Annotated in this window: 217 protein-coding genes, 3 tRNA genes and 1 riboswitch (1 of these 221 cut by a window edge); of the genes, 130 read left to right on the forward strand and 90 right to left on the reverse strand. The window is 46.4% G+C overall.

Features of this window, described 5'->3' with window-relative positions; all coding sequences use genetic code 11:
• Positions 1-785, forward strand: partial view of a UDP-N-acetylglucosamine 1-carboxyvinyltransferase gene (gene murA, locus LSG34_RS03890; RefSeq protein ID WP_233007508.1) — the 3' portion only. 478 nt of this gene lie to the left of the window's left edge; 785 of the gene's 1,263 nt are visible here — the last part of the coding sequence; its start codon lies off the left edge, out of view; its stop codon occupies positions 783-785.
• Between the two features lie 62 nt (positions 786-847).
• On the opposite strand, the gene LSG34_RS03895 is transcribed toward murA, so the two are convergent.
• The 3 genes from LSG34_RS03895 to LSG34_RS03905 form a co-directional block, all read right to left on the reverse strand.
• Positions 848-1,870, reverse strand: a complete 1,023-nt coding sequence (locus LSG34_RS03895) for a trypsin-like peptidase domain-containing protein (protein WP_233007509.1) — start codon at positions 1,868-1,870, stop codon at positions 848-850.
• A gap of 147 nt (positions 1,871-2,017) precedes the next feature.
• The gene (locus LSG34_RS03900) at positions 2,018-3,379 is read right to left on the reverse strand and encodes a DegQ family serine endoprotease (RefSeq protein WP_233007510.1); all 1,362 of its coding nucleotides are present in this window, start codon (positions 3,377-3,379) and stop codon (positions 2,018-2,020) included.
• Between the two features lie 79 nt (positions 3,380-3,458).
• Positions 3,459-3,911: a YhcB family protein gene (locus tag LSG34_RS03905; RefSeq protein ID WP_046519665.1), complete on the reverse strand. Its 453-nt coding sequence runs from the start codon at positions 3,909-3,911 to the stop codon at positions 3,459-3,461.
• Positions 3,912-4,035: 124 nt separating this feature from the next.
• On the opposite strand from LSG34_RS03905, the gene zapE (LSG34_RS03910) reads away from it, so the two are divergent.
• The 8 genes from zapE (LSG34_RS03910) to LSG34_RS03945 all read left to right on the forward strand — a co-directional run bounded on the left by zapE (LSG34_RS03910) (position 4,036) and on the right by LSG34_RS03945 (position 10,330).
• Entirely contained in the window at positions 4,036-5,130 is a 1,095-nt protein-coding gene (zapE, locus tag LSG34_RS03910) for a cell division protein ZapE (protein WP_233007511.1), read from the forward strand.
• A gap of 176 nt (positions 5,131-5,306) precedes the next feature.
• Positions 5,307-5,735, forward strand: coding sequence for a 50S ribosomal protein L13 (gene rplM, locus LSG34_RS03915; protein ID WP_008899944.1), 429 nt, complete (start codon positions 5,307-5,309; stop codon positions 5,733-5,735).
• A gap of 12 nt (positions 5,736-5,747) precedes the next feature.
• Entirely contained in the window at positions 5,748-6,140 is a 393-nt protein-coding gene (gene rpsI / locus LSG34_RS03920) for a 30S ribosomal protein S9 (protein ID WP_008899943.1), read from the forward strand.
• Between the two features lie 424 nt (positions 6,141-6,564).
• Entirely contained in the window at positions 6,565-7,155 is a 591-nt protein-coding gene (gene petA / locus LSG34_RS03925; protein WP_233007512.1) for a ubiquinol-cytochrome c reductase iron-sulfur subunit, read from the forward strand.
• A complete protein-coding gene (locus tag LSG34_RS03930) occupies positions 7,155-8,429 on the forward strand; it encodes a cytochrome b (RefSeq protein WP_233007513.1) in 1,275 nt (424 codons plus the stop codon). Before petA ends, LSG34_RS03930 begins: the two co-directional genes overlap by 1 nt.
• Positions 8,429-9,169 carry a cytochrome c1 gene (locus tag LSG34_RS03935; protein ID WP_233007514.1) on the forward strand — a complete coding sequence of 247 codons (741 nt, stop codon included), beginning with the start codon at positions 8,429-8,431 and terminating at the stop codon, positions 9,167-9,169. The genes LSG34_RS03930 and LSG34_RS03935 overlap by 1 nt, the downstream gene beginning before the upstream one ends.
• Before the next feature lie 70 nt (positions 9,170-9,239).
• Entirely contained in the window at positions 9,240-9,878 is a 639-nt protein-coding gene (gene sspA / locus LSG34_RS03940) for a stringent starvation protein SspA (RefSeq protein WP_233007515.1), read from the forward strand.
• A gap of 5 nt (positions 9,879-9,883) precedes the next feature.
• Positions 9,884-10,330 carry a ClpXP protease specificity-enhancing factor gene (locus LSG34_RS03945; protein ID WP_233007516.1) on the forward strand — a complete coding sequence of 149 codons (447 nt, stop codon included), beginning with the start codon at positions 9,884-9,886 and terminating at the stop codon, positions 10,328-10,330.
• A 34-nt stretch (positions 10,331-10,364) separates the two neighbouring features.
• Here the strand turns inward: LSG34_RS03945 and ilvY are convergent, their stop codons facing one another.
• On the reverse strand, positions 10,365-11,249 hold the full coding sequence (gene ilvY, locus LSG34_RS03950) for an HTH-type transcriptional activator IlvY (RefSeq protein ID WP_233007517.1): 885 nt from the start codon (positions 11,247-11,249) through the stop codon (positions 10,365-10,367).
• 180 nt (positions 11,250-11,429) lie between these two features.
• Between ilvY and ilvC the strand changes: the two genes are divergently transcribed.
• The 4 genes from ilvC (at position 11,430) to LSG34_RS03970 (ending at position 15,853) form a co-directional block, all read left to right on the forward strand.
• The gene (gene ilvC, locus LSG34_RS03955; RefSeq protein ID WP_233007518.1) at positions 11,430-12,905 is read left to right on the forward strand and encodes a ketol-acid reductoisomerase; all 1,476 of its coding nucleotides are present in this window, start codon (positions 11,430-11,432) and stop codon (positions 12,903-12,905) included.
• 335 nt (positions 12,906-13,240) lie between these two features.
• Complete coding sequence (locus tag LSG34_RS03960) at positions 13,241-13,666, forward strand: methylglyoxal synthase (protein ID WP_233007519.1); 426 nt, start codon at positions 13,241-13,243, stop codon at positions 13,664-13,666.
• Positions 13,667-13,757: 91 nt separating this feature from the next.
• On the forward strand, positions 13,758-14,822 hold the full coding sequence (locus LSG34_RS03965) for a YjgN family protein (RefSeq protein ID WP_233007520.1): 1,065 nt from the start codon (positions 13,758-13,760) through the stop codon (positions 14,820-14,822).
• Positions 14,822-15,853 carry a M48 family metallopeptidase gene (locus LSG34_RS03970; protein ID WP_233007521.1) on the forward strand — a complete coding sequence of 344 codons (1,032 nt, stop codon included), beginning with the start codon at positions 14,822-14,824 and terminating at the stop codon, positions 15,851-15,853. The genes LSG34_RS03965 and LSG34_RS03970 overlap by 1 nt, the downstream gene beginning before the upstream one ends.
• Positions 15,854-15,883: 30 nt before the next feature.
• Here the strand turns inward: LSG34_RS03970 and LSG34_RS03975 are convergent, their stop codons facing one another.
• Positions 15,884-16,891, reverse strand: a complete 1,008-nt coding sequence (locus LSG34_RS03975) for a zinc-binding alcohol dehydrogenase family protein (RefSeq protein ID WP_233007522.1) — start codon at positions 16,889-16,891, stop codon at positions 15,884-15,886.
• Between the two features lie 96 nt (positions 16,892-16,987).
• Between LSG34_RS03975 and LSG34_RS03980 the strand changes: the two genes are divergently transcribed.
• Together LSG34_RS03980 and LSG34_RS03985 are read left to right on the forward strand one after the other, a co-directional pair.
• A complete protein-coding gene (locus LSG34_RS03980) occupies positions 16,988-17,893 on the forward strand; it encodes a LysR family transcriptional regulator (RefSeq protein WP_233007523.1) in 906 nt (301 codons plus the stop codon).
• Between the two features lie 67 nt (positions 17,894-17,960).
• Positions 17,961-18,548 (forward strand): GNAT family N-acetyltransferase, encoded by a 588-nt coding sequence (locus LSG34_RS03985; RefSeq protein ID WP_233007524.1) that lies wholly within the window; start codon positions 17,961-17,963, stop codon positions 18,546-18,548.
• Positions 18,549-18,604: 56 nt separating this feature from the next.
• Here the strand turns inward: LSG34_RS03985 and LSG34_RS03990 are convergent, their stop codons facing one another.
• A complete protein-coding gene (locus LSG34_RS03990) occupies positions 18,605-19,345 on the reverse strand; it encodes a DedA family protein (RefSeq protein ID WP_233007525.1) in 741 nt (246 codons plus the stop codon).
• A gap of 199 nt (positions 19,346-19,544) precedes the next feature.
• Between LSG34_RS03990 and LSG34_RS03995 the strand changes: the two genes are divergently transcribed.
• Entirely contained in the window at positions 19,545-21,644 is a 2,100-nt protein-coding gene (locus tag LSG34_RS03995) for a TonB-dependent siderophore receptor (RefSeq protein WP_233007526.1), read from the forward strand.
• A gap of 129 nt (positions 21,645-21,773) precedes the next feature.
• Entirely contained in the window at positions 21,774-22,910 is a 1,137-nt protein-coding gene (locus LSG34_RS04000) for a DUF1624 domain-containing protein (RefSeq protein WP_233007527.1), read from the forward strand.
• Between the two features lie 16 nt (positions 22,911-22,926).
• On the opposite strand, the gene zapE (LSG34_RS04005) is transcribed toward LSG34_RS04000, so the two are convergent.
• Together zapE (LSG34_RS04005) and LSG34_RS04010 are read right to left on the reverse strand one after the other, a co-directional pair.
• Complete coding sequence (zapE, locus tag LSG34_RS04005) at positions 22,927-24,054, reverse strand: cell division protein ZapE (RefSeq protein WP_233007528.1); 1,128 nt, start codon at positions 24,052-24,054, stop codon at positions 22,927-22,929.
• Positions 24,051-26,084: an alpha/beta hydrolase family protein gene (locus tag LSG34_RS04010; protein WP_233007529.1), complete on the reverse strand. Its 2,034-nt coding sequence runs from the start codon at positions 26,082-26,084 to the stop codon at positions 24,051-24,053. Before LSG34_RS04010 ends, zapE (LSG34_RS04005) begins: the two co-directional genes overlap by 4 nt.
• Positions 26,085-26,278: 194 nt before the next feature.
• On the opposite strand from LSG34_RS04010, the gene LSG34_RS04015 reads away from it, so the two are divergent.
• From LSG34_RS04015 to LSG34_RS04030, 4 genes are all read left to right on the forward strand, one after another.
• Positions 26,279-26,770 carry a MarR family winged helix-turn-helix transcriptional regulator gene (locus LSG34_RS04015; RefSeq protein WP_233007530.1) on the forward strand — a complete coding sequence of 164 codons (492 nt, stop codon included), beginning with the start codon at positions 26,279-26,281 and terminating at the stop codon, positions 26,768-26,770.
• Between the two features lie 114 nt (positions 26,771-26,884).
• On the forward strand, positions 26,885-27,028 hold the full coding sequence (locus LSG34_RS04020; RefSeq protein ID WP_233007531.1) for a hypothetical protein: 144 nt from the start codon (positions 26,885-26,887) through the stop codon (positions 27,026-27,028).
• Between the two features lie 10 nt (positions 27,029-27,038).
• Positions 27,039-27,545, forward strand: a complete 507-nt coding sequence (locus tag LSG34_RS04025; protein ID WP_233007532.1) for an arsinothricin resistance N-acetyltransferase ArsN1 family A — start codon at positions 27,039-27,041, stop codon at positions 27,543-27,545.
• A complete protein-coding gene (locus tag LSG34_RS04030) occupies positions 27,545-28,873 on the forward strand; it encodes an NAD(P)-binding domain-containing protein (RefSeq protein WP_233007533.1) in 1,329 nt (442 codons plus the stop codon). Before LSG34_RS04025 ends, LSG34_RS04030 begins: the two co-directional genes overlap by 1 nt.
• Before the next feature lie 199 nt (positions 28,874-29,072).
• On the opposite strand, the gene LSG34_RS04035 is transcribed toward LSG34_RS04030, so the two are convergent.
• On the reverse strand, positions 29,073-30,290 hold the full coding sequence (locus LSG34_RS04035) for a GAF domain-containing protein (protein ID WP_233007534.1): 1,218 nt from the start codon (positions 30,288-30,290) through the stop codon (positions 29,073-29,075).
• 215 nt (positions 30,291-30,505) lie between these two features.
• Here LSG34_RS04035 and LSG34_RS04040 point away from each other — a divergent pair, with 215 nt between their 5' ends.
• The 4 genes from LSG34_RS04040 to LSG34_RS04055 all read left to right on the forward strand — a co-directional run bounded on the left by LSG34_RS04040 (position 30,506) and on the right by LSG34_RS04055 (position 35,851).
• Positions 30,506-31,144, forward strand: a complete 639-nt coding sequence (locus tag LSG34_RS04040) for an NAD(P)H-dependent oxidoreductase (protein ID WP_233007535.1) — start codon at positions 30,506-30,508, stop codon at positions 31,142-31,144.
• A 173-nt stretch (positions 31,145-31,317) separates the two neighbouring features.
• The gene (locus LSG34_RS04045) at positions 31,318-31,809 is read left to right on the forward strand and encodes an RNA polymerase sigma factor (protein ID WP_233007536.1); all 492 of its coding nucleotides are present in this window, start codon (positions 31,318-31,320) and stop codon (positions 31,807-31,809) included.
• Positions 31,806-32,837, forward strand: a complete 1,032-nt coding sequence (locus LSG34_RS04050; RefSeq protein WP_233007537.1) for a FecR family protein — start codon at positions 31,806-31,808, stop codon at positions 32,835-32,837. The genes LSG34_RS04045 and LSG34_RS04050 overlap by 4 nt, the downstream gene beginning before the upstream one ends.
• 14 nt (positions 32,838-32,851) lie before the next feature.
• A complete protein-coding gene (locus LSG34_RS04055; protein ID WP_233007538.1) occupies positions 32,852-35,851 on the forward strand; it encodes a TonB-dependent receptor in 3,000 nt (999 codons plus the stop codon).
• A 221-nt stretch (positions 35,852-36,072) separates the two neighbouring features.
• Here LSG34_RS04055 and LSG34_RS04060 read toward each other — a convergent pair whose 3' ends face one another.
• The gene (locus LSG34_RS04060) at positions 36,073-36,345 is read right to left on the reverse strand and encodes a DUF3297 family protein (protein WP_233007539.1); all 273 of its coding nucleotides are present in this window, start codon (positions 36,343-36,345) and stop codon (positions 36,073-36,075) included.
• A gap of 264 nt (positions 36,346-36,609) precedes the next feature.
• On the opposite strand from LSG34_RS04060, the gene LSG34_RS04065 reads away from it, so the two are divergent.
• From LSG34_RS04065 to LSG34_RS04080, 4 genes are all read left to right on the forward strand, one after another.
• Positions 36,610-37,080: an FKBP-type peptidyl-prolyl cis-trans isomerase gene (locus LSG34_RS04065; RefSeq protein WP_233007540.1), complete on the forward strand. Its 471-nt coding sequence runs from the start codon at positions 36,610-36,612 to the stop codon at positions 37,078-37,080.
• Between the two features lie 141 nt (positions 37,081-37,221).
• The gene (locus tag LSG34_RS04070; protein ID WP_233007541.1) at positions 37,222-37,749 is read left to right on the forward strand and encodes a hypothetical protein; all 528 of its coding nucleotides are present in this window, start codon (positions 37,222-37,224) and stop codon (positions 37,747-37,749) included.
• Positions 37,750-37,985: 236 nt separating this feature from the next.
• A complete protein-coding gene (locus LSG34_RS04075; protein WP_233007542.1) occupies positions 37,986-40,688 on the forward strand; it encodes a TonB-dependent receptor in 2,703 nt (900 codons plus the stop codon).
• A gap of 181 nt (positions 40,689-40,869) precedes the next feature.
• The gene (locus LSG34_RS04080; RefSeq protein ID WP_233007543.1) at positions 40,870-42,336 is read left to right on the forward strand and encodes a CehA/McbA family metallohydrolase domain-containing protein; all 1,467 of its coding nucleotides are present in this window, start codon (positions 40,870-40,872) and stop codon (positions 42,334-42,336) included.
• A 12-nt stretch (positions 42,337-42,348) separates the two neighbouring features.
• Here LSG34_RS04080 and LSG34_RS04085 read toward each other — a convergent pair whose 3' ends face one another.
• The 14 genes from LSG34_RS04085 to LSG34_RS04150 form a co-directional block, all read right to left on the reverse strand.
• A complete protein-coding gene (locus LSG34_RS04085; RefSeq protein WP_233007544.1) occupies positions 42,349-42,708 on the reverse strand; it encodes a VOC family protein in 360 nt (119 codons plus the stop codon).
• Between the two features lie 40 nt (positions 42,709-42,748).
• Positions 42,749-43,294, reverse strand: a complete 546-nt coding sequence (locus LSG34_RS04090; protein WP_233007545.1) for a hypothetical protein — start codon at positions 43,292-43,294, stop codon at positions 42,749-42,751.
• Positions 43,295-43,312: 18 nt separating this feature from the next.
• Entirely contained in the window at positions 43,313-43,867 is a 555-nt protein-coding gene (locus tag LSG34_RS04095; protein WP_233007546.1) for a DUF805 domain-containing protein, read from the reverse strand.
• Positions 43,868-43,961: 94 nt separating this feature from the next.
• A complete protein-coding gene (locus LSG34_RS04100; RefSeq protein ID WP_233007547.1) occupies positions 43,962-45,152 on the reverse strand; it encodes a serine hydrolase domain-containing protein in 1,191 nt (396 codons plus the stop codon).
• A gap of 27 nt (positions 45,153-45,179) precedes the next feature.
• Entirely contained in the window at positions 45,180-45,554 is a 375-nt protein-coding gene (locus tag LSG34_RS04105; protein WP_233007548.1) for a VOC family protein, read from the reverse strand.
• A 29-nt stretch (positions 45,555-45,583) separates the two neighbouring features.
• Entirely contained in the window at positions 45,584-46,015 is a 432-nt protein-coding gene (locus LSG34_RS04110; protein ID WP_233007549.1) for a hypothetical protein, read from the reverse strand.
• 53 nt (positions 46,016-46,068) lie between these two features.
• On the reverse strand, positions 46,069-46,452 hold the full coding sequence (locus LSG34_RS04115) for a hypothetical protein (RefSeq protein WP_233007550.1): 384 nt from the start codon (positions 46,450-46,452) through the stop codon (positions 46,069-46,071).
• A gap of 27 nt (positions 46,453-46,479) precedes the next feature.
• Complete coding sequence (locus LSG34_RS04120; protein ID WP_233007551.1) at positions 46,480-47,109, reverse strand: glutathione S-transferase family protein; 630 nt, start codon at positions 47,107-47,109, stop codon at positions 46,480-46,482.
• A gap of 132 nt (positions 47,110-47,241) precedes the next feature.
• Positions 47,242-49,026 carry a DUF885 domain-containing protein gene (locus LSG34_RS04125; RefSeq protein WP_233007552.1) on the reverse strand — a complete coding sequence of 595 codons (1,785 nt, stop codon included), beginning with the start codon at positions 49,024-49,026 and terminating at the stop codon, positions 47,242-47,244.
• Between the two features lie 117 nt (positions 49,027-49,143).
• Positions 49,144-50,352: an organoarsenical effux MFS transporter ArsJ gene (arsJ, locus tag LSG34_RS04130; RefSeq protein WP_233007553.1), complete on the reverse strand. Its 1,209-nt coding sequence runs from the start codon at positions 50,350-50,352 to the stop codon at positions 49,144-49,146.
• Between the two features lie 22 nt (positions 50,353-50,374).
• On the reverse strand, positions 50,375-51,388 hold the full coding sequence (locus LSG34_RS04135; RefSeq protein ID WP_233007554.1) for an ArsJ-associated glyceraldehyde-3-phosphate dehydrogenase: 1,014 nt from the start codon (positions 51,386-51,388) through the stop codon (positions 50,375-50,377).
• A gap of 26 nt (positions 51,389-51,414) precedes the next feature.
• Complete coding sequence (locus LSG34_RS04140) at positions 51,415-51,900, reverse strand: phosphatase domain-containing putative toxin (RefSeq protein ID WP_233007555.1); 486 nt, start codon at positions 51,898-51,900, stop codon at positions 51,415-51,417.
• A 32-nt stretch (positions 51,901-51,932) separates the two neighbouring features.
• A complete protein-coding gene (gene arsB, locus LSG34_RS04145) occupies positions 51,933-52,952 on the reverse strand; it encodes an ACR3 family arsenite efflux transporter (protein WP_233007556.1) in 1,020 nt (339 codons plus the stop codon).
• 33 nt (positions 52,953-52,985) lie between these two features.
• Positions 52,986-53,336 (reverse strand): metalloregulator ArsR/SmtB family transcription factor, encoded by a 351-nt coding sequence (locus LSG34_RS04150; RefSeq protein WP_233007557.1) that lies wholly within the window; start codon positions 53,334-53,336, stop codon positions 52,986-52,988.
• Between the two features lie 130 nt (positions 53,337-53,466).
• Between LSG34_RS04150 and LSG34_RS04155 the strand changes: the two genes are divergently transcribed.
• Together LSG34_RS04155 and LSG34_RS04160 are read left to right on the forward strand one after the other, a co-directional pair.
• On the forward strand, positions 53,467-54,009 hold the full coding sequence (locus LSG34_RS04155) for a PH domain-containing protein (protein WP_233007558.1): 543 nt from the start codon (positions 53,467-53,469) through the stop codon (positions 54,007-54,009).
• Positions 53,996-55,447, forward strand: a complete 1,452-nt coding sequence (locus LSG34_RS04160) for a PH domain-containing protein (protein WP_233007559.1) — start codon at positions 53,996-53,998, stop codon at positions 55,445-55,447. Before LSG34_RS04155 ends, LSG34_RS04160 begins: the two co-directional genes overlap by 14 nt.
• A gap of 159 nt (positions 55,448-55,606) precedes the next feature.
• Here LSG34_RS04160 and LSG34_RS04165 read toward each other — a convergent pair whose 3' ends face one another.
• Positions 55,607-57,352, reverse strand: coding sequence for a hypothetical protein (locus tag LSG34_RS04165; protein ID WP_233007560.1), 1,746 nt, complete (start codon positions 57,350-57,352; stop codon positions 55,607-55,609).
• A gap of 444 nt (positions 57,353-57,796) precedes the next feature.
• On the opposite strand from LSG34_RS04165, the gene LSG34_RS04170 reads away from it, so the two are divergent.
• From LSG34_RS04170 to LSG34_RS04180, 3 genes are all read left to right on the forward strand, one after another.
• Positions 57,797-58,804 carry a Fe(3+) ABC transporter substrate-binding protein gene (locus tag LSG34_RS04170; RefSeq protein WP_233007561.1) on the forward strand — a complete coding sequence of 336 codons (1,008 nt, stop codon included), beginning with the start codon at positions 57,797-57,799 and terminating at the stop codon, positions 58,802-58,804.
• Between the two features lie 69 nt (positions 58,805-58,873).
• The gene (locus LSG34_RS04175) at positions 58,874-60,505 is read left to right on the forward strand and encodes an ABC transporter permease (RefSeq protein WP_233007562.1); all 1,632 of its coding nucleotides are present in this window, start codon (positions 58,874-58,876) and stop codon (positions 60,503-60,505) included.
• Positions 60,505-61,539, forward strand: coding sequence for an ABC transporter ATP-binding protein (locus LSG34_RS04180; protein WP_233007563.1), 1,035 nt, complete (start codon positions 60,505-60,507; stop codon positions 61,537-61,539). Before LSG34_RS04175 ends, LSG34_RS04180 begins: the two co-directional genes overlap by 1 nt.
• Before the next feature lie 107 nt (positions 61,540-61,646).
• On the opposite strand, the gene LSG34_RS04185 is transcribed toward LSG34_RS04180, so the two are convergent.
• Positions 61,647-62,795, reverse strand: a complete 1,149-nt coding sequence (locus LSG34_RS04185; RefSeq protein ID WP_233007564.1) for an E22 family MetX-like putative esterase — start codon at positions 62,793-62,795, stop codon at positions 61,647-61,649.
• A gap of 26 nt (positions 62,796-62,821) precedes the next feature.
• The gene (locus LSG34_RS04190; protein WP_233007565.1) at positions 62,822-64,123 is read right to left on the reverse strand and encodes a GntP family permease; all 1,302 of its coding nucleotides are present in this window, start codon (positions 64,121-64,123) and stop codon (positions 62,822-62,824) included.
• A gap of 210 nt (positions 64,124-64,333) precedes the next feature.
• On the opposite strand from LSG34_RS04190, the gene LSG34_RS04195 reads away from it, so the two are divergent.
• Together LSG34_RS04195 and LSG34_RS04200 are read left to right on the forward strand one after the other, a co-directional pair.
• On the forward strand, positions 64,334-66,568 hold the full coding sequence (locus tag LSG34_RS04195) for a TonB-dependent receptor (protein ID WP_233007566.1): 2,235 nt from the start codon (positions 64,334-64,336) through the stop codon (positions 66,566-66,568).
• Between the two features lie 139 nt (positions 66,569-66,707).
• A complete protein-coding gene (locus tag LSG34_RS04200; protein WP_233007567.1) occupies positions 66,708-67,355 on the forward strand; it encodes a response regulator in 648 nt (215 codons plus the stop codon).
• 74 nt (positions 67,356-67,429) lie between these two features.
• Here LSG34_RS04200 and LSG34_RS04205 read toward each other — a convergent pair whose 3' ends face one another.
• Both LSG34_RS04205 and LSG34_RS04210 read right to left on the reverse strand, forming a co-directional pair.
• Entirely contained in the window at positions 67,430-68,224 is a 795-nt protein-coding gene (locus LSG34_RS04205) for a glycoside hydrolase family 19 protein (RefSeq protein WP_233007568.1), read from the reverse strand.
• Positions 68,225-68,434: 210 nt separating this feature from the next.
• On the reverse strand, positions 68,435-68,605 hold the full coding sequence (locus tag LSG34_RS04210) for a hypothetical protein (RefSeq protein ID WP_233007569.1): 171 nt from the start codon (positions 68,603-68,605) through the stop codon (positions 68,435-68,437).
• 176 nt (positions 68,606-68,781) lie between these two features.
• On the opposite strand from LSG34_RS04210, the gene LSG34_RS04215 reads away from it, so the two are divergent.
• The gene (locus tag LSG34_RS04215; protein WP_233007570.1) at positions 68,782-69,678 is read left to right on the forward strand and encodes a LysR family transcriptional regulator; all 897 of its coding nucleotides are present in this window, start codon (positions 68,782-68,784) and stop codon (positions 69,676-69,678) included.
• A gap of 46 nt (positions 69,679-69,724) precedes the next feature.
• On the opposite strand, the gene LSG34_RS04220 is transcribed toward LSG34_RS04215, so the two are convergent.
• The 3 genes from LSG34_RS04220 to LSG34_RS04230 all read right to left on the reverse strand — a co-directional run bounded on the left by LSG34_RS04220 (position 69,725) and on the right by LSG34_RS04230 (position 74,626).
• On the reverse strand, positions 69,725-70,222 hold the full coding sequence (locus tag LSG34_RS04220; RefSeq protein ID WP_233007571.1) for a hypothetical protein: 498 nt from the start codon (positions 70,220-70,222) through the stop codon (positions 69,725-69,727).
• A 91-nt stretch (positions 70,223-70,313) separates the two neighbouring features.
• Positions 70,314-73,802: a PAS domain-containing hybrid sensor histidine kinase/response regulator gene (locus LSG34_RS04225; protein ID WP_233007572.1), complete on the reverse strand. Its 3,489-nt coding sequence runs from the start codon at positions 73,800-73,802 to the stop codon at positions 70,314-70,316.
• A gap of 74 nt (positions 73,803-73,876) precedes the next feature.
• On the reverse strand, positions 73,877-74,626 hold the full coding sequence (locus tag LSG34_RS04230; RefSeq protein ID WP_233007573.1) for a 3-hydroxybutyrate dehydrogenase: 750 nt from the start codon (positions 74,624-74,626) through the stop codon (positions 73,877-73,879).
• 359 nt (positions 74,627-74,985) lie between these two features.
• Here LSG34_RS04230 and LSG34_RS04235 point away from each other — a divergent pair, with 359 nt between their 5' ends.
• Positions 74,986-76,236: a DUF819 family protein gene (locus LSG34_RS04235; RefSeq protein ID WP_233007574.1), complete on the forward strand. Its 1,251-nt coding sequence runs from the start codon at positions 74,986-74,988 to the stop codon at positions 76,234-76,236.
• A gap of 50 nt (positions 76,237-76,286) precedes the next feature.
• Here LSG34_RS04235 and LSG34_RS04240 read toward each other — a convergent pair whose 3' ends face one another.
• The gene (locus LSG34_RS04240) at positions 76,287-77,312 is read right to left on the reverse strand and encodes a LacI family DNA-binding transcriptional regulator (RefSeq protein WP_233007575.1); all 1,026 of its coding nucleotides are present in this window, start codon (positions 77,310-77,312) and stop codon (positions 76,287-76,289) included.
• Positions 77,313-77,795: 483 nt separating this feature from the next.
• Here LSG34_RS04240 and LSG34_RS04245 point away from each other — a divergent pair, with 483 nt between their 5' ends.
• From LSG34_RS04245 to LSG34_RS04260, 4 genes are all read left to right on the forward strand, one after another.
• Positions 77,796-80,501 (forward strand): TonB-dependent receptor, encoded by a 2,706-nt coding sequence (locus tag LSG34_RS04245; RefSeq protein ID WP_233007576.1) that lies wholly within the window; start codon positions 77,796-77,798, stop codon positions 80,499-80,501.
• A gap of 68 nt (positions 80,502-80,569) precedes the next feature.
• A complete protein-coding gene (locus LSG34_RS04250; protein WP_233007577.1) occupies positions 80,570-81,589 on the forward strand; it encodes a cupin-like domain-containing protein in 1,020 nt (339 codons plus the stop codon).
• Between the two features lie 206 nt (positions 81,590-81,795).
• On the forward strand, positions 81,796-82,515 hold the full coding sequence (locus LSG34_RS04255) for a SapC family protein (protein WP_233007578.1): 720 nt from the start codon (positions 81,796-81,798) through the stop codon (positions 82,513-82,515).
• A gap of 196 nt (positions 82,516-82,711) precedes the next feature.
• Positions 82,712-83,671: a Gfo/Idh/MocA family protein gene (locus LSG34_RS04260; RefSeq protein ID WP_233007579.1), complete on the forward strand. Its 960-nt coding sequence runs from the start codon at positions 82,712-82,714 to the stop codon at positions 83,669-83,671.
• 36 nt (positions 83,672-83,707) lie between these two features.
• Here LSG34_RS04260 and LSG34_RS04265 read toward each other — a convergent pair whose 3' ends face one another.
• Positions 83,708-86,275 (reverse strand): family 20 glycosylhydrolase, encoded by a 2,568-nt coding sequence (locus tag LSG34_RS04265; RefSeq protein ID WP_233007580.1) that lies wholly within the window; start codon positions 86,273-86,275, stop codon positions 83,708-83,710.
• Between the two features lie 348 nt (positions 86,276-86,623).
• Here LSG34_RS04265 and nagK point away from each other — a divergent pair, with 348 nt between their 5' ends.
• Genes nagK through LSG34_RS04290 form a run of 5 tightly spaced genes read left to right on the forward strand, consistent with a single transcriptional unit; the run spans position 86,624 to position 92,163 of the window.
• On the forward strand, positions 86,624-87,532 hold the full coding sequence (gene nagK, locus LSG34_RS04270) for an N-acetylglucosamine kinase (protein WP_233007581.1): 909 nt from the start codon (positions 86,624-86,626) through the stop codon (positions 87,530-87,532).
• A 37-nt stretch (positions 87,533-87,569) separates the two neighbouring features.
• A complete protein-coding gene (nagB-II, locus tag LSG34_RS04275) occupies positions 87,570-88,568 on the forward strand; it encodes a glucosamine-6-phosphate deaminase NagB-II (protein WP_233007582.1) in 999 nt (332 codons plus the stop codon).
• A 10-nt stretch (positions 88,569-88,578) separates the two neighbouring features.
• Positions 88,579-89,691, forward strand: coding sequence for an N-acetylglucosamine-6-phosphate deacetylase (gene nagA / locus LSG34_RS04280; protein WP_233007583.1), 1,113 nt, complete (start codon positions 88,579-88,581; stop codon positions 89,689-89,691).
• 57 nt (positions 89,692-89,748) lie between these two features.
• Positions 89,749-91,053 carry an N-acetylglucosamine MFS transporter NagP gene (nagP, locus tag LSG34_RS04285; RefSeq protein ID WP_233007584.1) on the forward strand — a complete coding sequence of 435 codons (1,305 nt, stop codon included), beginning with the start codon at positions 89,749-89,751 and terminating at the stop codon, positions 91,051-91,053.
• 18 nt (positions 91,054-91,071) lie between these two features.
• A complete protein-coding gene (locus tag LSG34_RS04290; protein ID WP_233007585.1) occupies positions 91,072-92,163 on the forward strand; it encodes an acyltransferase family protein in 1,092 nt (363 codons plus the stop codon).
• 58 nt (positions 92,164-92,221) lie between these two features.
• Here the strand turns inward: LSG34_RS04290 and LSG34_RS04295 are convergent, their stop codons facing one another.
• A complete protein-coding gene (locus tag LSG34_RS04295) occupies positions 92,222-93,637 on the reverse strand; it encodes a capsule assembly Wzi family protein (RefSeq protein WP_233007586.1) in 1,416 nt (471 codons plus the stop codon).
• Positions 93,638-93,751: 114 nt separating this feature from the next.
• Positions 93,752-94,237, reverse strand: coding sequence for a pantetheine-phosphate adenylyltransferase (coaD, locus tag LSG34_RS04300; RefSeq protein WP_233007587.1), 486 nt, complete (start codon positions 94,235-94,237; stop codon positions 93,752-93,754).
• Between the two features lie 107 nt (positions 94,238-94,344).
• Here coaD and LSG34_RS04305 point away from each other — a divergent pair, with 107 nt between their 5' ends.
• From LSG34_RS04305 to LSG34_RS04325, 5 genes are all read left to right on the forward strand, one after another.
• Positions 94,345-95,004 carry a TetR/AcrR family transcriptional regulator gene (locus LSG34_RS04305; protein ID WP_233007588.1) on the forward strand — a complete coding sequence of 220 codons (660 nt, stop codon included), beginning with the start codon at positions 94,345-94,347 and terminating at the stop codon, positions 95,002-95,004.
• 137 nt (positions 95,005-95,141) lie between these two features.
• Positions 95,142-96,338, forward strand: coding sequence for a glycine C-acetyltransferase (locus LSG34_RS04310; protein ID WP_233007589.1), 1,197 nt, complete (start codon positions 95,142-95,144; stop codon positions 96,336-96,338).
• 10 nt (positions 96,339-96,348) lie between these two features.
• Positions 96,349-97,371, forward strand: a complete 1,023-nt coding sequence (gene tdh / locus LSG34_RS04315; protein ID WP_233007590.1) for an L-threonine 3-dehydrogenase — start codon at positions 96,349-96,351, stop codon at positions 97,369-97,371.
• 144 nt (positions 97,372-97,515) lie between these two features.
• Entirely contained in the window at positions 97,516-98,616 is a 1,101-nt protein-coding gene (locus tag LSG34_RS04320; protein ID WP_233007591.1) for an FAD-binding oxidoreductase, read from the forward strand.
• Positions 98,617-98,977: 361 nt separating this feature from the next.
• Positions 98,978-99,808 carry a hypothetical protein gene (locus tag LSG34_RS04325; protein WP_233007592.1) on the forward strand — a complete coding sequence of 277 codons (831 nt, stop codon included), beginning with the start codon at positions 98,978-98,980 and terminating at the stop codon, positions 99,806-99,808.
• Positions 99,809-99,815: 7 nt separating this feature from the next.
• Here LSG34_RS04325 and LSG34_RS04330 read toward each other — a convergent pair whose 3' ends face one another.
• The 5 genes from LSG34_RS04330 to LSG34_RS04345 all read right to left on the reverse strand — a co-directional run bounded on the left by LSG34_RS04330 (position 99,816) and on the right by LSG34_RS04345 (position 103,505).
• Positions 99,816-100,772 (reverse strand): tRNA-dihydrouridine synthase, encoded by a 957-nt coding sequence (locus LSG34_RS04330; protein WP_233007593.1) that lies wholly within the window; start codon positions 100,770-100,772, stop codon positions 99,816-99,818.
• A gap of 65 nt (positions 100,773-100,837) precedes the next feature.
• Positions 100,838-101,710 carry an HDOD domain-containing protein gene (locus LSG34_RS04335; protein ID WP_233007594.1) on the reverse strand — a complete coding sequence of 291 codons (873 nt, stop codon included), beginning with the start codon at positions 101,708-101,710 and terminating at the stop codon, positions 100,838-100,840.
• A gap of 102 nt (positions 101,711-101,812) precedes the next feature.
• Entirely contained in the window at positions 101,813-102,787 is a 975-nt protein-coding gene (locus LSG34_RS04340) for a tetratricopeptide repeat protein (protein ID WP_233007595.1), read from the reverse strand.
• A 70-nt stretch (positions 102,788-102,857) separates the two neighbouring features.
• Positions 102,858-102,992, reverse strand: coding sequence for a DUF2256 domain-containing protein (locus LSG34_RS20715; protein ID WP_082335703.1), 135 nt, complete (start codon positions 102,990-102,992; stop codon positions 102,858-102,860).
• A 48-nt stretch (positions 102,993-103,040) separates the two neighbouring features.
• Positions 103,041-103,505 (reverse strand): hypothetical protein, encoded by a 465-nt coding sequence (locus LSG34_RS04345; RefSeq protein WP_233007596.1) that lies wholly within the window; start codon positions 103,503-103,505, stop codon positions 103,041-103,043.
• A 237-nt stretch (positions 103,506-103,742) separates the two neighbouring features.
• Here LSG34_RS04345 and glpE point away from each other — a divergent pair, with 237 nt between their 5' ends.
• Entirely contained in the window at positions 103,743-104,069 is a 327-nt protein-coding gene (gene glpE, locus LSG34_RS04350; protein WP_233007597.1) for a thiosulfate sulfurtransferase GlpE, read from the forward strand.
• Positions 104,047-104,910, forward strand: coding sequence for a rhomboid family intramembrane serine protease (locus tag LSG34_RS04355; RefSeq protein WP_233007598.1), 864 nt, complete (start codon positions 104,047-104,049; stop codon positions 104,908-104,910). Before glpE ends, LSG34_RS04355 begins: the two co-directional genes overlap by 23 nt.
• A gap of 21 nt (positions 104,911-104,931) precedes the next feature.
• Here the strand turns inward: LSG34_RS04355 and LSG34_RS04360 are convergent, their stop codons facing one another.
• Both LSG34_RS04360 and LSG34_RS04365 read right to left on the reverse strand, forming a co-directional pair.
• Positions 104,932-105,342, reverse strand: coding sequence for a flagellar basal body-associated FliL family protein (locus LSG34_RS04360; protein WP_233007599.1), 411 nt, complete (start codon positions 105,340-105,342; stop codon positions 104,932-104,934).
• 61 nt (positions 105,343-105,403) lie between these two features.
• The gene (locus LSG34_RS04365; protein WP_233007600.1) at positions 105,404-106,555 is read right to left on the reverse strand and encodes an NAD(P)/FAD-dependent oxidoreductase; all 1,152 of its coding nucleotides are present in this window, start codon (positions 106,553-106,555) and stop codon (positions 105,404-105,406) included.
• A 132-nt stretch (positions 106,556-106,687) separates the two neighbouring features.
• Here LSG34_RS04365 and LSG34_RS04370 point away from each other — a divergent pair, with 132 nt between their 5' ends.
• Entirely contained in the window at positions 106,688-107,212 is a 525-nt protein-coding gene (locus LSG34_RS04370; RefSeq protein ID WP_233007601.1) for a chorismate--pyruvate lyase family protein, read from the forward strand.
• Positions 107,209-108,075, forward strand: coding sequence for a 4-hydroxybenzoate octaprenyltransferase (ubiA, locus tag LSG34_RS04375; protein ID WP_233007602.1), 867 nt, complete (start codon positions 107,209-107,211; stop codon positions 108,073-108,075). The genes LSG34_RS04370 and ubiA overlap by 4 nt, the downstream gene beginning before the upstream one ends.
• Here ubiA and LSG34_RS04380 read toward each other — a convergent pair.
• The 6 genes from LSG34_RS04380 to LSG34_RS04405 all read right to left on the reverse strand — a co-directional run bounded on the left by LSG34_RS04380 (position 108,070) and on the right by LSG34_RS04405 (position 112,641).
• Positions 108,070-108,792 carry a PepSY domain-containing protein gene (locus LSG34_RS04380; protein WP_233007603.1) on the reverse strand — a complete coding sequence of 241 codons (723 nt, stop codon included), beginning with the start codon at positions 108,790-108,792 and terminating at the stop codon, positions 108,070-108,072. The genes ubiA and LSG34_RS04380 overlap by 6 nt on opposite strands.
• Positions 108,793-108,862: 70 nt before the next feature.
• Positions 108,863-109,489 carry a 2OG-Fe(II) oxygenase gene (locus LSG34_RS04385; protein ID WP_233007604.1) on the reverse strand — a complete coding sequence of 209 codons (627 nt, stop codon included), beginning with the start codon at positions 109,487-109,489 and terminating at the stop codon, positions 108,863-108,865.
• A 113-nt stretch (positions 109,490-109,602) separates the two neighbouring features.
• Complete coding sequence (locus LSG34_RS04390) at positions 109,603-110,532, reverse strand: hypothetical protein (RefSeq protein WP_233007605.1); 930 nt, start codon at positions 110,530-110,532, stop codon at positions 109,603-109,605.
• Positions 110,529-111,200, reverse strand: a complete 672-nt coding sequence (locus LSG34_RS04395) for a hypothetical protein (RefSeq protein WP_233007606.1) — start codon at positions 111,198-111,200, stop codon at positions 110,529-110,531. The genes LSG34_RS04390 and LSG34_RS04395 overlap by 4 nt, the downstream gene beginning before the upstream one ends.
• Positions 111,175-111,738 carry an RNA polymerase sigma factor gene (locus LSG34_RS04400; protein WP_233007607.1) on the reverse strand — a complete coding sequence of 188 codons (564 nt, stop codon included), beginning with the start codon at positions 111,736-111,738 and terminating at the stop codon, positions 111,175-111,177. Before LSG34_RS04400 ends, LSG34_RS04395 begins: the two co-directional genes overlap by 26 nt.
• Positions 111,739-111,894: 156 nt before the next feature.
• Positions 111,895-112,641, reverse strand: coding sequence for a DUF2306 domain-containing protein (locus LSG34_RS04405; RefSeq protein WP_233007608.1), 747 nt, complete (start codon positions 112,639-112,641; stop codon positions 111,895-111,897).
• 160 nt (positions 112,642-112,801) lie between these two features.
• Here LSG34_RS04405 and LSG34_RS04410 point away from each other — a divergent pair, with 160 nt between their 5' ends.
• The 4 genes from LSG34_RS04410 to LSG34_RS04425 all read left to right on the forward strand — a co-directional run bounded on the left by LSG34_RS04410 (position 112,802) and on the right by LSG34_RS04425 (position 118,592).
• On the forward strand, positions 112,802-113,935 hold the full coding sequence (locus LSG34_RS04410) for a sensor histidine kinase (protein WP_233007609.1): 1,134 nt from the start codon (positions 112,802-112,804) through the stop codon (positions 113,933-113,935).
• Entirely contained in the window at positions 113,932-114,576 is a 645-nt protein-coding gene (locus LSG34_RS04415; RefSeq protein WP_233007610.1) for a response regulator transcription factor, read from the forward strand. The genes LSG34_RS04410 and LSG34_RS04415 overlap by 4 nt, the downstream gene beginning before the upstream one ends.
• Positions 114,577-114,702: 126 nt before the next feature.
• Positions 114,703-117,963 carry a PAS domain S-box protein gene (locus tag LSG34_RS04420; protein ID WP_233007611.1) on the forward strand — a complete coding sequence of 1,087 codons (3,261 nt, stop codon included), beginning with the start codon at positions 114,703-114,705 and terminating at the stop codon, positions 117,961-117,963.
• Between the two features lie 56 nt (positions 117,964-118,019).
• Positions 118,020-118,592 carry a DUF3833 domain-containing protein gene (locus LSG34_RS04425; RefSeq protein ID WP_233007612.1) on the forward strand — a complete coding sequence of 191 codons (573 nt, stop codon included), beginning with the start codon at positions 118,020-118,022 and terminating at the stop codon, positions 118,590-118,592.
• Here the strand turns inward: LSG34_RS04425 and LSG34_RS04430 are convergent.
• A complete protein-coding gene (locus LSG34_RS04430) occupies positions 118,589-119,038 on the reverse strand; it encodes a DUF2721 domain-containing protein (protein ID WP_233007613.1) in 450 nt (149 codons plus the stop codon). The genes LSG34_RS04425 and LSG34_RS04430 overlap by 4 nt on opposite strands.
• Positions 119,039-119,151: 113 nt before the next feature.
• Between LSG34_RS04430 and LSG34_RS04435 the strand changes: the two genes are divergently transcribed.
• Both LSG34_RS04435 and LSG34_RS04440 read left to right on the forward strand, forming a co-directional pair.
• Positions 119,152-119,784, forward strand: a complete 633-nt coding sequence (locus tag LSG34_RS04435; protein WP_233007614.1) for a YjaG family protein — start codon at positions 119,152-119,154, stop codon at positions 119,782-119,784.
• A 107-nt stretch (positions 119,785-119,891) separates the two neighbouring features.
• A riboswitch (cyclic di-GMP riboswitch) is annotated at positions 119,892-119,975 on the forward strand.
• Between the two features lie 171 nt (positions 119,976-120,146).
• Positions 120,147-120,515 carry a DUF3718 domain-containing protein gene (locus tag LSG34_RS04440; protein WP_233007615.1) on the forward strand — a complete coding sequence of 123 codons (369 nt, stop codon included), beginning with the start codon at positions 120,147-120,149 and terminating at the stop codon, positions 120,513-120,515.
• A 52-nt stretch (positions 120,516-120,567) separates the two neighbouring features.
• Here LSG34_RS04440 and rsmD read toward each other — a convergent pair whose 3' ends face one another.
• Entirely contained in the window at positions 120,568-121,164 is a 597-nt protein-coding gene (gene rsmD / locus LSG34_RS04445) for a 16S rRNA (guanine(966)-N(2))-methyltransferase RsmD (protein WP_233007616.1), read from the reverse strand.
• An 84-nt stretch (positions 121,165-121,248) separates the two neighbouring features.
• Between rsmD and ftsY the strand changes: the two genes are divergently transcribed.
• The 3 genes from ftsY to ftsX are packed head-to-tail and all read left to right on the forward strand — an operon-like array spanning position 121,249 to position 124,090.
• A complete protein-coding gene (gene ftsY, locus LSG34_RS04450; protein WP_233007617.1) occupies positions 121,249-122,427 on the forward strand; it encodes a signal recognition particle-docking protein FtsY in 1,179 nt (392 codons plus the stop codon).
• Positions 122,428-122,429: 2 nt separating this feature from the next.
• Positions 122,430-123,113, forward strand: a complete 684-nt coding sequence (gene ftsE / locus LSG34_RS04455) for a cell division ATP-binding protein FtsE (RefSeq protein WP_127020082.1) — start codon at positions 122,430-122,432, stop codon at positions 123,111-123,113.
• On the forward strand, positions 123,110-124,090 hold the full coding sequence (gene ftsX, locus LSG34_RS04460; RefSeq protein ID WP_233007618.1) for a permease-like cell division protein FtsX: 981 nt from the start codon (positions 123,110-123,112) through the stop codon (positions 124,088-124,090). The genes ftsE and ftsX overlap by 4 nt, the downstream gene beginning before the upstream one ends.
• Before the next feature lie 29 nt (positions 124,091-124,119).
• Here the strand turns inward: ftsX and LSG34_RS04465 are convergent, their stop codons facing one another.
• Positions 124,120-125,340: an EAL and HDOD domain-containing protein gene (locus LSG34_RS04465; protein WP_233007619.1), complete on the reverse strand. Its 1,221-nt coding sequence runs from the start codon at positions 125,338-125,340 to the stop codon at positions 124,120-124,122.
• Between the two features lie 211 nt (positions 125,341-125,551).
• On the opposite strand from LSG34_RS04465, the gene rpoH reads away from it, so the two are divergent.
• A complete protein-coding gene (gene rpoH, locus LSG34_RS04470; protein ID WP_233007620.1) occupies positions 125,552-126,406 on the forward strand; it encodes an RNA polymerase sigma factor RpoH in 855 nt (284 codons plus the stop codon).
• A 69-nt stretch (positions 126,407-126,475) separates the two neighbouring features.
• On the opposite strand, the gene LSG34_RS04475 is transcribed toward rpoH, so the two are convergent.
• Genes LSG34_RS04475 through gpmM form a run of 3 tightly spaced genes read right to left on the reverse strand, consistent with a single transcriptional unit; the run spans position 126,476 to position 130,233 of the window.
• A complete protein-coding gene (locus LSG34_RS04475; protein ID WP_233007621.1) occupies positions 126,476-127,525 on the reverse strand; it encodes a divergent polysaccharide deacetylase family protein in 1,050 nt (349 codons plus the stop codon).
• Between the two features lie 3 nt (positions 127,526-127,528).
• The gene (locus LSG34_RS04480) at positions 127,529-128,659 is read right to left on the reverse strand and encodes a murein hydrolase activator EnvC family protein (RefSeq protein ID WP_233007622.1); all 1,131 of its coding nucleotides are present in this window, start codon (positions 128,657-128,659) and stop codon (positions 127,529-127,531) included.
• A gap of 32 nt (positions 128,660-128,691) precedes the next feature.
• Entirely contained in the window at positions 128,692-130,233 is a 1,542-nt protein-coding gene (gene gpmM, locus LSG34_RS04485) for a 2,3-bisphosphoglycerate-independent phosphoglycerate mutase (RefSeq protein WP_233007623.1), read from the reverse strand.
• A 177-nt stretch (positions 130,234-130,410) separates the two neighbouring features.
• Here gpmM and LSG34_RS04490 point away from each other — a divergent pair, with 177 nt between their 5' ends.
• Genes LSG34_RS04490 through gpsA form a run of 4 tightly spaced genes read left to right on the forward strand, consistent with a single transcriptional unit; the run spans position 130,411 to position 132,642 of the window.
• Positions 130,411-130,839 (forward strand): rhodanese-like domain-containing protein, encoded by a 429-nt coding sequence (locus tag LSG34_RS04490; RefSeq protein ID WP_233007624.1) that lies wholly within the window; start codon positions 130,411-130,413, stop codon positions 130,837-130,839.
• 19 nt (positions 130,840-130,858) lie between these two features.
• Positions 130,859-131,116: a glutaredoxin 3 gene (gene grxC, locus LSG34_RS04495; RefSeq protein ID WP_233007625.1), complete on the forward strand. Its 258-nt coding sequence runs from the start codon at positions 130,859-130,861 to the stop codon at positions 131,114-131,116.
• Positions 131,117-131,168: 52 nt separating this feature from the next.
• Positions 131,169-131,642 carry a protein-export chaperone SecB gene (gene secB, locus LSG34_RS04500; protein WP_233007626.1) on the forward strand — a complete coding sequence of 158 codons (474 nt, stop codon included), beginning with the start codon at positions 131,169-131,171 and terminating at the stop codon, positions 131,640-131,642.
• A gap of 1 nt (position 131,643) precedes the next feature.
• A complete protein-coding gene (gene gpsA, locus LSG34_RS04505; protein ID WP_233007627.1) occupies positions 131,644-132,642 on the forward strand; it encodes an NAD(P)H-dependent glycerol-3-phosphate dehydrogenase in 999 nt (332 codons plus the stop codon).
• A 225-nt stretch (positions 132,643-132,867) separates the two neighbouring features.
• On the opposite strand, the gene LSG34_RS04510 is transcribed toward gpsA, so the two are convergent.
• Positions 132,868-136,752, reverse strand: coding sequence for an EAL domain-containing protein (locus LSG34_RS04510; RefSeq protein WP_233007628.1), 3,885 nt, complete (start codon positions 136,750-136,752; stop codon positions 132,868-132,870).
• A 94-nt stretch (positions 136,753-136,846) separates the two neighbouring features.
• On the reverse strand, positions 136,847-137,314 hold the full coding sequence (gene trmL, locus LSG34_RS04515) for a tRNA (uridine(34)/cytosine(34)/5-carboxymethylaminomethyluridine(34)-2'-O)-methyltransferase TrmL (RefSeq protein ID WP_233007629.1): 468 nt from the start codon (positions 137,312-137,314) through the stop codon (positions 136,847-136,849).
• A gap of 93 nt (positions 137,315-137,407) precedes the next feature.
• Here trmL and LSG34_RS04520 point away from each other — a divergent pair, with 93 nt between their 5' ends.
• Positions 137,408-138,325, forward strand: coding sequence for a cation diffusion facilitator family transporter (locus tag LSG34_RS04520; RefSeq protein ID WP_233007630.1), 918 nt, complete (start codon positions 137,408-137,410; stop codon positions 138,323-138,325).
• Here LSG34_RS04520 and LSG34_RS04525 read toward each other — a convergent pair.
• From LSG34_RS04525 to LSG34_RS04535, 3 genes are read right to left on the reverse strand one after another with little or no spacing between them, the layout of a single operon-like run.
• The gene (locus LSG34_RS04525; RefSeq protein WP_233007631.1) at positions 138,310-139,314 is read right to left on the reverse strand and encodes an alpha/beta fold hydrolase; all 1,005 of its coding nucleotides are present in this window, start codon (positions 139,312-139,314) and stop codon (positions 138,310-138,312) included. The two genes, LSG34_RS04520 and LSG34_RS04525, sit on opposite strands and share 16 nt — an antisense overlap.
• 10 nt (positions 139,315-139,324) lie before the next feature.
• Positions 139,325-140,686, reverse strand: a complete 1,362-nt coding sequence (locus tag LSG34_RS04530) for an ATP-binding protein (RefSeq protein WP_233007632.1) — start codon at positions 140,684-140,686, stop codon at positions 139,325-139,327.
• The gene (locus LSG34_RS04535) at positions 140,686-141,381 is read right to left on the reverse strand and encodes a response regulator transcription factor (RefSeq protein WP_233007633.1); all 696 of its coding nucleotides are present in this window, start codon (positions 141,379-141,381) and stop codon (positions 140,686-140,688) included. Before LSG34_RS04535 ends, LSG34_RS04530 begins: the two co-directional genes overlap by 1 nt.
• Positions 141,382-141,540: 159 nt before the next feature.
• On the opposite strand from LSG34_RS04535, the gene LSG34_RS04540 reads away from it, so the two are divergent.
• Positions 141,541-141,996, forward strand: a complete 456-nt coding sequence (locus LSG34_RS04540; protein WP_233007634.1) for a Spy/CpxP family protein refolding chaperone — start codon at positions 141,541-141,543, stop codon at positions 141,994-141,996.
• A gap of 71 nt (positions 141,997-142,067) precedes the next feature.
• On the opposite strand, the gene LSG34_RS04545 is transcribed toward LSG34_RS04540, so the two are convergent.
• On the reverse strand, positions 142,068-143,696 hold the full coding sequence (locus LSG34_RS04545) for a methyl-accepting chemotaxis protein (protein ID WP_233007635.1): 1,629 nt from the start codon (positions 143,694-143,696) through the stop codon (positions 142,068-142,070).
• A gap of 251 nt (positions 143,697-143,947) precedes the next feature.
• Between LSG34_RS04545 and LSG34_RS04550 the strand changes: the two genes are divergently transcribed.
• Positions 143,948-144,463 carry a hypothetical protein gene (locus LSG34_RS04550; protein WP_233007636.1) on the forward strand — a complete coding sequence of 172 codons (516 nt, stop codon included), beginning with the start codon at positions 143,948-143,950 and terminating at the stop codon, positions 144,461-144,463.
• On the opposite strand, the gene LSG34_RS04555 is transcribed toward LSG34_RS04550, so the two are convergent.
• The gene (locus LSG34_RS04555) at positions 144,460-145,338 is read right to left on the reverse strand and encodes a LysR family transcriptional regulator (protein ID WP_233007637.1); all 879 of its coding nucleotides are present in this window, start codon (positions 145,336-145,338) and stop codon (positions 144,460-144,462) included. The two genes, LSG34_RS04550 and LSG34_RS04555, sit on opposite strands and share 4 nt — an antisense overlap.
• A 98-nt stretch (positions 145,339-145,436) precedes the next feature.
• Between LSG34_RS04555 and LSG34_RS04560 the strand changes: the two genes are divergently transcribed.
• On the forward strand, positions 145,437-146,645 hold the full coding sequence (locus tag LSG34_RS04560; RefSeq protein ID WP_269822789.1) for a M24 family metallopeptidase: 1,209 nt from the start codon (positions 145,437-145,439) through the stop codon (positions 146,643-146,645).
• 288 nt (positions 146,646-146,933) lie between these two features.
• Positions 146,934-147,623: a hypothetical protein gene (locus LSG34_RS04565; protein WP_233007639.1), complete on the forward strand. Its 690-nt coding sequence runs from the start codon at positions 146,934-146,936 to the stop codon at positions 147,621-147,623.
• 93 nt (positions 147,624-147,716) lie between these two features.
• Here LSG34_RS04565 and glnG read toward each other — a convergent pair whose 3' ends face one another.
• The 4 genes from glnG to glnA all read right to left on the reverse strand — a co-directional run bounded on the left by glnG (position 147,717) and on the right by glnA (position 152,359).
• Positions 147,717-149,126: a nitrogen regulation protein NR(I) gene (gene glnG, locus LSG34_RS04570; RefSeq protein WP_233007640.1), complete on the reverse strand. Its 1,410-nt coding sequence runs from the start codon at positions 149,124-149,126 to the stop codon at positions 147,717-147,719.
• Complete coding sequence (gene glnL, locus LSG34_RS04575; protein ID WP_233007641.1) at positions 149,114-150,199, reverse strand: nitrogen regulation protein NR(II); 1,086 nt, start codon at positions 150,197-150,199, stop codon at positions 149,114-149,116. The genes glnG and glnL overlap by 13 nt, the downstream gene beginning before the upstream one ends.
• Positions 150,200-150,278: 79 nt before the next feature.
• Entirely contained in the window at positions 150,279-150,821 is a 543-nt protein-coding gene (locus LSG34_RS04580; RefSeq protein WP_233007642.1) for a DUF4124 domain-containing protein, read from the reverse strand.
• Between the two features lie 128 nt (positions 150,822-150,949).
• On the reverse strand, positions 150,950-152,359 hold the full coding sequence (gene glnA / locus LSG34_RS04585) for a glutamate--ammonia ligase (protein WP_233007643.1): 1,410 nt from the start codon (positions 152,357-152,359) through the stop codon (positions 150,950-150,952).
• Between the two features lie 555 nt (positions 152,360-152,914).
• Between glnA and typA the strand changes: the two genes are divergently transcribed.
• On the forward strand, positions 152,915-154,747 hold the full coding sequence (typA, locus tag LSG34_RS04590; RefSeq protein WP_233007644.1) for a translational GTPase TypA: 1,833 nt from the start codon (positions 152,915-152,917) through the stop codon (positions 154,745-154,747).
• Between the two features lie 213 nt (positions 154,748-154,960).
• Positions 154,961-155,491, forward strand: coding sequence for a DUF3016 domain-containing protein (locus LSG34_RS04595; RefSeq protein ID WP_233007645.1), 531 nt, complete (start codon positions 154,961-154,963; stop codon positions 155,489-155,491).
• Here LSG34_RS04595 and LSG34_RS04600 read toward each other — a convergent pair.
• Both LSG34_RS04600 and LSG34_RS04605 read right to left on the reverse strand, forming a co-directional pair.
• Entirely contained in the window at positions 155,478-155,777 is a 300-nt protein-coding gene (locus LSG34_RS04600; protein WP_233007646.1) for a hypothetical protein, read from the reverse strand. The genes LSG34_RS04595 and LSG34_RS04600 overlap by 14 nt on opposite strands.
• An 83-nt stretch (positions 155,778-155,860) precedes the next feature.
• A complete protein-coding gene (locus LSG34_RS04605; RefSeq protein ID WP_233007647.1) occupies positions 155,861-156,169 on the reverse strand; it encodes a prephenate dehydrogenase in 309 nt (102 codons plus the stop codon).
• A gap of 164 nt (positions 156,170-156,333) precedes the next feature.
• On the opposite strand from LSG34_RS04605, the gene LSG34_RS04610 reads away from it, so the two are divergent.
• Entirely contained in the window at positions 156,334-156,729 is a 396-nt protein-coding gene (locus LSG34_RS04610) for a MerC domain-containing protein (RefSeq protein WP_233007648.1), read from the forward strand.
• A gap of 15 nt (positions 156,730-156,744) precedes the next feature.
• Here the strand turns inward: LSG34_RS04610 and LSG34_RS04615 are convergent, their stop codons facing one another.
• From LSG34_RS04615 to rsgA, 3 genes are all read right to left on the reverse strand, one after another.
• The gene (locus LSG34_RS04615) at positions 156,745-157,428 is read right to left on the reverse strand and encodes a glycerophosphodiester phosphodiesterase (protein WP_233007649.1); all 684 of its coding nucleotides are present in this window, start codon (positions 157,426-157,428) and stop codon (positions 156,745-156,747) included.
• A 76-nt stretch (positions 157,429-157,504) separates the two neighbouring features.
• Entirely contained in the window at positions 157,505-158,371 is an 867-nt protein-coding gene (gene asd, locus LSG34_RS04620) for an archaetidylserine decarboxylase (protein ID WP_233007650.1), read from the reverse strand.
• A 14-nt stretch (positions 158,372-158,385) separates the two neighbouring features.
• Complete coding sequence (gene rsgA / locus LSG34_RS04625; RefSeq protein ID WP_233007651.1) at positions 158,386-159,429, reverse strand: small ribosomal subunit biogenesis GTPase RsgA; 1,044 nt, start codon at positions 159,427-159,429, stop codon at positions 158,386-158,388.
• 129 nt (positions 159,430-159,558) lie between these two features.
• Here rsgA and orn point away from each other — a divergent pair, with 129 nt between their 5' ends.
• From orn to LSG34_RS04655, 6 genes are all read left to right on the forward strand, one after another.
• Positions 159,559-160,110 carry an oligoribonuclease gene (gene orn / locus LSG34_RS04630; RefSeq protein WP_233007652.1) on the forward strand — a complete coding sequence of 184 codons (552 nt, stop codon included), beginning with the start codon at positions 159,559-159,561 and terminating at the stop codon, positions 160,108-160,110.
• 128 nt (positions 160,111-160,238) lie between these two features.
• Positions 160,239-160,314, forward strand: a tRNA-Gly gene (locus LSG34_RS04635).
• Positions 160,315-160,368: 54 nt separating this feature from the next.
• Positions 160,369-160,444, forward strand: a tRNA-Gly gene (locus tag LSG34_RS04640).
• Positions 160,445-160,495: 51 nt separating this feature from the next.
• Positions 160,496-160,566 (forward strand) — tRNA-OTHER (locus tag LSG34_RS04645).
• A 136-nt stretch (positions 160,567-160,702) separates the two neighbouring features.
• Positions 160,703-161,197, forward strand: a complete 495-nt coding sequence (locus tag LSG34_RS04650) for a DUF4442 domain-containing protein (RefSeq protein WP_233007653.1) — start codon at positions 160,703-160,705, stop codon at positions 161,195-161,197.
• Between the two features lie 51 nt (positions 161,198-161,248).
• Positions 161,249-161,452 carry a DUF1289 domain-containing protein gene (locus LSG34_RS04655; protein WP_233007654.1) on the forward strand — a complete coding sequence of 68 codons (204 nt, stop codon included), beginning with the start codon at positions 161,249-161,251 and terminating at the stop codon, positions 161,450-161,452.
• Here LSG34_RS04655 and queG read toward each other — a convergent pair.
• The gene (queG, locus tag LSG34_RS04660) at positions 161,421-162,560 is read right to left on the reverse strand and encodes a tRNA epoxyqueuosine(34) reductase QueG (RefSeq protein ID WP_233007655.1); all 1,140 of its coding nucleotides are present in this window, start codon (positions 162,558-162,560) and stop codon (positions 161,421-161,423) included. The genes LSG34_RS04655 and queG overlap by 32 nt on opposite strands.
• Positions 162,561-162,762: 202 nt before the next feature.
• On the opposite strand from queG, the gene tsaE reads away from it, so the two are divergent.
• The 14 genes from tsaE (at position 162,763) to rlmB (ending at position 178,267) form a co-directional block, all read left to right on the forward strand.
• On the forward strand, positions 162,763-163,248 hold the full coding sequence (tsaE, locus tag LSG34_RS04665; RefSeq protein WP_233007656.1) for a tRNA (adenosine(37)-N6)-threonylcarbamoyltransferase complex ATPase subunit type 1 TsaE: 486 nt from the start codon (positions 162,763-162,765) through the stop codon (positions 163,246-163,248).
• Positions 163,245-164,693 (forward strand): N-acetylmuramoyl-L-alanine amidase, encoded by a 1,449-nt coding sequence (locus LSG34_RS04670; protein ID WP_233007657.1) that lies wholly within the window; start codon positions 163,245-163,247, stop codon positions 164,691-164,693. Before tsaE ends, LSG34_RS04670 begins: the two co-directional genes overlap by 4 nt.
• Entirely contained in the window at positions 164,693-166,438 is a 1,746-nt protein-coding gene (mutL, locus tag LSG34_RS04675) for a DNA mismatch repair endonuclease MutL (protein WP_233007658.1), read from the forward strand. Before LSG34_RS04670 ends, mutL begins: the two co-directional genes overlap by 1 nt.
• Positions 166,428-167,348, forward strand: coding sequence for a tRNA (adenosine(37)-N6)-dimethylallyltransferase MiaA (gene miaA / locus LSG34_RS04680; protein WP_233007659.1), 921 nt, complete (start codon positions 166,428-166,430; stop codon positions 167,346-167,348). Before mutL ends, miaA begins: the two co-directional genes overlap by 11 nt.
• Before the next feature lie 96 nt (positions 167,349-167,444).
• Positions 167,445-167,702, forward strand: a complete 258-nt coding sequence (hfq, locus tag LSG34_RS04685; protein ID WP_053423891.1) for an RNA chaperone Hfq — start codon at positions 167,445-167,447, stop codon at positions 167,700-167,702.
• Between the two features lie 16 nt (positions 167,703-167,718).
• On the forward strand, positions 167,719-169,005 hold the full coding sequence (hflX, locus tag LSG34_RS04690; protein ID WP_233007660.1) for a ribosome rescue GTPase HflX: 1,287 nt from the start codon (positions 167,719-167,721) through the stop codon (positions 169,003-169,005).
• 71 nt (positions 169,006-169,076) lie between these two features.
• On the forward strand, positions 169,077-170,237 hold the full coding sequence (gene hflK, locus LSG34_RS04695) for an FtsH protease activity modulator HflK (protein WP_233007661.1): 1,161 nt from the start codon (positions 169,077-169,079) through the stop codon (positions 170,235-170,237).
• Between the two features lie 3 nt (positions 170,238-170,240).
• Positions 170,241-171,125, forward strand: coding sequence for a protease modulator HflC (gene hflC / locus LSG34_RS04700; protein ID WP_233007662.1), 885 nt, complete (start codon positions 170,241-170,243; stop codon positions 171,123-171,125).
• 104 nt (positions 171,126-171,229) lie between these two features.
• A complete protein-coding gene (locus LSG34_RS04705; protein ID WP_233007663.1) occupies positions 171,230-172,393 on the forward strand; it encodes an aminotransferase class V-fold PLP-dependent enzyme in 1,164 nt (387 codons plus the stop codon).
• Positions 172,394-172,582 carry a DUF2065 domain-containing protein gene (locus tag LSG34_RS04710; protein ID WP_233007664.1) on the forward strand — a complete coding sequence of 63 codons (189 nt, stop codon included), beginning with the start codon at positions 172,394-172,396 and terminating at the stop codon, positions 172,580-172,582.
• A gap of 133 nt (positions 172,583-172,715) precedes the next feature.
• Complete coding sequence (locus LSG34_RS04715) at positions 172,716-174,014, forward strand: adenylosuccinate synthase (protein ID WP_233007665.1); 1,299 nt, start codon at positions 172,716-172,718, stop codon at positions 174,012-174,014.
• Between the two features lie 319 nt (positions 174,015-174,333).
• A complete protein-coding gene (locus tag LSG34_RS04720) occupies positions 174,334-174,951 on the forward strand; it encodes a tetratricopeptide repeat protein (protein WP_233007666.1) in 618 nt (205 codons plus the stop codon).
• Positions 174,952-175,008: 57 nt separating this feature from the next.
• Positions 175,009-177,441, forward strand: a complete 2,433-nt coding sequence (gene rnr / locus LSG34_RS04725; RefSeq protein WP_233007667.1) for a ribonuclease R — start codon at positions 175,009-175,011, stop codon at positions 177,439-177,441.
• Positions 177,442-177,532: 91 nt separating this feature from the next.
• Positions 177,533-178,267: a 23S rRNA (guanosine(2251)-2'-O)-methyltransferase RlmB gene (gene rlmB / locus LSG34_RS04730; RefSeq protein WP_233007668.1), complete on the forward strand. Its 735-nt coding sequence runs from the start codon at positions 177,533-177,535 to the stop codon at positions 178,265-178,267.
• A gap of 61 nt (positions 178,268-178,328) precedes the next feature.
• Here rlmB and LSG34_RS04735 read toward each other — a convergent pair whose 3' ends face one another.
• Entirely contained in the window at positions 178,329-179,693 is a 1,365-nt protein-coding gene (locus LSG34_RS04735) for a class II fumarate hydratase (RefSeq protein WP_233007669.1), read from the reverse strand.
• 232 nt (positions 179,694-179,925) lie between these two features.
• Between LSG34_RS04735 and rpsF the strand changes: the two genes are divergently transcribed.
• From rpsF to alr, 6 genes are all read left to right on the forward strand, one after another.
• Complete coding sequence (rpsF, locus tag LSG34_RS04740) at positions 179,926-180,303, forward strand: 30S ribosomal protein S6 (RefSeq protein ID WP_008899550.1); 378 nt, start codon at positions 179,926-179,928, stop codon at positions 180,301-180,303.
• Positions 180,304-180,310: 7 nt separating this feature from the next.
• Positions 180,311-180,616 (forward strand): primosomal replication protein N, encoded by a 306-nt coding sequence (gene priB / locus LSG34_RS04745; RefSeq protein ID WP_233007670.1) that lies wholly within the window; start codon positions 180,311-180,313, stop codon positions 180,614-180,616.
• A gap of 10 nt (positions 180,617-180,626) precedes the next feature.
• Complete coding sequence (gene rpsR / locus LSG34_RS04750; protein ID WP_008899548.1) at positions 180,627-180,854, forward strand: 30S ribosomal protein S18; 228 nt, start codon at positions 180,627-180,629, stop codon at positions 180,852-180,854.
• Between the two features lie 38 nt (positions 180,855-180,892).
• Positions 180,893-181,345: a 50S ribosomal protein L9 gene (gene rplI, locus LSG34_RS04755; RefSeq protein ID WP_233007671.1), complete on the forward strand. Its 453-nt coding sequence runs from the start codon at positions 180,893-180,895 to the stop codon at positions 181,343-181,345.
• Between the two features lie 192 nt (positions 181,346-181,537).
• Positions 181,538-182,929 carry a replicative DNA helicase gene (gene dnaB, locus LSG34_RS04760; RefSeq protein WP_233007672.1) on the forward strand — a complete coding sequence of 464 codons (1,392 nt, stop codon included), beginning with the start codon at positions 181,538-181,540 and terminating at the stop codon, positions 182,927-182,929.
• The gene (gene alr / locus LSG34_RS04765) at positions 182,929-184,005 is read left to right on the forward strand and encodes an alanine racemase (RefSeq protein ID WP_233007673.1); all 1,077 of its coding nucleotides are present in this window, start codon (positions 182,929-182,931) and stop codon (positions 184,003-184,005) included. Before dnaB ends, alr begins: the two co-directional genes overlap by 1 nt.
• 56 nt (positions 184,006-184,061) lie before the next feature.
• Here the strand turns inward: alr and LSG34_RS04770 are convergent, their stop codons facing one another.
• Both LSG34_RS04770 and LSG34_RS04775 read right to left on the reverse strand, forming a co-directional pair.
• A complete protein-coding gene (locus tag LSG34_RS04770) occupies positions 184,062-184,526 on the reverse strand; it encodes a chemotaxis protein CheX (RefSeq protein ID WP_233007674.1) in 465 nt (154 codons plus the stop codon).
• 178 nt (positions 184,527-184,704) lie between these two features.
• Positions 184,705-185,154, reverse strand: coding sequence for a transcriptional repressor (locus tag LSG34_RS04775; protein WP_046520098.1), 450 nt, complete (start codon positions 185,152-185,154; stop codon positions 184,705-184,707).
• A gap of 306 nt (positions 185,155-185,460) precedes the next feature.
• Here LSG34_RS04775 and LSG34_RS04780 point away from each other — a divergent pair, with 306 nt between their 5' ends.
• The 5 genes from LSG34_RS04780 to LSG34_RS04795 all read left to right on the forward strand — a co-directional run bounded on the left by LSG34_RS04780 (position 185,461) and on the right by LSG34_RS04795 (position 189,216).
• Positions 185,461-186,288: a glycosyltransferase family 32 protein gene (locus LSG34_RS04780; RefSeq protein WP_233007675.1), complete on the forward strand. Its 828-nt coding sequence runs from the start codon at positions 185,461-185,463 to the stop codon at positions 186,286-186,288.
• Positions 186,289-186,435: 147 nt separating this feature from the next.
• Positions 186,436-187,437: a tRNA dihydrouridine(20/20a) synthase DusA gene (gene dusA, locus LSG34_RS04785; protein ID WP_233007676.1), complete on the forward strand. Its 1,002-nt coding sequence runs from the start codon at positions 186,436-186,438 to the stop codon at positions 187,435-187,437.
• A gap of 194 nt (positions 187,438-187,631) precedes the next feature.
• Entirely contained in the window at positions 187,632-187,898 is a 267-nt protein-coding gene (locus tag LSG34_RS04790) for a hypothetical protein (protein ID WP_233007677.1), read from the forward strand.
• 2 nt (positions 187,899-187,900) lie between these two features.
• On the forward strand, positions 187,901-188,026 hold the full coding sequence (locus LSG34_RS20720) for a hypothetical protein (protein WP_264345516.1): 126 nt from the start codon (positions 187,901-187,903) through the stop codon (positions 188,024-188,026).
• A 980-nt stretch (positions 188,027-189,006) separates the two neighbouring features.
• Positions 189,007-189,216 (forward strand): PspC domain-containing protein, encoded by a 210-nt coding sequence (locus tag LSG34_RS04795; RefSeq protein ID WP_127020206.1) that lies wholly within the window; start codon positions 189,007-189,009, stop codon positions 189,214-189,216.
• 67 nt (positions 189,217-189,283) lie between these two features.
• Here LSG34_RS04795 and prmA read toward each other — a convergent pair whose 3' ends face one another.
• From prmA to cutA, 6 genes are all read right to left on the reverse strand, one after another.
• Positions 189,284-190,168 (reverse strand): 50S ribosomal protein L11 methyltransferase, encoded by an 885-nt coding sequence (gene prmA, locus LSG34_RS04800; protein WP_147902975.1) that lies wholly within the window; start codon positions 190,166-190,168, stop codon positions 189,284-189,286.
• A 415-nt stretch (positions 190,169-190,583) separates the two neighbouring features.
• Positions 190,584-191,927, reverse strand: a complete 1,344-nt coding sequence (gene accC, locus LSG34_RS04805) for an acetyl-CoA carboxylase biotin carboxylase subunit (RefSeq protein ID WP_233007678.1) — start codon at positions 191,925-191,927, stop codon at positions 190,584-190,586.
• 16 nt (positions 191,928-191,943) lie between these two features.
• On the reverse strand, positions 191,944-192,399 hold the full coding sequence (gene accB / locus LSG34_RS04810) for an acetyl-CoA carboxylase biotin carboxyl carrier protein (protein WP_008899124.1): 456 nt from the start codon (positions 192,397-192,399) through the stop codon (positions 191,944-191,946).
• A gap of 15 nt (positions 192,400-192,414) precedes the next feature.
• Positions 192,415-192,873: a type II 3-dehydroquinate dehydratase gene (gene aroQ / locus LSG34_RS04815; RefSeq protein ID WP_233007679.1), complete on the reverse strand. Its 459-nt coding sequence runs from the start codon at positions 192,871-192,873 to the stop codon at positions 192,415-192,417.
• A 378-nt stretch (positions 192,874-193,251) separates the two neighbouring features.
• A complete protein-coding gene (locus tag LSG34_RS04820) occupies positions 193,252-195,090 on the reverse strand; it encodes a protein-disulfide reductase DsbD (RefSeq protein WP_233007680.1) in 1,839 nt (612 codons plus the stop codon).
• Positions 195,083-195,478, reverse strand: coding sequence for a divalent-cation tolerance protein CutA (gene cutA, locus LSG34_RS04825; protein WP_233007681.1), 396 nt, complete (start codon positions 195,476-195,478; stop codon positions 195,083-195,085). The genes LSG34_RS04820 and cutA overlap by 8 nt, the downstream gene beginning before the upstream one ends.
• Positions 195,479-195,617: 139 nt before the next feature.
• Here cutA and LSG34_RS04830 point away from each other — a divergent pair, with 139 nt between their 5' ends.
• Both LSG34_RS04830 and groL read left to right on the forward strand, forming a co-directional pair.
• The gene (locus tag LSG34_RS04830) at positions 195,618-195,908 is read left to right on the forward strand and encodes a co-chaperone GroES (RefSeq protein WP_053423916.1); all 291 of its coding nucleotides are present in this window, start codon (positions 195,618-195,620) and stop codon (positions 195,906-195,908) included.
• Positions 195,909-195,959: 51 nt separating this feature from the next.
• The gene (gene groL / locus LSG34_RS04835; protein WP_233007682.1) at positions 195,960-197,597 is read left to right on the forward strand and encodes a chaperonin GroEL; all 1,638 of its coding nucleotides are present in this window, start codon (positions 195,960-195,962) and stop codon (positions 197,595-197,597) included.
• Positions 197,598-197,862: 265 nt separating this feature from the next.
• Here groL and LSG34_RS04840 read toward each other — a convergent pair whose 3' ends face one another.
• The 3 genes from LSG34_RS04840 to LSG34_RS04845 form a co-directional block, all read right to left on the reverse strand.
• On the reverse strand, positions 197,863-202,407 hold the full coding sequence (locus tag LSG34_RS04840) for a hypothetical protein (protein WP_233007683.1): 4,545 nt from the start codon (positions 202,405-202,407) through the stop codon (positions 197,863-197,865).
• 274 nt (positions 202,408-202,681) lie between these two features.
• On the reverse strand, positions 202,682-202,972 hold the full coding sequence (locus LSG34_RS20895; protein WP_408636157.1) for a hypothetical protein: 291 nt from the start codon (positions 202,970-202,972) through the stop codon (positions 202,682-202,684).
• Between the two features lie 165 nt (positions 202,973-203,137).
• Entirely contained in the window at positions 203,138-203,419 is a 282-nt protein-coding gene (locus tag LSG34_RS04845) for a type II toxin-antitoxin system Phd/YefM family antitoxin (RefSeq protein ID WP_233007684.1), read from the reverse strand.
• Between the two features lie 231 nt (positions 203,420-203,650).
• Between LSG34_RS04845 and katG the strand changes: the two genes are divergently transcribed.
• The 3 genes from katG (at position 203,651) to glpK (ending at position 208,801) form a co-directional block, all read left to right on the forward strand.
• Entirely contained in the window at positions 203,651-205,879 is a 2,229-nt protein-coding gene (gene katG, locus LSG34_RS04850) for a catalase/peroxidase HPI (RefSeq protein ID WP_408636154.1), read from the forward strand.
• A 326-nt stretch (positions 205,880-206,205) separates the two neighbouring features.
• A complete protein-coding gene (locus LSG34_RS04855) occupies positions 206,206-207,183 on the forward strand; it encodes a TerC family protein (protein ID WP_233007685.1) in 978 nt (325 codons plus the stop codon).
• Between the two features lie 139 nt (positions 207,184-207,322).
• Positions 207,323-208,801, forward strand: a complete 1,479-nt coding sequence (glpK, locus tag LSG34_RS04860; protein ID WP_233007686.1) for a glycerol kinase GlpK — start codon at positions 207,323-207,325, stop codon at positions 208,799-208,801.
• Positions 208,802-208,890: 89 nt separating this feature from the next.
• Here the strand turns inward: glpK and LSG34_RS04865 are convergent, their stop codons facing one another.
• Positions 208,891-209,760, reverse strand: coding sequence for a bile acid:sodium symporter family protein (locus LSG34_RS04865; RefSeq protein WP_269822790.1), 870 nt, complete (start codon positions 209,758-209,760; stop codon positions 208,891-208,893).
• Between the two features lie 391 nt (positions 209,761-210,151).
• Here LSG34_RS04865 and LSG34_RS04870 point away from each other — a divergent pair, with 391 nt between their 5' ends.
• The 4 genes from LSG34_RS04870 to LSG34_RS04885 all read left to right on the forward strand — a co-directional run bounded on the left by LSG34_RS04870 (position 210,152) and on the right by LSG34_RS04885 (position 213,774).
• Positions 210,152-210,532, forward strand: a complete 381-nt coding sequence (locus LSG34_RS04870) for a PadR family transcriptional regulator (protein WP_233007688.1) — start codon at positions 210,152-210,154, stop codon at positions 210,530-210,532.
• Entirely contained in the window at positions 210,532-211,479 is a 948-nt protein-coding gene (locus LSG34_RS04875) for an HAAS signaling domain-containing protein (protein WP_233007689.1), read from the forward strand. The genes LSG34_RS04870 and LSG34_RS04875 overlap by 1 nt, the downstream gene beginning before the upstream one ends.
• 84 nt (positions 211,480-211,563) lie before the next feature.
• Positions 211,564-211,962: an MAPEG family protein gene (locus LSG34_RS04880; protein WP_233007690.1), complete on the forward strand. Its 399-nt coding sequence runs from the start codon at positions 211,564-211,566 to the stop codon at positions 211,960-211,962.
• Positions 211,963-211,965: 3 nt separating this feature from the next.
• Positions 211,966-213,774: an ABC transporter transmembrane domain-containing protein gene (locus LSG34_RS04885; RefSeq protein ID WP_233007691.1), complete on the forward strand. Its 1,809-nt coding sequence runs from the start codon at positions 211,966-211,968 to the stop codon at positions 213,772-213,774.
• Positions 213,775-213,973: 199 nt separating this feature from the next.
• Here LSG34_RS04885 and LSG34_RS04890 read toward each other — a convergent pair whose 3' ends face one another.
• A complete protein-coding gene (locus tag LSG34_RS04890) occupies positions 213,974-214,891 on the reverse strand; it encodes an alpha/beta hydrolase family protein (RefSeq protein WP_233007692.1) in 918 nt (305 codons plus the stop codon).
• A 264-nt stretch (positions 214,892-215,155) separates the two neighbouring features.
• Here LSG34_RS04890 and LSG34_RS04895 point away from each other — a divergent pair, with 264 nt between their 5' ends.
• The 3 genes from LSG34_RS04895 (at position 215,156) to LSG34_RS04905 (ending at position 218,076) form a co-directional block, all read left to right on the forward strand.
• Positions 215,156-215,875 (forward strand): hydrolase, encoded by a 720-nt coding sequence (locus tag LSG34_RS04895; protein ID WP_233007693.1) that lies wholly within the window; start codon positions 215,156-215,158, stop codon positions 215,873-215,875.
• A gap of 73 nt (positions 215,876-215,948) precedes the next feature.
• On the forward strand, positions 215,949-216,296 hold the full coding sequence (locus LSG34_RS04900; protein WP_233007694.1) for a c-type cytochrome: 348 nt from the start codon (positions 215,949-215,951) through the stop codon (positions 216,294-216,296).
• 28 nt (positions 216,297-216,324) lie between these two features.
• Positions 216,325-218,076 carry an amidohydrolase gene (locus LSG34_RS04905; protein WP_233007695.1) on the forward strand — a complete coding sequence of 584 codons (1,752 nt, stop codon included), beginning with the start codon at positions 216,325-216,327 and terminating at the stop codon, positions 218,074-218,076.
• Between the two features lie 48 nt (positions 218,077-218,124).
• On the opposite strand, the gene LSG34_RS04910 is transcribed toward LSG34_RS04905, so the two are convergent.
• The gene (locus LSG34_RS04910; protein ID WP_233007696.1) at positions 218,125-219,027 is read right to left on the reverse strand and encodes a LysR family transcriptional regulator; all 903 of its coding nucleotides are present in this window, start codon (positions 219,025-219,027) and stop codon (positions 218,125-218,127) included.
• A 325-nt stretch (positions 219,028-219,352) separates the two neighbouring features.
• Here LSG34_RS04910 and LSG34_RS04915 point away from each other — a divergent pair, with 325 nt between their 5' ends.
• The 3 genes from LSG34_RS04915 (at position 219,353) to LSG34_RS04925 (ending at position 221,630) form a co-directional block, all read left to right on the forward strand.
• Positions 219,353-219,994 carry a substrate-binding periplasmic protein gene (locus tag LSG34_RS04915; protein ID WP_233007697.1) on the forward strand — a complete coding sequence of 214 codons (642 nt, stop codon included), beginning with the start codon at positions 219,353-219,355 and terminating at the stop codon, positions 219,992-219,994.
• A gap of 70 nt (positions 219,995-220,064) precedes the next feature.
• Complete coding sequence (locus LSG34_RS04920; RefSeq protein ID WP_233007698.1) at positions 220,065-220,721, forward strand: substrate-binding periplasmic protein; 657 nt, start codon at positions 220,065-220,067, stop codon at positions 220,719-220,721.
• Between the two features lie 183 nt (positions 220,722-220,904).
• On the forward strand, positions 220,905-221,630 hold the full coding sequence (locus LSG34_RS04925) for a hypothetical protein (protein WP_233007699.1): 726 nt from the start codon (positions 220,905-220,907) through the stop codon (positions 221,628-221,630).
• Between the two features lie 12 nt (positions 221,631-221,642).
• Here LSG34_RS04925 and LSG34_RS04930 read toward each other — a convergent pair whose 3' ends face one another.
• Both LSG34_RS04930 and LSG34_RS04935 read right to left on the reverse strand, forming a co-directional pair.
• Entirely contained in the window at positions 221,643-222,386 is a 744-nt protein-coding gene (locus LSG34_RS04930) for a ferredoxin--NADP reductase (RefSeq protein ID WP_233007700.1), read from the reverse strand.
• Between the two features lie 135 nt (positions 222,387-222,521).
• A complete protein-coding gene (locus LSG34_RS04935; RefSeq protein ID WP_233007701.1) occupies positions 222,522-224,591 on the reverse strand; it encodes a S9 family peptidase in 2,070 nt (689 codons plus the stop codon).
• Between the two features lie 203 nt (positions 224,592-224,794).
• Between LSG34_RS04935 and LSG34_RS04940 the strand changes: the two genes are divergently transcribed.
• From LSG34_RS04940 to dtd, 4 genes are read left to right on the forward strand one after another with little or no spacing between them, the layout of a single operon-like run.
• Positions 224,795-225,829 carry an FAD:protein FMN transferase gene (locus LSG34_RS04940; RefSeq protein ID WP_233007702.1) on the forward strand — a complete coding sequence of 345 codons (1,035 nt, stop codon included), beginning with the start codon at positions 224,795-224,797 and terminating at the stop codon, positions 225,827-225,829.
• Between the two features lie 6 nt (positions 225,830-225,835).
• Entirely contained in the window at positions 225,836-226,726 is an 891-nt protein-coding gene (locus LSG34_RS04945; protein ID WP_233007703.1) for a virulence factor BrkB family protein, read from the forward strand.
• Positions 226,723-227,697, forward strand: coding sequence for a prolyl aminopeptidase (gene pip / locus LSG34_RS04950; RefSeq protein WP_233007704.1), 975 nt, complete (start codon positions 226,723-226,725; stop codon positions 227,695-227,697). The genes LSG34_RS04945 and pip overlap by 4 nt, the downstream gene beginning before the upstream one ends.
• A complete protein-coding gene (gene dtd / locus LSG34_RS04955) occupies positions 227,694-228,131 on the forward strand; it encodes a D-aminoacyl-tRNA deacylase (RefSeq protein WP_233007705.1) in 438 nt (145 codons plus the stop codon). Before pip ends, dtd begins: the two co-directional genes overlap by 4 nt.
• On the opposite strand, the gene LSG34_RS04960 is transcribed toward dtd, so the two are convergent.
• Complete coding sequence (locus LSG34_RS04960) at positions 228,109-228,726, reverse strand: class I SAM-dependent methyltransferase (RefSeq protein ID WP_233007706.1); 618 nt, start codon at positions 228,724-228,726, stop codon at positions 228,109-228,111. The two genes, dtd and LSG34_RS04960, sit on opposite strands and share 23 nt — an antisense overlap.
• Positions 228,727-228,761: 35 nt before the next feature.
• Between LSG34_RS04960 and LSG34_RS04965 the strand changes: the two genes are divergently transcribed.
• Both LSG34_RS04965 and LSG34_RS04970 read left to right on the forward strand, forming a co-directional pair.
• Positions 228,762-229,667, forward strand: coding sequence for a bifunctional GNAT family N-acetyltransferase/hotdog fold thioesterase (locus tag LSG34_RS04965; RefSeq protein ID WP_233007707.1), 906 nt, complete (start codon positions 228,762-228,764; stop codon positions 229,665-229,667).
• A gap of 392 nt (positions 229,668-230,059) precedes the next feature.
• On the forward strand, positions 230,060-230,677 hold the full coding sequence (locus LSG34_RS04970; RefSeq protein ID WP_233007708.1) for a restriction endonuclease: 618 nt from the start codon (positions 230,060-230,062) through the stop codon (positions 230,675-230,677).
• Positions 230,678-230,686: the final 9 nt, after the last annotated feature.

A 230,686-nucleotide genomic window follows, 5' to 3' on the forward strand; every position in this document is an offset into this window, starting at 1 on the left:
TGGTTAGTGTTACAGGCACTGAAAACCTGATGATGGCCGCTGTGCTGGCCGATGGTTTAACCATTATTGAAAACGCTGCACGTGAGCCAGAAGTGGTTGATTTAGCAAAGTATCTGATTGCTATGGGTGCTGATATTCAGGGCGCAGGCACTGACACCATCCGTATTACAGGCAAAGAAAAGCTGCACGGCGCAAATCACACTGTATTACCTGATCGTATTGAAACAGGCACTTTCCTGGTTGCAGCTGCTGTGACTGGTGGTGATGTGACTTGCTTAAACGCATCGCCAGCTGAGCTTGAAGTTGTGCTGGAAAAACTGCGGGAAGCGGGCGCTGAAGTCAGTTCCGGACCAGACTGGATCCGTTTGAATATGACAGGCCGTACTTTAAAATCAGTGAATGTAAAAACTGTGCCTCACCCTGGTTTTCCTACCGATATGCAAGCACAGTTTACTGTGTTGAATGTGGTGGCTGAAGGCGTGGGTATGGTCACTGAAACCATTTTCGAAAACCGCTTTATGCATGTGCCTGAGTTGCAACGTATGGGTGCTGATATTCAGCTGGAAGGCAATACAGCCTTGATTAAGCATACCGACAAGCTGATGGGGGCTCAGGTCATGGCAACCGATTTAAGAGCTTCAGCCAGCTTAGTAATTGCAGGTTTGGTCGCAGAAGGTGAAACAGTGGTCGATCGTATTTACCACATCGACCGTGGCTACGAGCAAATTGAACATAAGCTCAAGGGCTTAGGCGCTAATATCCAGCGCATCAATACTTCCGCCTGATCTGTCGCTTTAAACAAAAAAGCCAGTGCTCGTCACTGGCTTTTTTATGTCTGCTTGGAAGCTTAGTTCAGTTCTCTGATCACTACAGGCACGGTTAAAGCTTTACCACCACGTTCAATCGACATTTGTAAGGTGGTATCAGGCGCTGTCTCTGCAATCAAATCCAAGGCGTGATGCACGCTGGTCAGGGTCTCGCCGTTGATTTTCTGCAATACATCGCCGACCTGTAAACCTGCAATAGCGGCAGGGCTTAAAGGCTCTATAGCACTGATTTTGACACCAAACAAAGTTTGAGCCGTGGATATCATCAGATCACCAGCAGGGTTAACCACAGGGTCACCACTGACGCCTAAATAACCCCGGATCACACGACCATGTTTGATCAGCTTCTGAAGTACGTTGCTGGCTAAGCGGTAAGGTACCGCAAAAAATATACCCTGAATATCCTGATTGCGCTGACGTTGAAAAGCAGCGGTGTTAATGCCCACCAATACACCATTGCTGTTAATCAAAGCACCACCAGAGTTACCTGCGTTAATGGCCGCATCCATTTGCATAAAGTCAGCATAACCGTTGGCAGGGCTTAAACCGGCACGGCCTGTTGCGCTGATCACGCCTTGGGTAATAGCCTGACCGAGATTAAAGGGGTTACCAATAGCTAATACTACATCGCCAACCTGAGGTTCTAAGCTGGCGTCCTGTGGGATCACAGGTAGATTATCTGCTTCAACATACAATACTGCTAAGTCAGTCAATTGGTCCTGACCAATCAGTACGGCATCAAATACCCGGCCATCCTGCAATGCCACAGAGATCTGATCGGCACCGTACACCACATGATAGTTCGTTAATACATAACCCTGCGCATTCATAATGACGCCTGAACCTAGTTCCTGACGTTCGATAGTTCTGCTTTGATATGAGCGAGGGTCTTGAGTCGTGCTTTTGGTATAGACATTGACCACAGCAGGTGCTGCTGCACGTACCGCCTTAGAATAAGAAACAGGAGCGGGCAATTGCTCTTTCTGCTGCCAAAAGTTCAGGCTTAGCCCTTGGTTCTGGTTAAAAAAAACCAGCCACAACATGGCAAGTGCGAGGCCATAAGCAACACTTTTTAACAGACTTATCAGAAGTTTGGGCACAGGAAGACGTTATGCAACTAAAAGATTTTGCAAGCATAACACTAAAAGAGAAGTTGCAGTAGCAAGCCACAGGCTTGCTACTGCAAAAAGTTAACGTATTAATACATAAAGGATACGATCGCCACGCTGCACCTGCAGCGCTATCACACCAGAGCTTTTCGTCAGAATATCACGCAGCTCTTTAGTGGTTGTCACACGACTGCGGCTGACGCCAACAATCACGTCACCTTTTTCCAGCCCTAAAGCTGCGGCTGGTGAACGTTCAGCGACTGCATTAATGACTATACCGTTCTCGCCATTCGGTGTTTTACCGTCAGCTAAGCTTGCACCATCGAGCATAGGATGCAGCACTTTGGCTTCTGCGGTACTGACGTCTTTGGCTTCCAGTTTTGCGGTTAAGGTCAGTTCTTTATCTTCCCGCAGTATACCCAGCTTAATTTCTTTACCCACACCTAAAGTGCCTACTTTGGCTTGTAATTCAGTAAAGGACTCAATACGTTTGCCATTCAGGTGGGTAATAATATCGCCACTTTTCAGACCTGCTTTGTCCGCTGCTGAGCCTGGCACTACTTCACCAACCCAACCCCCTTTGCTGGTTTTTGCTTTCATGGCTTTAGCAATTTCTGCGGTTAAATCGCGTCCGCTGACTCCTAAAGCACCGCGACGCACTTCACCGTATTCAATAAACTGAGCCACCAGGTTTTTCATCATATTGGCCGGAATGGCAAAACCTATACCTATATTGCCACCATTAGGTCCAAGGATGGCTGTATTGATACCTATCAACTGGCCTTTCAGGTTCACTAAAGCGCCGCCAGAGTTACCGCTGTTGATTGCGGCATCGGTCTGAATAAAATCTTCATAACCTTCAATACCTAAGCCACCGCGGCCCAAAGCACTAACAATACCTGACGTAACGGTTTGGCCTAAACCAAAAGGATTACCTATAGCGACGGTGAAATCGCCCACTCGTAACGCGTCTGAATCCGCTAACTCAAGCTGTGTAAGGTCGTCCGCTTCGATTTGCAGCAGGGCGATATCACTTTCCGGGTCTTCGCCAATTTTTTTTGCTTTAAAGCTGCGACCATCTTTTAAGGTGACCTGAATGTCTGAGGCTTCGTTGATCACATGATGGTTGGTGACCACATAGCCCTTTTTGGCGTCAATGATGACACCTGAGCCTAAGCCACGGAAAGGTTGTTCCTGACGTAGCTCACCACCACGACCCAAAAATTGTTCAAGTGCGCCAGGCAAGCGCTGTCGTACTTCGCGGCTACCTGCTACAGAGATATTTACTACGGCCGGAGTTACATTCTCCAACATAGGAGCCAGACTAGGCATTTCCTGATCGCCAGCGCCAAAAAATGGCAACTTAGCTTGAGCTGGCGCAGGTTGCGCCAGCAGTAAGGCGGCTAAAATACTGATAGAAACTAAAGATAACTGCGACTTCATAGAGGTAATGCTCCTTCGTACAAGTGACTTCACTAAGGTACAGATGACGCCACTAAGAATGCTTTACCAGTCGAAAAGTTCAGTTGTCAGATGAGTTTTGCTCAGTTTTATTTTTCATTAAACCACTGGCGGTATTGGAATAATCCAGTGGCTGATAGGATGGTTCATCCTTCACCTTGCGACGCTCATCCAGTTTATGGATCGACTGGCGTATTTGTGCCGTAGTGTCTGCTGAGAAATAATTCAGCTCGCTACGGTTATCAAAAGTTGGTCTTTCGATCAACTGCATCTTGGTCTGAGCCATATGGCGGGCAATTTTTTCGTAGTTTTCATGAAGCTGGCTCATCAGTTGATGAGTCGTTTCCACGTGTTCAGTGACATCGCTACGATATTGCTGCAGCTGTTGTTTGGTTTCGTTTAGCTCCACCTGCAGTTTGCTTTGATTAAATTGACGCAAACAATACAAGCGGGTTGCCACTATGCCAACCACTAAGCCAGCTACTAACCAGGCCAAGGCAAAAGTAACAGTCATAACAACTCCTGAAAAATTAGTTAGTTCAACAATAGTTTAACCTATCTTCTTATCCAGAGTGGTAAGGCATGTTACTATTACGACCATTATTTAGGGTTAATTGGCTTATTTTTCAATATCCGGCATGACTACACCACTGCAAAAATATCAACAAGACCTCCAACGCGATGATTTTCTGTTTGATGCCGCCCAGCAAAACGCTGTGCAGCAGCTGGAACGTCTGTATCAGCAATTTGTCCAGGATAAACCGGTAAAACAAGGTTTCTTCGATAAATGGCTAGGCAAAAAGCCTGAAGTAACGCCATTGAAGGGGTTGTATTTCTGGGGCGGTGTAGGCCGTGGTAAAACCTATCTGGTGGATACTTTTTATGAATGCCTGCCAGGTACACGTAAGCTGCGCATTCACTTTCACCGCTTTATGCATAAAGTACATCAGGAATTAAAATCACTGCCCGGCGTGTCTGACCCGTTAAAGGTAGTGGCTGATCGTTTTAAAGCTGAAACTGATATTTTGTGTTTTGACGAGTTTTTTGTCTCAGACATCACAGATGCGATGATTTTAGGCACTTTGATGCAGGAGCTGTTTGCCCGCGGTATTACGCTGGTAGCGACGTCCAATATCGAACCTGATGGCTTGTATCGCAATGGCTTGCAGCGTGCACGTTTTCTGCCTGCTATAGAGTTAATTAAACAGCATACGGACATAGTCAATGTGGATAGTGGCGTCGACTACCGGCTCCGTACTTTAACTCAGGCTGAAATTTATCATTCGCCGCTGGATGAAAAAGCCGACTGCAATCTGGCTGAATATTTTCTGGCGTTATCGGTTGAACCCCGCACAGATGAAGCAAAGATTGAAATTGCCGGCCGCACTTTAACCAGCCGTAAAGAAGCCGATGGCATTATCTGGTTTGATTTTCCTGAACTCTGTGAGACGGCCCGTAGTCAGTATGACTATATGGAGCTGAGTAAGTGTTATCACACTGTCTTACTGTCGAATGTCACTCAGATGGGGCAGACCCGCGATGATGTCGCCAGACGTTTTATTGCGTTAGTAGACGAGTTTTATGAGCGTCACGTCAAACTGATTATTTCAGCCTCAGTGCCGATGGAACAGCTCTATACAGAGGGCATTTTATCCTTTGAATTTAAGCGCTGTTTAAGTCGTTTACAGGAAATGCAGTCAGAGGATTACCTGGCTCGAGAACATTTACCGTAATTTTTTCTGTAAATGGCTGTTTTTTATCATTGGTTACTATATAATCCGCGCCCGGCCCACGTTACAGCCTGAAATTGCCGTAGCCTGGCAGTTTATGTACTCGAAGGGGTGCGATAAGCGACACAATGAAGATTGTGTTAGGTGTAACAGTGTTATTTTTTTTGGGTAGTTTTTAGATGAAAACTTTTACTGCTAAGCCAGAAAGCGTTCAACGTGACTGGTTCGTTGTTGATGCAACAGGTAAGACACTTGGTCGTATCGCAACTGAGATCGCTCTTCGTTTACGCGGAAAGCACAAGCCAGAGTTCACTCCACACGTTGATACCGGTGATTACATCATCGTTGTAAATGCTGATAAAGTGACTGTCACTGGTAACAAAGCAAAAAACAAAATGTACTACTCTCACAGTGGTTTCCCAGGTGGTATCAAAGAAATTAACTTTGAAAAACTGCTTGTGAAGAAGCCGGAGATGGTATTGGAAGCAGCCGTAAAAGGTATGTTGCCTAAAGGTCCTCTGGGCCGCGCTATGTTCCGTAAGTTAAAAGTATATGCAGGCGCCGAGCATCAACATGCTGCTCAGCAACCGCAAGTTTTAGATATCTAATCGGAGCAGAACATGGCAACTAATCAATATTACGGTACTGGTCGTCGTAAGACCTCTACAGCTCGTGTATTCATCAAAGCAGGTTCAGGTAACATCGTTATCAACCAACGCTCTATCACTGAATACTTCGGTCGTGAAACTGCTCGTATGGTTGTTATGCAACCATTAGAGTTAGTGGAAATGGTAGGCAAGTTTGACTTATACGTCACTGTTAAAGGTGGCGGTATTTCTGGTCAGGCTGGCGCAATCCGCCACGGTATCACCCGCGCTCTGATGGAGTTCGACGAGTCTCTGCGCCCTGCATTACGTAAAGCTGGTTTCGTCACACGTGACGCCCGTAAAGTTGAACGTAAGAAAGTGGGTCTGCATAAAGCTCGTAAGCGTCCACAGTACTCAAAACGTTAATTCGTTTTTTGTTGCAAAGAACCCGGTCTTGTACCGGGTTTTTTATTCCCAAATTTTAAATATCGGGCTCAGACAGAACTTCAGCTGTCTTTCTGCGTATACACTCATGGCGTCAGATGACAGCCTGACTGGATTTTTTTTCTTCACGATCAGTATTTTCTTTCAATTAAAGCGCTCTGGGTTGTGCCTGATCATGACAGAAATGTCTTTTTCAGGTTAAAACATGGTGATGCAAAGTTTTACTGACTATTCTGGTTTCGTATTTCGTCGAAAAACTGGTGTCAGAACAAAGAGAATTCGGCTAAATCCTTGTGTAAAGCAGGGCTTTTCATTATGATCCGCCGTATTTTTCAACTTATAATAATCGCTGTAATTCAGCCGCTTAAAATATCAACATTTAAGCGTTTAACGTGGAGATGAGTGGATGAGCAATGCGCCTGTAGATCATGGTCGCCGTCGCTTTCTGACCATAGCAACTTCTGTAGTTGGTGGGGTTGGTGCGATTGGAGCTGCTGTTCCCTTTATTGCTTCCTGGAATCCGAGTGAAAAAGCTAAACAGGCTGGTGCGCCAGTTACTGCAGACATTAGCAAACTCGAAGACGGGCAGTTAATAAGGGTTGAGTGGCGTGGCAAACCTGTGTGGATCGTGAAGCGGACGCCAGCCATGCTGGAAAGTCTGACTAAAGCAGTAGATAAACTTCGTGACCCCGCCTCAGAAGAACCGCAACAACCTGATTACGCTAAAAACGATCACCGTTCTAAAAAGCCTGAGATTTTTGTCGCTGTAGGTATCTGTACTCACCTGGGTTGTTCTCCAACCTATATCATGAATGATTTTGAAGCTCAGGTTGAAGGTATTCCTTCTGGTTTCTTCTGTCCATGTCACGGTTCTACTTATGATATGGCTGGTCGTGTGTTCTCTGGTGTTCCGGCACCTAAAAACCTGATGATCCCACCTTATATGTTTGTCGATGACACCACCATTACTATTGGTGCAGATGAGGGGACAGCTTAATGTTTAAAAACTTTATGAGCTGGATTGAGTACCGCATGCCATTTATGGAGAAAATGAATCTCCATGTGATGCAGTACCCGGCGCCAAAAAACTTTAACTTCTGGTACTTCTTCGGCTCTTTAGCCATGTTAGTACTGGTGAACCAAATCCTGACCGGTATTTGGCTGACCATGAACTTCGTTCCTACTTCTGAAGGTGCTTTTGCTTCTGTTGAATACATCATGCGTGATGTCGACTACGGCTGGTTGCTGCGTTATATGCACTCCACCGGTGCTTCTGCCTTCTTCGTTGTTGTTTACCTGCATATGCTGCGTGGCATGATGTATGGTTCTTACCAGAAACCACGGGAATTACTGTGGATCTTCGGTATGCTGATTTTCTTAGTTTTAATGGCTGAAGCTTTCATGGGTTACTTATTACCATGGGGTCAGATGTCGTTCTGGGGGGCTCAGGTTATTATCTCTATCTTCGGTGTTATTCCGGTGATTGGTGATGATTTAACCTTGTGGATCCGTGGTGACTATGTTATTTCAGGTGCAACCTTAAACCGTTTCTTTGCATTACACGTGATTGCTTTACCATTGGTGTTAGTGGTTCTGGTGTTCCTGCACATCATTGCTCTGCATGAAGTAGGTTCAAACAACCCTGATGGTATTGATGTAAAACGTCCAAATGATGGTCAGAAGATTGAAGATAACGTCTCTGATAAATTTACTTTCCATGAATACTTCACCAAAGGCGGTAAAAAAATTATCGTTGATGCTATTCCTTTCCACCCGTACTACACGGTGAAAGACATAGTAGGTGTGGTTGGTTTCCTGTTTATTTTCTGCTGGGTTATTTTCTTTGTCCCTGAAGGTGGTGGTTTCTTCCTTGAGCCGCCAAACTTTGAACCGGCAAACCCGATGAAAACTCCTGAGCATATAGCGCCGGTTTGGTATTTCACGCCTTTCTACGCCATTTTACGTGCTGTGCCTGACCAGTTGTTTGGTGCGATTTTTATGTTCCTGGCTATTATCTTCCTGGCTTTATTGCCATGGTTAGACCGTTGCCCTGTACGTTCAATCCGTTACCGTAGCAATTTGCACAAAGCCAACTTAATCATGTTCTGTATCAGCTTTGTGGTGTTAGGTGTGTTAGGTGTATTACCTGCGACCCCAACTTATACCTTGTTAGCGCAGATTTTCTCTTTCACTTATTTTGCTTACTTTGGCCTGTTATGGTTCTACAGCAAAAATGAGAAAACCAAGCCGTTGCCAGTGAGGTTATCCTGATGATTAAAAAGTTATTCACTGTACTGGCGCTGGTAGCATCCAGCGCTGCTATGGCAGCTGGTGGTCATGCTGTGCATTTAGATAAAGCACCTATTGACCTGACGGATAAAGAGTCACTGCAACGTGGTGCCCGTATGTTCCAGAACTACTGCCTTGGTTGTCACCAGATGCAGTACCAGCGTTATTCCCGTACTTTCCGTGATTTAGGTATTCCTGATGATGTGGGTATGGAAACTTTAGGTTTTACTGCGAATAAAGTGGGGGACCACATTAAAAACGCAGCACCTAAAGCTGACCTGGCAAACTGGTTTGGTGCAGCGCCACCGGATTTAAGCAACGTGGCCCGTGTTCGTGGTCCGGACTGGATTTACACTTATCTGCGTACATTCTATGTGGACCCAACGCGTCCGTTTGGTGTGAACAATGAAGTGTTTCCTCTGGTAGGTATGCCACACGTGTTACAGGAGCTGCAGGGTATTCCTTATAAAGCGACTGAAACTCGTCTGGTAGACGGCGTACCAACAGAAGTGGACGTAGGTATTAAAACCGATGGTTCAGGTGAGCTGAGTACGGAAGAATACGACCGTGCTGTAGCTGACTTGGTGAACTATCTGGAATACGTAGGTGAGCCTTCCAAACTGGAATCGCGCAGCTTAGGTATCAAGGTTCTGATCTTCTTAGGTATATTCTTTATCTTCGCTTTCCTGCTGAAGAAAGAGTACTGGAGAGATGTCCACTAAGGACACAAGTGTTAGCCTTTGAAGGGGCCGCGAGGCCCCTTTGTATTTATGCTTATAACCGGAGGATCCTATGGCGATTTCTGCCAACAGACGAGCTGTGATGACCTTGTTTTCAACAGCCAATGACATGTACTGTCATCAGGTCAGAATGGTACTGGCGGAGAAAGGCGTCACGGTAGACATTATTCAGGTCAGCACAGATAGCTTGCCGGAAGATGTTTATGAGGTTAATCCTTATGGTTCTTTGCCCACTTTGATGGACAGAGATTTAGCTTTATTTAAAGCCGATATTATTAACGAATATCTGGACGAGCGTTTTCCGCATCCTCCTTTAATGCCGGTATACCCGGTAGCCCGTGCTAATGCCCGTTTAATGATGCATCGCATCGAAAAAGACTGGTATGGTTTAGCCGAAAAGATTCTGCAGGATGGTCCTGATGCCGCTATAGCCCGCCGCGATTTACGTGAAGGTTTATTGGCTATGGCTCCTTTGTTTCAGGAACATCCGTATTTTATGAGCGAAGAATATAGCCTGATCGATTGTTATCTGGCGGCTTTGCTTTGGCGTTTACCTCTATTTGGTATTGAGCTGACAGGCACAGGCAGCAAGTTACTGCAAACTTATATGACCCGTATTTTTGAACGGGACGGTTTTCAGCAGTCTTTAACTGAAGCTGAGCGCGAAATTCGCCGGGGGCGTGGTTACTGATGGATATGACGTCGAACAAGCCTTATTTAATCCGGGCTTTTTATGAATGGATAGTGGATAACAACTTAACGCCTTATCTGGTGGTGAATGCCAGTGTGCAGGGTTGTAAAGTACCGACCCAGCATATTCAGAATGGGCAGATAGTGCTGAATATTCTGCCTTCAGCTGTAGGTAATATGCTGATGGGTAATGAGGTGATTACCTTTAACGCCCGTTTTGGTGGTAAACCTTTTGCACTGACAGTGCCTATCAAAGCCGTATTGGCTATTTATGCCCGCGAAAATGGCGCTGGCACTATGTTTGATGCAGAAGAAGACACAGATGATGATATTCATCATTTGGAAGCTGTGTCTGACGAAGACATGAATAACGACGACGATACTCCGCCTGATGACGAGCCTACCGATCCAAATAAAGGCAAAAAAGTCTCTCACCTGCGCGTAGTGAAATAACTACAAATAGGCTTGTAGATATAAAGCATCTGAGCTAAATCAGCTCAGATGCAACCTGCCAGAATGCTCTTAGTAGTGGTTCATGCAGCCGTTTTGATAAAGTGCACAAACCTAAATCAAAAGGCGCAAACTCATCACCTTGCGTTAAATACCTTACTCTATCCCGTGCCGGGCTTTGCTGTGCCACTATAGCGGGCACCAACGCCACTCCGGTGCCTAAAGCCACCATACTGACCATAGCTTCATGGCCTTCCACTTTAGCGACCACTTTAGGCTCTGCAATACGAGGTTTACGCCATAACTCAAAGCGACTGCGTACCGGACCATGCTCGGGCAAAATAAAAGGCACTTGCTCCCAGGGAATAGGGCTTTGGTTTAATAAATCATTGGTCTTGCATGGGATCACAGGCGCTATCAATTGCAGCGGCACTTTGGCAATACTGCGAAAGGCCATATTCAGTGGGAAATGTTCAGGGTACACAGCTAGTGCTATATCAGCCTCATCCTGTTTTACTTTTTCCAAAGCTGCCGATGCGTCCCCTGTAATCAGCTTAATCTCAGCCAAAGGGCAGACTAAACGGAATTTATCCAGGATTGCGGGCAGGTGACTGAAACTGGCCGTCACAGTGCAAAACAGGCGGATCTCACCACTTAAGGATGCACTGGTTTCGCTCAGAGCAATTTGCAGTTGATGCCATTGTTCTAAGTAGCTTTTGACAAAAGTCTGCACTTTTTGGCCCGCCAGCGTCAGTCGTACAGAACGGTTATCGCGTTGAAATAACTCAACGTTCAGCTCTTCTTCCATTCGTTGAATCACCCGGCTTAACGTAGAGGGGCTGACATACATTTGTTCACTGGTGCGGGCAAAGTTCAGGCTGCTGGCCAGATGTAAAAAAAGCTGAGCGTTGCGAATATCCATAGGTGTCTCTGCGATGAAGGTCTGCATTGCATAAAGTGAAATACTGTATTGTGAATATATCACTTCACGCAATCATTGCACTGTTTTATTCTCGAAGGCATCAAAACAGTGCATGACTTCTCTGCCCTGTTACGCTGAGCCCAACAGTTAGCCAGCTAAAAGAATTCGTCGGGATTTGTTATGAGTAACTACTTCAATACATTGAATTTGCGTCAGCAGTTAAAACAGTTAGGTAAATGCCGTTTTATGGCCAAAGCAGAGTTTGCGAAAGGCTCTGACTTATTAAAAGGCTGGAAAGTGGTGATTGTAGGTTGTGGTGCTCAGGGCTTAAACCAAGGCCTGAATATGCGCGACTCAGGCATCGATATTTCTTATGCTTTGCGTGCTGAAGCTATTGCCGCCAAACGTAAGTCGTTCCAGAACGCTTCTGACAATGGTTTTAAAGTAGGTACGTACGAAGAGTTAATCCCAACCGCAGATTTAGTATTAAATCTGACGCCGGACAAACAGCATACCAGCGTCGTTAAAGCTGTTATGCCGCTGATGAAACAAGGTGCAACTTTAGCTTATTCGCACGGTTTCAACATTGTTGAAGAAGGTACACAAATTCGTAAAGACATCACTGTGGTGATGGTGGCGCCTAAGTGCCCAGGTACTGAAGTACGTGAAGAATACAAACGTGGTTTTGGTGTGCCAACGCTGATTGCAGTGCACCCTGAAAACGACCCTAAAGGCTTAGGTTTAGAGATTGCCAAGGCTTACGCTTCTGCAACTGGTGGTGATCGTGCCGGTGTACTGGAATCGTCTTTTGTTGCCGAAGTGAAATCAGACTTAATGGGCGAACAGACCATTTTATGTGGCATGTTGCAAACCGGCTCTATTCTGGCGTACGACAAGTTAGTGGCTGAAGGTGTAGAACCTGGTTATGCCGCCAAGTTAATCCAGTTTGGCTGGGAAACTGTGACTGAAGCTTTAAAACACGGTGGCATCACTCATATGATGGACCGTTTGTCGAACCCAGCCAAAATCAAAGCTTATGATTTAGCTGAAGAATTAAAAGTAACTTTACGTCCACTGTTTGAAAAACATATGGACGATATCATCAGCGGCGAGTTCTCCCGCACCATGATGGCAGACTGGGCAAATGATGATAAGCAGCTGTTTGGCTGGCGCGAAGAAACCCGTCAATCTGGTTTTGAAAATGCACCGGTTTCCAGCGAGCAAATTCCAGAGCAGGATTATTTCGACCGCGGCATTTTGTTTGTCGCTATGGTGAAAGCTGGTGTAGAGCTGGCATTTGAAACCATGGTCGCTGCAGGTATTGTTGAAGAATCAGCGTACTACGAGTCATTGCATGAAACACCGTTAATCGCCAATACCATAGCGCGTAAACGTTTGTACGAAATGAACGTGGTTATTTCAGACACTGCTGAATACGGTAACTACCTGTTCAGTAACGCTGCAGTGCCACTGTTACGTGATTTCGTTAACAAGCTGAGTACTGAGTATGTGGGCAAGGGCTTAAGCTCTGCTGCCAATGGTGTTGACAATATTCGCCTGATTGCTGTGAACGAAGCAATCCGCCAGCATCCTGTAGAGCTGGTAGGCAAAAAGTTAAGGGGCTATATGACCGCGATGAAAAAAATCGTCGGTTGATAGATTAATCCCAAGTACAGAGTTTTTACGTGGACCTTGGTTGTTTGCCCGGCTTTTTGCCGGGCTTTTTTTTGCCTTCCTACTTGCAGCCGCAGCGTTGTTGACTGCGCACACGAGCCCAAGTCACATAGTGGACTATGCTCCTTGGGACTCGATTGCTTGTCGCCTAGCTGCAACAGCAATTACTTTGGCAAAATGGACTTTCGTACTTGCAGCTTATGCTCTTGGGACTCGATTGCTTGCCGCCTGGCTGCAACAGCAATTACTTTGGCAAAGTATGCTGAACTCTATGAAAAACTCAGTGTATGCTTGCAGCAATCTTAAGGAGTAGAACAATGAAAACTATAGCTTTAGTAGCGCATGATGGAAAAAAGGCTGAATTGCTGGCTTGGGTAAAACAACATGCTGATTTTTTTCAGGATAAACAACTGGTAGCAACGGGTACCACGGGGCGTTTGCTGAACGAGGCTTTAAACAAAGAAGTATTGTGCCTGGCCAGTGGTCCTTTGGGCGGCGACCAGCAGATTGGTGCTTTAATAGCTGAGCAGAAAATCGACTGGCTGGTATTTTTCTGGGATCCGTTGTCGTCTCAGCCTCATGATCCTGATGTTAAAGCGCTGATCCGTTTAGCTGTGGTTTGGAATATCCCAGTGGCCTGTAATAAAGCTACAGCAGATTTTATTGTGACCTCAACCTTAGTAGGACAGGATTATCAGCGCACTGTGCCGGACTTTTCTAGTCACAACAACAGGTTGGCCTAGTTAGAGCTAGTCTTTTCTGGTTACAGAATGTTGACAATAATTCCTGTTTTGGTTTAACTAACCGGGATTATTTTTTAAAGGACAATTTGATATGGATATTCATAGTTCAGCTACTTCACCTGAAGTGGCTTCTGCTCGTCGTTCAACAGTGCAATTTTCTGGTCGTGGTGCTGAATTTTTTGGCATCTGGATAGTTAATGTGCTGCTGACTATAGTCACGCTGGGTATCTACAGCGCATGGGCTAAGGTTCGCACTACTCAGTATTTTTATGGCCATACCAAAGTGGATGGTCATAGTTTTCGATACTTAGCCACGCCGATCCAAATTTTGAAAGGCCGCATTATTGCTGTCATTATTTTTGCTCTGATTTCTGTATTAAGTGCGTTCAGCCCTTTGTTTGGTCTGATGGCTGCATTGGTGTTCTTGTTTGCATTGCCCTGGTTACTGGTGCAAGGCTTGAAGTTTAACCTTCGTATGACCAGCTACCGCAATGTACGTTTTGGCTTCCATGGCACTTACGGTTCGGCTTTTATCTATTACTTACTGTTGCCATTTTTGTGTATTTTTACTTTGTATCTGGCAATGCCATGGGCACTGAAAAAGCTGGATCATTTTGTGTTCAGCAATATCAGCTTCGGTGGTAAAAAATTTGAGGTGAATACCAAAACCTCTAACTACTTCAAAGCCTTTTTTATTGCTGTAAGTGTGGCTATTGGCTTAGGTATTGTCTGTGGTGTAACAGCAGTGGTCGCTGGTTTCTCTATGCCTGCACCTGAAGCTGGATTCAGTCTGGCACTAGTGCTGTTGTATGTCGGCTATTTTGCTATTTTTATGCTGGTTGGTGCTGTGTACCACGCCATGATCCGCAACCATCTGTTTAATTCAACCCTGTTACCAGAAACAGCTGAACTACATTCCAACCTGGAAACTGTAGATTTAGTCTGGGTAACCGTCACTAATATGCTGTTAGTGCTCTGTACCTTAGGTTTGGCTTATGCCTGGACCAAAGTTAGAATGGCCGCTTTATTGGCAGCTGCCACAGAAGTGACAGTCTACCCGGCAGCTGATCGCTTGACGGATCCGTTACAGCAGAATTCATCTGCATTTGCTGAACAAGCAGCCGATCTGTTTGACGTTGATTTATCCCTGACCTGATGCAGACCATCAAAGGACAATTTCAGCATGCCGCCAGCACAGAATACTGTGCGGCAGTGCTGCATTTAACCGAACAGGGGCAGGTGCTGTTGTATGCTGAGCATGATAATGCGCTGCTACTGGAAGCTACACAGGATCGTTATAAAGTGGCTGAGGTGTTGCCTGGCTTACCAGCTGAATTGTTGTTTGAGACCGGCGCTGTATTTTCGCCAGCGGATCACAAATGGCGCTGGCCTAAAAGTGGACGCCAGAATTTGACACTGAAACTGGAAACCAACAAATCTCTGATTGTGCTGTCTGTTATTGCGGTGCCCATATTGATCTGGTGGCTCACCGCTGTAGGTTTGCCAAAAGCAGCGACTGCTTTAGTACCCTGGATCCCGGTATCTGTTGAGGAAAGTATTGGTCAACAAAGTATGCAGGTGTTTGACCGTACTTTGTTGTCCGATTCAGAACTGAGTCCTGAGTTACAACAGTCGATTCGCAGCCAATGGCAAACTGCCGTTGATCAGTTGCAGTTAAACAGTGGTTATCAGTACCAATTGCATTTTCGTGCCAGTAAAAGACTGGGTGCCAATGCTTTTGCTTTACCCGGTGGTTATCTGACTATTACGGATGAGTTGGTCAAGCGATTAGAGCAACAACCCGATGCTATTCTGGCCGTGTTACTGCACGAAGTAGGGCATGTTGAACACAGACACGGTATGAAGCTGGCGGCACAAGCAACGGCCAGTACCATAGTGATGTCGGTATTGTTCAGTGATCTGGAAGGCATTACTGAAGCTGTATTGGGTACGGGTACCTCACTGGTTCAATCTGCGTTTTCCAGGGATATGGAGCGTCAGGCTGATTACTTCTCGACTCAATCATTGTTAAAGCTGAACAAGTCTCCACAGGCTTTTGCCGAAGCCATGCAGGCTTTGACCAAAGGTCAGCCAAAAGAAGAGATGTTGCCGTGGCTGGAGTATTTAAACTCACATCCGAATACCAAAGAGCGGATAGAAAAGGCTACGCAACAAGCGCAGCCTTAAGGTTATTAGCTCAACTCTAACTAAAGCGATTTAAAAACCACTTAATACCAGTTTGCCGATCGCTTGTTGGCTTTCAATCAACTGATGGGCCTTACGCAGGTTTTCGGCGTTAATTGTGCCGAAGTCTGAGTTCAGAGTGGTTTTTAACTGGCCAGCGTCGACCATATCCGCAACCTGTTGTAATAACTGCTGTTGAACAATCATATCTTCGGTTTGATACAAAGAACGGGTAAACATCAGCTCCCAGTGCAACGACAAACTTTTGCGTTTCATCGGGCGTATATCAATAAGCTCTGGATCGTCTATCAGCGCCAGTTTGCCCTGAGGTTTAATCAGCTCCAGTATGTCGTTAAAGTGGTGGTCGGTATGAGTCAGACTGATCACATAATCCACTTCAGGCAAACCCAGTGTTTTCAGTTGTGCTGCCATAGGTTTTTTATGATCCAATACCAAATCCGCACCTAAGGTTTTTACCCATTCACTAGTCTCTGGTCTTGATGCTGTACCAATCACCTTTAACTGAGTTTTTTGCCGTGCCAGTTGCAATAACACTGAGCCTACGCCACCAGCAGCGCCAATCACCAGCAGAGATTTACCTTTGCTGTTGTGTTCATTCAGCTCAAACCGGTCAAATAACAGCTCCCATGCAGTGATTGCGGTTAAAGGTAAAGCTGCGGCTTCGGTAAAACTTAAGCTTTTTGGCTTAAAGCTGGCAATACGCTGATCCACCAGTTGAAACTCGCTGTTTGAGCCAGGTTTATCTATAGCTCCGGCATACCAGACTTCATCGCCTGCTTTAAAACCAGTGACTGCGCTGCCCACTGCTACGACAACACCAGCAGCGTCCCAGCCTAATACTCTTTGCTGGCCCTGAGTGTCGGCATTACGGCGGATTTTGGTATCGACTGGATTGACGGACACCGCTTTAACAGCAACCAGCAGATCGTTTTCGCCTGGCGTTGGAGTCGGCAACTCTGTGTCGTACAAAGACTGTAAATCTGTGGCTGGTAAATTCTGGCTATAAACTATGGCTTTCATCTGGATGCTCCATTGGGTTGATGTTGTTAGTTTAAGGGGGCTGACTATTTAGAAAAATATGCTAGATTTGGATTCAGTTTCAAAAATTATTTGATAATGATGCTTAGAACCGACGATTTACAACTTTTTGTATTAACAGCTGATTTAGGTTCTATTTCTGCAGCTGCGCGTGAGCTGGATCTATCACCTGCGCTGGCCAGTGTGGCGTTAAAACGACTGGAACAGCAGCTGAATACTCAACTGATTTTGCGTTCTACCCGCAGTTTAAGGCTAACCACAGTAGGTATGGCCTATCTGGATTATGCCCGCCAGGCGATCCAGCTGTTAGGGCAAGGCCAGCAGTTATTGCAGCTAGGCAAAGAGCAGTTATCCGGCGAACTGACCTTATCTATGCCGTCAGATTTTGGTCGTAATAGCATGGCCGTATGGCTGGCGGAGTTTCAACAGCACCACCCTAAATTGCAGCTGAAGATCCGGGTTAGTGACAGGCTGGCAGATTTAGGTCGTCAGCCTGTGGATTTGGCTCTGCGTTATGGCGAACCTAAAGACTCGCAGCTGATTGCTATGCCTTTGGTACCGGATAATCATCGTGTACTGTGCGCTTCCCCTGATTATATTCGCCGTTGTGGCGCACCAGAGCGACCACAAGACATCAGCTCGCATCAGGTATTACAGCTGGTGTTGGGTGAGGCCGTCCACAGCAAATGGCAGTTCTGGCTGGATGGGCAATTACAACAGGTGCAGGTGCGTGGTGCTTTAGTGGCAGACGACGGTGATGTGGTGCGGCGCTGGGCTGTGGCAGGTTTAGGTATTGCCTATAAGTCACGTTTGGATATTCTGTCTGACTTACGCTCTGGCGCTTTGCTGAAGTTATTACCCGACTATAAAACTGAGCAAGCACCTTTGTATTTGCTGGCTGTGCAAAGGTTGTCTTCCTCTCCTGTGCTTAAAGCTTTATCAGAGTTTTTGCTGCAAAAGTTGCGGCTCCATTGGCATGGGTAGAAAGTGGCAAGGTTAAAAGGCGCAAGGTTAAAAACTGGCAAGCTTCAAAAATAAAGGATGAGAACAGATGACATGGTTAAACAATGAGGTTTTAGAAGGCGAATTTGTCCGGCTGGAACCTATGGCGTTGTCGCATATAGCAGATTTGCAGCAAGCCGTTGCTGACGGCGAAAGCTGGAAACTTTGGTATGCCATGGTGCCTACAGTGGAAGAAATGCCAGCTTATGTGCAAGATGCTTTAGCAAGCAAGGCTCAAGGAGATTCACCTTATGTGGTGCGCTGTAAAACCACAGGCCAGATTGTTGGCACCAGTCGTTATTATATGGTCGATGCTGCGAGCAGAAGAGCTTTAATTGGTTACACCTGGTATGCCGAATCTGTGCGGCGCACTGCCATTAATACAGAAGCTAAATTTGTGTTATTAAGTAATTTATTTGAAAATCACCAAGCCATAGCGGCAGAGTTTCGCACCCACTTTTTTAACCACACCTCACGCAAAGCCATAGAACGTTTAGGCGCCAAAATGGACGGTATTTTGCGTCAGCATATGATTTTAAAAGACGGCTCAGTACGAGACACAGTGGTCTATTCCATCATAGCCTGCGAGTGGCCGACAGTAAGACGGCATTTATTGTCGAAATTAGGCCGGAACTAAGACGTCAAAAGTAGGATGCAATCGCCACGCAGTGGCATTGCATCATTAACATCAGGTCAGAACATTAGCCCTGATAACTCTTTTAAATACAACGGAGTAGCCGGATGTTGGCTTAATTCAAAAAACAAAAACGCCGTCAGGAAGATACTGACTAAAGAGCCCCAGAACCAATGGTGTTTAGGTTTGTCCTGTTCTTTGTGCTGCAAGTACTTTTTCAGCAAGTAGCTGCTAAGCACAGCCAATAGCACTGAGCCGGCCAGCAAGCTGTAAAACAAAGTCAGGTTGGTGCCTTTCAGCTGCCAGGCTACACCAGCCAGAATACCAGGCAGGAAATAAGCGATGGGCCAGAGCACACAAGCCAGAGTGGCTGCAGGGAAATAACGTGATGGCGGTAACTGCAACATACCAGCTAACAAAGGCAATAAAGGCCTGCTCGGACCAATAAAACGTCCTGCCACTATAGCCAGCCAAACATTGTTTTCTAAAGCACCGCTTATTTTATCCAGCTCTTTTTGCTGACGGGATAACCAGTTCCAACTTTCCAACTGAGGTCTGAATTTGCGTCCAGCCAGATAAGACAATGAATCGCCAACTAAACCTGCAGCTGTCGCCACCATGCAGGCTGTCCAAAAGCCCATTTGTTCAGCACCAATCAGCACACCAAAACTAAACATTAAGGCTGTACCTGGCACTAACAGGCCCAACACGGCGACGGACTCAGCAAAAGTGAGTAAAAATAAAATCAGCAGGGCATAAGCCTGATACTCAGTCAGCAACTGCTGTAACCATTGTTCCATCTATCACTCACATCGATTGAGAAAAGCCCTTATCAAGGCAGTATCGGGGCTGAGGCAGGCTTATTCAAGCTACTTTGCGGCCGGAACCACAAAGAGATCCGATAAATCTGTTGGTTTATGGAGATGTTATATTGTATCATTTTAATCCTGACTTTATCGATTCAGCCCAATCTTTTGTAGTGACCGGACTAAAAACATCATGCCAACCACAAATTTTAAACTCTCTTTTCTTATGCTCTCTTTAGGCTTTATTGCCTCTGTTCCTGTAGCTACAGCTGAATCGACCGAGGATATTGAGCGTATCGAAGTGCTGTACCGTCAAGCCTATCGAGGTGATATTCCAGCTCAGTCTTTACCTCAGTCCATTACCGTCATCGACAAAAGCTTATTGCAAGACAATGCTTTAACGCGTTTTCAGGATGCTCTGGATTTTTCAGCCAGTATTTCACGGCAGAATAACGGCGGTGGTTTGTGGGATAGCTTTTCGCTACGTGGCTTTCCGGGCAATGAAAATATGCCATCCGGTTATTTAATTAATGGCTTTAACGGCGGCCGTGGTTTTAGTGGTCACCGTGATTTATCTAATGTGGAGTATGTTGAGATTTTAAAAGGTCCAGGTTCAGCGCTTTATGGCCGTTCAGAGCCTGGTGGCACTATCAATGTAGTGACCCGTAAACCGCAAAAGGAGCAGGAAGGTTATCTGCAACTTTCTACTGGCCGTTTTGATCAGCACAGAGTAGAAGCAGATTACACCAATGGCGTCAGCGATAATGTTGCGGTGCGCATCAATGGTGCAGTGCAGGACTATGGCAGTTTCCGTGATTATGTCAGTAGCAAAAAACAGGTGTTTACGCCTTCAGTACGTATTGATCTGGATGATCAATCCGCCTTGTTATATGAGTTCGAATACCTGAAGCAAGAGCAATTATTTGACCGCGGTATAGTAGTGTTAAACGGCGATTCTCATACTGTGCCACGCTCACGTTATTTAGGTGAACCAGGTGATGGGCCTACCGAAATTGAAGCCACTGGCCATCAGTTATCTTATGAAACCAGCCTGACTGACGACTGGTCATTTTTAGCAGGGTTAGGTTATCGCGACTCGTCGTTAAACGGCTTTTCTTCGGATGCTGAGTTGGCAGCTGCCCGGCAGTCCTTATTTGATGATGGTAAAACCCTAACCCGCCAGCGCCGTTACCGTGATTATCAGGCTGAAGACACTTCTGTACGTTTTGAATTGAGTGGCCACCTGAATACTGCTGGTATTGTGCATCATCTGTTGATGGGTGCTGATGCCTACGATTATGATTTATATACTTTATTGTCACGTTTTCGTGGCCCAAAAGGCACTTACGCTTTAGATATCTTTAACCCTGTTTACGGTAGCACTGCGACAGCTCCTGCGCCTTTGTATGAAAATCTGGAGTCACAAAAAGCCTGGGGCATGTATCTGCAGGATCAAATGGATTTAACACAACACTGGAAGTTACTGCTTGGTCTGCGTTTTGACGATTATCAGCAGGATATTCAGGAGCTTTTAAAAGCCACCCGCTCGGACAAAAGCGGTACTCAAGTCAGCCCCCGTATTGGTTTGGTTTATGAAGTAAACCCGGAATTAAGCTTCTACAGCAGCTATTCTGAGGGATTCCTGCCACTAAGCGGCACCGACTATGCGGGCAATCCTTTTGAGCCAGAGTTAAGTGACTCCTATGAAATTGGTGCCAAATTTGTCGCTGCTGGTATCACCGGCACGCTAGCCTTATTTGATGCAAAAAAATCCAACATCCTGACCTCAGATCCGGTAAATGTCGGTTTCTCCGCCACTTTAGGTGAAGCCACCAGCCGTGGTATTGAGCTGGATTTACAAGGCCAGCTCACAGAAGACTTATCGGCTCAACTGTCTTATGCCTTTTTGGATACACAAACCGCCAACGACATGATTAATATCGACTGGGCTGTGAATGTGCCAGCCGGCAGTCGTTTGGTGAATATTCCTAAACATAATACCAGCCTGATGCTGACTCAGTTGTTACAACTGGGTTCTGTTGAAAGCCGCTTAGGGCTTAGGGTCAATCATGTAGCCAAACGTTTGGGGGATTCAGTCGACAGTAGTTATATGCTGCCGTCCCATACATTATTTGGCCTGTCATGGGCTGCTGATTTAGATCAGAACTGGAAAGCGCAGCTGAATATCGACAACCTGTTTGATAAGTTCTATATCCATAACTCGTATTCGGCGCTGTGGACAGTGCCGGGTGAGCCACGTAGCTACAAAGTGAGCCTGACCTATGCATTCTAACCCCGTCGTACTTGAGGCCGTAGCTTCGTTGACTGCGAGCTCTCGCCCCAGTCACATAGGACTTCTATGCTCCTGGGGTCTCACACTCTTGTCGCCTCGCCACAACGTCAATTACTTAGGGGTTGGGAAATGATTGTCCGTAGTCGTATCCAAAGCATCGATATGATGCGGGGTCTGGTGATGCTGATCATGTTGCTGGACCATGTGCGGGAGCGGTTTTTTTATCATCTGCAGGTGTCGGATCCTATGGATCTCGATATCACATCCACCAGCTTATTTTTTAGCCGTTTTGCTGCGCATTTATGTGCGCCGGTTTTTGTATTTTTAACTGGTTTGTCGGCCTGGCTATATGCCAATCCGGCCAATGCTCCGGCACGCTCAGCCCGCAGTTTCCTGATCAAAAGAGGCTTGTTCTTAATAGCGCTGGAATGGATAGTGTTGCCCCTTGCCTGGATGGGAACCTATGACACTATTTGGTTGCAGGTGATTTGGGCTATTGGCCTGAGTATGGTGGTGTTGGCGCTGGTCAGTCAGTGGCCAAAAGCTGTATTGGCTGTGCTGGGTTTTGGCATAGTCTTTGGCCACAACCTGCTGACTCCTATTCATTTCCAGCCGGATGAATGGGGTTATACGCTCTGGACTATTTTGCATGACCGCAATTATCTGGTGAGTGAAGGCGCTATTAAAATTAAGGCCAGTTATCCGGTCTTACCCTGGATAGGCGTGATTATTCTGGGTTATCTGGCGGGGCCTTTGTACAGTAAAAGGATGTCCGCAGAGCATCGCAGCACTTTATTGTTGCAGGTGGGCGCAAGCTGTTTAGTGCTGTTTGTGTTGTTGCGTGGGTTCAATATCTACGGTGAAACTTTGGACTGGCAGCTCTATCCGGATTTGCTCACAACCCTGATGTCGATATTGAATCTGACCAAGTATCCGCCTTCGCTAAATTTCCTGTTGGTGACTTTAGGTCTGATGTTTTTGCTGTTGTTTGCGATGGAGAAACAGCAAGGCAAGTGGACTCAAATCCTGGTGAACTTTGGTTCAGCGCCAATGTTTTTCTACATACTGCATTTGTATGTCTTGCTGGCGCTGCATTGGATTTTAGTCACTTTGTTTGGGCCTAATCAGGGACACAGGTTTGGGATGGAGCATATGGGCTGGATCTGGCTGACTAGCCTGTTGTTAGCTGTAGCTTTGTATTATCCGACCAGGCAGTTCTCATTGTATAAAAAACGCAGCCAGCAGGCCTGGATACGTTATTTGTAAGTAGATTATTTATAAATCAGGACAACGCAGCTACTGCGCTCTGACTATAGTCGGGCGCAGCGGCTGGCCACTGCTGCATTTCATATAAACGTGACTCGCAGCGGGCAAAAGCGAATTCCAGCTGTTTCGCCTGATACAGCTGTGAAATAGCCACAGCAGAGGTCAGCAGCAATAAGCAGCCTCTGTCATAACACTCGTCCACCAGGGCAATAAAACGCCTGGCTTCATTATCCAGCTTGCTGATATAAATATCCTGATGTTCGCGCTGATAACTATCTTCCACACCATGCAAAATGGCCGTGTCCGACACAGCGCTAAATTGCGGTACATCCAGCACTGCTATTGCTTGGTAGCGGCTTGCCAACTGCATATAATCCAGTTGACTGCGTGGGCCGGAGCAGAGCGCCATAAAATCAAAACCTATGATTTTTTCATTACTCCACAAAGCCGGAAAAGAGCGGCCCAACAATTCAAAATCGGGCAGGGGCTGCACTTCACCAAAGAGTTGCTCTGCCTGCTGTTTTAGCTCTGCCGCAGTACCAGCTTGTTGGTAATAACGCATAGGGTTTTGTTTTAAGCGCCTGTAATCTATGCCGTTATCCAGAGTCACAACCATACAATGCTGGCGCAGCAGCTCAATAGTGGGTAAAAAGCGCTGACGTTGCAGGCCGTTTTTATACAGCTCTTCAGGCACTGCATTGGAGGTGGTGACCAGCACCACGCTACACTGAAACAAGTAACGCCATAAGGTGCCAAGCAACATAGCATCGCCTATGTCATTGACAAAAAACTCGTCAAAACACAGTACTTTGTATTGTTGTGCCCAGTCTTGGGCGATTTGCAATAAAGGGTCGGCTTCGCCCTGATGCTGCTTGAGTTCCTGATGCACCCGCGCCATAAAATGATGAAAATGCAGCCGGATTTTGCCATCCAAAGGCAGTTGCTGGTAAAACAAATCCATCAGCATGGTTTTGCCCCGACCAACAGGGCCGTGCAGATATAAACCCAAAGCCGGGGTGCCGGAATACAACTGATCAGCGAGCTGCTGCAGTGCCGATACCGCCTGATATTGTGGCTCGTCATACAACAACAGGCCCTGTTGGACCTGTTGCTGATAAAGCGAGGTTAAAGAGTCAGAACTCAATCTGTTGGACCTGCCGGTACATAACGTTGTAACCAACTGGTGAACTCGTTAAACCAGAAAATGGAATTATTCGGTTTTAAAATCCAGTGGTTTTCATTTGGGAAGTACACCAAACGTGCATCTAAGCCCTTGCCTTTATAGACACCATAAATTTCCAGCCCTTGAGTCACGGGCACACGGTAATCCTGCTCACCATGCATAATCAGCATAGGAGTGACAAACTTGTCAGCAAACAATGCTGGGTTCCACTGCTGCATAATCTCTAACCCGCTCCATGGCGAGCCACCATAGGCATGCACTCTGTGTGTGGTCGCGTCTGAGGCAAACTGTCCCATCAGGTTGTACACACCAGCATGATTAATCAGCGCTTTGTATCGTTCGGTATGACCAGCAATCCAGCTCACCAGATAACCACCATAACTGCCACCAGCCGCTGCTAAACGGGTGGAATCGATAAAACCACGCGACAGCATGTAATCCACGGCAGCTTCACTGTCCATAAAAGGTTTAACCGGGTGTTCACCATGAATAGATTCAGCAAAAGCCTGACCAAAGCTGGTCGAGCCATGGAAGTTTGGTTGGATCACTACATAACCTGCTGCAGCAAAGACCTGTGAGTTCCAGCGGTAACTAAAGCTGTCACCCGAATAACTGTGTGGTCCACCGTGTAATACATTTAACAAAGGCCATTTTTTGTTGGGGTCAAAGTTCGGCGGATAAGTAATATAAGCCTGCACCAGTTTGCCATCAGCACCTGCAAAGCTGACATCTTCAGTTTTGCCCCAACTAATGCTTTGTTGCAGTTCCTGATTTATCCTGCTGAGCTGTTTTAAGGTGCGTCCTTTATTATCCAGACTATAAATTTCCGGCATCTGCTTCATGCTGTGCTGCACCAGATAAATTTGTTGCTGCTGGCCAATTTGCACCTGACTGATATCGGCCTGACGCAAAATTTGTTTCACCGGGCCGCCAGCTAAAGGCATGCTGTATAAAGCCGACTTTGCTTTGTCGGCGGCCTGGAAATACAAAGTACCGTTGTTGCCAAACTCCCAGTCATCGACTGAAATATCCCAATCCTGAGTCAGATTGGTTTTTTGCTGGGGTTTAAAATCAAAGCGGATCAGCTGGTTATTATCCGAGGTGAAAAAGGTACTGCGCTGTGCGCCATAGACCAGACTTTTACCATCAGGGCTGAATTTTGGGTTGCTGTCACTGGCCGGATTGTCTGCAGTGATATTGACAAACTGACCTGAACCGTCAGTTTTAATAATCAGAATATCGTGATTCAACTGATCAAAAGGTGGCGGGCTGGTCACTGCACTGACCGCAATCTGGCGGCCATCGACAGAGATATCAAATTCAGCATCCCCATTTAAGCTAAACCAGCGATCCCAGCCCGGCGTTAAGTCGGCAATTTCACCGGTATGAATATTGATACTGAATAAATGCGGATAGCTGTCATCGGTCAGCCAGTGATCCCAAAAGCGATAGACTCTGTCTTCTGTCACCCGTGCTGTGACTTTATTGTCTTTTTTCTGCTTTAGTTGCTCAGCTAAAGCCGCAAAGTCGCCATTAAAACCTTTAGGCACATTGGCCAGAAACAAAATACGCTGCCCATCCGGAAACCATTTCGGCTGCTGCACAGCAACAGGTAGTTTGGTTAAGGCTTTAGCTTCACCACCCGTTAAAGGTAATAAAAACAATTGATTGGTTTCATTACCACGTTTGGATAAAAATACCAGCTGACGGCCATCAGGGCTCCAGGCTGGTGCAGTATCTGAATCCGGGTGCTGTGTTAAAGCCGTCAGTTGTTGAGTACGTAAATCCAGAATATGAATGTCGGCATTGCCTTTATCAGCAGCCAGATCATAACGGGTGACAGTCAGTGCCAACTGCTGGCCACCAGGCGATAAGGTCATTGCACCGGGGCGTGCCACTTGCCATAAATGTTGGGCTGTTAAGGGTTCAGTTGCGGCCTGAGCAGCACCTGCCGCCACAACCATCATCAGGGCTGAAAGACTAAATTTCATACAGACTCGCCTTTGTTCAGTCAAAGCAATAAGTTGACGCTAGCATAGGCCAGTGGCGCTATAAATAAAACCCTGATGAACTGCATAAAACAAAGGATGAACCATATGGTTGCAACTAACAACAGTTTTTGCTTGATCTTTCGCTATTCGTCTTTTATATTAGTTGCAACTAACAACAAATGAGTGTCCGACTTATGTCACAACAGGATCCACAACTGCAGCAAGACGCCACAGCTTTATACGAGGCGGTGAACCAGTTAGTAAGATTTTACCAGTTTCGCGACCGCGATCTGATCTGTTGTCATGATGTGTCAGTGACTCAATGTTATGCGCTGGAATTTTTGACTGAGCATGGTTCTTTGCGGCTGCAGCAACTGGCAGAACTGATGCTGCTGGATAAAAGTACCAGCAGTCGGGTAGTGGATAGTCTGGTGAAAAAAGGTTACGTCACCCGAATCCCAGACAGCGCTGACAGACGTGCAGTTGCTTTAACTGCAACTGCCGCCGGTGTGGCTTTGTATCAACAAATACGTGCAGGGCTGATAGCACAGGAAGAGCAATTGATTGCACATTTAACTCCTGAAGTACGCCAGGCCAGTATTGAAGTGATCCGCGCTTTAACAAAGCAAGTGAAGCAGCGTTGTGAACCTTCAAATTCTCTTTGTGTGGGAGCTGTTTGTTCATAAAAAAATTTACTTAAATAGTTGTCAGTAGCAATAGTTGTTTGTGGCAATTTAATCTGAACTTCAAATCGGTTAATCAAAGACCGGACAACAGGGCTTAAGCCCCGGAGCTGTGATATGTGGAAACAAGAGTTGTTTAAAATTTTTGCCCAGTTATTAAGTTTTCAGGGCTACCAATGGCCAGTTGCAGAAAAACTGCGCGAGCCTGATCAGACCCACTCTAAGACAGAGTCCTGTTGTGCAGCTCCTTGTTGTGCCTGAGGAGTGATCTATGTTGATCCGCCTGTCACAAGCAAAGGATTTAGCAGCACTATGTCAGATTTATAATCAGGGCATTCGATCCGGCGCTGCGACTTTCGAAAGTCGTGAGCGTGAAATCGCAGAGCTGCAGAGCTGGCTGGAATCGTCTGAGCATTACCCGGTGCTGGTTCTGGAGTTGCAAGGACAAGTACAAGGCTTTGCAGCGCTAAGTGCCTACCGTAGCCGCGACTGTTACCGGGGCATAGCCGAATTTTCAATTTATCTGCACAGCGAGATACAAGGGAAAGGGTATGGCTTGCCGCTGTTACAGGCCTTGCTGCAAAAAGCGCTACAGCTTGGATTCTGGAAAGTGTTATCCCGCATTTTTACCTTTAACAGTGCGAGTCGCTTTTTATGTCAAAAGGCGGGTTTTCGCGAAGTGGGTGTGTATGAAAAACATGCACAACTGAATGGGAAATGGCTGGATGTGGTGATTGTTGAATACCTGATCTCAGCTAATCAATCTGGAGAAATTTGATGAGTATTCAAAAGATTACTGAAAGCTATCCTGTACTGGTATTAGGTGCTGGCCCGGTGGGGTTAGCTGCTGCAGCTCAACTAGCGAAAGCAGGCTTGTCCTTTTTAGTGCTGGAGCAGGCTGAGCAGGTAGCAGCACAAGTGCGCCAATGGGGCCATGTGAAAATGTTTTCGCCCTGGCGCTTTAATGTCGACCCGGCCAGTTCCGCCTTATTGGCAAAACAGGGCTGGCAGATACCTGAGCAGGATAGTTTCCCAACTGGTGCAGAGTTGGTGCAGCAGTATCTTGAACCACTGGCAGCATTGCCACAAATTGCACCATACCTGCGTTTGTCACATCAGGTAAAAAGTATCAGCCGACTGGATACAGATCGGATGAAAAATCACAACCGCACACGACAACCTTTTGTTGTTTTGCTGGATACTCCAACAGGGCCTCAGGAGTTATTGGCCGCTGCTGTAATTGACTGTACCGGTACTTATCAGAATCCTAATCCCGCCGGTAGTCACGGTTTAGTTGCTTTAGGAGAGGCGGAACATCAGACTCAAATTTTTTATGGCATTGTAAATAAAAATAAGGACAGCTCACGTTATGTTGGGCAAAGAGTATTAGTGTTAGGAGCCGGCCACTCGGCTTTTAATAGTTTACAAGAGCTGGTGGCAATAAAACGTCAGTATCCGGGTACTGAAATTCATTGGGCTATACGAGGCACAAATCTGAGCAAAATCCTCGGAGGCGGGGCCAAAGATCAACTCAAAGAGCGTGGTGCATTGGGTTTATTAGTTGGACAGTGGTTGCAGCAGGGACTGATCAGCTTGCACACTGAATTTCGTTTGCAGCAGCTCACAAAAACAACAGAAGGCCTGGTTTTATCCTCGGCGCATCATACTTTGCCTGCTATTGATCAACTGGTGGTCAATACTGGTTTCAGGCCGGATTTCACTCCGCTGTCTGAAATCCGGCTGGGGCTGGATCCCGCCACTCAAAGCCCTGTAGCTTTGTCTTCCATGATAGATCCAAACGAGCATAGCTGCGGCACAGTGCGGCCTCATGGTTATCTGGAGCTAAGCCATCCTGAAGCTGATTTTTATATAGCTGGTATGAAAAGTTATGGCCGCGCTCCAACCTTTTTATTACTGACTGGTTATGAACAGGTACGCTCTATAGCAGCAGCTTTGGCTGGTGATTTTGAGTCAGCTCAGAGGGTTGAGCTCAGCTTGCCTGAAACCGGAGTTTGCAACACAAATTTCGGCACTCCCAAAACGGCAAGTTGCGCGGACAGCACTTGTGCACCCAAACTTAAAATGAAAGTGGGCTGTTGTGGCTGAAAAGCTATACTTAAAAAGCCTTAAGTAAAACCGGAGGTCGTTATGTTTAGCCGTGAGTTTTGGCAAACCTTTGTGCAACTCCTGAGTTTTAATGGCTATATTCTGCCGGACGAGTTGCATCATTATCGCTCTGAAGAACCAATGAAACAGGATCAATAGGGAGCTGCATGCTCCCTGTTTCTTCTGCCGAATGCGTGGTTCAACAAGCCGCAATCAGTTCTGCTGATTGTGTTAAATAGAGTCTGATATGGAGCTTTTCTGGTTTTTCCTCCTGGTGCAGTTTTACACCGGACAGTTTGGCCAAATACTGGCTAAATACCCAAAAAGGTTCTGTGTGATTTTCTTCTGCTTTAATTTCTTTCTGCCATGGATACAACAAAATCCAGTTGATTTGCAGCTGAGTTCCTTGTTGTTCAGTGCTCAAGCTAAGTTCAGGTGTGCGGCTTAGGCTATGGTTCAGCAAATAGCAACTTAAAGCGCAGCACAATAATTCCAGCACTTGAGGGGGCAGTGAACAGCCCAGCAAAGGTGAAATAGTGGATGAAATCTTTGGAGAGGCTTTTAATAAAATCGAGGCATGGTAGGCGCCACGTTCTGCCAGATCAACCACTTTGCTTGTTTTCTGCGGCTGACCCTGCACAGCCGTCAGCTTTTCCAGCATTCCTGATAATACTGCCCAACACAAGCTATGTTGTTTGAGTTGCTGCAGGGCTGGTTTAAGCAAAGGTAAGGTCAGTTTATGCTCAGGCTGCAGCAGCCTGCTGTACATTAGCTGTAACTGTTGTTGGCTCTGCTGCATTTGCTGCTGTAACATTTGCATTAAATTAGCCAATAAATCAGAAAGTTGAGGCAAGTTATAGTGAGATTGCTGTAACGACAGCATTAACTGATGGTTGTGATTTTTTTCTTGCTGCAACTGCTGTTGCAATTCAACGTTTTGATCAAACAACGCCAAATCGCCTTCAATGGCTTCTTTAAAGAGTTGCAGTAACTGAGTGTGCTGCTCATCCATAGGTCTGTTGAAGTAATCCAGAATACAAATGGTGCCAAACAGATGACCATCGGGCCAATACAACGGGTAACCATGATAAAACACCAGACCCAAAGCTGCAGTAGGATTGTCATGCATTTCAGGTACTTGAGTCGCATCCGCTATATGCAAAGGTTTTTGCGTACGTAGCACATTGGCGCAATAGGAATTCAATTGCAGTGGCATGCTTTGACTGGCAAAAAACGGATGTTTGCCATTGCTGTTGGTCACCTGCAATACCAGTTGGCTGCCATCCATCCTGTTGATCAAAGCACAAGGTACATCTGCCTGACGCGCTAATAAATCTATCATCAGTTGCCAGTGGCTAACAAAATGATCCAGTGTCAGCACCTGACCCCTTGGCGCAGGGGAAGCCGTAGTCTGCATGAAGATAACTCTGCTATCTGTTTGTTCTACTGAGTGTAAATGCAAATTCAGACTTTTGTCAGATGAAAATTGTTAACGCAATCATTGGGGCGAATCCTTAGTTTGAAAATTACAAAATGCCATAAGTCAGACTGATATCAACTAACAGACGTAAAGACAGAGGCGTATAATCGCGCTCCGTTTTGTTCCCTCTTTGTTGTTTAAGGAAGTACCAGATGTCTGATTTAATCAGTAAGTTAGAATGGCGTTATGCCACTAAAAAATTCGATCCTAGCCAGGTTGTTTCACAGGATAAAATCGATTTTATTCTGGAAGCTATCCGTTTAAGCGCTACGTCCAGTGGTTTACAGCCTTATGAAGTGCTGGTGATCACGAATAAAGCCATACGCGAGCAAATTAAGCCCCACGCCTGGAATCAGGGACAGATCACGGACAGTTCACACTTATTGGTGTTTGCGGCATGGGACAACTACACAGCTGAACGTATTAACAACATGTTTGATTTAACCAACGAAATCCGTGGTTTTAAAAACGAAGGTTGGGAAAACTACCGTGCTATGTTGCTGAATACTTACCCGCAACGTGACGCTGAAACCAATTATCAACATGCAGCCCGTCAGGCTTACATTGGTTTAGGTTCAGCTTTGATTGCTGCAGCCGAGCTGAAAGTTGACAGCACGCCTATGGAAGGTTTTGATCCGGTCAAAGTGGATGAAATTCTTGGCTTAAAAGAAAAGGGTTTACGCTCAGTGTTGTTATTGCCTTTAGGCTACCGTGCTGATGAAGGCGACTGGCTGGTGAAGCTGCAAAAAATCCGTCGCAGCCGCGAGCAGTTTGTCACTGAAATTAATTAATTCTGTGTTTATAGAAGGCCGTCACTGGCCTTCTTTCTAACTATTGATACAAGGTCCTTCCCAACTCTGCTTTTCTAGTCATTTCATCCTCTTTTCTCTGTCTGACATCGTTGTCAACCTACTGTCATATTCATCAGTTATGGTTTGACTATAAATGTGAGTATGGGGGCTTTATGTCGATCGTTGAAAAGCCGGAGCAGGATGTGCATCAGGCGTTAAAAAATGCTGCGCCTTTGGCCCGATATCTGGAGCGAAATGCCAGTAGTGCTGATGCCGCCGATATTTTTCAGGAGTCTATCGCCCGTGTGCTGGAACAGGCGAAACAGCGGCCTATTCTGAATCCTCTGGCTTATGCCTTCACTGTAGCCCGTCATATGCTGATGCGGTTAAAACCTGAGCAGGCCGAAGAGCCGGATCAAGTGCTGTGTCAAAGCGCCAACCCGGAAGAAATGGCCAGCATGCAGCAAACTGTGGATCTGTTTAGTCAGGCTTTAGCTGCTATGCCCACATTAAGGCGGCAAGTTTTTGTGTTATTCCGCATGGAAGGCAAAAGCCGCAGCGATATTGCTGCTTTACTGCAAATCAGCGAGGATGCAGTATCTAAACATGTCAGCAGGGCGCTGGCGGATATTCAGCGTCTGATCGATCAGCAGCGTGTTGTGTGAGTCCTATTTTGAGTGAACAAGAAAAGTTAAATACCAAAGAACAGGCAGAGCAGGAGCTGTATCTGCAGGCCGCCAGTTGGGTTGAAAAACTCGCCAGTGGTGAGCTGGACAGCCTGAGTAAAAGGCGGTTTAGCCATTGGCTGGATGCCGATCCAAGACACCCTGTGCTGCTGCGAACCATGGTCGAAACCTGGCAGGATCCGGCTCTCACTAAAGCTTTGTCCGCTTATCAGCCTTCACCCTTAAAACGTTGGCAGTTATCTCTTCCCCTGTTGCTTAAATTGAAGTGGCCTAAATTGCAGCTAGCTGGCGCTGCTATGGCATTCAGTTCTGCGCTGCTGGTGCTGCTTTATCTGGGCAACAGCAGCATGTTTTCTAGTCCTGCGCCTTACGAGCTTAAAACAGCCCAGACCAGCAGCATGCAACAAGCTCTTGATGATGGCTCAGTGGTCGATATAGCGCCGGACAGTCAGCTCACTGTATTTTTTACTGGAGATAAACGTCAGGTACTGCAAGGTCAGGGCGCTGCTTATTTTGCTGTGGCCAAAGACAAACAACGGCCTTTTGAAGTGCGGCTGGATCAAGCCAGCGTTGTGGCTGTTGGCACCGAATTTAATATTGATCGCGACCCGGATCTGATTGATATCACAGTGTACGAAGGCGCTGTGCAGGTGCAGGCTAGCGCTGCTGGCCCAAGTCAGTTACTCAAAAGTGGCGAGCGAATTCGTATTCAGCAGAATAAATTATCCGAAGTGCAAAAAGTGGATTTGCAACAGTTAGTCGACTGGCGTTCTGGCTGGATTGAAATTGAAAATGAAACCTTAGCCTATTTGCTGCACAGGCTAAACCGGTCGGCTTTGGTGCCTGTCAGCGCCAGTGCTGAGGTGGCTGATTTGCGGGTGGCAGGTCGTTTTGAACTGGCCAATACCCAACAAACCTTATCGGCTTTGACTGAAGCTTATGGCTTAACGCTGCAGCAAAACAGTAGCGGTATCCGGTTAAGCCGGTCACCCTCTCAGTCACAATAAAATGGGGGCGGGTTGTGTGGTTACGACCTGAACTCTGTCTGTTATTGCTTTTGTGCTGTTGCAAAAGCCTTTCTGTATGGGCTGCTGAAGCACAACAAAAGCAGTTGTATTCCCTGCCATCTCAGCCTTTATCTGCGGCCTTGCTGCAATTTGCCCGCACGGCAAATCAGCCATTATTGTACGATCCGGCTTTACTTGAAGGGCGACAAGCCCCGGCTCTTTATGGTGAATTCGAAGCTTCTGAAGCACTGAATCAGCTTTTAGCACAGCAGCCTTTACAAGCTATTCCGCGGGAAAAAGGCTGGTTGATTAAAGCCAAAGCTGTGGTAGAAAAACCAGCAGTGATTGCTGCCACTCCTGCCACTAAACCCCAAAAACTACCTGCAGCTATGGAAGTGATAGCTATACGTTCCACTGTAGTTGCAGAGCAGAATACTGTGACCAAAGCATTGTTGCCTCAGGCTAAAACACTCAAGCGCGAAGCCATGATTGCACAGGACTCGCTGGTTGCCGACGACATTACCGACTTTCCTGCGCTGAACTTAGCCAACTCTTTGCTGCGCTTGCCTGGCATTACTATTAACAGAGAGTGGGGCGAAGGCCGGCAAATTTCATTGCGGGGTTTAGGCCCGGATTTCACCCGGGTGCAAGTGAATAGTATGGAAGCCTTAGGCACCTCGTCTTCACCTATGGACGCGCGCGGCGCTGTGTCCAGAACCAGGGCTTTTGACTTTAATATTTTTGCCTCAGAGCTGTTTAATCAAATTGATGTGAAAAAGTCCTTTTCAGCCGAGCAGGAAGAGGGCGGTATAGCGGGCACTGTGAATTTACATACCGCCAAGCCTTTTGATTACGACGGACCCAAAGCCAGTATTTCGGCTCAGTTGGGTACCAACAGCAACAGCAACACCAACAGCTCAGATCCACGCTTTTCAGCGGTATTTTCTCAGCTCTGGTCAGATGTTGGCGCCCTGGTATCCATCACTCATAGCATTCGATCTACCAATGAATACGGCAGCAATACCACGCGCTGGCGGCGCGAAACCGGTAAAGAAGCGGCCGACAGCAGCAATACTGAACTGCAAAATCTGTTGGATTCAGGCGAGTTGTGGTTTCCACGTGGCCAGCGATTTTCTGTCTGGGAAAACGAACAAAACCGCTTAGGTATTACAACAGCGCTGCAATACAAACCCAATCAGGATTTCAGTCTGGTGTTGGATTGGATGTACGGTAAGCTGGAAAACCAGCTGGCTGAACATCATATGGCGGTGAAAGATAATAACCTGGTGAACTCTCTGATCTGGCGTGAAAGTGCTAAAGGTGACAAAGAAGTAGTCTATGCCAGCTACAAAAATGCCAGCTGGCGTAATGAAAGCCGTCAGGATTATAACGAGTCGGTGTTTGATCAAATCAGCCTGGCCGCAGACTGGACAGCCACAGCCGATCTGCAGATCCGTGCTATGTTGGGCCATAGTTCATCCGACTACAGCCAGCCGCTGTTGCAGAAGCTCAATATTGAAGCGAAGAAAAAAGCCGACATCATCACGGACTTCCGCCAGGACGCCTTTTATGGCCGCAGTTCTTCAACTGATTTTGATGTCACTTCTATCGAAGGCTATACAGTCAAAGATCTGTTTTTCCAGTCGAACTTTATCTATTCCAGCTTTGATAATGCCAAGCTGGATTTTGATTACCAGCTCAGCGACAACAACGCGCTTAAATTTGGTGTTCACCATAAAAAATTCAGTAATTCAGGCTTTGAGCAAGAGGCCAGCGGTTTTCCGTATAACAACGCGACACCAGAACATCAGAGCATTGTTAGCCTAAACCCAAGTCAGGTGCAGATTTATCGCGGCCATCCGGACCAAAGCTGGCTGGAAGGCAATATAGCTGCAGTGCAGAATTTTTATGGCCTGAGCGATTTTGCCTTAACGGCCGCCAATACGTTGAGTAGCACAGTGTACGATTTAGCGGAGCAAACCAATGCGCTGTATCTGTTGTATCACCACGACTCAGAGCTTGCAGGTTCGCCATTACGCTCGCGTTTTGGCTTACGTTTTTTCGACACCCAAATGAGCTCGCAAGGGGTGTCCTCTATGCAGCCTGCCACTATCAATCGCAACTACTCAGGTTATTTGCCGAGTCTGGATCTGGCTTATGAACTGGCGCCAGATCTGATCTGGCGCGCTGGCCTGAGTAAAAATATCACCCGCCCATCCTTAGACGCCATGGCCTTTTCTGTTTATGTCAGTAAAACCTCCCTGGGTGAAACCGATATAGGCCAAATCTCCACAGGCAACCCAGAGCTGCAACCCTATGATTCTGATAACTTTGATATGGCGCTGGAGTGGTATTTTGAAAACGCAGGGCTGGCTTCAGTGGCTGTGTTTTACAAAGACATCAACAATTTTATTCAGACCAAAACAGAGCAACGGCGTTACAGCGAGCTGGGGCTGCCCGCCGACTTATTACCTGATGGCAAAACGGTCAACGATATTTTTAATGTCTCGTCACCACAAAACTCAGGCTCGTCCGGCATTCAGGGGTTTGAGCTGGCGCTGCAACGTGATTTAGATTTCCTGCCAGCGCCTTTCCAGCATTCAGGAGTGATAGCCAACTACACCTGGGCCGATGGCGACACCTTGTATCCGAATGTCGAAAACTCAGGCCAGGATCAGCTAAAAGCTTTACCAGGCTTATCGAAGCAAAGTTATAACCTGACCTTGTATTACGAAACCAAAGTTTGGGGCGCCCGTGTAGCTGCGGCTTATAGAGGCAAGTACATCACAACAGTTGAAAGTGGCTCTATCGACGATGATGAGCGAGGTTATCACGAGAGCACTAATCTCGATTTCTCAGCTTATTACCGGCTTAATGCCCATATAAAGCTAAACCTCGAGGCCCTTAACCTGACCAATCAACGTGACGAATTATACAGCGACTCCAGCGACAGAGCTTACAACAGCACCTACAGTGGCCGCACTTATATGCTTGGGGTGACGGCGGAGTTTTGAACTTCAGTGGAACTTAGAGTTTTAATGCGATGGATATTATTGTGTCCAAAACCAGATAAATTGGACTGAAATGGACATCATAGTGTCTGTGGTGGGGCAGCTATGTAGCTCTAGCTTCATAGGGGTTTCGTACATGCTTGCTAGGTTGCACTTACCGCGAAATGTAGGGGCAGGGTTTATCCCTGCCCGTCTTGCATCCAAACGAAATTAAAGCGGCAGCTTTAACTCGCTTCGGTATAAAAAGCTTCTACTTTACCTTTTAAAGTCATCAGTAAAGGCTGGCCACGACGGTCCAGCGCTTTGGCTGCTGCCACTTTCACCCAACCTTCGCTGATGCAATATTCTTCCACGTCAAAACGCTGTTTGCCATTCAAACGAATACCAACATCGTGTTCGAAAATTGCTGCTACATAGTGCGGGCTGCGTGGGTTGGTGCAAAGGCGATCCGGTAAATCCGGGCGTGCTGCTGTGTCTTGAGTGCTAGTGTCTGTCATGGCTATGGCCTGTAATAAATAAAACGTGCGCCATTGTAGGCAAAGCCAGCAGTGGGCTCAAGAGCGGCGGTTAGAAACAAAGAAAAATGGAAGGTTTTGCCCTGAGACAGGTTCCATCGGGTCTGTAGGTTGCACTCGCCGCGAAGCGGCAGTGCAAAAATCCCCCCCCCCCCCACAATCAACAATCCAATTTCCCCCCATCTTTGACCAAAACCAACATTAACAATAAGATGGCTTTATCTAACTCAATTAACCGGACTCCCCATGAAAATTGCTTTAATTATCCTAGTTATTGCCTGCATAGTTTTTTACTTCTACAACAACGCCAATAACCAAAAAGCCGCAGCGCTGAATCTGGAAAAAGGCAGTGCATTTTTAGCTGAAAACTCTAAAAAAGAGGGCGTAAAAACCACAGCTTCAGGCCTGCAGTATGAGGTTTTACAAAGTGGCAGCGGCGAAACCCACCCAACAGCCAGCAGTACAGTGCGGGTGCATTACCACGGCACGCTCACCGACGGCACTGTATTCGACTCTTCAGTCGAACGCGGCGAAACTATTTCTTTCCCGTTAAACCGTGTAATTCCTGGCTGGACCGAAGGCGTACAGCTGATGAAAGTGGGTGATAAATTCCGTTTTTATATCCCTTCCAATCTGGGCTACGGCAACCGCAGCGCGGGCAAAATCCCCGCAGGTTCAACCCTGATTTTTGATGTGGAATTATTTGAGATCCAATAAGACAGTGGGGCAGATTTGCCTCACTTTTTAGTCTTTTCTCTTTGCTTTTTTTTGGTTATTTGGGGCGGGACAATGCCTAACTTTAAGTCTATCGGATTAAGCTATTAACGATAGAGCGCGGTTTTGTAAGAGGGAGTTTCTATGTCCATTTTTTATTATTTTACCTTGTTGGTCACGGTACCTTTGCTGCTATGGCCTTTACTTAAAAATAGGCATATTGCTTTTATATGGATTGGAACTTTTTTTGGTGCCAGTATTTTGTTCAGTATCGGGACGTATAAAAGTTGCTCAAGTGGCTGGGTCTCTCCAAGTATAGGCTCTCAAGGAGCTTGTTCACATCATGGTGGTGTTATATCTAACATGAATGAATTTGGTTATACCTTGTGGGGTCTTTGTTTGATTTCTATTTTAGTTAAGGTTCTGTTGAACCAGACTAGAAATAATTCAGATAAACAGATCCTAAATGGCGAGGAAACAACGAGTGAAGTGTTATCCGATAGAACCATTTCACCTCAATTGTCAGCTAATGCAGCAAAACTTCAAGATTACGAAAAGTATATTTTAGGGTGGCATCAAAATGGGCTATCAATTGATGAAATAGTAACGCATTTAAAATCTAAAGGAGTGCCTGTTTCACAGGAGTATATTCGGCAGTATCTAAAACTATAAGGTCAGTAAATGTTGATAGAAATGAATAAGATAATCTTGAATTTCATTTTAAACATCCGATAGCCACATGGCTATCTTGACTAAAGACGCTTTACATCCCAACCCACTGTAAAAAAACCTTCATAAATTTCTCTGTCCATAAATCACTGCTCGTTGCTCTTTAGGGGGACTGCTGCGCATTTGCGCCTGGCAGATTTACTTAATCAGCTTAACTAACCAGGAATAATGGATTAATTATGAAGACGAATCTCCGCAAGAGTCATCTGGCTTTGGCCGTGCTGGCTGCACTGCCGGCTTTTTACAGCCCTGTATTGCTGGCTCAATCTGCTACAGAAGCTAAAGCATCAGAAACAGAAGTGATTGAAGTCAAAGGCTTTCGCAGCTCTATTATCAAAGCCAAAGATCTGAAGCGTGAAGCCATGATCGCTCAGGATTCAATAGTGGCTGAAGATATTGCGGATTTCCCTGATCTGAACCTGGCCGACTCACTGCAACGTGTGCCTGGTGTCACTATTACCCGTGAAGGTGGCGAAGGCCGGCAGATTTCTTTACGTGGTTTAGGCCCTGATTTTACCCGTGTGCAGGTCAACGGCATGGAAGCTTTGGGTACTTCGTCTTCGCCTATGGATGCGCGTGGTGGTGTGTCCCGTACCCGTGCTTTTGACTTTAATATTTTTGCCTCTGAGCTGTTTAACCAGATTGATGTGAAAAAATCCTTTTCTGCTGATCAGGAAGAAGGTGGCATAGCTGGTACTGTCAATTTACGTACAGCCAAACCTTTTGATTACGACGGCGCTCAGGCTGCTGTTTCAGCTCAGGTCGGCACCAATACCAATACCGACAGCACAGATCCTCGTATAGCGGCTTTATTGTCTAATACCTGGTCAGATTTTGGTGCACTGGTGTCTGTAGCTTATAGCGACAGAGCAACCAATGAATACGGCACCAACACCACACGCTGGCGCCGTGAAGGTGGCAAAAAAGCTGCCGATGCCAGCAACACAGCCTTACAGGCCGAGTTGGATTCAGGTGAATTATGGTTCCCGCGTGGTCACCGTTATTCGGTCTGGGAAAATGATCAAAACCGTTTAGGTATTACTGCAGCTTTGCAGTACAAACCAAGTTCAGACTTCAGCCTGGTGCTGGATTTAATGCACGGAAAACTGGAAAACGAACTGTCTGAACATCATATGGCGGTGAAAGATAACTCTGTGGTGAACGACTTGGTCTGGCGTGATAATAACGGCAATAAAGAAGTGATTTATGCCGATTATAAAAATGCGACCTGGCGTAATGAAAACCGTCAGGATCGCAACGAGTCGGTATTAAATCAGGCTAGTTTAACCGCAGACTGGACTCTGACCGACGACTTAAAAATGAGCGCTATGCTTGGTCACAGCTCTTCTGATTACGAGCAGCCGCGTGTGAATAAGCTCAATATCGAAGCCAGTAAAAAAGTGAATATTATTACTGACTTTACTCAGGATGCCTTCTACGGTCACAGCTATTCACCAAGCTTTGATGTCACTGCTCTGGATGGCTACACGGTTAAAGATTTGTACTTTCAGTCGAACTTTATCTACTCCGACTTTGATAATGCCAAACTGGATTTTGACTACGGTTTAACCGACACTTCCAGCCTGAAATTTGGTGCCAACTATAAAAAGTTCACGAACACAGGTTTTGAGCGTGTCGCTCAGGATTTCCCAAGCAATAAAGCCACACCACAAAATCAGGGTGTAAAAACGCTGACGGCCGAACAGGTGCAACTGTTTAATGGTCACCCGGATAAGAGCTGGTTACAAGGTGATATGGCAGCTTTGCAGGCCTTTTATGGCCTGACCGATTTCACCCTAACAGATGCCTACACAGTGGAAAGTTCGGCTTATGATTTAGCCGAAGAAACTCAGGCTGCTTATCTGGTCTACGATACTGAATATGATGTGGCAGGTATGCCGCTGCGTGCCAATGTCGGCGTGCGTTACTTCACCACAGAGCTGAGCTCAAAAGGTTTGTCGAAAGGCATTCCAACAGAGATGGTGCGCGATTATTCAGATTATCTGCCAAGCCTGAATATTGCGTATGAGTTTGCCGAAGATGTGATCTGGCGTACAGGCCTGAGCAAAAACATGACCCGTCCTTCGTTAGGCGCTATGGCGTTTTCGGCCAACGTTAGCCAAACCTCTTTGGGTGAAAATGATATAGGCCAGATTTCAGTGGGTAACCCACATCTGAAACCCTTTGAGTCGGATAACTTTGATACGGCGCTGGAATGGTATTTTGAAGATGTAGGTTTGTTGTCTGCGGCACTGTTTTACAAAGACATTGATAACTTTATCGTCACTGAAACCCAGCAGATTGTGTACAGTGAACTGGGTTTACCGGCTGAATTATTACCAAAAGGCAAAACGGTAAACGATATTTTTAACGTGTCGTCACCACAAAACTCAGATTCGTCCACCATCAAAGGTTTTGAACTGGCGATGCAACGGGATCTGGATTTCCTGCCAGAGCCTTTTAATAACTTAGGTGTGATAGCCAACTACACCTGGGCAGACGGTAACACCTTATATCGTAACGTGGAAAACTCAGGTGAAGATCAAATCAAAGCCTTTCCTGGTTTATCCAAGCAAAGCTACAACTTCACGCTGTATTACGAAGCAGAACAATGGGGCGCCCGTGTTGCTGCAGCCTACCGCAGTGATTACATTACAGGCGTGGAAAGTGGCTCGATTGACGATGACGAACGTGGTTACCATGCCACAACCAACGTTGATTTCTCTGCATTTTACCGCTTAAGTGACAGCGTCAAACTGAACCTGGAAGCGATAAACCTGACCAATGTACGGGATGAGTTGTATAGTGACTCCAGCGACAGGGCCTATAACACCACCTTTAGTGGCAGGACTTATATGGCTGGGGTAACAGTGCAGTTCTAATCATACCCTCGAACTTGAAGCTGCAGCTTTGTTGACCGCTTGCTTTCGCCCCAGTCACATAGGTTAACTATGCTCCTGGGGTCTCAAGCACTTGTCGCCTCGCTGCAGCATCAATTACTTTGGGTATAGGTTTGTGACGGCAGGTCTTAGATTTTGCCTGACCCCTCAATAAGGATCCATTTTGATACATTACAGAAAACAATTGAGTGTAGCTGGCGTGCTCTTTTTGCTGGCCTCTTGTCAGCAGGTGCCACCTGAGCCGCAACCAGAACAAGGTAAAAGCTGGCTGGCTGGTGATCACCATGTGCATACCCATTACAGCGTGAAATGGGATAACTCGGTTTTTCCGCCAGCGCCGATTTTAGGCGGCGATGCTAAATATTCGATTCCACTAAATGCGCAAATGGCTTCACATTATGGCTTAAGCTGGATGGTGATTACCGATCACGGTGGGCCAAATCGCGCCAAACTGGCGTTGGAGCAGGCTTACCCTGAACTTGTGGCTTCACGTAAAGCTTTACCGCAGATTTTGCAATTTTACGGTATGGAGTTTGATGTGCCTGGCAATAGCCCAGGCGGTCGCCATGCCAGTTTTATTATGCCGCACAGGCCAACAGAAGCAGAGCAGTTGTATCAAATCGAAAGCCGCTACAACGGCCGTCAGGGTGTACCGCCAGGGCCGGAAAAAGCTGAAGACGGCTTTATGCTGCAAGCCTTAAAAGCCATGAATGAATTACCGGATAAGCCTTTGCTGCTTGTGAATCATCCGGCGCGTTTAGCCACTGGCTTTCGGCAGTACAACAAAGTGACACCTGCGCAATTACGTGACTGGCAGGATACAGCACCTGATGTAGTGATTGGTATGACAGGAGCCGAAGGCCATCAGGCTGCAACTTTAAATCCGGATGGCAGCTCTGACCCAACCGCCATTCGCGGCGAATACCCTGATTACCCTACTATGGGTGGCTACGATCAGATGACAGCTCGTTTAGGTGGGGTTTGGGATAGTTTACTCAGCGAAGGCCGGTCTTGGTGGGTGACAGGAGTGTCAGACAGCCATGGTCATTACACTGATGGCTGGGCCGACTTCTGGCCTGGCCAATACGCCAAAACTTATGTTTATGCGGATAAAAACTACGACAGTATTTTTGCAGCACTCAAAGCTGGCCAGGTTTTTGTCACGACTGGCGATTTAATTGATGCGCTCTTTGTAGAAGTGGCAGTAAAAAACTCAGCTAACACCGCCACAGCGGGTCAGACACTCACAGTAAAACCTGACGATGAGCTGGTGCTGCGGGTGCGTTTTCGTGACCCCACTAGCAACAACGGCGGCGGTTTTAACCCAGAAGTACAACGAGTGGATCTGATTCAGGGGCTTATCAAAGGCCCGGCAGTACAGCGCAATAGCGACGAAGCACCGGATACCAAAGTCGCTAAACGTTTTTATCCAGCCGACTGGAGCATTAAAGACGGCTACAGCCAGTTTGAGCTGCCACTGGGTAAATTCAGCGCCAGCCAGTATTTACGTTTGCGTGGCACCAACAATAAAAACGAGCTGGAGCCAGAAGCTGATGCCAAAGGTGAAAACCCATGGTTTGATTTGTGGTTTTACAGCAATCCGGTGTTTATTCAAGTGGTTCAAGACTAAGCTCAATCCGGCTTAGTCTTTAGACTCTGACCAAACAGCAAACTCATTGCCGCTGGGTTCGGTAAAGTGAAAACGGCAACCGCCCGGGAAGTCAAAAATAGGCTTAATCACAATGCCACCATGCTGCTGTACTTTGGCTAAAGTGGCCTTGATATTTGCGCTGTAAAACACCAATAATGCTCCGCCTGTTGCACTGGTGGAGCATTGTTCTGAACGGAAAAATCCACCGTCTAAACCTTGATCGGAAAAGGCGACATAATCAGGGCCATAGTCGACAAAACTCCAGTCAAAAGCAGCGCTAAAAAATGCTTTGGTAGCGGTTAAATCTTTGGCGGGAAATTCGACGTAGTTTAATTTTCCGTCTTTGTTCATTGTGCATTTCCTTTATTTAAAAACCAGTGCAGTCACTACCTTACCATTTAAACATCGGCAGTGGTTTGAGTGGATGCTTTACAAAATGAGCCGCAGAAAGTTGCACCAGTCGCCAGTGAAAACCAGCAGTGGGGAAGGTTTGATACAAAGCCCGCAGCAGAGCTCTGTCTAAACCAAAATTGAGCAAACCCAGTGAAACATCTGTCCAGTCCGCCTTGCGAAAAGCCTCAGCCAGTTTATTGTCGTCACAGGCTGTGACCTTGTGATGTTCACTGATCAATAAACTGATATCCGCCGACCAGTCCGACAGCCCTTGTTGCTGCAGATAGTGCTGAGCTAAAGCCACGGACGGATCTATATAGTCGAAGTTATGGCAGACCCAGATCGCCAGATCATGAAAAGCACAGGCTATAGCTATTTTTTCCAGCGACTGCTCTGAGTGATCCGAATGCCAAAACGCCAGATTCAGCACTCTGTAACAGTGGTGGCGATAGGCGGTGAAATCCTTGCCTATGTCCTGTTGATAGTTGTGCAGCAGCAGGTCCAGCAAATCATGTTGAGCGATAATATTCACTGGTTTTTGCACCTTAGGCTCCATTTCTTTTTATGCCCGGCTGTCCGCCGTGGGCGGAGCGGACAAGCTAGGTTGTATGCTGTCTTTGGCCATAAAAAACAATACCACCACAAAGCCAAAAGGCACCAGATACATCAGTTGCCACCAGACATTTTGCCCTGCGTCATTCAGTCTGCGTGTACCCACAGCCAAAAATGGCAGCAGGATAAGTACAGTGACAAACTGCCTTAAAACAGGGCTGATAATTTCGGCCAGAGCACTGATCAGCAACACAAAAACTAAAAACCACCAATACTGATACTTGCTGGCCGTACCGGAAAAATCAGCAAATTGCACAAAGCAGTCTTTGACTACTGAAAGTGGAGCGGGAATTATAACTCCTGATGTTTCGGAGCTCAGAAGCAGGCTGCTGGCATCCACTGCAAAAACAGCGGCCAACGCCCGCACTGATTCAATGGATGCATTGCCGGTATTTTCCAGCCGCTGAATAGTACGCAGGTTCAGGTCACAAGCGGCTGCCAGTTGCTCCTGTGACCATTGCTTGTCAGCTCTTAATTTTTTTACCAGTTCTGCATTAATTTTCATTGCTTCGATACCTTGCATTGACCAATAGGCGCAAAGATAACTCAAAAAACGGCTGCAGGTTACGGCACTAGCACGACAGCTTTACGACAGCACGCTATTTCACTGTCGTTGGCTGCCAAAAGCTTTTATTGCCATATTCCCAATGCCATGGCAAACCTGTGGGGCCAAGAATAAAGTCTACCAAATAAGGAATCGCAGTTTCGGCGCGTAAGTCATTGCCCAATATGACTACACAACGTTGGCTGGCCTCCAGACACACCAGCATATTGCCAGTTGAATCATTGTGACCGCCTTTAAAAAAGCCTTTACCTTGAGGGCCTTCAAATACAACGACTCCAAGACCTGCATATAAATCAGGCAACTGTTGTTCAGTTGGCACTTCGGCCTGTAAGGTCGGGAATTGGCTTAAAGTGGTGATTTTTAATTGTGGTCTGGTCAACTCCTGCCGGGCTTTTTCGCTTAACAGTTCACCCTTCACTATAGCTGCTGCCAGTTTTGCCATATCGGCAATACTGCTATCAAGTGAACCTGCTGCTCTGACTCTGCTTCTGTCGTCGTGCGGTTCAATTTTACCTTCTATAGTCCAGCCATCTGCGGTTCGGCCAGTAAAATCATCCCGCCAGATCATACTGCTATTGTTCATGCCCAAAGGCTGAAACAGGCGTTTTTGCATTTCCTGACCTATATCCAGACCCAGGCCTTGTTCCAGCACAAACTGCAATAAAATAATGCCATCACCTGAATAGGCATAAAGGCTGCCAGGCTGGAAATGAAAACGTAATTTACCGTCAGGCTCCAGAAAACCAAAATTGGCAAAGCCCGAGGCGTGGTTCAACAGCATACGGGGTGTAATACTGCGCCAGCGTTCATCTCCGGCTAAATCACTCCAGCGTGCATACAAATCTTCAGTTTTACTGTCGACATACTCAGGCAGTGCCTTAGGCAGATACTGGCTGATTGGGGTATCCAACTCAACAATGCCTTCTTCTGCCAGTTGCAGAACCAGATAAGCAAAAGCGCTTTTGGTCAGTGATGCCGCATACATAATGCTTTCCGTAGTTAACGCGTCTTCTTTGGCATTCCGATTGCCATAGACTGAAACCTGAGTCACAACCCCCGCATCAATGACCGCCAACGCCAGACCCTGAGCTGAGGTTTCGCTCATCATTTGCTTTACTGCTGCGTCAATTTCCTGCTGTGATTTCAGCTCTGCAGCAGCTGGTGGCTCTGTGGATGAACAGCCTAGAAGGGCAGTGAAGGTCAAGGCTAAGGCAGTATTTTTCATCAAGGCAATCTCCTTTTGCGTGTTGTGTCAGCGCTTTTCTTCCATCAGGCCTATTAAGTTACCGTCAGGGTCTTTCAGAAAACCTATCCATAGCTGGTGGTCCGGCATTTGAGCTGCAAGTTGTGGCGCTCTTTCGCCTAAAGCGCCTAGTTCTAAAGCTTTCGCATAAAACTTTTCTATCTCTGTAGTTTTAAAATAAGGGATAGAGTTTTTGCCAATCTCACCTGCACCTTGTGGGGTGCTTAGCATCAGGCGGGTGTCGCCACATAACACAAAAGCCAGCTGTTCTGTCGGAGCAAACAGAAACTGCAGCCCCAGCACCTCTGTATAAAATGGCAATGAAAGCTGCACATCTTTAACTGTGATGGCAAGTTGGCCTAATCCAATGATTTTATTTTCCATAGCTAATTCCTGTTTTTAGTGTCGGCTTATCACCAATCCGTTCTTTCTGGCTGTATCCGCCGTGCCAGCAAAATACCCAGCCAGGCCATCGGCAGATAGGCCACTATCAGATCCAGCGCAATAAACCAGGTGGGTGCTGGGATCATAAAACTTGCAGCTATACCACCACAAAGGAAAAATACGCCAATCACATAAGCAAAACGGTTTTTATGGCTAGCCGCTATAAGGTAAGCAACCACAGCTCCGGCCAAAGTGCCAAGGGCATGCGCCAGAAAGGGCATAATAAAATGTTTGGGTTCAAATAAATCTATACCCAAACTCAGGCTTTCGGTGTTTGTGACATCAACGCCAGCAGGAGGAGGGATCAGCATAGGGCTAATGCTGACAAGCGCCATATTGACGGCAGCGCCAGCCATTACACCCAAAAGGATAGCGAGCAGATTTCGAACCAGATTAAGCATGATAATGCTCCACAGGGACTTGTTTAGCATTTAAGTTAGATGAGTTATGGCTGCTAATCAATGACATGTCCAACAGCGGCATAAATCAAAGCTAAAGCTAAAACCACAGACACTACACCTATAAAACGAAAGTAGTTTTTGCAGCTATTAGCCGACTGAACTGCAAATTTTTTATGTAGTGCCGGAGGTGTTAACGCCAAACCAGCACCTACCAATAATAAAACTGAACCTATGATCTTAAATAACAATGGAAACTGAGTTTCTGTTGCGTAGCTGACAAAAATGCCTCCGGCAATCAGCCGGCTAATAATTTCAAAAGGATGGAAATAAGGCTGCTCGCTAAAGTTGATGACGCCTTGGGCAAAGGCATATGGCCTGAACAACATCATCAGGCTGAAGAAAAGCATTAACAGGCCAAAAACAGCAATAAAATACATGGCTTTCCTTTCGTTGAACCTGGCAGGTTAAGGGATGCCGTTGCTACCAAAGCGCTGAAAGCCCGGGCGCAAACTGAGTTTTTGATAGTAGGCTGCCACAGCAGGGAGCTCAGGCCGCTGCATTGGTGTCATCAACCATCTGTTTACCGACAAACCCAGCACTATATCTGCCAGCGTAAATTCAGCTCCAGTAATGTACTGCGCTGTTTTTGCTAAGGCTGCGTCCAGAATATGCATCTTTTGATTCCAGGCTTCGATACTGTGAGTTGCAGCCGCTTCATCTGCATAAGCGGGGCTTTTTCTCACCAGATGCATAAAAGCGTAACGCCATGAGTTATTTAGCTCTGTACTCTGCCAGTCCATCCACTGTTCAACCAAAGCCCTTTGCCTGACAGACTCCGGCAATAGTTCTTTTTGCTGGTGCTGGTATTGTGTAGCTAAGTACCGACAGATGGTATTGGACTCCCACAAAACAAAATCACCATCAAGTAATACAGGCACCAGCGCATTAGGATTCAGCGCTTTAAACGCTTCTGTTTCAGTGGATTGAAAACCAGAACCCCATTCTTCCTGTTCATAGTTCAGTTGAAGTTCTGCACAGGTCCACAGCACTTTACGCACATTGATGGATGAAGATTTTCCTAAAATTTTTAGCATGGCCAGCTCTTGATTTGGATGTTTTTCATAGCAGTTTTAACTCACTGCTCGTTATCAATCACCAGCAACAGCGCTCACAAGTGCAGCTCAAGGCCATACTTGTGAGGCAGACCGCGCTGAAACGCTCACTACTTACTTAACAGCAGCGGCCTTGCTAATAAAACGATCCATTTCTGCTTCCAGAATTTCCAGTGGCAAAGCGCCATTAGCTAATAGAGCGTCATGAAAAGCACGCAGGTCAAATTTGTTACCCAGTTTTTGCTCTGCTTTGGCTCGCAACTGGCGGATTTTAATTTCGCCCATCTTGTACGACAGCGCCTGACCTGGCCATGAAATATAACGATCTACTTCGGCTCTTACATTCGCTTGGGACAAAGAGGTGTTGTTGGACAGGAAATCCAGCGCTTGCTGGCGACTCCAGCCTTGGGAGTGAATACCTGTGTCTATGACTAAACGGCAAGCACGCCACATTTCATAACTCAGACGGCCAAATTGCTGATAGGCATTTTCATACAGGCCCATTTCCACACCAAGACGTTCGGCATACAAACCCCAGCCTTCGCCATAGGCACTTAAATACAGGTTACGGCGAAATTGCGGCACATTCTCAAGCTCTTGTGACAAAGCATTTTGTAAATGATGGCCAGGCACGGATTCGTGCAAAGTCAGCGCCACCAGTTCATACAGAGGACGCTGATCCAGCGAATCTGTATTGAGCCAATAAGCACCACCACGGATGCCACCAATAGCTGCAGGGTTATAAGAGGCCGTAGTGTAGTTAGGTGCTATTTCGGCTGGAACCGGCACCACACCATAAGGCAGGCGTGGCAGTTTGCCGAAAAACTCCGGCAGCTGGTAATCAATACGTTTAGCGATATAAGAGGCTTCTTTTAAGAGCTCACGTGGTGTTTTTGCATAAAATTGCGGATCAGTGCGCAGAAATTTGGTGAAGTCGGTGAAGCTGCCTTTAAAGCCGGTTTCTTTAATCAGTGCATCCATCTCGGTGCGGATACGTTTGACTTCCGACAAGCCAATGTTGTGGATTTCTGCCGGATCCATATCCTGTGTCACATAGGTATTAATGGTATGGCGGTAATACGCCTTACCTTCTGGTAATTGTTCCGCTGCCAGACTCTCAGTTGCGGCCTGCATATAGTCGCCTTCAAGGAAGTCGGCTAAGCGGGCAAAAGCTGGCAAAGCGACCTGCTGAATAGCCTTCTTTGCAGCATTTTGTAATTGCTGTTGCTCACTTTGAGAAAATGCCGCTGGCAGTGTTTTAAAGGGTTCATACAAACTGCTTTGAGTCGGGTCGCTATACACCTGAGCGCGCACTGTAGGAGCTATGCCCTGAACCACAATTTTAGGTAATACAAAGCCGTCTTGAATACCAGTGCGCATATTGGCAATATTCTCGTCAAAGTAACGGCCAAAGTCATTGATGCGGGCTATGTAGTCCTGATAATCCGCGACTTTAGGCATAGACAGACCACTGCTGGCATCCAGAGCTGAGCTCCAGAAACTGTAAAAGGTATTGGCCGGAATGCGGTCAAGGAACAGCTTATTGGACTGGATCGAATTGCGCAGTACCCAGCCCAGCAGTTGATGATTGACGCGGTCTGAGTCTGTTAGTTGTTGTGGTTCAATGGCTTGCAGACGTTGCAGTAACACTTGTTCAGCCTTCAGCCGACGAGCACGATCTGCGGCTGTAACACCAGGCAGACGGTTGTTGTAACCAGCCAGTCCCATGCGGCCTGCGCTGACGGGGTCTTCCTGCAGGCTGTATTGCCAATGGTCATCTATAACTTTTTGCAGTTGCTCTGTCGCAGTAGCGGCTAAGGCGGAAGGTGCGAGCCAGAGTAGCGCCAGGCTAAGCAGGGAATGAGTAAAAAAAGACAATAATTTGCGGGACCTTAACACAGGTTTTCTCCAGACTGATCAATAAGCTGAGTTGTATAGCATCACCTTAGCATGACCCCTTTATCTGGTGGCAACTTCTAACCCGCGATTTAAACCTCACATCGCATTCTGTTTAGATCAACGAAGGCTTACCTCTTTCGCCTTCGGTAAAAAACAGGACAACAGCACAGTCGCCAGAATAAAGCCGCTGGACCAGAACAGGCAGGTCTCCAGGCCCTGAGTTTGATACAAATAACCTGATAATACAGTGCCAATTAAGCGGCCCATGGCGTTGGCCATATAATAAAAACCGACGTCCAGCGATACACCATCGGTTTTGGCGTAGCTAACAATCAGATAGCTATGCAAGGACGAATTGACCGCAAAGACAGCGCCGAATAACAGCAATACCGAGACTAACAAGGTTTCAGTCGGGAAGGGCAAAGGCAATAGTTTGGCCAATAGCGCTGGAATAATACAAAGTGCGGTGGCCCAGCCGACAGCAGCCCAACGCCCCGGAACTTTGCCGGAGCTTTTGCCTGTAATAAACGGGGCCAGGCTTTGTACCACACCATAACCAATAATCCACAACGCCAGAAAAGTGCCTATGGCCTGTTGGCTCCAGGCCAGTTGCTGGGCTAAAAACAGCGGCAGCGCTATAACAAACCATAAGTCGCGCGCGCCAAATAAAAACAAACGCGCCGCCGACAACAAGTTAATAGGGCCGCTTTTGGATAACATGTCTTTAAACTTGGGTTTGTAACTACTTTTGCCTAAGTCTTTTTTCAGCAAGACTAAACTCAGCAACCAAACCAGAGCTAAAGCGCCGGCCATAGTAGCTACTGCACCCTGAAAGCCGATTTGAGTTAACAAAAAACCGCCGATAAAAAAGCCAACCCCTTTTAGCGCATTTTTTGAGCCTGTCAGCACAGCTATCCACTGATACAGCTTGCTTTGGGAGTCCTGCGGCACCAGTAATTTAATCGAGCTTTTCGCGCTCATTTTATTTAAGTCTTTGGCAACACCAGACAAAGCCTGAGCGGCCATCACCCAGGGAACTATTAATAACTCCGCAGGAACCAATAACATCGACAGCGCTGCTATTTGTAAAAATAGCCCTATATTCATGGTTTTATTTAAACCAATACGAGCGCCCAGCCAGCCTCCAAAGAGGTTCGTCAGCACGCCAAACAGCTCGTAAAACACAAATAACGACGCTATTTCTAAAGGGCTGTAGCCGAGTTTATAAAAATGCAGCAGCACCAACATCCGCAAAGCGCCGTCGGTCAGGGTAAAAGCCCAGTAGTTGCCGGTCACAACCAGATACTGCTTTAGTGCTGTCTGCATAATTAAAAACCTCGTTGTTGTATTACGGCTGATCAGCCAAACCAACTAATTTCGCTAACTCCACTGTACGGTTGGCGTAACCCCATTCGTTATCGTACCAGGCGTAAATTTTCACCTGAGTGCCATTCACTACCATAGTCGACAAGGCATCAATAATGCTGGAACGGGGGTCGGTTTTATAATCTACCGAGACCAGAGGTCGCTCTTCATACCCCAGAATATCTTTAAGTTCTTGTTGTGACGCCGCTTTTAATAAAGCATTTACTTCTTCAGCCGTGGTGGCGCGTTCTACTTCAAATACGCAGTCGGTTAAGGACGCATTGGCCAGCGGCACCCGCACTGCATGACCATTTAACCGGCCTTTTAGCTCAGGGAATATCTCAGTAATAGCAGTAGCAGAACCTGTGGTGGTTGGAATTAAGCTGCTGCCACAAGCACGGGCACGGCGTAAGTCTTTGTGGGGGGTATCCAGAATAGACTGAGTATTGGTTAAATCGTGAATGGTGGTGATAGATCCATGTTTAATACCCAGCTTTTCATGGATCACTTTGACCACAGGCGCCAGACAGTTGGTGGTGCAGCTGGCCGCTGTGACTATCTTATGTGTGAGAGCATTAAACAGATGATGATTCACCCCCATGACGACGTTTAATACGCCTGCTTCTTTCACCGGCGCGCTGACAACCACACGTTTTACACCCTGGTCTAAATAAGTCTGCAGTTGAGCTGAGCTTTTCATTTTACCAGAGCATTCAATAACAACATCACAAGCTGACCAGTCGGTGTCGCTGATGGCTTTATTGTGCGTGACAGCAATAGACTGGCCTTGGATGATGACGTTGTTGCCTTGCGCTTCGGCCTGATGCGTCCAGCGGCCGTGCACTGAGTCGAAATTCAGTAAATGGGCAAAAGTAGCAGCGTCACCGGCGGGGTCGTTGATTTGCACAAACTCAAATTCAGGCCAGTCAAAAGAGGCACGTAACGCCAAACGGCCGATACGGCCAAAACCATTAATACCTAGTTTAATTTTTTTCATAACAGCATCTCTTTGATAAAGGGTTATTAAAGGCTTTGAAAATACGCTTGATGTGGGGCTAAAGTCAGTGCGAAAGGTCGCAGAGCCTGAATACGTTGTTTCACCAGCTCTTTGTCTATGCCACGTTCAAGCAGAATTTGTGCAGCCACTAAACCAGTGCGGCCTGAGCCACCTTTGCAGTGAATGGCTACTTTTTTGCCTTCTTTTAAAAGCTTATGAATTTGTGGGCCTTGCTGCTGCCAGGCTGTGGCAAAGTCAGCCAGCGGGGCATGATCGTCTTCAATAGGGCAATGAAACCAGGCTAATCCAAGTTCTTCGCACAAGGTCGGTAAGTCAGTGACCTTGTTACGTGCTATTTCGTCTTCAGGCATTAAGGTCAAAATGGCTGAAGCACCAGCTTGTTTTAACGTCAGCAAAGAGTCTTTTAGTGCTTCAGTTTTAGTACCAGGGCAAGGGGTGAATATCAAGGCCGCTGAGCCTTCCAGTACTAATTCGTCAAATGGGTGTGACATAAATTTGTCCTTATCAGCTATGCAATATTTTATTAATTGCGCAAAAACCAGTGGCTGGTGCGGTTAGCAAACCACACCAGCGATAACATCACAGGCACTTCAACCAGCACACCTACCACTGTGGCAAGGGCTGCGCCTGAATTCAGACCAAAAAGTGAGATGGCCACAGCCACTGCTAATTCAAAAAAGTTACTGGCACCGACCATACCGGCAGGGGCCGCTATGTTATGAGGCAAATGTAGTTTGCAGCCGGCAAAATAAGTCAAAGCAAAGATGCCGTAGGTTTGCAGCAGTAACGGAATGGCAATCAGCACTATGGCGAGCGGCTGATTCAAAATAGTTTGCGCCTGAAAACCAAATAACAGCACTACAGTGGCTAGCAAGCCAAACACAGACCAGGGTTTGATCTGCGCCAGCAAAGCCGTCAGTTTTTCAGGCTCTTTAGTGGCAAAAAATTTTCTGGTCCAGACACCGGCCAATAGCGGCAGCAACACATAAAGCACCACAGATAAAATCAGGGTCGACCAGGGCACAGTGATGTCTGACACGCCCAACAGCAAAGCGCTGATAGGCGCAAAGGCAAAAATCATAATAATGTCGTTAATCGAGACCTGCACCAGAGTGTAGTTGGCATCACCTTTGGTCAACTGACTCCAGACGAAAACCATAGCGGTGCAAGGTGCTACGCCCAGTAAGATCATGCCAGCTATATATTCAGTCGCAGTTTGTGGGTCGACCCAATCGGCAAACAATACACGGAAAAACAACCAGCCGAGCAGCGCCATAGTAAAAGGTTTGATCAGCCAGTTCACCACCAATGTCAGCACTATGCCTTTGGGTTTTTTGGTCACATCTTTGATAGCGCTAAAGTCAATTTGCACCATCATTGGATAAATCATGACCCAGATAAAAAGTGCAATCACCAGATTCACCTGGGCATATTCAAATGAAGCTACTAACTGAAACAGGCCAGGTGTCAGGTTACCGGCAATCACACCCAGCAGCATAGCCAATGCAACCCAGACCGATAAATAGCGTTCAAATAATCCCATTGCCGTGCTCCGCTTTGATGCCGTTACGCTGAATTAACAGCAGCCTTTTTGCCGTTCTGGCCTGTCGCCCATCTGGCACAATTGCTGTTGGTTTAACTCCAGCCAGCCAGAATTCGCAGCGCCTGTTTGATGCAGACACAACAGAGCCCAGTCTGGTAATTCAGGATTTAAGCGGTAATACACCCATAAGCCTTGTTTACGGTCCAGCAAAATACCATCGCGGCGCAACTGGGCTAAATGACGGGAGATTTTCGGCTGAATATCTGCCAGCGCAGCCACCAGTTCACAAACACAAAGTTCTTGCTCCTGCTGAATAAGCAGCAAACTGCGCAGCCGTGTTTCATCTGACAGGGCTTTAAAAAAGGTGATGGGGTTGAGTTGCATGGCCTATTACTTTACATATGGAAAACCATATGTAGTAGTTTATATATGTTTTCCCGTATGTAAACCTAAATTTTGGGAGAAGCAGGCCTTTGCGATATGCTGGCACTATTGAAAACAAGGAAGCTTAACCATGACCAATCAGCTGCTTGACGCTGGATTTTTAGATGACCAATGCCTGACCGGTCCGTTACCGGATCAGTGGTTGTTGCTACCCACTGTGGCTTTGACCAAAAGACGCTACAGCTGGTTGCTGACTTTAATTGTTGTGGTAAGCGGATTAATGGTTGCGCAGTGGTGGTGGGATTCGCACTGGCTATTTCCGCTGGTTTTAGCATGTTGGGGCCTGACCGGACTGATATTTCTGGCCAGTTGGTTTTGCTTACCGCTGGATATCCGGCACACCAGATTTTTACTCCGTACTCAGGATTTTTTGCTGCAATCAGGCGTGCTGTGGCGTAGAGCTGCCTTGATCCCTTTGCATCGTGTGCAACATGTGACTATTAGTCAGGGGCCACTACAAAAACGCTTTGGATTGGCGACTTTAAAAGTCTACACCGCTGGTGGTCTGGATGCTGAAGCTGCGCTGGCTGATATAGAATATAGGGTCGCGCAGGCATTGAGTGAGCAGCTTAGTCAGTTGATCCCGCGTGGGGATACTGATGCTGAACACTGATATGCCAGAACAGTCGGCGGCAACTGAGCATTGGCAGCGCAGTTCTATCTGGGCCTTGCTGCCTTTGTTGGTGAAAGCTGTAACGCAATGGGCTGGTGTGATTCTGGGTGGGGCCTATTTGTCCTTTAGCGATAGGTTTCAGGCTTATGCACCCTATGGGATAACGGCTTTGGCACTGCTGATACTCGGCAGTGCGGTGCTAAACTGGCGCTATACCCAGTTTCGCGTTTCTGCTCAAGGTATTGAGCTGCGCCGTGGTGTGCTGCAAAAAGAACATCTGCTGTTGGCGAATTCGCGTATTCAGGAACTACAGGTTCAACAACCTTTTTACTTCAGGCTGCTGCGCTTATTTACAGTCAGTCTTGATAGTGCCGGTAGTCAGCAACAGGAGTTTTATCTGACCGGTCTGACGTCACAGCAACTTGCTCTATTACAGGGAGACGTGCAGGTTGATCAGACTGTTCCTTCCACGCCATTTTTTCGGATCTGGCTTGCGACTTTGTACAACAAGCATTTGTGGTTGCCACTATTGGCCGTTTTTGGAGCGGCTCAGTCGCAGTTTGATGGCGAGCTCTTTGAACACTGGTTTGCTCAGGGCCGTGAGGTGTTGCAACAATCAGGGCTAGAACAGAGTTTCACATTGCAAATAGCGGCCAGCCTGAGCCTGTTGCTGCTGGTGGTTTTGGTGTTAGTGCTGATGACCTGGATTTGGCTTTATCCACAGCGTTTTTTGCGTGATGGCCAGCAATTACAGCTGCTCCAGGGCACTTTTCTGAAAAAATCACAGCGGATCCAGACAAAAAGGGTGCAGATGCTCACTGTCCGTCAGCCGTGGCTGGCGCGGTTTTTTGGTCACTTTTCACTTATTTTTCATGGTTTCACAAATTCTCTGGAACAGAAAAGTAAATTTGCGCTGTTAGGCCAGACTGGTGATGACATCAATCAGCAATTGCAGGCTCAGCAACTTTTAGCTTTGTCTGATATCCAAAAGCTACCCTTGCAGCGTTATGTTCCAGCTTATTTCCGGCGCTTGTTGGTGATAAGGGGCATTATCATTTTGCTGTTTTGTCTGCTCGTGGTTGTATTGTGGCAAAGCTCGGTTATTGCTCTGAGTACGGGCGCTGTAGTGTTGTTTGTTGCCTCATTTTGGCTGTTGGCAGACCTTTGGGCTTATCACCGTTGGCATGGATTCTGTGTGCAGGATCAGGTGTTGTATCTGTGGCATGGTGGCCTTGGTCAGTACTGGCAAATAGTGCCGCTGCAACAGGTGCAAAAAGTACAGCTGGTGCAGTCGTTATTTTTTCACAAGCAGCAACTGGTGCAGGTTAAATTCAGTACCGCCAATGGTAGCGTGACGCTGGCAGCTATCCCAAATCAGCAAGCACAGGATTTATATGTTCAAGTGCTGAAGTTGCGGCCTGACTCAGTAAGCAGGTGAATTATGTTTCCCCGTATCCTATGTAACTTGAAATTTCAAAAATGAAACTCAGGTGACAGCAGGTTTTGACTGCTGCCATCTGGTAGGCATGGCTGATACTGATGCCTGAAACTCTATCCGGACTTTCCGACAGAGACCAAAGCACAGTAGCTTTGAGAGCTAGGTGCTCCAGGGACCTAAAACTATGTTCATTACTGAACCACCTGGAACATTTTCTTTGGTCTTCGAGGGGACGTTTCCACTAAAACCTGGCCCTATCGGATCTTCATCCATACTGAAACCATAAGCGGCGCCTCCGTATAAAATGGGATCTTGTCCGGATGTTCTGAAATCTTCACCATTCACATCTGAGCAGTGAAGAAACTTTGCATAGTAGTGGCAGGTACTATTAGCAGCGTACCAATTGGCTGCAGTATTCCAGGCTTGTGTAGATTCACCCGCTGTCTTTTCTGTGGCAAAAACACCAGCTGTTGCAACGCCACGGCACAAAGCTTCCCATATACAATCCTGCAGTAATCCGGCGTCTCCGCCCGAGCCTGCGGGCGTATATTGATTAAACGCCTGTTCAAACACATACAAAGCACTTTCTATACCTGCCGGAGGTTGATAAAAGGTGTAGGACGTATTGTTGGAATTCGTCAGGGTATAGGCATTGGTCTGGGTATTTGTTGATGGATTGGTTTGTTGCTGACATTGTCCGCTATAAATGTTGCTGCCACCGAGATTGATACTCAGGTATTGATTAAGTCCAAAGAAGCTTGCCAAAGTGGAATCCCAGTAGCTGGCCAACGCATTATCGGCTGCAATACCGCTGCCCTGAATGAGCATGGCCTGCAGCAAATCATTTGGGTCTGCTATCGCAAAAAACTGGTTCCCTATGACGGTTGGCGGATTTGGCGCCCCATTGCCTATGGATGTCTGGTACAGAAGCTGAGCGAAGGGCGAAGCCATGCTGCCTTCGTTTGTTATAAAGCTTGAATAGGCACTGCCAACTTGCTGGCGTGAAACTGCTGTATCAACACCATATTGCTCGGAGTTGTAACTAAAAGAAAGGTTGAGCCCCAGCCCGTTTACAGCAGAAAGATCAGCAGCTGCATCCATACCAAATTCAAAAATGTCGAAAGGACCAGGAGCTGCTATGCCTGGCGGGTTGGCATAAGGATAGGCGGTATAGCCAAGCGGCGAATAAACAGCGATCGGCATAGCAGGTGGTTGTGACGGGGAAACAACGAAAATCAGACGATTTGCCCCATTGGTCTGTGTTGCAAGCGTTACGGTAGAAATGCTTGAAAGCAGGTAAAACGGCAACCCTTGTGTGATTTCGACAGTCAGGCTGCCACTGTTATCCGTCAAACCAGCGCCATAAGCACCGGTTAAGTCATCATTGATACAGAGGTATAACTCGCCGGATGTCTGAGCCATGCTACTGAACCAGTAGCCGTCTCCTATAAAAAATGGAGTACCGGTTTCACCGATTTTCCCTACCAGGGCCCCCATGGCTACCCCTACCATGGGAAACTCTGTTTGATCCGAAGGAACATTGAGGCCTGGGCAGCCGTTTGCGTCGTAAAGATTTCCTCCATTTGTCTGCGGATCTGCAGTCCACTTTCCGCTGACGTAGGCGACAGTGTTCGTAGTTAAAGCACCTTGGCTGATCTGAATGCCAGTGCCTTGCCAAGAGCTAGTGGCTGCGACAGAAACTATGGTGGCTGCAGCTGGATCTGCAAAACTACCATCTGACTGCAGGATCTGCAGATTACTGGCTCCTCCATTAATAAATCCAGCAACCCAGGCCGCTCCGCTTGTTGAAGCTATACCTGACTGATCAGCCAGTGTGAGCAGAATAGTGCTGGAGTTGGGGGGCGCAATAGATGACTGCCTGCTTATGTTTCCCTGATTATTCATGATTTCTCCTTTGTGAGAGATTAGATCACTCTGTATGGTTTCGGGCTGTACTTTGTCTGTTGATGCCAAAGTAAAATTTAGGCAACTATTTGAAATTTAATCTGTAATTAAAGATTTATAAGAGTCGCTTGCGAAAGCATCCAGTGGCAGCTCACTACTTTTCCGACGCCCGATATTTTCTTATCTTGCCAACTCCAGTAACTAAATTAGGTTCGTTTTCCTTATTTCGCAACAAATCGGAATTCATTTTTTGTCGAAGAATGTAACGTCAACTATCATGCGCAAAACCGGTATCGTTACTCAGCCGTATAATCAAAAGTTGAGGCGTTGCCGTCTAACCTCACAAACCAGCCATTTATGGCAAAACACTGATAGTTATTTGAGAACAGTTCTTGTTTGTGGCTATACTGCGGCAACTTTCAGTGAACCCCAATGGAGTATTCGATGAAATTCTGGCAAAAATCTTTAGTGGCTGCGGCCTTAACAGCCGCGACTTTGGCGCAGGCTGCAGAAGTGAATGTGTATTCTGGCCGTCAGGAAGAATTGCTAAAACCTATGCTGGATAAATTCAGCAAGGACACTGGTATTAAAGTGAATTTGATCACTGGTAAGCCAGATGAACTGATTAGCCGGATGCAAAGTGAAGGTCGTAACAGCCCGGCTGACTTGCTGATCAGCACTGACGTCGGCCGTTTATATCGCGCCGAAGTGCAGGGTTTATTACAGCCTATTGATTCAAAGGTCCTGACCGACGCTATTCCTGCTGCTTTACGTGATCCAAAACAGCAGTGGTTTGGTTTAACTAAACGTGCCCGTCCTATCATGTATGTGCCGGGTAAAGTGAAACCAGAGCAGTTAAGCAGTATCGAAGATTTAGCCGACCCAAAATGGAAAGGCAAAATCTGCGTGCGTTCGTCCGACAATATTTATAACCAGTCTATGGTCGCTGCTTTAATTGCTCAGTTGGGTGAAGAAAAAACTCAGGCCTGGGCGAATGGCTTTGTCAAAAACTTCGCTCAGCCGCCAAAAGGTGGAGACCGCGACCAAATCAAAGCAGCTGCCGCTGGTGTTTGTGATATCGCCATAGCGAACACTTATTACTTAGGTGGTATGTTTGATGATGCTGGTGATAAAGCTGCAGCTGAAGCGGTGAAAGTATTCTGGCCAAATCAGCAGGACCGTGGCGCTCATATCAATATCTCTGGTGCTGGTGTTGCTAAGTATGCACCGAACAAAGCTGAAGCGATAAAGCTGTTGGAATATATGGTGAAACCTGAAAGCCAAAGCTGGTACGCCGTGACTAACCATGAATATCCGGTAGTAGCTGATGTGAAGTGGAGTCAACGCCTTGAATCTTTTGGGCAATTTAAGGCTGAGCAGTTACAATTATCGACCTTAGGCGAATTAAACGCTAAGGCTATTCAGGTGATGGACAAGGCGGGCTGGAAGTAATTCCTCTGCGTACAGACTAAATTACGCCGGCTTTTGCCGGCGTAATTTTATTAAAAGGATATCCAATTTTTGACCAGCCCGTTATTTAGCCGGACTATCACTGTATTCGCTTTGCTACTGGCAGTGCCTGTGCTGGTGGTGCTGGGCTCTTTGCTGACACCTCAGCCTGAGCTGTGGGCGCATTTGCTGGAAACTGTGCTGGTCGATTATGTCACTAACTCTTTGTTATTGGCTTTGGGTGTAGGTGTGTTAAGTGCTGGTATCGGTACTTTAATGGCCTGGACTGTGGCGCGTTATCAGTTTATTGGCAGAACAGTGGTGCAGTGGTTATTGCTGCTGCCTATGGCGATTCCGGCTTATATTATGGCGTATAGCTATACCGGCTTACTGGATTTCGCCGGGCCTGTGCAAAGTCAGTTGCGGCTTTGGTTTGACTGGTCTTACGGCGATTATTATTTCCCTGAAATCCGCTCTTTGCCCGGCGCTATTCTGATGTTGTCGCTGGTGCTTTACCCTTATGTTTATATGTTGGCACGCACAGCCTTTCGCCAACAGTCAGGTTCATTACTTGAAGCCAGCCGCACTTTAGGCTTTACACCGCGCCAGCATTTCTGGAAGGTGGCTTTGCCTGTGGCTCGCCCTGCGATTTTGACAGGGGCAGCATTGGCGATGATGGAAGCTTTGGCTGATTACGGCACAGTGCAGTATTTTGGTGTCACTACCTTTACCACTGGTATTTTCCGCACCTGGTTTGGCATGGGCAATCAGGTTGGGGCTGCGCAATTATCGGCGCTTTTGTGTAGTTTTGTGTTGTTGTTGCTTTATCTGGAGCAATGGTCCAGACGCAAACTGAAGTTTTATCAGCAAGGCCAAAAACAGCAGGAACCGACCCGCCAGCCTGTGCAGGGACTGGCCGGATTTAGCATGTTACTGCTTTGTTTAGTACCAGTGCTTTTAGGTTTTCTGTTGCCTGCTTTGCAGCTGTTGGGCTGGGCTTGTGATCGTGTTGATCAGCTGCTGTCACCAGATTTTATCCAACTGCTACTGAATAGCTTTTCGCTGGCTGCTTTAACGGCTCTAGTCACAGCTAGTCTGGCTTTATGTTTTGCTTATGCCAAGCGTTTATCCGGCCATTGGTCTTTGGTTTTACCTGTACGCATAGCCTCTATGGGCTACGCCTTACCAGGCACAGTCATAGCTATTGGGGTGATGTTACCGCTGGCCGCTTTGGATAACTCCATTGATTTATGGGCTGAGCAGCAGTTTGGCATTCGCACTGGTTTATTATTGTCCGGCACTTTAGTAGCGCTGGTGCTGGCTTACACAGTACGTTTTATCGCTGTGGCTTTGCATAGTGTCGAAGCAGGCCTGATGAACATTACGCCTTCAATGGACAATGCCGCCCGTAGCTTAGGTGAAAGCCCGGTTGGTGTGCTCAAGCGAGTGCATTTGCCGCTGCTTCGGGCTTCGGTATTGAGTGCTCTATTGCTGGTATTTGTGGATGTATTAAAAGAGTTACCTGCCACTTTATTGCTGCGGCCTTTTAACTTTAATACCTTGTCGGTGCGTACTTACGAGCTGGCCTCAGACGAGCGGTTGGCCGATGCAGCTTTGCCAGCCCTTGCCATAGTACTGATAGGTTTAATTCCGGTGATCCTGCTGTCCCGCGCTTTGGATCGTTCTAACAGAGGAGCAACTTAGTGCTGGTTTTACAACAGGTTTCCATAGCTTATGGCCCAGCCACTGTGGTCAAAGACGTTAGTCTCACTTTGCAACAAGGTCAGATCGGCTGTTTGTTAGGGCCTTCCGGCTGCGGTAAAACCAGTTTATTACGAGCTATCGCTGGTTTTGAACCTGTGCAAACTGGCTCTGTTGTGTTGGCCGATGCAATCTTGTCGGAGCCCGGCAGAATGATGAATCCTGAGCAGCGCCGTATTGGTATGGTGTTTCAGGATTTCGCGCTTTTTCCGCACCTGACAGTGGTGCAAAATATTGCCTTTGGCTTAAAGAAAAAGCCAAAAGCACAGCAGCAACAGGTAGTAAAGGAACTGTTAGCTTTAGTCGGCTTGCCGACATTAGGCGAGCGTTATGTGCATCAGCTGTCTGGTGGTCAGCAGCAGCGGGTGGCTTTAGCCCGGGCTTTAGCGCCAGAGCCCGAAGTCTTGTTATTGGATGAGCCTTTTTCCGGTTTAGACGCTGATTTACGTGAAGCTTTGGCGCAGGATATCAGAGCCATTATCAAGCAGCGTGGGATCAGCGCTTTGATGGTGACTCATGATCAGTTTGAAGCTTTTGCGATGGCTGATCAGATAGGTGTGATGCAGCATGGCAAGCTACAGCAGTGGGGCAGTGCCTACGAGTTGTATCATCAGCCGGCGAACCGATTTGTGGCGGACTTTGTTGGTCACGGTGCTTTACTTAAAGGTGAAATCCTGGCGGATGAAAAGGTATACACAGCCTTAGGTGTTTTTGCCCAGACTCAGTCGAATTTTGGCTCTGGTGTCACTGTTGATTTGCTGGTGCGGCCGGACGATATAGTGCACGACGATCAAAGTGGTTTTACCGCTAAAGTAGTGAGTAAATCCTTCCGTGGTTCGCATATTTTGTATAGCCTGGAGTTAGAAGGGGCAGAGCAGGTGTATTGTTTAGCGCCAAGCCATCATGATCATCAACTGCACAGCCGCATTGGTATTAAGCTGGAACTGGATCATTTGGTGTTGTTTGCGCGTGTCTGAACGGAGATAAAAAAACAGCTAAGGTATAGACCTTAGCTGAAAACCAGAGGCGGGCAAACCTCAACAGGGTGGAAGTAAGCTATGTCGAGCTATATAGTTTCAAAAAGTTAGTCTGCCAAAAACAGCCGTATTTGCTCTGCTTTGCTTTGAATATTCAAAAGCCCATCTAAATGACCTGCCTGACCACCAATCTCTTCGTAGCCAGCGCCTGGCATCTGATCTTTGCTGTGTTTTGCCATAGCCGGTGTCAGCAATAAATCACCGGTAGCGGGTAACCACAAAGTTTTTGCTTTCACGCTTTTGAGCTTTTGTTGCCAGTTATCGCCCATACCAGCGCGCCATAATTGCGAGGCCCGCACCAGATAGAGCAACGAATTAGCGTCCATCAGCGCTGAGCGTTGTTTAGCGGCGCTCATCAGCTGTTTCCAGGCTGGTAGTTCGGCCTGAATATCCTGATGAATAGCTGTATCTAAAGCCGGAGCTGGGTAGCTTTGATTAAATAACTCCGGGTTCAGTGCATCCTGAATCACATAAGCTAAAGCTCGTGTTAGTCCAGCGGGTTGTTGTGTGAACGGATAAGCACCTTTGTTCCAATCTGGGTCCTGTTTTATAGGCTGAGCCCAACGTTCTAAACGTATTGCACTGAAACTGTCGATATAAGCCGTGCCTATAACGGGCAATAAACGCTCCACTTTATCCGGATAACTGACAGCCCATTCAATTGCCTGAAAGGAACCCATGGATGGGCCTATCACGGCATAGAGTTTTTGAATACCGAGTTTATCTAGCAGGGCTTTTTGCACTTCAACAAAATCGAGAATGGTAACCACAGGAAAAGTTAAACCATAAGCTTTGCCTGTATCCGGATTAACACTGGCTGGGCCTGTGGTGATCACGTCGGGTGAAAAAGCATTCAGGTTGGCCAGACTGTCGACACTCAGTACATAGAATTTGTTGGTATCTATGGCTTTACCAGGACCGATAATTTTGTCCCAGTAGCCTGGCGCTGCATCTGTAGCGCGGTATTTGCCTGCAGCATGGGAGCTGCCGGAAAAATAATGGGTGATTAAAATGACATTGGATTTATCGGCATTGAGCTTGCCATAAGCCTCCCAACCGACTTTGACCTGCTTTAAAGCCACACCACTTTGAGTGGTAAAGCGCGCCAGTTCAAGCTGCTGTTTTTGTACTAAAGGCAGCTCTGCCGCCTGAACAAGGCTGCTGAACAGCAGCATAAAACCAAGCCATAGTTTCATTTTAAATCCTTTCAGCAAAGCTTTGATCACAACCATTGAAACAGGAAAATAGCCAGCATCACGCCCAAAGTCGGTACCACTACTGTCACAGCGGCGACAGGCCAGTAGGCATTTTGATGGCTTTCACCACAGATAGCACGAATAGTAGTGACCACATAACCATTGTGAGGCAATGAGTCCAAAGCGCCGGATGAAATAGCGACCACGCGGTGTAACTGCTCTGCATCCACCCCTCGCTCTAAATAGACAGGGGCTATCTCAGGCAGGGCTATGGCTTGACCGCCTGAGGCTGAACCTGTTAAACCCGCAATCACACTAACAGCCACAGCAGCGCCTATCAGCTCAGAGCCTGGTAAATGCGTCATGGTTTCGACCACAGCAGCAAAAGCTGGTGTCAGCTTGGCGACTGAACCAAAACCGACCACAGCTGCTGTATTGCCTATGGCAATTAATGCCCCTGTTGCGCCTTGATCCAGAGTCTGGCCCAAAGAGGTTAAGAACTTGCGATTGAGTAAATACAAAGTGCTGACACCACCTGTCAGCGCCACTATTAAGGCGGCTTGTTGTAGTGAATCATGTAATAAATACGACAACAACAGTACCACCAGCAAAGGCAAAATACCCATCATAGGATGAGGTAAGGCTTTGTCGCCGACTACAGGATCCGCTTCGCGGCTTTCGAAGTGTTCGCCTTTTGCCATCGCGGTTTTGATCATCTTCATCAGCCAGCAATAACCTACTATGGCCATAAAAACCGCCACTATGATGCTGACTTCCCAGCCCGCATAAGGGCTGGTGCCGAGGTATTGAATAGGGATCCAGTTTTGAATTTCAGGCGAACCTGCTGAGGTCATAGTAAAAGTAACAGAACCTAAACCTAAAGCGGCCGGAATAAAACGCCGCGGCAGGTTGGCGTCTTTAAATAAGCTAACTGCCATAGGGTAAGCTGAAAAGGCCACGACAAAAATGCTGACGCCACCGTAAGTCAGCACAGCACAAGCTAAAACAACAGCCAGTACAGCGCGTTGTTTGCCGATACGTTTGACTATGGCAAGCGCCACAGCGTCGGCAGCGCCTGTATGTTCCATCAGCTTGCCAAACAGGGCCCCCAGTAAAAACATTAAAAACCAGCTGGAAACAAAACCGGCGAAACCCGACATATAACCCTGCACAAAATTGGCTGGGTTATCGGCCAGCCAAAATGGAATGCCATTAAACAAAGCCACAAATAAAGCGCAGAGTGGCGCCAGAATAAACAGGTTTACCCCGCGCATGGTCAGCACTATCAGTAACACCAACCCCGCCAACAGACCAAATAAACTCAGCATAGAAACAACCTTGTGTTTTTTCTTTAGTCTGGTGTAAAGCTGTAGGTCAAACCATAGTACTAAGGTACAGTCTTATTGCTGTTCTGTTTGTTAACTCTTTTATTTTCATGCGCTTACTGTAGTTTGTGGCAGGTATAGTACTAAGGTACAGCTTAACATTTCGACAGGACAGCCTAGAGTGGTACTGGACAAGTTAGCAGGAGAAGGCACATGGCCCATAACAATAAGAAGACGAAGACTGTATTCCAACCCACTTTATTAGCAGTGCTGATAGGGTCCGCTTTAATCCATCCGGTAATGGCAGAACAGGCCAGCGACGAAACTGCAGCACAAACAGCAGAACAAGAAGAAGCGACGCTTGAAGTCATTCAGGTGACTGCTCGTAAAACGGCTGAAAACCTGCAGCAGGTACCTGTTGCTGTAACCTCTATAGGTGCAGAAGCTCTGGCTCAGCGTGGCATTGAAAACTTAACAGCAGTGCAGGCCTATTCGCCGAATACAACCTTGCAGGTGTCCCGTGGTACCAACAGTACTTTAACGGCATATATCCGTGGTATAGGTCAGCAGGATCCGCTCTGGGGTTTTGAACCTGGCGTTGGTATTTATATTGATGACGTCTATATGGCCCGCCCTCAGGGCGCTGCTATGGATGTATATGATGTAGAACGCATTGAAGTATTGCGTGGCCCTCAGGGCACTTTATATGGCCGCAATACCATAGGCGGCGCGGTGAAATACATCACTAAGCCTTTGAGTGGTGATAATGAGCTCAGCCTACGTGGCACTGTAGGTAACTATGGCCAAAAAGACTTTAAAATTGCTGGCCAGACCGCATTAACAGACAAGTTGTTTTTTGGTGCCGCCTTAGCCACGCTGAATCGTGATGGTTTTGGTACTTACCTCAATACAGGCGCAGAAAACTACGATAAAGATATTCTGACTGGCCGTGTCAGTCTGCAGTATCAGGCGACAGATAATTTACGTTTTAGTTTTGCGGCTGATCGCACTGAAGATGATTCAAACTCCAAAGGCGGCCATCGTTTAACTCCTAGTTTAGTCACTGGTGATGCGCCACCAGAAAGCGTATTTGATTCCAATACCAGCATGCCAGCCGACAACTCAGTGGTGACTGAAGGTCAGTCGCTGACTATTGCCTGGGATATCAATAGCAACTGGACCGTCAAATCCATTACCGCTAAACGTGAAGGCGTGACAGATACCAATATCGACTTTGATGCGACAGAATTACCTTCATTAGACGTACCGGCCTTTTACGAAGACGAACAAACAACGCAGGAACTGCAGTTGTTGTTTAACGGCGACAAACTGACGATGGCATCTGGTCTGTATTATTTTAAAGGTGACGCCTGTGGTGCTTTTGGTACTGTGCTGGTGCAAGGCCTGGGTGTAACCACTGAAAATGGTGGTTGTGTTGAAACCGACAGTGTGGCTGCTTATGTGCAAGGTAGTTATCAGTACACAGATAAGCTGTCTTTCACTTTAGGTGGCCGTTATACCGAAGATGATAAAGACGCAGAAGTTTATCGTTTTGTGTACTTAGGCTACAAAAGACCACGTGATGCAGGCACTCCTATTGCTGTGCAGTCAGACTTTGAAGGCAGCGAAACCTTCAGTCATTTTTCACCCCGTGTAGGTTTTGAATATCAAAGCAACGACAACTTTATGTGGTATGGCTCGTACACCGACGGTTTTAAATCCGGTGGTTTTGATATGCGCGGCAACCAGTCGATTAACCCAAATGCGGGCGATCCTTATCAGGAAGAGACGGTAGATACTTTTGAACTTGGTTTTAAAAGTGAGTGGAATGATCGCACTTTACGTTTAAATGCTGCAGCTTTTAGCTCCAGCTATGACGATATGCAAGTGACTGTGCAGCGGGCTGTGAATAATACTGTGGCTTCTCAGGTATTAAATGCGGCCAGCGCTGATATCCGTGGTTTTGAAGTGGAGATGATCTCTGTTCTGACCAACAACTTAGAGTTAACAGGTATCTTAGGTTACACAGACGCTAAGTTTAACGAAGTGGTGTTTTTTGATGCGGCTTCCCAGACGAATGTTGATGTATCCGATGTCTGGTCTTTTGCCAATACTCCGGAATGGACTGGTACTTTAGGTCTGAAATACACCCAAAGTGCTGGCATAGGCGAAATCGTTTATAACGTTATGGGTTCGTACCGCGCCGATACGCAGATTTTTGAAGTACCTTCAGTGCTGGACTTTGGTGGCTACACTATCTTCAACGCTGGTGCCACCTGGTACTCCAACGATGGTCACTGGGACTTGTCTGCTCAGGTGCGTAACATAGGTGATAAAGAAACCCGTATTGCCGGTTACAACTTCCCACTGTTAGCGGGTGAACAAACTATTACTGCCTACTACGGCGACCCAAGAACTTATAGTTTAACTTTGGGATACCGTTTCTAAGCTTTGATGGCGTAAGGGCGGGGTTTATCTCCGCCCATATCTGCTGCTTTAGGTACGAAGGCTAAAAAACACTTGCCGGGGCGAAAGCCCCGGTTCAGTATGGTGAAAAGAGGTTTTATAAAGTTGATACTGCGCTGTTATGATTGCGATTATTGCTGATGACCACCCGTTATTCCGTGTCGCTTTGGCACAAGCTTCCCAACAAATTCTTGGCACTGATGCTGTATTGCTGCAAGCCAATAGCATGGCGCAGTTATGGGCTTTATTGCTGCAACACCCTGATACCGAAATGATCTTTCTGGATTTAAAGCTGCCGGATGCTGAAGGTTTTGCTGGTTTAACTTCGCTTCGCACTGAATACCCTGATATCTCCATTTTGATGGTGTCTGCGATTGAAGATCCTGCTGTCATTAAACAAGCCTTACAGCTGGGGGCTTCAGCTTATATTCCAAAATCTGCGCCGCTGGATTTATTATCCGAAGCCGTAGCGCAGGTGGTGGCTGGGGAGAGTTGGGTACCGGCTGAACTGGTCAACGAAGTGGAAAAAGCCAGGGATCTGATTGATCAGGATTTTTCCCGCAGGCTGGAGCAACTGACACCCCAGCAATTTCGTGTGCTGAAAATGATTGCCGACGGTTTGCTGAATAAACAAATTGCCTATGAAATGCAGGTGCAGGAAACCACCATCAAGCAGCATGTGTCGGCAATTTTGCGCAAACTGAATGTGAATAACCGCACCCTTGCCGGTATTTTGTTTGAGAAGTTAAAGCTACCAGACGAGTTCTAACTTCCCGTCGTCCCCTGGATTGGACTGACATTTTTGACGGGCGGGGATAAACCCTGCCCCTACGATTTTTGTGGTTAATTTAGCCCCATCTGTTGTTTAGCTATGCCAAGCAAATGCGCTCTGTCTTCTATACCATTGGTGCCACCGTTAATCAGTTGGGTGACTTTGGTCAAATCATCAGCTTGTGCCGCAGCATTAATATTACGTTTTTGCCAATACCAGCAGCCAGACGCCACTGCCAACACAGGATCTGTGGCGACTAAATCTGGCTGGCTGACCACATCTACGCCCCAGTCCTGGCTAAAAGCCTGATAGTTTGCTTTACCTGTCAATTGAATAATGCCGCGGCCTCGGTAGGCCCAGCCGTCACCACTTTGTTCATTGCCATTTCCCATTCTGTTGGTATAAATACGGTTGGCTATTTTTTCCGGCTGACGGGCGTAGCTATTCACGTCAATGCCAACAAAATACTTCGCAAATAAAGAGGTCAGGGCAGAGGCACTGTAGTTCAGGTTTTCTCTCAGCTGCGAGTAACCAGCACTTTCATGGGCCGTTTGCGCCATAAAATGTGCAACACATAAAGGCGGTGTGATTTGAGCTTTAGGTAAATCCAGATCCAACGCGTTGCAGAAACTACTCAAAGCACTGCTGCTTAAGTTTGGGCATAAAGCAGATAACAAAGCAGGACTCACCAGTGAGGCTGATGTTGTGGTCGGGAAATCTGGCAACTGTAACTGCTGACCCGGATAAATCTGGTTAGGGTTGGTCAGATGATTCTGGCTTGCTATCCAACTGGCTTTGCTGCTATCGCCATAATAACTGGCAGCTATGGTGCTTAAGGTATCTCCGGTTTTGACCTGATAAAGCATGATGCTCTCCCTGTCGTTGAAAAATAACAGGTACAAAGTATGGTGCAGTTTTTGTTTTTTAACAGTGGTTCGACAATAGTCTCAGCAATATTGTGCGTCACCGAAAATATGCTCCTGCATTTTCGGTGTACCGTACCTCCTGTACATAAAAAAAAGCCCACCGCTATGGTGGGCAAGAGGCGGCAACGCCTATTAGCTAGGAACTGGTGATTAGCAGCAACTGACGGTCGCCGCTTGCTTTGGAACTGGAACTACAGCCTGTTTTATCTGACAGGCAGTTGTCGATTTATCGGGTTCAGTTTGTGCTGCTGGAGCTACTGGCACATAACCATGAAACTCAGCTAAGCCTTTAAAAACCTGAATTAAACTTTGTTTGAACATAAAGCTGTCTCCTTGTGGTCTGAGTCTCGTTGTTTGAATAATGAGCAGTGTAGAGGCTGTGCAAGCTTTTGATTAGTCATGCTGACAAAGACAGATAGTTTCCTAAAAGAAACAGTCAGAGTGAAAAAATCTGGTTAAAATCAACAACGAAAACAGCATAAGAAAAAGGTGCAGGGATGTCGTTGCTTCAGCGTTTAAGTGATATGGCTACGTTTGCCAAAGTAGTAGAAAGCCGCAGTTTTACCCAGGCTGCTGTAGCCTTGGATATGTCCAAAGGTGCAGTCAGCAAAGCCATCAGTCGTTTAGAGCAACATTTAAATGTACGTTTATTACAGCGCTCGACCCGCCAGTTGAGTTTAACGTCCGAAGGTGAGGCGTTTTTTGAGTACTGCCAACAGGTTGTGACTCAGGCTGATCAGGCCGAACATCACTTATCCGAACTGCGTGACGAACCTTCAGGTTTAATTCGTATCAGTGTGCCTGTCACCTTTGGCACTCTGTTGATTGCTCCTTTGTTGCCTGAGCTTTTGAAACAATACCCGAAGTTGAGTGTTGAACTGGATTTAAATGACAAAGTGGTCGACCTGATTGCAGAAAAAATGGATTTGGGCATGCGTTTTGGTCGTTTAGCCAATTCCAGTCTTATTGCCCGATCACTGCCGGGGTTACCTATTACCATGGTGGCTTCGCCGGGCTATCTGAAAGAGTTTGGCACCCCCCAAAGCCCGGCAGATTTATGTCATCACCAATGTTTAAGTTCAGGATCTTCCATTGCGGATCGCACCTGGTTCTTTCGGTATATGGATCAGAGCATTGAAGTCTTAACGTCAGGCCGGGTGTTATGCAACAGCAACAGAGCATTAAAACATGCAGCTTTGGCTGATATGGGCTTGTTGTTTGTCACCCGTTATCAGGTGGAAAAAGAGCTGCAAAATGGCAGTCTGGTTGAGGTGATGCAGGACTACATGCCAGATCCACTGCCGCTGCATCTGGTGTATCCAAACCGCCATCATATGAAGGCGGGCTTAAAGGTAGTGATCCAGTTTTTCCAGCAGCAGTTTGCCGCTTGCTAAACTGCGCTGTGTCAGGATCCTGCCGTATAGTTGGTTAGCCGATTGATCAGGCAGATTGTGAAAACTTGGTATTTTCTAGTTTTAACTTTTTGTATTGCCAGAATAAACCAGCCAGATACAACAGGAAAATAGTACCCAGGATCTGTTTTACTAATGGAGATTCAGGGCCTTCCGGAGCCAGCGGTGCGCCAACAGGTAAGCGGCTTAAGCTTTCGACTGTGGTAGGAATAAACATCAGAAAAAAACTGGTACTCATCAGAATTCTCTCAAGCAGAGGGGCCGCATTTTGTAATGCGGAGAGTTTTGGCAACAGATAGGCTGCACCAATCAGCAGCAAGATCAAAATTCCTAAGAAATGTCCTTCACTAAGCTTACCGGTTTTCATAATAGTAAAAGCAGTGGCTACTGCAGCGACAGTGCTCAGGCTGTACCAAAAGCCCAGTTTGCTGCGCGGATTAATATGGCCCTGTTGGAACAGCAATATGGCCGCCAGCACTATAGGAATTAAGCTAATGAGCGTATGCACAATACCAAACACAGACATTATGATTTCCTCAATAAATTGAAATTCTTAAGCCTAGATGAGTATTTGCAGCTCGGCTTCATAGTTGAGAAAATTTAGTTTATGACTTTGTTCAGTTCAACAGACGTTGTAATAAGCGCTTTAATGACACTTCTTTTAGAGGTTTGAGCATAAAATGAAAACCAGCATTGAGCGCATGTTGGCGGATATCGCCACTTTGATCGGCTGAATTAATAACGACTGGCGCACTGATGCCAAAATGTTCTGCCAGTTGCACCGCCACTTCAACTCCTGTGGCGCCATGATCCAGATGGTAATCAAATAACATCAAATCAGGTTTAAAGCCTTGTTGCACAGCACTCAGCGCTTCATTGGGAGAGCTGACGGCCATCACTTCGCAGTGCCAGCTTTGCAGCAACTGCGAAACAGCCTGCAGCAACACAGCTTCGTTATCCATCAGCAAAATACGTTGTCCGGCAAAGCGGCTGGGCTGGCTGGATTTAAGCTGTGGCAACACACGTTGGCTGACTCTGGCCAGCGGTACCCTGATGTAAAAACAACTGCCTTTGCCTGGCACAGAACTAAAGCTGACTTCATGACCCAACAAGCTACAAATACGCTGGCTGATGGCAAGCCCAATACCCAGACCTTTTTGGTCTGCCTGACTGCCTTGCTGGAACTCATCAAAGATTTTCTGCTGGTCTGCTTCGCTGATGCCTATGCCGGTATCGCAAACACAAATTCGAAGCGCCTTACCCTGGCGTTTTACGCCCAGCAGAATTTTGCCACTCTGGGTATAACGCAGCGCATTGGCCAATAAATTCTGGATCACGCGTTTTAGTAACTTAGCGTCACTAAAAGTGCCAAGACGGGTAGGAATATACTTAAAGCCCAAGCCTTTACTTTGGGCCAATACCGCTGCTTCCCGTGCACTTTGATCCAATAATTCTGACAGAGCAAAAGTTTCAGGTTGGGCTTTGACCACACCGGCATCCAGTTTGGTCAGCTCCAGAATAGCGGCCAGCAACTCTTCCGCAGAATTCAGCGAATGCGTTAAATTTTGGGCCAGTTGCTTTACTTCCTCCTGCTGACTTTGCTGGCGGATCAGGCCACAAAACAAGGCTGCCGCATTAAAAGGTTGCATCAGATCATGGCTGGCGGCGGCAAAAAAACGGGTTTTGGCTGCTGTGGTGGCTTCCAGCTGTTGTTTAGTCTGCTGCAGTTGCTGGTTTAGTTGTTCCAACTCAGCGGTGCGGCTTTTCACCCGTTGTTCCAGGGTATTATTGCTTTGCTCCAGCTCGCGCTGTACTTCAATAAAAGAGCTGACGTCGCTATAGGTGGTGACAAAACCGCCACCAGGCAGCGGATTGCCCAGCATTTCAAAAATACGTCCATCCTGCTGCTGACGCTGAAACTTGTAGCTGCTGCCCTGACGTAAGTAATTCAGTCGCTTTTGTATTTCCTGACAGATTTCCTGTTCAGACAAAGCCTGACCCGCCAAACCCCGTTGTAGGTTGTAACGAATAAGCTCTTCAACCGGGCGTCCTACTTCAACTAAACCTGGGGGATAGGCAAATAGCTCAAGGTAACGCTGATTCCAGGCTATCACTCTTAGATCAGCGTCCACCACGCTGATGCCCATACTGATATTGTCTATGGTGGCATGTAATAAAGCCTGATTAAACTGAAACACCTGACTGGCTTCGTCGACAAAACGGGCGACGGATTCAATAGGCAGCTGGGCGTGTTTCCCTGATGCCTGTAATAAAAGCCGCATCGAAGCGCCGCCAACTACGGCAGCCAGACTACGTTCTACCGCCTGCATAAATTGTGGATTGGCCCACTGTTGGGGTTCCATCGTGTTTTTACTGTAGCGTTGCAGCAGCTTTTTGGCTTCTTTTTCACCGGCAAAACGCCGCACTAATAAATAACCGTCCTGCACACTTAATACCGGGCTTTGACTGTTTGAGCTTGGCTGGCTCGGACGACGTAAAAAGCGATAACTTTCCAGCCATTCACCTAAACGGGTTTGACTGAAATGGCTGACCAACAGCAGCATCCCTGTATTGACGGTCAAACTCAACAGCACACCTAAACTGACGGAATCGATGTGGCCACCAAAAAGCTGTGACGGCGCTAACCAACTTATGCCTAAAGGCCCTTCAGTTAACCAGTCTCCGTCAATAAAGCCGGCTCTGGCCAATTCCGGCAGCAATAAAATATAAGCCCAAATCGCCAGACCGCTGCATAAAGCGGCGATGGCCCCTTGTCTGTTAATGCGCTGACTGAATAAACCTAAAATTAAAGCTGGTGCTAACTGGGCTATCAAGGCAAAAGCCATTAAACCCAGCTGAGCCAGGCCAGTGCTGGTGCCTATCCAGCGGTAATACAGATAACCGCAAAACAATACGGCCAGCATGGACCAACGCCTTAAAGTGACCACTTTGATTTTTTGCTGCCCAGGATCTTCAATGTTTTGCTTGCGGTAAATCAGCGGCGTGAGTAAATCGTTGGTGATCATAATACCCAGCACTACAGTGGCAACTATCACCATGCTGGTGGCGGCAGAAAATCCGCCTAAATAAGCCAACAAAGCAATGTCGGTGCGGTTAGCAGCCAAAGGCAGTTGCAGTACTACTAAATCCACATTGGCCTGGGGACCCAGCATCATAATACCGGCCAAAGCCAAAGGCAGAGTAAATACACTCATCAGCAGCAGGTAGCCCGGGAATATCCAGCGGGCCTGATGCAAATGGCTCAGTTGTTGGTTTTCGACAAAGCTGACGTGAAACTGGCGGGGTAAACATAGAGTCGCGATAAACCCTAGCAACACATGCACCCAGTACACATAAGAAGGCTGGCCTTGTTGTTGTATTTGTTGCACTGAAGGGTGTTCAGCGGCTTTGCTGAAAATATCGGCCATGCCATCAAACATGCCCCAGCAAACAAAAATACCAATACTGACCAGCGCCAGTAATTTCACCAGTGATTCAAAGGCGATTGCTGCCATCAAGCCCGGATTTGGCTGATGCGCTTTGGCGCTACGACCAGAAAACAACAAAGCAAAAACAGCCAGCCAAACTGTGACATAAAGTCCTGTGTCCTGATACCAGGGTCTGTTGTCCTGCATAATCACCAGCGCTTGAATACTGGTGCTGATGGCCTGCAGCTGCAACGAAATATAAGGAATAATAGCGATCAGCACTATGAGGGTGGTTAGTATCGCCAGTAAACGGGAATGACCATAACGGGTGGCGATAAAGTCGGCGACTGAGGTAATACGGTAACGACGACAGGCAATAGCAATGCGGCCTATTAGACCAAAAGCAAACCAGAACAGAATAAGTGAGCCTATGTAAGTCGGTGGTATCCACCAGCCATTGACGGCGGCCTGAGCTGTGACGCCATAAAATGCCCATGAGGTGCAATAAATCGATAAGGCAAAGCTGAAAATCCAGGGCGACACTGGATGGCGGCGCTGCAGCCTGCGGCCCACAGCACCTGCGCCTAATAACACTAATAAATACAGCAAAGACAAAGCGGCAATGGTGCCAAGACCAATGTTGCTGGCAGGTAAGGTCATAATCAGGTCAGTGGTCACGGAATCACTTCATTCTGCCTTGATGCCGGGCGGGCTGTCCAGCTTGGGCTACTCGTCTGAGCCTCAGGTTGCATTTAACGAGCTGTCCAGCCACCGTCCAGTACCAGCGTCTGAGCCGTGATATGCCGTGCTGCGGGCTCACATAAAAACGCCGCTGTGCTGGCAATTTCATCCACGCCTATAAAAGCTTTTTGTGGCATAGGCGCCAACATGATCTGATCGATCACTTGTTGCTCTGTCAGGTTATGCTCTTTGCTTTGCGCCGCTATTTGTTGATCAACTAGTGGGGTACGGACATAAGCAGGGCAAATGGTATTGATGGTGAAGTCAAAATTGGCGTTCTCTAAAGCGACCACTTTGCTAAACCCCAATAGGCCATGTTTGGCGGCTACATAAGCGGATTTAAAAGGCGAGGCCACCAGTGCATGGATAGAACCTATATTAATGACCCGGCCAAAACCTTGTTGCTGCATCCGTGGCAACACAGCTTTGGTCAGCATAGCCGGGCCTGTCAGCATCACTTGCAACAATTGTTGCCATTTCTCTTCAGGAAAATCTTCCAGCCGGGCGACGTGTTGCACTCCGGCATTGTTGATCAGAATATCAATTTGATAGGCCTGAGCGCAGGCTTCTATTGAAGATTGACCCATCAAGTTCAGCAGTATGCTGCTTGCCTGATAACCCGCGGCTGTCAGCTCTTGTTGGCGACTATCCAGTTGGCTGCTGTTGATATCCGCCAAAATCACATGATGGCCCAAACGGCCGAAATGCTCAGCTACCGCAAAACCAATACCACCAGTGCCGCCTGTTATTAATACATTCATTGTTCAACTGCCTCTGCTGACAAAAACTTTATGTCAGGCAGGTTAGGTGCTCTGGTACGCAACCACAACGGTACTTTAGTGCTATAGCAGCTGATTTTTGTTTGCAAAGGCTTTTAGTCGTTACTTTTTGCTGAACCATGGCATAGCGGGAAACTTTGTTTTGTCTGGCCCGCCAGCTGTGATAGATTTAGGCTTCACGTAAAAAATAACTACAAAGTTCTGTCAGTGGAATGGCATGGATAACTGATGTTTTTATCTGTTATCACAAATAAATAGCTTTAAAGCTGAAAATAATAGCCATTAGTAACAAAACTGCAGAATTATTCCCTGTTCGACATGGGGAACACCGAGGAAAAACTATGGAACAATCTACTGCGCTGATCACCAACGATGCAGTTGTGCTTGGCTTATTAGCTGTCATTCTTGGATTGGTGTTTCATACCAGCCAAAGCAGCAATAAATATTGCCAGGGCTTTTACAAATATGTGCCTGCTTTATTATTGTGTTATTTCATCCCTTCGTTATTTAACAGTTTTGGCATTATCGATGGTGATAAGTCTGAGCTGTACAAAATGGCGTCGCGTTATCTTTTACCAGCCAGCTTAGTATTACTAACTATCAGTGTTGATTTTAAAGCTATTTTAGGCCTCGGCCCTAAAGCTCTGATCATGTTCCTGACAGGTACTGCCGGTATTATTATCGGTGGTCCTTTGGCTCTGGCCATAGTTGGAAGTTTTGCACCGGAAGCCGTAGGTGGTGAAGGTGAAAACGCCATTTGGCGTGGTATGACGACTATAGCCGGTAGCTGGATTGGTGGTGGTGCCAATCAGGCGGCGATGAAAGAAGTATTCGAAGTCGGTGGTCCGATTTTTTCGGTGATGATTACCGTTGATGTGATAGTGGCTAATATCTGGATGGCGGTATTGCTGTGGATAGCCAATAACTCTGAACGTTTTGATCGGGCCAATAAAGCAGATACCAGTGGTATTGAAGCTTTAAAGCAAAAAATTGAGAAGTATCAGGCGGAAAATTCGCGCAACCCTAGTTTAACTGACTTGATGAAACTGGTGGCTGTGGCCTTTGGTGTCACTGGTATTTCGCATTTCCTGGCCGATATTATAGCGCCATGGATTGAGCTGAATGCGCCGGAGTTGGCAATGTATAGCTTAACCAGCACCTTCTTCTGGCTGGTGCTGATTGCAACTACTTTGGGTTTAGTCTTGTCTGCGACTAAAGCCCGCAATCTGGAAGCTGTAGGTGCTTCAAAGTTAGGTTCGGTCTTTATCTACATTCTGGTGGCTACCATTGGTATGCATATGGACGTGACTGCCATTCTGGATTATCCGGTGATGTTTGTGGTTGGTGTCATTTGGATGAGTTTCCATGCAGGCTTGCTGATTTTTGTAGCCCGTCTGATTAAAGCTCCGATGTTCTATATGGCGGTGGGCAGTCAGGCCAATGTGGGAGGCGCAGCATCAGCTCCAGTGGTAGCGGCCGCTTTCCATCCTGCTTTAGCTCCTGTCGGTGTCTTACTGGCAGTATTAGGTTATGCGCTTGGCACTTATGGTGGCTATATCGCAGGTTTATTGCTGCAACAAGTGGCGCCTTAAGCCTCTTCGCAAATTAAGAGGCAGGGTCATCAACTCTGCCTCTTAATTATTCAACTGCTGACTTGAGCCGTTGATTCACGCACCAAAAGTTCCGGAATAAACACAGGCTGATCTTCGGTATGGCTTTGACTGCCAGGTCTGGTGTGTTTAAACAACAACTCAGCTGCACTTTGCGCTATGGTGCTGTTGGGTTGATGCGCAGTGGTCAGGGGAGGCCAGGTCTGACGCGAAAACGGACTGTTCTCAAAACCAACGATAGAAAGCTGCTTTGGAATTTCAATATGTTGCAGGCGGGCGCTAAATAAAGCTCCTGCTGCAATTTCGTCGTTACAGGCGAAAATAGCTGTTGGCTTGTTCGGTAAAGCCAGCAACTGAGTTGCGCCTTTTACGCCCGATTCAAACGAATAACTGCCCGGCACCACAAACTTAGGGTTCGTCTCTATGCCTCTTTTGGTGAGAGCCGCTTTAAAACCTGCTAAACGCTCGCCACTGGAACTGTGTTCTTCATCTCCACATAAAAATGCGATCTGACTGTGACCCAATTCGAGTAAATGGTTGGTGATCTTAAAAGCAGCCGTGAAGTCGTCCACCAGAACGCAATTGGTTTGTTTAGGTGAAGGTGTTGAGCCCGAAATAATACGAACAAAATCAACATTAATGCTGCTCAGGGCTTCGGCTATTTCCGGCATTTCTGAAAAAGGTGGCGTTAAAACTAAACCTGCCAGCCTGGAATGCTGAACCAAATCAATCACTTCCTGCACTATGCCTGGTGATTTCGCATTGGTAGGGTGGATCAATAACTCATAACCATGTTTGCGGCAGGCATCCAACAAACCTCTTTGCATATCAATTACATAGTAGGCATTTGGGTTGTCGTAGATATAGCCAATACTGTACGACTTAGTACTGGCCAGATTACGGGCAGCGGCATTTGGCTGATAATGCAGCTCCTGCATCGCCTGATTCACTTTATCGATCGTCGCTTGTTTTACCGACGGTTCGTTGTTCATCACCCGCGACACTGTCTTGATTGACACACCCGCTTTAGCGGCTACGTCATGAATGGTCACTTTCATTGCTGGATCCCAAAAAGCACAACACCCAATGGCCTTATGCTGAAAATAAATAAGCCGATTTTTTTGCTGATCCAGCTAACTTTATGACAGCGCTGGTCATTTTGTAACAAAGATTAAGTTAAGGGATAACTCTTTTTTATTAAAACGGCAAACATTTATTCCAGCTTTTTTGCTCAAAAAATGTTCTTTTTTGTCATTTTTAGAATAATTTTAAAAATTATTTATATGAATCATGTAGATAGATGAATTTTTTATCTTTGCTGTCAGAGCTGCTGGCGATAAGCGTTATAAAAAACAGTTCTAACGAAACATTCCCGACTTTTAAAATTCGTTTAAATTTTCATCTAAAGGAGTTTGCAAAGCTGATTTTTTTTGTGTATGTTAAATTTCAATGACAGCGTTGTCATGAAGGAATCATGAAAATCTGTTGTTTCAGGACATAAAAAATCATCGCACAAAAAATCAGGAATGGGAGAGAAGCTTATGTTGCACAATAAAATGAATAAATGTGCCGTAGCAGTCAAGTTAGGTCTGATGGTTGGAACAGCTGTTTTAGCGCTGCCAACTATGGCTGATCAGGCTGCTGCAGATGGCGCGGCAAAAGAACAACAGGTTGAAGTGATTCAGGTCAGAGGGATCCGGGCATCACAAGAAGCCAACTTAAATGCGAAACGTTTTGCTAATTCTATAGTCGACGCTGTAACTGCTGAAGATATAGGTAAATTTCCGGATAAAAACGTAGCTGAATCTTTATCACGTATTACTGGTGTTGGCGTCAGTCGTGAGTTTGGTGAAGGCGAAAAAATTACAGTACGTGGTGCAAGTTCTGCGACTAACCGTACCTTATTAAATGGCCAGACGGTAGCGACAGCAGATTGGTTTATTCTGGATAACCCAGGTCGCAGTTTTAACTACACTATGCTGCCATCTGCTCTTGTTTCTGATTTAGAAGTATACAAGTCCCCTATGGCCAGCATCGACGAAGGCTCTATTGGTGGTACTGTTTTATTACGTACCCGTCGTCCCTTGGCCTTAGAGCAAAACACTGTAAATCTGGCGTTAGAAAGCCAATATTCAGATTCGTCGGAAGAGTGGGATCCACAGGTTTCAGGTTTATATTCCTGGAAAAATGATAACGAAAATTTTGGTGTGCTGGTATCGGCTATTAAACAGGATCGTACTGTAGTACGTCAGGGTATTGAAATCCTTGGCTGGCCGACCAACGCTGATTTAGATCTGAAAGTTCCAAGTCATATAGGTGTGCCTCGTTTTGAACAAGCGCGTGAACGTGAAACTCTTTTTGTGTCTTTGCAGTCCAGACCAACAGACAGTCTCGATATAGTGCTGAACCTGCTTGACTCTAAAGTAGACGCAAACAACCACAACCAAAACTGGCTGATTTTCCCTAACAACCATGCCGCAGATCTGACGAATACCGTCATAGAAAATGGCAGTGTGGTGGCGGGTGAAATGGAAAGCGGTGGCCAGGCGGCTTACAACTTTATCAACAGGGTTTCATCCACTGAAACAAAATCCTTTGATCTGGATTTGAACTATGTTGCTGATGAGTACGAGCTGCATACTCAAGTTGGTCAAACGAAAGCTAAAGGTGGTACTTACCGCGAAACTTCATGGGAATATACGCCAATAGGCGGCACTGGTTATTCCTTTGATTTACGTGGAGACAAACCATCTGCTTCTACTACAGTAGACGCAACAGATCCTACACAATTTCAGGCAGGCTGGATTTGGGGTGGTTCTAAACCAACAACTGATGAAGAAACTTATGGTCAGTTTGACTTCACCATTCCGGTAAAAGCCGGTGTGTTTAATTCAATTAAAACCGGTGCCAAATATCGTGCTGCAGAACGGACTCAGGACAGACTGGCTTACAGCTGGCACTGGCCTTCCACTATAGATGCAAGCAGTGGGTCACCAAACTACATGGCTTACATTTTCTCAGAATGTAATACCTGGGATAAATGTGGTTTGTATTCAGGCAACACCAGTATTGATGCTGTTGTGAACGGTAATATGACGCAACAATTTTTCCATAACCGTGACGCGATGGAGAGTATTGCCTTTGGAGGCCTCAATGGCTACGCTGCCGATTATGCTCAGCATTTGAATCTGGCCGAAATTTGGGCTGTAGAAGAAGATATCTTATCACTCTATCTGCAAGGTGATTTTGAAGGCGAAGGTTTCAGAGGTAATCTTGGTGTTCGTTACGTCAGCACCGATCAAACCTCTGGCGGTTATGAATTCTCCGGAGAAACCTGGGGTTTAGCCACAGTGGTTAGTAAGCTGGATCCGTCCAACCCTGACTATCTGACTCCTGAAATTCTGGAATGGCGCACAATTGACAATGATTACAGTGAAGTGCTGCCAAGCATGAACCTTGCATTTGATTTGTCAGAAGAGCAGATCCTGCGTTTTAGTGCTGCCCGTGTTATGGCTCGCCAAAACTGGAATGACATTTCTACTGTACAGACTTATGGTTCATTGAATGTGGCTCAGCCAACAGGTAGTGCCAGTAACCCATATCTGAAACCACAAATCGCTGATCAGTTCGATTTGTCCTGGGAGTGGTATTTTGATGCGTCTTCTCTGCTTGCCGTCACTTATTTCCATAAAGATATTAAGAGCTATCGTAGCTTCTCTACCTTTGTGGACCAGCGTTACTGGGAAGAAGGTGATGAATGGAAAGACGTGACGTTTACCCGTCCTGAAAACGGTACTGGTGGTAAGACAGATGGTATAGAGTTGTCATATCAGCAATCATTTGGTGATTTTGGTGTGACTGCTAACTACACCTACACCAATGCTGAACGAGATGAAGAACGTGATCTGACGAAGCCTGGTTCTGGCTTAGTGGAAGGTACTTCAGATCAGATGGTGAACTTAAGCGCTTATTATGAGACTGATGTGTTCAGCACTCGTCTGATGTATAACTACCGCACTGAGTGGTACAAAGGTTTGCATTTCAACGGTGACGAACTGTGGAATGATGCTTATGGCCAACTGGATGCAAGCTTCACTTATAACCTGACTGAAGCTGTGAGTCTGTCACTGGAAGCAGTGAACTTAACAGATGAGCAAGTGGTTGAATACAATACAGATGAAGCTCGTTTATTTTCTATCTACGAAAATGGTCGCCGCTTTACAGCTGGTATAAGAATGGCGTTCTGATAAACGCTGTTTGGCAAAAGCTAAAAAGGGGTTAACTATGTTAACCCCTTTGTTTTATGGAGAAAGGTATGCCATCACAGATAAAATGCTGGCAGCAGGTGACAGTTGAACAATTCAAAACAGAGATATTTCCGGCTGGTCAGCCTGCTGTTTTAAAAGGTTTTTTTAATTCCTGGCCATCAGTGCAGTCAGCTCTTCAGGGTGAATCCCAGTTTTACCAATACATGTCATCACTGGATTCAGGTGCACAGCTTGATACCTTACTCTTAGCTCCACAAACCCGGGGACGTATCTTTTATAAAGAGGGGTTGGAGGGATTTAACTATGAAAAGCGTCATTACCCTCTGTCCGCTATTTTAACGCAACTGTTCAAAACCAAAGAACAGCCGGATGCCGTGCGTATTGCCGCTCAAAGCGCACTTGTCTCTGAATGTTTGCCTGGTTTTATGCCTGAGAACCAGAATCCACTGCTTTCAGAGGATGTGATTCCGAGGATTTGGCTGGGGAATAAGGTTTTGGTTCCTGCCCATTTTGATGATGCAGAAAATCTGGCCTGCGTGATTGCGGGACGCCGTACTTTTACGCTGTTTCCACCGGAACAAGTGGCAAATATGTATATAGGTCCGCTGGATTACGCTCCTACCGGAACACCTATCAGTCTGGTCGATTTTACAAACCCTGATTTTCAGCGCTATCCAAAAGCACGACAGGCATTAGAGCAGGCCCAGCAGGCTGAGCTGGAGCCAGGTGATGTTTTGTATATCCCGGCATTGTGGTGGCATCAGGTAGAATCCACTGGTAGTGTCAATCTGTTATGCAATTACTGGTGGGACGGGTCCATTGGTACAGCAAATAGCCGGCCTTCTCCTTTTAGCAGTCTGTTACATAGCCTGCTGAGTTTCAGGCAACTACCACTGCAACAACGTAAAGCCTGGCAGGCGATGTTCACTCATTTTTTATTTCAGTTGGACGATGATGCTTTCACTCATATTCCGCAAGATAAAAAAGGCATCCTCGGACAATCCGCTTTTTCCAGAGAGGCAGCCATAAAACAGTGGCTAATTAAAGAATTAGAGAAAGCTGAGTAGTGCATAAAACGTTCATAGCGCATCAGGACTGCACTTCACAGGCAAAACTACTGTTAAATATTGCCAAAAACTCTGTATTTTCTACTAGTCTCGAAGCAGAAACTGGGGTAAGTTGGGCTCTAAATTTAGCATACATCAGTCTGCTGTAAATTGGTCGTTAACCCGAAAAAGGGTTAGATTCGTTAATGATGTAAAAGGTACTATTCATGTCACTGCAAATTGCCCCGCTACAAAAAGAAAAACACGCACAAACAAAAATTAACACTGCAAGTCCATTTGCCTTTGCGCAAGAGCAGCACATTCTGCCAGTAGTGGTACAGGAGTTTGTGCGTATTGGTGCGGAAATGCCGATAGTTTTTATCAAAGACGCTGCATCAGATCGTTTTGATGTTGTGGCTATGCTGGGCTTGCAAACCGGCGAAAACCTGATGGTTGCTGATGGCAAATGGCAGGGTTTTTATGTACCAAAAGTATTATGGAATCACCCGTTAATTCTGGCTGATGATCCAGGCAAAGAAGGCCAGCTGCTTGTTGCATTGGTTGAATCAAGCCCAATGGTGAATACTGAAACAGGACATCCATTATTTAATGAAGATGGGTCAGAGTCTGATTTCCTGAAAGCCCGCGTTGAGATTATGCGTGAGTTTTTCCAGCAGTCTCAAACAACCCGAATTTTTAACAAAGCTTTGGCAGATTTGGATTTATTGGTTCCTCAGACTTTAACTATTAAGCTTGAAGGTAAACCGCGTGAAATCACAGGTATCTACATAGTTGATGAGAAAAAACTGAATTCACTGTCTGATGAGCAGATATTAGATTTGAACAAACGCGGCATGATGCCAGCGATTTATGCTCATTTAATGTCACTGCAGCAAGTACAGCGTTTAGGTGAGCGTGTTAATAAAGCAGCAGCTGTTGCCGCCTGATTGCCCTGAACCCGATCAAGCAGCACCGCAAGTGCTGCTTTTTTTTGCCTGAAAATTGTCCTCATCAAACTGTGGTGTATCTTCTGTTTATGCGTTGTGAGCCCAGGTGTGAATTGGTACTCTGAAGCTATTGGCAATCTTTGCTGTGCGCTTTAAAGCGCTAATTAATGAAGTACGGAGGTATCAGGTGCAGCAGGTGCGGTGGGGAATTATTGGCTGTGGCAATGTCACAGAATTAAAAAGTGGCCCGGCTTTTAATAAAGCTGAGCAATCCAGTTTAGTGGCCGTGATGCGTCGTGACGCGGCCAAAGCTGAAGATTATGCGAAACGCCATCAGGTACCTCGTTGGTATAGCGATGCGCAGCAGTTGATCAACGACCCTGAAGTGGACGCTGTCTATATTGCTACTCCTCCTGACAGTCACAAAGACTACGCCTTGCAGGTCGCTGCTGCGGGCAAAATTTGTTGTGTTGAAAAGCCGATGGCGCTGAATACCGCTGAATGTATTGAAATGACAGAGGTGTTTGAGCAAAAGCAGCTGCCTTTGTATGTGTCTTATTACCGTCGCTCTTTACCACGTTTTTTACAAATCAAGCAGTGGCTGGAAGAAGGGCTGATTGGTACACCGCGTCAGGTGCAATGGAGCTTTAGCCGAACTCCAAATAGCGCGGATTTAGCTGGCCAGTACAATTGGCGCACCGATCCATCTAAAGCCGGTGGTGGTTATTTTATTGATTTAGCCAGCCATGGTCTGGATTTATTGTTGTATCTGCTGGGTGATGTGGTGGATGTGCGTGGTATCAGCCTGAACCAGCAAAAGCTCTATGCGGCTGAGGATGCGGTATCTGCGGTTTGGCAACTTCAGTCAGGTTGTTTAGGCACTGGATTCTGGAATTTTGCAGCGGGTGAGCGTAACGACAAAGTAGTTATTTACGGTAGTAAAGGCCGGATTGAGTTTTCAGTGTTTGAAAACGAAGCTGTACAGTTGTTTACAAAAGAGCAGCAGCTGAGTCTGGACATCCCTCATCCGGAAAATATCCAGTTTTACCATATTCAGGCTATGGTGCAGGACTTACTGCATGGCACAGGTCATCCGTCCACAGGCAAAACTGCGTTAAAAGCCAGCTGGATGATGGAGCAGATTTTAAAAAGTTAAGGGCTGGAGTCTATGACTCCAACCCGCAATTCTCATCTAATCCAGCTTAGTGACTCTGCTGGTTGCTCCATTTTTTGCTTTAGTCCGCAGCAGTAAATTACTGCTGACGTTCACTGCTTCGGAATAAGGTAACCAGCTTTGGCCTTGATCTTCACTGTATTCGACCACTAAACCAGGCCAGGCGCTGTTCGCCAGCAATAAGCCGTCTTGCAGCACTGCACCTGGTGGTGGCAGATACAAGGCCACACCAGCTTCTGCTAAACGTGGTAATTCCTTTTGAGTTAAGGTCCAGCCAAAACGTTGCCAGTCTTGTTGTCTGCTTTCAGTGTCTGGTTCTGCACCTTCCCAATCGGCTTTGTGCCAGGCCCGCTCTGCCAAAGCCAATAAGCGTGGATACAACATTTGCTCCAGCTGTTGTGGGGTACGAATGGTTTCAGTCCAGATTTGCCCCTGAATACCGAGAATATTTTCGGGTTTCTCTAGTTTGGGCAGTTCCTTACCTAACAAGACTTCTAAATCTTCAATCACTTTACCTTCACGGGTTTTATCGGCATTGGCATATAAATCATCCGGCATATAACCAAATACTTTGGCGACATCAGTAAAACGGGCCGCCCAGTAGTAACCACGTTCTTCCGGGTGGGCTTCGTAAGGGTGGTCAAAATACAAATGGGTGCCATGCGACAACACCACCTGATAACCTGCATTGGCTAAACGATAAGCACGATCACCAACGCCCCATTCCCAGATGTTATCCCAAACGTTGGCATACACCTTTTCATTGGCAAATTGCTGACGGTTAAAAGGATTTTTGGCGTCATACATCAAGCCATCTTCCCAGCCACCTAAAGTGAGTTGTCGATTGGCTGCCAGTTGGGCCACTTTGGCGACAAAATAAGGTTTTAAATCTGCTACGCCTGCAACCGCATTGTCCGGTGTTGCTATCAGCTGCTGACAAGCTGGAGAGGCGGTCCAGGAACCAACGCCTGTTTCATCACCGCCCATATGGAAAGTACTGAGTTTTAATCCAGCCTGACGGTACATTTGTTGTAGTTCATAAATGACTTTATCAACAAAGGCATAAGTGGAAGGCAAGCAGACATTGATGGAGTTGTCTGTGTAGTTTTGCACTGTCATATATTTAGATTGATCCAAAGGATCGGACAATAAATACTGCGTCGCTTCTGCTTCTTTGCCTTGTTCTTTTAGTGTCAGATAACGAGCCTGCATGGCTTTTACCGCAGCCCGGGCGTGACCCGGCATATCTATTTCCGGGATGATCTCAATATGACGAACTGCGGCATATTTTAGAATTTCAATAAAGTCCGCTGTGCTGTAATAACCATTGCCGTTGCCTGATGGAAAAGGACCAGTACCGAGCTGAGTCAGCAGACAGCTGCGCTCAGATAAATCAAAACAACGTTTTGCGCCAATTTGAGTCAATTCGGGCAAGCCAGGGATTTCAATGCGCCAGCCTTCATCTTCGGTTAAATGCAGATGCAGTTTATTCAGTTTGTAGCGTGCTAACTGATCAATCATTCGCAAGGTGACTTCTTTGCCATGGAAGTTGCGCGCCATATCGTAATGCAAACCCCGCCAGCCAAAACGTGGCCAGTCCTTGATCGTCAGATTGGGTAACACAGTGCGCTCGCCTTCAACAGGAAGCAGAGCCAACAAACTTTGTACTGCATAAAAAGCACCGGCGTTGTCATTGCCACTCAAGGCAATTTGTTCGTCGTGGATCACCAGTTGATAGCCTTCAGCTTGCTCTTTTGCCTCGACAAGGCCTACTGCAATAACAGGCTGGTTATCAGCTGGTTTTTTTGTCGTCAAAGCTAAAGCTAAACCAGTGATTTGTTTTAATTGTTGCTGCAAATAGCTCGCTTCAGCGGTTAAGCGGCCACTGTGATAAATCACCCAGTCGGTGGTTAGTTTAGTTTGGCCACGCTGGTAACTGATCTGTTGTGGGCTTGGCACTATGGACAATTGCTCTGGTTTTTCAAAGGCAGATAGTTGCTGCTGATTAAGCACAAAACGGCTTTGGCTGGTGGCGATAGGGTATAAGTCTGGTCCAGGATTATTAAAGCGTTGCAGCTGCTCAGCTCTGGTATAGGGCTCAACAAAACGACTGAAATCTTCAGTATCCGTATTGGCAAAGATTTGCGGTTTTAAGCCTTTAGCTGTAATAAAAGCGCGTGGCATCCAGTCACTGTAACTGACCATCGAAGAGGATGGAGAAAAAGTAAGGCGCAGTTGCTCGCCTGGTTTTAAGCCTTTAAATTTTTTACCCGGAGTCAGGCTGTGTAAGTCGCCTTGTACATGCTGCAGTATCAACCCCTGTTGTTCTGCAGCTTCCTGTTTTCTGATCGCATGAAAATACAACACCCAGTTGCCTTCACCTGCAACCAGAGTTTGAGACGACTTATTATTCAGAATAAGCTCGACCTGACCTTTTGGGACTGCATCCGAGGTAAAATTGCTTTTAACCGCAAACTTTAATTCAGTGTTTTTGGCAAATTCAGCCAATTCTGCCTGAGTAAATGCCTGAACTTGTCCGCTAAAAAAGTAACTAATACAAAGCCATAGTAGTAAAAAATACTTCATCGCACGCTCCCCTAAACAGCGGTACACTGTACCGCAGGCTATTCCCTGATAAATGACTCTGGCATTTGGCATCTTTTAAAAGTGCAAAGTGACAGAACAATGACAAGGTAGACCTATTTTAATTGATTGATTTTAAATGTTAATTTACTTATTTTTTTGCTTATCTAAAAAAATTAAGCTCGATTTTTAAACAAGGGTCTTGTTATTTGTCAAAATTATTATATGCTGAATTGAAAAAATGACAACGCTGTCAATTCGGTTTTTGATGAAATAATGGACAGCAACAGGTGAAAGCTTAATCTTAGTGGATTAACGCTGACCAGCGGACAATGTAACGAGGTTGGTAGGATGACTACAGCAGTAGGCTATGATGGCCCGTTTTATTTAGGTGTAGATGGTGGCGGCAGTAAATGCCGGGTCATTATAGTCACAGAAGACAACCAGGTCATAGGTGAAGGCTTATCTGGTCCTGCGAATCCATTGCGTGGCATGAAAGTCGCCACAGATTCTATTCTTGCGGCCACTCAGCAAGCTTTAACTTGTGCTGGTATGGCGTTTAAAGATATGTCCAAACTTATTGTTGGTGCAGGTTTAGCCGGCGTCAACATGCCTGAATACTATCGTATTTTCTCTGAATGGCAGCATCCGTTTCAGGAACTGCATTTAACCAGCGATTTGCATGTGGCCTGTATTGGTGCGCATCAAGGCGGCGATGGTGCTGTGATTATTGCGGGCACTGGTTCTTGTGGTTTGGCTGATGTCAAAGGTCAACTGATTGAAGTAGGCGGCCATGGTTTCCCTTATGGTGATAACGGCAGCGGCGCCTGGATAGGCTTACAGATGGTGCATCATGTGCTGTTAGCCAAAGATTTATTAGGCCCACAGACTTTATTAACCGACTTGTTATGTAATGAATTAAAGCTCAGCCAAACCTTGGCTTTGGTCGATTTCTTTATGCATGCCACTCCAACAACTTATGCCAAATATGCGCCTCTGGTTTTTACGGCGGCAGAGCAGGGTGATGCTCTGGCAGAACGGATAGTGCAGCAAGCAGCTGCTCATATCAGTGCGATAGCCCAGCGATTGCTAAGCATCAATCCTCCCCGTTTGTCCTTGATTGGTGGTTTGGCTCACAAGTTACAACCTTATCTGGCTTTAGAAGTGCAGCAAAAAGTGACGCCAGCTATAGAAGCACCTGAATTTGGCGCCGTCTGGTTTGCCAGGCAACGTCAGCACAAAGCCCAACGAATTTCTTAACTTGTTTCTTAACTAATTAGCTGTGAGTGATACCAAGATGACCCGAACCATTATGGCGCAGGAAGCTGCAGAAGCACCAAGCCGGATCCGCGAACAATTAGCTGCCAATGCCAGTCGTATTGCCGACATAGTGGCGCTTATCAAACAAAAGCAACCGCGTTATGTTTATATGGTCGGTCGTGGTTCCTCTGATCATGCTGGTGTCTTTGCCAAGTATCTGATTGAAATTGAAATAGGTTTACCTGTTGCAGCAGCAGCACCTTCTATTGCCAGCGTGTACAACAAGCAACTGGATTTAACAGGTGCATTGGTGCTGGTGATTTCACAATCAGGTCGTAGCCCGGATATTCTGGCTCAGGTGGCAATGGCCAAAGCAGCTGGCGCTTTAGTGGTTGCACTGGTCAATGATGAAAGTTCGCCTTTAGCTGAACAGGCCGATCAGGTGATACCACTGAATGTAGGCGTTGAAAAAGCTGTAGCTGCAACCAAAAGTTACCTTGCGACCTTAAGTGCTTTGTTGCAACTAGTGGCGGCCTGGTCTGGTAACAGCCAGTTGCAGGATGCGGTGATTAGTCTGCCAGAATTGCTGCAGCGTGCTATTGAATTGCCTGCTCAGTTAACTGCACAGTCATTGCAAGGTGTTGAGCATTTAGTGGTGTTAGGTCGTGGCCCAGGTTATGCCATCAGCCGCGAAATTGCGCTGAAACTCAAAGAAGTTTGTGGCATTCACGCTGAAGCTTTTTCCAGCGCTGAATTTCTGCATGGCCCGGTAACTTTAGTAAAAGATCAGTTTGCTATTGTTGATGTCAGCATAGCGGATGAAGCCAATGCAGCTCATCAGGCACAAATTGCTGAAGTACGCAGCCGAGGTGCCCGTATTGTACATTTGCATCATGCTGACTTGTTATCTAATCCACGGGTATTACCACTGGCTCTATTGCAGCGTTTTTATCTGGATGTCGAAGCTGTGGCTCGTAGCCGCGGTGTTAATCCGGATGCGCCTCCTGGCCTGAATAAAGTCACTAAAACAGTCTAACGAGGTCCTGATGCAACAGATTTCAGTAGCCCGGCTTTTTGATGGCCAGAACTGGCAACAGAATGTGACCTTGACGATTGAAGCGGGTCGCATTCATTCGATTTTGCCTGCTGATGGTCCGGTCCTCCAGGGCACTCTGGTGCCGGGTTTTATTGATGTTCAGGTGAATGGCGGCGGCGGTGCCTTGTTTAATACAGATACCAGTCTCGAAGCGCTGCGTACTATGGTCAAAGCCCATGCTCAATTTGGCAGCACGGCTTTATTGCCCACAGTGATCACTGATTCTGTAGCCGTGATGCAACAAGCCGCTGATGTGATAGCTCAGGCTATTGCCACTAAAGAACCCGGGGTTTTGGGTGTGCACTTTGAAGGCCCGCATTTGTCTGTGCCAAAACGAGGCGTACATCCGCAGAACTTTATCCGGCCTTTATCTGAAGCTGAGCTGACGATTTATCGTCGCACCGATCTTGGCATCAAGCTGGTGACAGTGGCGCCTGAGAACATCAGCCCTGAACAAATTAAAGAGCTAGTCAAAGCCGATGTCATTGTCTGCTTAGGCCACAGCAATACAGATTCAGCTACAGTGCAGGCTGCTTTGGCCGCCGGAGCTACGGGATTTACCCACTTATACAATGCCATGTCACCTTTAACTTCGCGTGAGCCCGGTGTGGTAGGGGCAGCACTTGCCGATCCACATAGCTGGTGTGGCGTGATTTTAGATGGCTTGCATGTACACCCACTGGCAGTGAAAGTGGCGTTAGCAGCCAAACCTAAAGGCAAGTTGCTGATTGTCACAGACGCTATGTCACCTGTTGGCACCAATCAAACCGAGTTTGATTTTTTTGATGGCAAAGTGATTCGGGACGGCAACAAGTTAACCAACTTAAACGGCAACCTGGCGGGTTCTGTGCTCGATATGGCCAGCGCGGTTTCTTATGCGGTGAAAGAACTTGGCCTTGAGCTTGCTGAAGCTGTGCGTATGGCGTCTTTGTATCCGGCTGAGTTTTTAGGCATCAGCGCGGAGCGTGGACAAATCCTGGCGGGGGCCAAAGCTGATCTGGTGTTACTGAATGACGAAGGTCTGGTACAGCAGTGCTGGCTGGAAGGTCGTCCTTCTATCTAATCGTAAAAATATCCAATAAATTCAAAATAATAATTATTAAAGCAACAGGAAGGAATTATGGAAATGACAGTTGAGACTCCCAAGGCGCGCAGCAGTATTGTGCCCATGGCTATAGTGGCCATGCTGTTTTTTGTGCTGGGTTTTGCTACCTGGCTGAATGGCTCTTTGATGCCTTATTTAAAGCAGATGCTGCAGTTGAGCCCTTTGCAGGCATCGCTGGTGGTGTTTTCCTTTTATATAGCTGTGACTTTTACTGCTCTGCCATCAGCCTGGCTGATCCGTAGAGTCGGCTATAAAAATGGTATGGCTTTGGGCATGGCGGTGATGATGCTGGCAGGGCTTTTATATATTCCAGCGGCGCAAACTCAGACCTTTGGTTTATTCCTGCTGGCTCAGTTGGTCATTGGTGCCGGTCAAACCTTATTGCAAACCGCTGTGAATCCCTACGTGGTAAAAATAGGACCAGAAGAAACTGCTGCTGTGCGCATCAGTATTATGGGGATCCTGAATAAAACCGCTGGTGTTGTTGCCCCTTTAGTGTTTACTGCTCTGATTGTTAGTGGTTTTACTGCACCAGTTGGAACAGCCCTGAATGCTGAGCAAATTGACGCCATGGCCGCCAGTCTGGTGTTGCCTTATCTGGGGCTAGCGGTGTTTTTAGGTTTACTTGCACTGGCTGTGAAGTATTCACCTTTGCCTGAGCTGGAAAAAGAGTCAGATACTGGCACTGGTATCGATCAGCTAAAAGCTGTGTTGGCCAAACCTGCGCTGGTGTTTGGTGTGTTGTCTTTATTTGTTTATGTGGCTGTCGAAGTGATAGCTGGCGACACTATAGGTTTATTTGCTTTATCCCTCGGGGTTGAACGCTACACTGTGATGACCTCTTATACCATGGCCTGTATGGTGCTGGGTTACATCTTAGGCATAGTGTTGATCCCACGGGTGTTATCACAACAAAAGGCCCTGGCTGTTTCTGCACTCTTAGGCCTGGCACTGACACTGGCTATAGTGTTAGGCGACAGCAGCTCTTATCTGATTGCAAACACCTTATTGGTACCTTTTGGAGGCACAGCCTTACCCGATACCTTGTTATTTATCGCTATTCTTGGTTTAGCTAATGCCATCGTTTGGCCTGCGGTCTGGCCTTTGGCTTTATCCGGCTTGGGAGCTTTAACCAGTATAGGTTCAGCCTTGCTGATTATGGGCATTGCAGGTGGCGCTTTTGGTCCGCTGTTTTGGGGTCTTGCCAGCAGCACTGGTCTTGGACAGCAGGGGGCTTATCTGGTGATGTTACCTTGTTACGCTTTTATCCTGTTTTATGCAGTTAAAGGGCATAAGTTAACCAGCTGGAAAAGCTCTTAATTTGTTATAGGTGGCTGCATGTCTTCACCACGTTTTTATGCGCTGGATGCTTTACGGGGTTTAGCCATAGCTTTAATGATCCTGGTGAATACACCAGGATCCTGGCAGCATGTCTATAGTCCGCTGTTGCATGCGTCCTGGGATGGTTTTACCTTTGCCGACATTGTGTTCCCTACCTTTTTATTTGTGGTGGGGGCCGCGATGTTTTATTCACTGAAAACAACTGAGCTTTCTAAGGAAAGTTTCTGGCGTATCAGTAGCCGGGCTTTCAAACTGATTGCTATCGGTGTGCTGTTGAACTACGTGCCTTTTAGTGTGGAGCTGGCCGAGCTGCGGCTGCCAGGCGTATTGCAGCGTATAGGTTTGGCCTATTGGTGCGCTGCGTTATTGGTGTTAAGTGTCAAACGCAGTTATTTGCCTTTGATTGCCGTAGCTTTGGTGTTGTTGTATTGGCAGGCTTTGGTGTTGGGTGGTGGCGAGCAGCCTTATAGTCTGGAGCATAACCTGGTGCGGCAATGGGATCTCGCCATTTTTGGTGCTGCACATTTGTATCAGGGTTTTGGTGTAGCTTTTGATCCTGAAGGTCTTTTAAGCACTTTGCCTTGTGTAGCGGCGGTGTTGATAGGTTTTGGCACAGCGTCAGCTTTGCAGGGCAAGCAGCACAACCATGCGCTGCGGCTGTTGTTGTTATCCGCAGTAGCCTTGGTGGTTCTGGCGGCGCTTTGGCAATTGCTTTGGCCTGTGAATAAAGCCTTATGGTCCGGCAGTTATCTGGCGCTGAGCAGCGGTTTAATTTTACTGTTATTAGCCATTCTGGTTTGGTGTATTGATATCAAAGGCTGGACCGCTTTGGCAGAACCTTTAAAAGTTTATGGGACTAATCCGCTGTTTATTTATATCTTGTCCTGGCTCTGGGCTGTGCTGATTGGCCAGCTGATCTTTATTCCCACTGACGCAGGTTCAGTATCGCTGTATCAATGGGGCTTTGAGCAGTTAGCTTTGGTTTTCCCTGCCAAACTGGCGTCTTTTGTGTTTGCTGTGCTGCACGTGATTGGGTTTTGGTACCTGTCGTTGCTGCTGTATAAACGCAATATAGTGATTAAGCTGTAAAAAGGGGTCAGATCACATTATTTGCCAGGCAAATAATGTGATCTGACCCCTTTTTTATTTAGAACCTGTATTCCCAGGTGGTGGCTGCTGCCACTTCATCAGTCCCTTCAGCCAGTAATGGCGATTGATCCAGATAACGTAGCTGTAAGCTGAGTAAGCCATTAAAGAAGGGGCGTCTGTGTTCCGCTTTCGCCTGCCAGCTTTGTTCACTTTCACCGGCATTGTCATAATAATTAGCCAGATACAGATGGCCTGACCAACTAATACCATCATAGGTCTGGTAATGATAACCGGCACTCAGTACCCGTGCATCTTTGCCATAACCGCTGCCAATGACCCGACCATATCTGCTGTAACCTTGAGGATATAACTGGCCCTGATAGGCGCAATCGCCTTTGATCACTGAATCCGGGCAATCAATATAAGTATCTGAGTACTCCATATTGACTGTATGAATGCCTGTACTATTGCCCCAATAACTGCGTACTCCAGCCAGTAACAACGGATTATCCGGCCAATCTTCGGCATTATCATCGTCGGCCAGTTCCACATAAGCGGTCAGAGGCTGGTTTAGCAGATTAAAGTGGTAACTTGCGTCTATAGCCGCTCTTTGGTCTGAGTTGGTGTCTGATTCATCTTTATTAACAACCACATCCCACCAATCGCCAAAGCCATTATTTTGGCCCTGGCCACCCCATTGACTAACACGGGACACGCCCAGCTCCAAACTGGCAGTAGGTCTGAAGTTAAAGCGTCCACCCCAGTAGCGGGTTTGACTGACAGCACTTTGATGTTCACCTAAACCTATAAAGGTGGTGAAGCTCCATGGGCCTAACCAGTTCAAGACTGGCAAATCTATCGCATCCCAACCATGACGACTTAAACGCACAGAAGGCAAGGGTCTGGCATTATTGCTTTGTAATAATGCGCTTTGTTGACCCGGTCCCCACCAGGTACTGATCTGATCGACGGACAGCACCCAGTTGCCCAATAAGGCGGCAAGATAACTGTTGTCGTAAGTTAAATCCTGTTCAGTACTACCGTCGTGTAATTTGCGATAATGCACTTCTGAGCGGCCAGCAAAGATATCATTCTGAAATTCACTAAACACTGTGATACTGGCTTTTTCTGAATAAGTTTCGCCAAAACTCTGAATACCCATTTCCTCTGAGTTGGCTTTCAGTTTAATACCCGCAGTTTTGTCACTTTCATTGACATTCAATGCCTTGCGCACATGAGCCAGAGCAAAAGTCACTTCTTCGCTATAACGGCGATTGGGCACCATGGCCAAATCTTTGGCGATATTTTTCCACATCAATGGATAGGTATTCACAGGACCACTGATTAAACCTGCATGAGACAAAGTTTGCAGAGACTGGCGCAGGTAATTATCTTGCGTATCCATCCAGGGGGTGGCTTGTGCTGATAAGGCCAGAAAAGCCAAGGTAAAAGTACTAAGCTGAAGTTTTTTCATTAGGACTAGAATCCGTGTTTTAAACTAAAATGCGATGAACTTATTCTTCAATGCCTGCCTGGCATCTAACTATACCGTGATGAACTTAGGCTTCAATGCCTATCGGGCATCAAACTAAACCGAAGCAAATTTGTGCTTCAATGCCTGTTCTACATGAGAAGCAACAAAACGGCTGACATCGCCGCCATGGCGGGCTACTTCTTTCACTAAAGTGGAAGAGATAAAGGTATTTTTTTCTGAAGGTGTCATAAATAAGCTGTCTAAATCCGGGTTTAACTGACGGTTCATACTGGCCAGCTGAAACTCGTATTCAAAGTCGGCTACAGCGCGCACACCACGTAACAGCACCTGAGCCTGATTATTTTTGGCGAAATCGGCCAGCAAACCAGAAAAACCCACCACTGTCACATTAGCAATATCAGCAAAACATTGTTCCGCTAGTTGCACCCGTTCAGCAAGAGTGAAAAGAGGTTGTTTACTGGGGTTGGCTGCTACAGCAACAATCACCTGATCAAATAGAAGTGCTGCCCTTTGTACTAAGTCGCTATGGCCATTGGTCAAAGGGTCAAAAGTACCGGGATAAATTGCTTTGGTTTTCATTGTTTTGTGCTGATCCCTGTGCTGCGTAAATACACGACTAGAGTTTTTAATCGAATTGGCGTTACTATAGCAAATTAATAAAAAATAAATAAAAAAGAAATACGCGGATGGACAAGAAGCTAAGAACCAAAGACAAGATACTGCAGGCAAGTATCGAGTTGTTTAACCAGCAGGGTGAGCGTTGCATCACCACCAATCATATAGCAGCACATCTGGGTATTAGCCCCGGCAATCTGTATTACCACTTTCGCAATAAAGAAGACATAGTGCGGAATATTTTCCGTGAGTATGCCAAGTTACTGGAAAACAGACTGCAACCGCCAAGTCAGCCTTCAGAAGCGCTGGATTCCCTAGCTCAGTATCTGGATGTGGTGTTTGAACTGATGTGGCGTTTCCATTTTTTTTATGCAAACCTGCCGGATATTTTATCGCGCGATCAAGCCTTGCAGCAGGATTATTTAACTGTGCAGAAAGCTGTACTGGCAAAAGTAATTTCTGTATTAAGTGCATTAAAAAAGGCTGGTGTGATAGCCATAGATGATGCTGATATCGCCAATTTTGCTCATACCATCAAACTGGTAGTGACTTTTTGGATCAGTTATCTAAAAACTCAGGAGCCACAAACCACCATGAACAAAGAGCAGGCTTATCTTGGTGTGCTTAAAGTGCTGCTGTTATTTAAACCTTATGCCACTGCTAATGCTCTGCCACGTATAGAAAAATTGCAGCAGCATTACCAGGCATTATCCGGTGATCAGAGGCTCTAAACTTTTGAGTGGCAACAATTTGCTACGCAACTAATCCGATCTGCAGCCTTTTCTGACAGAAAAGCGCTGCATCCCTGACGGCTAATGATTACAATACTGCCGTTTTTACCAAGCCCTCAGCCTCTTTGGAGAAAGTTATGCGAACGACTCCTTTCCTTGCACACTTACAACAACAAATAGAAGACGTAAAAGTGCAGGGCCTGTACAAAGCTGAACGAGTGATAAGCTCTCAACAGCAAGCAACAGTGACCGTAGGTCATGAACAGGTTTTAAATTTTTGTGCCAATAACTACTTAGGTTTAGCCAATAACCCGGAACTGATTAAAGCCGCCCAGCAAGGTCTGGACTCCCACGGTTTTGGTGTGGCGTCTGTGCGTTTTATCTGCGGTACTCAGGATATTCACAAAGAACTGGAACAAAAAATCAGCGGCTTTTTAGGCACTGAAGACACTATTTTGTATTCCTCTTGTTTTGATGCCAACGGTGGTTTATTCGAAACCATTTTAGGTGCTGAAGACGCAGTAATTTCAGATTCGTTAAACCATGCTTCTATTATCGATGGCGTGCGTTTATGTAAAGCTAAACGCTACCGTTATGCCAATAACGATATGGCCGAATTAGAAGCACAGCTGAAACAAGCTGATGCAGATGGCGCACGTTTTAAACTGATCGCGACAGACGGTGTGTTTTCTATGGATGGTGTGATCGCTGACTTAAAATCCATCTGTGATTTAGCGGATAAATACAATGCGTTGGTGATGGTTGATGACAGCCATGCTGTAGGTTTTGTTGGTAAAAATGGCCGCGGCACCCACGAATACTGCGACGTGCTGGAACGTGTTGATATTATTACCGGCACTTTAGGCAAAGCCTTAGGTGGTGCTTCGGGTGGTTACACTTCAGGCAAAAAAGAAGTGATTGAATGGTTGCGCCAGCGTTCGCGCCCTTATTTGTTCTCTAACTCTTTAGCCCCTTCTATTGTTACAGCGTCCATCAAAGTACTGGATTTACTGGCGAACGGTGACGCGCTGCGCGCTAAGTTATGGGACAACGTCAGTTATTTCCGCGAAAAAATGTCAGCTGCAGGTTTTACGCTGGCAGGCAAAGATCACGCTATTATTCCTGTGATGTTAGGTGATGCCAAAGTAGCAGCAGAAATGGCGCGCCGTATGCTCGCTGAAGGCATTTATGTAGTGGGTTTCTCTTTCCCTGTAGTGCCAAAAGATCAGGCGCGTATCCGCACTCAGATTTCTGCCGCACATAATAAAGAACATCTGGATAAGGCCATCAACGCCTTTATTCGTATTGGTAAAGAAATGGGCGTAATTGCCTGAGGACGCCATGATGAAAGCATTAGCAAAATTAAAAGCAGAACCGGGTATTTGGCAAACCGAAGTGGAAATGCCAAAAGTAGGCCCGAATGACGTTCTGATCAAAATCAAAAAAACCGCTATTTGTGGCACCGACGTGCATATCTACAAATGGGATGAATGGGCACAAAAAACTATTCCTCATGGCATGGTCGTAGGTCACGAATATGTCGGCGAAGTAGTGGACATGGGTTCTGAAGTCCGAGGTTTTACCAAAGGCGATCGGGTATCAGGTGAAGGCCATTTAGTTTGCGGTTTCTGCCGTAACTGCCGTGCTGGTCGTGTGCATTTATGCCGCAACACCATTGGCGTCGGTGTAAACCGTGAAGGTTCTTTTGCCGAATACCTGTCTATTCCGGCTTTTAACGTCTTTAAAATTCCGGACAATATTCCGGATAATATAGCTGCTATCTTCGACCCATTTGGTAATGCAGTGCACACTGCTTTGTCTTTTGATTTAGTAGGTGAAGATGTACTGATCACAGGCGCTGGCCCTATCGGCATTATGGCCGTCGCAGTAGCGCGCCATGTCGGTGCCCGCCATATCGTCATCACAGACGTGAACCCATACCGCTTAGAGCTGGCGCGTAAAATGGGTGCGACCCGTGCTGTAGACGTCAGCAAAGAAGATTTAAAAGACGTGATGAAAGAGCTGGGAATGACCGAAGGTTTTGACGTAGGTCTGGAAATGTCAGGTGTGCCTTCAGCCTTTCGCGGCATGTTAGACACCATCAACCATGGCGGCAAAATTGCCATGCTGGGTATTCCACCTTCAGATATGGCAGTGGACTGGAACAAGGTTATTTTTAAAGGCCTGGTCATCAAAGGCATTTATGGCCGTGAAATGTTTGAAACCTGGTACAAAATGGCCAGCTTAATTCAATCAGGTCTGGATTTAAGCCCAATAGTCACTCACGAAATGCCAATGGAAAACTACAAGGAAGGTTTTGAGATTATGTGCTCAGGCCAATCCGGTAAAGTCATACTCAACTGGTAATTTGACAGGGGCAGAGCTTTGCTTTGCCCCTGCATCCCGCTCTCTGTTTCACTCTGTTTTCTACTATTGATTTCCCGCTTGGCAGTCTAAATGCGATCTGTTATCATTTGATAATCATTCTTATCTGAACTCGCGACGGCTCCAATGATCGCCCTGACTTTTGCTCTGCTGTTTTTGACATTCTTCTTATTTGGCCGTGGTTATTGGCAGCATATTGCTTTGCCAAAATTACAGAACCAGCGTTTGGCACTGCAATTGGTGCGGGTGAAACGTCAGGGCAAGTATCTGAAGTTATGGTTGCAGCATCCGGACGGCATGCTATTACCCAAAGCCAAAGCGGGTCAGCATATTCTGTTGTATGGCAAAGATTTACAGGGCAAACCTGTCAGCCGCGCTTATTCACTGGCGCAGGATTGCAGTCAGCAGCGTTATTACCAACTGGTGATCAAAGCTGAAACGGATGGCCGTTTAAGTCAGGCTTTATTTGCGCATTTAAAAGTGGGTGACTTAGTTGAAAGCTCATATCCACGTGGGCATTTTTTATTAAACCGCTCACGTCAGCCGTTGGTGCTGGTGGCAGGTGGTGTAGGTATCACGCCTATGCTGGCGATGGCTTATGCTGCTATCCGGCAAAAACGTCAGGTGTTTCTGGTGTATCAGGCGCGCCATCTGGAAGATATCGTATTTTATCCGTTACTGCGGCGTTTGCCCCGTTTACAACTTCGTATTGCTTTGACTCAACCGCCAACTGACTGGCAAGGCTTTAAAGGCCGTATTGATGCAGGTTATTTATATAAACTCGCAGGCCCTCAGGCTCAGTATTACTTTTGTGCTTCGGCAAAAATGGTGGAGCAACTGATTTATGATCTGGGCATTTTAGGTGCGCAGCATTGTTATGCCGAGTTTTTTAGTGCTTCGGCAAGCGAACAAAGTTTCCCTATCGAAATCAATGGTGTATTTGCTGACAGTCAGGGTCATAAATCAGTGCTGGATGCTATTCTGGCCGCGAGAGTACCGCTGAATTACGACTGCAAAGGCGGTTCTTGTGGCCTTTGTAAAGTTCGGGTGGTACAAGGTCAGTATCAACAAGTACTGGAACCCAGCATCAGTTGTGGTGGGGATGAAGTACTGGCTTGTTGTATTCAGCCGACTTCGGCTTTGGTGTTGAGTGCGGATATTCAGTCCGAAGATTTACCGCCAGAGCAGTCGGCAGGTTTAATGCTTGCCACAAACAGTCATTCCTGAAGTGATTTTCTTCTGTACTCGATGTAATGTTTGTCGGGTCTGTATTATGAATTTGAGTTTGTACCCTCCGGGTGGGGTCACTTTCTTTTGCGCCGCCAAAAGAAAGTAACCAAAGAAAAGGCGGCCCCTGACCGCTGCGAAAGCCCGCTCAAAAAAGTGCGACCAAGGCGACGCAGCAACTCGTTCGTCGCTACCGCTCCTCGCTCAAACACTCTGCGTCTTAAAACCTTGGCCACCCATTTTTGAACGGCTTGCGGTTAAGGGGATGTTTGACTCATGAATATATATTGATAAGTAATCGGAACTAGATTAGATTTCCAATTCAACGCTTTATGGTTTTCGACAAGGACAGTTGTAAATAATGAGCCAGAACCCATTTTCTTTTTATGACTTTCTCGGGTACATGATTCCAGGCGCTGTGATGTTGTACCTTCTTACTTTTATTTTCGGTTTTGACGGTCTGGTGGTTTTGTTTGGTTTAAAGCAATCTGCGGCTGATTCGTCTGTAAATCAGATAATGAGTTATATCCCATCGGTACTGACCTCATATCTTCTCGGCCATATTTTGGCTATTGGCTCTTCAGCTATAGTCGAAGCTTATACCAACTACGCAAACGGATATCCCTCTGAGTTTTTGTTTGATGCTGATAAAAAAGGATATTTTTCCAGTAAAGGTGGGTGGCGTAATCTTGGCAGATTAGTTTTGTGGTTTGTCATTTTGCCAATATCTGCCTTGAGCCTATTACTGAACGGTATTCTTAGAATCAGAATGTTTAATCAGGCTAAAAGTCTTCCTGACCCTCTGAGAGCAACAGTATTCAGCAAATGTTTAAAAGTTTTGGAAGAGGAGATCGGCGTCAAAGTTGGTGATATGGACATATCCCGTGGAGTAGACGGAGATTATTTACGTCTTCTATACCATTTTGCTTTTGAGAATTCTGAACGCCATGCTGGGAAGCTACAGAATTATGTAGCTTTGTATGGATTAACACGTAACGTTTCTTTTGTTTTTGTAATTCTCTTTTGGGGCAGTGTATTTGCAATGTTTACTGGCAAGATGGCCGTGAGTTGGTTGTTGGTAATGACATTCGCATGTCTATCTTTTTTATTTTACATTGGGTTTGTGAAGTTTTATCGACGATATAGTTTGGAAGCGATAATGGCTGTAAGTGTTTATTCTAGAAAGAAGTAAACATCACTTAAAGCTTCTCCAAAGCCCCACGCAAAGTCGCTACTAAATCCGGTGCTTTTTGTTGCAAGCGCAATTGCTGGAACAAAACTTCGGCTTCGGCGTATTGCAACTTCAGGTAACTAAACCACTGTTTGATCCGGTTGGAATAATACAGGCCTTTATCGCCTGCTATTTCGTAGTCAGAGTACTGCAATAACAGCTCCAGCACTTGAGGCCATGGCATTTTTTGATGTTTGCCGCTGGCAAAATGCTGTTTGATGTCCCGCGCTAGTCCAGGGCTGGCTAATGCGCCGCGACCTAACATTAAATCCGTGCTGCCGGATTGTTCTAAACATAAAGCTGCATTTTCTGGTGTCCAGATTTCGCCATTGGCGACCACATTCAAAGGTATGGTTTGACGGATTTGTTTGATCCAGGGCCAATACGCAGGCGGTCTGTAGCCATCACTTTTAGTGCGGGCATGGACTGTCAGCTCGCTTGCTCCGGCCTCGTAAATAGCGCGGGCGTTGTCCAGAGTTAAACTGGTATCGTCAAAACCTAAACGGATTTTTGCCGTGACTGGAAACTGGGATGGTACTGCATCACGCACAGCTTTAATAATCTGGTACAGGGTTTCGGTTTCTTTTAGCAGCACAGCGCCGCCGCGGCTTTTATTGACTGCTTTGGCCGGACAGCCAAAATTCAAATCGACACCAGGAGAGCCCAATTGCACGGCACGCACGGCATTTTCGGCAAGCCATTGCGGCTCCTGACCTAACAATTGCACCCGCACCGGCACACCGGCTGGAGTAACTCCACCTTGCTTTAATTCAGGACAAATACGGGTAAAAACCCGGTTTGGCAAAAGTTGGTCTACCACCCGGACAAATTCAGTGATGCATAAATCAAAACCACCAATACGGGTTAACATATCCCGCATTAAATGGTCCACCACACCCTCCATTGGGGCTAATACAATACGCATCTTGAATAAAACTCTGGTTAACTAAAATGAATCCATAAACAAAAAGGGAGCCGAAGCTCCCTGTCTCAGGCGTGGTATCTATTTGGCACACCTTGCTGTTGCAGGTAGTCGCCTAGGTCGTGCAAGGCCAGTTCGTCCAGCTCCAGAATGTCCAGAATAGTGGCTTTATGCTGATCCCATTCCTGATCCATGTCTAAATCCAATAAAACTTTGCTTTCATCCGTCATATGCTCAGCCAGTTTAAGCAAAGCAAATAAACGTTTTTCGTAGATATCATCAGACGCCAGGATCAGCGCATGGCTGTGGTGATAAGCAATCACATTGGTCAGCTCCGGAGCTAAACCCCAGGACTGAGCAATCATATAACCCAACAATTCATGGGTGGTCTGAAAATTCTGATCTTCAGCGTCAGACATGCTGTAGCCCGCTAAATGAGCTTGTTTCAGCACTTTGGCATAATCTTTAAACTGGCTGCTGATCAACAACATGCCGGCGTTATGGAATAAGCCTAAGCTGTAGGCATCGTCAGCGCAATCTGTACCATAACGCAGCTGCTGAGCCAATAAAGTCGCAGCATTGGCCACATTACCGGCGCTTTGCCACAGGTTTTCAGTGAAGCGGTCAGTCCGGCCTTCGCTTAAGGTAAAACGCAACACCACAGAGCTGACTAATTTAATCACCCGGGTTAAACCTAAGAACTTACAGGCATGTTCTACAGAGCTGATTTTTCGACGCAAACCAAAATACACAGAGTTCACCACTTTGAGGGTGAAGCCTGCAATACCCAGATCCTGATTGATCAGTTCAGCAATACGCTTGATGTTCGGATCATCACTTTCAATTTCTGCTTTGATACTTAATAAAACAGTTGGCTGAGGAGGAATAGTAAAGCCACTTAATGCTTTTTCTACCTCGGCCATATTAATTGCTTTTGCCATGCTGCGATTCCAGCGAACTGAGTGATGAAATAAAGTGCATATAGTAAAAGGCCTGCGCCCAAAAAGCAAAACGGGATCCATCCCATTCAGATAAATCAGGCTTCAGGCCTTTTTCAGTTGTTTTGTCAGCTTCTTCAGCTCGTCCTCAAATCGATCATCATCTTGCTGTGGTTTTTTAATCTGCTGAAACAGATCCTGAGCTTTGCCTTTTTGTTTTTGGATCAGGTAAATCTGCGTAAGGCGCAGCTGCGCCCAGCCGAATCTGGCATGGTCGCTGTCCTGATAAAAAGCCAGATATCCTTCCAGTGCTTGTTGTCCTGCGACAGGATCTTGTTGCTCTGTGGCCGCAAGCCGACCCAATTGGTAGTAATAACTTTGTTGTTCTGATAAATCCGTCGCTGCAGCTGCGGCTTTTTGATACTGGGTAAAAGCAGTGGCGTGGTCTTTATTTAAACTGAGTAAATTGGCATAGGTACCCAGCAGCGTGGCATGGTCTGGCTGCTGCTGTAATTGTTGTTCTAAGAGTTTCAGCGCTTGTGACAACTGATCGTCCTCCAGCAACACATCCACTGTGGCCAAGGTACCTTCTGGCTGATGTTTTGCTGCCAAAGCTTTGGCCAGTTTTTCTGCTTCTTCGGTATCACCTCCTGCAATAGCGGGAGCCTGCAAATAAAAGCCGATCAGGGTTTGTTGTGCTGCCAGGTTGGCCGGATCGGCTGCTACCGCCTGACGCAGAAAAGCCAGACCAGCCTTGGCGTATGAGCCTGCAGACAAAAAGCTGCTGTCTTGTGCCAGATTCAACTGATTGAGCCCGGCCAGCCGCAGTAACTCCGCATCATTCGGATACTGCGCCAGTGCTTTATCCGCCAGTAGTTCCGCTTGTTTTGATTGGCGCAAGCCCAGCATGGTTTTTAACTGCAGGACCAGCAGGTCTTTGTTGCTTAGATCGGTGACGGGGCCTAACTGGTGTTGTAACAGAGTAAATTTATCCCGCTCCAGCAACTGCTCATAGGAGCTTAAATCGCTGGCGGTGAGAGTAAAACTGCTTAAAGCGGCAACCAAAAACAACGTTTTCATTTGAAGATCCTGTAAGTAAGTTAACGCTTATTTAACAGGTTCAGGTCGTTGTAACACAATAGGCCGAAGGTCACTTTTTACGTCTACAACGCTCTGAGCAGTATTTCACTTCAGGCCAGTTTTTTTGCCATTTTTTCCGCCAGCTAAAAGCCAAACCACAGCAGGCGCAGATTTTTTGAGGAAGATGTAATTTATGATGGGTCATACAGGCTCCGTTTTGTCAGATTACGGAGCCAATAGGTAAAGAGATCGGTTAAGAGTCTAAATAAGGGCGGCCTGACATCATTTGTTTGGCTAGCTGTGATTCTGCTTCGGCGTCATTCAGTTCCAGCGTAGCAAACTGCACATCAAACTGAATTAAATCATCATCCGGCATTAACTGAGCTATCAGTTTGTCTGGCACCTGACCCACCTGGCGATAAGCGTTTATAGCTACCTGAGCGGCCTGTTCCATCAACTGGAAAAACTGACCTAAGGGGAATTGCTGAAATATTTCGGCATCCAATTGTGCCCAGCCTAATAAGTCACCACTGATGCTGCCATCGGCATGATCAGTAAATAACATAGACACAGCAGGGAAAGGCGGGTTTTCACCCGATTGGTAGTTGTCCAGATCCTGCTCGTCAAATACCAGTATAAAACCAAATCCCGGGCAGCCTTCGGCGTCCATATCATCAAAAGCAGGATCGTAAATTAAATACAAGGGACTATCTGACATGGGTATTCTGTTTCCAAACCAACAAGGCGCGCTATTTTACCTAAGCTTGGGCTTTAGCTAAAGCTGTAATTGTTAACTTGGTGTTTTAATGCGGTATTTAGCAGCTTTGGGCTGTTTATTTCTTCGTCAATTCCCTGCTGTTCAGCGGATCTGATGCAGGCTCTGGTACTCAACATTGCCTGGCTAGGCTACAATCGCGGCATTCATTTGAATTTGAAGTTATAAACGGAGTGACCTATGAGTGAGTTCAGTCGTATTTCAGTAGCGACAGCGCTGGAGCAAATAGAGCAGCACAAAGCAGTAGTGGTCGATATTCGTGATGAGCAAAGTTATGCTTCTGGTCATATTGCCGACTCTTTCCATTTAACCAATGGCAGCCTGAATCAGTTTATACAACAAACTGAATTTGAAACTCCGGTGGTGGTGGTCTGTTATCACGGTAATTCCAGTCAGGGCGCTGCTCAGTATTTGGCACAACAAGGTTTTGAAACAGTATTCAGTATGGATGGTGGTTTTGAAGCCTGGCGTCAGCAACTGCCTTTTGTCACAACTTCCCATGATTAAGATTGGTGATTTTGCCTCTTCTGCTGCGGCCCTGAGTCTGGCTGATTATTGTAAAAATCAGCAACTGGATGTCAGTGTGGTGGTGCATTCTGCAGAGCAGGCTGAGCTTTGGTGTGCGCCAGAGCATGCGCAGCAGGTGTTGGCTGAGTTAGAGCGATTTTTATTGAATCCTTATGCCGAACGTTATCAGGCTGCAGCCTGGGACAGAGCAGAAGTCGTAGATTCTGCTTCGGGATCTGCGGGTTTATCCGGATACTGGCAACAGTTATGGGCCAAAGGTGGCTGGTTTACCCATATGATCTGGTTGTCGGCTTTGCTGGTGTATGGTTGGCAACAAATTGATCCCTGGTCCGCGTTGGCTGCTTTGCAGCTCAAACCTGAACTGGGTTTCAGTCTGCAGCAAGGCTGGCGCTGGTTTACTCCGGGCTGGTTGCATTTTTCGGGTTCTCATCTGGTATTTAACCTGATTTGGGTCTGGTATTTATTAGGTCCGCTTGAACTGAAATTAGGTCGTATTGTTGCCGTTAGCCTTACACTACTGGTGCTGTTTTTTTCCAACCTCGCGCAGTGGCTGATGGTGGATGTCAACTTTGGTGGCATGTCCGGCCTGGTTTATGGTTTGTTTGGTTTTTATTGGATATGCGGTTTATTAAAACCCAATTGGGGCCTGCAAATCAGTAATGGTTTAATAGGCTTTATGCTAATTTGGCTGGTGATTGGATTTTTTGATTTGCTGTGGATTTCGATGGCGAACTGGGCGCATTTGGCTGGCTTACTAGCCGGAATTCTCTGCGCTGTATTGCTGGTTACCGCAAGTAAAGCACTCACCGTACAGCGCTGACAGTACGGTGAGTCAGGTGTGTTAGTGGTACAGGTATTTAGTAAACAATACGTCTTTTAAAATATCCTGGCCTGTCTCTTTTTTCAGAGTGTCGCGCAGCTGATTCAGAATTTTTAACCGGATTTCTTCACGGCCTGTTAAAGACCTAATGGTATCCGCATTTTCGCGGCCAAAAGCGGCGACAATTTTATCCAGGATCAAGGGTTCGTGATGTTCTACCACTTCCAGATACTTTTTATCCATAATCATCAATTCCATCGTCACCCGCACATAACCCAACTCTTCAGTAGTTGGGGTGACATAGTTCGTGACTATATCCGGGTCGAAACCAAAATAGGCGTAACTGGCCTTCATCGGCGTATTGGCTTCATCCTGAGCCCAAAGATTTTGACTTAACAATAAAAAAACAAAACAAGTCAGCGCTTTTTTCATCCGGTTTACTCTTTCATTTTTATCAAACATTCAAAAAAGGATCTTACCCGAAGGTCGGACGTTAAGCTATCAAAGCTGGCATTTCTTTTGCCAGCCGTAAGCGTTGTGCGACCATTTTTCCGGTTAAAGCAAAACCAAGTAGAAGACCAGAATGGTTTTGAAACTTCGCCATCCAATCCAGTCCTTGCCCTTCGAAAGTCCATTCACCTTGCTGCTGTAGTGGTGCTGGCCAACTGACGACAGGCAAAGCCTGCGATTTAACAATCACTGGCATTACCGGGAATTGCACTGCTGTGCTTTGCCCCGTAAGAGTTAAAGCCAAGGCTTTGGCCGATAAACTAATAGGCTGAATATACATAAGGTTATGACTACAAACTTCAGCACAGTCGCCCAAAGCATAGATATCAGCAGCCGAAGTTGCCAGAGTTTGATTCACCTTTATACCTTTTCCACACTCAATACCTGCTTGTATCGCAAGTTGTAAATTAGGCTTTAAGCCGACAGCTGAAAGTATCAGTTCTGTATTCAAACTCCGGCCATCAGCTAATGTCAGCTTCAGTTGCCGGTCGGTGAATTCTGCATCTGCAATAGCCGAACCCCAATAAAATTCAACTCCAATCGCCTTTAACTGCTGCTGTAATACCTCTCCCAATTGAGCTGGTAACAGCTGAGCCAAAGGTTGTTGCTCAAGGGCTATCACGGACACCTGAAAACCAGCTGCAGCTAAATCATTAGCATATTCGATGCCAACTAAACCTGCGCCTAACACAGTGATTTTTTGTTTGCCCAGACTTTGCTGCAGGAAATTCTGATAATCGGTTAAGTCATTGACGGACCAGACCAAACCCGAAGTGGCTGCAGGTAAAGGCAGTTTGACTGGACTAGCTCCTGTCGCTAATACCAACTGCCGGTACTTTATGACGCCTTTATCTGTACGCAGTTGGTGTTGTTCAGCGTCAATCTGTTCAGCATGGCAATGCGGCCAAATCTCTATGTTCAGTTCATCAGCCATTTGTCCTGCAGTTTTTTGGATAAAATCTGCTGCGCTTTTTTGTTTGCTAAAACCATTGGATAACAATGGTTTGGAGTAATAATCTGCGCTGTCACTGCTGACAAGGCAAATACTGCGATCCGGATCCAGTTTACGCAGCTCTTTGGCAAGGCTATAACCGGCGTGGCCGGCGCCAATAATTAAGGTATGGCAATAGGTCATAAAGAAAGGGATGGTGGCAACTTCATATTGCTATGGTAATCAATTTCCCGCCCAAAGGCATTACATAGCTTACGTACCAATACGATGGCAAAATTGTTATGATGCGCGGCAACTTGGTTGCAGTTTAATTTTATGCACAGCACTGACAGTCTTTTTCAACTCAATGCTTTATGGCAAAACGCCATTCAGCTGGAATTACCGGCCGTCCTCGAACCCTGGTTGCTGGGGCAGGGCTCACTCACGGCTCAGCTTAAAAAACGCTGCAAGGATTTCAGACTGGAGTTGGTGACTGAACATTGGCAAACTCTGCCGGATTTTTTACAGCAGCAATGGCAACAACCCCAGGGGTTAAAGCGGGATGTTATTTTGTGGTGTGATGGCAAAGCTTGCGTCTATGCGCAAAGCTGGTTTCCTGAGTCCACACTGGAGCAAATGGAAGCTTTAGCCCGATTGGGTTCACAGCCTTTAGGCGAGTTTATTTTTCAGCATGCCAGTTTAGAGCGTGGTGTGATTGAAGTGGCAATGCTTGACGCAGGTATCTTGTTGCCTGTGGTTGGTCAGCAGCAAGAGTTGTGGGCCAGACGTTCCATCTTTTCGGTGCAACAGCAGCAGTTATTGGTGCAGGAAATCTTTTTACCCGGAGTGCTTGAGCTATGAGATGGCAGTTGCAATGGCAGAATTGGCCTTATTATCGCCAGTTAATGCGTCTGGACCGGCCTATTGGCATTTATCTGTTGTTATGGCCTACCTGGTGGGCCTTATGGTTGTTGTCATCCGGTCTGCCGGATTTAACCTTGCTTGCTGTATTCAGCGCCGGAGTGGTACTGATGCGATCCGCAGGTTGTGTGATTAACGACTATGCAGATCGCAACTTTGATGGTCATGTTGAGCGCACTAAAGCACGACCTTTGGCTGCAGGCTTGATCAGTAGCGGCGAAGCCATACAACTCTTTGTACTCTTGCTGTTGTGCAGTGCAAGTCTGCTGTTGTTTTTAAGTCCAGCTACCCAATTGTTATCTTTAGTGGCTGTAGCTTTAGCCATTCTTTACCCCTTTATGAAGCGCGTGACCTACCTGCCACAATTTGTTTTAGGGGCTGCCTACAGCTGGGGTATACCTATGGCTGCTATGGCCGTAACAGCTAGTATTCCGCTGTGGATTTGGGGGTTGTATCTGGCTAATTTAGCCTGGACTGTGGCTTTTGATACCTTCTATGCCATGGTCGATATGGAAGATGATAAAAAGATCGGCATTAAATCCACTGCGTTATTATTTGCCCCCTATTGCCATCCTATTATCGCTGTGTTGCAGCTGCTGTTTTTAACCTTAATGGCCTGGGTCGGCCAGCAGAATGGTATGGGATTGTTTTATTATGCGGCCTTGTTTTTGGTTTTGCTGAGCTTTATCCATCAACATTGGCAGGCTAAAACTCAGGGCAGGGCAGGTTGCTTACAGGCTTTTTTAAATAACCATTACAGTGGTTTATTGCTTTTCGCTGGTATTGGCCTGGATTTGCTATAAGTCGCTGCGTCTTTTTCGTCGCCATGGCAATAACAAAGCGCCAGTCAGGGTGAAAAACAAGGCTGTGGCAGAAAAAACAATCAGCAGTGGATGGTTAAAATCTTCTCTGTCCTCGTAATCCATAATATGCAGCATCCAGACAAAATCGAAGACACGCCAGTTATTGGTGCGCACCGACAAGAGTTTGCCTGTGTACTCTTCCAGATAAAAGCTACTGCCTTCTTCATCCGCAAACTGCACTTGCCATAAAGGAGCAGCTAAGTGTCTGACTTCAAAAGGTGCTTGTTGCAGGCGTTGCATTTTGTCGATGTCAGCGGTGCCCTGATACTGACGTCTTGCTAAGTCTTTTACCTGAGCTTCGGTTAAAGGAGCTATCACTTCAGCTGTTAAGGCCGAATAATACAACTGTTCGTTGTCTTTACTGAATTGATAAACAGGAATGATGCCTTGTTGGCTAAGTTTCAACTGATGATGCGGAAGCTGCTGTGCCAATGGTGCAGGAGATAGAGCCTGGCTCCAGTCCGGAGCTGCTTGAGCCCGACGTAAATGCTCACCACGCACTTGTTCTATAGGTAAAAGGCTCATCACCAGACCACTGCCAAACCAGAAAATCAGTTGCAGCAGTAATACCCAGCCAAGGTATTTGTGTATTTTGCGCCAGAATGACAGACGAGCCACTGACGTGAACATGAGAGATAGAGGCGAAGATAAAAGCACAGGCATTCTTCCTGATTTTTTCTTATTATCTTGCCCTGAAGTAAAGCCTGGTGCGAGTGTTTTATGCTTTTTACTCTGACGGATCAACTCTACCCTGAATGCTGCTGTTATGTCGAAACCAGCCAGCAATGCTGTAGCGGGTTTGTGCTGCTGGTAACACTTCATGCGGAAAACGACAGCTTTCAAAAATCACCAGGGTGCCAGCTTTTGGCTGTACTTTAGTTAACAGTTGTTCCTGTTCGTCATAGAGCACCAGCTCGCCGCCTTGCTCTACCGTATTCAGATAACAAACACTGGATAACACGCGGTTCGAACGACCAACAAAAGCATCCAGATGTTTCTGATAAAAGTCGCCTTGCTGGTAGCGGGCGTAATGCGCTTCAAAATCTATTAAACCTAAAAAGCAGCGTTGGTTCATATCCTGTTGCAGCAACGCCATCTGTTGCAAGTACTGCTGATGAACAGGGTTATCAGTGCTTAGCCACGCCGTATGATCTCGTCGTACTTGCTGATTAAGCTGGTGCTGCCCCTGACGTCCAACACCAGCTGCGCTCAGAGGTTGGTGTTGCACGTCCTGATACAACTGCCAACATAAATCGGCCGGAATAGCCTGCTCTACCACCACATAGCCATGCTGGTAAAAAGGGCCGGCTATTTGTTCCAGCCAGTCTGTTAAGGTGGGCCATTGATAGGACATAACAGCTATTCCGCTCTGTTTCATCATGAAATTGCGGCTTTGTACGCCAGAAGCTGAACTGCTGTCAAGACAACACAGCAGCGAGGCTCTGTGTTGTCTTGAAAGGGGAGATGTTAATACTGGTAGTAGCTGGCTTTTTTCAATAAAGCCATCGCATCAATTTTTCCTGTAACACACTGGTTGATATCAGATTTTTTCACCACCCAGTAGTGATCTTTGGCATTGTCACGGCCTGATAAGCTCAGTTGAAAAGACACAAACTCCTGCTCTTTTAAATCCCGTAAACTTGCACCGTAATCACACAAAGTATTACTAAATACCTGACCCACTTTAGCGACTAGCTCAGTTTGGCGCTGAGCGGCCAGCTTTTGTTGTTCGGCGCGCTTTTTATTGTATTCCTGCTCTTGCTCCGTCAGGTTCTTTTGCAACTGGGCCAGCTGAGTTTTCAGTTGCTCTGACTTTTGGTTAATTTCGGTCAGCTTCTTTTGCTGATCTGAATCCAGCTTACTGACTTTGGCTGAGAACTCGATATCACGTTTTTCCCGCTCGTAATCCCGTAAATCACGTTCTATATCACGGCGCTCTTCCCGCAGATCCCGCAGTTTTTCACTTTGATCCTGCTGTTGTTCTGCCATAGCTTCGGCGGCTTCAGCCATTTCTTCCATAGCTTCTTCATCAAAGCTAAAACTAAAGCTATTGCCGTTTTCCGAAATACTGATGGAGTTTGCCACGTTAGCTGCAACCGCAACCGCTGAACCTGGTGCAGCCGGAGCCATAGCTGGCATCGGAGGCATAGGTGGCATTACAAAATGCCGTAACCAACCACTGTTACTGTCAACCCGAAAGGCTACCCCTTGCCCAAACAGATAGCTGTGCTGAATGCGGCCTATGCTGGAATGTTCTTCGCCGCCTAAGGAGCTTTGCAGTATATCCTGCATAATTTTCAGGTTTTGTCCGAGTTTAGCGTTCACTTCTGTGGCTGCAAAACTGTTGCTTGCGATAATAAGGCCTGCCAACAAGGAGACTTTGCTGAACATCTTCATGGTTTTCTTACTCCACTACGTTGTTGATCCGGGTTATAGACAGCACTGGTATCCAATCTGGCCTGGCTTGGCTGGTAATTTTCCTGCCAGTAGTGCCAGTCAGACTGACGTTGCTGATTCAGGTATTCCACCAGTTCCAGCATGTCGGTGCGTCTTTCTTTCGTTTGTTGTTCGGTTAAATAATCCTTCAGCAAAATCAGCTGTGAAGCCTGCTGCTGTTGGGTGCTCTGTAACTGGGTCTGGACATAATCCTGCTGCTCTTTGCGATAGCTTGCGAGCAAGGTTTCCAGCTGTTGTTGCTGCATTTGTTGTCCGCCACGCCAGCTTAATGTCAGGCCACCGTCCTGCATTTGCATTTCCAGCGGTGACAAGCTGACCACTAAAGCCAGTACTGAAAAGGCCACACTTAGTTTGGGCCACCAATTGCTGCTTTTAGCCGGGCGCTGCCATTGCTGTGCAAAGATCGACATGGTGTCGATTTCCGGCACTGGTGCAAAAAACGGTGCTTTAGCCTGACGCTGAATCATCTGCGCTGTCTGGAAACGGCTATACCATTCACCATTCGGATCATCTTTTTGGACGCTGTTCTGGCCCAGTTGCTGTTCGCATTCGCTGGCCGTAATTTTTCCGGCCAGCCAGGCTTCAAAAATTTGCTGACTGTTCGACATCTGTTAACTCCAACTGCGTACGCAGTTTATCTAAGGCCGCATAAAATCTGGATTTGATGGTATTGCTCGACAGCGCGAGCTGATCGGCAATTTCATCAAAAGTAAATTGCTGGTAAAACCGCAATTCCACGACGAGTCGTTGCTCGGGCGGCAAGGATCGTAACTGTTGTTGCACTAGCCGCTGTGTATGCTGGCCATACAGTTGCTGTTCAAAACTTGGTGCTTCATCATCATAAAAATCATGATCCTCAGTAAACTCTGTGGTGGCTTTACGCTTACGGAGCATATCCATGGCTCTGTAGTTGGCGATGCCAAACAACCAGCTTTTAAACGAGCTGTCACCACGGTACTGCGCCAGGTTCCGGCAAAGCACCATCAATACATCCTGCAATAAATCGCGGGCGTCGTCGGGGGAACCCAATAAACGCAGGCCAAAATAATACAGGGGCGCCTGATATCTCGACACCAATTGCTGCCAGGCTTTGGCATCGCCGCCTATGGCTTTTTCTATTAAGCTCTCGTCGCTGCGTTTAAACACTTTTGATCTATTTTGAAGTTGTATTGATGATAAGTCGTATCAGGTCTGAAAATAGTTTGCCTGATTTGACAAAAAAGCAGGAATATTTTTGAAGAGTTTTTAAGTGTATAAATATAAAGGAGAATTTATGAATAAATTCTCCCTGGTTTTTTCAGGTTAAGAAGCTGAGCTTCTTAAAGGCTGTGATAAGCGGCGTTTAAACCAGATAGTAGCTGGCAAGCCTATCATGCTTGGGATCAGCCAGGGCAACATCATCCAGTGGCCTGTTAATAACTCGGCAAATAAAGCACGGCCACCAAAGGCAAAAAATGCGGTGTAAGCGGCAATACCCGAACCAATCATGGCGGAGGCATGTTCTATTAACCAGCGGTTGGCTGTGACATTTTTGGTATGCAGGTAGGCCAGAATGCTAAAGCTGGTCACTAGCGAAATACCTGCAAACACCATCACCAGCGGCATATTAAACAGAAAACCTTGCCAGGCTGCATAGGGAGCCACGATCACAAGCAACCAGACCGGAGCCTGATAACTCCAGTGTTTCAGCGGCTCGCGGTTTTGTTTACATAAAAGACTGCCAGTTGCATGACGTATGGTGACCCAGGTCAGCAGGCTGAGTAAAAACAAAAACAGATTAAGCATGTTAAAAAAAGCCAGTTTTCGCTCTGAGATCTGGCCATCTACCAGCAGAGCGGCACCTTTAATTCCCACAGGATCAAACCAGACCATACTGGTCATCACCAAACCACTGAAAGCCACAGCCTTCATGATATGACCATAATAACGGCCAGAGCTGCGATGCAATGAGCTGCCTTTACGGCTTAACATGGGTAACCAGAACAGCAAGAGTGCAATTACACCCAATACAATATGTAGTTTTAATAACAGACTATGGAACATCAACATCATCATTCTCCCTTTAGCAGATGATGTCAGACTAAAACTTCAGCTGTGCTTTTACAGGTGCCATAAGTAAGGATTTTTGACTGTGACTTTTGGCCTATTGAGCCTGCCTCTAAATAAGGCATACTGCAAAGTAACGCAGCAAAGGGTCAGTAAAACCGCAATGAAATTAAAGTATTCAATAGCATGGGATGTTCTGGCTGGGTTACTGACCTGGTTTTTGGTGTTTGCTCTGGCGTTATACCTGAGTTGGCCCCACGAGCAGCTCTGGAGCTTGTGGCCCTGGGTTGTGCCTTTGTTTCTGCTGAACGGCGCTGGTTTTTATATAGTGACCCGCAGTGATGAACGTAATGGGCCTTTACCCCGCTTTGCGTTTATCTGTTACATCCTGCAACTTTTGTCTGCTCTGGCGTTGAACTGGATACTGCCTTGGGATTTCCTGGCGATCCTGAGTATTATCTGGGTGTCAGTTTTACCCTATCTGGTGTCGATGCGAATTGCTGTGTTTATTACTACTGCCCTGCTTGGGCTTTGGTATGGAGTAGATTCTGCTTTGGAACAGCGTTCGATGTGGATCACCGGACTATTATTCAGTAGCTTTCATTTTTTTGCTTTGCTGATGAAAAATCAGGCCCGTTCTGAACAGCGAGCCAAACAAGAGTTGCAGCAAACTCATCAGCAATTGTTGGCGACTCAGGATTTGTTGATGATCGCATCCCAACAACAGGAGCGCAGCCGTATAGCCCGTGATTTACATGATGTATTAGGTCATCACTTAACAGCTTTAACTATTAATTTGCAGGTAGCAGGACATTTAACTGAAGGTGAAGCGAAAGCCAAAGTGGATCAATGCCATCAGATCGCCAAACTGCTGTTATCCGATGTCCGTGAATCTGTCAGCGCGTTGCGTGAACATCAGCAGTTTTCCATTTATCAGGCGTTGGAGAAGCTCCTGACGGCAGTCCCAGGTGTGAAAGTACAATGGGATTGTCCACAGGATGCAGAGCTTGCTGATGTGAAAGTAGCGCAGCAACTCTTATTGATTGTGCAGGAAGCCTTAACCAATACCTTAAGGCATAGTCAGGCTACTGAATTTTATTTATCTGTGAAACCTGTAGATGGCTTTTTGCTGCTGACTATTGATGATAACGGCACAGTAGCTCAAGGCTGGAAACCCGGTAACGGTTTGACTGGCATGAAAGAGCGGGTGGCTTCTTGTGCCGGGACTTTGGTGTGGCACATCAAAGACAACCACTTTAATTTGCAGGTGACTTTACCTTCAGGATTGCAGTTATGACGTTACGGGTATTGTTGGTTGATGATCAAATGCTGATCCGTCAGGGCATTAAAAGTTTATTACAGCTATCTGGTCAGGTAGATGTAGTGGCCGAAGCTCCGGATGGTTCTACTGTGGTGGACTTGGTGCAGCTGCATAAGCCGGACGTCGTTTTATTGGATTTATCTATGCCCAAAGTCGATGGCATAACCACACTGGAGTTGTTAAAGCAGCAGCAACTGAAAACCCCAGTGCTGATTTTGACTACTTTTGAAGAACATGATCTGGTGTTAAAAAGTATCCAGCTGGGTGCCAAAGGTTATTTGCTCAAAGACGTGTCGCTGGACAGCTTGGTGTCGGCCATTCAGACGCTTCAGCAAGGCGGCACCTGCTTTCAAAGCACTATTACAGAGCGTTTATTATCAGGCCTGAGCCCGGTCAGTAATTTTCCCCGTCCAGCTGTTATTGAAGAGTTATCTGACAAAGAGCTGCAAATTCTGCAGTTGATGGCGTCTGGTTATGCCAATAAAGAAATAGCCAGTGCGCTTTATAAATCTGAGGGGACGATAAAAAATCAGATCTCCAGTATTTTGGCTAAGTTAGGCGTACGTGACCGAACCCGTGCAGTGTTATTGGCTTTGGAACTAGGCTTGATCCACTAGTGTTGCGCGGCACCTATTAAGTTGCAGATAAATATGGATAAGTAGCTGATTTAACTTGCAGTAGTTCCAAATATTGCCGCTATACTGGAATTGTCTATAACATCAGAGCCGGAGTTTTTTGCTTCTATGCGGTTAAAGCGCCCTTCATACAAAGGAATGTCCCTGCGGCTCTTTTTTACAGTGCCTGTGTTGTTGTTATTTATCTTCACTGCGGGTCTGGTCAGTTTGATTTCTTATCTCAATGGTCAGCAAGCCGCTTTGCATTATGGTCAGAAATTGGCCGACCAAATTAGTCTTCGTATTAACTCCCATTTACAGTATTTGCTGGAAGTGCCAAAAACTGTGCTGGATTCAGCCTTGCAGTCCATCGACAGTGGCATGTTGGATTTGCAATCAGAGCAGGATGTAGCCCGCTTTATGGCAGTACAAATCCGTACTGCGCCTTATTTAACTTACGCTTCAGTCGGTTTTGCCAACGGTCGTTATCTTGGTGTCAACCGGGATGCTGCGAATGGTCTGCTTACGGTAATAAGTTCGATGCAGCAGCAGGAGTTAATCCGGGTGCGGTATACCTTGCAAGAGTCGGGACTACCAGGAGCAGCGCTCGAGCAGGGGTTGCCTTATGATGTCAGAACCCGTAGCTGGTTTCAGCATGCGCTGACGCAAGGCAAACCGGCCTGGTATCCGATCTATAAATACCAGTCTTATGATGGCCTTGGGGTTGGACTGTCGGCTCCGGTCTATAGCAAAAGTGGCCAGTTGCATGCTGTTGTTGCTGCCGATATCAGTTTACGTCATCTGGAGCTGTATTTGCAGGCTCAGTCAGTGGAGCAGCAGGGGCTGATTTTTATCACGGATCCTAAAGGTTACTTGATAGCCTCCTCGACAAAGGCTGCTTTATTATCCGATCAGGGGGCAGTGGTTCATCAACTGCTGGCCAGTGAAAGTGAAGATTCATTGCTGCAAAGCGCCGCACTTGTGTTGGATAAGCAAGGTGAATCAAAAGGACAGCTGCAGTTTGAACACGCGGGTCAGCACTATCTGCTGAACGTTACAGAGTTTAATGACCCGCTTGGGTTAACACTGCGCATCATGGTAGTGATACCGCAGCAACAATTAATGAGTTTTGTTGATGAAAACTCCTTGCAGGCATTATGGCTAATTCTGCTGGCGGTGATAGTGGGGGCTTTGTTGATTTTTGTTTTAAGCCGTAAGCTGGTGCAACCTATCGAAGCCTTGCATCGGCGTGCGGATCAGTTAGCCAGTGGTGACAGAGCAGATATTAATTTGTATCAAACCCCGGTATTTGAACTCAATGGGTTGATCCATTCCTTTGACGTGATGGCGACCAGGCTCAGTGATGCTTTTGTGCAGTTGGAACAGAAAGTAGAGCAGGGCACAGCCTCTTTAGATCGTTTATCACTGGTGGTTAGCCGAACCAGTAACGGTGTGATAGTCACAGACTCTCAGGGTTATATTGAATGGGTGAATCCGGCTTTCGAACGCCTGTCTGGCTGTAAAGGCAGCTATTTAAATGGCAAAACTATCACGCAGGTATTAGCGCAACAAAAAACAGAAGCCACATCATTACAACGGATCCATCAGGCGATCACTGCAGGTTCAGGCTACTCCGAAGAATTATTCTGGTCCAGCGCTTCGGGGCAAACCTGCTGGCTTAGCCTGGAATGTGATGCAGTTTTTGGTGAACAAGGCCAGCTCACAGGTTTTGTGGTGATCTTCCTCGATATCAGCAGCAGGAAAAAGTCGGAGTCAGAAGAAAAAGAAAGTCAGAGCCGCACTGCCCGCCAGCGCAGCACCTTAGCTCAGTTGGTGGTAGACGATGCGGTTGCATCAGGCGATGGTCTGGCTTTTGCCAAAAACTTAGTGCGTGCAACATCTTTAGCCATAGTTTGCAGCAGAGTCAGTGTCTGGATGTTGTCTGAGTATGGTGATGAAATGTTTTGTCTGGCGTTGCATCAAAGCGAAGGTGAACAACAACTGGGTCAGTTGCTGCTCAGGCGGGCTGATTACCCCAATTATTTTGCTGCTGTCGCTTCAAGAGGTTGGATATGCGCCAATGATGCTATTCATGATCCTGCAACCAGTGAGTTTGCGGAGATCTATCTGAAGCCTTTGGGTATCAGCTCAATGCTTGATGCAGGCATTATTATTGCCGGTAAAGTCGTTGGTGTGCTTTGTCTTGAGCATATAGGGCCCAAGCGCCAATGGCACTCAGACGAGGAAGCATTTGTCAGCGCTATTGCTGCTGTGATGGCACAAACCTTATCTGTGGCTCAGCGTAAAGATGCGGAACAAATCAGTAAGGAATATGCACAACACACTCAAACCATTTTAAATAATGTAGTGGATGGTATTATCACCATTGATGAAAATGGTCGTATTGCCAGTATGAACCCTGCTGCTCAGACTTTATTTCGCTGTAAAGCTGAAGACTTTTTGGGGCACTATGCAACTAACTTGTTACCTCCCGCCTCCAGACAACTGCAGGATCAACAACAAGCCTATTTACCTACGCCTGGTATTAAACCCCAGCTAGGTTGCAACCGCGAGCTGGATGGATTGCGAGCCGATGGCAGCATCTTTGCGATGGAAATGGCCTTGTCCGTGATCCGCAGGCAAGGACGGCTGATTTATATTTGTACTGTGCGGGATATCAGCGATCGTAAGCGGATAGAGCGGTTAAAGAATGAGTTTGTTTCTACAGTCAGTCACGAACTGCGCACTCCTTTAACCTCTATTACCGGCGCTTTAGGTTTATTGCATGGTGGTGCCATGGGCGACATGCCGGAAAAAACTACGAGTCTGATTGGTATCGCTTATAAAAATTGCCAGCGTTTAACTTTGCTGATTAATGACTTGCTGGATATAGAAAAAATAGCTGCAGGTAAAATGCAGTTTGATTTGAAGACTGAGCTGGTGTTGCCTTTAATTCAACAAGCTCTGGATGCCAATAAAATGATGGCACAAGAGCGGCATATTCATTTAAGGATCCAGACAGTGATCACAGACTGTAGTATCAGAGTGGATGCCAAGCGGTTTATTCAGGTGCTGTCGAATTTTTTAAGTAATGCCATTAAGTTTTCACCTGCTGCTGCCACTGTGCTGGTTGAGTTGAGCCTGAACGAACATATGGTGCGCATAGCTGTCATCGATCAAGGACCTGGTATACCTGAAAAATTTCGCGACCGTATTTTTCAGCGTTTTTCTCAGGTAGATGCTTCAGATACCAGACAAATTGGTGGCACTGGTCTTGGCCTTGCGATTTCGAAAGAACTGGTGCACGGCATGAATGGTTTAATTGGCTTTGAATCTGTCGAAGGTGAGGGCGCAACTTTTTATTGCTGTTTTACTTTGGCGCAAGACTGAGCCAGAGCTTGAGTATTCGCGTATAGATCTTATCTATCATTAGAGGAGCTTCTGTTATGCGTTTTATTGCTTTGGTTGCGCCACTGCTGCTGTGGGGCTGCAGCCATCAGGTTCAGGATTATCAACAACAAACCCCTACCTTTCATTTACCTGATTATTTCAGTGGCTCGCTCAACGCTTATGGTGTGGTAAAAAACTGGCAAGGCAAACAGAGCGTGCGCTTTGAAGCCCAGCTCTGTGGTCAGTGGCAAGGTAATGAAGGAACTTTATTTGAGTTATTTCATTTTAGCGATGGCCGGGTAGAGCAGCGCATTTGGCAATTGGCTGTGGACAAAGAAGGCAAGGTCACAGGTTCAGCTGCAGATGTGACAGGCCAGGCAACAGGTCAGCAAGCCGGAAATACCTTGTACTGGGAATATGTGCTACAAATTCCGGATGGGGATGGTGTGATAGAAGTCAAAGTAGAAGACTGGTTGTATCTGGTTACACCAAAACAGCTGATGAATCAGTCGACCTTGTATAAGTTTGGTTTACCTGTTGGAGAAATTATTTTATCCATCCAGCAGCAGGACACAACGGCCAGCTGCAATGCATTAGAGCAGCAACTGGCAGTATTACGAGCAGGTTAAGCCTGCTCTTGCTCCATACTTTCCAACTCTATTTTTATCGCATTACAGGAAATCTGAATTTCATATAAAGACACCAGCAAACTCAGCATTAAACTGGCCAGACTGGCACCAAAGGCGATCTGGCCTGCCAAACCCCACTGCATAAACAGAAAAAACATCGACAAAGTACAAAGTACAAAACTAATGACACCCCAACGTTGCATTGAGCGGATTAAAAACATGCGTTGTCGCAAATTTTCAATCTGACGTTTGGCCATATCTCTGACTTGCCCGCCTTCGCGGGTATTCAACTGACGAATAAGCTGAGCCAGTACTAAAAACCTGTTGGTATAAGCTAATAACAGCAAAGAAATAGCCGGAAATAACAAAGCAGGGGTGGTCATGGTCATCAGCATAAAGTCACCTGTGTTCAGAGTGGGAGAAGGATTGACTAAGATTCTGATCATATTCGCATTAGTGCCTTGCTGATAGTACACTGGACAAAAATAACAGTGTTTTCTGTCAGCTTGTGCTTGTGTATGATGCGCAGCCACAGCGGCCAGACCAGAACGGATTAAACATGAAACAAAAAGCAAACAACTTCCAGAATATGCGTGAACTGGGATTTTATCAGCAAGCGGCTATAGCAGCGACTTTGCTGGAACGTATGTTGCCTAATTATCAGCTGTTTAGTGAAGTGACAGGTTTTGGCGACACTAAGTTATGCCGCGATATTCTGAATCTGGTGTGGGAATGGCTTTTTGTTAAGAAGGTCAAAATTAACTTTGAGCGTTTATGCAATGAGTTAGAGCTTGCGACACCAGATCAAAGCCAGTTTGATATGTTTGGTGTGTATCCGGCTATTGATACGGCGACAGCTTTGGATTCGATGCTAAATGGCATCCTGTCACAGGATGCTACTGAGTTTGTTAACGTTGCCAAAATTTCTCAGGCTTCAGTTGCCCGCTTAATAGAATATCAGGCTGAAGATATCGACATCACCACTGAAGCTGAATTGAAAAAGTGGGTACGTGATCATGAGCTGATGGAATATGAAATGGATTGCCTGTCGGAATTGATCGAGCTGGTGACACCATTAAATGATGGTTTCCAGCGTGAGCAAGTGCAAATGCTGAAAGCCTGGGTTCGTGAACAAGGATTAAGCAATCTGGGTATGGAGCTTGTTCCTGAAATTAAAAATTCAGACGGCTAAAAGTCTTGCTGTCTGGATGAATAGTCCTTTTAGAGTCAATACTTTAACTTTCTTAAAAAGCCTTAAAATTCCTCTTGCATAAAAAGCGTGCGCTGCTTAAAATGCGCGCGCTCGAAAGGCAAGTCTCCCGAAAGGGAGTACACGCAAAGCTGCAGATCTAAGGGGAAACCTATGATGGCTGGGCTGCCGTAATCTGATGATTACGTAGGACGCATCTACGCCAGTTCGCTGGTATCAAAGCTCCTCCTTTCGTGTTCGCTGATAAATAACAGCAAAGATGCTGTTGTTGAAGTTTCAGCCTGTTTTTTACAGACCAATCAGCCTGATCCAAGGATCAGTGTTAGCCAACACCGGAGCTTGTTATGAAATTTAAATTTGTTGCTGTAATCGCCATCGCTGCTGTTCAATTTGTTGCACCAACTGCCTCTGCAAACGACCAGATGGTTCAGTCTATCTGTGCATACGTGGCAGATAACAACAAAAACGACCTGCGTAAGGCTTTGTCTGATAACCGTATGCGTTTAAAAAATGTATATGACGGTATCACCTGTGATGGTTTACCTTTAGTTCGTCACGCCATCAAACACAATGCAGCTGACACAGCTGAGTTCATCATCAAGCAGTTACCAGGTAGCCAGGTTGCTAAATCAGGTGACGTAGAGTGGGCAACCAGCAATGGTTTTGCTGCTTCTCCAATCCTGGAAGCGATCAAAGCCCGTAGCGCAAGCTAATCGAATTTTTATACAGAAAAGGCGCCTGATGGCGCCTTTTTTATTTTCGGGCTTAAGGTTGTTGCCAGAGCCGATAAGCCAATTGCCCAGCTACCTTTTCCTTTAATAACAGCCAGTCAGCAGGCAGTTGATCCAGCGCCAGTTCTTTTTCTGTTTCCAGATAAATCAGTGCACCAGGTTTCAGCCAGCCTTGTTCAGCCAAAGCTTTGCAACAAGGCAGCGCCATATCCTGGCGGAAAGGTGGATCAATAAAGACTAGATCAAACTGACGCTGTGCTGGTTTTTGTAACCATAACAAGGTGTCTGTCTGCAACACTTCGGCCTGGTCGCTGCCCAGACTTTTTAGATGTTGTTTCAGTAAAGTGGCTGCTTTGGCTTCTTTTTCCAGCAACAAGACAAAATCGGCATAACGCGATAAGGCTTCTAAGCCCAAACTGCCACTGCCTGCAAAACAGTCCAGTACAGTGCTGCCTGCCACATCCTGCATTAGCCAGTTGAACAGCGTTTCTTTGACTCTGTCTGAGGTTGGTCTTAAACCTGCTGCATCCAATACGGGTAAACGCCGGCCTTTCCATTTACCGCTAATCAGCCTGACAAAACCTGGCCCCTGATGTGCCGGAACTGTACTGCGGCCCTTTGCTGTTTTCATTGAGTATTTTTGTCCTGCATCTTAAAGATGGTACTATATGGGTCAATTTTACCTTAGTTTTCGGATCTTCTGGCAGCGACCTTTATGACAAAGCAAAATAAACTCTTCTCCTGGCTTGGTTTTGGTAAAAAAACAGAAGCTGCACCTGTTGAAACTCCAGTAGAGCAACAGATACAAACTGTGGAGCAACAGACTGAAGTTGTGCCTGCAAAAGAAGTGTCAGATGTGATTGTGTCTGACCCTGCACCAGAGATTGAAGCTCCTCTGCCAGTTTCAACTCCAGTTGAGATTGTACCGGCCCCTGTCGCAGCCCCAGCTCTGCAACCTCAGCCTGCCGAGCGTCCGGGTTTTTTTGCCCGCTTAAAACAAGGTTTAACCAAAACCAGCCAGAATTTAGGCAATGGCTTAGCCAGTCTGTTTTTAGGTAAAAAAATTGACGATGATTTATACGAAGAATTAGAAACTCAGCTGTTAATGGCCGATGTCGGTGTTGATACCAGCCAGAAACTGATTAAACAGCTGGTGCAACATGCGGATCGTAAACAGTTAAAAGATGCCGATGCTTTATACGATAAGCTGCAACAGGAAATGGCATTGCTACTGGATGAGGTTGAGCAACCTCTGCAACTGAAAGGCGCTGATGGTCCTTTTGTAATTCTGATGGTTGGTGTGAATGGTGTAGGTAAAACCACCACTATTGGCAAAATGGCGCAGCAGTTTAAGCAACAAGGCAAGTCAGTGATGTTAGCCGCTGGTGATACCTTCAGAGCCGCAGCTGTGGAGCAGTTGCAGGTCTGGGGGGAACGTAATGCGATTCCAGTGATAGCGCAGCACAGTGGTGCCGACAGTGCTTCAGTGATTTTTGATGCCTATCAGGCTGCTAAAGCCCGAGGTGTGGATGTATTGATTGCGGATACCGCAGGTCGTTTGCAAAACAAAGCGCATTTAATGGAAGAACTGAAAAAGATTGTCCGGGTGATGAAAAAAATCGATGCCAATGCGCCGCATGAAGTCATGCTGACACTGGACGCTGGTACAGGACAAAATGCGTTAAGTCAGGCACGCTTATTTAAAGACGCAGTAGATATTAGCGGTATCAGCTTAACCAAGCTTGATGGCACGGCCAAAGGTGGTGTGATATTCGCAATCGCTGACCAGTTTAAATTACCTATCCGCTACATTGGTGTGGGTGAAGGCATAGATGACTTGCGAGTATTTGATAGTAAAGATTTTATTAAGGCATTATTTGCCAGGGATCTCTGATTATGTTGCGTTTTGAGCAAGTCACAAAAAGTTATAGCGGTGGTTTTGTAGCGCTCGACAGGGTTAGTTTTCATCTGGAAAAAGGTGAAATGGCCTTTTTAACAGGACATTCAGGCGCTGGTAAAAGTACCTTATTAAAACTGATCAGCCTGATTGAGCGTCCAAGCACAGGCAAAGTCTTTATCAATGGTGTGGACTTAAGCCGGGTGAACAAAGGGCAGGTACCTTATGTACGCCGTGATATTGGTATGATTTTCCAGAACCATAAGCTGTTGATGAACCATAGCGTGTTCGACAATGTGGCTTTGCCTCTGGTGATTGAAGGTTTCAGCGGCAAAGACATGACCAAACGAGTGCATGCGGCTTTGGATAAAGTCGGGCTGCTGGATAAGGTGCGTTGCCTGCCTCACACTTTATCCGGTGGTGAGCAACAACGGGTTGGTATAGCCCGCGCTGTGGTTAACCGTCCTCCTTTATTGTTAGCCGATGAACCCACAGGTAATCTGGATCCTGATTTATCCAAAGACATTATGAACGTATTTGAAGCCTTTAATCAGGTTGGCGTGTCTGTGCTGATTGCCAGTCACGATTTAAGTTTATTAGCCCGGATGCGCTACCGTACCCTGACTTTAAAAAATGGCCGCATGATCAACGATGGCTTAACGTCCTATGGAGCCGACGAATGAGTATTTTATTTCAGGGCCGTGCGACAGGGGCTACTGCAGTGAAGCAAAGCTTGTGGAACAGATTTGTGATGTTTTGGGTGCATCATATTCGCCAGGCTCTGACCAGTTTAGGTGAAATATGGCTGACCCCAGCTTCGTCTTTATTAACAGTGGCAGTACTTGGCGTTAGTTTAACTTTACCTGTGACTTTGCATTTAATGGTGAAAAACCTGCAACAAGTCAGCACCAGTGTGGATCAGGCGGCGCAAATCAGCTTGTTTTTAAAAGCGGATACCAATGAAACGCAAATTGCTGAACTGATAGCCCTGCTGCAGGCCAACCCTGAAGTGGCGGATGTGCAGTTTATTGATAAAAGTCAGGCGCTGGCTGAATTTACTGCTGAATCCGGTTTTGGTGATGCGTTAAGTTATATCGAAGATAATCCGTTACCTCATGTGATGCTGGTCAGTCCAAAAAATACCTCCAGTGTCGCAGCTTCGGCTTTGCTGACGGCACTGCAGCAGGAGCGATATGTTGAGTTGGCGAAGCTGGATATCGGCTGGTTAGAGCGTCTGGATGCAATTGTTAGCTTAGTGCGTCAGGTGGCTATTGCTGTGGCTTTGCTGTTGATGGTGGCAGTGCTTCTGGTGGTGGGTAATACCATTCGATTGATGATCCTGAATAAAAAAGACGAAATTGAAGTAATGAAACTGGTGGGAGCCACCAACAGTTATATCCAGCGGCCTTTTTTATATACGGGCATCTGGCTGGGATTTTTTGGCGGTATTCTGACATTTTTAATAGAAGAAGTACTGCTGTGGTGGTTAAAGCAAGCCATCGCCAGTGTGACTCAGTTGTACGAAAGCAGCTTCACTTTGCAGCCGCTTAGTCTGGCTGAGTTAGGTTACTTATTACTAGTCGCTGTCGCCTTAGGCTTTATTGGTTCCTTTTTAGCTGTGCGTCGCAATATCAGCCAGATTGAAGCGACTGGTATTTAACTGAAGTACAAGCTGTTGTAGCACAGGGGTTAATGTTGTTGCACCACCAACAGGCGTTGCCCCCATTCTACAGCCTCGAAGTAAACCAGATTTAAATCCACTGTGTCAGGCACCATGCGTGATGACAGTTCAGTTTGTTGTTGCCACAAGCCACGTTCAAAAGTACGTTCAACCGTCAGGTAATCGGCCAGTACCCCTTTATTTTCCAGCAGTGCTGCTTTTATTTCAGGTAATAAAGGCAATTGTGCCAACAGATCTTCCAGCGGTTGCTCCAATAAGGCATCTACTAAAGAAAACAATCCTGTTAAAAAAGCCGCTGGCGGATTTTCTGTGTCGCCGCGAATATTGGCCAATCGGTCACAGAAACGTGCGCGGATCAGTGACATCACTAACAGCTCATCAGATTGACCTTCTGCCAGATTGGCCAACGCCAGCAAGGAGATAAACTTTTTCAGCTCAGCTTCGCCCATATAGACCATGGCATGTTTCAGCGAGCCAATACATTGTTTGCGGGCATACTGCACACTGTTAATAAAACGCAGCAGTTTATACGACATATCCAAATCACGTTCAACTATGGCAGCCAGACCATCAAAATCCAGCCGTACTTTGCTGGACTCGCTGATCAAAGCCAACAAATTCAGTTTGTTACTTCCCAGTTGTTTATGCTTCAGCATTTCCGGGCGGGCAAAAAAGTAACCCTGATATAAATCAAAACCCAGCTGTTTCAGTTGTTCGTACTCATCTGCTGTTTCTACCTTTTCAGCCAACAGAGTGACCGGGTATTTGGCAATACGACGCAAGTATTTGCTGATTTGCAGTATGTTAAACATCTGCACATCCACTTTAATAATACTGACGTAAGGTAAAAACACGTCCCACTTGGCATCAAAATCATGATCGTCTAATGCCAGGCGATAGCCCATTTTATGCAGCTCTTTGCAGGCCGTCAGCAGTTCATCACTGATAGGCACAGTTTCGAGAATTTCGATCACCATGCTGTTAGGATCAATAGAAGTAGGGAAGTGGTGAATTAAAGTGTCAGCTGAAAAGTTAATAAAAGCTTGCTTACCGCCAGTGATTTTTTCGACCCCAAGCAAAAGGTGATGTTGCGTAATGAGTTTAGAGGTCGCTTCATCGGCATCAATATTAGGAAAACAGTTGTCTACCCCATCTCTGAATAACAGTTCATAGCCTGTTACGGCTTTCTGGCGATCAAAAATAGGCTGACGGGCGACATAACAATACATAGAAGTGCCTTAAGTTGTTTTTATTTTTTTCATTACGAACGACAGCAAGTTCTAAATTTATCATATAAGAAAAATCAGCCTTTATATATGAATTGATATTATTAAAAATTAGGGCTTATACAATTCGGGTCTTAAAACTAGAAAATTTTTTTAGCACTCTCCATCAAAGAGTGCTAAGATTTGACCCAATCAAGCGATTAGGGGAAATTACATGACTCAGGCTTCACAAATGATGAATCTGACAGTGGCTGGAAGTGGCAGCCTAGAAGCTTACACTCATGCGGTAAGTACTATCCCAATGCTCACAGCAGAAGAAGAACGTTCTTTAGCTGAAAAATTACAACAAGACGGTGATTTAGAATCGGCCCGTGTGCTGATTATGTCTCACCTGCGCTTTGTAGTGCATATTGCCCGTAGTTATTCCGGTTATGGTTTACCTATCAGTGACCTGATCCAGGAAGGTAATATTGGCCTGATGAAAGCTGTAAAACGTTTTGACCCTACAGTGGGTGTACGTTTAGTGTCTTTTGCTGTGCACTGGATCAAAGCTGAAATTCACGAGTTTGTGCTGAAAAACTGGCGTATTGTCAAAGTGGCAACGACCAAAGCACAACGTAAGTTGTTCTTTAATCTGCGCAAAGCCAAAAAGCATTTAGGCTGGTTCAGCAAAGAAGAAGTGCAAAACGTAGCGGATTCGTTAGGTGTTCCTGTGCACGAAGTGCTGGAAATGGAATCCCGTATGAGCAATCACGATATGCCTTTTGATGCGTCGGATGATGAAGACGAAAGCAATTACACTGCGCCGGTATTTTATCTGCAGGATAAAGGCTCAGATTTAGCCAATCGTATTGAAGAAGATCAATGGGATAATGCGTCAGTAGATCGTCTGCAAGCTGCAGTTCGTACGCTGGATGACCGCAGTCAGGACATTATCCGTGCCCGTTGGTTAGATGATCAGAAACTGACGTTGCAAGAGCTGGCTGACCGCTATCAGGTGTCTGCTGAGCGTGTACGTCAGTTAGAGAAAAATGCGATGAAGAAACTACAGGCTGCAATGGCTGCTTAATACTTCTGTTTCGTAAAAGAAAGCCCTGACATGTCAGGGCTTTTTGCTTTTTATCTGCAGCCTTTTTCGCTAAAAACTACTTCCTAACTGATAAAACGGCAAAGACTTCACTGGTTTTTTAGCTGGTTCTGGCAAGTTCCAGGGTTTTTGTATCAAAACCGGAGCCGGTGTAATCGCAGCTAACGTCAAAGGATTCAGCAGCTCTGGTATCTCCCATTGCTGGCTATACATGGCAATAATAGCGGCTGGCTCTTCGATGGCTGGTACAAATACCGGTTCTGAAATCTGTGTTTTTGCTTGGGTATTCATTGAGTTATTCTCCATGTCATTAACAGCTACAAGTTGCACTGGGTCCCGTTCTGGTAAAGATAAAGGGTGGTCTGCAGTTTGTGCTGCCGTCATCACCTGATAACCAGCTGGCAGCAGTGCAGATAACTTCACCACTTCAATACCTTGTGCTGCCAGGGTGGCTAAATTCTTTTTCAGATAGGCGTAAGTTTCCGGGTAAGGATGGCCAATAGCTATTGCATATTGATGTTGTTTAGCCAGTTTGATCATCAGCTTAAATTGTTTATCCAAAGCCTTGTAAGAGCGATCGTTATCCAAAAACACCTGACGGGTCAGTAGTGGCATCTGATGTTTTGTTGCATACACACCAGCCTGACTGCGGGCTGTGGTTTTACTGTCGAGGAAAAATAGCTGACGTTTGGCAATGTAACCTAAAGTCCAGTCCATCACCTCAGCCTGCTCTGTGAAGTAACTGCCCATATGATTGTTGACGCCTATAGCGTATGGCACATCAGCAAAAGCAGCTTGTAATTTATGCTCTATTTGAGAGCGGCTCATAGTGATTTTTAACGCATTTTTACTTAAATCGGCACGACGTGCAGACTCCATTGGCATATGCAAAATTACATCACGATGCTTCTGATAAGCAGCTTTAGCCACTGCATTGCTGTGTGTCGTATGAGGGATCACGGCAAAGGTCAGATCATAAGGCAATTCCAGCAGCTTGTAGTCAATCTGATGGTAACCAATGTCATCAATCACAATAGCCACTTTGGCGGCAACAGAGGGCAAACTGCAAAGCGCAAAAGCTAAGCTTAATAGATACTTCATTCACTAAGATCCTGCGCGTTTCTGTAACCAGGTAATAGGGTTAATGGCTGTGCCTTTTTGCCGGATCTCAAAATACAATCCGGCCTGAGCCTGACCACCACTGGCTCCGACTAAAGCTACTGCTTCACTGGCGTTCACTGCTTCACCTGGCTTTTTTAATAAAGTTTGATTATGGCCATACAAGCTCATCACGCCATTGCCATGGTCCAGCACTATGACCCAACCATAACCTTTTAACCAGTCGGCATAAATCACCTGACCGTCTGCTACTGCTTTTACTTTTGAGCCTTCAGCTGCCGCTATTAATATGCCACGAGAGCTGACGCCAGCCAGACGTTTTTCACCATAACCCTGCAAAATATCGCCTTGTACAGGCCAGGGTAATTTGCCTTTGGTTTTTGGCAGATTGATACGTTTTTTTGCAGCAATAGCTGCAGCTTTTAATTTACCTAAGGTGTTCTGCAGGCTTTGTTCGTTTTGTTTCAGGTAGTCCAGTTGTTGTTCCTGATCCGTCAAAAAACTCTTCATTTTTTTCACTGAAGCCAACTGACTGGTTTTTGCTTCGGTCAGTTCCTGCTGTTGTTCTTTCAACTGGGCCTGCAGTTCTTGCTGCTGTTCTGCTTTATCCTGCAACTCCAGCTCAACTTGTTTTAATGCTTCGGCAGTTTGTTCAATTTTTTTGAGCTGCTGCATACGAGCTTGATTTAAATACTGATAATAAGTCAGTACCCGTTCCAGCTTATTACTGTCTTGCTGGTTGAGCAGCATCTTGGTGTAGTCATGCTCACCTGTAATAAAAGCGCCTTTCAGTTGCTGGGCAAGCAAGGACTTTTGCAATTCGAAACTTTGTTGCAGTTGCTGCTGTTCTAATTCCAGTTGCTGTTGTTGTTGCTGTACTTTGGCCAGTTCTTCATTACTTTGTCGAATTTGCCGTGTCAGCTTGGCCAGTGATTGATCAGCTGATTTCAATAAGTCCTGGGCTTTGGTAAAAGCTTTTTGTTGTTGCTTCAGTTCTTTTTCAGTTTGCTGAATTTGACCTTTGAGTTGCGACAGTTCCTGCTGCACCTCTTTTTGATCCTGAGCTGCGACTGTGGCTGTGCCTAAACAGAGCAGCAGAGCTAAGCTCTGCCGCATCCTTACTCTAGAGTTGACGAGTCTTGCTGGCATTAATTTGTCTTCATCAGAATTTTGCCCGTCATTTCAGCAGGGATAGGCATGCCCATCAAGTGCAGCATAGTTGGAGCTATATCACTTAAAATACCACCTGGCGTCACTGCGGCATTGCGGCCAACATAAATCAGGGGCACAGGATCGCTGGTGTGGGCTGTGTGAGCCTGACCAGATTCCGGATCCTGCATTTGCTCAGCATTACCATGGTCGGCTGTAATTAAACATTCACCACCCACCTGCTGCAATGCCTCCACCACACGGCCAATACAGTGATCCACTGCTTCCACTGCTTTAATGGCAGCAGATAAAATACCTGTGTGACCGACCATATCGCCATTTGGATAATTACAGATGATCACATCAAACTCGCCGCTATGAATGGCTCCCACCAATTTGTTGGTCAATTCGGTGGAATTCATTTCTGGCTGCAAATCGTAAGTGGCCACATTAGGCGATGGCACCAGAATGCGTTGTTCACCGTCAAATACGTCTTCACGGCCACCACTGAAAAAGAAGGTGACGTGGGCATATTTTTCAGTTTCTGAAATACGTAACTGAGTTTTCTGGTGTTTGGCCAGCCATTCACCTAAAACGTTGTTCAGACTTTCTGGTGGGTAAGCACAAGGCGCTTTAATATCAGCAGCGTATTCAGTCAACATTACAAAGCTGGCCAGTTGCGGCTGATACTCACGGGCAAAACCTGTGAAATCGGCATCAATAAAAGCGCGGCTGAACTGACGGGCACGGTCTGCACGGAAGTTCATAAAAATCAGGCTGTCGCCTTGCTGCATTTTAATCACATCACCAGCAGCATTTTTAATGGCTGTGGCTTTAACAAATTCATCATTTTCGTCGCGGCTGTAAGCAGCTTTTAATGCATCCACTGCAGTAGTGGCAGTAAACAAAGCCTTGCCCTGAGTTAACAAGTCATAAGCCGCCTGCACACGATCCCAGCGTTTATCGCGGTCCATCGCAAAATAACGGCCAATCACAGAAGCAACCTGGCCTACGCCTATAGTCTTAAAGTGATCTTCTACCCGTTGCAATGAGGCTTCCGCACTGCGTGGTGGGGTATCGCGGCCATCTAAAAAGGCGTGCAGGTAAATTTCAGTAGCACCTTGCTGTTTGGCTAAATCAATCATCGCAATAATATGATCTTCGTGACTATGCACACCACCTGGCGATAACAAGCCCATCAGATGCACGGCTTTGCCATGGCGCACAGCAGCCTGTGTCGCTTCAACCAGCACTGGGTTGGTAAAAAAATCACCATCCTGGATAGCTTTGGTTATGCGGGTAAAATCCTGATACACCACACGGCCTGAGCCTAAATTGACATGACCTACTTCAGAGTTACCCATCTGACCATCTGGCAAACCTACATCCAGACCAGAGCCAGAAATCAGCGTATGAGGATACTCTGCCCATAACTTGTCCATTACCGGGGTATTGGCTTGTAAAATGGCGTTGGACTCACGTTCTTCTCTGTATCCCCATCCATCCAATATCAGTAAGACTAACGGCTTTTTCGGCTGCATACTCATGGCTCCGTATCTTGTTGCTTGATCATCGTTTTGATGGCCTATCTTACCTTGTTTTTCCTGTGAAAACAGTGACGAAATAGTACGGATAGGGCTTCAATGCTGCATTCTTTTATCAAACTAGGTATACTCGGCCGCAAAGTTTTGCTCCTGAAATGAAACAGAATGGTGTTTATGCAGCAATATATTGATTTTTTAAGTAATCATCCGTACCTGACCGCCGCGTGGGTGGCTTTATTTTTAGCCTTAATTGTCAGTTGGATTAAGTCGTTAACCTCTTCGGTAAAACAAATTAGCCCAACTCAGTTGACGCTGATGGTGAACAGAGAAGATGCCACTGTCATCGATATCCGTGCAGAAGCAGACTTTAAAAAGGGTCATATCACGGGTGCCCGTCATCTGACAACAGAACAAATCAATACTCAAGCCGTTGCAGGACTTGAAAACAAAAAAGACGCACCCATCATAGTAGTCTGTCAGGCAGGTATGTCTGCACAAGGCGCAGCCGCTACTTTGAGCAAACAAGGCTTTACCAAGGTCTTTGTTTTACAGGGCGGTATGAATACCTGGACTGGTGCAAACCTTCCTGTGGTTAAAAAGTAAAACGTAAGTCGGAGCCCAGATGGCACAAGTCACTATTTACACTAAGGCCTATTGTCCTTATTGTGTTCGCGCTAAGGCATTATTAGGCCAAAAAGGCGTGCAGTTTGACGAGATTAAAATCGATGAACAGCCAGAGTTGCGCCCAGCCATGATTGAACGTGCCAATGGCCGTACCACAGTGCCGCAAATTTTTATTGGCGATACTCATGTAGGCGGTTGTGACGATCTTTTTGCACTGGAAAATGCCGGTACTTTGAATGCGATGCTCTCTGCCTGATTGCAGTGAGCTTTCCAGCTATCACTAAATATTATTAAAACTAGGATTTATCATGGCCGAACAACAAGCCGCTGAACAATTTGCCATCCAGCGTATTTATGTTAAAGACATTTCTTATGAGTCACCTAACGCGCCAGCAATTTTCCGTAAAGAGTGGCAGCCAGCTATTCAGTTAGACTTAGATACCCGCAGCGAAAAGTTAGACGACAATACTTTTGAAGTAGTGTTATCTCTGACTGTGACTGCTCGTCTTGAAGAAGAAGTGGCGTTTTTATGTGAAGTGCAACAGGCCGGTATTTTCAGTGTGCCAGTGCTGGAAGACGCACAAATGGCGCATATGTTAGCCTCGTTCTGCCCAAACATTCTGTTCCCTTATGCCCGCGAAGCGGTGTCTAATCTGGTGAACCGCGGTACTTTCCCACAACTGAATCTGGCACCTGTGAATTTTGATGCCTTATTTGCTCAATATGTACAAAAACGTCAGGCTGAAGCTCAGGCCCAGCAAGGCGTAGAACTACAGTCTTAAAATGAACGCTGCAATTGCTGTGTTAGGGGCGGGCTCGTATGGGACCGCCCTTGCTATTTCACTGGCACGGAATGGTAATCCAACTCTGTTGTGGGGCCGGAACGCTGATGATATTCGCGTGATGACCGAACAACGAATGAATCAGCGCTATTTGCCGGACATCCGCTTGCCTGATTCTTTGGCTGTGACTGATGATCTGGCCTATGCGGTAGCTTCGTGCCGGGATCTTTTATTGTCTGTGCCCAGTCATGCGTTTGCCGACACGCTAAGACAAATTAAACCTTATTTACAGCCTGCTGCTCGTGTGGCGTGGGCGACCAAAGGTCTGGAACCTGAAACCGGCCGTTTGCTGCAGGATGTGGCCAAAGAAATCCTCGGTGAAGATGTGTCTTTAGCTGTGTTGTCAGGTCCCACTTTTGCCAAAGAACTAGCCAAAGGTTTACCAACAGCTATTTCGTTATCTTCCACAGATCCTGAATTTATTACTACCTTATCCGATTTATTGCATTGCACTAAAACCTTCAGGGTCTATACCAATCCTGATTTTATTGGCGTGCAACTCGGTGGTGCTGTGAAAAACGTCATCGCCATAGGCGCAGGTATGGCCGACGGTATTGGCTTTGGTGCCAACGCCCGTACCGCTTTGATTACCCGTGGTTTAACGGAAATGTGCCGTTTAGGTTGTGCCTTAGGTGCAAAAAAAGAAACCTTTATGGGCATGGCGGGTTTAGGTGATCTGGTTTTAACCTGTACCGACAACCAATCCCGTAACAGACGTTTTGGTTTGTTATTAGGTGAAGGTAAAGGCGTAGACGAAGCCATGACTGCCATAGGTCAGGTGGTGGAAGGTTATCGTAATGCGAAGGAAGTCTTTAATCTGGCGCAACGTGTAGGTGTGGAAATGCCTATTACAGAGCAAATTTACCAGGTGTTGTATCAGGGGAAAGATGCGCGTTTGGCTGCGATGGACTTACTAGGCCGCGAAAAACGCGACGAATAAAAGACCCGTCGTCTTTGAAGCCGCAGCTTTGTTGGCTGCGCTGCTCGCCCCAGTCACATAGGACTACTATGCTCCTGGGGTCTCGTGCACTTGCCGCCGCGCTGCAACTTCAATTACTTAGGGTAAAATCACCGTCGTATTTGGCGCCGCAGCTTTGTTGGCTGTGCTCTCTCGCCCGAATTGAATTGGAATTTGAGACGGGCGGGGCAAGCACAGCCCCTACCTCTAGTTTTCGCTTTTCGGTTCTTTATCCAGCAGTAAAGCGATTTGCTCGGCTTGCACTGGCGGGCTGAATAAGTAACCCTGAACAACCTCGCATCCCATTACATGCAGCAAATAGGCCTGCATTTCAGTTTCGACACCTTCTGCGACTACCGCAATTTTCAGATAACCAGCCAGCCGTATAATGGTGGATGTGATATTACGGTCTTGCTCGGATGTATCCATATCTTTGATAAAAGCCCGATCAATTTTTAAGGTGTCGATAGGGAAGCGTTTCAGGTAACCCAACGACGAATAACCTGTACCAAAATCATCCAGCGCCAGCGTAAAGCCCATAGCCTTCAGTTGATGCATCATTTCAAGGCAGTGATCGGCATCACGCATCATGGCTGTTTCAGTGATTTCCAGCTCCAGTAAACTGGCATCCAGCTGATAATGCTGCAGTTCTTGTTGTAAGAAATCCAGTAAATCAGGTTGTTGCAATTGCTGTACGGACAAATTCACCGCAACCCGACCCCGCATCCTGCCTTGTTGTTGCCATTGCTGAATTTGAGCACAGACCTGGCTGAATACCAGACGGTCCAGCTGAATAATCACGCCATTTTCTTCGGCAATAGGGATAAACATCACAGGAGACACCAAACCCCTGGTTGGGTTATGCCAGCGGCACAAGGCCTCATAACCCACTATGGTATTGCTGCCGACATTGTATTTCGGCTGATACACCACTTTAAATTCGCCCTGACTGATACCGCGCCATAAATCACTTTCCAACGCCAGATATTCAGGCGTGCGTTGCAGCATCTTGTCATTAAAGAACTGCGAATTGTTGCGGCCCATTTGTTTGGCATGATGCAGGGCTGTATCGGCGCTTCGCAATAAGATATCTGAAGAGCGGCCATCGTCCGGGTAGACAGCTATACCAATACTGGCGGTCAGAGTGATTTCCAGATCGCCAAGCGACAGCGGCTGGCGGATTTGCAACAGCAATTGCAGGCTCAGACGGTTTAACAACAAATCAAATTGCTCAACACTAAAATGTGATGGCACCAGAATGGCAAACTCATCCACACCTAATTTCGCCAGAATATAGCCAGACGGCAGCTGTTTTTGCAGGCGTTCCGCGACCATTTTTAGCAGTTGATTACCGCTGTCATGACCTAATGAATCGTTAATTTTGGCGAAGCGATCTAAATCGACCAGTAACACGGCAAAGTGTGGAAAACGGCTGCTGCAGCTGTAAAAGGCTCTGTCGAGATGTTCCAGAAATAAAGCGCGATTGGGCAACTGGGTAAGTGGATCCCTGGTACTGAGCTTACGTAGCTCACGTTCATTCAGTTTACGGTTAGTCACATCGGAGAAGATCGCAAGATAAAGTTTCGGTTCCTGCACGCCTTTACCCGACAATAAAGTGATAGCTAATGACAAAGCAAAACTATCGCCATTGGCTTTTTTACTCCAGACCTCACCACGCCAGAAGCTAAATTGTTGCAACTGCTGCACTATGGTTTTCATCAGTTCAGTCTGGTGGCCTTGTGCGGTAAAGAGCTGTAACGTCTGTCCTTCCATCTGTTTGGCATCAAAGCCAGTGATCTGGCAAAAGGCCTGATTTACTTTTTCGATACGCAGTTGCTCGTCACCTAACCAGACCGCATCCTGAGTATTGTCAAACAGAGAGCTGATCATCAACTGCTGTTCCAGTCGCTGGTGCAACCGGTTTTGATGCACACGGTAGCGCCATAACAACAAAGCAAGCATGACCACGGATAAAAATAACATCAGCCACAACCAACTTTGTTGGATCCACCAGTAGCGATTAAACTGCAGCTGATATTCTCCGGCCTGTTGCCAGTTCATACCATCCTGACTGGCTTCGACCGACAGCAGATACAGACCACTATTGTCCAGTTGCAATTTAAATTGGCGTTGAGGGTAGGTCAGCATCACTGCAGGGGCCTTGTCCAGACTATAACGGAAGTAATTCCACTGTTTGCCTGCAGTCGGATAATGACTGACACGAAACTCAAGTTCAGGACCCCAACTGTCGAGTTGCAGCAGATGTTCCTGTTGTTTCAGATATTGGCCATTTTCGGCAATAAGCTCAAGGCGCAACGGGTTAGCTACGGTTGAGGTTTTGTATTGCGCCTGTGGCAATTGATAGCGGCTGATGGAGCTATTGATCAGCAGTTGGTTACTGGTTTGCCAGGCTTGAAATGGCAGCAATAACTCACCCTGATTTAGTTGCCACTGCAACAGAGAGTTGTCTTTCAGATCCAGCAAACTTAACTGCTGCCTGGACCAAAGCCAGATCTGTTGCTCCTGCTTTAGCATATGTTGTTGTTGCCAGGGCACCTGCCACTTGTTTTGCAGTAACAAGGTTAACTTTGTATTGTTTTGTTCTGTTTCATAGTGATACAGCTGATCCGGTGTCAGCAGCCATAAACCGTTTTGCTCTGGTACTAAGTCCAGAATTTGCCTTACATCGAGGCAAGGGGGCTTGTCACAAGAGCGGATATCATAGGTACGCAGTTGTTGTTCAGCCAACTGATAAGAGTAAAGTCTGTCGCTGCCTGAAAGCCACAATTGCCCTGGTTGATAACGGACTAAAAACCACCTGGCCTGATCGCTCAATAACCTTGTGTTGTCGGAGGCCTGATCCCATTGCCATAAACCCCGAGAAGTCAGATACCAGAATCTGTCATCAGCCACCGCCAAATCCACCACAGGTTCCTGCACCACAGAGACCCAATTTTTGGTCTGATTGCTATAACGCCAGATCTGCTGGCCTATCCAGACAAAATACTGCTGGTGGTGCCAGAATTTTTTTACCTGGTCCAAAGCAAAAGGGAAAGCTAAAGCAGGTTGCTGATCGGGTTTGGGATTAACCGCCACTAATTGCTGCTGCTCCAACTGCCAACTCTGATTTTTATTATCCTGAAGCAGGGGGGGACCGCTGGCCTGCACTGCTAAAACAGATGACTGAGCCAATGCAAGAGCCCCACCTGAATCTGCCAGCCAGATGTTCTGATGACGATCAGCAAACAACTGAACCCAGGGTTGCGCTAACTGCTGAATTTGCCAGTCTTTCGTATCGGGTTGAAATAAATACAACTTTTGTGCCGATAGCAGCCAGACCTGACCCAGCGGGTCGACTTCCAGAGCAGTGGCGTAAAAATTCTCTGGTGTGGTTACCGCCTGAAGCTGTTGTTCTTTTAACTGGTAGAGTGTTTGGTTTTGCACCAACAGCCAGAGTTGTTGATCCGGTCCCAAAGCTAAATCGGTTTGTTGCGGCAAATTCAGTGAGTAATGTTGCCATGTTTGGCTGGCTAAATCGTAGCGGGCTAACTTGGCATCTTTTGACCAGAGCCATAACGACAGACCATCACTGATCCCCTGAGCCCAACCCGCTGCAGTATTATTGCTACGCCATAATAATCTGGCATCGGTTGATTCCGAAGACCACTGCCAGATTTCCTGCTCAGTTAAAATAAGTGGAGCTGCGCCAGCAGTTAAAAATAGTGCTTTAATCGGCTCTTTGCTTTGCCAAATCTGGCGAAACTCTGCGCTTTTTTGATCAAACAACCAAAGTTGATCAACGCTGGCCAGCCACAACTGATGTTGATCTAAAGTCAGCAGCTGGACTAAAGCCTGAGTTTGTAATTCGTCGGGTAAAGTGTAGGACTGATGTTCATGACCATCAAAACGGTGCAGCTGGGTGCTGGTGCTCCACCACAATAAACCTGATTTATCCTGAGTAAAAAGCTCAATGGCTAAATGCTGCGACTGACGTGAGTGCACCATAGGCTGCACTTGCAAATAAGCGTGAAGACCACTACTGCAGCAGACTAACCAAAGCGCCAGACAAAGTTTAAGGCAACGCAGCAGCATCTGAATTCATTCCCCGGACAATCTTTTATTAAAAATACTGATAAATCAGCAAGCTGAGTAACACTATAGCTCTATGCTTTCAGGCTTGGCAAACTCAGGGTCTGGCGCCTGCATAACCCAATTGACGCCAGGATTCATAAACAAATACCGATACTGCATTGGACAAGTTCATTGAACGGCTGTCTGGTGTCATAGGAATACGCAGCCACTGCTCTTTAGGCAAAGTTGTCAGCAAGTCTGCAGGCAAACCGCGGCTTTCCGGGCCAAATACCAGTGCATCACCTAATTGATAGGCCGCATCACTGTGGTGATTGCTGCCTTTGGTGGTGCAGGCGAAAACCCGTGTTGGTTTGACGTCCGCTAAGAAGGCGGCAAAGTTTGCATGGCGTTTCACATCAGCAAATTCGTGGTAATCCAGGCCGGCTCTTTTGATGCGTTTGTCATCCCAGGCAAAACCCAATGGCTCAATTAAATGCAGGCGAAAGCCTGTATTGGCACAAAGGCGGATAATATTGCCTGTATTAGGCGGGATTTCCGGTTCATATAACACTATGTCTAACATGATGATTTCCAAATTCTTAAGCACTGTGAGTGTATCAAAATTGGCGTACAATGCCTATGGATGCTGAGAACTAAACAGGCTGGAGTGAGCACTTTGAGCAAGCAAACTACACAGAACGATTATCAACTTTGGGTCAAACGCTCAGGTTATCTGACGCTGAGTATTGCCTTAACCATCTTGCTGCTGAAATTCAGCGCAGTGCTGGCGACCAACTCCAGTTCAGTGCTGGCTTCTTTTACTGACGCATCCATGGATTTACTGGTCTCGGTATTGAATTTTGCTGTGCTGCGTTATGCTTTGCGTCCCGCTGATGACAACCATGGTTTTGGTCATGGTAAAGCTGAAGCTGTGATGGCCTTGTTGCAAGCCGCCTTTTTAACTGGTGCGGCTTTGCTGTTGCTGACTCAAACTTTCAGCCGTTTTAATCAGGCTGAAGTGGTGCAGCAACTGGAATTTGGTATGTGGATCACTGTGCTTTGTGCGCTGTTGACTCTGACTCTGGTGATGGCACAGCGCTGGATTATTCAGCGCACTGGCTCTTTAGCGGTAAAGGCCGATTTACTGCATTACCGCAGTGATTTGCTGATGAACCTGCTGGTGCTGTTTGCACTGTTTCTGGCCAGCCAAAGCTTCCTCTGGGTGGATAATCTGGTCGCTGTGCTGATTTGTGGTTATTTACTTTATAGTGCCTTTGAGCTTGCCAAAGAAGCATTACAGCATTTACTGGACGAACAATTACCCACCGAGCAACTGGCACGTATAGAGCAGACCTTACTGACACAAACCGAAGTGCTGGCAGTGGAGCAATTAAAAACCCGTCAGGCTGGGCCTTATGTATTTATTCAGCTGCGGCTGGTATTGCAGGATGATTTATCTTTGCTGGCTGCTCATGCCATAGTGGATCAGGCCGAGCAGCAACTGATGGCTCTCTATAAACAAGCCGAAGTTATTATTCATGCTGAACCTTATTCAGAATCCGAGCTGAAACACAACATTCAGAGTCCGAGCTGAAGTACGAAACGGTTGAGTGTGGTGAATAACTGATTACGTAGCGGGTCGCTTTCAAAAATAATCTCATGCAAGGCCCCCTGAATCTTCACCAGTTCACAAGCTTCTCCTTGTTGTAAGTGTTTCTGCTGATAAAGCTGCTGCATTTGGTTATCTACTACAGGATCTTCAGTTGCCTGAACAATCAACTGGGGCAAGACCAAAGCCGGGGCCTGTTGTAATGCCGTGATGGCCTTCAAGGATTGTTGTAGCCAACGGCTGGATACCCCACCCAATTGCAGTTCAGCTTGAGTTTGATACAACTGACGAAATTGCTGATAACGAACGAGGCTATGAGTCAGATGATTGCCGGTAAAGGGCTTATCCAGATAAGGTTTTTGGCCTGGAAAGTATCGGCTTTGTCTGCCGCATAAATTATTTAGTGTTGTAATCAGCCTCACCAGTGATGTGGCGATAATTTTTGGTAAAGGTTTACTTTGAATGCCAAACATAGGGGAGCAATAAACAGCACCGCTAAAAGCATGCTCACTATGTTGCTGTAAATAACGGCACAAAATGGCACTACCCATGGAGTGCGCTAACCCCAAAAGTGGAGCTTGTTGCTTTGGCACTATATGCTGTTCTAGCCAGAGTGCGAAGTCCTGCACGTAATGCTGAAAATCAGCCACATCACCTAAATGCCTATCCGCATTGATCCTGTCCGACAACCCCTGGCCTCTGTGATCAATCAAATGCACCGTAAAACCTGCCTGATACAAATCAAAGCAGAATTCCTGATACTTCTGGCAAGCTTCAATACGGCCTGGAGACAGCACTATTTCAGCTCGTGGCTTTGGATGGCGGAAGCTACTGTAACAAATCCGTGTTTGATCAAAACTGAAAAAAGACTGATGCTGACCTTGTTGCCAGAACTGCTGCAAAGCGGGCAATGCCAGGACCAGTTGCTGTTCAGTAAAACTAGCCGACAGAGGTTTATGTGATGGTGCAGACAATCAACGATCCTTAATGGGGCAGAGGTAACAAAATACGTATTAATAAACCGCCGGTTGCAGGCACAGAAGCATCGATACTGCCCTGATGTTGCCGTATGGCCTGAGCTGCAATTGCGAGCCCTAGCCCAGTACCATTCTGATGTTCACGCACTGCGGATACCCGGTAAAAAGGTGCAAAAATTTGCGATAAACTCTCCTCCGGCACACCAGGCCCCTGATCCTGTATCAGTAGCTCCAGCTGCTGATCGTGTTGCTTAAGCGTACATAAAATCAGGCTTTCTGCCGGACTGTATTTAATAGCGTTTCGCAGCACATTCTCAATAGCACGGCCTAATAAACGTTGGTCTGCATCCAACCAGCATTGTTCAGGCGCGTTCAGGTGCACCTGCTGTTGTTTCGCATCGGCTTCCAGCTGATTCAGTTCAATAATAGCGCTGAGTAATTCAGTTAAGTCCAACTGCTGTTTTTCCAACGGGTATTGGCCTGCATCCAGTCGGCTGAAGGTTAATAATTCATCCAGTAGCTGGTCCAGTAATTTTAACTCCATTTCAATACGCTGCAGTTGTGGATGGTCACCCTGGCGCTGTTGCAATGCCAGGGCCAATTGCGAGCGGGTCAGCGGAGAGCGTAATTCATGCGATACATCCCGCAGTAAGCGCTGCTGATTATGGATCAGATTTTCTATCTGAGCAGCCATGGTATTAAAGCCCCGGCCTAGATCTCCCAGTTCATCTTTACGGGCAGCCAAAGCTGTCACCCTGTTATCCAGCTCCCCTTGGGCAAATTTCAAATGACTGCTGCTGAGTTCGCGCAAAGGGCGGGTGATAGACAATGCCAGAATGAGACTGGCTACGGCCGATACGGCCAGCAGTAAAGTCAGTAATGAGCCTTCCGGCAGCGCATGGAATTGCCACCAGGCTTGTTCAGGTCGTTGTTTTAACTGGAATAAAGCGATATTCTTTCCTGAGATCAGCGTGAGCAAAGGGCCCGCAACAAAAGTGTTTTTATGGACCAGTAAACGCGGTCTGTTCAGCTGCGACAGTTCGGTCAGCCAGTTTGGATCAAAATTAGAGGGCAAAGCATCCGGATTTAATAGCTGATTATTGTCTACATCCACCATCAGCCAGCGGCCTTTGTATTTGCGCTCCAAATCTTTCTGCAAGGTAGCGAGGTTGGCAAAAGGCTGAAAATGCTCTTTCAGGTGCCTGAACTGCTCAGCCACAGGGTGGGGTAAACGCCGTATTTCGGTTTGTTCAGGCCAACCTCTGGCCAGTAAAATAGCGCCAGCCACAGCCACAGACAACACCAGCCAAAACCACAAAAAGATGCGGCCAGCCAGATAGTTCACCGGATTACAGCGGGACCAGTTCATCAATGTTCGCCTTGTAATAACAAATAACCTAAACCTCTTAAGGTTTGAATTTTTTCAGCATCATCATACTGAGCAATCTTTTTGCGGATATTGCTGATATGCATATCCAGACTGCGATCGTAAAGTTGCAGTCTTTTGCCTAAAGCCAGTTGGCTTAAATCTTCTTTACTGACCACATCACCGGCGTGACGCATTAAAAGTTCCAGAATTTGATATTCAGTTGCCGTTAGTACCAGTGGGTTGTCCTGTACATAAATCTGCCGTTTGGCGCTGTCCAAGCGTAAGCTATTCACCTGCAATACGCTGGACTGAGGTTGCTGCTGTTGTTGAATAAGCTCCACCCGGCGCAAAATAGCTTTAATACGCGCGACCAGTTCCCGAGGGCTAAAAGGCTTCGCCAGATAGTCATCGGCGCCTAATTCCAGCCCAACCACCCGGTCTATTTCATCACCGCGTGCCGTCAGCATCAGGACAGGGCAATAACTGTGTTGGCGTAATTGTTTTAATAAGGTCAGGCCGTCCATACCCGGCAACATAATATCCAGCAGGACCAACTGAAACGCATTAGATTTCGCCATTTCCAGCCCTTCAGGCCCCTGATGCACTGCGGTAAACTGATAGCCGTCCAGTTGCAGATATTCTGCTACCAATTGGGTCAGTGCTACATCGTCATCAATCATTAATATAGAAGTCATTCTGGCTCCGAAGCGTTTTTTTGCCAGTGTAAAAGACAGCGCAAACTTGTTGCAGTCCTTTACACAACCTTTACGTTGGCTTTGCGCTGCTTTGCATTCAGTGTCGTAAGCTATCACTGTCGCAATGAAAGCCAAACAAGGCAAATGAGGAAAGACACTATGAAACATTCTACAGTGATTGCATTATTATTCAGTGGTTTATTAGCTACAACCAGCATCAGCAGTTTTGCAGGTCCAGAGCGTGGTCACGAAGGCCACGGTCCGGCAGCGGGATTGCATATGAAAGCCTTAAAAGGGTTAGATTTAACAGATGTACAAAAAGAGCAGATTAAAACCCTGATGGAACAGCATCGCGCCACTATGCCAAAACGTGATGAAGTGAAACCAGAGATGGATCAGTTAAAGGCTCTGGTGCAAGCTGAGACTTTTGATGAAGCTGCAGTACGTGCTTTGTTAGAGTCGAAGCAGAAAGACAGGCTGGATCATGAAGTAGCCCGCGCTAAATTACAGTTTGAGATCAACAAAGTGCTGACGGTTGAACAAAAAGCTAAATTGGCCGAGCGTCAGCAAAAATGGCAGGAAAAAGCCAAGGCAAGAGCCGAAGCTAAGTCTTAATTTGAACTGATAAAAAACGGCGGTCTGTTTTGCAGGCCGCCGTTTTTTTATGACAACTGATCAGGCAATCATTAAATTCTGAATTTCTGCACCATACTAATAAGCTGAGCTGCCATGGTGGATAATTCCCGGCTCGCCATATTGGTTTGATCGGCGCCCGCTGCAGTTTGTAAGGACAAATCGCGGATAGTGACCAGACTGCGGTCCACCTCACGCGCCACATGAGCTTGTTGCTCTGACGCTGTGGCAATCAGCAAATTCCGGTCATTGATATGGCTAATCGAGTTAAATATCTGTTCCAGCGCTTCGCCTGCTTTACTGGTTAATTCCAGAGTGACATCGGCTCTTTGGCTGCTGTTATGCATAGCTTGCACAGCCTGTACTGTACCTTGTTGAATTTGCACCACCATTTGCTCAATTTCCCGGGTAGAGTTTTGAGTTCGGTAAGCCAAAGCTCTGACTTCATCTGCAACTACAGCAAAACCTCGTCCTGCATCACCAGCCCGCGCTGCTTCAATGGCCGCATTTAACGCCAGTAAGTTGGTTTGTTCAGCTACAGCCCGTATTACGTCCAGAACCTGGCCTATATCTTTTGCCTGAGTCGACAACTGCTGAACCAGATGAGTGGATTGTTGCATTTCCTCTGTCATCAGACGGGTTTCGTCTATAGTGCGCTGCATTTCAGCACGACTTTGGATCGCCAGCTTGTTCGATGCCATTGAAGCATCTGAGGTGGAGACTGCGTTTTGTGCTACATCTTCAACAGCTACTGTCATTTCATTGACCGCTGTAGCTGCTTGTTGCAATTCAGCATTTTGTAAGGCCAGACCGGAAGAGCTTTGTGCAGTGACTACGTTTAACTCTTCTGCTGCAGAAGCCAATTGAGCTGCTGTGCCACTGATTTGACTGATGGTTTGTTTTTGGCTTTGTTGTAAATGCTCCAGGCCTGCAAACAGGCGTCCCAGCTCATTAGTGGTATCGACCAAAATACGACGGGTTAAATCACCTGCAGCCATCCACTCAAAATGTTGCCCTGCTAATTGCAAAGGTTGCAGCAGGACTTTTTGTATAAACCACCAACTGCCCAGACATAAAGTCAGAGTGAGCAGTACAAAAAACACAGTCAGGACTGTAGCCGTCTGATATCTGGAACCAGCCAGCGCCATATAACTGCTGTTTGCTTGTTCGGCTTGTTGCATAAAGCCCTGAATTTTTTCCTGGAATACTGCGTTGGCGTCACGGGCTTTTAAATTCGCTGCAATATAGTTTTCTGTTGAGCCATCAGCCAGTGCCTGAATTGACTCATTAACTGCGGCATCGTAAGTGACAAAAAGTTGTTGAAGTTCCTGCACCTGTGCTTTTTGTTTGCCTGCTGTTCCTGCATCAACAAATTGCTGAAAACGTGGGTGTGCTTCCGCCAGGAATTTTTTTGACCGGGTGGCGCTAACTTCTGCTTTGTCTTTCTCTCCTGCTTGCAACTCAACAAAACCCGCCGCCAGAGCGATACGGCTGCGCATCATCATACCGTAGGTATCGCTTAACGGATTCACTTGTAACACGGCCATGTTGTACAGGTCTTGCATCCCCTGGTCACTGCTGCGTGCGCTGGACCATGCGTATAAACTCAGACTGGATAAAGCAAAACTAAAGATGGCAAGTACCAGTACAATGCCTGTTTTAACCGACATATTTTTAAACATTATTTATCCTTGTGAGCACTTTGCGTTATTGAAATTGTTAGGTTGGTGGCTATAAGCGACCGGACAGGCTTGCTTCTTAAGTGTGTTACAGATTTAAGTCATGGGGCTGCGGCTGGCGAGCATACAGCCTTGCTGGGGCTTGCGAGGTAGAACCAGCTAAATACGGGACAGCAGACAACGCTGAAAGGTTTTAACTTTCCTAAAATCAATGACACTGGTACCTTAGCCGTCTTTGCACTTTGGGGTGATCTATGAAAAAAAGCCTGTCTTATCTGAACTGGAGTCCGCTGCGGTTAAAGTGGAGCAGCTTGTTCAGCTTTCTATTAACGGCCGCTGCTGTGGCTGTGTTTGTGTTTTTTCCAAAATATAAAGTACAAAGTGATGGCTCAGATTTATTGCAGGTACCAGCTGTGTTAACCGGGATACACTGTGATGCGGATTTAGGGGGTAAAGGTATTATTTATCTAAAAAGCAGCCTGTCGACCGAATTATTGCCACTGCAGGGCCGTCAGGATTGCGACAATACCCATCTGTTATACGGTTTTCTAAATAGAGAAAATCAGCTGATATTTTTTATTGAAAACAAAGTCGGAGATTTTTTAATCCACGGTGTACGCAGTTCAGCCACCAATAAAAAACTGTTGTGGCCAGAAGACAACATCATCGTAATGAACAAGTGGAACAGCTTGCCACTGGTGCTGGCTTTTGTGTTCTTCGTCTGCGGCGTGATGTTTTGGCGTGCTTATGCTCAGCGCACTGAATTCTAAACAGAAGGTGGCTGCAATTGGGTTGTCAGCCACTGAATAAAATAATCCACAGCCGTACTTTGCATACTGTCGGCTTTGTAATGCACCTGATACTGGCCCCAGGGCAGTTGATAGCTGAATTGGCGCAAAGCCATCAGTTGACCACTGGCTAAAGCTGGTCCCGCAATAAAATCATTCGATAACGCAAAGCCGCTGCCACCACTGACAGCTTTTGTCGCCAGCAAGGCCAGATTGACATAACGCAGCTGCATAGCCGCTGGACTACGTAGCTGTTGGTGTTGACACCACAACTGCCAGTCTTCACCCGTTTCCGAACTGTACAGCGGGTACTGCAGTAACTCAGCTGCATCGCTGGTTGTTAACAACTGAAACTGAGCTGGTGCACAGACCGGATACCAAAACTCAGTGCGCAGCTGCCGGCTGACAAATCCAGCAGGGGCTGGCCAGGTCCCCAGAATAATATCGTACTGCTCCGGGTCGGCGTTGTTTGCCATAGAGGCCATATCCAACAAGGTATCCAGTTGTGGCTGTTGTTGTTTAAACAGCTCCAGTCGTGGTGCCAGCCATTCCACCGCTATAGAGGTTTGTGCCAGAATTTTTAACTGAACTGGTGGTTGGTTTAGTAAATGCTGAGTGACTGAATTTAACCGGACAAAACAGTCCCGCACCACCGAATACAACATATCGCCCGACTGGGTCAGCTCCACACTTTTGTTTTGCCGCAGTAGCAAAGGCTGGCCAATAAAGTCTTCCAGCAGCTTCACCTGATGACTGACCGCACTTTGGGTGACAAATAACTGTTCCGCCGCTTTGCTAAAGCTTTTTAGTCGTGCTGTGGCTTCAAAGGCTTGTAATGCTTTTAGTGGGGGTAGCATGGATGAATCCAATTCATGATGTGTTGAATTTATATCATTTTAATTCATGTGGGCGCAGCTGCATACTCTGGACTATCAACTGAATACCGGAGTACATGATGAGTCAGATAGGCGGTAAAACCAAACAACAGGCGCTGGATAGCTTAAAACCCATGGTTGCAGGCGTAGACGCTATCAGCTCTACTGAGTATCAAGCCCGTATTCACAAAGCACAGCAGCTGATGCGGCAGCAGGGCATAGATGCTTTGTATCTGAATGCCGGTACTAATTTAAGCTATTTCACCGGTACAGTCTGGTATGCCAGTGAGCGTTTGGTTGGAGCTTTGTTGCCAGCAGAAGGAGAGCTTGTCTACATTAGTCCAGTCTTTGAAATCCCGACTCTGGCAGGTTTTCAGGTGATTCAGGGCGAAGTGCTGGGCTGGCACGAGCACGAAAACCCTTACGAGCTGCTGCTGAGCGCGTTAAAACAAAGCTGCTCTAAAACCGATCCAGTGCTGGCGCTGGATGACAGCAGTGCGTTTTTTATCTTCGAAGGTTTACGTCAGGCTAATCCACAGCAGCAGATCGTCAGCGGCAAAGTCATTACTCAAGGCTGCAGGGCACAAAAATCAGCGGCTGAGATTGCCATTATGCAGCGTGCTATGGATATGACATTAGAAGTTCATAAAGCCGTTGCCAGCATCTTGTATGAAGGCATCAGTACCACTGAAGTTGAAGCTTTTATCGATGAAGCCCACCGCAAAGTCGGCGCCAGCGGTTCCTACTTTTGTATCGTATTATTTGGCCCGGATTCAGCCTACCCGCATGGGGTGAAAACACCAAAAAACCTTGAAAAGTGCGATATGGTACTGATTGATACCGGCTGTCGTTTATTGGGTTATGTCTCGGATATTACCCGCAGTTATGTGTTTGGTGAGCCAACAAAACGTCAACGTGACATCTGGTCTGTTGAAAAGGCGGCTCAGGCGGCAGCTTTTGCGGCGGCAAAACCTGGAATGGCTTGTGGTTTGGTGGATGCTGCGGCTCGTGAAGTGCTGGAATCTTATGGTTTAGGGCCGGATTACGCCTTGCCTGGTTTACCGCACAGAACAGGTCATGGTATAGGGATGGATATTCACGAAGGCCCTTATCTGGTGCGCAATGAGCATACACCACTGGCTGTAGGTATGTGTTTCAGTAACGAGCCGATGATCTGTATCCCTGGGGAGTTTGGTGTGCGGCTTGAAGATCATTTTTATATGACGACCTCTGGCCCCCGTTGGTTTACTGAACCTGCGGTCAGCATAGAACAACCTTTCCCACTTTAGGTTTGAGCTTAAGACAAACCAGCCGTTTTCGAACCAGCCGACTTTGCGGCTGGTTTTACCTTTGGTTGTATCCGGTAACTTTTGCCAACTGATCCATTACAAATGGTCACAGGGTTTTTTCCAGTTGTTCTTAGACTATACCCGTCGTACTTGAATCTGCAGCTTTGTTGGCTGCGCCATCTCGCCCCAGTCACATAGGTTGACTATGCTCCTGGGGTCTCACTGGCTTGCCGCCTCTCTGCAACTCCAAGTTACTTGGGTAGAAGCACAACTTGAGGGAGAACTGTGATGAAGCCTTTAGCTTTTCTGGTGGGTTTAAGCCTGTTGTCTTTGTCTGGCTGCAATATGGAGCTATTAGGGCAGGACAAGGCCTATAATTTTGATTTCAACTCAGGTGCTCACGGCTGGGTCGCAGGTTTCTCCGATTATCCTTCCGACAATGCTGCGACTTACCAGTTAGAGTCGGGCATCCGTGCTTTACCAGGCGAGTCAGCTACAAAGGGTTTTTACATTTCAGGCATGAATCGCAGCGATGATCTGTTTATGTATCTGAAGAATCACTTTTCCGGGCTTGAACCTTCAACTAAATATTACGCCAGAGTGCGGCTGACGCTTTTATCCAATGCAGGCACCGACTGTGCCGGAGTGGGAGGCGCGCCGGGGGAGAGTGTTTATCTGAAGTTTGGTTATGCTGACAAAGAGCCAAAACAGGAAGGTTACTACTTAAATCTGGACAAGGGGCAGCAGTCAGAGTCCGGCACTCAAGCCAAAGTGATAGGCAATATTGCAGCCAAAGAAGCGGCTTGTGATGGTTCGAAATTTGCTGAAAAGACGGTACAAACCACCACCAGTGAACGTATTCCTTTGTACAGCGATGGACAGGGGAGGGTTTGGGTTTTTGTTGGCACAGATTCTGGGTATGAAGGTTTAACTTCTTTGTATTACAAAAGCATAGAAATTGCGCTTGAGCCTTTTTGAACCTAAGGACTGATTTCCTGCTGGCCAGATGTATCGATGTGGCATCTGGCCGGTTTTTTTATATTCAGTTGAACAAGGGATGAAAACTCATCCCTATTCCATATTCAACTCTTTCAGCTTACGGGTCAGCGTATTACGACCCCAGCCCAGACGTTTGGCTGCATCCTGTTTGTGGCCATGAGTGTAATGCAGTGCCTGTTGCAGCACTATTTTTTCAAATTGTGGTCCTGCTTCAGCCAGTATGTTTTCTTCGCCTGCATTCAGTTTCTGACTGACCCAGGCTGCTAAAGCGTCCTGCCAGCTTTGCTGTCCGCCGGGAACAGAATTCACTACTACTTTAGGTGCACTGGTTAATTCAGGCGGCAAGTCAGACAAGAGCACTTGTTTGCCACTGGCCATGACTGTCAGCCAGCGACAGCTGTTTTCCAGTTGACGCACATTACCGGGCCAATCGAGCTGAGCAATAAATTTCTCGGTTTCAGGTGCCAAATTTTTTGCCTCAACATTCAACTCACGGGCTGCCTGTTGCAGGAAATGCTGCGCTAGTTTTGGAATATCCTGTTTGCGATCTTTCAGCGCAGGAATTTGAATACGGATCACGTTCAGGCGGTGGAATAAATCCTCACGGAATTTGCCTTCGGCTACCAAAATCTCCAGGTTCTGGTGAGTCGCGGCAATAATACGCACATCCACACTGATGCCCTGATGACCACCAACCCGATAAAACTGGCCATCCGCCAAAACCCTTAATAAACGGGTTTGCACATCCAGCGGCATGTCACCAATTTCATCAAGAAACAAAGTGCCGCCATCGGCTTGTTCAAAGCGGCCTTTACGTAAATTGGCTGCGCCGGTAAAAGCGCCTTTTTCATGACCAAATAGCTCGGATTCAATTAAATCTTTTGGAATGGCGGCCATATTCAGTGCGATAAAAGGCTGTTCTGAGCGTGGGCTGTGTTTATGCAGCGCATGAGCCACTAACTCTTTACCTGTACCGGATTGACCGTTGATCAGCACACTGATACTGGAGCGCGACAAGCGACCTATGGCACGAAATACTTCCTGCATAGCAGGGGCTTCGCCGATAATTTCCGGTACTTCTGTCTGCGCCACCGCCTGTTGTTTGGGTTGTTTGGCCTGACTATGAGCTAAGGCTCGTTGAATAAGCGACACAGCTTCATTGATATCAAAAGGTTTTGGCAGGTATTCAAAAGCGCCTTTTTTAAAAGCGTTGACTGCGCTATCCAGATCCGAATGTGCCGTCATAATAATCACTGGCAGCTCGGGCGACAGTTCCTGCAACTTGGTCAGCAACGCCATGCCATCTGTGCCTGGCATCCGGATATCGGATACCACTACTGTTGGCTGCTCATACTGCAATCGTTGTAACATTAAATCGGCCGAAGCATAACTTTCGCAGGCAATATCAGCCCGTGCTAAAGCTTTTTCCAACACCCAGCGGATCGAATTGTCATCATCAATAATCCAGACTACTTGCTGCATTCTTCTTCTCCAGAGTTATTGAGCGGTAAATATAAAGTAAAAGCGGTTTGCCCTGGCCAGCTTTCGCAGTCAATCCAGCCACCGTGTTGGTGAATTAAGGTTTGAGCTATCGACAACCCCAGGCCTGTGCCGCCGGGTTTGCCTGTGACCATAGGGAAAAATAAGGTGTCTTTAATTTCAGCTGGAATACCTGGTCCGTTATCTATCACTTTGACGGCTGCGACTAAGCGGTGACGACGACCATGAATGGTATGCTGATTTAAAATCCGGGTTTGTAAGGTGATTTGGCCACCTTCAGTCAGCACCTGCTGAGCATTGCCAACTATGTTCAGTAAGGCTTGCTCTATCAATTCAGCATCAAATGAAAAGTCCGGAATACTGGGGTCGTAATCTCTGACAAACTGCACATGAGTGGGGTTGTCCATTTGAGCCAGTTGGCTGACTCTTTCCAGCACCTGATGCACGTTAGACGATTTTTTGTTCGGCGCTTTATAAGGCCCCAGCAAACGATCCACCAGATTCCGTAGCCGGTCTGCCTGCGCAATAATCAGCTGAGTGTATTCTTTTTGATCCTCATTCAGCGATTCTTCCAGCAACTGAGCTGCACCACGTAACCCCCCTAAAGGGTTTTTAATTTCATGTGCTAAACCACGGATCAACTCCCGTGCTGCTAGATGCTGGTGCTGTTGCAAGCTTTCAAGACTGATTTTACGTTGCTGATCGACCTGCCGTAGTTCCAGCATCAATGCTAAGTTAGGTTGTTCAATAAGATTGACAGTGACATCCAGCAGAATATGCCGGCCATCCAGCAACACGGCCTGCACGTCACTGATACCAAAACCTTGCCGGTTTTGCAGTGCGGTTAAAAAGAAGCTGGAGGTTAAATCTGTGTACTGAAACAAGGTGAAAAAATACTGCTGTGCCAGGCGTTTTTCACCCACACCAAACATCGCCGAACTGGCGGTATTAAAATACTGCACCAGTAGTTGGCTATCCAGCACCAATATGGCGGTGCTAAGTTGATCGGTAAAGTCGGTGGTGGAAAAATCCATCGTCTTTTTTTGTTGGGTCACTGCGTTCACCTATTGCACCAAAATGGTGCTCTAATTCCACAGTGTACTGTAAAATCGGACGGATCACCGTCTAAACGCACTATTTTGGTGAAGCTATTGTATTTTTACGTAAATAAAAGGTTGTTACAGTACTTTCTGCAATTAGCTTGCCGTTTTGATCAAGAGCTTGAAGCTGAAGTTGATGTTCACCTCTTTCGACACCAAGCAGCCGAAAGTTGCTGCTTTGCTGTAATGGGCTTTGTTGATTGTTATCAAGAACTAAACGCAGTTTGTGGTGATCAGCCAGTTGTGGACTTACATCACTTTGCACTACCACTTCGCCTTGATTGGAGATCACAGTGGCTTCCATTGCAGGGTTTAATATAGTGATTTGGTAAGGAGCTGCTTCGTCAGTTAACGAAGCTAGTGGGTTGATCTGGGTTTCCTGTTGTGGCTGTTGGTTTTGCAGGGAAACTTTCAGCTCCAGCTTTTTAGAGCCTGCAACAGGTTGATCTGAATACAGTGGTACACCATTTTTGTCGACGCTGACATACACCTGCTGGGCAAAGGCGCTGGTGCACAGTGCAGTGGTGAAAAATGCAGTGATGCAGAGTAAAGCAAAAAACAGAATGAGTTTTTTCATAGAGACCCTGACTGTGGCTGCTGCTGTATCCACTCTAATCTGTCCTGCCATGGATCTCAAATTTCAACCAAAGAAAAACCCGCGGCAAGCGCGGGTTTTGGTGTATCTAACAGCTACTTAAGCAGTCATTAAACGCTGTAGTACAGTTCGTATTCCAGTGGGTGAACTGCAACAGATACACGTTTAGCTTCTTCACGTTTCAGTTCGATGTACGCATCGATCATCGCGTCAGACATGACGCCGCCTTTAGTGAAGATAGCGCGGTTTGCATCCAGTGCATCCAGAGCTTCGTCTAAAGAACCACAGACCTGAGGGATCAGTGCTTCTTCTTCTGGTGGAAGGTCATACAAGTCTTTATCCATCGCATCGCCTGGGTGGATCTTGTTCTGGATACCATCTAAACCAGCCATTAACTGAGCGACGAAAGCTAAATACGGGTTCGCTGCCGGATCCGGGAAACGCACTTCGATACGACGTGCTTTAGCACTTGGTACCAGTGGAATACGGATAGACGCTGAACGGTTACGGGCTGAGTAAGCCAGCATCACAGGAGCTTCAAAGTGTGGCACTAAACGCTTGTACGAGTTGGTAGAAGGGTTAGTGAACGCATTGATCGCTTTTGCATGCTTGATGATACCGCCGATGTAGTACAGGGCAGTTTCTGACAAACCCGCATATTTATCGCCAGCAAACAGGTTTACCCCATCTTTTGCTAAGGACTGGTGGCAGTGCATACCTGAACCGTTATCACCAACCAGAGGTTTTGGCATAAAGGTCACAGTTTTACCGTATAGGTTAGCCACGTTGTGAATCACGTATTTTAAAACCTGAGTTTCGTCAGCTTTTTTAGTTAAGGTATTGAAACGGGTCGCAATTTCGTTCTGACCTGCAGTAGCCACTTCATGGTGGTGTGCTTCAACAGTCTGACCCATTTCTTCCAGCACCACACACATGGCGCTACGAATATCGTGGTGTTGATCTACTGGTGGTACCGGGAAGTAACCGCCTTTGATACCAGGACGGTGGGCTTTGTTACCACCTTCGTATACTTTGTCTGAGTTCCATGCCGCTTCAGCAGAATCGATAGCGAAGAACGCTGTAGACATCGTATTTTTGAAACGTACGTCGTCAAACATGAACCACTCTGGCTCAGGTCCAAACAATATAGTGTCAGCAATACCGGTAGACTTCAGGTACTCTTCAGCGCGTTTTGCGATAGAACGCGGGCAACGCTCGTAACCTTGCATAGTACTTGGTTCGATTACGTCACAGGTAATGTTCACTGTGGTTTCTTCAGAGAACGGGTCCAATAACATGGTGTCAGCCTGAGGCATCAGGATCATGTCTGAGTCGTTGATACCTTTCCAGCCGGCGATAGAAGAACCATCAAACATTTTGCCGTCTTCGAAAAAATCTTCGTTGATTTGGCTGGCAGGAATGGTTACGTGTTGTTCTTTACCTTTGGTATCTGTAAAGCGTAAATCAACAAATCTTACGTCGTTCTCTTTGATAAAACTCAGTACTTTAGATGCAGACATGCATTCCTCCGGTTTGTGCTGTTGACGGGTGCGATTAAGCACCTGTTTTTTTAATGCTGGCTTAGGCCAAAGCTTTGCATAATAGAATGCTATTCTCGTGCCATGTATTTATAGTGTTGATTTTTATGGTTTTTTATTATTTTTTGTTCAGGCCGAAATTAGGGTTTGCATTAATTTGGTGCAATGTTGCTTCATTGTGAAGCAAGAGCCCCAGCTTGGTGCTTTCACTTAAAATAGCAAGTTTCATCAGGCTGTCACTAAAATGCGTTGAAATTATACCCTTCGTACTTGAAGCCGCAGCTTTGTTGACTGCGCGCTCTCGCCCCAGTCGCATAGTGGGCTATGCTCTTGGGGTCTCAAGCACTTGCCGTCGCGCTGCAACATCAATTACTTTGGGTAGAAATGCTACTGCTAAAAATAAGCCGATGCAGATCACAGTTATTTTTTCTTTCTGCGTAAAAACAGAGTAGAATACGCGCCCTTGAATTCGAACAACTTTTAGTCAATGCCTAGTAGTCAAGATTATGGTCAGCTAGTGCCACAGAGGAAATATAAATGAGCGGAACCGCTTCAGCGATCGAAAAACTGCGTAATGTCGCCATTATCGCGCACGTTGACCATGGTAAAACAACTCTGGTAGACAAATTACTGCAACAGTCTGGTACTTTTGATGCCCGCGCCAAGTTGCAGGAACGTGTAATGGACTCCAATGCTCAGGAATCCGAGCGCGGTATAACAATTTTGGCAAAAAATACCTCAGTACGCTGGAACGGTTACCACATCAACATCCTGGACACACCAGGCCACGCCGATTTCGGTGGTGAAGTTGAACGTGTATTATCTATGGCTGACTCTGTATTGTTATTAGTTGACGCTGTTGAAGGCCCAATGCCACAAACGCGTTTCGTAACTCAAAAAGCTTTCGCCCACGGTTTAAAGCCTATTGTTGTTGTGAATAAAATTGACCGTCCGGGTGCACGTCCTGATTGGGTTATTGACCAGGTATTCGACCTGTTTGACAACTTAGGCGCAACTGACGAGCAGTTAGATTTCCCTATCGTTTACGCATCAGCAATCAACGGCTGGGCGACTCTGGATTACAACGAGCCAAAAACAGATATCAACGATCTGTTCGCAGCTATTGTTGAGCACGTAGCTCCACCAAAAGTTGAACTGAACGGTGACACACAAATTCAGGTATCTCAGCTGGATTACTCAAGCTACTTAGGCATTATCGGTATCGGTCGTATCAAGCGCGGTACTTTAAAGCCTAACCAGCAAGTGACAGTGATTGGTGCCGACGGTACTAAACGTAACGCTAAAGTAGGTCAGGTCTTTGGTTACTTAGGTCTGGAGCGTATCGAAGCCACTGAAGCCAACGCTGGTGACATCGTTGCGTTCACAGGTTTAGGCGAGCTGAAAATCTCTGACACTATCTGTGCTCCAAACAACCTGGAACCACTGCCAGCTCTGCAAGTTGACGAACCAACAGTAACCATGACCTTCCAGGTCAACACGTCTCCGTTTGCTGGTAAAGAAGGTAAATTTGTTACTTCACGTCAAATTTTAGATCGCTTAAATGCTGAACTGAAACACAACGTAGCTTTACGTGTTGAAGAAACTGAAGACGGTGACAAGTTCAAAGTATCAGGCCGTGGTGAATTGCACTTAGGCGTGTTAATCGAGAACATGCGTCGCGAAGGTTTTGAACTGGCCGTATCACGTCCTGAAGTAATCATGAGAGTGGACGACGGCGTCAAAACTGAACCAATGGAAAACGTGACCATTGACGTGGAAGAACAGCACCAGGGTTCTATCATGGAAAAAATGGGTGAGCGTAAAGCTGACCTGACCAATATGCAACCAGATGGTAAAGGCCGTATTCGTATGGACTTCAACATGCCAAGTCGTGGTTTAATTGGTTTCCGTACAGAATTTATGACCCTGACTTCAGGTACTGGTCTGATGTACCACAGCTTCGACTGCTACGGTCCATACAAAGGCGGTACTATCGGTCAGCGTATGAACGGTGTGTTGATTTCTAATGCTACAGGTAAAGCTGCTGGTTACGCCATTTTCTCTCTGCAGGAACGTGGTCGTATGTTCATCAGCCATGCTGAAGAAGTGTACGAAGGTCAGGTCATTGGTATTCACAGCCGTAGCAACGACTTAACTGTAAACTGCTTAAAAGGCAAACAGTTAACCAACGTACGTGCTTCTGGTACTGACGAAGCCATCAACCTGGTTCCGCCAATCCGTTACGCTTTAGAGCAGGCTCTGGAATTTATCGATGACGACGAACTGGTTGAAGTAACACCATTGTCTATTCGTATCCGTAAACGCCACTTAACTGAAAACGACCGTAAACGCGCTGGTCGCGCTGGTTAATCAGTTGCTATAGTTTGAAAAAAACCGCCGTAAGGCGGTTTTTTTATCGATAAAATACTCAGGTTCGTTCAGAACTTAAGTGTCAGCTTATGTCAGTCATTTATTACATCTGAACACTTCTACGCACAATTAATCACTTCAGGCAAAGCAACTTACTGGGCTATAGTGATGTCTGTAGATTCAGTTGCTGATCGAAACGGGAAGAGGTGAATTATGCGTTTTATTAAATCTGGTGTATTGATGCTTTCCTTATTGGTTGCTGGAGCGGCAGCGGCCGAAGTAAAGGTTGAATACAAAGACTATAAAAAGTTTACCGATATGAAACCAGCAAACGAAGCCCGGGGCAGTTTTGAAAAACGTACTATGGCTGGCTTTGATAAAATTTTTGCTGATCTGGCCAAAGATTTGCCAGAAGGGTACAGCTGGAATGTGGTCGTAACAGATATAGATTTAGCAGGTGATGTGAATCATATGTACACGCAAAGTGGCGATCGCATCCGGGTAATTAAAGATATTTTCATTCCACGCATTAATTTTAGCTACACCTTACTGGATAAAAATAAGGCCGTAGTTGCTGAAGAAAAAGAGCTGAAGTTAAAAGATATGGGGTTTATGACCAGATTAAATGTTGGCAAAGCTGACAGACCTCTGGAGCATGAACGTACTATGTTGCAGCGTTGGTATAAAGATACTATTCAGCCCGCTGTTGCTTCTCATCAGCAAAACATGGCTAAAGCAGGTTAGCTATCTCTCTGTAAATCGCAACGGCTTCCTCCCGGCTTAACTGACCACTGGAGGCCGCTTTCCCTATAGTGCTGGTGACCCGCACCGAGTCTTGACGTGGTTCTTCTTTTTGCTGCGTAGGTTCCGGCAGGCTTGATAGGATTTGCTGCTGTTTGCTTTGTTGTACCGCGGGCTCCAATTCGCGGGCAATAGCTGCACCAGGATTCGGGCGAGTTTGATTACCGGACAAGGCAAATTGTCGCGCTTCAAGTTTTATGTTGTCTACTGAAGTGGTTAAGCTGGCCATGGCATACTCCTTCTACCTAGTTAGAGTAGTGCAATGGCCTTTTGTCGTTAGAATAAATTTCTATAAGCAGCTTAAAAAATAGGCTATTTAGTGATGACCTGGCGGAACTCCGCCAGAGTCTTGTGCAATAACTGAATTTGTTTAACCACACGCTGTAAAGTGGCTGTATTAAACTGCTGGGTCTGGCGCATCGCTGCTACTTGTTCGGCCGCTTCACTTAAATAAGGCATAAATCTGTTACTGCTGACCTGAAAGCTTTTGTCGTCGACAAAAATGGTCTGATATTTGCCATGGCCTTGTTGCTGGATGTCATCCAAAACTGCGTCTGCATCCAGGGCTTTGCGATACAGATCTTTTAAGTTCTGATCCAGTTGTTCCAGTAATTGATCCATTATTTTGTCTCCAAAAAATTTTCCGCATTATGCCACAGCCAGCGGCAGATGCCGATTAGGTCGCAGTGCTTTTCGTTCTGGGTAGCAAAAGAATAGGCTGGGCAGTTTGTTTTTGTTTTGATTTGTTATATTATCTCACTCCTTCAAAACCGGAGTGTCAATTCGTGCTGAGTCAGGTTCGTAATACATTAGATAAAGTAGGTATAGCCATCACATCTTTGTGTGCTATTCATTGCATTATGCTGCCTGTGTTATTGCCTGTATTGCCACTTTTGGGCTTAAGTGCCTGGCATAACCATGCCTTTGAACGGATCATCTTATTGATCACTATGGTGTTGGGTTTTATTACCTTGTTTGCCGGTTTCCATCGCTACCATAAAAAGATTTACCCTTTTTACTCGCTGTTTTTAGGTGGTTTTATCTACTGGCAAAAAGACATTTTTGGCCATGACTATGAGCACTATATCCTGATTGTTGGTGCATCTTTTGTCGTGCTGGCGCATATCTTAAATATACGTTTGTGCAATCAGTGTCATAGCTGCGATAGCCATAAACACTGATTGTCTTTTGCGCTGCTACCAGCTTCTGGCTTCCAGCGGATAATTACAAAAAATTCCATCTACACCCAACTGCTGCATCTTTTTTGCTGTAACAGCATCATTGACCGTATAGACCCAGACTTTTAAGCCACGTTGATGGGCATCCTGTACCATCTCTTTGTTGATAAAACCTTTATCGCAGTTCACTGACCAGGCACCCAACTCTGATGCAAAGGCGGCGTAATCCAGTGGCAATGAGGCTGTTAAAGCCCCTGTTTTTAAATCAGGTCTATGATTTTTAATGTGCTGCAAAAGATGATGATTAAAAGAAGAGATAAGTAGCTTGTCCGGATCTGTGCCCAGCTGTGTTTCAGCTTTTTTAAGTAGTTCTAATAAAGGCTCTGCTGTGTCTGCACCTTTGAGTTCGATATTCAGCAGGGTTTGGTTGTTTACCAATTGCAGTACTTGCCATAAGGTGGGGACTTGCTGGCCAGAACCTGCATCCAGTTGCTGTAATTGCTTGAGTGTAAAATCCTGCAATAAGCCTGTGCCGTTTGTGGTGCGGCTGACATTCTCGTCATGGATCACCACCAGCTGGTTTTCGACACAAAATACATCAATTTCAATACCATCGGCTTTTGCCAGCAAAGCCTGCTTTATTGCCAATAAGGTATTTTCCGGATAAGAGCCACTTGCACCACGATGGGCAATAATCTGCATGGGTATTCTCCGCAGTTCAAAGCAAAAGCGAAATTCAGAGGAAAAAAAAGCAGAGACAAAGCTCTGCTTGATGTACTTAAGCTTTAGATACTATATCGGCAAAAGGCTCGCCCATACGGGTCACTGCCGTTGGATATTGCTTGTCAGTAAATTCAATCTGACCTGCCTGGAATGCCAGGATCACTGTGGATCCCAATTTAAAGCGGCCCATTTCAGCACCTTTTTCTAAAGTCACAGCTTGAGGCCCTGTGGCAGGATAAGTCCAACGGAATACATCTTTACCTGTAGGTGGGGTCACAGTACCAGCCCAGACGGTCTCTATACTGGCCACTATAGTTGCGCCTACTAACACCAAAGCCATAGGGCCCAGTTCAGTATCAAAAATGGTCACAACACGCTCATTACGGGCAAATAAATCCGGCACGTTTTCAGCTGTTAATGGGTTCACTGAAAACAGATCACCTGGCACGTAAATCATTTCACGTAAGGTGCCTGCAATTGGCATATGAATACGGTGATAATCTTTGGGTGCTAAATAAATAGTCGCGAACTTACCGCCGGCATAAGGAGCAGCTGTAGCCGCATCACCGCCTAATAAAGCCTGCAGTGAATAGTTGTGGTTCTTCGCCTGGATCAACTTACCATCGACAATATCACCCAACTGGCTGATAGCGCCGTCTACCGGCTGGCAGACTACATCAGCATCCGTATTGATAGGGCGTAAGCCATCTTTTAACGGACGGGTAAAAAACTCATTAAAGCTGGCATAGTCCGAGGCTTTTTCAAATTGGGCTTCGGCCATATTAATTTTATAGGCCTTAATAAACAGATTAATCAGCGCATGGCTGATAAAACCTAAACGAGCCGCTGCCAGATAACCAACAAGACGGGATAATAAATGCTTTGGCATTGCGTATTGCAATGCGATTTTGACTTGATCCATAGTGGATTTAAACCTCAGGGTTGAAAATAATTCGGTTTATCCTGCGCCATACTCAGCAGGATTTTATGGTAACTGGCAAAACGTTCCGGGTGAATTTCGCCAATACTGACCGCGTGCTGTAATGCGCAGCCCGGGTCGTTTAAGTGTTTACAATCGCGGAATTTGCAACGACCAAGCCAGTCTTTAAACTCAGGAAAACCTAAAACGATTTGATCTGGCTCCAAATGCCATAAGGCAAATTCACGGATACCGGGCGAATCAATTAAGTCGCCGCCGTCCGGTAAATGATACAAGCGGGCAGTGGTCGTTGTATGTTGGCCTAAACCTGAATTTTCTGACACGGCGCGGGTTTCTACACCCAAATCAGGCAGCAGGTTATTGACTAAAGATGATTTACCTACACCAGACTGGCCGACAAAAATACTGACACCTTGTTTCAGGTAAGAATCCAGCTGAGCTGTACCTTCACCGGTTTTTGCACTGAGTAATAAGAATTCGTAACCAATGTTCTGATAAATAGCCAGTTGCTGGTCGACTTCCGCGCGCTGTTCTTCGGTTAATAAATCAATTTTATTCAGCAGTAATAATGGCTTGATATGCATAGCCTCGGCCGCTATTAAATAACGGTCGACAATATTGAGTGAAAACGCAGGTAAAACGGCTGAGACAATAATCATTAAATCTATATTGGCTGCTACAGGTTTTAAACCATCATAAAAGTCAGGGCGCAGCAATACAGATTCACGTTCAGCTACAGCTTCCACTACGCCTTCAGGACCACCGCCAGGTACTTTGGTGCGGCAGAATACGACCTTGTCACCTGTGACTAAGGAGTTGATCGTGCGGCGGATATTGCAACGGAAAATCTGGCCTGAGCTATCTTCAATATCGGCATGTTGACCAAAACGACTGATCACTAAGCCATGTTCGGCTTCAGCCAATAAGTCAGAATCCAGCTCTTTTTTGTTGGTTTTATTCTGAGCCCGGGCTAAACGACGATCCTGATTGGCGGCTATACGTTGATGCTGGCGTTGATTGAGGTGCTTTTTTTTGGTCACTGTGGCCTTGTGCCTTTACTGTCGCCTGACTGCGGCGGTTTTTACTTTGCTTAAGGCATAGTATGATACCGCTATTCGGGCAAGTTACAAAGCAGCAAAACTGGCTGCAAATAATCAAAGGTAAGAAGTATGGCGAGCAACGACAATAATCTGGTGTGGATCGATCTGGAAATGACAGGTCTGGATCCGGAAAAAGAAGTGATTTTAGAAATGGCCACCATAGTAACCGACAGCCAGTTAAATATCCTTGCTGAAGGCCCTGTATTTGCCATTAAAACACCAAAAGAAGTATTAGATGCTATGGATGCATGGTGTACTGAAACTCATGGTAAAAGTGGTTTAACCAAACGTTGCCTGGAAAGTGAAGTGGAATTAGCCGACGCTATGGCTCAGACGGTCCGCTTCCTGTCTGATTATGTACCTGCAGGTAAATCACCTATGTGTGGCAACAGCATTGGCCAGGACAGACGCTTTTTAGTCAAGTATGCGCCGGAATTTGAAGCCTTTTTCCACTACCGTAATCTGGATGTCAGCACGGTAAAAGAGTTGGCGAGAAGATGGTACCCGGAAGTGACTAAGCTGGTTAAAAAGTCATCAAGTCATTTAGCTCTCGATGATATTCGGGAATCTATTGCTGAATTAGCAGTTTATAAAAAACATTTTTTCAAAATTCCTGAATAAAATCTCTTGCAAAGGGCGGGGAATTTTGTAAAATGCGCGCCGCTTCGAACGAAAATTCAATTGAAGCGGCGTTTTTAGTAATCTTCTTTATAACCAAGATAAAGAACCATGATTACTACTAACAGGATGCGGGCATAGCTCAGTTGGTAGAGCGCGACCTTGCCAAGGTCGAGGTCACGAGTTCGAGCCTCGTTGCCCGCTCCAAATTCAAATCGGTCCACCAATAACCAGTTTGAAAAAAATCAGTAATACCCCTAAGCGGGCATAGCTCAGTTGGTAGAGCGCGACCTTGCCAAGGTCGAGGTCACGAGTTCGAGCCTCGTTGCCCGCTCCAAATTCAGAATACCCATGTAAAAACTCCTTATCACCAAAACAGTTTACCCGTGCGGGTATATTTGTGGGAGCGCGACCTTGCCAAGGTCGAGGTCACGAGTTCGAGCCTCGTTGCCCGCTCCAAATTTTCATTTCATATATAAAATTCTTTTTTCCTTCAATTTTGCATTGCCACTTCATGTTTTGCCATGACCCCAACTTGCTGCCTGATTTTATTACTGCTATCTTTGCCACACTAAAACTCACAGGTAAGACCAGTATGAAAGCCATCAATAAACTTGGCCGTTATGTCGCCAAAATCAATAACTACTCGCCCTGGCTCCGCTCGCCTTTATTGACCTTGTTATTTGGTAAAGCTGTGAAGTTTGCCGGTACAGCTTCGGTCAAAGTCGATGTATTAAACTTTCAGCAGGCGCAGTTAAGCCTGGCGAATAAAACCAAGGTACAAAACCATATAGGTTCAGTGCATGCGGCTGCTATGGCCTTGTTGGGTGAGTCGGCCAGTGGTTTTTTAGTGGGTTTGCATGTGGCAGACGATCGTATTCCGCTGTTAAAGTCGATGCAGCTGAATTATGTCAAAAGAGCAACGGGCAAGCTGGTGGCAACTACGTCACTGACCGATGAGCAAATTCAGTTTATTCGCGACACCGAAAAAGGCGATATCACTATTTTGGTAAAGATCACCGACGAACTGAATGTTGAACCTGTCATTGCGAAGTTTGTCTGGGCCTGGGTGCCGAAACAACGGAAGTAGGGGATAGATTTTGGATTGCAGGCTATGATTAACTCAGTAACGGAGACTTCTATGCCTGCATCACCTTGTAACCGCATTTGTTGTTTAAATCACTCTGACGTCTGTTTAGGTTGTGGTCGCACTTTGCAGGAAATTAAAGACTGGCATGTCGCTGATCGCATACAGAAGTTGGATATCTTAATGCAGGCGCAGCAGCGGCTTAAGGCTCAGCCCCAGTTTGATCTCAGGCATCCCGTGGTAAACCCTTCTGAATAACCCGCACTAAACGGTCGGTCTGACGACTTAATAAATTCTGCTGCAACAGGCTTTTTTTCTGCTGCTGTAGCAAAGCCCACTGAATATGTTCCTGTACTAACAGCTCACTTAAAGGCAGTTGTTGCTGCAAGGCTTCAATAATGGCCAAATCAAAAGGCGCATTGCCTAAGGCTACGGCAATATTGCGTTGCCAGCGTTGATAGCCGATACGACGAATAGCAGAACCTTCGGTGTATTTTAAAAATTCAGTTTCAGTCCAGCGCCATAAATCCAACAAGGATTTATTCAGCCACTGCGGCCTGCGCTGAAAGTCTTGCTCTTGCGTGGTGTCCGCAGCTCTGTTAACAGGGCACACCAGTTGGCAATCATCACAACCATAAATGCGGTTGCCAAGCAAAGGTCTGAACTCTTCCGGAATAGCGCCTTGTAATTCGATGGTCAGGTAAGAAATGCAGCGTCTGGCGTCCACTGTGTAAGGTGCAACTATGGCTTGAGTGGGGCAAATGGTGATGCAGGCGACACAAGTGCCACAATCGCCGGTATGAACAGCGTCAACAGGAAGGGGAATATCAACCAGCAATTCGCCGAGGAAAAACCAGGATCCCGCGTCCTGATTTAATACCAGACTATGTTTTCCTTGCCAGCCTAAACCTGCTTTAACCGCCAGCGGTCGTTCAAGAATAGGAGCTGAATCAACAAAAGGCCGGAAACCTAAAGCCCCTAACTCGTTTTCTATCCGTTCACCCAGTTGTTTTAAGCGGTTGCGAATGAGCTTATGGTAATCCCGTCCCAGTGCATAACGGCTAATATAAGCCATGGATGGATCGGCCAGATTAGCTGCAAACTGCGCATGCTCCGGCAAGTAATCCATTCGTGCGCTGATGACCCGTATAGTGCCGGGGTGTAACTCGGCAGGGCGTGCTCTTTTCATGCCATGAGCGGCCATATATTCCATTTCGCCATGAAAACCAGCATCCAGCCATTGCTGCAATTTAGCTTCTTCCGATGTTAAATCTGTATCGGTAATGCCTATCTGCTGGAAGCCAAGTTGTTGGCCCCAGACTTTTATTTGCTCTGCAAGATGCTGCCAATTGATGCTGCTGGTCATAGTAAGATCCGCTTATTTTCGCCGCGCACTTTACCATAAATGCCGCTCAGGTTTTTGCTTTGACCTTTATACTTCCTGTTTCAGAAGAAACTGGCTGCACTGCGCTGTTTTTGTTAGCATAGCGGCCAAATCATCTGCTGTACTAATACGGCACGTGCGCTTAAAAAATTGTTATGACTGAGATCACTCAGCTTAGGTACAGATGACAGCTCAAAGCTACATTTTTCATTTAGTGGACGAAACCGCTACTTTGGCATTGGCCGCCTTATTTGCACCGCATTTACGCAATGGTGCCGTGTTGTATTTGCAGGGCGATTTAGGGGCCGGCAAAACGACCTTCAGTCGTGGCCTGCTTCAGGCTATGGGACATCAGGGTAATGTAAAAAGCCCAACTTACACTTTGGTTGAGCCTTACACTATTGGCGAGCAGCAAGTCTTTCATTTTGATTTGTATCGCCTGCGCGACCCTGAAGAACTTGAGTTTATGGGCATTCGGGACTATTTCTCCAAAGGCAACTTGTGTCTGATTGAATGGCCTGAACGTGGTTATGGTTTGCTGGCAGATGCTGATCTGGATCTGCAGTTACAGATTGATCACAATCAGCGCCAGCTGCATGTCATAGCGAATCAACCTGAAGCTGTGGTGTGGATGAACGCTGTAGTGCAAGCCTGGGAGCAGGCTCAATGAGTCTGATGCTTCGGGTTTTTGCTTTGGTGCTGTTACTTGTTTCCAGCCAAAGCTGGGCTGTGAACAGTGTTAAAGGTGTGCGTATTTGGCATGCGCCTGATAATACCCGACTGGTGCTGGATTTAGCCAATGCACCTTCGCACAAAGTAAAACGCTTGAGTAATCCAAGCCGACTTGAAATCGAGCTGGCCGGTGTGAGCAGCTTAAACATAGGTGCTGTCACTGGTGACTCGCCTTTGGTGAAACGGGTTTATGCCAGTCGTACCCCAAGCGCAGCAACAGCAGTGGTGATAGAACTGTCGTTTCCGGTCAATGACAGTATTTTTTCTTTGCCACCTTCACCCCCTTATGGTCATCGGCTGGTGGTGGATTTAAAAGCGCAAAGCAGAGCCTCGTCTGCCAGTCAGGGCGCACCAGTGACTTCCGTCACACCCTCTCCATCAGCTCCGGTCCTGTCTCAACCCGTGACCTCAGTACCCGCTGTAAGTACAAGAGCCACAGGGCGCGATATTATTATTGCTATTGATGCAGGTCATGGTGGGCAGGATCCGGGGGCTGTAGGACCAAAAGGCACACACGAAAAAAACATCACCTTGTCTATATCGCGCCAGTTAGCCGATATGATCAATAAACAGCCTGGTTTAAAAGCAGTGTTGACCCGTACCGGCGATTATTACATTCACCCGAATAAAAGACCTGATATAGCACGACAAAAACAGGCTGATTTGCTGGTTTCTGTGCATGCCGACGCAGTACAAAACCGTAAAGCCCATGGTGCTTCGGTCTGGGTATTATCAATGCGTCGTGCTACCACTGAAGTAGGCCGGATGCTGGAACAAACCGAACAACATTCGGAACTCTTAGGTGGAGTAGGCGAGATCATCAAAGACTCGGCCAACGAACGTTATCTGGCGCAAACTGTGTTGGATTTGTCGATGAACCATTCGATGGTCACTGGTTTTGAAGTCGCCAAAGAAGTGTTACGTGAAGTGGCTCCGATAGCGCATTTGCACAAAAAGGAGCCTCAGGCTGCCAGTTTAGCTGTGTTAAAAGCTCCTGATATTCCGTCTATTTTGTTTGAAACAGGTTTTATCTCTAACTACAACGAAGAACGTTTACTGAAAGACCCAGGCCATCAGCATAAACTGGCCTTGGCTATGTTCAGAGCCATTAAACGATATTTTGAAAAATCACCACCAGCTGATTCGTTATTTGCCGCCCATAAAAATAATGGTCGCTCAGTGCCTACTGTGATGCCAACCACGCAAAACCGATCCACCGCTGTGGCAAGCACCAGTAGTAGTAGCCGTACTCATAAAGTGAAACGTGGTGAGTCTTTATCCAGAGTGGCGAAACACTATGGTGTCAGCATGGCTGAACTTCGCAGACACAATAATCTGAAAAGCGACAACATTCTGATTGGTCAGGTCCTGCGGATCCCCTGATGCCTATTCAAATTTTACCTCCTCAACTGGCAAACCAGATTGCTGCAGGCGAAGTGGTAGAACGTCCTGCCTCTGTCGTCAAAGAGCTGGTTGAAAACAGCCTGGATGCCGGTGCCGATCAAGTTCTGATTGAGATTGAGCGTGGTGGCAGTAAAAAAATCCTCATTCGTGACAATGGCTCTGGTATAGCTGAAGCTGAGTTAGGCCTGGCTTTAAGTCGGCATGCCACCAGTAAAATCAGTTCTCTGGATGATTTGGAGCAAATTGTCAGCCTTGGTTTCAGGGGAGAAGCTTTAGCTTCTATCAGTTCGGTCTCCCGTCTGACTTTAACGTCAAAACCTGCAGCCCAGGATAAAGCCTGGCAAGCCTATGCCGAAGGCCGTGATATGCAGGTACAAATTAAACCTGCAGCTCATCCGGATGGCAGCAGCATTGAAGTGCTGGACCTGTTTTTTAATACGCCAGCACGACGTAAGTTTTTGCGCAGTGATAAAACCGAATTTGCTCATATAGACGAGTTGGTGAAACGCCTGGCATTGAGCCGTTTTGACGTCAGCTGGACTTTAATTCATAACGGTCAGACGGTACGACAGCTAAAAAAAGCGGATAGCCGCGAAGCTCAGCAAAAACGTGTAGCCGCTTTGTGTGGCAAAAATTTTCTGGAGCAGGCCGCTTTTGTTGAAGTAGCGTACGATGACTTAAAGCTTTGGGGTTGGGTGTTGCAACCCTCCGCCTGTAAAGAGCAATTGCAATGTCAGTACAGCTATGTCAACGGCCGTATGATGAAAGATAAATTGCTCAATCATGCGATACGTCAGGCTTATGGCTCCATGCTAAGCGCTGAACAGCAACCTGCTTTTGTCTTGTATCTGGACATTAATCCACGTCAGGTTGATGTCAACGTGCATCCGGCCAAACACGAAGTACGGTTTCATCAGGCCCGTTTAGTGCACGATTTTGTCGCGTCGGCATTAACCAATGCGCTATTGCAGTTAGAACCGCAGCAACAGAGTATTGAGGTGGTGGCACCGCCAGAACCGTCAGTCTTTTCTATGCCAGAAGCCCCAGCGCTTAAGTCTGCATCAGGCCATACCCAGCATTCAGTTGCTGCTCCAGCTTATGCTGCCAGACCTTCGGCTTATGCAGGTCAGCCTTACCGGCCTGCTGTGGCGCAACCTGCAGCACAAAGCTGGCCGGTTTTTGCTGAAAAAACTCAGCGGGTGGAGCAATCAGTGTCTGTTGTACAACACGATGCTCTAATCAGCCAAAATCGTTATCTGCTGTGCTCTGGCCCTGATCAATTATGGTTAGTCGATATAGCGGCCAGCGCTGCCAAGTTATGGCTGGATCAAGGCGCACAGCCTTTACCTTTATTAATGCCGGTGCGGTTAACACTGCAACAGACAGAGCAAGAGTTTTTGCTCAGTAAAGCGGATTTGTTAAGCCACCTGGGCTTTGACTTTTTAGTCAGCAACCAAACATTGATTGTCAGAGCTGTGCCAGCCTGGCTTCGGCAAAGCGCGGTGGCACAGTGGTTGCCAATTTGGTGGCAAGGCTGGTCACAGCAGCAAGAGACACAACTGCTAAGCTTATTGCTGCAACAGTTATTAAATTGTGCAGTGCTACAGGCTGCTTCCTTGGTGAAACATTTTCCATTGTTAAGTCAGCAAGGGCCGCATTGGCACGCCGTGCCGCTGGATTTAACAGCTTCTATTCAGTTATTACAGGACTCAGATGGATCCTAAAGTTATTTTTTTAATGGGGCCTACAGCCAGCGGTAAAACGTCCTTGGCTATTGATCTGTATAAAAGTATCCCGTCAGAGCTGATTAGTGTCGACAGCGCCTTAATTTATAAAGGTATGGATATAGGCACTGCCAAGCCAACAGCGGCAGAGCTTTTGGATGCGCCTCATCATTTAATTGATATTCTTGACCCGGCTTCAGCTTATTCAGCCGCAGATTTTCGTACTGATGCGTTACGACTTATTGCTGATATCCACAGCAGGGGGAAAACCGCTATTCTGGTTGGCGGCACTATGTTGTATTTCCGTACTTTACTGCAGGGCATATCGCCTTTGCCTGAAGCAGATCCGGAGATACGACAGCAGATTGAAGCTGAAGCGGCAGAACATGGTTGGGGCTACTTGCATCAGCAACTGGCAGACTTTGATCCGGTATCGGCGGCCCGTATTCATCCGAACGACCCACAGCGGGTGAACAGGGCTGTAGAAGTGTACCGGTTAACGGGCAAGACCTTAACTGAACTGACAGAGCATAAAGGCGAGCCTTTTCCGTACCCTGTGCAACAATTTGCTATCAATCCAACAGATCGGTCTGAACTTCACCAGCGTATAGCTGTCAGATTCCGGCAAATGCTAGATTGTGGTTTTGCAGATGAAGTAAAAACGCTGATGCAACGACCTGATTTACATTTGGATTTACCTTCGATGCGTTGTGTGGGCTATCGTCAGATGTGGCTACACTTGCAAGGACAGCTGTCTGAGCAGGAGATGATCGACCAGGGCATTGCTGCCACTCGCCAACTGGCGAAACGGCAACTGACCTGGTTACGCAGTTGGCCTGAATTAAATTGGTTAAAAACTGAAGACAAACAGGCAGAAAACTTGCAAGCCATTTTAACTTCGCTAAGCTAGTAAAAGATAATTGAAAAAAAGTTGTTATTTAACGACTTGAAAATAATATAATAATCCATATATAGAGAAACATAATTAGAAATAAGGAAAGCGAAAATGGCAAAGGGCCAATCGTTACAAGACCCGTTTTTAAATACTTTAAGACGCGAGCGTATCCCAGTCTCTATTTATCTGGTGAACGGTATTAAATTGCAGGGACAAATCGAGTCTTTTGATCAATTTGTGATCCTTCTGAAAAACACAGTCAGCCAAATGGTGTATAAACATGCCATTTCTACTGTAGTCCCAGCTCGTGCTGTCAATACTATGGCTAGCCATGGTACTGGTACAGGCGAAATGGACGAGATGGAATAATCGGGAATTCTTAAGCTTGTTTGACAGCGAAATGGTGGCCGAGCAAGCAATCCTTGTGCATATCTATCTTTCACAAGACAGTGCCAGTGAAGATTTGCAGGAACTGGAGATGCTTGTGTCGTCGGCTGGAGTTGAATCACGTGCTGTGATGACTGCCAACCGTAGTACGATCGATGCTAAGTTTTTTCTTGGCAGTGGCAAAGCGGCAGAACTAGCGCAAGCTGTCGCTGAGCTACAAGTTGATCTGATTATTTTTAATCATTCTTTAACCCCGGCTCAAACCCGTAACCTGGAACTGCTTTGTCAGTGCCGGGTTATTGATCGTACCACTCTGATCCTGGATATTTTTGCCCAGCGTGCCCGCAGTTACGAAGGTAAATTGCAGGTCGAACTGGCACAGCTGAAGCATTTGTCGTCGCGTTTAGTACGTGGCTGGGACAACGCTGAGCGGCAAAAAGGCGGCATTGGTATGAGAGGTCCGGGTGAAACCCGTCTCGAAACCGACAGGCGTTTACTGCGGGATAAAATAACGGCTTTATTAGTGAAGCTGGATAAAGTCAGTAAGCAACGTGAACAGGGTCGTAAAGCCCGGCAACGTGCTGAAATTCCTGTGGTGTCCTTAGTGGGTTATACCAACGCCGGTAAATCTACCTTATTTAATCGCCTGACCAGTGCGGATGTGTATGCAGCCGATCAGCTGTTTGCAACCTTAGACCCAACACTGAGGCAAGTGAAACTGCCTGAGTTTGGTTCTATTATCTTCGCTGATACCGTTGGTTTTATCCGGCATTTGCCTCATGACTTAGTCGCAGCTTTTAAATCCACTTTGCAGGAAAGCCGTGATGCGGACTTGCAACTGCATGTGATTGATGTGGCCGATCAGCGTATGGCGGACAATATCAAACAAGTGCAGCTGGTGTTGCATGAAATTGACGCCGATCAGGTACCCCAGTTACTGGTGTTTAATAAAATTGACCAGACTGAGCAAGAAGCCCGTATAGAATACAATGAACAGGCAGAACCTATAGCTGTATACATTTCAGCGAAGCAGGGGGGGGGAATTGAGTTACTGCTGCAGGTGATCCGTGAACGACTGGCGGATGACTATATGCAACTGGATTTAAAACTCCCTGCGGACGCGGCTATGTGGCGGGCTCGTTTACACGAACTCTCTGCGGTTCAGACCGAATCTTTTACTGATCTGGGTGAAACTCAGGTCAGAATCGCCTTATCAAAAGCTGAATGGGCGCGTTTACTGAAACAAAGTGACGGACTGTTACAAAACTATATTGTCAGCTTTTAGTTTTTTATCGTCAGTACTCAGCTTTTTTTGGTACATTAGTTTCAATATCACAACTAGAGATGGAGTGAAGCATGGCTTGGAACGAGCCGGGCAAGAATGGCAAAGACAACGACCCTTGGAAGCAAGGTGGTCGTGATCAGGGCCCGCCCGATTTAGATGAAGTCTTCCGTAACTTAAGTAAAAAGTTCGGTGGTATCTTTGGTGGCAATAAAAACACCAGCAACAGCAGCAATAACAGTGGTGGTTCAGCCGCATTGGTATTGATTTTGGTGGTTGCTTTACTGGTCTGGGCCTTTAGTGGTTTTTACACCATTAAAGAATCAGAACGGGGTTTGATCTTACGTTTTGGTCAGTATCACTCTGAAGTGATGCCTGGTATCCACTGGAAACCGACTTTTATCGATACAGTCACTCCGGTTGATGTCACCAGCGTTCGCTCATTACGTACCGATGGTTTTATGCTGACTCAGGATCAAAACCTGGTACGTGTGACTTTCGAGATCCAGTATCGTGTGTTTGATGCCCGCGCTTACAAGTTCTCTGTGGTTGATGCCGACAGCAGCTTACGTGAAGCAACAGATGCAGCCTTACGTTATGTGGTAGGTCACTCCATTATGGATGACGTACTGACCAAAGGCCGTGAAGTGATTCGTCAGAACACCAGAACTGAGTTAGAGCAAATTATCTCTCCTTATGCCATGGGTTTAGAGTTAGTTGATGTCAACTTCCGTGATGCCCGTCCACCAGAAGAAGTGAAAGAAGCTTTTGATGATGCGATAGCGGCGCAGGAAGATGAACAACGTTATATCCGTGAAGCTGAAGCTTATGCCCGTGAAATTGAACCGCGTGCCCGTGGTCAGGTGAACCGCATGATGCAGGAAGCGGAAGCCTATAAGCAGCAAACGCTGTTAAAAGCACAAGGTGAAGTTGCTCGTTTCGAGAAACTGTTACCTGAATATCTTGCTGCACCACAAGTGACCCGTGACCGTATGTACTTAGAGACCATGGAGCAGGTCTACCGCAACAGCTCTAAAGTGCTGGTTGATGTGAAAAACGGTAATAACATTATGTATTTACCTTTGGACAAAATGATCAATAACGGTGGCGATACCAAAGCCCCTGCAGTGAATCCATTAGCGCCAAATAGCAGAACTAATAGCAGCGATGGCAGAACTCCGGATCTGCGCCCTGAAGTAAGTCGTGCTGACAGCACCAGAACTGGCAGAGGTTAAGTGATGAAAAATTTAGTATTAGCCTTAATTGCTATCCTGGGTATTGTGGCTGTGTCTTCAGTCTTTGTTATCCCTGAAGGCGAACGCGGTATTGTGATCCGTTTTGGTAAAATTCAGCGTGATGACGCTGAAGCTGTTCAGGTGTTTGAACCCGGCCTGCATTTCAAAATGCCATTGATTGAAAACGTTCGCAAGCTCGATGCGCGTATCCAAACCTTAGCCGACCCTTCGTCAGACCGTTTTGTCACAGCTGAGAAAAAAGACTTATTGGTCGATAGTTATGTGAAATGGCGTATTGCCGACTTTGGTAAGTATTTTTTATCCACTGGCGGTAATTTGTCTCAGGCTGAAGTGCTGTTAAAGCAGTACATCAACAACGGTTTACGGACTGAGTTTGGTAGCCGTACCATTCAGGAGATTGTATCTGGTGAGCGTACTCAGCTGATGCAACGTGCCATGGAACAAGCTGCTGCTGGTTCAAAAGAGTTAGGTATTGATATCCTTGACGTTCGTGTAAAGAAAATCAATTTACCTGATGAAATCAGCAACTCAATTTTCCAGCGTATGCGTGCTGAACGTACTGCTGTGGCAAAAGAGCACCGTAGCCGTGGTATGGAACAGTCTGAAATCATCAAAGCTGATGTGGATGCCCGTGTGACTATCATGGTGGCCGACGCTGAGCGTAACTCCCGTACTGTGCGTGGTGAAGGTGATGCTTCTGCTGCTAAAGTTTATGCAGACGTGTATAGCAAAAACGGGGAATTCTACAGTTTCGTTCGTAGTTTAGAAGCTTATAAAAACAGCTTCCAAAACCAAAACGACGTGATGGTGATCCAGCCAGACAACGATTTCTTCAAATACATGAAGTCAGACAAAGTGCAAAACTAAGCTGACAACAGCGCTGTTTTTCATGCAATAAAAGGCCCTGTCGGGCCTTTTTCTTTTATAGGACTTTCGGTTACTCTGCCTGTGTCTTTCGTAAGGATCTTCCTATGTATCAGCAGTTTTATCAGCACTTTTTAAAAGCCAACCCGGGTAAACAACATTTTGCCTGTCATTCCCACCATTATTGGCCTGATGTAACCCGTGACGCTACGTTGGTCTACTGGGACGATACCGCTTGCTTAGTAGACGATAAATGGGATTTGGTGTTTGGTGAAAAGGTGCCTGCAGTACAACAACATATAGCCCGCATTTTAAAGTTACCTGAAGCTGCGCAAATTGCATTTGCACCTAATACCCATGAATTTGTTATGCGTTTATTAAGCTGCTTTGACTGGTCCAAACCTTTGACAGTAGTCACCACAGACAGCGAGTTTCATAGTTTTCATCGTCAAATGAATCGTTTATCTGAGCTGGATACTATCAATGTTATTCGGGTGCCAACTGAACCTTTTGCTACTTTTCCACAGCGATTAGAAGCCGCAGTTGCAGCTCAGCCTGTGGATCTGGTGTTTTTCAGTCAGGTGTTTTTTAACTCTGGTGTTGGTATTAAAGACTTAACTGCATTGGTACAGGCGCTGGATAAAATCACAGACGCTATGATAGTGGTCGATGGTTATCATGGTTTTATGGCGGTGCCGACTGATTTATCTGCGATAGCAGAGCGGGTTTTTTATCTGGCGGGTAGTTATAAATATGCACAGGGTGGGGAAGGTTGTTGTTTTCTGGCTGTACCACAAGGCAGCGAGCACAGACCTATCTATACCGGCTGGTTTGCCGAATTTGGTGAACTGGCAAGCGCTAAACAAGGGCAGGTGCAGTACGCCAACAACGGCTATCGTTTTGCCGGTGCTACTATGGATTGTTCGGCTTTGTACCGGGTGTTGGCTGTATTTGATTTGTATCAACAGCAAGGCCTTAGCGTCGAAAAAGTGCAGGCCTATATCCAAAGCCTACAGCACGCGTTCCTCGCCATATTAGATGAAATACAGCACCCGCTATTAAATCGTACTCATCTGTTGGACAAACAAAACCAGCAACAAGGCCAGTTTTTAACGTTTCGTTTTGCCGCCGAAGAGGTGGCGCGTATTGCTGCTGCATTAAAACAGCAGGGCATTATGACGGATTATCGGGGAGACAGGCTACGCTTTGGTTTTGCTTTGTACCACAATGCCGCAGATTACAACTTAAGTTGCCTGAAGGATATTCGCTAAATGGCCGATTATTGGTGGGCTGCTTTAGGGCTGGTGTTGATCATTGAAGGCCTGGGACCGATGTTATTTCCAAATAAATGGCGCTCTTATCTGCAAAAAATCGCAGAACAGCCCACAGCCCAAATGCAGCAAGTGGGGGGAATACTGGTCGTAGCCGGTGTTTTGCTGCTATTTTTCTTCGCCTCTTAGCTATTTTTGTCCCTCTTAGTTGTTGAAAAAGAACCAGAAAGAAAATATCTGGTTTTTTTTTCTTAATCGCGCTGAACTTTGGTTGTTAATTTGGTAGAATCCCCGCCTAATTTTTCTCCATGATGTAGGAACCATGGCCAAAAACGTTGTCGTACTCGGAACCCAATGGGGTGACGAAGGAAAAGGAAAAATCGTTGACTTGTTAACTGACAAGGCAAGCTATGTGGTGCGCTATCAAGGCGGCCATAATGCCGGTCATACGTTAGTAATAGACGGTGAAAAAACGGTATTACATTTGATCCCATCAGGTGTTTTACGTGCAAACGTAAAATGTGTGATCGGTAACGGTGTAGTGTTATCCCCTGAAGCTTTATTAAAAGAGATGGCCATGCTGGAACAAAAAGGTGTTCCGGTGAAAGAGCGTCTGTTGTTGAGCGAAGCTTGTCCGTTAATCCTGCCTTTCCATGTGGCTTTGGATAAAGCGCGCGAAGTAGCCCGTGGCGATAAGCCAATTGGTACTACAGGTCGTGGCATTGGTCCAGCCTATGAAGACAAAGTAGCGCGTCGTGGTCTGCGTGTAGGTGATCTGTTTAATCCTGAATTATTTGCCGAAAAGCTGAAAGTTCTGATGGATTTACATAACTTCACTTTAACTCAGTACTACAAAGTGGATGCAATCGACTTCCAAACTACTTTAGACAACGCTTTAGCTATAGCTGACGTGTTAAAGCCTATGGTAGTAGACGTAACCGATTTACTGGATAAAGCCCGTAAAGCCGGTAAAGAAATCATGTTTGAAGGTGCCCAGGGTACTTTATTAGACATTGACCACGGTACTTACCCGTACGTGACTTCGTCTAACACAACAGCTGGTGGCGTAGCTACCGGTGCTGGTTTTGGCCCACGTTACTTAGACTATGTGTTAGGTATTGTGAAAGCTTATACCACTCGTGTTGGTTCAGGCCCGTTCCCAACAGAACTGGGTTGTGAAATCGGTGAACATTTAGGTGTCAAAGGCCATGAATTTGGCGCAACCACTGGCCGTAAACGCCGTTGTGGTTGGTTTGATGCTGTTGCAGTGAAACGTGCTGTGCAGTTAAACAGTATCTCTGGATTCTGCTTAACTAAGCTCGACGTTTTAGATGGCTTAGATGTCGTCAAAATTTGTATTGGCTATAAAGCAGCTGACGGTTCTATCACTGACGTGCCTCCAATGGCAGCTGAAGGTTATGAAATCGTCACTCCGGTATTTGAAGAAATGCCGGGCTGGACTCAAAGCACTTTTGGTGTCCAGAAGCTGGAAGACTTACCAGTAGAAGCTCGCAACTACATTACTCGTCTGGAACAGATCACTGGTGTACCTATTGATATTATTTCAACAGGCCCGGATCGTATTCAGACCATCACGCTGCGTCATCCATTTGCCGTTTAATCACGGTAAATAGAAAAAAACGCTGCCATGTGCAGCGTTTTTTTATCCTCGTCGTACTTACTGCCGCAGCGTTGTTGACTTCACGTCCTCGCCCCAGTCACATAGGACTACTATGCTCCTGGGGACTAGAACTCTTGTCGCCTAGCTGCAACAGCAATTACTTAGAGGATTGCATCCATGATGGCCCTTGTGTCGTTGGCTATTTTGCGCTGCGAACTAAACAGGATATGCTGGTGTCAGAACACTGTCTTTTGTGATGGCCTGATTTTTGTATGTTTTTTATCTATCAGTGTATAAATATCGATGGCCCGGGGTAACTATGAAGTTTTGTTTTTTAGCCTTAAGTTCAGTTCTTGTGCTGCTTAACTTGCCTGTCAAAGCGCAGGAAGTGGCAGTAGTACAGCTTTATACTCAGGACGAACTGCTGGATTTAATTAAACAAAATGTACATTTACAGCGGGTGCAAAAAGACGAATGCCAACTGGTCAGTGATATCCAGGCCAGAGCCGATGTGATGAAAGTGCCGGCTTATCAGTTTTTATATGGCGATATGCTGGCCTTTGGCGTCTGTGTGAAAAAAGATGTCGAACGGGGCTGGGATTTAATGCAACAAGCTGCGTCTCAGGGCTTACCTGAAGCGCTGGAGCAAGTAGGGCGTTATTATCATACGGGCCGTTTTGTTCAGCAGGACAACAGCAAAGCTGTGGTATATCTACGTGAAGCTGCAGGTTTAGGCAATTTAAAAGCGCAGATGCGTTTTGCCCAAATGCTGATTAAAGGCGACGCCAGTCCTTTGGATATGGAAGATTGTTACCGTTGGCTGCATCACTCTGTGATCGCCGACACAAAAACGCACCAAGAGGTGCAACAGCTGTTAGCTCAGCTGGCGAATAAAATGCCGGGTGCTGCGCTAACGAGGGCCAAAAGGCCATTGTAGTGAAAAATTCACCTGCGACTGCTACACTGCAGGCTGAATTAGTGAAAAAGAGAAAACATGACGGTCAAAGATCCGCATCTTGCGCGTGAGCAAGAAAAATATGAAAACCCCATCCCTAGTCGGGAATTTATCCTCGAACACTTAAAGCAGCGGCAACAACCTGCCTACTTTGAAGAGTTGGCCGCTGAATTAAAGCTGACAGACGATGAAGCGATGTTTGCGCTGAAAAAACGTCTGCGCGCCATGGAACGTGACGGCCAGTTGCTGTTTAACAAAAGCAAACGCTATGGTCTGGTCGACGACCTGGATTTAGTTAAAGGTACTGTGTTAGGACACCGCGATGGTTTTGGCTTTTTAAAGCTGGAACAAGGTGGTCCAGACTGGTTTATTCCTAACTTTGAAATGAAACGTCTGCTGCATGGCGACGTGGTGCTGGCATCGAAAAGCGATTTTGCCAGCCGTGACAAAGTGGAAGCCCGTATAGTCCGCATTTTAGAAGCCCGTAATGAACCTATAGTTGGCCGTTACTTTAAAGATTTTGCTTTAGGTGTTGTGGTACCAGATGATCCACGTCTGAGCCAGGACATTGTGATACCACCAGGTGAAGAAGGCGCAGCGCGTCATGGTCAGGTGGTATTGGTTGAAATCAGCCAGCGTCCAAGCAAAAGAGTCAATGCGGTAGGTAAAGTGATTGAAGTGCTGGGCGAACATATGGCGCCTGGTATGGAAATCGAAATCGCTATTCGTAACCACCAGATCCCCCACGAGTTTTCTAAAGCTGTTGAACAGCAAGTGGCGGGTTATGGCACCGAAGTACCAGTAGAAGCCAAAGCTGGCCGTGTTGATTTAACTCAATTGGGTTTAATCACCATAGATGGTGAAGATGCCCGGGACTTCGATGACGCGGTTTACTGTGAACGCAAAGTCGATGGTGGCTGGCATTTATGGGTCGCTATAGCGGACGTAAGTGCTTATGTACTGCCTGATACTCCGCTGGATAAAGAAGCGCTGGAACGTGGTAACTCGGTGTATTTCCCGGACCATGTAGTTCCTATGCTGCCTGAAGTGTTATCCAACGGTTTATGTTCACTGAACCCACATACAGACCGGCTTTGTTTTGTTGCTGAAATGCATATCAGCAAACAAGGCAAGCTGGATGGTTATCAGTTTTATGAAGCCGTGATGCACTCCAGTGCACGTCTGACGTACAACAAGGTTCACGCCATTTTAGAAGGTGATCCGAAGTTACGTCAGCAATACGAAGCCAACTTAACCAATATCGATAACCTGTATTCGCTGTATAAACAAATGGCGAAAGTACGGGCCGAGCGTGGTGCTATTGAATTTGAAACGGTCGAAACCCGTTTTATCTTTAACAGCCATCGTAAAATTGAACAGATAGTGCCAATTCACCGTAACGAAGCGCATAAGATCATTGAAGAATGTATGATTTTAGCCAACGTTTCAGCCGCTAAGCTGATTGAAAAACATGAAGCTTTTGCCTTGTTCCGTGTGCATGAGCGCCCGGATGGTGATCGTTTTGCCAACTTCAGACGTTTCCTTGCCGAATTAGGTATTGAAGCCAATCTGCCGGTAGAGCCAACACCTTTGGATCTGATGCTGACTTTGCAAAAACTGCAGGACAGACCTGATAAAGAGCTGATTGAAACTACGATGCTGCGTTCAATGAAGCAGGCTGTGTATCAGGGCGACAACTTAGGTCACTTTGGTCTGGCGTTAGAAGCTTATGCGCACTTTACCTCGCCTATTCGTCGTTATCCGGATCTGGTGTTGCACCGTGCTATTAAAGCTATTTTGCAAACTCAGGGTCAGAAAGTGACTGGGCCTAAAGGCTACACTGAAAAACAAATTCACCCTTTGGGTGAACAATGTTCGATGACGGAGCGCCGTGCTGACGATGCAACCCGTGAAGTAGCAGACTGGCTGAAATGTGAGTATATGCAGGATCACATTGGCGACAGCTTCAAAGGTGTGGTGTCTACCGTCACTAACTTTGGTTTGTTTGTCCGTATTAGCGACTTGTATATCGAAGGTTTAGTGCATGTCACCTCGTTGCAAAACGACTATTACCACTTTGATACTGAACGTCAGGTGCTGAAAGGTGAGCATAGCAATGTGCAGTACCGTATGGGCGATCTGATTGAAGTCAAAGTGTTGGCGGTGAACCTGGAAGCGCGCAAAATTGATTTAGGCATAGTGGGCATGGAAAAACGCACTACGTCCAATCGCAAAGTCAGCGCCAGTAAAAAAGCAGCAATGACACCAGCGGAAGAAAAAGCCTCGATGCGCAAAAAAGGCGCCCGTAAAGCCGGTGTTGAGCAAACAGCTCCGGGTAACGCGGGTAGAAAGCCAGCAGGTAAAAAGCCTGCAGCGAAAAAGCCAGCGGGAAGCAAACCATCGGCAAAAAGTCCTGCAGCGAAAAGCCCTGCAGGTCCAAGGCCAGGTAAAGCACCGCGTAAGCGTAAGTAGCAAAAGCAATAGGCTGGTGTTTTTGCTACACTAGCCGACAGTTAAACTGAGCCCGGTGTTGCCGGGCTCGGTCATTTTTAAAGAGGTTGCGATGAGCGCAGATTTTGTATTTGGTATTCATGCGGTAAGTGCGTTATTTGAACGTGCGCCGGAAGATGTTCTTGAACTTTTTATCTTAAAAGACAAAGACGATCAGCGTTTACAGCCGTTGCTGAAATTCGCCCGTGATTTTGGCGTCTCAGTGCAGTACTGCAACCGCCGAGCTTTAGATGAAAAGGTCAATGGTGCGCAGCATCAGGGCGTGGTGGCAAGAGCCCGCGCTCAGCAAACCGGCACCGAACAGGATTTAGCCCGTATTATCGCTGAGCAATCCAGTCCTTTTATTCTGATTTTAGATGGCATTACCGACCCACATAACTTAGGTGCTATTTTACGTAGTGCTGATGCGGCTGGAGTGCATGCAGTGGTCGCTCCTAAAGACCGTTCAGTCAAAGTGACTCCTGTGGTGCGTAAAGTGGCTTGTGGTGCTGCTGAAGTAGTGCCTTTTATTACGGTGACTAACTTAGCCCGCACTATTCGTGAGTTAAAAGACGCTGGTATTTGGGTGGTAGGTGCTGCCGGTGAAACCGACACCACTATTTATCAAACCAAGCTGAATGGCCCTCTGGCAATAGCTTTAGGCGCTGAAGGAGATGGTTTACGCCGTCTGACCCGAGAGCATTGTGATTCGCTGATGAAGATCCCAATGTTTGGTTCAGTCTCGAGCTTAAACGTATCGGTCGCAACTGGTATCTGCTTATTTGAAGCTGTGCGTCAGCGCCAGTAAAAAAATGGGGTCAGATCACATTGTTAACCGTTAACAATGTGATCTGACCCCATTGTTAGTTTTACCCTTGACTTAAAAGGGCTGGGTCTAATAACTTCTCTAACTCTGCTCTGCTGTAACTGGTTTGTTCCACTGCGACATCAATCACAGGTCGTTTTTCTTTGTACGCCTGCTTGGCAATATCTGCTGCTTTTAAATACCCAATCAATGGATTGAGTGCAGTCACCAGAATAGGGTTACGCGACAAAGCTTCATCAATCTTGTCTTTTTGCACAGTAAAACCCGCTATGGCTTTTTCGCCTAAGGCAGAGCTTGCTGAACTTAACAGCTCCAGACTTTGTAAGATGTTATGGGCTATGACGGGCAACATCACATTCAGCTCAAAGTTGCCCGACTGCCCAGCCACTGTAATAGTGGCATCGTTGCCAATCACCTGAGCCGCCACCATAGCCACAGCCTCAGGGATCACCGGATTGACTTTGCCTGGCATAATGGAAGAGCCGGGTTGCAGCGCAGGCAGGGCTATTTCGCCTAAACCTGCTAAAGGGCCAGAGTTCATCCAGCGTAAGTCATTGGCGATTTTCATTAAAGCCACAGCCAGCACTTTGGTCGCACCTGATAAAGCCACAATAGAGTCTTGCGAGCCTAAACTTAAAAAGAAGTTGGAGCTGGGTCTGAATTTTAAACCTGTCTGGTCGCTTAGCTTCTGACAAAACAAGGCAGCAAAATCCGGATGGGCATTAATACCAGTACCCACAGCTGTGCCGCCCTGAGCTAAAGCTAATACCTGTTGCTGGGCAAACTCCAGTTGCTGCCGTGCATGGGCAATTTGGGCCTGCCAGCCGGATAACACCTGAGCAAAAGTCACAGGCATCGCATCCATTAAATGAGTGCGGCCAGTTTTGACGATATGCCCAACCTCTTGAGCTTTAGTGGCTATCACAGCTTCAAGCCTGACCAGCGTCTCAATTAACTGATTATTGGCAACAGCAGCACTTAAATGAATAGCGGTTGGGATCACATCATTGCTGCTTTGGCCCAGATTAATATGATCGTTAGGGCTAATAGCCAGGCCTGAACTTTTGCCGGATAAGGTCGCCAGTACTTCATTCACATTCATATTGGTGCTGGTGCCAGAGCCCGTCTGAAACAGGTCGATAGGGTAGTGCGCCATATCCAGCCCGAGCAGTTGTTGCTCTGCAGCAGAATTGATCGCCGAAGCAATCTGTGGTTCCAGTAATTTCAGCTCAAGATTGGCGGCCGCTGCAGCTTGTTTAACTCTAAGTACAGCTTTAATAAAAGCCGGAGGCATCGTCAACTGACTGATTTGAAAGTTATCCAAAGCCCGTTGCGTTTGCGCCTGATACAAGGCCTCTGCCGGCAATTGTACTTCACCCATACTGTCGCGTTCTATTCTGAAACTCATGGCTTTACTCCTGTATATTTCTTGCTCAATTGGAAATGTTATGGGGGCTTTTCCGTAAAATAGCAATATCCCCGGAAAATTCACGCTATAGCCTGATAAAAATCAGTGTTGCTGCTTGTTTTAGCATCAAGAAACCCCTAGAATACCGCCCCTTCGGCCATCCAGAACGTTCCTTGCCTCTATGCGAGTCTGGCCGAGCTCACCCGAGGCTAACTAACCGTAAGGAGCTACAATGCGTCATTACGAAATCGTGTTTATGGTTCACCCAGATCAAAGTGAACAAGTTCCAGGAATGATCGAGCGTTACACTGGCGCGATCAAAGAAGCTGGTGGTTCAATTCACCGCTTAGAAGACTGGGGCCGTCGTCAATTAGCTTATCCAATCGAAAAGCTGCACAAAGCTCACTATGTTCTGATGAACGTAGAAGCGCCACAGGCAGTAATTGACGAGCTGGAAACTAACTTCCGCTTCAACGACGCTGTATTGCGTAACCTGATCATGCGCACTAACACTGCCGTGACTGAGCCATCACCAATGGCCAAGGTACGTGACGAACGTCGTGACCGTGCTCCTCGTGATTCAGATGAGCTGGTAGCAAACGACGAGTAATTTGCAGATGGACAATAGCCTGGTTGTGACTGGCACTATATGCCGTCAGGTCGACCACAGCGAAAGTCCGGCCGGTATTCCTCACAGTTATTTAGTGATTGAGCACCAATCGGTGCAGCAGGAAGCCGGTTTTAACCGTCAGGTTTATGTCAGACTACAAGTAGTCTGTGCAGGGGCCGGGTTAGCGCAACAAACTCACAATTTGAAACTGGGAAACAAAGTTCGGGTGACAGGTTTTTTAAACCGGCATCAGAGCCGCAGCGGTCAGTCTAAACTGGTGTTGCATGCCCAACAGATTGAAATATTAAGTTAGGAGAAGTTTCATGGCTCGTTATTTCCGTCGCCGTAAATTCTGCCGTTTCTCTGCAGAAGGCGTGATTGAGATCGATTACAAAGATACAGCTACGTTAAAAAATTATGTCACTGAAAGTGGCAAAATTGTCCCAAGCCGTATCACTGGTACCAGCGCTAAGTATCAACGTCAATTAGCTCGCGCTATCAAACGCGCCCGCTACCTGGCCTTGTTACCATACAGCGATTCACATAGCTAACAGCGACTGGTTAAACCGTATACAGAGAGGGTATTACAATGGAAATTATTCTGTTGGACAAAGTTGCTAACCTTGGTGGTTTAGGCGACAACGTAACTGTTAAATCTGGTTATGCTCGTAACTTCTTATTCCCACAGGGAAAAGCAGTTCCAGCTACCAAAGCTAACATCGAAAAATTTGAACAGCGTCGTGCTGAGTTAGAAGCCAAACTGGCTGAAACTTTAGCAACTTCTCAAGCTCGCGCTGAGAAGATCGCTGCTCTGGCTGAAGTAACAGTTGCTTCTAAAGCTGGTGACGAAGGCAAATTGTTCGGTTCAGTTGGTACACGTGATATCGCTGATGCTATCACTGCTGCAGGTGTTGCAGTAACGAAAGCAGAAGTGAAGTTACCTAACGGTACTATCCGTGAAACTGGCGAATTCAACATCGCACTGCAGTTACACGCAGAAGTAACAGCTACTATCAAAGTAGTAGTGGTTGCTGAGGCTTAATAAGCCTTTTGGGCACACAGTTTTGTGTGCCCAATCCCTTCCCGCTTTACCTTCGCTTTGCACTAAAAAAATTCCGCTTTACTGATTTTTCCAAACCTTGATACATGCTTTAATGGTAGGCTATCGCTCCCATGCAGAGCTGTTATACCTTGGGTATACAAGCCTGTCGCAATTTCTAGAATTTCTGGTGTTATGGACAATAAGCAAAGAGATAAACAAGTCGCTGCGGTAAAAATGCCGCCACATTCCATTGAAGCCGAGCAATCTGTCTTAGGCGGCTTAATGCTGGACAATGATGCCTGGGACAAAGTCTCGGAAAAGGTGGTGGAGCAGGACTTCTATTTACGTTCACACCGCTTTATTTTTTCCGCCATGTCGCGGGTGGCTGAAGCTAACCAGCCGATCGACTTAATTACTGTTTCTGAAACCTTAGAACGTAGTCAGCAATTAGCTGATGTGGGTGGTTTTGCTTATTTAGGTGAAATTGCCAAAAATACCCCAAGTGCTGCCAATATTCTGGCTTATGCCGACATAGTGCGTGAGCGCGCCGTGGTGCGGGATATGATTTCAGTAGCGCATGATATTGCCGATGCTGGCTACGACCCACAAGGCCGTAACAGTGCTGAGCTTTTGGACTTCGCTGAGACTAAAGTATTTAAAATTGCTGAGCAGCGCGCCAACTCGAATGAAGGCCCTGAGCCTATCAACAGTATTCTTTCGAAAACCATAGATAAAATAGACGAGCTGTTCCGTAACCCAAGCGCTGGTGGTTTAACCGGTGTATCAACGGGTTATATGGATCTGGATAAAATGACCAACGGTATGCAGCCGTCGGATCTGATCATAGTGGCAGCCCGTCCTTCTATGGGTAAAACCACTTTTGCGATGAACCTCTGTGAACATGCCGCCATTACCAGCGACAAACCCGTGCTTATTTTCAGCTTAGAGATGCCGTCCGAACAAATTATGATGAGGATGCTGGCGTCTTTAGGCCGTATTGACCAAACCAAAGTGCGGACAGGTCAGTTGGACGACGAAGATTGGGCGCGTTTATCCTCAGCCATCGAACTTCTGAACAGCAAAGGCAAAATGTATATCGATGACGCCTCGGGCTTAACACCTACTGAAGTCCGTTCCCGTGCCCGTCGTGTGGCCCGTGAACATGGTGGTCTGAGCATGATCATGGTCGACTACCTGCAGCTGATGACAGTGCCTGGCTTATCGGAAAACCGGACTTTAGAAATCGCCGAAATTTCGCGTTCACTCAAAGCGTTAGCCAAAGAGTTAAAAGTGCCTGTGGTTGCCTTATCGCAGCTAAACCGTAGTTTGGAACAACGGGCCGACAAACGCCCTGTGAACTCCGACTTAAGGGAATCCGGTTCTATTGAGCAGGATGCTGACTTAATTATGTTTATCTACCGTGATGAGGTTTATCACGACGACAGCCCGGATAAAGGCACGGCCGAAGTTATTATAGGTAAACAGCGTAACGGCCCTATAGGACGTATTCGCCTGACCTTCCATGGCCGCTATTCACGTTTTGACAACTACGCAGGTACTGCCCGTTTTGAGGACGAGTATTAATGAGTCGTCGTCCACAGGCCCGCATTGATTTAGCGGCCTTATTGCATAATTTACAACAAGTCCGTGCTGCAGCCCCGAATAGCAAAGTGCTGGCGGTATTAAAAGCCAATGCCTATGGCCATGGTTTATTGAAAGTGGCCGAACAGCTAAAAGATGCCAGTGCTTTTGGTGTGGCCCGTATCGATGAAGCCTTGATGCTGCGCGCTGGTGGCATAGTCAAACCTATAGTACTGCTGGAAGGTTTTTTCCATGCTGACGAACTACCACAAGTGGTTGCCAGTAACTTGCAGGTCGTAGTGCATCATCCAAGTCAGGTTGAGGCACTAGTTGCAGCTGAATTGGATTCACCTGTGCATGTCTGGCTGAAAATGGACAGTGGTATGCACCGCTTAGGCTTATTGCCGGAGCAGTTTCTGCAGGCTTATCAGCAGTTGTGTCAAAGCCCGAATGTGATCCAGCCGATGCGGCTGATGACGCATTTTGCCAGCGCTGATGAACTGATGGTTGATAGCACCCAACAACAGATCGATCTCTTTATGAAAACTGTTGAAGGTTTGGCAGGCGAGCTTTGCCTGGCCAATTCTGCCGGCACTTTGGCCTGGCCACAAAGCCATGGTCATTGGATCCGTCCTGGTTTAGCTTTATATGGTGTTTCGCCAATGGAGCTGGGCAGAGCAGAGCAGCATCAGTTAAAAGCTGTGATGAGCTTTAGCAGCAGCGTGATTGCAGTGCGTGATGTGAAGCAAGGCGACAAAGTGGGGTACGGTGGTACCTGGACTGCGCCTGCTGATACCCGCCTGGCAGTTGTAGCTGTTGGTTATGGTGATGGTTATCCAAGAGCGGCCAGCAATGGCTGTCCTGTACTGATTAAAGGTGAGCGGTATCCTATTGTTGGTCGTGTCTCTATGGATATGACGACAGTAGATATTGGCAATGCTGATGTGCAGATTGGTGACGAAGTGCTGTTATGGGGCGCTAATTTGCCGGTCGAAGAAATTGCAGAGCAGGTGCAGACTATTCCTTACGAGTTGCTATGCAATATCACCAGCAGGGTCGAATTCCGCTATCTGGAATGAAATTGGGGTCAGATCACATTATTGGTCTGGCCAATAATGTGATCTGACCCCGTTAATTATTCGTCGAAGCTGACTTCAATAAATACTTTGCCGAAGTCTGAATCAAATGGCATCAGAATTTTCGCACCAGTGGTTTTATGAGTGATGGTGTGGCCTTTACCTGATACGACAACAGGGGTCGCCATACTGAATTCATGGCCTTTTTCACCCAAAATACGTTTAGCGCCACCAGTGACCATATTAGTGATTTCACCCACCATATCGGTGACGTCTTCATTAATTTTGTCAGGCCGTTCACCTAACATTCTGGACATGATTTCCAGCGCTAAAGATTCTTCAAAAGTGACTGAGAACGACCCTTTAGTGGTTGGGCCTATCATACCAATCAAACCTGATACTTCACCGCGAGCCTGTTCGTCTTTCTTTAATCGTGGCTGTCCTGGCACAATTTTAGTATTGGCCATGGTACCTAACACATTGACTAACGAAGAGAGAAACGGATTTACATACTCAACATTCATTTAATTAGCCTGTTCGGAGTCTGGACCTGATTGCATTGCCAACTTCAAGATTAGGTGGCTATGTTGTATAACACAAGTCTAGCTTATTGTTTTGGTATGAATTTTTCTAAATTATTTACAATTTTATGCTGTTCTGGTCACTAAAATAGCCAGTGTGACCAGAAGGCGTCAAGCGGATTCAGTCGTTTGACGCTTTTTTCAGACAGCTTTGGCAACTTCCATGAGCTTCCACAGTTTGTCTTTGAATTAAAAAGCCTTTTTCTGAGGCTAATTTAACAAATTCCTGCTGTAACGGGGACGAATGTAATTCTTCCACATGACCACACTGATCACAGATTAGTAACTGCGCCGGGTGATGCTGTTCAAAGTGATGGCAAAGCAAAAAAGCGTTGGTGGATTCAATTTTATGAATAAAACCCTGTTCTGTCAGAAAATCTAAAGCCCGATAAATAGTGGCAGGTTTAGCCGCTGGCTCACTGGCTTTTAATTGTTCCAGTAATTCATATGCACCAATACCACCGTGTGTGTCCGCCAATAAACGAAACACTTTTTCACGAATTGTGGTAAAGCGCGCACCATTCACATCACAAATATGGCGGGCCCTGGTGACCAAAGATTCAATCGACATAACTCAGCTCACTCTCGTAGCAATGGCGGCAGTTTATCACATAAGTTTGTCCGCTCCAGCTTTTGAGTGGGGATTTCCTGATACAAAACAGAAGTTAAGAGTTTATCCGGCTGGAATTAGTCCATTTGGGATCTGTTGGTATTTTTTTGTTTTATGTCTTGTCGTTAATTTATGGTTAATGGAGCTCTTGTTATTATGTGCTAAGGCAACTAACATGCCGCGCGCCCGAATTCAGCTTGTTACCAAAGGGTAACAAATGATTACAGTCAGCTCTGGGCACAAGCATAAACTAATGAGCAACTTTGCATGTTGAAACAGCGTCCCATGGTTAATCCGACAGTTATTCCAAAAATTATTCATTATGTTTGGGTGGGTAATTCACCAAAATCAGAATTGGCTTTGCGTTGTATTGCCAGTTGGAAAAAGTATTTGCCGGACTATCAAATCATTGAATGGAATAACGAACGTCTTGCAACCCTGAACAACCGTTATGCCCATGAAGCTTTTGCGGCAAAGAAATGGGCTTTTGTATCAGATTATCTGCGTCTTTATGCTTTGCACCAAATGGGCGGGTTTTATTTTGACACAGACTTAGAGTTGACTGCAGATTTAGACTCCTTCCGTCAGCATGGTTTTGTCACGGGTTTTGAAAGCTTTAAAGGCCGTACAGCGCCGGTTACAGCTATGATGGGAGCAGTTCCTGGTCATGCGATTGTCCAGCATTTGTTGAGTGCTTACGATACAAAATCATTTTATAAAGCAGATGGCTCAGAAGATTTAACACCAAATACCGGACTTATCAGCGATTTATTTGCCCGCGACTTTGGTTTGCATAAACCTTACCGTGGCGATCAGCTTTATCAGCTGTCAGCCGATGCCTATATTTATCCTAGCTATTACTTCTGTACACCAGAGGCAGGTAAAGAAAACTTCAGTATCCATCATTTTAACGGCTCCTGGTTTGAAGAATACAGCCGGAAATTGCTGGTGTATCTGGCAGGTTATCAATTACTGCGGTTAAAACGGAATAAAATCCGTACCGGCGAGTTGCCGTTAAAAAATGGTGAAAGAAAAATAGCACTTTTTGAGCTGAGTTCGCGTTACAGCTTGTTGCTGCTGAAATCTCAGGCCTGATCCCCACTAAAACTTGTTTTGTCTTGAGCTTTACGCTGAAATGCCTGGCCGTCTGGGGTATACTCGCGCGATTTTTCTACACTCTGTATTCATAACCTGTATTCAGAGCTGTAGAAAGCAGCAGATTAACCAGATGGCAGCCGTTTTATGATGAGTTCGACTACTTCCCCTTCAAAGCCTGTGATTATGGATCACCGTTTCAGCATTGCCCCTATGCTGGACTGGACGGACAAACATTGTCGCTATTTCCATCGGTTATTGTCTGAACATGCGGTGCTTTATACCGAGATGGTGACCACAGGCGCCATCATATATGGTCAGGGCGATTATCTGGCTTTTAATGAAGAAGAGCATCCTGTGGTAGTTCAGCTGGGTGGCTCTGATCCTAAAGATATGGCGCACAGTGCCAAGCTTTGCCAGGAAAGGGGTTACGACGCTATCAATATCAACGTAGGTTGCCCATCGGACAGAGTGCAAAACGGTATGTTTGGCGCTTGCCTGATGGCCAAACCTGAATTGGTCGCCGCTTGTATCCATGAAATGCGCTCTGTGGTGGATATTCCTGTCACAGTAAAAAGCCGTATAGGTATTGATGATCACGACAGCTATCAGTTTTTAGTGGATTTTGTTGGCACTATTGCAGACTCTGGCTGTAACCAGTTTATCGTGCATGCCCGTAAAGCCTGGTTGAGTGGTTTAAGCCCTAAAGAGAACCGCGAAATTCCGCCACTGGATTACGAACGGGTGTATCAGCTGAAAAAAGATTTCCCGCAGTTAGATATCTCCATCAATGGTGGCGTTAAAACACTGCAGGATTGCTTGATTCATTTGCAGCATGTGGATGGTGTAATGGTGGGCCGTGAGGCCTACAGCAACCCGTTGATGCTGGCGCAAATTGATGCAGCTATTTATAACAATCCACGGGCAGTGCCAACGCCGCATCAGGTGGTTGAGCTGATGTTGCCTTATATTGAGCGTCAAATGGCGCAGGGCGCGCGTTTCTGGCATATAGCACGGCATATGCTGGGCTTGTTTCAGGGCGTGCCAGGAGCCCGTTTATGGCGCCGGCATTTGAGTGAAATTGGCCACTTACCGACCAGTGGTCCACAAGTGATGCTGGACGCGCTGAAAAAGGTGCCCCAGCTTTAACAGTGTGAATATCAAATATTCAAAAAGTGGTGAATTTCACCACTTTTTTGTTTTTAGCCTTTTGGTGTTTTATTGGTAAATCGGTTGAATTTATTTTAAGTTCATAATTATCAATGGCTTAAAAATTAATTTCAGTATGGCACGCACCTTGAAATAGAGATAGTGAACTTCACTACTCATTAAGGAGCGCGACCATGAAAACACTTGCTACGTTAGTCCTTGTTACCGCTGCAGCTTTTGCTGCTACCCCATCAGTACAAGCCAATGAACTGAGCTTACCTTCAGTCAATACACAAGCTGTCAGCGCTTTTGCGGCTGAACTGATGAACCAGCAAATGGCTGAGTTAAAAGTTGCGATTGTGGAGCAAAGCCAAAAAGCTCTGGCCGAACTGGCAACCACTTTAGTGACCACCACCGAAACTGAAAAAGAAGCTGTAATCGCAGTAGCTAAGGTGGACTAAGGATGCTGAGCTTAACATTAGGGTTGTTGGGTCTGTTTTTATTGCCCGTAGTTAGTGTTGGCCTGGTGTCTGTGATATGGCATTGGTTATTACCGCCGTTCGATATTCCTGGCTCAACCCGGTTTTAAGTAGTACCGGGTTTTGTTTTTTTAAGTCCCTTTCTGCTTTCCTGTTTGCACCTGTCGATCCCTTTATATCTGCCAATTTTTAAACTCTTCTGTAGTGCCATCCTGCTGCATTTGCACGCCTGAATTTAGCCATAATTGCCTGTTTTTAAATTAACTAAAAAGTGGTTAAAAATACTACTTATGTGTTTTGGATAAAATTTGAGCTATAAAGTTTTGTTGTTTTGTTTCTTAAAATAACCATTAAAAACAATGATTTAAAATTTATTTTCAAGTTGGCATAACAGCTGCAATACATAGATATCAGCAGATGAACTGATGATGAATTAAACCACTAACTAAGGTTGAGGAGAGTCAAAATGGAAATAGCAGCACTGATGGTTGTATTAGCTTGGTTCGGCATAGTAGGCAGCTGGGCTGCAGACGAAGTCTAAATAGCAAAGCGCTGGTGAGCATCAGCAAAAGCACAAAACATAAACAAAGGTTAGGAGAGTCAAAATGGAAATAGCAGCACTGATGGTAGTTTTAGCCTGGTTCGGCATAGTAGGCAGCTGAGCTGCAGATGAAGTCTGAATAGCAAAGCGCTGGTGAGTATCAGCAAAAGCACAAAACATAAACAAAGGTTAGGAGAGTCAAAATGGAAATAGCAGCACTGATGGTAGTTTTAGCCTGGTTCGGCATAGTAGGCAGCTGGGCTGCAGATGAAGTCTGAATAACAAAGCGCTGGTGAGTATCAGCAAAAGCACAAAACATAAACAAAGGTTAGGAGAGTCAAAATGGAAATAGCAGCACTGATGGTTGTATTAGCATGGTTCGGTATTGTTGGCAGCTGGGCAGCAGACGAAGTCTGAATTGGTTTAGCCGGTTTAGGGAGGAGCAGGACATGTTATTAATTATTATCAACATTGTCGTGGTCTGGGCTTTAGCTGGTTTGATGTGGATGCTGGATAGAGCTGTAATTAATAAAGTTGGGGAGTAAGAACATGAGTATAGGCAGAGACAAAAGCGCCTGGTTTGTGAACAAGGCTAAACGTAAAATTTCAGGTGTGTGCGCAGGTTTTGCGGCTTTTTATGAACAGCCCATCTGGTTAGTCCGCGCAGTTGTGGTATTGCTGGCGTTCTGTTTTCCGGTTGCTGTAGTGGTAGCTTATATCGCAGCTGCGTTAATACTGCCAGAACGTTGGGTGTACTAATATGAGCTTGCAAAAACAGGCGACCTGGTGGGCAGGTCGCCTGTAGAGATGGTAAGTTGTTATAACTTTAAACTTTCTTCCGCGCCGTTAAGCGCACCCATTCTTCTTTGACTGCTACCGGGTCAAACTCAAATTCTGCCGCATAAGCATCGATCACCGACTGAGCCTGACTTTCCAGAATACCGGACAGCGCCAGTAAGCCACCAGGTTTGACGTAAGCACTGATAATGCCAGAAAGCTGTGCAAGTGGGCCGGCCAGAATATTCGCCACTACCACATCTGCTTGTAATGAAGCAGGTTGATCTTTGGGTAAATACAACTCAATTTGTTGCTCTACACCGTTACGGGTAGCGTTAGCGAGGCTGGATTCAATAGCTTGAGGGTCAATGTCGATACCAACCACACGCTTAGCACCCAGCTTTAATGCGGCAATGCCCAAAATGCCTGAGCCACAGCCAAAATCGACCACTAAACTTTGCGACAATTCCTGCGCATCCAGCCATTCCATACAAAGTGCTGTAGTTGGGTGAGTACCAGTACCAAAAGCCAAGCCAGGGTCGAGCATCACGTTCACTGCCGTTGGGTCAGGAATATCACGCCAGCTTGGGCAAACCCATAAACGGTTACCAAAACGGATAGGGTGGAAGTTATCCATCCATTCTCTTTCCCAGTCTTTGTCTTCCAGTTGTTCCAGCTTGTACTGAACACCGTTTTTGAAAATGGCGGCTTTTTCCAGCTGACGCACCACTTTGTCCATTTTGTGTTCGGCATCAAACAAACCCACTACCACAGTGTTTTCCCAATACAAGACTTCACCCGGCAGAGGTTCGTAAATAGGGGTGTCTTTGGCGTCAACAAAACTGACAGCTTGCGCCCCCCAGCTCATCAGCATATCGCTGACCTGCTCGGCTTGTTTTTCAGTGCTGTTTACGCGTAATTGGATCCACGGCATGGCTTTGCTCTTCACTCTCTGGAATTGGGCGCGAATTGTAGCAGTTTGGCGGCGTAAAATCAGCGCTTCGGTGGCGCAAAAAGCAAAGCCACCGTGAAGGTGGCTTTGGTTCGGGCACGCAGGCAACAACGCTGCGGCTTCAAGTACGCCGGCAAGACCAATACCCAAAGTAATTGATGTTGCAGCTAGGCGACAAGTGCTTGAGACCCCAGGAGCATAGTAGTCCTATGTGACTGGGGCTCGGGCGCGCAGTCAACAACGCTGCGGCTTCAAGTACGTCGACAAGACCAATACCCAAGGTAATTGATGTTGCAGCTAGGCGACAAGAGCTTGAGACCCCAGGAACATAGTTGCCTATGTGACTGGGGCTCGGGCACGCAGGCAACAACGCTGCAGCTTCAAATACGAAGGGGATTTATTTCAGGCCGAGTTTATGTTCCAAATAGTGGATGTTAGTTCCACCTTTATTGAAGTTCTCGTCTGTCATAATCAGCTTGTGCAGTTCAATATTGGTTTTGATCCCACCGACCAGCAATTCGCTTAATGCATTACGCATACGGGCTATTGCGATATCACGGTTTTCACCGTAAGTGATCAGCTTGCCAACCATTGAATCGTAGTTTGGCGGCACTGTGTAATCAGCGTAAATATGCGAATCCCAACGCACACCGTTGCCACCTGGTGGGTGGAAGCGGGTGATGGTGCCTGGCGACGGAATAAAGGTCTTGGCATCTTCAGCGTTGATACGGCATTCCACAGCATGACCACGGATCACAATGTCTGACTGCTTAATGCTCAGTGGCATACCAGAGGCGATGCGCAGCTGCTCTTTAATCAAGTCCACACCAGTGATCATTTCTGTCACTGGGTGTTCTACCTGAATACGGGTGTTCATTTCGATGAAATAAAACTCGCCGTCTTCAAACAGGAATTCAAAAGTACCAGCACCACGGTAGTTCAGGTCGATACAAGCCTGCACACAACGGGCACCGATAAAGTTACGCAGTTCAGTTGTAATACCTGGAGCTGGCGCTTCTTCCACTACTTTCTGGTGACGACGTTGCATAGAGCAGTCACGTTCACCTAAGTGAATGGCATTGCCCTGACCGTCAGCCAGCACCTGAATTTCGATATGACGTGGGTTTTCCAGGAATTTCTCCATGTACACCATGTCATTACCAAAAGCAGTGCCTGCTTCGTTTTTGGTCATCGCAATAGATTCAACCAATTCGTCTTCGCTGCGCACTACACGCATACCACGACCACCACCACCACCAGCAGCTTTAACGATAATCGGATAACCGATACGCTTAGCTATGGCTTTGTTGACTTCGTCGTCGTCGCCTACAGCGCCGTCAGAACCTGGTACACAAGGTACACCGGCTTTTTTCATCGCTTCAATGGCAGAAACCTTGTCACCCATTAAACGGATAGACTCAGGACGTGGGCCGATAAACACCAGACCACTTTCTTCCACTTGCTGCGCAAAGTCAGCACGTTCAGCTAAGAAACCATAACCTGGGTGAATAGCCTGGGCATTGGTCACTTCAGCTGCGGCAATCAGCGCAGGAATATTTAAGTAACTTTGTGGTGACGGCGCAGGACCAATACAAATGGTCTCGTCGGCCAGCAGCACGTGTTTCAGATTACGGTCTACTGTGGAATGCACAGCTACCGTTTTGATACCGAGTTCTTTACACGCACGTAAAATACGCAGTGCAATTTCACCCCGGTTGGCGATCAGTACTTTTTCTAGCATGAGTCTGCCTTTTAACTTATTCGATCACAAATAATGGCTGGTCAAACTCAACCGGCTCGCCGTTTTCTACCAGAATTTGTGTCACCACACCGGCCTTGTCAGACTGGATCTGGTTCATCATTTTCATCGCTTCGATAATACACAGGGTGTCGCCCACTTTAACGCTCTGGCCCACTTCAACAAAAGATTTAGAAGTAGGAGATGCAGCGCGGTAGAACGAACCTACCATAGGTGAACGCATCTGGTGGCCTGTGACTACCGGCTTGGCAGCTTCAGCAGGAGCGGCGGCAGCAACTGGTGCTGCCGCTGGAGCTTGTTGCATTGGCGCAGCAGCATAGTGCATAGGAGCATATTGTTGCATTGGGCCATTGCGGCTGATACGAACGGATTCTTCGCCTTCAGTAATTTCAAGCTCGTTAATGCCTGATTCTTCCAGCAGTTCGATCAATTTTTTAATTTTTCTGATATCCATGACGTAGTTGCCTAATTAATTTGATGGAATGGTTGATAAGGACGACACCGCCGATTCCAGTGCGTAGTGGTAGCCTTTGGCACCTAAACCACAAATCACACCTTTGGCGATATCGGATAAATACGAGTGACGACGGAATTCTTCCCGCGCATGTACATTGGACAAATGCACTTCAATAAAAGGGATAGCCACGGCCAGCAGCGCATCACGAATCGCCACGCTCGTATGGGTATATGCGCCCGGGTTGATAATAATAAAGTCCTGTTGTCCTAAACTTTGCTGAATAGCGTTGATGAGCTCATGTTCGGCGTTAGATTGCAGATGAGTCAAAGTGGCATTCAGCTCTTTGGCACGAAGAGTTAATGCATCAACAATTTGCGGTAAAGTCGCGGCGCCATAAATTTGAGGCTCACGTTTGCCTAACATATTTAAGTTAGGGCCGTTGAGCAGCAAAATACGTAAGTTTGTAGACATATAGCGCGAATATCCCGTCATTTTTATTGATTGCTAAATACCCTGCGTACTTGAAGCTGCTGCTTTGTTGACTGCGCTATTTCGCCCCAATCACATAGGACAACTATGCTCATGGGGACTCTTTCGCTTGTCGTCGCGCCGCAACTCCAATTACTTTGGTTATATATTGCCGAAGGCATAAAGCAATTGCATCTTTTTTGTTCAGCGACCAGCTGTCGCTGCAGATTTGCCGCTTATTATAGTGAAATCGTTGCAAATGGCAGCAAAATACTGGTCTTATCAGCAGAACGGAACTTTTTTACGAAGTTGAAACTGAAGTGGGGAAATTCAGGCAAAGTCAGAGCCAGTCTGACTTTGCCGTGAGTAGCGCGGAAATTTTTACTGCAGTATTGGGCCTAAATGGGCACTAAAATCTTTCGGCCCCATGAAGCCAGTGATGCGAGATTGCGTTAATTCGCTGCCGTTTTTGTCAAATAACAGCAAAGTTGGCAAACCTAAAACCTGAAAATGATCCAACAATTGCTGATCCTGATCGGTCGCATGGGTTACATCAACCTTAATTAACGTAAATTGCGCCATTAAACTTTTCACTTCGCCATCGGCAAAAGTGATGTGCTCAAACTCTTTACAGGCCACACACCATTCGGCGAACAAATCTACCAGCACAGGTTTACCTGCCTCGGCTGATTTTTTCACTTCCTGTTGCAGCTCATCCAGAGTTTTCACCAGTTTAAATTCAGTGTTTTGTGTTTGAGTGGCTTGCGTCGTTGTAACTGTAGTTCCAGGCAACCAATACCATAAGTTTGCACCTGTAGTGCCAAGCACTATCACTAATGCCAGCATCCAACTGATACTTTGGCCTGTGGTGCCTGCAGAGAGCTGCTGCGATAAGCGGTGTAAATACACGGCTAGCATTAACAAAACTAGAGTTGCAGCAATCACCACCACATAAGCAGGCAGGAAACGGCTAAGTAACCAGACTGGCACTGCTAATAACAGGAAACCAAAGCTGGCTTTAACCACATCCATCCAGGCGCCAGCTTTTGGTAAAAACTTACCGCCAGTACTGCCTAAAATCAGCAAAGGTAAACCCATACCCATACTTAAGATATACAGCGTTAAAGCGCCTAAAGCTAAATCGCCGGACTGAGCTACATATAAAAGTGCTGCTGTCAGTGGCGCAGTAGTGCAAGGGGAGGCAACTAAACCTGATAACAAACCCATCAAAGCCGCGCCTTTAATGCTGCCACCTTGTTGTTTGTTGCTTAAACTATTCACCTTGTTTTGCCATTTTTCCGGCAGGCTTAAGTTAAATACGCCAAACATAGCCAAAGCCAAAGCGACAAATAAAATGCTGATGGCAACTAAGACGATGGGGTGTTGAAAGTAGGTCTGGAACTGCAAACCTAAGCTTGCGACCAATAAACCCAATAAAGAGTAGCTGACCGCCATACCCTGCACATAAGCCATAGACAAACTAAAAGCGCGTTTGCCGGATAACTGCTGGCCTTGCCCTACAATAATGCTGGTTAAAATCGGATACATAGGGAATACACAAGGCGTAAAAGCCAAACCTAAACCCAGCAGGAAAAACAAAAATAGTGCTTTGACTGTGCTGTCAGTTTGTAGTTTATCTAACAGTTGCAGCTGCTCTGAAACAGGAGCTGTAGAGGTTGTTGAAGTATTCGCTGTAGAGTTATCAACTATACCTAAAGCGGCTGCGGCATCTGCAGTACTGGCACTCGCCGCCGGGCCTTCGTCAACTGCTGGTGCTATTAATGGAATATCCAGCGTTTGCACCGGATAACATAAACCTGCTTCTGCACAGCCCTGGAAGCGCACTTTGAGCATGGCTTCAGAACCTAATTGGCTCAGCGGAATATCCAATACCACCTGATGGAAATAGACTTCGGACTCACCAAAGTATTCATCTTTAATCATCACGCCTTTTGGATACTGCGGATGGGAAAAGGCCGCATCTATACCCACAAACTTAAATTTGTCTTTATACAGGTAGTAGCCGTCCGCTATGGTAAAGCTGACTTGTAATTTCGCCTGGCCTGTTGAATCGTCCTGCTGACGGAAATCCATCACAAAAGCCTGCTCTACCGGCAGAAACTGCGAACCTTGCTGCAAGGCGGCCAGCGCATTGGTACTTTGGGCCTGGCTTATAAAAGAGAGACTTAACAGCAGGCTAAATAAAAAACTCTTAATCACGACTTGTTACCTCTTGAACCCACTGTAAATAGGGGGCGAATACTTGTTGCGCGGCAATGGCAATAATTTCAGGCACTTGATACGGGTGTAAAGCACAAATGGCCTGTTCAATTTCGATAAAATCTTCTTTTCTGGCTTTAATTAACAACGGAATTTCAGTGCTTTGTTCAAGTTTGCCCTGCCAGACATAATGCGATTGCACCGCAGGCAAAACGTTAACACAAGCCGCCAGTTTTCGCTCCAGCAGCTGCTGAGTTATGCGCTCTGCCACCTGTAAATCAGGACAATTGCATAAAATCAGTTCCATCATCATGGCGATATCCTCTTTGTCACGGCAAACAAGACCTGCGAAGTACTGGTTTTGTTGCACAAAATACTGTGTTTGCACAAAAACTAAGCAGAAACACTCGAAAGCGCAAAATTTTTAGAAAATAGCCCTTGGGTTCATAAGGAGATTGCCCCATATAGCTGTCAACCGCTTTAACACTCAATGTTAAACTCAAATCGCTTTTAGGAGATAAAAAAGCATGAATATTCGTCCATTACACGATCGCGTCATCATCAAGCGTTTAGAAGCTGAAAGCAAATCCGCTGGTGGTATTGTGCTGACTGGCGCTTCTGCTGAAAAATCTACTCGTGGTGAAGTTGTTGCTGTAGGCAACGGCCGCATTTTAGAAAACGGCACAGTCCGTCCTTTAGATGTGAAAGTCGGCGACAAAGTGATCTTTGGTGCTTACGTAGAGCGCACTGAAAAAATCGAAGGCCAGGAATATGTCATCACCAAAGAAGACAACATCCTTGGCGTGATCACCGAATAATTAAACCGAACTTTCTAATTTAATTTCAAAGTATTCAGAGGAATTTTTAAAATGGCTGCAAAAGAAGTACGTTTTGGCGATGACGCCCGTAACAAGATGCTCAAAGGCGTCAACATTTTAGCAAACGCAGTGCGCGTTACTTTAGGCCCTAAAGGCCGTAACGTGATTCTGGACAAGTCATTTGGTTCGCCAATGATCACCAAAGACGGTGTATCTGTTGCCAAAGAAATCGAGCTGGAAGACAAGTTCGAAAACATGGGCGCACAAATGGTGAAAGAAGTTGCTTCTAAAGCCAATGACGAAGCCGGTGACGGTACTACTACTGCTACTGTGTTAGCGCAAAACATTATCAACGAAGGCGTAAAAGCTGTTGCTGCCGGCATGAATCCAATGGATTTAAAACGTGGTATCGACAAAGCGGTAATCGCTGCTGTTGCTGAACTGAAATTATTATCTCAGCCATGTGCCGACACCAAAGCAATTGCTCAGGTTGGTACTATCTCTGCAAACTCTGACGATGAAATTGGCCAAATCATTGCCAATGCCATGGACAAAGTAGGCAAAGAAGGCGTGATCACTGTTGAAGAAGGCCAGGGCTTAGCGAACGAGCTGGCTGTGGTTGAAGGTATGCAGTTTGACCGTGGTTACCTGTCTCCGTACTTCATCAACAACCCGGAAGCTGGCCAGGTAGAACTGGACAACCCGTTCATCCTGACTGTTGATAAAAAAATCAGCAACATCCGTGAATTACTGCCGGTATTAGAAGGCGTGGCCAAGTCAGGCAAACCGCTTCTGATCATCGCTGAAGATTTAGAAGGCGAAGCTTTAGCTACGCTGGTTGTGAACAACATGCGCGGTATAGTTAAAGTTTCTGCAGTGAAAGCTCCAGGTTTTGGTGACCGTCGTAAAGCTATGCTGCAAGACATCGCTGTATTAACTGGTGGTGTAGTGATTTCTGAAGAAATCGGCTTAGAGCTGGAAAAAGCCACTCTGGAAGATTTAGGTACTGCTAAACGTGTTGTGATCACTAAAGACAACACCACTATCATTGATGGTGCTGGTGAGCAGGAAGCCATTGACGGTCGCGTGAAGCAAATCCGTCAACAAGTGGAAGACGCCACTTCAGATTACGATAAAGAAAAACTGCAAGAGCGCCTGGCTAAGTTAGCTGGTGGTGTTGCTGTGATTAAAGTAGGCGCTGCCACTGAAATCGAAATGAAAGAGAAAAAACACCGCGTAGAAGACGCGCTGCACGCAACCCGTGCTGCCGTTGAAGAAGGCGTAGTACCTGGCGGTGGTGTGGCTTTAGTACGTGTAGCTGCCAAGCTGGTTGACCTGCGTGGCATCAACGAAGACCAGAACCACGGTATCAAAATCGCACTGCGTGCGATGGAAGCACCTCTGCGTCAAATCGTTGATAACGCAGGTGAAGAGCCATCAGTTGTTGTAAACAACGTGAAAAACGGTTCAGGCAACTACGGTTACAACGCTGCAACTGGCGTGTACGGCGATATGCTGGAAATGGGTATCCTGGATCCAACTAAAGTTACCCGTTCTGCTCTGCAGTTCGCTGCTTCTGTTGGTTCTCTGATGATCACCACCGAAGCTATGGTTACAGAACTGCCGAAGAAAGATGCTCCATCAATGCCAGATATGGGCGGCATGGGTGGCATGGGCGGTATGATGTAACTTAGTTACGTCATTGTTTCTCAAAGGAAAACCCGGCTTATGCCGGGTTTTCTGTTTATGGACATAATGGATTTTGAAGGGGAGAAACCGCAAAGTTCGGTGAAAATTTGTGAAGTAAATATGCTCTGGTCCCAAATTGTTATCCGAGTCCTCAATCACTACAGGATTACGTTCTTATTAGTCCTCGTCAGACCAATAGCTCATAGATGACTTTAAGCTTGAAGATGACATAACCAAACTCATACATACTTCATAAATAGAAATTTCATCTATACCCAATTAGGAAAATTTTCTCTGGGGCTTCTTGTCCCAAAAGGGTCTTTTTACGCGACTCGGTCTGTTTTTTTATTACTGAATCTCTGGCTCTCCAAAATATTGGCGCAAAATGTTTCCATGCGGTACTTTCAAGCGGCTTAGGTTCAATACGAGCGTCAATGCATGTTTTTGCGATAACCAATCTGCAAAAGAACTCATCCTGTGACTCTGAGTTCCACATGCCTTGAACCCAACCTTCGGCCCACGATGCCGAATCCAAGGCTATTTTCGCTTTTTTAGCAGCGTATCCAGAGATCCCTTCTTCATTCAGATGGGTTTCTATAAGATCAGAAAATTGCTTAAGCTTTCGGGAAAATCCAACAATTGTAATAGCATATGCCCTATCCAAGGCTAATCTGCTGCTTTTTAACTCCATTACATAATCGTAGATGAACTGCTTTGCACCATATCGTTCGGCTGCAAGCACTTCTTTTGCTAATTCATCGTCGTTAAGAGCCCTCAAAATACGTTTTTTCCAAAGTGAATACATTGAAAGCGAAGGAACTGCAGACCATATAGCTTTGTGCTCAAGTGTTAAACCATCCCCATAACCATGACTTACAAAGTTCCCACTATCCATAGCTCGTTGAAAAAGTTGAACGGCTAGTTCTGGCTTTTCCCCTGAGACAAGATTTCCTACAGCTAGCGCGATATTTTTTAAAAGTGTAAATTCTTTTTCACTCACAAGAACCAATTTGCCTACCAATTCAGATAGCAAATCAGGAACAAAGTCTGTAAGCGTTTTTAAATTATCAATAGTGATCCATTCGAAAAAAATACGAGAATCAAAGCCTTCTAATCCTTTTAGGAAAGAACTGGAAATTTCACGAAGACGTTCCCTCTTTGATTGGTAGTCTGTAAAGCCTTTCATGGAATCGCTTAAACTTTTGTGTGGATGGAAGCGCCCTTCAGATCGATTTGATTCTTTGATATCCAATAATGGAAGTCGGTCTATCTCATTCCCCGAGAGTTCAAAATCGATATCGGGAAAGCTGAGCGATTTGCTTTCTTGGATCGAGTTTTGGATTCGATGTAAAAACATTTTGGCTAATAAATGAGATATGTCTTCACCAATAAGCTTAACCGCATTAAACCATACCCTGGGTTTAACCCGTTGAAGCATTGCATCAATTTCTATTTCTCCAAGAGCGCTAGCTTGGACAAGAAGTAATGATCCAAACCAATCCTCATGAGTGTTTTCTGTAGCATCTTTCCAGTTCCATGAGCTATGGGCGACTGTAAGGATAATACTCCGAAGTTTTTTAAAATGAGCTAATTCAAAGCAAATGGCCCTAACGCGAGACGAGTCAAAATTCAAACATTCTAAAATCTGAGACTCTAATTCATTAGAAATTGATACATTACCAAAACGTGCAGCGGTTAGTGTTCCATATATCGCTTGTTCATTATTTTGCCTAATCGCAGTTACCAAGACGTTTATAATTGTTTGTTCCGATTGTTGTTTTATATTTGGAATAACACTGAGTAGGTAACCTGTTCCAAATGCAGGATCAATCATGCAATCTAGCTGTTCTTCAGAGGTCAAAAAAGGAGCGATATATTCGAACAGAAACATTCTTTGAGTATTTTGATCTTCCTTCCACAAAACATCGCTCATGCGCGTTTGAGTCACATACTCTTTTAACTTTAACGCGAACTCTCTATCTATAAGGATTGAGTATTCTCTGCCATTCAACATCAACTGTCGTAATGGAAATCCTTCTCGCGTCAATAGGCTGAAGATCAAAGAACGAGCTTTTTCTATTGCGTCTGTTTGTCTAAACTTGCATACGACGGGCAGAAAATCTTTAAAAAAACTATCTTCTGAGGCTGCCCATATATCTTGCATGAGTTTGTCTGTTGGGATTTCTCTGAACTTTTGTAACGTTTCAACGAGATCTGAAGGCACCATAACATCAGGATTTGCAACTAAACATCTGCGCCAATGATTTTCAGCTGGAAATTCATAAAGCTCACTAGTATTTCGTAGCTTATCTGCGATTTCTGAGGCTTCTTCTGCCGCGTTATAATCGCCTGAAGCATAGAGCATTCTAACTAAAGTCCAAAGTCCCGCATTCGAGGTGCCTCCTGACCTCAATGGAATAACATTATTGATAAACGATTCCCGCATCTCACTCGGGTCTGCTCTGTTAAACATAGTAAGTTGTTGAAATGCTTTCTTAGAACTCCAAACTCTGTTGTCAAAAGAAAAACCATACCCTAATGCTATAAAACTATCTGTGAATTCAGCGATTGAATGACCAGCAAGCAGTTCAAGTGCACATTCATAAAGCTGATCAACCTCACCAGAGACTTTACTCATTGTTGCCAAAATGCTTTGCTCATAATCAGATAAAGAAGAACGAATGTTGAGGATTTCCTCTTCTCGACTTTGAACACGGTTTGTATGTTCATCTTGGTTACTTACCGGAAATCTCCCCATTTGCTCTACTGCATCGTCATTGTAAAGATGAAGCCAGTTATGAATTGCCTCTTTGGCTACCAACCAGCCATACTCAGTGGCTGAAATTTCAAATGCGGCGTGAATAAACCAATCACGATTAAGCCTATGCCTGCTCTCAAGCAAGAACTGCCGCAAAGCCTTGAAAAGAGATTCGGAACGCTTTTCAACTAAGCTAATAAACTCTTCGTATCGGCGGTCATTGACATTTTGTAAGTCGGAAAATGCATCAAGCAACAGGTCGAAAATAACGAACTCAGTGTCTAAATCGTCTAGGGCACAAACCATCATTGCGGCAAAGATAACATCGACAGTTCGATCCATAGCTCGAATCGGTTCAATCAAATGTGCCAAATGCTCATGTAACGATTGTTTTCTGCGATGAGCCTGTAAAAGTTGGTTAATCACAGCATAAGCAAGAGCAAGTGGTAGCCCCTCACTTCTGAGTTCGTAGTGACCATCCAGACCTGGCAAAGTTTTGAAAAAACGAGTTTCAATAACAGCTTCAGATTCTGATTCGAAGTGCTCAGGCAGAAGCTCCCCATCCTCGCGAACTTTGACTAAAACTTGCTTCGCAATATTACTTAACCTACTAGTTAATTCCTTTACAGTCTGTTCTTCAAAACACTCTCTTTGAGACATTCTGAGGTGCTCAAACAACAACCTGTCAGTGGTTAAACCTTTCCAAGCATACGAATCGTGACATGGTAAAGTGTTTACCGCTACACCCAATAAACGAGGGTTTTTTAAGGTCTGTAGTGTTGTAATGTCGAGCCAGGAAATATTTATACCGTAGTAAATGAGTAGTTTGTCTCTTTCCTCATTGGTCCATTCCGGAATGTTAATTTTTTTTGGTTCGAAGCAGATACCTCGTGCAACAATCTCATGCCAAAATAAGGGACGCGCAGTGATGAGCAGTCGACCTTGAATTGATCTCAAAAACTCGTTCAGGTGATTTAAAAGACGACTCCATTTGAAATTATGTCTTTGATTTATTCCATCAACAATTATAAGTAAGGGCTGGCAGGAAGGCTGCTCCTTCCATGAGTTAATACGATGCCTCCATGTTTGTTCTAATGTTAAACTTGGTAAATCATTAGTTTGCTGAACAAGCTGTTTGATTATAAATTCGTCAACGTCATTTGCTTTAATTTCATTGAATGCTTCTGCGCTGATGAAAAGCGAAATCCCCTTATGTTCATAGCAAATTTTCGCTGCAAGCCACGACTTACCGCGACCTTCTTCACCAAGGAGCACGGTTACAGTTCCTGCCGTCAAAGACTCTCTGATTGTTTGTTGGACCGCAGAGCGCATTGTTGGCATTTCTGCGCAAGCAGCAATGCCAAGCGATTGTCCAAGCATTATTTTTGATGTTCCGTTATCTCGGAAACACTGTTCACGCCATTTTTGATTACATTCGACAGAACGAGCCGTTGCTAACTGAGAAACATCTAGTTCATCTTTTAGTTTGGTTAGAAGGTTACAAAAATGAGGGTGCTTAGAAATTACATTACAGATGCCGTCAATCCTGTCTCTACTAAGTTCTGAATCACCGTTAGCGATCATAAAATCTATTGCAGGACTACCAGCAGCTACAGCGGCTACAGCAAGAAGCGGCAAAGGATATTCGCACCAATCCAAAATAAGTGGGAAAATGGCTTGCTGCGTGCAATCATGTCTAACTGCTCCCGAAAGCTGAGTGCTGACTTCAGTTGTTGCAGCCAGTACCCAAAGCCTATCAGCTATAACACCATTACGTGCAAAATCAGCAATCTTAGTTAGGACATCATTCCTATTTAAAGTACTTTCAGAATATCGTTTAGCCTCAAAACTTACAGCATCTTTAGGGAATAGAGCATCACCATCAATCCCGCCTTGTAAACCACTTGCAGCTAATCGGAAAGGAATACCAGTCAATTCAGTTAAGACTATGCGCATAAAGCCCTCAAAGCCATCGGCACCGCTTGGTTTTAAAGACGTTAATGCGGATTTCAGTACGTTTAAGTGCTGAGTAATATCCTTTTCTTTTGTCACTACAAGCTATCCAAAAATCAGATTTGCTTTAGTTTGTTATGATTTAAGTCATTTTGTCCAGAACAACACTGGCGTCAGCTCTCACTATGTCCCCATGATTAGCAAGAACAAGGACACAAATTAAACAGAGTCCTTTAATCCCAGCAAGGTAACATTAGCTGCTTAAGTTTAGGCCGCGGTGCTGCGGCCGTTGCATGGGATCAAAGCTAAAGTAGCTTGCTCTTTCCAAAGTCCGCTATCGAACCATAAAAATTTCCAGAATTCTCTACGATCGCTAACTAGCTACCTTCTGAGTCACCCACCAAGCCCCCAACATAGGCGCTACCAATAAAATCGCAGGCTGGACAAAAAGCTTATACATTGACCAAAGTTCTGGGCTAAAGAGTTGGCTTACTGCTAAGCCCAGCCAAACCAAATTGATAAGAAGGATCAGTAAAATCAGGTTGAACTGTCGCCACACAAGGTCTGTAAGTTGAAGCCTTTTGCCAAAAACAATGTAGGTAACGCCATTGGGCTGAACAGCGGTAACAACCACCAAAACTAAGCTGATAACTCCCCAGAACACAGAAGGCCACAAACCGGTATTGTCGATGTTATTTATTAGTGCGAATTGGCTATCGAAGAATGCCAGAAGAAAAACAGTTGAACTTATCGATATCAAATATCGCCAGTAAAGCCCCTACATGCTTATTTATCCGTTATTAAGTGACTAAAGGCGACCAAACCACATTCATTTTTTCAACCGCGCTAGCAGTAAACTGCGGGCATCTTCATTTGAAACTCCGGTACCTGACGCCAGTTGGGCTTCAGCGGTGCGCAGTTCTTCCAGCAGTTCAATTTTCTCCTGCATAGCTTCATATTCCGCAACGTCTAACAGCACAGCGACGCCTTTGCCATGTTGTGTAATGACTAAAGGACGGCGGGTTTCGTTAATTTGCCGGATATAAGAAGCAACACTGGATCTGAATTCAGAAAGAGGTTGGATGTCCTGATCAAGTCGGAGACGTGCCACAATAAAGCCCTACTAAGTACGAAATAACGTACAAAATATAGTGCAAGTTGAGTGATCAAGCAAGGCAGCTTGGCTACAAAGATCGCTCGCCCCAAAGCTCCGCCAAAAAACCTTTACAAATTGCTTAGATCTTAATTAATCACTTAAATTGATTAGAAACGCATTTTCTATTCCATTGGTCTAGTGTTTATCGCGGTGCAGGTTAAACTTTAACCAATGGAGGGAGCGCATATGCTTCAACGGAAAACAACATTACTATCGGCTTTAGCAGTCGCCGTTTCGATAGCTTTAACTACACCTATAGCCAATGCAGAAAGTATGAATAAGGGCAACCAGTTCTGGTGGCCTGAACAACTGAATCTGGCGCCTTTGCGTCAGCATGGGGTGGAATCCAGCCCTATGGATCAAGGCTTTAACTATGCAGAAGAATTCAAAAAGCTGGATTTAAAAGCCGTTAAAGCAGATATCACCAAACTGATGACCACACCACAAGACTGGTGGCCGCCGGATTATGGCCATTATGGGCCCTTTTTTATTCGTATGGCCTGGCATAGTGCTGGTACCTATAGAGTGTCTGATGGTCGGGGTGGGGCTGGTGGTGGGCAGCAGCGTTTTGAGCCTTTAAATAGCTGGCCTGATAACGTCAGCCTGGATAAAGCACGGCGTTTGCTTTGGCCTATTAAGCAAAAATATGGTCGTCAGATTTCATGGGCCGATTTAATGGTGTTAACAGGTAATGTGGCGCTGGAGTCTATGGGCTTTAAAACCTTTGGTTTTGCTGGTGGCCGCACTGACGATTGGGAGGCCGATATTGTCTATTGGGGGCCTGAAACCAAGTGGCTGGACGACAAACGCTATAGCGGTGATCGCAAGCTGCAAAAACCTCTGGCTGCTGTGCAAATGGGCCTGATTTACGTCAATCCTGAAGGGCCAAATGGCAATCCTGATCCTTTACTTGCCGCCAAAGATATTCGCGAAACCTTTGGCCGTATGGCGATGAACGACGAAGAAACAGTGGCTTTAATAGCGGGGGGTCATACTTTTGGTAAAGCGCACGGTGCGCATAAACCTGAAGACTGTGTTGGTAAAGAGCCAGCTGCTGCTGGTTTGGAAGAGCAGGGCTTTGGCTGGAAAAACAAATGCGGCAAAGGCCATTCGGAAGATACAGTCACTTCGGGTTTAGAAGGCGCCTGGACAGTCAACCCCATAGCCTGGACCACTCAGTATCTGGATAACCTGTATGCCTTTGACTGGGTTAAAACCAAAAGCCCGGCTGGTGCCACCCAGTGGATCCCTAAAGATGGTCAGGCCGCCAATTTAGTGCCGGATGCACACGATAAAACCAAACGTCATGCGCCTATCATGTTCACCACAGACCTGGCGCTGAAGGAAGATCCTGAATACCGCAAAATCACCACACGCTTTAAAGAAAACCCCAAGGAGTTTGAACTGGCCTTTGCTAAAGCCTGGTTTAAATTAACCCATCGCGATATGGGGCCTAAAGTGCGTTATTTGGGCTCTGAAGTGCCAGCTGAAACGCTGATTTGGCAGGACGCTGTGCCCGCTGTGGATCATGAATTGGTCAATGCAGAGGATATCAAAGCGCTGAAAGCCAAAGTGCTGTCATCGGGTTTAACAGTGCCAGAGCTGGTGCGCACCAGTTGGGCTGCAGCTGCCAGCTTCCGTGGCACTGATTTACGCGGTGGTGCCAATGGTGCTCGTTTGGCCTTAGCACCCCAAAAAGACTGGGCGGTCAATAATCCGGCTGAAGTGGCCAAGGTGCTAAACAAGCTGCAAGCTATTCAGCAGGACTTTAATAAAGCCCAAAAGGGTGGCAAAAAAGTCTCGTTGGCCGATTTGATTGTACTCTCTGGCAGTGCTGCAGTAGAGCAAGCCGCCAAGGCGGGGGGCATCACAGTGGAAGTGCCCTTTACACCGGGCCGCACTGATGCCAGTCAGGCGCAAACCGATGTGGCATCTTTTGCTGTATTGGAGCCGATGGCTGATGGCTTCCGCAACTACTACAACAAAGATGCAGCTTTATCTCCGGCCGAAGCTTTGGTGGATAAAGCCAATTTGCTGACGTTAAGCGTGCCGGAAATGACAGTGTTGATAGGTGGTTTACGTGCGCTGGATGCCAATACAGGCGGTGCGAAACAGGGGGTATTTACCAGTAAACCCGGCACCTTAAGCAACGACTTCTTTGTCAATTTGTTGGATATGTCCACAGAGTGGCGCAAGTCGGCTAAAACTGAAGGCATGTACGAAGGAGTGGATCGCAAAACCGGCAAACTGAAATGGACAGCCACCCCGGTTGATCTGGTGTTTGGCTCTCATTCCGAATTGCGTGCTGTTGCCGAGATCTATGCCGCTAATGATGGTAAGGCGAAGTTCACTAAAGACTTTGTTGCAGCCTGGAGCAAAGTGATGACGTTGGACAGGTTTGATCTGACTATGTGATAGCACTGTTGTTGAAGTAACTTGAGAAGATAAAACTGCGGCGGCCTTTGGGTCGCCGTTTTCTCTGGGATCACTTGTATCTTCTTCGTAGTTGATTGTTTTAGTCGGGCTTTGCTAAAGTTACGGTATCCCAAAGGGGAGTAGCTCACTACTGGTTTATCGTCATTACGAAACTTCAGGTTTCCGGTAACCAGGTCAGTACCACACTGATGAGCAAGACCTTTGCCGCTCTGGCAAAGATCCCTTTCAAACAGGAGTTCCAGCCCCGGCGGTTCTGGACAACACCGGCAACTGCCGGTTAGTTAAATCCTGTTTGGAGCATTCTTATGGAATCCATTGCAAACCCCTGGTTATGGTCCGCGTTTTTTGGCGTGGTCATTATTATGCTTGCTATCGACTTATTTTGGGTCGGTGGCGGTAAACAACACAAAGTCTCAGTAAAAGAAGCTGCTATCTGGTCCGGCATTTGGGTGTCGGTCTCATTGCTGTTTGCCGGCGCTTTATGGCTCTATCTGAATAACACTGTTGGTGAAGACATAGCGACAGCCAAAACTTTGGAATATGTCACAGGTTATTTAATTGAGAAGTCACTGGCTATAGATAACGTTTTTGTCTGGTTGATGATTTTTACTGTGTTTGCTATCCCGGCAGATTTGCAAAAACGTGTGTTGGTGTTTGGTGTTATAGGTGCCATTGTGATGCGTACTATCATGATTTTTGCTGGCGCCTGGCTCATCACTCAGTTCCACTGGTTACTTTATCTGTTTGGCGCTTTCTTGCTCTTTACAGGTATAAAAATGTGGCTGGCCTCAGAGCAACAACCTGATCTGGCCAACAGCAAAATCGTCTTGTGGTTGCGTCGGCGCTATAAAATCACCGAGCAGTTGGAAGGCGATAAGTTCTTTGTAAAGCGCTTAGTCGATGGTCGCTGGGTACGTTATGCCACACCGTTGTTTCTGGTGTTGGTGCTGGTTGAGTTTTCGGATCTGATTTTTGCCGTAGACTCCATCCCTGCGATCTTTGCCATTACTACAGATCCATTTATTGTTTTAACCTCAAATATCTTCGCGATTTTAGGTTTGCGTTCTATGTATTTCCTGCTGGCCGATATGGCCGATCGCTTTAGTTTACTGAAGTACGGTTTGGCTTTAGTGCTGGTATTTATTGGTATCAAAATGATGCTGATTGATTTGTTCAAGATCCCAACGGCTCTGTCCTTGTCTGTTGTTGCCGTGATTATTGCCACTTCCATAGTGTTGTCACTGCGAAAAAGCCGCAAAGAGGCAGTGATTCCTGCTGAATAAAACTGCTAGTTAAAGCTATTGGCTGCCATGTGCTGTTATGCATGGCAGCCAACCAGCGCTGCGTTATGCACCAAGACTCTTCCCAACTGCATCAGGCCCAGCTAGGCTAGAGCTATCCACACTATTCTAAGAGCCATTTATGCGCCAGCAAGCCATTTTATCTATAGACCAAGGCACCTCATCCAGCCGCGCTTTGTTATTTAACCGCGACGGCAAGGTATTGGCTGTGGCGCAGCAGGAACTGGATTGTGTCTATCCGGAGCAGGGCTGGGTAGAGCAAGACGCAGAGCTGATTTGGTTGTCGGTGCTGAAGGTGTGTCGGCAGGTGTTGGCGCAGGCTGTGCAGCTGGGTATTGAAGTGCTGGGTGTCAGTATCAGCAATCAGCGCGAAACTACTGTGCTTTGGCATAAAGCCAAAGATCAAGTGCTGGCACCTGCTATTGTCTGGCAGGACAGGCGTACAGCGGATTATTGCCAGCGGCTTAAAGATCAGGGCCATGAAGATTGGGTGCAGCAAAAAACAGGTTTGCTGCTGGATCCTTATTTTTCCGCCAGCAAAATTCAGTGGTTACTGCGCAACAATGCCGATGTGCAGCAGGCGCTGGCTGACAATGAACTGGCTTTTGGCACTGTAGATAGTTTTTTGCTCTGGCGTTTAACTTCGGGGCAAGTGCATGCTACAGACACCACCAATGCCAGTCGCACTTTATTGCTGAATCTGCAAAGCTTAAATTGGGATCAAGAACTACTGCAGTTGTTTGATGTGCCGGAGCATATTCTGCCGCAGGTAAAACAAAGTGCTGATATGTATGGCTTGTGTGATACCCGCTTATTTGGTTTGGCTTTACCTGTGCTGGCGCTGGTGGGCGATCAACAAGCTGCGGCTTTAGGCCAAGGGTGTATTAGTGCGGGTTCGTTAAAAAGTACCTATGGCACAGGCTGTTTTGCGTTATTAAATACCGGCTGCAGTCCGTTATTTTCTAAACACAGGTTACTGACCACTGTGGCTTTTACTGTGCAGGGCCAAACTTTTTATGCGCTGGAAGGGGCCATTTTTGTTGCTGGTGCTGCAGTCAAATGGCTGCGGGATCAGCTGGGTGTTATTCAACAAGCCAGTGAAACTGAAGCTTTGGCGCAAAGCCTGCCCGATAACGGTGGTGTCTATCTAGTACCGGCTTTTACCGGTTTAGCTGCACCACATTGGCAACCTGAAGCTCGTGCTGCTTTGGTTGGTATGACACTGGGCACGGGCAAAGCGCATTTAGCCCGTGCCGCCCTGGAAGCTGTGGTGTATCAGACGGCTGATTTATTGGCTGCGATGTTGGCTGATGGTGCAAAGGCAGAGCAATTGCAAATTGATGGTGGCATGGTGGCGAATCACTGGTTATGCCAGCATCTGGCCGATGTGCTGAATGTGCCTGTGCTCAAACCCAGCCAAAACGAAGCGTCAGCTTATGGCGCTTCGGTATTGGCCGGAGTAGCACTGGGTTGGTTTGAAAGTCTGGCCGAGGTGCAGTTTAGCTCTGATGCGCAACAGTTTTTACCGCAGATGTCAGCAGATAAACGCCAGCAGTTGCTAAGCGGCTGGCAGAAAGCTTTGGCTTCGGTGCTTGCGTAAAGCTCATACTAAACGGCGGCCGTAGGGGCGACCTTTATGGTCGCCCGTGTTGCATTTCAAATCTGCACCTGAGGTTATCAACGCACCCTTCAGACCGGTCGGGTTTTATCTTTGCGTAACACCCAAACCGTAAACAAACTAGCCGTCATAAACATCAGCAAGCTATAGACGCTGGGCGCTATCGACATGGCAGTATTTTGTAAAATGCCAGTGGTGATCATCAAAGCGAGCGTGCCATTTTGCAGGCCGACCTCAAGGCAAATGGTTCTGGCTTGTTTTTCCTGCTGTAGTAAAAATCGGCCTAACCAATAACCCGCAACCATGGTCAGCAGATTTAAAGCTAAAGTAGCCGGTCCGGTTTTTTCTAAAAACAGCCAAAGATCCGCGCCCAGATCGGTCGCTATGCTGATGATCAACAACACCAATACAATCACCGAAAAGCGGCTGATAAAGGGTTGAAGACGAGCTGAACGCTCAGGCCATTTAAAGTTAAACCACATGCCAAGCAATACAGGCAAAACACTGACAATCATCAAGGTCAGCCAGGTTTTTAACAGCGGCAGCTGGAATGAGGTGTTTTCACCGAGGAAGTGTTCTATCGCCCATACCGCCAGCAGCGGCAACGAAAAGGGCGTAATAAATCCAACCAGTGCTGTTAAAGCCACCGACAAACCCACATCAGCTTTGGCTAAGTAGCTGTACAAATTGGACGTAGTGCCACCCGGACACAAGGCCAGAATAAACAAACCTACAGCCAGTTCACCTTGTAGATCAAACAGATAAATCACCAGTAAAGCCGTAACAGGTAAGAGTAATAACTGCGCTAAAGCACCTACAAAAAATGCTTTGGGCTGACGGGCAACCTCCTTAAAGTTGGCAGGCCGTAGCGTCATACCAACGCCAGTCATTATCAGTATGAGTGCTATGGGTAAACCAATCTGGGTTAGCGCTTCAAACATTTTTAATTATTCTTCAAAGAGATACTGAGGATTACCCTAACTTGAAATTCCAGACTGAGCAAGAGTTGCTCAACTCTCAAGCCTGAAACACTGCTGTTTCACTGCGATCCCTTAGGTAAACAACTAAATGTTATTATTTTTCATTCACTTAATTGTTATATGAAAAATAAGCTTGCGATCTTACTGTGTCGCGCCTAGTATTTGCTGTGCGTCGCACAGTGTGCGTGACACAGTATCGATGATTTATACCCAAGTACCTTGAAATTGCGGCGAGGCGACAAGCCAGTGAGACCCCTGGAGCATAGTTCACCTATGTGACTGGGGCGAGAGGGCGCAGTCAACAAAGCAGCGGCTTCAAGTACGAAGGGTATATCACAACACAGGATTTCTTATGACCACTTCACAGCTGGACAAAATGCGATTGGAACTGCGCCGTGGTGTGCTGGTACTGGCCGTCTTGGCCTCGTTGAAGCAGCCACATTATGGCTATTCGCTGAGAAAACAATTGCAGGACAGAGGCATCGACATAGACGAAGGCACTTTGTATCCGCTGGTGCGGCGTTTAGCTGAACAAGGTTTGCTGGACAGCGAATGGCAGCAGGCTGAAGGCCGCGAGCGGCGTTATTACTTGTTGTCAGAGCAAGGTAAAGAGCTGCTGCTGCAACTGACTGACGAATGGCGACAACTGAATTCGGCTTTGGCTCCTTTGCTCACTGAAGGTGAAGAACTAAGCCAAAACCCAGAGCACAATCAAAGCGGGGAGACAGAATAATGGAACTGGTAGAACGTTATGTCGCTGCAGTGCAGCGCGAGTTACCTGAATCGAAAAGACAGGAAATAGGCCGTGAACTGAATGCCAATATTATGGACCAGCTCGATGCGCTTAAAGAACAACAGGGCCAGTTATCAGAAGATGATGTGGCCGCAGTGTTGAAGCAAATGGGTCGGCCAAGAGTTGTGGCTTATCAGTTTGTGCCGCCAAAAGCTTTAGTTGCAGCCGAAGATATGCCGTTGCTGAAACATACTTTGTATATGGTATTGGGCGTGCTTTTTGTATTGCAGGTGATAGGGGCTACGACCCATTGGATGGGCAGCAGTGATGGCAACTTAATTCGCTTTATGTTGCAGCTGGCAGCAGGTTTTATGGCGGACGCCTGTTTTGCTTTTACTGTGATAGTGCTTAGTTTTGCTGCAGTAAATGGTACAGGGCATAAGCTGGGCAATTGCCCTGGCAAAGACTGGTCGCCTAAAGAGTTACCCAAAGCAGACTTGGGCTGGCAGCATATTAGCCTGACCGACATTTTTACCGATCTGGCGACCTGTATCTTTCTGCTTATTGTTATTTGGTATCCGCTATGGATGGATCCGGCGGAGTTTGCTGCCCGTAGTGTCACTTTTACTGATACGGCTTTGTTGATGTTGCAATGGTTTAGCCCGGTGATAGTGCTGTCTGTGCTGCTGAGTTTATGGCAGTTACAGCAACGGATCTGGAACCGCAGCCTGTTGCTTAGCAGCATTGCAGTCAATGCGGCATTTACAGTGTTTTTAGTGGTGTTGGCTTTTAGTGGTCCTCTGTTGCAGGCCGGTCCAGCTGAGCTGAATAGCCTGTTTACAGTGCTGCAACTGGAAAAGGGCTTCACCTATGGTCTTTTGATCACCGCCTGTTTCCCGGGTTATGAAGCGGTCAGGGATCTGCTCAGGTTGAACAGACTAAACTAAGTGTACAATGGGGCTGTTGAATTCATCACTCGGCAGCCCCATAACCTTCAAAGGCAATCCGCCTTACCTTACTGAAGGTTTATCATGGCTTTACATCTTCCTGCTATTGTCACTTTGCTGGCACTTTTATTGTTTTTATACAGTTGTATGGCCGTTGCTATGGCGCGGAAAAAATATGGCGTGGCTGCACCTGCAACCACGGGTAATCTGGATTTTGAGCGCATATTCCGTGTACAGATGAATACGCTGGAACATCTGGTGCTGTTTTTACCTGCGCTCTGGTTATTCAGTGAATATGTCAGTCCACTCTGGGCAGGCTTAGTGGGTTTGGTCTGGTTGGTTGGACGTTTGTATTACGCCGTCAGTTATATCAAAGACGCAAAAAGCCGTGGCCCAGGTTTTGTCATTGGTTTTGTCGCCTTGCTGGTGCTGATGATAGGTGCGGCCGTTGGCATAGTGCTGCGTATGATGGCTGGTTTGTAAGTTATGAGCAGCACATCCCTCGTTACCGAAGCGGAGCCTGATACTGAAGTTCAGGCTCCGACCAAAAAAATTGGTCCTCTTTTTAGCTTAATTCCGTTTTTAACTCCTTATGCCAGCCGCTGGTTGCTGACTTTTGTCGCTTTAACAGTGGCTGCTGTAGCCACTCTGACGTTGCCTGTGGCTTTTCGGTATCTGATTGATGCGGGTTTTTCCACCGATCAGGCTGGTCATATCGACAAATACTTTCTGGCGTTATTTGGTCTTTCTGTCGTCTTAGCTGTGGCCACTGCGTTGCGGTTTTATTATGTGTCCTGGCTGGGGGAGCGGGTAACGGCCGATTTACGTAGTGCTGTCTATGCCCATGTGGTGAAAATGAGTCCGCAGTTTTTTGAACTGACTAAAACCGGCGAAGTCTTGTCGCGTTTAACCACTGATACCACCTTAATTCAGGCTGTGGTGGGCACCAGTTTGTCGATGGGTTTACGCAACACCTTCTTGTTGCTTGGCGGTTTGGTGATGTTGTTTGTCACCAGCGTTAAATTAGCCGCTTATATTTTGCTGACCTTAGTGCTGGTGATTTTGCCGATTTTCTTATTTGGCCGCAAAGTTCGTAAGCTGTCGCGTGACAGTCAGGATCGTATTGCGGATGCCAGCGCTGTGGCAGGTGAAGTGTTAAACGCTATCCCAACAGTGCAGTCGTACCGGCAAGAACAGCGCGAAACGCTGCGTTTTACCGACTCGGTTGAAAATGCCTTTACCACAGCCTTATCCCGTATTCGCGCCCGTTCCATGTTAACTCTGGTGGCGATAGTGCTGGTGTTTGGTGCTATCTCTTTTGTGCTTTGGTTAGGTGCTCAGGCGGTGCTGGCCAATGAAATGACAGGCGGCGAGTTGTCGCAGTTTATTTTGTATGCGGTTTTAACTGCTGGTGCCATTGGCGCTATTGCCGAAGTTTGGGGCGACTTACAACGTGCAGCTGGTGCGGCTGAGCGCTTGATGCAGTTACTCAATGTAGAATCCCCAGTGGTTGAAAGAGCCGACCCTCTGCCTTTTGTTTTGCCTGAACATAATCTGGCTGGCACTGGCATTGAGTTTAACGGCGTTAATTTCAGCTATCCATCGCGGCCTGATACTTTGGCCTTACAGGATTTTTCACTGCAAATTAAACCCGGTGAACATATAGCTTTAGTTGGCCCTTCAGGGGCAGGTAAAACCACCTTGTTCCAGCTGTTACTGCGCTTTTACGATCCACAACAAGGTCAGGTGAAATTTAACGGCATGGATTTAAAAGATGTACGTTTAACAGATGCCCGTCAGCCTTTTGGCATAGTGCTGCAGGACACTGTGATATTTGCAGGTTCTGTACTGGATAATATCCGTTATGCCCGCCCTGAAGCGTCAGAGCAAGAAGTGCAGGATGCAGCGAAAATGGCAGCAGCTCATGACTTTATTCTGGCTTTACCTGAAGGCTACAACACTTATTTAGGCGAACGTGGTGTGCGTTTATCTGGTGGTCAGCGTCAACGTATTTCCATAGCACGAGCCATCTTAAGTAACCCTTCGGTGTTATTGCTGGATGAAGCCACCAGCGCTTTGGATGCTGAAAGCGAGCGGCAAGTGCAGCAAGCTTTAGACAACGCCGCACAAAACCGTACTACCTTAGTGATAGCGCACCGGCTGGCAACAGTATTGGCCGCCGATCGTATTGTAGTATTGGAAGCGGGGCGCATAGTGGCACAGGGCACTCATACCGAACTGCTGCAAAGCAGTGAACTATATGCCCGTTTGGCGGCGCTGCAGTTTAGCCACTAATACCCTTCGTACTTGAAGCTGCAGCTTTGTTGACTGCGAGCCTCGCCCCAGTTGTTTTATAAATACCATGCTGGGGTTGAGCAGCTCGCTCTCGCTTCAATCCAATTGCACACAGGACTACTATGCTCCTGGGGTCTCACTCTCTTGTCGCCTCCCTGCAACTCCAATTACTTTGGGTATGTAAAGGACGAACTCTGGCTTATAGCCAGGGTTCTAGTTTGGTCACATAATCTGCCGGCAACAGATGACCACTGTCGAAACGGAATAGCTTTTTATCTGCGTTTGGCAACGCATCAAACAGCTGTTGATTCTGTTTGATGCTGGCGTATTCGTCATCGTCTGCGGTGAAAAGCCAGACCTGATTATCCGCCAGACCTGCTATCACATTAAGCGGTGCCACTGCGGCTGTAGTGCTGTTCATATGAGGCGGTACTATGGCTGCGACACTTTGAATACGAGAGTCGACTCCAGCCAATAACAAGCTGATTTGTGCGCCCATGCTGTAACCGGCCAGTTTAATGTTGTTTTTATCAAGCATAGGTTGCTTTACCAACCAATCCAGCAACACACGATGATCCCGAACTGTATCCACCAGCATGGTTTCGTACGGCTCGCGTTCTCCCCACCAGTGTAAATTATCAATAATATCCACAATGCTTAAATTAGGGTCTTTGCGTAAACCATGATGACGGGCATCTATGGCCACTACTGCATAACCTTTCGCCAGGGCCATAGCTGTTATTTTGTCAGTTTGCTCAAAGGTAGCTCTGTCTTTAAAACTGTCTTGCCACCAGCGAATTTGACTTCTGCCCATAGCATGAGCACCAATCAGCACTGGCACAGGACTCCGAATGGCTTTTGGATCTAGTGGGTAGCTAATACGACCATTGACAGTCACGCCATCAAAGCTCTGATAAGTAAACTCAAAACTTTGTGGAGTCAGTTCTTTGAGCTCCAGTTGCACCTGTTGTTTCATACTATAAGCGTAACGTGCGCTCAGCTCTTCTGCGCTTAAGCTATAAGGTTTTAAGCCAAATACGCCATACCAAAGCGCAGCTACTCCTGCTACCACAACACCAATAGTCAACATTGCCTTTTTTCCTTTTGTTTGTGCCATCACTTTTTCCTGTTTTTCTGTCAGGGGAAACGGAGTTCCCGCATTTGTGGCATAGAGCTTAAAGCAGCAAATGTGAAAACGACGTCAAATTGAGTTTTGGCTATTAGCTTATTTTCCTGATTTTAAAATTCCACAAAACAGAATGAAAGTTGCGTTTTTCACTAATTTTCATTCTTTTTTAATCCTCTATTATATGACTCATGGACTGGTTACGCAGTCGTCCATTAAAAAAACTAAACTCAATCATCCAGAAGGAATTTTAAAATGTTCAAATTAAACAAAATCTTACAATCTGTTATCGCTGGTGTTTCTCTGTTTGCTGCTATCAGTGCTCCTGCTTTTGCTGGTGAGCCTGGCAAGACGCTGTTAACGCCAACCAACCACACTCTGATTTTGATCGACCACCAGCCACAAATGGCTTTTGCAACACGCTCTCATACCATTGAAGAAGTGCGTAATAACGTCACTGGTTTAGCTAAAGCGGCCAAGGCTTTTGAAGTGCCAACTATTCTGACGACTGTGGCAGCTAAGTCTTTCAGCGGTCCAATTTTCCCTGAATTGCAAAAAGTATTTCCAGAGCAAACGCCGATAGACCGCACCACCATGAATACCTGGGAAGACAAACGGGTGACTGATCTGGTGAAGAAATTCAAAAAGAACAAAATTGTAATTTCTGCCTTATGGACTGAAGTATGTGGTGTAGGCCCTGTGCTGTCGGCCATAGATGAAGGGTACGAAGTGTATTTTGTTACTGATGCCTCAGGTGGTGTCAGCAAAGAAGCTCATGATATGGCGGTGTTACGTATGATCCAGGCCGGTGCCCGTCCTGTGACCTGGTTGCAATACATGTTAGAGCTGCAACGTGACTGGGCTCGTACCGCCTCTTACGAAGCTGTGACCGATATCGCCAAAGAACATGCAGGTGGTTATGGCTTAGGTTTGATTTACGCTACTGAAATGTTTAATGCCAAAGAAGGCCAATAACAGCTCAGTCAACAACTGGATAGCAGAAGGCCACGATAAGTGGCCTTTTTATCGAAAGAGGAAGGAGGCGAAGATGAAAACTCTAACAGCTTTAGCTTTACTGATAGTCGCAGCTACATTCAGTCAACACTCTGCAGCCAGCAGTGAGCAGTTGTACGCCAAAGGTCAGGTGTTGTCCCAGCAATGTTTAGGTTGTCATGGTGAATTTGGTATAGCTCCTGTGGCTACCAACCCGAATCTGGCCGGACAAAATAAAGAGTATCTGCAGTACGCCTTAAAGGCGTATCGCGACGGTAAACGTAAAGGCGGTTTCGCTTTTATTATGCAAGCCAATGCCAGTGCACTGTCGGATCAGGATATTGAAGCTCTTGCGGTATTTTTTTCATCTCAAAGTGGCAAACAAGCTGCTGCTCAGCAATAGTCGAACACTGAATTAAAAGGAAAATTTTATGAAACTGGTTAAACAATTAGTCGCAGCGGCAGTGGCCTCTGGTTTGTCATTCAGCCTGATGGCGGCTGATTTAATAGTCTACAACGCAAAAATTCAAACTTTTGATGGCAAAGAATACTCGGCTTTTTCTGTCACTAATGGCCGTTTTGAACAATTAACTACAGACAGCCAAAGCTTGCTGGCGCAAAAAACAGCCAAGACCCAACTGATAGACGCTCAAGGTCGCCGGGTGATCCCTGGCATCAACGACTCTCACCTGCATGTGGTGCGTGGCGGTCGCTTTTACAATTTAGAAACCCGCTGGGAAGGCTTAACCTCATTAAAAGATGCGTTAGCTTTGCTGAAAAAGAACGTTGAAGTGACACCAGAAGGCCAGTGGGCACGGGTAGTGGGTGGTTTTAGCCCTTATCAGTTTAAAGAAAAGCGTTTACCTACATCAGCTGAGTTGACTGAAATTGCGCCAAATACACCAGTCTTTGTACTACATTTATACTCTGGTGCTGTGCTGAATAAAAAAGCCATGCAAGTTCTGGGGATCAGCAAAGATTCAGTGGCACCGAAAGACAGTTATTATGAAAAAGATGCGCAGGGTGAATTAACAGGCCGTCTAATTGCTGACCCTAACCCAACCATTTTATACAAAACCATAGCTGCGCTGCCGCAGTTGTCACAGGACGACCAACTGAATTCCAGCAAACAGTTTTATAGCAAGCTGCTGAGTTTAGGTGTGACCAGTGTCGTGGACGCCGGTGGCGGTGGTCATGACTTTCCTGAAAACTATGAAGCTTCTACCGTATTGGCTGTGACAGGTAAATTGCCAATCCGGGTGTCGAACTACTTGTTCCCACAAACCCCGGGCAAGGAGTTGAGCAGCTTCAGCCAATGGATGAGTAACTACAAAAACAACCAGAACCTGCATTTGCATATGGATAATGGGTATGTCGTAGAAGGTGGTGGTGAGTTGCTGGCGTGGAAAGCCTCTGACTACGAAAACTTTATGTCAGCACGGCCAGAACTGGATGCGGACGCCGATCCTGAATTAGAGCAAATCGTAAGATTACATTTAGTGCAAGGTTGGCCTTTCCGTATTCACGCCACTTACGATGAGTCGATTGAACGTATGCTGACGGTGTTTGAAACTATTAATCAGACTCAGCCACTGAATAAAGTCCGTTGGATCATCGACCATGCTGAAACTATTTCAGATAAAAACCTGAAACGCGTTAAAGCTTTAGGTGGTGCCATTGCAGTGCAGGGCCGAATGGCTTTTGCCGGTGAAGACTTTTTACAGCGTTATGGCAAAGCCAAAACAGAACAAAGCCCACCTTTTAAAAAGATGCTGGAGCTGGGTATTCCTGTAGGTTTTGGTACAGACGGCACCCGTGTAGCGAGCTTCAACCCTTGGGCGACTTATTACTGGGCAGTGTCGGGTAAAACTGTGGGTGGCACCCCTTTATATGGTAAAGAAAACACCTTAGACAGATTAACAGCCTTAAAAGTCTTTACCTCTGGCAGTGCTTATTTTTCAGGGGAAGAGTTGGTGAAAGGCCAAATTCAGCCTGGTATGTATGCAGACTTTGTGGTGCTGAATCAGGATATTTTAAAAGTATCTGAAGAGAAGCTATTGCAGACCGAAGCGGAGCTGACAGTGGTCGATGGTGAAGTGCAGTACGCCAGCCAGAGTGCTTATCCTGCTTTGTATAAAAAGCCGGAGGCTGCTACTCCAGCCTGGTCGCCTGTAAATCAATAAGCTTAAAGTCACAGAAACCATCACCTGAATGCAGGTGGTGGTTTGTTTTTACATATCTTCTGACGTAGGCAAATCCATACTCTGATAACGCAATTCACCTAAAAAGGTGCGGGCGGCAGGGCCTAGCTTGTCTGCGTCTAAAAACAATAAATGCAGATTCACTTTTCGGGTTCGGCCATTACAAAGTGGTAAAGGTTTCAGCAAACCTAGTTCTAAATCGTCGACTATAGAAGTTAAAGGTAACCACGCAAAACCCAGACCTTTTTTAATCATATCTATCGAGGTGCGCATATGACTGACAGTCCAGCGCTGGTTAGCGCCGAGCCAACCTTCGTCATTGCGTCGTGAAATCGCAGAATCTCGTACGACTATTTGCCGATAGGATTTTAAATCTTCAATGGTCAGGTCTCGTTCTATGGCAAACAGTGGGTGAGTGGGGCAGGCGACTGCCATAAATTCTATCTGGCATAACTCTTCACTGAAAATATCTTTGATGGTCAGCGGCGATACTGCAAGATCAACCTGAAAGGTTTCCAGCAGCTCTTTTGCGCCGGATAAAATGGATTCACTCAACTCAATGCGCAGCATAGGGTAGGCGGCTGAGGTGTTTTCCAGCGCTTTGTACAATAAATGCTGCGGGAATATTTCATCCACAGCAATACGTAATTTGGTTTCTATGCCTTCAGCCAGCGTCAGGCCTATGTCCTCTACTCTGGATGCTTCGTCCAGCAGATAATTGACCCGGCGCAGAATCATTTCACCTTCTTCGGTCAACAGCGTCTTACGGCCTTCTACCCGGAACAAAGCAACACCTAAGCTGGCTTCAATTTTTTGCACTGCAGTGTGAATGCTGGACTGGCTTTTATGGATCACAGCTGCAGCCTGATTAAAGCCTCCATGATCGGCCACCACTTTAAACATTCGCCACTGTTCCAGTGTCACTTTTAGCATGCTGCGCTGTATCCCGTAGTTATAAAGGAAAAATTAAAAAGCAGAGTGAGGTAACTATTTAAGTATTTTACAGTCCTGCCGACATTTGTCACTTAGCTAATAAGCTGATTCACAAAGCCATATTGCCAGAGTGGCTAGAAAAGTCAGCGCTGCTTCTTTGTTGTTTTGCACCGCAATTTCATTATTGCTGCTAGAGTTAATCTTGTATCAGCAGTCCTTTTTGTATTTTTGATGGTAGTTACTTATGTTCAGGTTTTTAGTGTGTTTTTTTATCTGCTGGTCTGTCTCTGGAAATGCGGTAGCTAAGGAGGAGTTACGATTTTTAATGCCAGACTATCCGCCTTACACCTATCAGGAAAGTGGGCATAATAAGGGCATAGGATATGAGGCTGTGGCCGCTATTATGGCTGACCTGGAGCAACCCTTTTCGGTGCAGTTAGTGCCTCATTTTGGCCGCGCTATTGTTGATCTGCAACAAGATACAGTCGATGGTTTTTTTCTGGCGACTGAAAGTAATGAACGTAATAAAAATGCTGAGTTTTCTGAGCCTGTTTTGATGATCCAGTGGACTTGGGTTTGGTTAAAGCAGCGTACAGATTTGGTGCCAGGCTCCGAAAACTTTAAACATAAAGCGCAAGTATCAGCACAAACCAACAGCAATGCGTTCCGCTGGCTGAAAGAACATCATTATCAGGTGACGGCTGGCACTACCGATATCCGGGGTTTGTTAAATTTATTGAAATTTAAACGAGTCGACGCCATTTTATTACCGGAGCTGACCATAAAAACTCTGATGGCAGAACAAGATATTGATACGGCGTTATTTAGTTTTCAGCAGGAAATTACCTTACCTTTTGCGATTTATATCAATAAAACTTACCTGAACAATCATCCGCAGTTTATGCAGCAATTAAACGCAGCTATTCGTCGTTATCATGCTCAAGTTGATGATGAACAGCCTCTGTAAGTTGCTCAAGATTTTTATATGCTGCGGTTGGGTTTTAGCCGCAGAAACGGAGGCGAAAGAGCCTTTGCGCATGGGGATGCCAGATTATCCGCCTTACACCTATATACAGGATGGCAGCTATCATGGCTTTGGCTATGAAGCTTTTGTCAGCATTATGGCCGATCTGCAACAAGACTTTAAAATCGTAGCTGAACCGAATTACGGCAGGGCAGTAAAGGATATGCAAAATCAGGTGGTGGATGGTTTATTTCTGGCGTCTGAAAATGAAGAGCGCAACAAAGTCGCGGAATTTTCTGCAGCTGTCACTTACACAGGCTGGAGCTGGGTTTGGTTAAAACAACGCAGCGATTTAAAGCCAGATTCTGCTGAATTTAAGCAAAACGCTATAGTTTCAGCGCAGTTAAACAGTAACCCTTATCTGTGGCTGATGAAACAGCACTACAAAGTTGCAGGTGCTCCCAACAATATTCGTATGTTATTTACTCTATTAAATTCGCGTCGGGTTGATGCCATTCTGTTACCCGGACTGACCGCAAAAGCCGTGATACAGCAAGAGAAACTCGATCCTGCTTTATATTCGATACAACTGGAAATACAGCGCCCTTTTGGTATTTATATCAGCAAAGCCTATATAGCCCGTAATCCAGACATAATGCCAAAATTAAATCAGGCGATTCTGCGTTATCATCAACGTCAAAAGATGCCTGCCCCTGCGCCTTCCCATTAGTGTTCAAGCTGTTCTTGTTGCGCCACTGAAACTATTTCCGAATTTCTTAATCTGAGTTCTCTGTCATTAGGTTGAGCGTGGAATTTTCCATGGATTCAGCAGCCAGTCAGGCGCAGCAGACAATATGAATAGTTGCAAAAAGGTGTTGTTCTCCTACAATGGCGCGGCAACTGGAGAGTAGTGATGAAATTTTCGGCAGTATTAGCTCTGGCTTTAAGCGCCAGTCCTGTGTTGGCAACCGAGTGGTGGCAAACAAAACAGGATCCAAATAACACTCAGGTGATAGCGTTGGGCAAAAAGCCTGCGCTTTCTGTGGCCTCATGTCCGGAAGATACAGCGCTGCGTTATTACCTGAAAGCCGAGAAAATAGCGGCATTGCAAAACACCTGGTATCAACAAGCCAGTGAAGAACCTCAAACCGCTTTATATCGTTGGGTCTATGGTCCTACGTTGTCCGAAAGGTTAGAAAAAGCAGTATGGCCAGGTGATGAAGCTTTAATCAAAGCTGCTTCTTTAGGTGCAGTGCAACAACTAACGATGGAATTCCCCCAATCTGAACAAGACAACTTAGCTTTTGAGGATGTGCTGGTATTTAATCTGCAATTTGCCGGTTTTACTGCTGACCACAAGCCGGATTTGCGTATTAATCTGGACAGAGATTTAAGCCGGGTCGCTGGTGTAGGTGATTTAGATTTAGCCTTGAATCATCGCTTGGCCAACAATATTTGTGTGGTGCATAGCCTGAATCAATTGGCAAAGGACAAACAGGTTGAGCTGAAAATCAAAGGTAAAACTGTGTCAAATCTAAAACTAAGCTCCGAAGCTGTCGCCAGTCAGTTATGCCTGGTAGAGATTCATCAGCAGCAGGTTATAAAAGGTTCACTGACTTTGCCTGTGACTCAGTGTTAAGGCTTTAAGCTGTTATTTCCAGTATTGTTCCACTGTGATCTGCCCGGGGTCGCGGCGTAAATTCTTTTTCAGGCCAAGGCTTTCTAATACGGTTTTGGTTTCAGTGATCATTTGTGGATTACCGCATAGCAGCACTTGAGATTGTGCATCCAGGCTCTGACCACAGGTCTGTTGCAGTGTACCGCTGCTGATTAACTCCGGAATACGTTGCTGTAAAGCACCTGCCTGAGCTTCTCTTGTGACTATGGGCTGATAATGCAGTTGTGTACCATAACGCTGTTGAAATTGACTAATTAGTGGCTGATAAGCCAATTCTGCAGCAAAACGCACACTGTGCAGCAGAACTATCGAGGAAAAGCGTTGCCATGGAGTGTCTGTGCCGAGCATGGACAAATAAGGGCCAATACCTGTACCTGTTGAAATCAACCACAGGTTTTTACCATCAGGCACTTCATCCAGAATAAAAAAGCCGCTGGCAGGCTGGCTGACTTGCACTGTATCACCAGCTTTAAGCTGCTGTAGCAGAGGTGTTAGTAAGCCATCGGCCACTGTGCTGATTAAAAATTCCTGCTCTGTGTCGCCCGGACTATTCAGCAGTGAGTAGGCGCGTTGTACTTTGCCATTCGCTGTGTCCAGAGCCAGCCGGACAAACTGGCCAGCGATAAAATCAAAAGGCTCTGTCTGCACCCGTAAGCTGAATAAAGTGTCAGTCCAGTGTGTATTTGCCGTTACTGTACCGCTAAGCCACTGTGCCATCTGTTATTTCCTGCTTGAACCGATTGCTTGTAACAAGACTAACAAAACTGCACTTATATACAAGCCTTGTGCTCAGGTTGTCTGAAGCTTGCTTTGCCGACGAAAAAAAGCCCGGAGAACCGGGCTTTTGCATTGCTAGTTTGAACTGGTTTTGTATTGATCAAACCAGGCCAGAATGTATTCAATCTTGGTGATCATCCGGCTGGGTTTATTGGCAATACCATGGGGTGAGCCTGGAATACGCACCATCACAGTGTCGACTTTGCGGATTTTCAGCGCCTGATAAAACTGCTCGGACTCACTGATAGGCGTACGTCTGTCAGCCTCGCCAGTCATCAACATAGTAGGAGTAGTGACATTACCCACCAGCGACAAAGGCGAACGTTTCCAATAATGCTCAACGTTTTCCCAAGGCACACCAGGGAACTGATGGAAGGTTTGATACAGGTAACTGTCGCCTGTCAGTACTTTACTGAGCCAGTTGATAATAGGTTTAACCACTGCCGCAGCTTTATAGCGCTGAGTTAAACCCACAGCATAAGCAGTCGCGATACCACCGGCAGAACCACCAGCGATAAAGAGGTTATCTTTATCAACAAAACCCAGATCAATCATCGCATTGACGCCTGAATCGTGGTCTGCGTAATCTTCTGGCGAGCTGTATTTACCGTGTAATAACATGGCAAAACGTTCGCCATAAGACGAGCTGCCTCTGTGGTTGTCGTAAAACACCACATAACCTTCTTTAGCAAAACGTTGCATCTCAGCGCTGAAATGTGGGCCGTAGGCTAAATGTGGGCCTCCGTGAATTTCCAGCATCATAGGGTATTTTTTCTTCGGGTCAAAATCCGGTGGTGTGATATACCAGCCCTGGATGGGTTCACCGTCAAAAGATGATTTGTAATTAATTTCATGCACTTGCCCCAGTTTTTTATGACCAAGTACATCTTCGTTTAATGCCGTTAAAGTGCGGGTTTTACCATTTGTTATTACTGCTACATCGGCTGGACGCTGTGCATTGCCCTGAGTAAAGGCAATGATTTCATTGGCAACACTGTATTCACCGCTTAAGTAGGGCTGAGGTAAACCTGCGCCAGACAATTGATCGGTGAGCTGCTCTAATTTGCCGGATAAAGACACTGAAGAAAGAGTGCGCTTGCCTTTGTCATCAAACTGGATCACCAGACTGCTGTTATCCAGCCATTGTGGGTTTTCGACGTCCCGATCCAGCTCTTTGGTCAGATCTTTAATTTCGCCTGAACGCCAGTCCATCAGTTTGAGTTTGCCGTTGGTATAAGGCACTTTTTCATTATTACCCCAGACAAAAGCCAGGTATTTGCCATCAGGTGAAAATACAGCTGAGGTTTCCTGACCTGGCATACTGGTCAGTTGCTTTAATTGACCGCTTGCCAAGGTGAATTGGTACAGGTCGCTGTCTCGTGGCTGGTATTCCCAGTCTTTGCTGGTATTGGCCGAAAAAATAAGTGCTTTGCCATCTGGCGTCCAGCTTAAGTCTGAGCCGTAGTTAAAGTCACCGTCAGTCAGCTTGCGTTCTTTGCCACCAGTGGAAGGTAAAACAAAAACATGGCGAAACTCTGATTTTAAAAAGCCCTGACCATCAGCCTGATACTGAGCCCGTTCAATCAACACCGCAGGTTCAGACCATTTAGCGCCTTCAGGTTTTTTTGGCATTTTAGTGGCTTTAGCCAGTTTGGTCGGTTGAGCCGGCACATTCATCGTAAAGGCGAGCTGTTCGCCATCTGGTGACCAGTTTAAATTGCCCGGGCTTTTGGAGAGCTGACTGACTAACGCGGTTTTGTTTTCTTTGACGTAATGCACATGGATTTGACGCGAACCTGAGCGATCAGAAATAAAGGCTATACGACTGCCATCTTCAGACCAGCGCGGACTGCCGTAGTTAAACTGATCAACAAATAACGGACTTTGATGGCCGGTTTTTACATCCAGCAACCATAAACTGCTGTGGGTACCGTCCGTCATAATATCGTTGCTGTTACGCACGTACACCACCTGTTTGCCGTCTGGTGATACTTGCGGATCGTTGGCATATTCCAGCGCAAAAATATCTTCAGATTCAAAGTACTGGCTTGTTGTATCCGCAGCAAACACTGGCAAGGCACAGAGCAAAGTGGCGCTTGCGATGCAGGAGTAAATAAAAGGCGCAAAGGCCTGGGGCTTTTTCATTGTTAAACCTCTTCTGATAAGTCAGTAGCTAAACTAACCCGATGTGACCTGCTGCACAAATTGCCAGCGACCAAAACCTGAATTTAAGCGTTCAGTTTGTGTTGTTATCTCGCTGTAAGCCAGAATCCACGGCCTTAGTGGCTGGATTTTATAGCCTGTTTTGTTTACACTGGCGCTATCCATTCTTTTGTCTGTAGTGCCTTATGTCGTTAAAAAGCTTGAGTGTTTTTGCCTTTCTTCTTGTTGGTTTAACCGCCTGTAGTCAACCCGATCAAATACAACGTATTTCAGGACCAGCCCAAGGTTCTACCTTTACTGTTAGCTTTTGGAGTGAACAAGAGCTGGATAAAAGTAGCTTAGAGACTCAGTTAAAAGACGAGCTTGATCGTATTGATCTGCTGATGTCGAATTACAGACCCGACTCTGTGATTGAAGCTTTTAATGCTCAGCAGAGCCAGAACCCTATTGAAGTAGGTGATGAGCTGGTGCAACTGGTAGAGATTGCCAGACAAGTGTCGACTTACAGCGAAGGTTGTTACGATTTAACGGTAAAACCTTATTTCGAACTGTGGGGCTTTCGTGGCGATAAGTTAACTAAACCCAGCACAGAGCAAATTCAGACGCTGAAACAAACTATTGGTTTAGACAAGCTAAAGAGTACTGAAACCAGTCTGACCAAATTCAACCCTGCGTTAAGAGTGGATGTGTCCTCTATTGCACAAGGCTATACAGTGGGCCAACTGGCTAAAATTCTTGATAAGGCTGGCATCCAGAATTATCTGGTGGAAGTTGGTGGTGAGCTGGTCAGTAAAGGTAAGAAGCCGGAAGCTAAAGCCTGGCGTGTTGCTATTGAAAAACCTTTACCTGATTCGCAAAAATTACAAAAAATCATCAGCGTGCAACAAAATGAGCCGTTATCTATTATGACATCAGGCACTTACCGTCACTTTTATGATCAGGATGGTGTACGTTACAGCCATGTACTTGATGCACGCACCGGAACACCTGTGACTCATGCTACAGTGTCTACGACCATCTTAATTCCTGATCCGACATGGGGGGATGCCTGGTCTACTGCCTTTTTATGTATGGGTAGTGAGCAGGGACTGAAGGTGGCGGATGAATTGAAATTACCTGTGTTATTTATTGATCAGCAAGGTGCTGATTTTATTGAAAAACCAAGCAAAGCTTTAACTGAAGCTCTCTCTTCAGGTACAGCGTTCAGCTTCGTGGAGTAAAACCTGATGGCACAAGGATGGGACAAAGAGAAGCTGCAGTTGTGGCGCTCAAAGAGCAATGATTTTTTAAGTTTGTATCTTAAGCGTTGCCAGCATGACCAGATCAATGTGATTGGTGGTTACCTGGCTTATATCTCGTTATTGTCTCTGGTGCCTTTTATTGCGGTGATGTTTTCCGTGATGGGCGCTTTTCCTATGTTTGCCGAATTGCGCGACCAGCTGGAAGCATTTTTATATGCCAATGTAGCGCCTGCGAAGGGGGATGACTTACGATTGTATATTGCCGGATTTGTTGAAAATATTGGCAAAATGACAGCCGTAGGTATCGGAGCTTTGGTGGTAGTAGCGCTGATGCTGATCCACAATATCGATAAAACCATCAACAGCATATTCCGTATTAAAAAACGCCCACGGCTGATTATTTCGTTTTCTATATATTGGATGGTGCTGACCTTTGGGCCTATTCTGCTTGGGACATCCATTGCAGTCACTTCTTATATTCTGTCTTTTTCCAGTCTGGCTGACGGCTACACTCCGGGGTTAAGCAGCGTACTGCTGGCACTGACACCTTATGTGTTTTCTATTTTGGCTTTTTTCCTGCTGTATTTGGTCGTGCCTAATGCCAAAGTGCAGTATCGCCATGCATTGATTGGCGCAGTAACAGCCAGCGTCATGTTTGAATTGTTAAAGAAAGGTTTTGCCCTTTATATCACTCATTTCCCGTCCTATCAGGCCATTTATGGTGCTTTGGCTTTAGTGCCGATCTTATTTTTGTGGATCTATCTGGTGTGGTTGGTGGTGTTAGTAGGCGCTGAGTTAACTGCTTTGTTGGAAGAGCTTTATCTTCAGGCGGCTTCGGAGGCAGAAAAGTTAGCCGAAAAGGACAACACCGCATGAATGCAGCTGCGCCTGTAGAGCCTTTTACCACTGAATGGCTTCAAACTCCTGATCATCAGCAGATTTATCTGGAACAAAGTGGCAACCCTCAGGGGATCCCGGTGATTTATTGTCATGGTGGACCTGGTGGGGGCAGCTCGCCTTTTCATCGTCAGCTGTTTGATCCGGCTTTGTACCATATTATTATTTTTGATCAGCGGGGCTGTGGTTTATCCACTCCGGCTTTGCAGTTGGAAAGTAACAGCACTCAACATCTGATCGCGGACATGGAACAAATCCGCCAGCATCTTGGTCTTTCGAAATGGCTGGTCGCAGGTGGTTCCTGGGGTAGTACCCTGGCTTTGGCTTATGGCCAGGCTTATCCGCAGCATTGTCTGGGGTTTATTTTGCGTGGCATTTTCCTGGGGCGTGAACAGGATATCGACTGGCTGTACCGTGCAGGTTTTGGCGCTAGTCAGGTTTTTCCTGATTATTATCAGGATTTTATCAAGCCAATCGTTCATCTGTCACCACTGGATGTTCTGCAAGCCTACCAGTTACAGCTGCATCACAAAGATGAAGCTGTTCGTATAGAAGCTGCTTTGGCCTGGAGTATCTGGGAATCCCGTATTGCCACTTTGCTGCCCAACGAATTTTCCCGAAGCGGCGAAATGGATACGCAGTCTGCTTTAGCTTTGGCATTGATTGAGCATCATTATTTTCAGCATCAGTGCTTTTTTGAGCCCGGCCAGTTGCTAAATAACATGCATAAAATCAGCCATTTACCTTGCCAGGTAGTACACGGCCGTTACGATATGATCTGCAAAGCCGAAAGTGCCTTTAGTCTGGTTTCGCTCTGGCCTGGTGCACAGCTGAGCTGGGTGGTGGATGCGGGTCACTCAGCCTCTGAAGTGGGTATTGCTAATGCTTTGTATCAAGCCAGTCTGGAGATGGCTGAGGTGTTAAAAGCTGTGGAAGTGGAAGCCGTATGAAAGCACTCATTCAGCGGGTCAGTTCAGCCAGTGTCACTGTTGAACAACAGGTGATTGGTGCCATCAATACAGGTTTGCTGGTGCTGCTTGGCGTAGAAAAAGATGACACAGAGCAACAACTCAAAAAGCTGGCAGAGAAAGTACTGAAATACAGAATGTTTTCCGATGAAAACGGCAAAATGAATCTGAATGTGCAGCAAGCTGGTGGTGCTTTGTTGGTGGTATCACAATTTACTTTGGCGGCTGATACCAATTCGGGCTTAAGACCCAGTTTTTCTACCGCTGCTCATCCTGATAACGCATTGAAGTTGTATCAGGATTTTGTCGCTTATTGCAGAAGTTTTGGTATTGAGGTCGCTACAGGTCAGTTTGGTGCTGATATGCAGGTGGCTTTGGTCAACAACGGTCCAGTCACTTTCCTGTTAGAGAGTTAATCTCGTACACCAGATTCAAATAGCCTTCAGCTTGGTGGCATTGATAACTGCGCTCTGTCAGTAAAGCTTCCAACTGCTGCTGATATTCGGGTTGTGACAAGTTGATCCAAATAGTGCCCCTTTGCTCTAATGTTTTTTGCATCGCCGGCTGCCAGCCTTCAAAAAGCGGATAAATATCCCAGATCACGAAAGGCCATTGCTGCTGATTGTTCTGCAGAAAGTCCTGAGCCGGCAACGCTACTAACTCCTCTTTGCCTTTCAGGCAAAAAAAACGCTGATAGGTGTCGATGACAACCTGACTCAATTCTACTGTCAGCAGCTGGGTGTTCGGCAATACAGTGGTCACAAAGCGGTTTATATCCCCTCCGCCCAAGCCAAGCTGTAAAACGGCATCAGGTTTAAATTGTTGTAATGAAAAAAGAATTGGGCCCAGATGCGCAGAAAGTGTTGCAGCAGGTGCCAACTGATTCATTTTGCTTTGCATGATACCGTTCAGATAAAGGCATAAAAAAGAGCCTTCTTCCGTCAGCTCCAGCCGTGGAGGGCCAGACTGAAACCAGACTAACTGTTGTATAGCACTTGGTTTTTGTTCCACAATACCCTCAAATCAACGGACTACAGGACCACAATGTGAACTGGCAGCTTAGCGCCCCACAAACTGAAGCTCAATGGTTAGCTTATTATCAATTACGCTGGCAGGTGCTGCGAGCGCCCTGGGATCAGCCAAAAGGCTCCGAGCAGGACGAGTCAGAAGCCGTCTCTTTTCATCGTATGGTCTGCACTGAAGCTGGTGAAGTTGTCGCTGTTGGTCGTTTACATAAGGTCGATGAAAACACAGCTCAGGTGCGTTATATGGCGGTGTCGGATCAATGGCAGGGCCATGGCTTAGGTGCCATGGTATTACAGCAGTTAGAGCAAGTTGCGCTGGAACAGGGCATGCAACGTATCATTCTTAATGCCCGCGATACGGCTTCAGGTTTTTATCAGAAAGCTGGTTATCACTATCTGGAACCTGCCAACGCCTTATTTGGCATTGCTCATCATCGTTATGTCAAAACCTTAGCTTTTTCTGCATCTGCTCAATTACTACAGCAGTGGGTACCAGAGTTGCAGCAAACTTTCTGGCAAAAAATTCCTTTGTCTTCCTATATGCAATTAAAAGTACAGCATGTAGACAGACAAAAAATTTGCTGTGTAGCTCCGCTCGAACCCAATATCAATCTGCATCAGACAATGTTTGCCGGCAGCATTTATACGCTGGGCACTTTAACAGGCTGGGGCATGGTTTGGTTACTATTAAAAGACCAGCAACTGGATGGCGATATTGTGTTGGCAGATGGCCATATCCGTTATTTGAAACCTGTAACAGGTCAGGCAGAAGGCCGTTGCTGGCGACATCAAAGTCAGCCAGATTTTTCTGCACTGGCACAGCAGCGCAAAGCCAAGCTGGAGATCAAAGTCGGCATTTTCTGTGATGATATTCAAGTCGCTGTATTTGAAGGCCGTTTTGCTGTGTTGCCGAAAAAAACACACTAGGGGCGAGAACGCGTAGCCAACAAAGCAGCAGCTTTAAATACGTGAAAGTCAGATTTAACCAAAGTCATTGTACGGGCGACCTTTATGGTCGCCCGTGTCGCAGTCAATTTTCGATGTGACCGGGGCGAGAACGCGTAGCCAACAAAGCAGCAGCTTTAAATACGCAAAAGTCAGATTTAACCAAAGTAGTTGAAGTTGCGGCGAGGCGGCAAGTGGGTGAGACCCCGGGAGCATAGCTGTCTATGTGACCGGGGCGAGAACGCGTAGCCAACAAAGCAGCAGCTTTAAATACGCAGGTTAAACAGATATAAAGCAAATATCAGGGTTCATTCAGGTAAAAAGCTCTGCGGAATTTGATACTGCAACCATCAAGTTCGTCAGGAGAGCCACTAATGAATAACAAATGGTTGATCAGCTCATGTGTTGCGACAGCCGCAGGAATAGTTGCTGGTGCAACTTACCTGTTATTTTCTGAGTATTCAGTTTTATCCGGTAGCCAAAGCTGGGTGTTAAGCTCCACCTGGTCCAGTGTGATGTTATGGCTTTTTGTGTCCATGTTTCTGCTGGCGTTGCTGTTTAATATTCTGGCCTTTCTGGAGCTCGAGCGCCAGGAAGAAGTGTTGAACCCTATGTGGTGGCCACAAGGCAATAAACTTGGGCGGCAACAGCAGCAGTTCAAAGAGAACACACAGCTTTTATTGCAGTTTTTTGGCCGCGAAATGGAGTCGGTTGAAGACTGTGATTCCCACTTCTTAGTTCGTCGTCAGCAACAGGCTTTGCTGCTTTATATCCAACCTGAATTAGATCAAGCCTTAACAGTGGCTCAGGTCCGTTCTGTGTTTCAGCAGATGCTATCGCTCAATTGCCAACGCGGCTTAATTGTCTGCTACCAAAAAATTAATAGCCAGGTTCGGTTGTTTGCTGCAGAAGCAGGTATTGAGCTTTTTGACCAACAACGACTGAAAAAATACATGAATGCTGAAAATTTCAGCCAATTAGCACTTATATAAGGCTGTTAT

Source organism: Rheinheimera faecalis (assembly GCF_021290965.1).
Classification (GTDB): Bacteria; Pseudomonadota; Gammaproteobacteria; order Enterobacterales; family Alteromonadaceae; genus Pararheinheimera; species Pararheinheimera faecalis.

Excerpts from the sequence above, each read along its gene's own strand:
- LSG34_RS03895 (WP_233007509.1), bottom strand. The coding sequence starts at position 1,870 with ATGTTGTGGCTGGTTTTTTTTAACCAGAACCAAGGGCTAAGCCTGAAC.
- LSG34_RS03900 (WP_233007510.1), bottom strand. The coding sequence starts at position 3,379 with ATGAAGTCGCAGTTATCTTTAGTTTCTATCAGTATTTTAGCCGCCTTA.
- LSG34_RS03905 (WP_046519665.1), bottom strand. The coding sequence starts at position 3,911 with ATGACTGTTACTTTTGCCTTGGCCTGGTTAGTAGCTGGCTTAGTGGTT.
- zapE (WP_233007511.1), top strand. The coding sequence starts at position 4,036 with ATGACTACACCACTGCAAAAATATCAACAAGACCTCCAACGCGATGAT.
- rplM (WP_008899944.1), top strand. The coding sequence starts at position 5,307 with ATGAAAACTTTTACTGCTAAGCCAGAAAGCGTTCAACGTGACTGGTTC.
- rpsI (WP_008899943.1), top strand. The coding sequence starts at position 5,748 with ATGGCAACTAATCAATATTACGGTACTGGTCGTCGTAAGACCTCTACA.
- petA (WP_233007512.1), top strand. The coding sequence starts at position 6,565 with ATGAGCAATGCGCCTGTAGATCATGGTCGCCGTCGCTTTCTGACCATA.
- LSG34_RS03930 (WP_233007513.1), top strand. The coding sequence starts at position 7,155 with ATGTTTAAAAACTTTATGAGCTGGATTGAGTACCGCATGCCATTTATG.
- LSG34_RS03935 (WP_233007514.1), top strand. The coding sequence starts at position 8,429 with ATGATTAAAAAGTTATTCACTGTACTGGCGCTGGTAGCATCCAGCGCT.
- sspA (WP_233007515.1), top strand. The coding sequence starts at position 9,240 with ATGGCGATTTCTGCCAACAGACGAGCTGTGATGACCTTGTTTTCAACA.
- LSG34_RS03945 (WP_233007516.1), top strand. The coding sequence starts at position 9,884 with ATGACGTCGAACAAGCCTTATTTAATCCGGGCTTTTTATGAATGGATA.
- ilvY (WP_233007517.1), bottom strand. The coding sequence starts at position 11,249 with ATGGATATTCGCAACGCTCAGCTTTTTTTACATCTGGCCAGCAGCCTG.
- ilvC (WP_233007518.1), top strand. The coding sequence starts at position 11,430 with ATGAGTAACTACTTCAATACATTGAATTTGCGTCAGCAGTTAAAACAG.
- LSG34_RS03960 (WP_233007519.1), top strand. The coding sequence starts at position 13,241 with ATGAAAACTATAGCTTTAGTAGCGCATGATGGAAAAAAGGCTGAATTG.
- LSG34_RS03965 (WP_233007520.1), top strand. The coding sequence starts at position 13,758 with ATGGATATTCATAGTTCAGCTACTTCACCTGAAGTGGCTTCTGCTCGT.
- LSG34_RS03970 (WP_233007521.1), top strand. The coding sequence starts at position 14,822 with ATGCAGACCATCAAAGGACAATTTCAGCATGCCGCCAGCACAGAATAC.
- LSG34_RS03975 (WP_233007522.1), bottom strand. The coding sequence starts at position 16,891 with ATGAAAGCCATAGTTTATAGCCAGAATTTACCAGCCACAGATTTACAG.
- LSG34_RS03980 (WP_233007523.1), top strand. The coding sequence starts at position 16,988 with ATGATGCTTAGAACCGACGATTTACAACTTTTTGTATTAACAGCTGAT.
- LSG34_RS03985 (WP_233007524.1), top strand. The coding sequence starts at position 17,961 with ATGACATGGTTAAACAATGAGGTTTTAGAAGGCGAATTTGTCCGGCTG.
- LSG34_RS03990 (WP_233007525.1), bottom strand. The coding sequence starts at position 19,345 with ATGGAACAATGGTTACAGCAGTTGCTGACTGAGTATCAGGCTTATGCC.
- LSG34_RS03995 (WP_233007526.1), top strand. The coding sequence starts at position 19,545 with ATGCCAACCACAAATTTTAAACTCTCTTTTCTTATGCTCTCTTTAGGC.
- LSG34_RS04000 (WP_233007527.1), top strand. The coding sequence starts at position 21,774 with ATGATTGTCCGTAGTCGTATCCAAAGCATCGATATGATGCGGGGTCTG.
- LSG34_RS04010 (WP_233007529.1), bottom strand. The coding sequence starts at position 26,084 with ATGAAATTTAGTCTTTCAGCCCTGATGATGGTTGTGGCGGCAGGTGCT.
- LSG34_RS04015 (WP_233007530.1), top strand. The coding sequence starts at position 26,279 with ATGTCACAACAGGATCCACAACTGCAGCAAGACGCCACAGCTTTATAC.
- LSG34_RS04020 (WP_233007531.1), top strand. The coding sequence starts at position 26,885 with ATGTGGAAACAAGAGTTGTTTAAAATTTTTGCCCAGTTATTAAGTTTT.
- LSG34_RS04025 (WP_233007532.1), top strand. The coding sequence starts at position 27,039 with ATGTTGATCCGCCTGTCACAAGCAAAGGATTTAGCAGCACTATGTCAG.
- LSG34_RS04030 (WP_233007533.1), top strand. The coding sequence starts at position 27,545 with ATGAGTATTCAAAAGATTACTGAAAGCTATCCTGTACTGGTATTAGGT.
- LSG34_RS04035 (WP_233007534.1), bottom strand. The coding sequence starts at position 30,290 with ATGCAGACTACGGCTTCCCCTGCGCCAAGGGGTCAGGTGCTGACACTG.
- LSG34_RS04040 (WP_233007535.1), top strand. The coding sequence starts at position 30,506 with ATGTCTGATTTAATCAGTAAGTTAGAATGGCGTTATGCCACTAAAAAA.
- LSG34_RS04045 (WP_233007536.1), top strand. The coding sequence starts at position 31,318 with ATGTCGATCGTTGAAAAGCCGGAGCAGGATGTGCATCAGGCGTTAAAA.
- LSG34_RS04060 (WP_233007539.1), bottom strand. The coding sequence starts at position 36,345 with ATGACAGACACTAGCACTCAAGACACAGCAGCACGCCCGGATTTACCG.
- LSG34_RS04065 (WP_233007540.1), top strand. The coding sequence starts at position 36,610 with ATGAAAATTGCTTTAATTATCCTAGTTATTGCCTGCATAGTTTTTTAC.
- LSG34_RS04070 (WP_233007541.1), top strand. The coding sequence starts at position 37,222 with ATGTCCATTTTTTATTATTTTACCTTGTTGGTCACGGTACCTTTGCTG.
- LSG34_RS04075 (WP_233007542.1), top strand. The coding sequence starts at position 37,986 with ATGAAGACGAATCTCCGCAAGAGTCATCTGGCTTTGGCCGTGCTGGCT.
- LSG34_RS04085 (WP_233007544.1), bottom strand. The coding sequence starts at position 42,708 with ATGAACAAAGACGGAAAATTAAACTACGTCGAATTTCCCGCCAAAGAT.
- LSG34_RS04095 (WP_233007546.1), bottom strand. The coding sequence starts at position 43,867 with ATGAAAATTAATGCAGAACTGGTAAAAAAATTAAGAGCTGACAAGCAA.
- LSG34_RS04100 (WP_233007547.1), bottom strand. The coding sequence starts at position 45,152 with ATGAAAAATACTGCCTTAGCCTTGACCTTCACTGCCCTTCTAGGCTGT.
- LSG34_RS04105 (WP_233007548.1), bottom strand. The coding sequence starts at position 45,554 with ATGGAAAATAAAATCATTGGATTAGGCCAACTTGCCATCACAGTTAAA.
- LSG34_RS04110 (WP_233007549.1), bottom strand. The coding sequence starts at position 46,015 with ATGCTTAATCTGGTTCGAAATCTGCTCGCTATCCTTTTGGGTGTAATG.
- LSG34_RS04115 (WP_233007550.1), bottom strand. The coding sequence starts at position 46,452 with ATGTATTTTATTGCTGTTTTTGGCCTGTTAATGCTTTTCTTCAGCCTG.
- LSG34_RS04120 (WP_233007551.1), bottom strand. The coding sequence starts at position 47,109 with ATGCTAAAAATTTTAGGAAAATCTTCATCCATCAATGTGCGTAAAGTG.
- arsJ (WP_233007553.1), bottom strand. The coding sequence starts at position 50,352 with ATGCAGACAGCACTAAAGCAGTATCTGGTTGTGACCGGCAACTACTGG.
- LSG34_RS04135 (WP_233007554.1), bottom strand. The coding sequence starts at position 51,388 with ATGAAAAAAATTAAACTAGGTATTAATGGTTTTGGCCGTATCGGCCGT.
- LSG34_RS04140 (WP_233007555.1), bottom strand. The coding sequence starts at position 51,900 with ATGTCACACCCATTTGACGAATTAGTACTGGAAGGCTCAGCGGCCTTG.
- arsB (WP_233007556.1), bottom strand. The coding sequence starts at position 52,952 with ATGGGATTATTTGAACGCTATTTATCGGTCTGGGTTGCATTGGCTATG.
- LSG34_RS04150 (WP_233007557.1), bottom strand. The coding sequence starts at position 53,336 with ATGCAACTCAACCCCATCACCTTTTTTAAAGCCCTGTCAGATGAAACA.
- LSG34_RS04155 (WP_233007558.1), top strand. The coding sequence starts at position 53,467 with ATGACCAATCAGCTGCTTGACGCTGGATTTTTAGATGACCAATGCCTG.
- LSG34_RS04160 (WP_233007559.1), top strand. The coding sequence starts at position 53,996 with ATGCTGAACACTGATATGCCAGAACAGTCGGCGGCAACTGAGCATTGG.
- LSG34_RS04165 (WP_233007560.1), bottom strand. The coding sequence starts at position 57,352 with ATGAATAATCAGGGAAACATAAGCAGGCAGTCATCTATTGCGCCCCCC.
- LSG34_RS04170 (WP_233007561.1), top strand. The coding sequence starts at position 57,797 with ATGAAATTCTGGCAAAAATCTTTAGTGGCTGCGGCCTTAACAGCCGCG.
- LSG34_RS04185 (WP_233007564.1), bottom strand. The coding sequence starts at position 62,795 with ATGAAACTATGGCTTGGTTTTATGCTGCTGTTCAGCAGCCTTGTTCAG.
- LSG34_RS04190 (WP_233007565.1), bottom strand. The coding sequence starts at position 64,123 with ATGCTGAGTTTATTTGGTCTGTTGGCGGGGTTGGTGTTACTGATAGTG.
- LSG34_RS04195 (WP_233007566.1), top strand. The coding sequence starts at position 64,334 with ATGGCCCATAACAATAAGAAGACGAAGACTGTATTCCAACCCACTTTA.
- LSG34_RS04200 (WP_233007567.1), top strand. The coding sequence starts at position 66,708 with ATGATTGCGATTATTGCTGATGACCACCCGTTATTCCGTGTCGCTTTG.
- LSG34_RS04205 (WP_233007568.1), bottom strand. The coding sequence starts at position 68,224 with ATGCTTTATCAGGTCAAAACCGGAGATACCTTAAGCACCATAGCTGCC.
- LSG34_RS04210 (WP_233007569.1), bottom strand. The coding sequence starts at position 68,605 with ATGTTCAAACAAAGTTTAATTCAGGTTTTTAAAGGCTTAGCTGAGTTT.
- LSG34_RS04215 (WP_233007570.1), top strand. The coding sequence starts at position 68,782 with ATGTCGTTGCTTCAGCGTTTAAGTGATATGGCTACGTTTGCCAAAGTA.
- LSG34_RS04220 (WP_233007571.1), bottom strand. The coding sequence starts at position 70,222 with ATGTCTGTGTTTGGTATTGTGCATACGCTCATTAGCTTAATTCCTATA.
- LSG34_RS04230 (WP_233007573.1), bottom strand. The coding sequence starts at position 74,626 with ATGAATGTATTAATAACAGGCGGCACTGGTGGTATTGGTTTTGCGGTA.
- LSG34_RS04235 (WP_233007574.1), top strand. The coding sequence starts at position 74,986 with ATGGAACAATCTACTGCGCTGATCACCAACGATGCAGTTGTGCTTGGC.
- LSG34_RS04240 (WP_233007575.1), bottom strand. The coding sequence starts at position 77,312 with ATGAAAGTGACCATTCATGACGTAGCCGCTAAAGCGGGTGTGTCAATC.
- LSG34_RS04245 (WP_233007576.1), top strand. The coding sequence starts at position 77,796 with ATGTTGCACAATAAAATGAATAAATGTGCCGTAGCAGTCAAGTTAGGT.
- LSG34_RS04250 (WP_233007577.1), top strand. The coding sequence starts at position 80,570 with ATGCCATCACAGATAAAATGCTGGCAGCAGGTGACAGTTGAACAATTC.
- LSG34_RS04255 (WP_233007578.1), top strand. The coding sequence starts at position 81,796 with ATGTCACTGCAAATTGCCCCGCTACAAAAAGAAAAACACGCACAAACA.
- LSG34_RS04265 (WP_233007580.1), bottom strand. The coding sequence starts at position 86,275 with ATGAAGTATTTTTTACTACTATGGCTTTGTATTAGTTACTTTTTTAGC.
- nagK (WP_233007581.1), top strand. The coding sequence starts at position 86,624 with ATGACTACAGCAGTAGGCTATGATGGCCCGTTTTATTTAGGTGTAGAT.
- nagB-II (WP_233007582.1), top strand. The coding sequence starts at position 87,570 with ATGACCCGAACCATTATGGCGCAGGAAGCTGCAGAAGCACCAAGCCGG.
- nagA (WP_233007583.1), top strand. The coding sequence starts at position 88,579 with ATGCAACAGATTTCAGTAGCCCGGCTTTTTGATGGCCAGAACTGGCAA.
- nagP (WP_233007584.1), top strand. The coding sequence starts at position 89,749 with ATGGAAATGACAGTTGAGACTCCCAAGGCGCGCAGCAGTATTGTGCCC.
- LSG34_RS04290 (WP_233007585.1), top strand. The coding sequence starts at position 91,072 with ATGTCTTCACCACGTTTTTATGCGCTGGATGCTTTACGGGGTTTAGCC.
- LSG34_RS04295 (WP_233007586.1), bottom strand. The coding sequence starts at position 93,637 with ATGAAAAAACTTCAGCTTAGTACTTTTACCTTGGCTTTTCTGGCCTTA.
- coaD (WP_233007587.1), bottom strand. The coding sequence starts at position 94,237 with ATGAAAACCAAAGCAATTTATCCCGGTACTTTTGACCCTTTGACCAAT.
- LSG34_RS04305 (WP_233007588.1), top strand. The coding sequence starts at position 94,345 with ATGGACAAGAAGCTAAGAACCAAAGACAAGATACTGCAGGCAAGTATC.
- LSG34_RS04310 (WP_233007589.1), top strand. The coding sequence starts at position 95,142 with ATGCGAACGACTCCTTTCCTTGCACACTTACAACAACAAATAGAAGAC.
- tdh (WP_233007590.1), top strand. The coding sequence starts at position 96,349 with ATGAAAGCATTAGCAAAATTAAAAGCAGAACCGGGTATTTGGCAAACC.
- LSG34_RS04320 (WP_233007591.1), top strand. The coding sequence starts at position 97,516 with ATGATCGCCCTGACTTTTGCTCTGCTGTTTTTGACATTCTTCTTATTT.
- LSG34_RS04325 (WP_233007592.1), top strand. The coding sequence starts at position 98,978 with ATGAGCCAGAACCCATTTTCTTTTTATGACTTTCTCGGGTACATGATT.
- LSG34_RS04330 (WP_233007593.1), bottom strand. The coding sequence starts at position 100,772 with ATGCGTATTGTATTAGCCCCAATGGAGGGTGTGGTGGACCATTTAATG.
- LSG34_RS04335 (WP_233007594.1), bottom strand. The coding sequence starts at position 101,710 with ATGGCAAAAGCAATTAATATGGCCGAGGTAGAAAAAGCATTAAGTGGC.
- LSG34_RS04340 (WP_233007595.1), bottom strand. The coding sequence starts at position 102,787 with ATGAAAACGTTGTTTTTGGTTGCCGCTTTAAGCAGTTTTACTCTCACC.
- LSG34_RS20715 (WP_082335703.1), bottom strand. The coding sequence starts at position 102,992 with ATGACCCATCATAAATTACATCTTCCTCAAAAAATCTGCGCCTGCTGT.
- LSG34_RS04345 (WP_233007596.1), bottom strand. The coding sequence starts at position 103,505 with ATGTCAGATAGTCCCTTGTATTTAATTTACGATCCTGCTTTTGATGAT.
- glpE (WP_233007597.1), top strand. The coding sequence starts at position 103,743 with ATGAGTGAGTTCAGTCGTATTTCAGTAGCGACAGCGCTGGAGCAAATA.
- LSG34_RS04360 (WP_233007599.1), bottom strand. The coding sequence starts at position 105,342 with ATGAAAAAAGCGCTGACTTGTTTTGTTTTTTTATTGTTAAGTCAAAAT.
- LSG34_RS04365 (WP_233007600.1), bottom strand. The coding sequence starts at position 106,555 with ATGACCTATTGCCATACCTTAATTATTGGCGCCGGCCACGCCGGTTAT.
- LSG34_RS04370 (WP_233007601.1), top strand. The coding sequence starts at position 106,688 with ATGCACAGCACTGACAGTCTTTTTCAACTCAATGCTTTATGGCAAAAC.
- ubiA (WP_233007602.1), top strand. The coding sequence starts at position 107,209 with ATGAGATGGCAGTTGCAATGGCAGAATTGGCCTTATTATCGCCAGTTA.
- LSG34_RS04385 (WP_233007604.1), bottom strand. The coding sequence starts at position 109,489 with ATGTCCTATCAATGGCCCACCTTAACAGACTGGCTGGAACAAATAGCC.
- LSG34_RS04390 (WP_233007605.1), bottom strand. The coding sequence starts at position 110,532 with ATGAAGATGTTCAGCAAAGTCTCCTTGTTGGCAGGCCTTATTATCGCA.
- LSG34_RS04395 (WP_233007606.1), bottom strand. The coding sequence starts at position 111,200 with ATGTCGAACAGTCAGCAAATTTTTGAAGCCTGGCTGGCCGGAAAAATT.
- LSG34_RS04405 (WP_233007608.1), bottom strand. The coding sequence starts at position 112,641 with ATGTTGATGTTCCATAGTCTGTTATTAAAACTACATATTGTATTGGGT.
- LSG34_RS04410 (WP_233007609.1), top strand. The coding sequence starts at position 112,802 with ATGAAATTAAAGTATTCAATAGCATGGGATGTTCTGGCTGGGTTACTG.
- LSG34_RS04415 (WP_233007610.1), top strand. The coding sequence starts at position 113,932 with ATGACGTTACGGGTATTGTTGGTTGATGATCAAATGCTGATCCGTCAG.
- LSG34_RS04420 (WP_233007611.1), top strand. The coding sequence starts at position 114,703 with ATGCGGTTAAAGCGCCCTTCATACAAAGGAATGTCCCTGCGGCTCTTT.
- LSG34_RS04425 (WP_233007612.1), top strand. The coding sequence starts at position 118,020 with ATGCGTTTTATTGCTTTGGTTGCGCCACTGCTGCTGTGGGGCTGCAGC.
- LSG34_RS04430 (WP_233007613.1), bottom strand. The coding sequence starts at position 119,038 with ATGATCAGAATCTTAGTCAATCCTTCTCCCACTCTGAACACAGGTGAC.
- LSG34_RS04435 (WP_233007614.1), top strand. The coding sequence starts at position 119,152 with ATGAAACAAAAAGCAAACAACTTCCAGAATATGCGTGAACTGGGATTT.
- LSG34_RS04440 (WP_233007615.1), top strand. The coding sequence starts at position 120,147 with ATGAAATTTAAATTTGTTGCTGTAATCGCCATCGCTGCTGTTCAATTT.
- rsmD (WP_233007616.1), bottom strand. The coding sequence starts at position 121,164 with ATGAAAACAGCAAAGGGCCGCAGTACAGTTCCGGCACATCAGGGGCCA.
- ftsY (WP_233007617.1), top strand. The coding sequence starts at position 121,249 with ATGACAAAGCAAAATAAACTCTTCTCCTGGCTTGGTTTTGGTAAAAAA.
- ftsE (WP_127020082.1), top strand. The coding sequence starts at position 122,430 with ATGTTGCGTTTTGAGCAAGTCACAAAAAGTTATAGCGGTGGTTTTGTA.
- ftsX (WP_233007618.1), top strand. The coding sequence starts at position 123,110 with ATGAGTATTTTATTTCAGGGCCGTGCGACAGGGGCTACTGCAGTGAAG.
- LSG34_RS04465 (WP_233007619.1), bottom strand. The coding sequence starts at position 125,340 with ATGTATTGTTATGTCGCCCGTCAGCCTATTTTTGATCGCCAGAAAGCC.
- rpoH (WP_233007620.1), top strand. The coding sequence starts at position 125,552 with ATGACTCAGGCTTCACAAATGATGAATCTGACAGTGGCTGGAAGTGGC.
- LSG34_RS04475 (WP_233007621.1), bottom strand. The coding sequence starts at position 127,525 with ATGAAGTATCTATTAAGCTTAGCTTTTGCGCTTTGCAGTTTGCCCTCT.
- LSG34_RS04480 (WP_233007622.1), bottom strand. The coding sequence starts at position 128,659 with ATGCGGCAGAGCTTAGCTCTGCTGCTCTGTTTAGGCACAGCCACAGTC.
- gpmM (WP_233007623.1), bottom strand. The coding sequence starts at position 130,233 with ATGCAGCCGAAAAAGCCGTTAGTCTTACTGATATTGGATGGATGGGGA.
- LSG34_RS04490 (WP_233007624.1), top strand. The coding sequence starts at position 130,411 with ATGCAGCAATATATTGATTTTTTAAGTAATCATCCGTACCTGACCGCC.
- grxC (WP_233007625.1), top strand. The coding sequence starts at position 130,859 with ATGGCACAAGTCACTATTTACACTAAGGCCTATTGTCCTTATTGTGTT.
- secB (WP_233007626.1), top strand. The coding sequence starts at position 131,169 with ATGGCCGAACAACAAGCCGCTGAACAATTTGCCATCCAGCGTATTTAT.
- gpsA (WP_233007627.1), top strand. The coding sequence starts at position 131,644 with ATGAACGCTGCAATTGCTGTGTTAGGGGCGGGCTCGTATGGGACCGCC.
- LSG34_RS04510 (WP_233007628.1), bottom strand. The coding sequence starts at position 136,752 with ATGCTGCTGCGTTGCCTTAAACTTTGTCTGGCGCTTTGGTTAGTCTGC.
- trmL (WP_233007629.1), bottom strand. The coding sequence starts at position 137,314 with ATGTTAGACATAGTGTTATATGAACCGGAAATCCCGCCTAATACAGGC.
- LSG34_RS04530 (WP_233007632.1), bottom strand. The coding sequence starts at position 140,686 with ATGAACTGGTCCCGCTGTAATCCGGTGAACTATCTGGCTGGCCGCATC.
- LSG34_RS04535 (WP_233007633.1), bottom strand. The coding sequence starts at position 141,381 with ATGACTTCTATATTAATGATTGATGACGATGTAGCACTGACCCAATTG.
- LSG34_RS04540 (WP_233007634.1), top strand. The coding sequence starts at position 141,541 with ATGAAACATTCTACAGTGATTGCATTATTATTCAGTGGTTTATTAGCT.
- LSG34_RS04545 (WP_233007635.1), bottom strand. The coding sequence starts at position 143,696 with ATGTTTAAAAATATGTCGGTTAAAACAGGCATTGTACTGGTACTTGCC.
- LSG34_RS04550 (WP_233007636.1), top strand. The coding sequence starts at position 143,948 with ATGAAAAAAAGCCTGTCTTATCTGAACTGGAGTCCGCTGCGGTTAAAG.
- LSG34_RS04555 (WP_233007637.1), bottom strand. The coding sequence starts at position 145,338 with ATGCTACCCCCACTAAAAGCATTACAAGCCTTTGAAGCCACAGCACGA.
- LSG34_RS04560 (WP_269822789.1), top strand. The coding sequence starts at position 145,437 with ATGAGTCAGATAGGCGGTAAAACCAAACAACAGGCGCTGGATAGCTTA.
- LSG34_RS04565 (WP_233007639.1), top strand. The coding sequence starts at position 146,934 with ATGAAGCCTTTAGCTTTTCTGGTGGGTTTAAGCCTGTTGTCTTTGTCT.
- glnG (WP_233007640.1), bottom strand. The coding sequence starts at position 149,126 with ATGCAGCAAGTAGTCTGGATTATTGATGATGACAATTCGATCCGCTGG.
- LSG34_RS04580 (WP_233007642.1), bottom strand. The coding sequence starts at position 150,821 with ATGAAAAAACTCATTCTGTTTTTTGCTTTACTCTGCATCACTGCATTT.
- glnA (WP_233007643.1), bottom strand. The coding sequence starts at position 152,359 with ATGTCTGCATCTAAAGTACTGAGTTTTATCAAAGAGAACGACGTAAGA.
- typA (WP_233007644.1), top strand. The coding sequence starts at position 152,915 with ATGAGCGGAACCGCTTCAGCGATCGAAAAACTGCGTAATGTCGCCATT.
- LSG34_RS04595 (WP_233007645.1), top strand. The coding sequence starts at position 154,961 with ATGCGTTTTATTAAATCTGGTGTATTGATGCTTTCCTTATTGGTTGCT.
- LSG34_RS04600 (WP_233007646.1), bottom strand. The coding sequence starts at position 155,777 with ATGGCCAGCTTAACCACTTCAGTAGACAACATAAAACTTGAAGCGCGA.
- LSG34_RS04605 (WP_233007647.1), bottom strand. The coding sequence starts at position 156,169 with ATGGATCAATTACTGGAACAACTGGATCAGAACTTAAAAGATCTGTAT.
- LSG34_RS04615 (WP_233007649.1), bottom strand. The coding sequence starts at position 157,428 with ATGCAGATTATTGCCCATCGTGGTGCAAGTGGCTCTTATCCGGAAAAT.
- asd (WP_233007650.1), bottom strand. The coding sequence starts at position 158,371 with ATGGATCAAGTCAAAATCGCATTGCAATACGCAATGCCAAAGCATTTA.
- orn (WP_233007652.1), top strand. The coding sequence starts at position 159,559 with ATGGCGAGCAACGACAATAATCTGGTGTGGATCGATCTGGAAATGACA.
- LSG34_RS04650 (WP_233007653.1), top strand. The coding sequence starts at position 160,703 with ATGAAAGCCATCAATAAACTTGGCCGTTATGTCGCCAAAATCAATAAC.
- LSG34_RS04655 (WP_233007654.1), top strand. The coding sequence starts at position 161,249 with ATGCCTGCATCACCTTGTAACCGCATTTGTTGTTTAAATCACTCTGAC.
- queG (WP_233007655.1), bottom strand. The coding sequence starts at position 162,560 with ATGACCAGCAGCATCAATTGGCAGCATCTTGCAGAGCAAATAAAAGTC.
- tsaE (WP_233007656.1), top strand. The coding sequence starts at position 162,763 with ATGACAGCTCAAAGCTACATTTTTCATTTAGTGGACGAAACCGCTACT.
- LSG34_RS04670 (WP_233007657.1), top strand. The coding sequence starts at position 163,245 with ATGAGTCTGATGCTTCGGGTTTTTGCTTTGGTGCTGTTACTTGTTTCC.
- mutL (WP_233007658.1), top strand. The coding sequence starts at position 164,693 with ATGCCTATTCAAATTTTACCTCCTCAACTGGCAAACCAGATTGCTGCA.
- miaA (WP_233007659.1), top strand. The coding sequence starts at position 166,428 with ATGGATCCTAAAGTTATTTTTTTAATGGGGCCTACAGCCAGCGGTAAA.
- hfq (WP_053423891.1), top strand. The coding sequence starts at position 167,445 with ATGGCAAAGGGCCAATCGTTACAAGACCCGTTTTTAAATACTTTAAGA.
- hflK (WP_233007661.1), top strand. The coding sequence starts at position 169,077 with ATGGCTTGGAACGAGCCGGGCAAGAATGGCAAAGACAACGACCCTTGG.
- hflC (WP_233007662.1), top strand. The coding sequence starts at position 170,241 with ATGAAAAATTTAGTATTAGCCTTAATTGCTATCCTGGGTATTGTGGCT.
- LSG34_RS04705 (WP_233007663.1), top strand. The coding sequence starts at position 171,230 with ATGTATCAGCAGTTTTATCAGCACTTTTTAAAAGCCAACCCGGGTAAA.
- LSG34_RS04710 (WP_233007664.1), top strand. The coding sequence starts at position 172,394 with ATGGCCGATTATTGGTGGGCTGCTTTAGGGCTGGTGTTGATCATTGAA.
- LSG34_RS04715 (WP_233007665.1), top strand. The coding sequence starts at position 172,716 with ATGGCCAAAAACGTTGTCGTACTCGGAACCCAATGGGGTGACGAAGGA.
- LSG34_RS04720 (WP_233007666.1), top strand. The coding sequence starts at position 174,334 with ATGAAGTTTTGTTTTTTAGCCTTAAGTTCAGTTCTTGTGCTGCTTAAC.
- rnr (WP_233007667.1), top strand. The coding sequence starts at position 175,009 with ATGACGGTCAAAGATCCGCATCTTGCGCGTGAGCAAGAAAAATATGAA.
- rlmB (WP_233007668.1), top strand. The coding sequence starts at position 177,533 with ATGAGCGCAGATTTTGTATTTGGTATTCATGCGGTAAGTGCGTTATTT.
- LSG34_RS04735 (WP_233007669.1), bottom strand. The coding sequence starts at position 179,693 with ATGAGTTTCAGAATAGAACGCGACAGTATGGGTGAAGTACAATTGCCG.
- rpsF (WP_008899550.1), top strand. The coding sequence starts at position 179,926 with ATGCGTCATTACGAAATCGTGTTTATGGTTCACCCAGATCAAAGTGAA.
- priB (WP_233007670.1), top strand. The coding sequence starts at position 180,311 with ATGGACAATAGCCTGGTTGTGACTGGCACTATATGCCGTCAGGTCGAC.
- rpsR (WP_008899548.1), top strand. The coding sequence starts at position 180,627 with ATGGCTCGTTATTTCCGTCGCCGTAAATTCTGCCGTTTCTCTGCAGAA.
- rplI (WP_233007671.1), top strand. The coding sequence starts at position 180,893 with ATGGAAATTATTCTGTTGGACAAAGTTGCTAACCTTGGTGGTTTAGGC.
- dnaB (WP_233007672.1), top strand. The coding sequence starts at position 181,538 with ATGGACAATAAGCAAAGAGATAAACAAGTCGCTGCGGTAAAAATGCCG.
- alr (WP_233007673.1), top strand. The coding sequence starts at position 182,929 with ATGAGTCGTCGTCCACAGGCCCGCATTGATTTAGCGGCCTTATTGCAT.
- LSG34_RS04770 (WP_233007674.1), bottom strand. The coding sequence starts at position 184,526 with ATGAATGTTGAGTATGTAAATCCGTTTCTCTCTTCGTTAGTCAATGTG.
- LSG34_RS04775 (WP_046520098.1), bottom strand. The coding sequence starts at position 185,154 with ATGTCGATTGAATCTTTGGTCACCAGGGCCCGCCATATTTGTGATGTG.
- LSG34_RS04780 (WP_233007675.1), top strand. The coding sequence starts at position 185,461 with ATGTTGAAACAGCGTCCCATGGTTAATCCGACAGTTATTCCAAAAATT.
- dusA (WP_233007676.1), top strand. The coding sequence starts at position 186,436 with ATGATGAGTTCGACTACTTCCCCTTCAAAGCCTGTGATTATGGATCAC.
- LSG34_RS04790 (WP_233007677.1), top strand. The coding sequence starts at position 187,632 with ATGAAAACACTTGCTACGTTAGTCCTTGTTACCGCTGCAGCTTTTGCT.
- LSG34_RS20720 (WP_264345516.1), top strand. The coding sequence starts at position 187,901 with ATGCTGAGCTTAACATTAGGGTTGTTGGGTCTGTTTTTATTGCCCGTA.
- LSG34_RS04795 (WP_127020206.1), top strand. The coding sequence starts at position 189,007 with ATGAGTATAGGCAGAGACAAAAGCGCCTGGTTTGTGAACAAGGCTAAA.
- prmA (WP_147902975.1), bottom strand. The coding sequence starts at position 190,168 with ATGCCGTGGATCCAATTACGCGTAAACAGCACTGAAAAACAAGCCGAG.
- accC (WP_233007678.1), bottom strand. The coding sequence starts at position 191,927 with ATGCTAGAAAAAGTACTGATCGCCAACCGGGGTGAAATTGCACTGCGT.
- accB (WP_008899124.1), bottom strand. The coding sequence starts at position 192,399 with ATGGATATCAGAAAAATTAAAAAATTGATCGAACTGCTGGAAGAATCA.
- aroQ (WP_233007679.1), bottom strand. The coding sequence starts at position 192,873 with ATGTCTACAAACTTACGTATTTTGCTGCTCAACGGCCCTAACTTAAAT.
- LSG34_RS04830 (WP_053423916.1), top strand. The coding sequence starts at position 195,618 with ATGAATATTCGTCCATTACACGATCGCGTCATCATCAAGCGTTTAGAA.
- groL (WP_233007682.1), top strand. The coding sequence starts at position 195,960 with ATGGCTGCAAAAGAAGTACGTTTTGGCGATGACGCCCGTAACAAGATG.
- katG (WP_408636154.1), top strand. The coding sequence starts at position 203,651 with ATGCTTCAACGGAAAACAACATTACTATCGGCTTTAGCAGTCGCCGTT.
- LSG34_RS04855 (WP_233007685.1), top strand. The coding sequence starts at position 206,206 with ATGGAATCCATTGCAAACCCCTGGTTATGGTCCGCGTTTTTTGGCGTG.
- glpK (WP_233007686.1), top strand. The coding sequence starts at position 207,323 with ATGCGCCAGCAAGCCATTTTATCTATAGACCAAGGCACCTCATCCAGC.
- LSG34_RS04865 (WP_269822790.1), bottom strand. The coding sequence starts at position 209,760 with ATGTTTGAAGCGCTAACCCAGATTGGTTTACCCATAGCACTCATACTG.
- LSG34_RS04870 (WP_233007688.1), top strand. The coding sequence starts at position 210,152 with ATGACCACTTCACAGCTGGACAAAATGCGATTGGAACTGCGCCGTGGT.
- LSG34_RS04875 (WP_233007689.1), top strand. The coding sequence starts at position 210,532 with ATGGAACTGGTAGAACGTTATGTCGCTGCAGTGCAGCGCGAGTTACCT.
- LSG34_RS04880 (WP_233007690.1), top strand. The coding sequence starts at position 211,564 with ATGGCTTTACATCTTCCTGCTATTGTCACTTTGCTGGCACTTTTATTG.
- LSG34_RS04885 (WP_233007691.1), top strand. The coding sequence starts at position 211,966 with ATGAGCAGCACATCCCTCGTTACCGAAGCGGAGCCTGATACTGAAGTT.
- LSG34_RS04890 (WP_233007692.1), bottom strand. The coding sequence starts at position 214,891 with ATGGCACAAACAAAAGGAAAAAAGGCAATGTTGACTATTGGTGTTGTG.
- LSG34_RS04895 (WP_233007693.1), top strand. The coding sequence starts at position 215,156 with ATGTTCAAATTAAACAAAATCTTACAATCTGTTATCGCTGGTGTTTCT.
- LSG34_RS04900 (WP_233007694.1), top strand. The coding sequence starts at position 215,949 with ATGAAAACTCTAACAGCTTTAGCTTTACTGATAGTCGCAGCTACATTC.
- LSG34_RS04905 (WP_233007695.1), top strand. The coding sequence starts at position 216,325 with ATGAAACTGGTTAAACAATTAGTCGCAGCGGCAGTGGCCTCTGGTTTG.
- LSG34_RS04910 (WP_233007696.1), bottom strand. The coding sequence starts at position 219,027 with ATGCTAAAAGTGACACTGGAACAGTGGCGAATGTTTAAAGTGGTGGCC.
- LSG34_RS04915 (WP_233007697.1), top strand. The coding sequence starts at position 219,353 with ATGCCAGACTATCCGCCTTACACCTATCAGGAAAGTGGGCATAATAAG.
- LSG34_RS04920 (WP_233007698.1), top strand. The coding sequence starts at position 220,065 with ATGGGGATGCCAGATTATCCGCCTTACACCTATATACAGGATGGCAGC.
- LSG34_RS04925 (WP_233007699.1), top strand. The coding sequence starts at position 220,905 with ATGAAATTTTCGGCAGTATTAGCTCTGGCTTTAAGCGCCAGTCCTGTG.
- LSG34_RS04930 (WP_233007700.1), bottom strand. The coding sequence starts at position 222,386 with ATGGCACAGTGGCTTAGCGGTACAGTAACGGCAAATACACACTGGACT.
- LSG34_RS04935 (WP_233007701.1), bottom strand. The coding sequence starts at position 224,591 with ATGAAAAAGCCCCAGGCCTTTGCGCCTTTTATTTACTCCTGCATCGCA.
- LSG34_RS04940 (WP_233007702.1), top strand. The coding sequence starts at position 224,795 with ATGTCGTTAAAAAGCTTGAGTGTTTTTGCCTTTCTTCTTGTTGGTTTA.
- LSG34_RS04945 (WP_233007703.1), top strand. The coding sequence starts at position 225,836 with ATGGCACAAGGATGGGACAAAGAGAAGCTGCAGTTGTGGCGCTCAAAG.
- pip (WP_233007704.1), top strand. The coding sequence starts at position 226,723 with ATGAATGCAGCTGCGCCTGTAGAGCCTTTTACCACTGAATGGCTTCAA.
- dtd (WP_233007705.1), top strand. The coding sequence starts at position 227,694 with ATGAAAGCACTCATTCAGCGGGTCAGTTCAGCCAGTGTCACTGTTGAA.
- LSG34_RS04970 (WP_233007708.1), top strand. The coding sequence starts at position 230,060 with ATGAATAACAAATGGTTGATCAGCTCATGTGTTGCGACAGCCGCAGGA.